This window comes from Novosphingobium kunmingense, assembly GCF_002813245.1.
GTDB lineage: Bacteria > Pseudomonadota > Alphaproteobacteria > Sphingomonadales > Sphingomonadaceae > Novosphingobium > Novosphingobium kunmingense.
Map to the genome: position 1 here is coordinate 113,408 of NZ_PHUF01000003.1, position 225,120 is coordinate 338,527.

General features: G+C 66.9%; 207 protein-coding genes, 1 tRNA gene, 2 pseudogenes and 1 riboswitch (2 of these 211 only partly in view). Of the genes and pseudogenes, 88 read left to right on the forward strand and 122 right to left on the reverse strand.

Features of this window, described 5'->3' with window-relative positions:
- The 3 genes from B0I00_RS06645 to B0I00_RS06655 form a co-directional block, all read left to right on the forward strand.
- Positions 1–822 carry the 3' portion of a phosphotransferase family protein gene (locus B0I00_RS06645; protein ID WP_100866622.1) on the forward strand. 252 nt of this gene lie to the left of the window's left edge, so the window shows 822 of its 1,074 coding nt (coding positions 253–1,074); the start codon falls outside the window, past its left edge; its stop codon occupies positions 820–822.
- A gap of 65 nt (positions 823–887) precedes the next feature.
- Positions 888–1,727: a 2,3,4,5-tetrahydropyridine-2,6-dicarboxylate N-succinyltransferase gene (gene dapD / locus B0I00_RS06650; protein WP_100866623.1), complete on the forward strand. Its 840-nt coding sequence runs from the start codon at positions 888–890 to the stop codon at positions 1,725–1,727.
- 55 nt (positions 1,728–1,782) lie between these two features.
- Positions 1,783–2,025 (forward strand): hypothetical protein, encoded by a 243-nt coding sequence (locus B0I00_RS06655; protein WP_157812491.1) that lies wholly within the window; start codon positions 1,783–1,785, stop codon positions 2,023–2,025.
- Positions 2,026–2,031: 6 nt separating this feature from the next.
- Here the strand turns inward: B0I00_RS06655 and B0I00_RS06660 are convergent, their stop codons facing one another.
- Positions 2,032–3,234 carry a dipeptidase gene (locus B0I00_RS06660; RefSeq protein ID WP_232730151.1) on the reverse strand — a complete coding sequence of 401 codons (1,203 nt, stop codon included), beginning with the start codon at positions 3,232–3,234 and terminating at the stop codon, positions 2,032–2,034.
- Between the two features lie 178 nt (positions 3,235–3,412).
- Here B0I00_RS06660 and B0I00_RS06665 point away from each other — a divergent pair, with 178 nt between their 5' ends.
- Positions 3,413–4,171, forward strand: coding sequence for a sulfite exporter TauE/SafE family protein (locus B0I00_RS06665; protein WP_100866626.1), 759 nt, complete (start codon positions 3,413–3,415; stop codon positions 4,169–4,171).
- An 84-nt stretch (positions 4,172–4,255) separates the two neighbouring features.
- Entirely contained in the window at positions 4,256–4,765 is a 510-nt protein-coding gene (locus B0I00_RS06670; RefSeq protein WP_100866627.1) for a hypothetical protein, read from the forward strand.
- Here the strand turns inward: B0I00_RS06670 and B0I00_RS06675 are convergent.
- Positions 4,762–5,208 carry a YciI family protein gene (locus B0I00_RS06675; RefSeq protein ID WP_198519162.1) on the reverse strand — a complete coding sequence of 149 codons (447 nt, stop codon included), beginning with the start codon at positions 5,206–5,208 and terminating at the stop codon, positions 4,762–4,764. The two genes, B0I00_RS06670 and B0I00_RS06675, sit on opposite strands and share 4 nt — an antisense overlap.
- A gap of 188 nt (positions 5,209–5,396) precedes the next feature.
- On the opposite strand from B0I00_RS06675, the gene B0I00_RS06680 reads away from it, so the two are divergent.
- Positions 5,397–5,891, forward strand: a complete 495-nt coding sequence (locus B0I00_RS06680) for a hypothetical protein (protein ID WP_100866629.1) — start codon at positions 5,397–5,399, stop codon at positions 5,889–5,891.
- A 7-nt stretch (positions 5,892–5,898) separates the two neighbouring features.
- Here the strand turns inward: B0I00_RS06680 and B0I00_RS06685 are convergent, their stop codons facing one another.
- The 4 genes from B0I00_RS06685 to B0I00_RS06700 all read right to left on the reverse strand — a co-directional run bounded on the left by B0I00_RS06685 (position 5,899) and on the right by B0I00_RS06700 (position 8,282).
- Positions 5,899–6,507, reverse strand: coding sequence for a hypothetical protein (locus tag B0I00_RS06685; RefSeq protein ID WP_100866630.1), 609 nt, complete (start codon positions 6,505–6,507; stop codon positions 5,899–5,901).
- Between the two features lie 55 nt (positions 6,508–6,562).
- Positions 6,563–6,928 (reverse strand): cupin domain-containing protein, encoded by a 366-nt coding sequence (locus B0I00_RS06690; protein ID WP_100866631.1) that lies wholly within the window; start codon positions 6,926–6,928, stop codon positions 6,563–6,565.
- A gap of 64 nt (positions 6,929–6,992) precedes the next feature.
- Positions 6,993–7,316 carry a hypothetical protein gene (locus B0I00_RS06695; RefSeq protein WP_100866632.1) on the reverse strand — a complete coding sequence of 108 codons (324 nt, stop codon included), beginning with the start codon at positions 7,314–7,316 and terminating at the stop codon, positions 6,993–6,995.
- A gap of 27 nt (positions 7,317–7,343) precedes the next feature.
- The gene (locus B0I00_RS06700) at positions 7,344–8,282 is read right to left on the reverse strand and encodes a LysR family transcriptional regulator (protein ID WP_100866633.1); all 939 of its coding nucleotides are present in this window, start codon (positions 8,280–8,282) and stop codon (positions 7,344–7,346) included.
- A 559-nt stretch (positions 8,283–8,841) separates the two neighbouring features.
- Between B0I00_RS06700 and B0I00_RS06705 the strand changes: the two are divergent.
- Positions 8,842–9,306, forward strand: a pseudogene (locus B0I00_RS06705) (YaiI/YqxD family protein); the annotation flags it as partial.
- A gap of 410 nt (positions 9,307–9,716) precedes the next feature.
- On the opposite strand, the gene B0I00_RS06715 reads toward B0I00_RS06705, so the two are convergent.
- The 6 genes and pseudogenes from B0I00_RS06715 to thiC form a co-directional block, all read right to left on the reverse strand.
- Positions 9,717–10,400, reverse strand: coding sequence for a Fic family protein (locus B0I00_RS06715; protein ID WP_198519163.1), 684 nt, complete (start codon positions 10,398–10,400; stop codon positions 9,717–9,719).
- Between the two features lie 5 nt (positions 10,401–10,405).
- A complete protein-coding gene (locus B0I00_RS17160) occupies positions 10,406–10,573 on the reverse strand; it encodes a hypothetical protein (protein ID WP_198519164.1) in 168 nt (55 codons plus the stop codon).
- 246 nt (positions 10,574–10,819) lie between these two features.
- Positions 10,820–11,146, reverse strand: a pseudogene (locus tag B0I00_RS06720) (phosphomethylpyrimidine synthase ThiC); the annotation flags it as partial.
- Positions 11,143–11,403: a DUF2442 domain-containing protein gene (locus tag B0I00_RS06725; protein WP_100866635.1), complete on the reverse strand. Its 261-nt coding sequence runs from the start codon at positions 11,401–11,403 to the stop codon at positions 11,143–11,145. The pseudogene B0I00_RS06720 and the gene B0I00_RS06725, both read right to left, overlap by 4 nt.
- Positions 11,378–11,620 (reverse strand): DUF4160 domain-containing protein, encoded by a 243-nt coding sequence (locus tag B0I00_RS06730; protein WP_100866636.1) that lies wholly within the window; start codon positions 11,618–11,620, stop codon positions 11,378–11,380. The genes B0I00_RS06725 and B0I00_RS06730 overlap by 26 nt, the downstream gene beginning before the upstream one ends.
- 126 nt (positions 11,621–11,746) lie before the next feature.
- Entirely contained in the window at positions 11,747–13,606 is a 1,860-nt protein-coding gene (gene thiC, locus B0I00_RS06735; RefSeq protein WP_100866637.1) for a phosphomethylpyrimidine synthase ThiC, read from the reverse strand.
- Positions 13,607–13,657: 51 nt separating this feature from the next.
- Positions 13,658–13,764, reverse strand: a riboswitch (TPP riboswitch).
- 90 nt (positions 13,765–13,854) lie between these two features.
- On the opposite strand from thiC, the gene B0I00_RS06740 reads away from it, so the two are divergent.
- On the forward strand, positions 13,855–15,612 hold the full coding sequence (locus B0I00_RS06740) for a YadA family autotransporter adhesin (RefSeq protein ID WP_100866638.1): 1,758 nt from the start codon (positions 13,855–13,857) through the stop codon (positions 15,610–15,612).
- A 5-nt stretch (positions 15,613–15,617) separates the two neighbouring features.
- On the opposite strand, the gene B0I00_RS06745 is transcribed toward B0I00_RS06740, so the two are convergent.
- From B0I00_RS06745 to B0I00_RS06755, 3 genes are read right to left on the reverse strand one after another with little or no spacing between them, the layout of a single operon-like run.
- The gene (locus B0I00_RS06745; RefSeq protein ID WP_100866639.1) at positions 15,618–16,379 is read right to left on the reverse strand and encodes a sulfite exporter TauE/SafE family protein; all 762 of its coding nucleotides are present in this window, start codon (positions 16,377–16,379) and stop codon (positions 15,618–15,620) included.
- Between the two features lie 4 nt (positions 16,380–16,383).
- Positions 16,384–16,917 (reverse strand): rhodanese family protein, encoded by a 534-nt coding sequence (locus tag B0I00_RS06750; protein ID WP_100866640.1) that lies wholly within the window; start codon positions 16,915–16,917, stop codon positions 16,384–16,386.
- Positions 16,914–17,246 (reverse strand): ArsR/SmtB family transcription factor, encoded by a 333-nt coding sequence (locus tag B0I00_RS06755; RefSeq protein WP_100866641.1) that lies wholly within the window; start codon positions 17,244–17,246, stop codon positions 16,914–16,916. The genes B0I00_RS06750 and B0I00_RS06755 overlap by 4 nt, the downstream gene beginning before the upstream one ends.
- Before the next feature lie 66 nt (positions 17,247–17,312).
- Here B0I00_RS06755 and B0I00_RS06760 point away from each other — a divergent pair, with 66 nt between their 5' ends.
- The 5 genes from B0I00_RS06760 to B0I00_RS06780 all read left to right on the forward strand — a co-directional run bounded on the left by B0I00_RS06760 (position 17,313) and on the right by B0I00_RS06780 (position 22,364).
- Positions 17,313–18,179: an MBL fold metallo-hydrolase gene (locus B0I00_RS06760; protein WP_100866642.1), complete on the forward strand. Its 867-nt coding sequence runs from the start codon at positions 17,313–17,315 to the stop codon at positions 18,177–18,179.
- Between the two features lie 16 nt (positions 18,180–18,195).
- Positions 18,196–18,816 carry an SOS response-associated peptidase family protein gene (locus tag B0I00_RS06765; protein WP_100866643.1) on the forward strand — a complete coding sequence of 207 codons (621 nt, stop codon included), beginning with the start codon at positions 18,196–18,198 and terminating at the stop codon, positions 18,814–18,816.
- Positions 18,817–18,888: 72 nt separating this feature from the next.
- On the forward strand, positions 18,889–20,250 hold the full coding sequence (locus tag B0I00_RS06770; protein ID WP_100866644.1) for a flavin-containing monooxygenase: 1,362 nt from the start codon (positions 18,889–18,891) through the stop codon (positions 20,248–20,250).
- 3 nt (positions 20,251–20,253) lie between these two features.
- Positions 20,254–21,480, forward strand: a complete 1,227-nt coding sequence (locus B0I00_RS06775; protein ID WP_100866645.1) for a cytochrome P450 — start codon at positions 20,254–20,256, stop codon at positions 21,478–21,480.
- Positions 21,480–22,364, forward strand: a complete 885-nt coding sequence (locus B0I00_RS06780; protein WP_232730152.1) for an enoyl-CoA hydratase-related protein — start codon at positions 21,480–21,482, stop codon at positions 22,362–22,364. The genes B0I00_RS06775 and B0I00_RS06780 overlap by 1 nt, the downstream gene beginning before the upstream one ends.
- Positions 22,365–22,368: 4 nt before the next feature.
- On the opposite strand, the gene gnd is transcribed toward B0I00_RS06780, so the two are convergent.
- Complete coding sequence (gnd, locus tag B0I00_RS06785; RefSeq protein ID WP_100866646.1) at positions 22,369–23,370, reverse strand: phosphogluconate dehydrogenase (NAD(+)-dependent, decarboxylating); 1,002 nt, start codon at positions 23,368–23,370, stop codon at positions 22,369–22,371.
- 229 nt (positions 23,371–23,599) lie between these two features.
- On the opposite strand from gnd, the gene B0I00_RS06790 reads away from it, so the two are divergent.
- Positions 23,600–25,021 carry a L,D-transpeptidase family protein gene (locus B0I00_RS06790; RefSeq protein WP_100866647.1) on the forward strand — a complete coding sequence of 474 codons (1,422 nt, stop codon included), beginning with the start codon at positions 23,600–23,602 and terminating at the stop codon, positions 25,019–25,021.
- A gap of 52 nt (positions 25,022–25,073) precedes the next feature.
- Here the strand turns inward: B0I00_RS06790 and B0I00_RS06795 are convergent, their stop codons facing one another.
- From B0I00_RS06795 to B0I00_RS06825, 7 genes are read right to left on the reverse strand one after another with little or no spacing between them, the layout of a single operon-like run.
- Positions 25,074–25,781: a murein L,D-transpeptidase catalytic domain-containing protein gene (locus B0I00_RS06795; protein WP_100867129.1), complete on the reverse strand. Its 708-nt coding sequence runs from the start codon at positions 25,779–25,781 to the stop codon at positions 25,074–25,076.
- Between the two features lie 54 nt (positions 25,782–25,835).
- Positions 25,836–26,333 carry a GNAT family N-acetyltransferase gene (locus B0I00_RS06800; protein WP_100866648.1) on the reverse strand — a complete coding sequence of 166 codons (498 nt, stop codon included), beginning with the start codon at positions 26,331–26,333 and terminating at the stop codon, positions 25,836–25,838.
- Positions 26,330–27,223, reverse strand: a complete 894-nt coding sequence (locus tag B0I00_RS06805) for an EamA family transporter (protein ID WP_100866649.1) — start codon at positions 27,221–27,223, stop codon at positions 26,330–26,332. Before B0I00_RS06805 ends, B0I00_RS06800 begins: the two co-directional genes overlap by 4 nt.
- Positions 27,224–27,252: 29 nt before the next feature.
- On the reverse strand, positions 27,253–27,768 hold the full coding sequence (locus B0I00_RS06810) for a retropepsin-like aspartic protease family protein (protein ID WP_100866650.1): 516 nt from the start codon (positions 27,766–27,768) through the stop codon (positions 27,253–27,255).
- A gap of 48 nt (positions 27,769–27,816) precedes the next feature.
- Positions 27,817–28,956, reverse strand: coding sequence for a flavodoxin-dependent (E)-4-hydroxy-3-methylbut-2-enyl-diphosphate synthase (gene ispG / locus B0I00_RS06815; RefSeq protein ID WP_100866651.1), 1,140 nt, complete (start codon positions 28,954–28,956; stop codon positions 27,817–27,819).
- A 57-nt stretch (positions 28,957–29,013) separates the two neighbouring features.
- Positions 29,014–29,538, reverse strand: coding sequence for a GNAT family N-acetyltransferase (locus B0I00_RS06820; protein ID WP_332870769.1), 525 nt, complete (start codon positions 29,536–29,538; stop codon positions 29,014–29,016).
- Positions 29,535–30,002: a GNAT family N-acetyltransferase gene (locus B0I00_RS06825; protein ID WP_100866652.1), complete on the reverse strand. Its 468-nt coding sequence runs from the start codon at positions 30,000–30,002 to the stop codon at positions 29,535–29,537. The genes B0I00_RS06820 and B0I00_RS06825 overlap by 4 nt, the downstream gene beginning before the upstream one ends.
- A 195-nt stretch (positions 30,003–30,197) precedes the next feature.
- Between B0I00_RS06825 and B0I00_RS06830 the strand changes: the two genes are divergently transcribed.
- Positions 30,198–30,647: a hypothetical protein gene (locus tag B0I00_RS06830; RefSeq protein ID WP_232730153.1), complete on the forward strand. Its 450-nt coding sequence runs from the start codon at positions 30,198–30,200 to the stop codon at positions 30,645–30,647.
- Between the two features lie 26 nt (positions 30,648–30,673).
- On the opposite strand, the gene B0I00_RS06835 is transcribed toward B0I00_RS06830, so the two are convergent.
- The 13 genes from B0I00_RS06835 to crtI form a co-directional block, all read right to left on the reverse strand.
- The gene (locus B0I00_RS06835; RefSeq protein WP_100866653.1) at positions 30,674–31,591 is read right to left on the reverse strand and encodes an RDD family protein; all 918 of its coding nucleotides are present in this window, start codon (positions 31,589–31,591) and stop codon (positions 30,674–30,676) included.
- Complete coding sequence (locus tag B0I00_RS06840; RefSeq protein ID WP_100866654.1) at positions 31,588–32,646, reverse strand: stage II sporulation protein M; 1,059 nt, start codon at positions 32,644–32,646, stop codon at positions 31,588–31,590. Before B0I00_RS06840 ends, B0I00_RS06835 begins: the two co-directional genes overlap by 4 nt.
- A 13-nt stretch (positions 32,647–32,659) precedes the next feature.
- The gene (locus B0I00_RS06845; protein WP_232730154.1) at positions 32,660–33,994 is read right to left on the reverse strand and encodes a DUF58 domain-containing protein; all 1,335 of its coding nucleotides are present in this window, start codon (positions 33,992–33,994) and stop codon (positions 32,660–32,662) included.
- A gap of 40 nt (positions 33,995–34,034) precedes the next feature.
- Positions 34,035–34,991: an AAA family ATPase gene (locus B0I00_RS06850; protein WP_198519193.1), complete on the reverse strand. Its 957-nt coding sequence runs from the start codon at positions 34,989–34,991 to the stop codon at positions 34,035–34,037.
- Positions 34,992–35,002: 11 nt separating this feature from the next.
- Complete coding sequence (locus B0I00_RS06855; protein WP_100866657.1) at positions 35,003–36,313, reverse strand: hypothetical protein; 1,311 nt, start codon at positions 36,311–36,313, stop codon at positions 35,003–35,005.
- Positions 36,310–36,975 (reverse strand): hypothetical protein, encoded by a 666-nt coding sequence (locus B0I00_RS06860; protein WP_100866658.1) that lies wholly within the window; start codon positions 36,973–36,975, stop codon positions 36,310–36,312. The genes B0I00_RS06855 and B0I00_RS06860 overlap by 4 nt, the downstream gene beginning before the upstream one ends.
- Before the next feature lie 60 nt (positions 36,976–37,035).
- Complete coding sequence (locus B0I00_RS06865) at positions 37,036–37,944, reverse strand: prephenate dehydratase (RefSeq protein ID WP_100866659.1); 909 nt, start codon at positions 37,942–37,944, stop codon at positions 37,036–37,038.
- Positions 37,945–37,970: 26 nt separating this feature from the next.
- Positions 37,971–38,501, reverse strand: coding sequence for a GNAT family N-acetyltransferase (locus B0I00_RS06870; RefSeq protein WP_100867132.1), 531 nt, complete (start codon positions 38,499–38,501; stop codon positions 37,971–37,973).
- Positions 38,502–38,505: 4 nt separating this feature from the next.
- Positions 38,506–40,227 carry a gamma-glutamyltransferase gene (ggt, locus tag B0I00_RS06875; RefSeq protein ID WP_100867133.1) on the reverse strand — a complete coding sequence of 574 codons (1,722 nt, stop codon included), beginning with the start codon at positions 40,225–40,227 and terminating at the stop codon, positions 38,506–38,508.
- 107 nt (positions 40,228–40,334) lie between these two features.
- A complete protein-coding gene (locus tag B0I00_RS06880; RefSeq protein WP_100866660.1) occupies positions 40,335–43,052 on the reverse strand; it encodes a TonB-dependent receptor plug domain-containing protein in 2,718 nt (905 codons plus the stop codon).
- 263 nt (positions 43,053–43,315) lie between these two features.
- On the reverse strand, positions 43,316–46,057 hold the full coding sequence (locus B0I00_RS06885) for a TonB-dependent receptor plug domain-containing protein (protein ID WP_198519165.1): 2,742 nt from the start codon (positions 46,055–46,057) through the stop codon (positions 43,316–43,318).
- 181 nt (positions 46,058–46,238) lie between these two features.
- Positions 46,239–46,820: an LOG family protein gene (locus B0I00_RS06890; RefSeq protein WP_100866662.1), complete on the reverse strand. Its 582-nt coding sequence runs from the start codon at positions 46,818–46,820 to the stop codon at positions 46,239–46,241.
- Entirely contained in the window at positions 46,817–48,322 is a 1,506-nt protein-coding gene (gene crtI, locus B0I00_RS06895) for a phytoene desaturase family protein (RefSeq protein ID WP_100866663.1), read from the reverse strand. The genes B0I00_RS06890 and crtI overlap by 4 nt, the downstream gene beginning before the upstream one ends.
- A gap of 88 nt (positions 48,323–48,410) precedes the next feature.
- On the opposite strand from crtI, the gene B0I00_RS06900 reads away from it, so the two are divergent.
- From B0I00_RS06900 to B0I00_RS06925, 6 genes are all read left to right on the forward strand, one after another.
- Entirely contained in the window at positions 48,411–48,941 is a 531-nt protein-coding gene (locus tag B0I00_RS06900) for a GNAT family N-acetyltransferase (RefSeq protein ID WP_100866664.1), read from the forward strand.
- A complete protein-coding gene (locus B0I00_RS06905; RefSeq protein WP_232730155.1) occupies positions 48,938–49,525 on the forward strand; it encodes a DUF2585 family protein in 588 nt (195 codons plus the stop codon). The genes B0I00_RS06900 and B0I00_RS06905 overlap by 4 nt, the downstream gene beginning before the upstream one ends.
- Before the next feature lie 120 nt (positions 49,526–49,645).
- The gene (locus B0I00_RS06910) at positions 49,646–51,178 is read left to right on the forward strand and encodes a flavin-containing monooxygenase (protein ID WP_100866665.1); all 1,533 of its coding nucleotides are present in this window, start codon (positions 49,646–49,648) and stop codon (positions 51,176–51,178) included.
- A 45-nt stretch (positions 51,179–51,223) separates the two neighbouring features.
- Positions 51,224–51,670: a hotdog fold thioesterase gene (locus B0I00_RS06915; RefSeq protein ID WP_100866666.1), complete on the forward strand. Its 447-nt coding sequence runs from the start codon at positions 51,224–51,226 to the stop codon at positions 51,668–51,670.
- Complete coding sequence (locus tag B0I00_RS06920) at positions 51,667–52,389, forward strand: SDR family NAD(P)-dependent oxidoreductase (protein WP_100866667.1); 723 nt, start codon at positions 51,667–51,669, stop codon at positions 52,387–52,389. The genes B0I00_RS06915 and B0I00_RS06920 overlap by 4 nt, the downstream gene beginning before the upstream one ends.
- Positions 52,389–52,991, forward strand: a complete 603-nt coding sequence (locus B0I00_RS06925) for a 2-hydroxychromene-2-carboxylate isomerase (protein WP_100866668.1) — start codon at positions 52,389–52,391, stop codon at positions 52,989–52,991. Before B0I00_RS06920 ends, B0I00_RS06925 begins: the two co-directional genes overlap by 1 nt.
- Positions 52,992–52,997: 6 nt before the next feature.
- Here B0I00_RS06925 and B0I00_RS06930 read toward each other — a convergent pair whose 3' ends face one another.
- Positions 52,998–54,182 (reverse strand): acyl-CoA dehydrogenase family protein, encoded by a 1,185-nt coding sequence (locus tag B0I00_RS06930; RefSeq protein ID WP_100866669.1) that lies wholly within the window; start codon positions 54,180–54,182, stop codon positions 52,998–53,000.
- Positions 54,183–54,285: 103 nt separating this feature from the next.
- Here B0I00_RS06930 and B0I00_RS06935 point away from each other — a divergent pair, with 103 nt between their 5' ends.
- The 3 genes from B0I00_RS06935 to B0I00_RS06945 are packed head-to-tail and all read left to right on the forward strand — an operon-like array spanning position 54,286 to position 56,624.
- The gene (locus B0I00_RS06935) at positions 54,286–55,080 is read left to right on the forward strand and encodes an SDR family NAD(P)-dependent oxidoreductase (RefSeq protein ID WP_100866670.1); all 795 of its coding nucleotides are present in this window, start codon (positions 54,286–54,288) and stop codon (positions 55,078–55,080) included.
- 3 nt (positions 55,081–55,083) lie between these two features.
- Positions 55,084–55,851: an N-acyl homoserine lactonase family protein gene (locus B0I00_RS06940; protein ID WP_100866671.1), complete on the forward strand. Its 768-nt coding sequence runs from the start codon at positions 55,084–55,086 to the stop codon at positions 55,849–55,851.
- On the forward strand, positions 55,851–56,624 hold the full coding sequence (locus B0I00_RS06945) for an enoyl-CoA hydratase (RefSeq protein ID WP_100866672.1): 774 nt from the start codon (positions 55,851–55,853) through the stop codon (positions 56,622–56,624). Before B0I00_RS06940 ends, B0I00_RS06945 begins: the two co-directional genes overlap by 1 nt.
- Here B0I00_RS06945 and B0I00_RS06950 read toward each other — a convergent pair.
- A complete protein-coding gene (locus tag B0I00_RS06950; RefSeq protein WP_100866673.1) occupies positions 56,621–57,355 on the reverse strand; it encodes an enoyl-CoA hydratase/isomerase family protein in 735 nt (244 codons plus the stop codon). The genes B0I00_RS06945 and B0I00_RS06950 overlap by 4 nt on opposite strands.
- A 60-nt stretch (positions 57,356–57,415) precedes the next feature.
- Here B0I00_RS06950 and B0I00_RS06955 point away from each other — a divergent pair.
- Positions 57,416–57,489 (forward strand) — tRNA-Gly (locus tag B0I00_RS06955).
- A gap of 13 nt (positions 57,490–57,502) precedes the next feature.
- On the opposite strand, the gene B0I00_RS06960 is transcribed toward B0I00_RS06955, so the two are convergent.
- The 8 genes from B0I00_RS06960 to dcd form a co-directional block, all read right to left on the reverse strand.
- Complete coding sequence (locus B0I00_RS06960) at positions 57,503–59,536, reverse strand: NADPH-dependent 2,4-dienoyl-CoA reductase (RefSeq protein WP_100866674.1); 2,034 nt, start codon at positions 59,534–59,536, stop codon at positions 57,503–57,505.
- Between the two features lie 16 nt (positions 59,537–59,552).
- Complete coding sequence (locus B0I00_RS06965; RefSeq protein WP_100866675.1) at positions 59,553–60,350, reverse strand: enoyl-CoA hydratase/isomerase family protein; 798 nt, start codon at positions 60,348–60,350, stop codon at positions 59,553–59,555.
- Between the two features lie 86 nt (positions 60,351–60,436).
- Complete coding sequence (locus B0I00_RS06970; protein WP_100866676.1) at positions 60,437–61,600, reverse strand: aminotransferase; 1,164 nt, start codon at positions 61,598–61,600, stop codon at positions 60,437–60,439.
- 31 nt (positions 61,601–61,631) lie between these two features.
- Positions 61,632–62,888 (reverse strand): MFS transporter, encoded by a 1,257-nt coding sequence (locus B0I00_RS06975; protein WP_100866677.1) that lies wholly within the window; start codon positions 62,886–62,888, stop codon positions 61,632–61,634.
- A complete protein-coding gene (locus B0I00_RS06980) occupies positions 62,885–64,060 on the reverse strand; it encodes a saccharopine dehydrogenase family protein (protein ID WP_100866678.1) in 1,176 nt (391 codons plus the stop codon). The genes B0I00_RS06975 and B0I00_RS06980 overlap by 4 nt, the downstream gene beginning before the upstream one ends.
- Positions 64,061–64,147: 87 nt before the next feature.
- Positions 64,148–64,705, reverse strand: coding sequence for a DoxX family protein (locus B0I00_RS06985; RefSeq protein ID WP_100866679.1), 558 nt, complete (start codon positions 64,703–64,705; stop codon positions 64,148–64,150).
- Between the two features lie 61 nt (positions 64,706–64,766).
- A complete protein-coding gene (locus tag B0I00_RS06990; RefSeq protein ID WP_100866680.1) occupies positions 64,767–65,939 on the reverse strand; it encodes an acyl-CoA dehydrogenase family protein in 1,173 nt (390 codons plus the stop codon).
- 64 nt (positions 65,940–66,003) lie between these two features.
- On the reverse strand, positions 66,004–66,558 hold the full coding sequence (gene dcd, locus B0I00_RS06995; protein ID WP_100866681.1) for a dCTP deaminase: 555 nt from the start codon (positions 66,556–66,558) through the stop codon (positions 66,004–66,006).
- Between the two features lie 109 nt (positions 66,559–66,667).
- On the opposite strand from dcd, the gene B0I00_RS07000 reads away from it, so the two are divergent.
- Entirely contained in the window at positions 66,668–68,026 is a 1,359-nt protein-coding gene (locus B0I00_RS07000; protein WP_100866682.1) for a sensor histidine kinase, read from the forward strand.
- A gap of 15 nt (positions 68,027–68,041) precedes the next feature.
- Here the strand turns inward: B0I00_RS07000 and B0I00_RS07005 are convergent, their stop codons facing one another.
- Positions 68,042–69,040, reverse strand: coding sequence for an NAD-dependent epimerase/dehydratase family protein (locus B0I00_RS07005; RefSeq protein WP_100866683.1), 999 nt, complete (start codon positions 69,038–69,040; stop codon positions 68,042–68,044).
- A gap of 63 nt (positions 69,041–69,103) precedes the next feature.
- Between B0I00_RS07005 and wecB the strand changes: the two genes are divergently transcribed.
- The 3 genes from wecB (at position 69,104) to B0I00_RS07020 (ending at position 71,928) form a co-directional block, all read left to right on the forward strand.
- Positions 69,104–70,243: a non-hydrolyzing UDP-N-acetylglucosamine 2-epimerase gene (gene wecB, locus B0I00_RS07010; RefSeq protein ID WP_100866684.1), complete on the forward strand. Its 1,140-nt coding sequence runs from the start codon at positions 69,104–69,106 to the stop codon at positions 70,241–70,243.
- Positions 70,221–71,525 (forward strand): UDP-N-acetyl-D-mannosamine dehydrogenase, encoded by a 1,305-nt coding sequence (wecC, locus tag B0I00_RS07015; protein ID WP_100866685.1) that lies wholly within the window; start codon positions 70,221–70,223, stop codon positions 71,523–71,525. Before wecB ends, wecC begins: the two co-directional genes overlap by 23 nt.
- Before the next feature lie 88 nt (positions 71,526–71,613).
- A complete protein-coding gene (locus B0I00_RS07020; RefSeq protein ID WP_100866686.1) occupies positions 71,614–71,928 on the forward strand; it encodes a hypothetical protein in 315 nt (104 codons plus the stop codon).
- A 3-nt stretch (positions 71,929–71,931) separates the two neighbouring features.
- Here B0I00_RS07020 and B0I00_RS07025 read toward each other — a convergent pair whose 3' ends face one another.
- Positions 71,932–72,222, reverse strand: coding sequence for a DUF1330 domain-containing protein (locus B0I00_RS07025; protein ID WP_100866687.1), 291 nt, complete (start codon positions 72,220–72,222; stop codon positions 71,932–71,934).
- 175 nt (positions 72,223–72,397) lie between these two features.
- Here B0I00_RS07025 and B0I00_RS07030 point away from each other — a divergent pair, with 175 nt between their 5' ends.
- Positions 72,398–73,762 carry a hypothetical protein gene (locus tag B0I00_RS07030; RefSeq protein ID WP_100866688.1) on the forward strand — a complete coding sequence of 455 codons (1,365 nt, stop codon included), beginning with the start codon at positions 72,398–72,400 and terminating at the stop codon, positions 73,760–73,762.
- Positions 73,763–73,891: 129 nt separating this feature from the next.
- Here B0I00_RS07030 and B0I00_RS07035 read toward each other — a convergent pair whose 3' ends face one another.
- From B0I00_RS07035 to B0I00_RS07080, 11 genes are all read right to left on the reverse strand, one after another.
- Positions 73,892–74,350 (reverse strand): ferritin-like domain-containing protein, encoded by a 459-nt coding sequence (locus B0I00_RS07035; protein WP_100866689.1) that lies wholly within the window; start codon positions 74,348–74,350, stop codon positions 73,892–73,894.
- Between the two features lie 123 nt (positions 74,351–74,473).
- Positions 74,474–74,593, reverse strand: coding sequence for a DUF2474 family protein (locus tag B0I00_RS07040; protein WP_100866690.1), 120 nt, complete (start codon positions 74,591–74,593; stop codon positions 74,474–74,476).
- On the reverse strand, positions 74,593–75,591 hold the full coding sequence (cydB, locus tag B0I00_RS07045; RefSeq protein ID WP_100866691.1) for a cytochrome d ubiquinol oxidase subunit II: 999 nt from the start codon (positions 75,589–75,591) through the stop codon (positions 74,593–74,595). Before cydB ends, B0I00_RS07040 begins: the two co-directional genes overlap by 1 nt.
- Complete coding sequence (locus B0I00_RS07050; RefSeq protein ID WP_100866692.1) at positions 75,588–77,021, reverse strand: cytochrome ubiquinol oxidase subunit I; 1,434 nt, start codon at positions 77,019–77,021, stop codon at positions 75,588–75,590. The genes cydB and B0I00_RS07050 overlap by 4 nt, the downstream gene beginning before the upstream one ends.
- Positions 77,022–77,374: 353 nt before the next feature.
- Positions 77,375–78,271 (reverse strand): hypothetical protein, encoded by an 897-nt coding sequence (locus tag B0I00_RS17010; protein ID WP_157812492.1) that lies wholly within the window; start codon positions 78,269–78,271, stop codon positions 77,375–77,377.
- Positions 78,255–79,091, reverse strand: a complete 837-nt coding sequence (locus tag B0I00_RS07055; RefSeq protein WP_157812493.1) for a HipA family kinase — start codon at positions 79,089–79,091, stop codon at positions 78,255–78,257. The genes B0I00_RS17010 and B0I00_RS07055 overlap by 17 nt, the downstream gene beginning before the upstream one ends.
- On the reverse strand, positions 79,088–80,149 hold the full coding sequence (locus B0I00_RS07060; protein ID WP_100866694.1) for a ribonucleotide-diphosphate reductase subunit beta: 1,062 nt from the start codon (positions 80,147–80,149) through the stop codon (positions 79,088–79,090). Before B0I00_RS07060 ends, B0I00_RS07055 begins: the two co-directional genes overlap by 4 nt.
- 246 nt (positions 80,150–80,395) lie before the next feature.
- Positions 80,396–80,770: a PepSY domain-containing protein gene (locus B0I00_RS07065; RefSeq protein ID WP_100866695.1), complete on the reverse strand. Its 375-nt coding sequence runs from the start codon at positions 80,768–80,770 to the stop codon at positions 80,396–80,398.
- Between the two features lie 99 nt (positions 80,771–80,869).
- Positions 80,870–81,067: a hypothetical protein gene (locus tag B0I00_RS07070; protein WP_100866696.1), complete on the reverse strand. Its 198-nt coding sequence runs from the start codon at positions 81,065–81,067 to the stop codon at positions 80,870–80,872.
- A 4-nt stretch (positions 81,068–81,071) separates the two neighbouring features.
- Positions 81,072–81,524 (reverse strand): SPFH domain-containing protein, encoded by a 453-nt coding sequence (locus tag B0I00_RS07075; protein ID WP_232730156.1) that lies wholly within the window; start codon positions 81,522–81,524, stop codon positions 81,072–81,074.
- Complete coding sequence (locus tag B0I00_RS07080) at positions 81,506–83,536, reverse strand: ribonucleoside-diphosphate reductase subunit alpha (RefSeq protein ID WP_232730157.1); 2,031 nt, start codon at positions 83,534–83,536, stop codon at positions 81,506–81,508. Before B0I00_RS07080 ends, B0I00_RS07075 begins: the two co-directional genes overlap by 19 nt.
- A 615-nt stretch (positions 83,537–84,151) precedes the next feature.
- On the opposite strand from B0I00_RS07080, the gene B0I00_RS07085 reads away from it, so the two are divergent.
- Entirely contained in the window at positions 84,152–84,403 is a 252-nt protein-coding gene (locus B0I00_RS07085; RefSeq protein WP_100866698.1) for a GlsB/YeaQ/YmgE family stress response membrane protein, read from the forward strand.
- Positions 84,400–85,023, forward strand: a complete 624-nt coding sequence (locus B0I00_RS07090) for a GNAT family N-acetyltransferase (RefSeq protein WP_232730158.1) — start codon at positions 84,400–84,402, stop codon at positions 85,021–85,023. The genes B0I00_RS07085 and B0I00_RS07090 overlap by 4 nt, the downstream gene beginning before the upstream one ends.
- Here B0I00_RS07090 and B0I00_RS07095 read toward each other — a convergent pair.
- The 4 genes from B0I00_RS07095 to B0I00_RS07110 form a co-directional block, all read right to left on the reverse strand.
- Positions 85,020–85,901: an alpha/beta fold hydrolase gene (locus B0I00_RS07095; protein ID WP_100866699.1), complete on the reverse strand. Its 882-nt coding sequence runs from the start codon at positions 85,899–85,901 to the stop codon at positions 85,020–85,022. The two genes, B0I00_RS07090 and B0I00_RS07095, sit on opposite strands and share 4 nt — an antisense overlap.
- 62 nt (positions 85,902–85,963) lie before the next feature.
- Entirely contained in the window at positions 85,964–87,034 is a 1,071-nt protein-coding gene (gene ppk2, locus B0I00_RS07100) for a polyphosphate kinase 2 (RefSeq protein ID WP_100866700.1), read from the reverse strand.
- Between the two features lie 96 nt (positions 87,035–87,130).
- Positions 87,131–88,708: an L-aspartate oxidase gene (gene nadB / locus B0I00_RS07105; RefSeq protein WP_100866701.1), complete on the reverse strand. Its 1,578-nt coding sequence runs from the start codon at positions 88,706–88,708 to the stop codon at positions 87,131–87,133.
- On the reverse strand, positions 88,705–89,652 hold the full coding sequence (locus B0I00_RS07110; RefSeq protein ID WP_100866702.1) for an ABC transporter ATP-binding protein: 948 nt from the start codon (positions 89,650–89,652) through the stop codon (positions 88,705–88,707). The genes nadB and B0I00_RS07110 overlap by 4 nt, the downstream gene beginning before the upstream one ends.
- 74 nt (positions 89,653–89,726) lie before the next feature.
- Between B0I00_RS07110 and B0I00_RS07115 the strand changes: the two genes are divergently transcribed.
- The 6 genes from B0I00_RS07115 to B0I00_RS07140 all read left to right on the forward strand — a co-directional run bounded on the left by B0I00_RS07115 (position 89,727) and on the right by B0I00_RS07140 (position 94,525).
- On the forward strand, positions 89,727–89,966 hold the full coding sequence (locus B0I00_RS07115; protein WP_100867137.1) for a zinc-finger domain-containing protein: 240 nt from the start codon (positions 89,727–89,729) through the stop codon (positions 89,964–89,966).
- Between the two features lie 43 nt (positions 89,967–90,009).
- Positions 90,010–91,443 (forward strand): metalloprotease TldD, encoded by a 1,434-nt coding sequence (gene tldD, locus B0I00_RS07120; protein WP_100866703.1) that lies wholly within the window; start codon positions 90,010–90,012, stop codon positions 91,441–91,443.
- 92 nt (positions 91,444–91,535) lie between these two features.
- Positions 91,536–91,937, forward strand: a complete 402-nt coding sequence (locus B0I00_RS07125; protein ID WP_100867138.1) for a hypothetical protein — start codon at positions 91,536–91,538, stop codon at positions 91,935–91,937.
- Between the two features lie 153 nt (positions 91,938–92,090).
- Positions 92,091–93,338 (forward strand): cytochrome P450, encoded by a 1,248-nt coding sequence (locus B0I00_RS07130; protein ID WP_100866704.1) that lies wholly within the window; start codon positions 92,091–92,093, stop codon positions 93,336–93,338.
- A 2-nt stretch (positions 93,339–93,340) separates the two neighbouring features.
- Positions 93,341–93,985 carry a TetR/AcrR family transcriptional regulator gene (locus B0I00_RS07135; protein WP_100866705.1) on the forward strand — a complete coding sequence of 215 codons (645 nt, stop codon included), beginning with the start codon at positions 93,341–93,343 and terminating at the stop codon, positions 93,983–93,985.
- 45 nt (positions 93,986–94,030) lie between these two features.
- On the forward strand, positions 94,031–94,525 hold the full coding sequence (locus B0I00_RS07140; RefSeq protein ID WP_100866706.1) for an asparaginase domain-containing protein: 495 nt from the start codon (positions 94,031–94,033) through the stop codon (positions 94,523–94,525).
- On the opposite strand, the gene B0I00_RS07145 is transcribed toward B0I00_RS07140, so the two are convergent.
- Genes B0I00_RS07145 through guaA form a run of 3 tightly spaced genes read right to left on the reverse strand, consistent with a single transcriptional unit; the run spans position 94,522 to position 98,617 of the window.
- Positions 94,522–95,760 (reverse strand): MFS transporter, encoded by a 1,239-nt coding sequence (locus tag B0I00_RS07145; RefSeq protein WP_100866707.1) that lies wholly within the window; start codon positions 95,758–95,760, stop codon positions 94,522–94,524. The genes B0I00_RS07140 and B0I00_RS07145 overlap by 4 nt on opposite strands.
- 60 nt (positions 95,761–95,820) lie before the next feature.
- The gene (locus B0I00_RS07150) at positions 95,821–97,050 is read right to left on the reverse strand and encodes an esterase-like activity of phytase family protein (RefSeq protein ID WP_100866708.1); all 1,230 of its coding nucleotides are present in this window, start codon (positions 97,048–97,050) and stop codon (positions 95,821–95,823) included.
- Positions 97,051–97,057: 7 nt separating this feature from the next.
- Complete coding sequence (guaA, locus tag B0I00_RS07155) at positions 97,058–98,617, reverse strand: glutamine-hydrolyzing GMP synthase (protein WP_100866709.1); 1,560 nt, start codon at positions 98,615–98,617, stop codon at positions 97,058–97,060.
- Between the two features lie 188 nt (positions 98,618–98,805).
- Between guaA and B0I00_RS07160 the strand changes: the two genes are divergently transcribed.
- Positions 98,806–99,105 (forward strand): UrcA family protein, encoded by a 300-nt coding sequence (locus tag B0I00_RS07160; protein WP_157812494.1) that lies wholly within the window; start codon positions 98,806–98,808, stop codon positions 99,103–99,105.
- Positions 99,106–99,212: 107 nt separating this feature from the next.
- Positions 99,213–100,463 carry a TCR/Tet family MFS transporter gene (locus tag B0I00_RS07165; protein ID WP_157812495.1) on the forward strand — a complete coding sequence of 417 codons (1,251 nt, stop codon included), beginning with the start codon at positions 99,213–99,215 and terminating at the stop codon, positions 100,461–100,463.
- On the opposite strand, the gene B0I00_RS07170 is transcribed toward B0I00_RS07165, so the two are convergent.
- The 4 genes from B0I00_RS07170 to B0I00_RS07185 all read right to left on the reverse strand — a co-directional run bounded on the left by B0I00_RS07170 (position 100,432) and on the right by B0I00_RS07185 (position 105,619).
- Positions 100,432–101,976 carry a class I adenylate-forming enzyme family protein gene (locus B0I00_RS07170; protein WP_100866712.1) on the reverse strand — a complete coding sequence of 515 codons (1,545 nt, stop codon included), beginning with the start codon at positions 101,974–101,976 and terminating at the stop codon, positions 100,432–100,434. The two genes, B0I00_RS07165 and B0I00_RS07170, sit on opposite strands and share 32 nt — an antisense overlap.
- A gap of 440 nt (positions 101,977–102,416) precedes the next feature.
- On the reverse strand, positions 102,417–103,829 hold the full coding sequence (locus B0I00_RS07175) for a M20/M25/M40 family metallo-hydrolase (protein ID WP_100866713.1): 1,413 nt from the start codon (positions 103,827–103,829) through the stop codon (positions 102,417–102,419).
- Positions 103,830–103,862: 33 nt separating this feature from the next.
- Entirely contained in the window at positions 103,863–105,281 is a 1,419-nt protein-coding gene (locus B0I00_RS07180; protein WP_408635230.1) for a M20/M25/M40 family metallo-hydrolase, read from the reverse strand.
- 86 nt (positions 105,282–105,367) lie between these two features.
- Positions 105,368–105,619, reverse strand: coding sequence for a TFIIB-type zinc ribbon-containing protein (locus tag B0I00_RS07185; protein ID WP_408635218.1), 252 nt, complete (start codon positions 105,617–105,619; stop codon positions 105,368–105,370).
- Between the two features lie 171 nt (positions 105,620–105,790).
- Here B0I00_RS07185 and gyrB point away from each other — a divergent pair, with 171 nt between their 5' ends.
- Together gyrB and B0I00_RS07195 are read left to right on the forward strand one after the other, a co-directional pair.
- The gene (gene gyrB / locus B0I00_RS07190) at positions 105,791–108,301 is read left to right on the forward strand and encodes a DNA topoisomerase (ATP-hydrolyzing) subunit B (protein WP_100866715.1); all 2,511 of its coding nucleotides are present in this window, start codon (positions 105,791–105,793) and stop codon (positions 108,299–108,301) included.
- 79 nt (positions 108,302–108,380) lie between these two features.
- Positions 108,381–109,445, forward strand: a complete 1,065-nt coding sequence (locus B0I00_RS07195; protein ID WP_100866716.1) for a sensor histidine kinase — start codon at positions 108,381–108,383, stop codon at positions 109,443–109,445.
- A 9-nt stretch (positions 109,446–109,454) separates the two neighbouring features.
- On the opposite strand, the gene B0I00_RS07200 is transcribed toward B0I00_RS07195, so the two are convergent.
- Both B0I00_RS07200 and B0I00_RS07205 read right to left on the reverse strand, forming a co-directional pair.
- Entirely contained in the window at positions 109,455–109,856 is a 402-nt protein-coding gene (locus B0I00_RS07200) for an acyl-CoA thioesterase (protein WP_100866717.1), read from the reverse strand.
- 87 nt (positions 109,857–109,943) lie between these two features.
- Positions 109,944–110,588 carry a TetR/AcrR family transcriptional regulator gene (locus B0I00_RS07205; protein ID WP_100866718.1) on the reverse strand — a complete coding sequence of 215 codons (645 nt, stop codon included), beginning with the start codon at positions 110,586–110,588 and terminating at the stop codon, positions 109,944–109,946.
- Between the two features lie 151 nt (positions 110,589–110,739).
- Here B0I00_RS07205 and B0I00_RS07210 point away from each other — a divergent pair, with 151 nt between their 5' ends.
- On the forward strand, positions 110,740–112,542 hold the full coding sequence (locus B0I00_RS07210) for a bifunctional metallophosphatase/5'-nucleotidase (protein WP_100866719.1): 1,803 nt from the start codon (positions 110,740–110,742) through the stop codon (positions 112,540–112,542).
- 25 nt (positions 112,543–112,567) lie between these two features.
- Here B0I00_RS07210 and B0I00_RS07215 read toward each other — a convergent pair whose 3' ends face one another.
- The 6 genes from B0I00_RS07215 to lgt all read right to left on the reverse strand — a co-directional run bounded on the left by B0I00_RS07215 (position 112,568) and on the right by lgt (position 117,454).
- Positions 112,568–112,969 carry a hypothetical protein gene (locus B0I00_RS07215; protein WP_100866720.1) on the reverse strand — a complete coding sequence of 134 codons (402 nt, stop codon included), beginning with the start codon at positions 112,967–112,969 and terminating at the stop codon, positions 112,568–112,570.
- Positions 112,970–113,015: 46 nt separating this feature from the next.
- The gene (locus B0I00_RS07220; protein WP_100866721.1) at positions 113,016–113,804 is read right to left on the reverse strand and encodes a DUF1295 domain-containing protein; all 789 of its coding nucleotides are present in this window, start codon (positions 113,802–113,804) and stop codon (positions 113,016–113,018) included.
- Entirely contained in the window at positions 113,797–114,426 is a 630-nt protein-coding gene (locus B0I00_RS07225; RefSeq protein WP_232730159.1) for a lysophospholipid acyltransferase family protein, read from the reverse strand. The genes B0I00_RS07220 and B0I00_RS07225 overlap by 8 nt, the downstream gene beginning before the upstream one ends.
- 75 nt (positions 114,427–114,501) lie before the next feature.
- Positions 114,502–115,428 (reverse strand): NAD(P)/FAD-dependent oxidoreductase, encoded by a 927-nt coding sequence (locus B0I00_RS07230; RefSeq protein ID WP_100866723.1) that lies wholly within the window; start codon positions 115,426–115,428, stop codon positions 114,502–114,504.
- Between the two features lie 47 nt (positions 115,429–115,475).
- Positions 115,476–116,543, reverse strand: coding sequence for a class I SAM-dependent methyltransferase (locus B0I00_RS07235; RefSeq protein WP_100866724.1), 1,068 nt, complete (start codon positions 116,541–116,543; stop codon positions 115,476–115,478).
- Positions 116,540–117,454: a prolipoprotein diacylglyceryl transferase gene (lgt, locus tag B0I00_RS07240; protein ID WP_198519166.1), complete on the reverse strand. Its 915-nt coding sequence runs from the start codon at positions 117,452–117,454 to the stop codon at positions 116,540–116,542. The genes B0I00_RS07235 and lgt overlap by 4 nt, the downstream gene beginning before the upstream one ends.
- A 158-nt stretch (positions 117,455–117,612) precedes the next feature.
- On the opposite strand from lgt, the gene B0I00_RS07245 reads away from it, so the two are divergent.
- From B0I00_RS07245 to B0I00_RS07255, 3 genes are read left to right on the forward strand one after another with little or no spacing between them, the layout of a single operon-like run.
- Positions 117,613–119,331: a class I adenylate-forming enzyme family protein gene (locus B0I00_RS07245; RefSeq protein ID WP_100866725.1), complete on the forward strand. Its 1,719-nt coding sequence runs from the start codon at positions 117,613–117,615 to the stop codon at positions 119,329–119,331.
- Positions 119,328–122,075: a [protein-PII] uridylyltransferase gene (locus B0I00_RS07250; RefSeq protein WP_100867141.1), complete on the forward strand. Its 2,748-nt coding sequence runs from the start codon at positions 119,328–119,330 to the stop codon at positions 122,073–122,075. The genes B0I00_RS07245 and B0I00_RS07250 overlap by 4 nt, the downstream gene beginning before the upstream one ends.
- 49 nt (positions 122,076–122,124) lie before the next feature.
- The gene (locus B0I00_RS07255; protein WP_100866726.1) at positions 122,125–122,907 is read left to right on the forward strand and encodes a 3-hydroxybutyrate dehydrogenase; all 783 of its coding nucleotides are present in this window, start codon (positions 122,125–122,127) and stop codon (positions 122,905–122,907) included.
- Here B0I00_RS07255 and B0I00_RS07260 read toward each other — a convergent pair.
- The 5 genes from B0I00_RS07260 to B0I00_RS07280 form a co-directional block, all read right to left on the reverse strand.
- Positions 122,897–123,832, reverse strand: coding sequence for a hypothetical protein (locus B0I00_RS07260; protein WP_100866727.1), 936 nt, complete (start codon positions 123,830–123,832; stop codon positions 122,897–122,899). The genes B0I00_RS07255 and B0I00_RS07260 overlap by 11 nt on opposite strands.
- A 67-nt stretch (positions 123,833–123,899) precedes the next feature.
- Positions 123,900–124,928, reverse strand: coding sequence for an aspartate-semialdehyde dehydrogenase (locus tag B0I00_RS07265; protein WP_100866728.1), 1,029 nt, complete (start codon positions 124,926–124,928; stop codon positions 123,900–123,902).
- A 248-nt stretch (positions 124,929–125,176) separates the two neighbouring features.
- Entirely contained in the window at positions 125,177–126,496 is a 1,320-nt protein-coding gene (gene gltX / locus B0I00_RS07270; RefSeq protein WP_100866729.1) for a glutamate--tRNA ligase, read from the reverse strand.
- Between the two features lie 27 nt (positions 126,497–126,523).
- Positions 126,524–127,024, reverse strand: a complete 501-nt coding sequence (locus B0I00_RS07275) for a hypothetical protein (protein ID WP_100866730.1) — start codon at positions 127,022–127,024, stop codon at positions 126,524–126,526.
- Positions 127,021–128,682, reverse strand: coding sequence for an NAD+ synthase (locus B0I00_RS07280; protein ID WP_100866731.1), 1,662 nt, complete (start codon positions 128,680–128,682; stop codon positions 127,021–127,023). Before B0I00_RS07280 ends, B0I00_RS07275 begins: the two co-directional genes overlap by 4 nt.
- Positions 128,683–128,743: 61 nt before the next feature.
- Between B0I00_RS07280 and B0I00_RS07285 the strand changes: the two genes are divergently transcribed.
- From B0I00_RS07285 to B0I00_RS07300, 4 genes are all read left to right on the forward strand, one after another.
- Entirely contained in the window at positions 128,744–129,868 is a 1,125-nt protein-coding gene (locus B0I00_RS07285; protein WP_100866732.1) for a serine hydrolase domain-containing protein, read from the forward strand.
- Positions 129,865–130,494 (forward strand): hypothetical protein, encoded by a 630-nt coding sequence (locus B0I00_RS07290; protein ID WP_100866733.1) that lies wholly within the window; start codon positions 129,865–129,867, stop codon positions 130,492–130,494. Before B0I00_RS07285 ends, B0I00_RS07290 begins: the two co-directional genes overlap by 4 nt.
- Positions 130,495–130,571: 77 nt before the next feature.
- The gene (locus B0I00_RS07295) at positions 130,572–132,299 is read left to right on the forward strand and encodes an N-acyl-D-amino-acid deacylase family protein (RefSeq protein WP_100867142.1); all 1,728 of its coding nucleotides are present in this window, start codon (positions 130,572–130,574) and stop codon (positions 132,297–132,299) included.
- A gap of 81 nt (positions 132,300–132,380) precedes the next feature.
- A complete protein-coding gene (locus tag B0I00_RS07300) occupies positions 132,381–133,574 on the forward strand; it encodes a serine hydrolase (protein ID WP_100866734.1) in 1,194 nt (397 codons plus the stop codon).
- Positions 133,575–133,662: 88 nt separating this feature from the next.
- On the opposite strand, the gene rpoC is transcribed toward B0I00_RS07300, so the two are convergent.
- Genes rpoC through rpoB form a run of 3 tightly spaced genes read right to left on the reverse strand, consistent with a single transcriptional unit; the run spans position 133,663 to position 142,974 of the window.
- Positions 133,663–137,952, reverse strand: coding sequence for a DNA-directed RNA polymerase subunit beta' (gene rpoC, locus B0I00_RS07305; RefSeq protein WP_100866735.1), 4,290 nt, complete (start codon positions 137,950–137,952; stop codon positions 133,663–133,665).
- Positions 137,953–137,962: 10 nt separating this feature from the next.
- Positions 137,963–138,799, reverse strand: coding sequence for an FkbM family methyltransferase (locus B0I00_RS07310; protein ID WP_100866736.1), 837 nt, complete (start codon positions 138,797–138,799; stop codon positions 137,963–137,965).
- Positions 138,800–138,813: 14 nt separating this feature from the next.
- Positions 138,814–142,974, reverse strand: a complete 4,161-nt coding sequence (gene rpoB, locus B0I00_RS07315; RefSeq protein WP_100866737.1) for a DNA-directed RNA polymerase subunit beta — start codon at positions 142,972–142,974, stop codon at positions 138,814–138,816.
- Between the two features lie 410 nt (positions 142,975–143,384).
- On the opposite strand from rpoB, the gene B0I00_RS17350 reads away from it, so the two are divergent.
- From B0I00_RS17350 to rplL, 5 genes are all read left to right on the forward strand, one after another.
- Positions 143,385–143,510: a hypothetical protein gene (locus B0I00_RS17350; RefSeq protein ID WP_269800238.1), complete on the forward strand. Its 126-nt coding sequence runs from the start codon at positions 143,385–143,387 to the stop codon at positions 143,508–143,510.
- Between the two features lie 23 nt (positions 143,511–143,533).
- Complete coding sequence (locus tag B0I00_RS17015) at positions 143,534–144,079, forward strand: DUF2975 domain-containing protein (protein WP_157812497.1); 546 nt, start codon at positions 143,534–143,536, stop codon at positions 144,077–144,079.
- Complete coding sequence (locus tag B0I00_RS07325; protein ID WP_100866739.1) at positions 144,079–144,285, forward strand: helix-turn-helix domain-containing protein; 207 nt, start codon at positions 144,079–144,081, stop codon at positions 144,283–144,285. The genes B0I00_RS17015 and B0I00_RS07325 overlap by 1 nt, the downstream gene beginning before the upstream one ends.
- 359 nt (positions 144,286–144,644) lie before the next feature.
- Positions 144,645–145,160, forward strand: a complete 516-nt coding sequence (rplJ, locus tag B0I00_RS07330; RefSeq protein ID WP_100866740.1) for a 50S ribosomal protein L10 — start codon at positions 144,645–144,647, stop codon at positions 145,158–145,160.
- A 76-nt stretch (positions 145,161–145,236) separates the two neighbouring features.
- Positions 145,237–145,614: a 50S ribosomal protein L7/L12 gene (rplL, locus tag B0I00_RS07335; RefSeq protein WP_100866741.1), complete on the forward strand. Its 378-nt coding sequence runs from the start codon at positions 145,237–145,239 to the stop codon at positions 145,612–145,614.
- 71 nt (positions 145,615–145,685) lie between these two features.
- Here rplL and B0I00_RS07340 read toward each other — a convergent pair whose 3' ends face one another.
- Positions 145,686–146,384, reverse strand: a complete 699-nt coding sequence (locus tag B0I00_RS07340) for a winged helix-turn-helix transcriptional regulator (protein ID WP_100866742.1) — start codon at positions 146,382–146,384, stop codon at positions 145,686–145,688.
- 176 nt (positions 146,385–146,560) lie between these two features.
- Between B0I00_RS07340 and B0I00_RS07345 the strand changes: the two genes are divergently transcribed.
- From B0I00_RS07345 to B0I00_RS07370, 6 genes are all read left to right on the forward strand, one after another.
- A complete protein-coding gene (locus B0I00_RS07345; protein ID WP_198519167.1) occupies positions 146,561–147,697 on the forward strand; it encodes an acyl-CoA dehydrogenase family protein in 1,137 nt (378 codons plus the stop codon).
- A 285-nt stretch (positions 147,698–147,982) separates the two neighbouring features.
- The gene (locus B0I00_RS07350; RefSeq protein WP_100866743.1) at positions 147,983–149,365 is read left to right on the forward strand and encodes an MATE family efflux transporter; all 1,383 of its coding nucleotides are present in this window, start codon (positions 147,983–147,985) and stop codon (positions 149,363–149,365) included.
- A gap of 130 nt (positions 149,366–149,495) precedes the next feature.
- Positions 149,496–149,783: a co-chaperone GroES gene (gene groES / locus B0I00_RS07355; protein ID WP_100866744.1), complete on the forward strand. Its 288-nt coding sequence runs from the start codon at positions 149,496–149,498 to the stop codon at positions 149,781–149,783.
- A gap of 47 nt (positions 149,784–149,830) precedes the next feature.
- A complete protein-coding gene (gene groL, locus B0I00_RS07360) occupies positions 149,831–151,468 on the forward strand; it encodes a chaperonin GroEL (protein WP_100866745.1) in 1,638 nt (545 codons plus the stop codon).
- A 222-nt stretch (positions 151,469–151,690) separates the two neighbouring features.
- Positions 151,691–153,643, forward strand: a complete 1,953-nt coding sequence (locus B0I00_RS07365; protein ID WP_100866746.1) for a potassium transporter Kup — start codon at positions 151,691–151,693, stop codon at positions 153,641–153,643.
- 135 nt (positions 153,644–153,778) lie between these two features.
- Complete coding sequence (locus B0I00_RS07370) at positions 153,779–154,849, forward strand: serine hydrolase (RefSeq protein WP_100866747.1); 1,071 nt, start codon at positions 153,779–153,781, stop codon at positions 154,847–154,849.
- A 68-nt stretch (positions 154,850–154,917) separates the two neighbouring features.
- Here the strand turns inward: B0I00_RS07370 and B0I00_RS07375 are convergent, their stop codons facing one another.
- From B0I00_RS07375 to B0I00_RS07395, 5 genes are all read right to left on the reverse strand, one after another.
- Positions 154,918–157,149: a DUF305 domain-containing protein gene (locus B0I00_RS07375; RefSeq protein WP_100866748.1), complete on the reverse strand. Its 2,232-nt coding sequence runs from the start codon at positions 157,147–157,149 to the stop codon at positions 154,918–154,920.
- Between the two features lie 72 nt (positions 157,150–157,221).
- A complete protein-coding gene (locus B0I00_RS07380) occupies positions 157,222–158,508 on the reverse strand; it encodes an acyl-CoA dehydrogenase family protein (RefSeq protein WP_100866749.1) in 1,287 nt (428 codons plus the stop codon).
- 3 nt (positions 158,509–158,511) lie between these two features.
- On the reverse strand, positions 158,512–159,870 hold the full coding sequence (locus B0I00_RS07385) for a phosphotransferase family protein (RefSeq protein ID WP_100866750.1): 1,359 nt from the start codon (positions 159,868–159,870) through the stop codon (positions 158,512–158,514).
- Between the two features lie 67 nt (positions 159,871–159,937).
- Entirely contained in the window at positions 159,938–160,330 is a 393-nt protein-coding gene (locus B0I00_RS07390) for a YkvA family protein (protein WP_100866751.1), read from the reverse strand.
- A 76-nt stretch (positions 160,331–160,406) separates the two neighbouring features.
- Positions 160,407–160,685, reverse strand: a complete 279-nt coding sequence (locus tag B0I00_RS07395) for a hypothetical protein (protein ID WP_100866752.1) — start codon at positions 160,683–160,685, stop codon at positions 160,407–160,409.
- Between the two features lie 342 nt (positions 160,686–161,027).
- Here B0I00_RS07395 and polA point away from each other — a divergent pair, with 342 nt between their 5' ends.
- Both polA and B0I00_RS07405 read left to right on the forward strand, forming a co-directional pair.
- Positions 161,028–163,871, forward strand: a complete 2,844-nt coding sequence (gene polA, locus B0I00_RS07400; RefSeq protein WP_100866753.1) for a DNA polymerase I — start codon at positions 161,028–161,030, stop codon at positions 163,869–163,871.
- Positions 163,868–164,935 (forward strand): mechanosensitive ion channel family protein, encoded by a 1,068-nt coding sequence (locus B0I00_RS07405; protein WP_100866754.1) that lies wholly within the window; start codon positions 163,868–163,870, stop codon positions 164,933–164,935. The genes polA and B0I00_RS07405 overlap by 4 nt, the downstream gene beginning before the upstream one ends.
- Before the next feature lie 24 nt (positions 164,936–164,959).
- Here the strand turns inward: B0I00_RS07405 and B0I00_RS07410 are convergent, their stop codons facing one another.
- Together B0I00_RS07410 and B0I00_RS07415 are read right to left on the reverse strand one after the other, a co-directional pair.
- On the reverse strand, positions 164,960–167,272 hold the full coding sequence (locus B0I00_RS07410; RefSeq protein ID WP_100866755.1) for a CDC48 family AAA ATPase: 2,313 nt from the start codon (positions 167,270–167,272) through the stop codon (positions 164,960–164,962).
- 428 nt (positions 167,273–167,700) lie between these two features.
- Positions 167,701–168,486 carry a universal stress protein gene (locus B0I00_RS07415; protein ID WP_100867144.1) on the reverse strand — a complete coding sequence of 262 codons (786 nt, stop codon included), beginning with the start codon at positions 168,484–168,486 and terminating at the stop codon, positions 167,701–167,703.
- 143 nt (positions 168,487–168,629) lie between these two features.
- Here B0I00_RS07415 and B0I00_RS07420 point away from each other — a divergent pair, with 143 nt between their 5' ends.
- Complete coding sequence (locus tag B0I00_RS07420; protein WP_100866756.1) at positions 168,630–169,286, forward strand: HAD-IA family hydrolase; 657 nt, start codon at positions 168,630–168,632, stop codon at positions 169,284–169,286.
- Here the strand turns inward: B0I00_RS07420 and B0I00_RS07425 are convergent, their stop codons facing one another.
- Complete coding sequence (locus tag B0I00_RS07425; protein ID WP_100866757.1) at positions 169,287–170,153, reverse strand: LysR family transcriptional regulator; 867 nt, start codon at positions 170,151–170,153, stop codon at positions 169,287–169,289.
- Between the two features lie 94 nt (positions 170,154–170,247).
- Between B0I00_RS07425 and B0I00_RS07430 the strand changes: the two genes are divergently transcribed.
- From B0I00_RS07430 to B0I00_RS07450, 5 genes are all read left to right on the forward strand, one after another.
- Positions 170,248–170,952, forward strand: a complete 705-nt coding sequence (locus tag B0I00_RS07430; RefSeq protein WP_100866758.1) for a CoA transferase subunit A — start codon at positions 170,248–170,250, stop codon at positions 170,950–170,952.
- The gene (locus tag B0I00_RS07435) at positions 170,952–171,611 is read left to right on the forward strand and encodes a CoA transferase subunit B (protein ID WP_100866759.1); all 660 of its coding nucleotides are present in this window, start codon (positions 170,952–170,954) and stop codon (positions 171,609–171,611) included. The genes B0I00_RS07430 and B0I00_RS07435 overlap by 1 nt, the downstream gene beginning before the upstream one ends.
- A gap of 71 nt (positions 171,612–171,682) precedes the next feature.
- The gene (locus B0I00_RS07440; RefSeq protein WP_100866760.1) at positions 171,683–172,816 is read left to right on the forward strand and encodes an NAD(P)H-dependent flavin oxidoreductase; all 1,134 of its coding nucleotides are present in this window, start codon (positions 171,683–171,685) and stop codon (positions 172,814–172,816) included.
- Positions 172,817–172,821: 5 nt separating this feature from the next.
- A complete protein-coding gene (locus tag B0I00_RS07445) occupies positions 172,822–173,484 on the forward strand; it encodes a hypothetical protein (protein WP_100867145.1) in 663 nt (220 codons plus the stop codon).
- Between the two features lie 32 nt (positions 173,485–173,516).
- A complete protein-coding gene (locus B0I00_RS07450) occupies positions 173,517–174,197 on the forward strand; it encodes a glutathione S-transferase family protein (protein WP_100866761.1) in 681 nt (226 codons plus the stop codon).
- A gap of 3 nt (positions 174,198–174,200) precedes the next feature.
- On the opposite strand, the gene metK is transcribed toward B0I00_RS07450, so the two are convergent.
- The 6 genes from metK to hisS all read right to left on the reverse strand — a co-directional run bounded on the left by metK (position 174,201) and on the right by hisS (position 181,178).
- Positions 174,201–175,421, reverse strand: coding sequence for a methionine adenosyltransferase (metK, locus tag B0I00_RS07455; protein ID WP_100866762.1), 1,221 nt, complete (start codon positions 175,419–175,421; stop codon positions 174,201–174,203).
- Between the two features lie 42 nt (positions 175,422–175,463).
- Positions 175,464–177,047 carry an apolipoprotein N-acyltransferase gene (gene lnt, locus B0I00_RS07460; protein ID WP_198519168.1) on the reverse strand — a complete coding sequence of 528 codons (1,584 nt, stop codon included), beginning with the start codon at positions 177,045–177,047 and terminating at the stop codon, positions 175,464–175,466.
- An 8-nt stretch (positions 177,048–177,055) separates the two neighbouring features.
- Positions 177,056–177,838, reverse strand: coding sequence for a DUF4167 domain-containing protein (locus tag B0I00_RS07465; RefSeq protein WP_100866763.1), 783 nt, complete (start codon positions 177,836–177,838; stop codon positions 177,056–177,058).
- 201 nt (positions 177,839–178,039) lie between these two features.
- Complete coding sequence (prmC, locus tag B0I00_RS07470; RefSeq protein WP_100866764.1) at positions 178,040–178,909, reverse strand: peptide chain release factor N(5)-glutamine methyltransferase; 870 nt, start codon at positions 178,907–178,909, stop codon at positions 178,040–178,042.
- Positions 178,906–179,970, reverse strand: coding sequence for a peptide chain release factor 1 (gene prfA, locus B0I00_RS07475; protein ID WP_100866765.1), 1,065 nt, complete (start codon positions 179,968–179,970; stop codon positions 178,906–178,908). The genes prmC and prfA overlap by 4 nt, the downstream gene beginning before the upstream one ends.
- Positions 179,967–181,178 carry a histidine--tRNA ligase gene (gene hisS, locus B0I00_RS07480; RefSeq protein WP_100866766.1) on the reverse strand — a complete coding sequence of 404 codons (1,212 nt, stop codon included), beginning with the start codon at positions 181,176–181,178 and terminating at the stop codon, positions 179,967–179,969. Before hisS ends, prfA begins: the two co-directional genes overlap by 4 nt.
- A gap of 88 nt (positions 181,179–181,266) precedes the next feature.
- Between hisS and B0I00_RS07485 the strand changes: the two genes are divergently transcribed.
- The 3 genes from B0I00_RS07485 to ppa are packed head-to-tail and all read left to right on the forward strand — an operon-like array spanning position 181,267 to position 184,501.
- A complete protein-coding gene (locus B0I00_RS07485; protein WP_100866767.1) occupies positions 181,267–183,213 on the forward strand; it encodes a M61 family metallopeptidase in 1,947 nt (648 codons plus the stop codon).
- Positions 183,210–183,908: a DUF1345 domain-containing protein gene (locus B0I00_RS07490; protein ID WP_100866768.1), complete on the forward strand. Its 699-nt coding sequence runs from the start codon at positions 183,210–183,212 to the stop codon at positions 183,906–183,908. The genes B0I00_RS07485 and B0I00_RS07490 overlap by 4 nt, the downstream gene beginning before the upstream one ends.
- Before the next feature lie 53 nt (positions 183,909–183,961).
- On the forward strand, positions 183,962–184,501 hold the full coding sequence (ppa, locus tag B0I00_RS07495; RefSeq protein ID WP_100867147.1) for an inorganic diphosphatase: 540 nt from the start codon (positions 183,962–183,964) through the stop codon (positions 184,499–184,501).
- A gap of 12 nt (positions 184,502–184,513) precedes the next feature.
- On the opposite strand, the gene B0I00_RS07500 is transcribed toward ppa, so the two are convergent.
- The gene (locus B0I00_RS07500) at positions 184,514–185,860 is read right to left on the reverse strand and encodes a TldD/PmbA family protein (protein WP_100866769.1); all 1,347 of its coding nucleotides are present in this window, start codon (positions 185,858–185,860) and stop codon (positions 184,514–184,516) included.
- A 108-nt stretch (positions 185,861–185,968) separates the two neighbouring features.
- Entirely contained in the window at positions 185,969–186,355 is a 387-nt protein-coding gene (locus B0I00_RS07505; RefSeq protein WP_198519169.1) for a hypothetical protein, read from the reverse strand.
- Positions 186,356–186,545: 190 nt separating this feature from the next.
- On the opposite strand from B0I00_RS07505, the gene lptB reads away from it, so the two are divergent.
- Complete coding sequence (gene lptB, locus B0I00_RS07510) at positions 186,546–187,322, forward strand: LPS export ABC transporter ATP-binding protein (RefSeq protein ID WP_100866770.1); 777 nt, start codon at positions 186,546–186,548, stop codon at positions 187,320–187,322.
- A 26-nt stretch (positions 187,323–187,348) separates the two neighbouring features.
- The gene (rpoN, locus tag B0I00_RS07515; RefSeq protein ID WP_100866771.1) at positions 187,349–188,839 is read left to right on the forward strand and encodes an RNA polymerase factor sigma-54; all 1,491 of its coding nucleotides are present in this window, start codon (positions 187,349–187,351) and stop codon (positions 188,837–188,839) included.
- Here rpoN and B0I00_RS07520 read toward each other — a convergent pair.
- The 3 genes from B0I00_RS07520 to B0I00_RS07530 form a co-directional block, all read right to left on the reverse strand.
- Positions 188,836–191,400: an HWE histidine kinase domain-containing protein gene (locus tag B0I00_RS07520; RefSeq protein WP_100866772.1), complete on the reverse strand. Its 2,565-nt coding sequence runs from the start codon at positions 191,398–191,400 to the stop codon at positions 188,836–188,838. The two genes, rpoN and B0I00_RS07520, sit on opposite strands and share 4 nt — an antisense overlap.
- A complete protein-coding gene (locus B0I00_RS07525; RefSeq protein ID WP_100866773.1) occupies positions 191,397–191,984 on the reverse strand; it encodes a biliverdin-producing heme oxygenase in 588 nt (195 codons plus the stop codon). The genes B0I00_RS07520 and B0I00_RS07525 overlap by 4 nt, the downstream gene beginning before the upstream one ends.
- 168 nt (positions 191,985–192,152) lie before the next feature.
- Positions 192,153–192,761: an HNH endonuclease gene (locus B0I00_RS07530; RefSeq protein WP_100866774.1), complete on the reverse strand. Its 609-nt coding sequence runs from the start codon at positions 192,759–192,761 to the stop codon at positions 192,153–192,155.
- Between the two features lie 117 nt (positions 192,762–192,878).
- On the opposite strand from B0I00_RS07530, the gene gluQRS reads away from it, so the two are divergent.
- The 5 genes from gluQRS (at position 192,879) to B0I00_RS07555 (ending at position 197,013) form a co-directional block, all read left to right on the forward strand.
- Entirely contained in the window at positions 192,879–193,739 is an 861-nt protein-coding gene (gene gluQRS / locus B0I00_RS07535; protein ID WP_232730160.1) for a tRNA glutamyl-Q(34) synthetase GluQRS, read from the forward strand.
- Complete coding sequence (locus B0I00_RS07540; protein ID WP_100866776.1) at positions 193,736–193,966, forward strand: twin transmembrane helix small protein; 231 nt, start codon at positions 193,736–193,738, stop codon at positions 193,964–193,966. The genes gluQRS and B0I00_RS07540 overlap by 4 nt, the downstream gene beginning before the upstream one ends.
- A gap of 11 nt (positions 193,967–193,977) precedes the next feature.
- Positions 193,978–194,547: a cob(I)yrinic acid a,c-diamide adenosyltransferase gene (locus tag B0I00_RS07545; RefSeq protein WP_100866777.1), complete on the forward strand. Its 570-nt coding sequence runs from the start codon at positions 193,978–193,980 to the stop codon at positions 194,545–194,547.
- A 59-nt stretch (positions 194,548–194,606) separates the two neighbouring features.
- Positions 194,607–195,476: a 3-hydroxybutyryl-CoA dehydrogenase gene (locus tag B0I00_RS07550; protein ID WP_100866778.1), complete on the forward strand. Its 870-nt coding sequence runs from the start codon at positions 194,607–194,609 to the stop codon at positions 195,474–195,476.
- Positions 195,477–195,660: 184 nt separating this feature from the next.
- On the forward strand, positions 195,661–197,013 hold the full coding sequence (locus tag B0I00_RS07555) for a lipopolysaccharide biosynthesis protein (RefSeq protein ID WP_100866779.1): 1,353 nt from the start codon (positions 195,661–195,663) through the stop codon (positions 197,011–197,013).
- Here the strand turns inward: B0I00_RS07555 and B0I00_RS07560 are convergent.
- The 3 genes from B0I00_RS07560 to B0I00_RS07570 are packed head-to-tail and all read right to left on the reverse strand — an operon-like array spanning position 197,010 to position 199,884.
- Positions 197,010–198,029, reverse strand: coding sequence for a hypothetical protein (locus B0I00_RS07560; RefSeq protein WP_100866780.1), 1,020 nt, complete (start codon positions 198,027–198,029; stop codon positions 197,010–197,012). The genes B0I00_RS07555 and B0I00_RS07560 overlap by 4 nt on opposite strands.
- Positions 198,026–198,865, reverse strand: a complete 840-nt coding sequence (locus tag B0I00_RS07565; RefSeq protein WP_100866781.1) for a hypothetical protein — start codon at positions 198,863–198,865, stop codon at positions 198,026–198,028. Before B0I00_RS07565 ends, B0I00_RS07560 begins: the two co-directional genes overlap by 4 nt.
- Positions 198,862–199,884, reverse strand: a complete 1,023-nt coding sequence (locus B0I00_RS07570; RefSeq protein ID WP_100866782.1) for a hypothetical protein — start codon at positions 199,882–199,884, stop codon at positions 198,862–198,864. Before B0I00_RS07570 ends, B0I00_RS07565 begins: the two co-directional genes overlap by 4 nt.
- Positions 199,885–200,014: 130 nt before the next feature.
- On the opposite strand from B0I00_RS07570, the gene B0I00_RS07575 reads away from it, so the two are divergent.
- From B0I00_RS07575 to B0I00_RS07590, 4 genes are read left to right on the forward strand one after another with little or no spacing between them, the layout of a single operon-like run.
- Positions 200,015–200,440 (forward strand): hypothetical protein, encoded by a 426-nt coding sequence (locus B0I00_RS07575; RefSeq protein WP_100866783.1) that lies wholly within the window; start codon positions 200,015–200,017, stop codon positions 200,438–200,440.
- Positions 200,437–202,065, forward strand: a complete 1,629-nt coding sequence (locus tag B0I00_RS17165) for a glycosyl hydrolase family 28-related protein (RefSeq protein ID WP_198519170.1) — start codon at positions 200,437–200,439, stop codon at positions 202,063–202,065. The genes B0I00_RS07575 and B0I00_RS17165 overlap by 4 nt, the downstream gene beginning before the upstream one ends.
- Before the next feature lie 49 nt (positions 202,066–202,114).
- On the forward strand, positions 202,115–203,368 hold the full coding sequence (locus B0I00_RS07585) for a glycosyltransferase (RefSeq protein WP_100866784.1): 1,254 nt from the start codon (positions 202,115–202,117) through the stop codon (positions 203,366–203,368).
- Positions 203,365–204,489: a glycosyltransferase gene (locus B0I00_RS07590; protein WP_100866785.1), complete on the forward strand. Its 1,125-nt coding sequence runs from the start codon at positions 203,365–203,367 to the stop codon at positions 204,487–204,489. The genes B0I00_RS07585 and B0I00_RS07590 overlap by 4 nt, the downstream gene beginning before the upstream one ends.
- Here the strand turns inward: B0I00_RS07590 and B0I00_RS07595 are convergent.
- From B0I00_RS07595 to B0I00_RS07640, 10 genes are all read right to left on the reverse strand, one after another.
- Complete coding sequence (locus B0I00_RS07595) at positions 204,486–205,664, reverse strand: copper resistance CopC family protein (RefSeq protein ID WP_157812498.1); 1,179 nt, start codon at positions 205,662–205,664, stop codon at positions 204,486–204,488. The two genes, B0I00_RS07590 and B0I00_RS07595, sit on opposite strands and share 4 nt — an antisense overlap.
- A 2-nt stretch (positions 205,665–205,666) precedes the next feature.
- Positions 205,667–207,889, reverse strand: a complete 2,223-nt coding sequence (locus B0I00_RS07600) for a GumC family protein (protein ID WP_232730161.1) — start codon at positions 207,887–207,889, stop codon at positions 205,667–205,669.
- 10 nt (positions 207,890–207,899) lie between these two features.
- Positions 207,900–208,595, reverse strand: a complete 696-nt coding sequence (locus tag B0I00_RS07605; RefSeq protein WP_100866787.1) for a polysaccharide biosynthesis/export family protein — start codon at positions 208,593–208,595, stop codon at positions 207,900–207,902.
- Entirely contained in the window at positions 208,592–209,980 is a 1,389-nt protein-coding gene (locus tag B0I00_RS07610) for an O-antigen ligase family protein (RefSeq protein ID WP_157812499.1), read from the reverse strand. Before B0I00_RS07610 ends, B0I00_RS07605 begins: the two co-directional genes overlap by 4 nt.
- A 161-nt stretch (positions 209,981–210,141) precedes the next feature.
- Positions 210,142–210,609 carry a hypothetical protein gene (locus B0I00_RS07615; protein WP_100866789.1) on the reverse strand — a complete coding sequence of 156 codons (468 nt, stop codon included), beginning with the start codon at positions 210,607–210,609 and terminating at the stop codon, positions 210,142–210,144.
- 145 nt (positions 210,610–210,754) lie between these two features.
- Complete coding sequence (locus B0I00_RS07620; protein ID WP_100866790.1) at positions 210,755–212,188, reverse strand: sugar transferase; 1,434 nt, start codon at positions 212,186–212,188, stop codon at positions 210,755–210,757.
- A 114-nt stretch (positions 212,189–212,302) separates the two neighbouring features.
- On the reverse strand, positions 212,303–213,355 hold the full coding sequence (gene holA, locus B0I00_RS07625) for a DNA polymerase III subunit delta (RefSeq protein WP_100866791.1): 1,053 nt from the start codon (positions 213,353–213,355) through the stop codon (positions 212,303–212,305).
- The gene (gene lptE / locus B0I00_RS07630; protein WP_100866792.1) at positions 213,352–213,852 is read right to left on the reverse strand and encodes an LPS assembly lipoprotein LptE; all 501 of its coding nucleotides are present in this window, start codon (positions 213,850–213,852) and stop codon (positions 213,352–213,354) included. Before lptE ends, holA begins: the two co-directional genes overlap by 4 nt.
- Complete coding sequence (gene leuS, locus B0I00_RS07635; RefSeq protein ID WP_100866793.1) at positions 213,849–216,389, reverse strand: leucine--tRNA ligase; 2,541 nt, start codon at positions 216,387–216,389, stop codon at positions 213,849–213,851. The genes lptE and leuS overlap by 4 nt, the downstream gene beginning before the upstream one ends.
- 49 nt (positions 216,390–216,438) lie before the next feature.
- Positions 216,439–216,903, reverse strand: coding sequence for a DUF3576 domain-containing protein (locus B0I00_RS07640; RefSeq protein ID WP_100866794.1), 465 nt, complete (start codon positions 216,901–216,903; stop codon positions 216,439–216,441).
- 279 nt (positions 216,904–217,182) lie between these two features.
- On the opposite strand from B0I00_RS07640, the gene B0I00_RS07645 reads away from it, so the two are divergent.
- From B0I00_RS07645 to B0I00_RS07655, 3 genes are all read left to right on the forward strand, one after another.
- Entirely contained in the window at positions 217,183–217,947 is a 765-nt protein-coding gene (locus tag B0I00_RS07645) for a hypothetical protein (protein ID WP_232730162.1), read from the forward strand.
- A gap of 103 nt (positions 217,948–218,050) precedes the next feature.
- Positions 218,051–218,773: an acetoacetyl-CoA reductase gene (gene phbB / locus B0I00_RS07650; protein ID WP_100866796.1), complete on the forward strand. Its 723-nt coding sequence runs from the start codon at positions 218,051–218,053 to the stop codon at positions 218,771–218,773.
- A 98-nt stretch (positions 218,774–218,871) separates the two neighbouring features.
- Positions 218,872–219,114 (forward strand): ribbon-helix-helix domain-containing protein, encoded by a 243-nt coding sequence (locus tag B0I00_RS07655; RefSeq protein ID WP_100866797.1) that lies wholly within the window; start codon positions 218,872–218,874, stop codon positions 219,112–219,114.
- Here the strand turns inward: B0I00_RS07655 and murA are convergent.
- Positions 219,111–220,394: a UDP-N-acetylglucosamine 1-carboxyvinyltransferase gene (gene murA / locus B0I00_RS07660; protein ID WP_100866798.1), complete on the reverse strand. Its 1,284-nt coding sequence runs from the start codon at positions 220,392–220,394 to the stop codon at positions 219,111–219,113. The genes B0I00_RS07655 and murA overlap by 4 nt on opposite strands.
- Positions 220,395–220,497: 103 nt before the next feature.
- On the opposite strand from murA, the gene galU reads away from it, so the two are divergent.
- A complete protein-coding gene (galU, locus tag B0I00_RS07665; RefSeq protein ID WP_100866799.1) occupies positions 220,498–221,382 on the forward strand; it encodes a UTP--glucose-1-phosphate uridylyltransferase GalU in 885 nt (294 codons plus the stop codon).
- A 268-nt stretch (positions 221,383–221,650) separates the two neighbouring features.
- Positions 221,651–222,640: an LPXTG cell wall anchor domain-containing protein gene (locus tag B0I00_RS07670; RefSeq protein ID WP_100866800.1), complete on the forward strand. Its 990-nt coding sequence runs from the start codon at positions 221,651–221,653 to the stop codon at positions 222,638–222,640.
- A gap of 60 nt (positions 222,641–222,700) precedes the next feature.
- On the opposite strand, the gene B0I00_RS07675 is transcribed toward B0I00_RS07670, so the two are convergent.
- Entirely contained in the window at positions 222,701–223,996 is a 1,296-nt protein-coding gene (locus B0I00_RS07675) for a cytochrome P450 (protein WP_100866801.1), read from the reverse strand.
- A protein-coding gene (locus B0I00_RS07680; RefSeq protein ID WP_100867150.1) for an acyl-CoA synthetase crosses the window boundary here: on the reverse strand, positions 223,993–225,120 show its 3' portion. 432 nt of this gene lie beyond the right edge of the window; 1,128 of the gene's 1,560 nt are visible here — the last part of the coding sequence; its start codon lies beyond the right edge, outside the window — the gene reads right to left on this strand; it ends in the stop codon at positions 223,993–223,995. Before B0I00_RS07680 ends, B0I00_RS07675 begins: the two co-directional genes overlap by 4 nt.

Sequence of the window (225,120 nt, forward strand, 5' to 3'; positions counted from 1 at the left end):
CGCGAATACAAGGTGCAGAACGCGCTCAACAAGGCTGGCTTCCCGGCGGCAAGGCAGTACGGCCTGTGCACCGACGACAGCGTGGTCGGATCGTGGTTCTACGTCATGGACATGGTCGACGGGAAAACCATCTGGGACGGGGCGATGCCCGGTTCGACCCCGGATTACCGCCGGCAGACCTACCTGGCGATGATCGATGCGCTCGCCCAGCTGCACAACACCGATGTCGATGCGGTCGGGCTTTCCGACTTCGGCAAGCCGGGCAACTATTTCGGGCGCCAGATCGACCGCTGGACCAAGCAGTACAAGCTGTCCGAGACCGAGCACATGGACGGCATGGAGCAGCTCATCAAGTGGTTGCCCGCGAACCTGCCCGAACAGACCCGTACCAGCGTGGTCCACGGCGACTACCGCATCGACAACATGATCTGGGCGAAAGACCGCCCCGAAGTGCTGGCCGTGCTTGACTGGGAGCTGTCGACGCTGGGCGATCCGCTTGGCGATTTTTCCTATGTCTGCATGGCCTATGTCACCGAAAACGCCGGACGTTCGGGGGTGCACGACCTCGATCGCAAGGCGCTGGGCATTCCCGAACTGGAAGAGGTGGTCGAACGGTACTGCGCGGCGACCGGGCGTGACAGCCTGCCCGACATGAACTGGTTGTTCGCCTACAACTTCTTCCGCCTTGCCGGCATCCTCCAGGGCATCAAGAAGCGCGTGATCGACGGCACCGCCAGTTCGGCCCATGCCAAGGCGCAGTCCGACCGCGTCCTGCCGCTGGTCGACCGGGCGATGGAATATGCCAAGCGCGCCGGGATGTAGCTTGGCATCGGCGGGCGGGCAGCTATAGGCGGCTGGGAAACCTCGAACTGCCGGGAGCTGCCCTCATGTCCGCCGATCTTGCCGCCGCCATCGAAGCCGCCTGGGATGCGCGCGACGCCGTTACGCCGGCCAGCGCGGACGTTCGCGAAGTGGTCGAGGCCGCGCTCGAAATGCTCGACAACGGTTCGGCCCGCGTCGCCGAGCCCGACGGTAAGGGCGGCTGGAAGGTCAACCAGTGGCTCAAGAAGGCCGTGCTGCTCAGCTTCCGCCTCAACGACAACGTGGTGATCGAGAACGGCGCCGGCGGAGCGCCTGCCTACGACAAGGTCCCGTCGAAGTTTGCCGGCTGGGGCGAGAACCGTTTTCGCGACGCGGGCTTCCGCGTCGTGCCCGGGGCCGTCGCGCGGCGCGGGTCGTACATCGCCAAAGGCGTGATCCTGATGCCCAGCTTCGTCAACATCGGCGCCCGCGTGGGCGAAGGGACGATGGTCGACACCTGGGCCACGGTCGGGTCCTGCGCCCAAATCGGCGCCAACGTGCACCTGTCGGGCGGAGTCGGGATCGGCGGCGTGCTCGAGCCTCTGCAGGCCGGGCCGGTGGTGATCGAGGACAACTGCTTCATCGGCGCGCGCAGCGAAGTGGTCGAAGGGGTGCGCGTGTGCGAAGGCGCAGTGCTGTCGATGGGGGTGTATCTGGGCGCATCGACCAAGATCGTCGATCGTGCCACGGGTGAAGTGCACGTCGGCGTCGTGCCGCCCTACAGCGTCGTCGTGCCCGGATCGATGCCGGGCAAGCCGCTGCCCGACGGCAGCCCCGGCCCGTCGCTGTACTGCGCGGTAATCGTGAAGACGGTCGACGCGCAGACCCGCGCCAAGACCGCGATCAACGACCTTCTGCGCGACTGAGGCGGCCTTTCTCTGCCCGCTGCGCGGCGGAACCCACGGCGCGCCGATGTGTTTAATGACCGATACTGCACACAAGGGAGTACCGGCCATGCACCGCGAAGGCGAAGAAATTCACGTCAGCGCCCAAGAAGCGAAAAGCGGCCTGCGCGGCAATCACGTCCTGACCATCCTGATCGTCAGCGTGCTGCTGGCGGCTGCGGCCATGACCATCGCCTGGGTAACCGGCGCGCTGACCAGCACCGACGGCACGCCCGATCCGCGCGCAACGCCCAGCGCTTCGGCCACCGAGGCAATGTAAAGGCGTTCAGAAGGTCGTCGGATTTTCCAGCGGCGGATCGCTGCGGTGCGCCGCGGCGTGCATTTCCGCAGCCTTCATCACCCGCAGCATGTTCCGACTGGCCAGTTTTTCGAGGTCGCCCTGGCTCCACCCACGGCGCGCCAGTTCAGTGAACAGCGCGGGATAGGACGAGACGTCCTCCATTCCATCGACGGCCCGTTCGATCCCGTCGAAATCGCCCCCCAGCCCGACGTGATCGGCCCCGATCCGCCTGGCGATGTAATCGAGATGATCGGCGACCGTGGCGATCGATCCGTAAACGGCCGGGTTGGCCTTGTCCCAATCAGCCAAGCCCGTCGCCACGCGCGCCGGATCGCCGACATGAAGCGCCTTCAGCCGCGCTTCCTCGCCGGACCGCAAGGCGCCACGCTGGCGGGTCGCCTCGGTCACGTAGGCAGGGTAGAAGTTCACCATGACGATCCCGCCGTTGGCCTTGATCGCGTCGAGCGCCGCGTCGGGAACGTTGCGAGGATGGAGGTTGACAGCCCGCGCGTTCGAATGGCTGACGATCACCGGCGCGCGCGCCACGGCCAGCGCATCGAGCATGGTCTTTTCGCTGACGTGGGCAAGGTCGACCAGCATGCCGAGGCGCTGCATCTCGCGCACCACGTCCTTGCCGAAGGGCGTCAGGCCCTGTAGCATGGGCACATCGGTGGCGCTTTCCGCCCAGGCGAGGTTCTTGAAGTGGGTCAGCGTCATGTAGCGTGCGCCGAGCGCATGCATCTGGCGCAGCACGGCCAGCGAACCGCCGATCGAATGCCCGCCTTCCATGCCGAGCAGCGAGGCGATCCGCCCGGCCTTGCGCGCCTGGGCAATGCAGGGGGTGTCGGTGCACAGTTGGAGGTCGCCCGGATAGCGCGCGATCAGCCGCTTCATCACATCGATCTGCTCGAGCGTCGCCTGGACCGCCTGCGGTTCGGGCAAGTTGGCCGAGACATAGACCGACCAGAACTGCGCTCCGACCCTGCCGGCGCGCAGGCGTTCGAGGTCGGTCTGCATCGCGCCGATGCCCTTGGCGGCGTCCCCGGTATTGGCCGTATCGCGGAAGTCGAAGCTGCCCAGCACGTTGTTGCGCCGGTCGCGCAACTGTTCGGGGACGTCGTTGTGCCCGTCGAACACCGGCGCCGCCGCAAGCGCGGCCGCGGCTACCTGTTCGGGCGTCCGTGCCATGACGGGTTGCGCCGCGACAACGCAGAGGGACGCGGCGGCTAGGAGGAACGGGCGCATCGGTTATGTCCTTCGTCGGCAAGGGTTGTTCCCGCCGATAGAGCCGATCCAGCGGCGCGAGGCAAGGCGGGCGATCGCGCGCCTTGCGCGCTGCGCATGGCCGTGCTTTGCGCGAAAGACGATGACGCTCCTGGCCGATCCCAACGTGCTTGTCGCCGCGCTGCTGGCGGTGCTGATTCTCGGGCTGGCCAAGGGCGGCTTTTCGGGCCTGGGCGCGCTGGCAACGCCGATACTGGCCCTGGTCCTGCCGCCGACCGTGGCGGCCGCGCTGCTGCTGCCGGTCCTGCTGGTCCAGGACGTGGTCAGCGTCTGGTCGTTCCGCAAGACCTGGGACCGGTGGATCGTTGCCTGGATGCTGCCCGGGGCTGCGCTTGGGGTGGCGCTCGCCGTGCTGTTCGCCGCGGCGGTCGATGAAGCGCAGGTCATGCTCGCGTTGGGCGCGATCACGCTGGGCTTCGGGCTCTACCGACTGTGGCTCGAACGGGGCGGACGCAGTGTTGCCGCTTCGGGTTCGCCCGGATGGGTCGGCACGCTGTTCGGCGTCGCGACCGGCTTCACCAGCCAGATCGCCCATGCCGGCGGGCCACCGTTCCAGATCTGGGTCACGCCGCGCCGCCTGCCGCACCAGGTCTTCGTCGGAACGAGTTCGGTGACATTCGCGGCGATCAACTGGATCAAGGTGCCCGGCTTCGTCGCGCTGGGCGTGCTCAACCGCGACGTGCTGGTCGCATCGGCCCTGCTGGTGCCCTTCGCGGTGGTCAGCACCCTGGTCGCCGTCTGGCTGATCCGCCGCATGGATCCGGCCCGCTTCTATTCGCTGATCTACCTGCTGATGGTTGCACTCGGGGCCAAGCTCGTCTGGGACGGTCTCGGCGGCTGACCGGAAACGGCCTGGCTCATCGCCGGGAACGCTTTGGCGGTGACGGCGTTTTTCATCGCGAACCCCCGGAAGGAAGGTCGCCCGATGGAAGCTCGCTACACCCTGATGTCGATCGTCGCCGGCGGAGTCCTGCTCGGTGCCGTGGCCAGCCAGGCCGTTCCCAGCTCGCCCCTGGCGGTGCAGGAACCAGGCTGGCGCGGGATGATCCAGGATCAATACCGCTTGGCCTACAGCCCCGTCGCGCGCGGTGGCGGGCCCGAGGATGCGACCGGCGCGTCGCTGGCCATGGTCTCCTACGATCCGAACGCGATTCCGGACAGCTACACCCTGCCCCCCGCCTATGCCGAGGCCGATCGCCTTGCCCGCGCCGAGGCTCGCGCAGCCGCCGAGGCCGAGCGTGACTACCGGCTCGCCTATGCCGAGGCGACGCGGCCCCTGGACCGCGTCACGGTGACGCGCGGCAGCCAGCCCGAGGAACAGGCGGCCGAAACGCTTCAAGACGCGGAAGACCAGGCCGCCTCGGCCGACCTTTCCGACACCGGCGAAGGGGCCAAGATCCTGACCATGGGCGCCGCCCAGACCACCGATAGCTAGTCGCCCAGGGCCTCGTCGTAGGGGCGCGCCACGCCGCGGTATTGACCGGCGCGGATCGCGGGGTCGGCCGCCAGAACAGCGTTGGCTTCTTTTTGGCTGCGCGCGTGGAGGAGCACGAAACCGGTGTCCTTGCCGACCGGGCCGGCGCTCTCGATCACGCCGGTGCGGTGGAGACCCTGCCAGTAGCGCCAGTGGCTGTCGTTGCCGCCTTTCTTCAGGGGTTGGCCCTTCTTCCAGGAGGGGCCGGGACCCATCACCACCGCGAACAGCTTGCCGCCCTTGCGCTTGACCGCCGCCTCGTCGGCGTCGCTGACACGGGCGTTGCCGGTCGTCGGCTTGTCCGGATCGACCGTGGACGGACGCGGAATCGGCGGCCTTCCGGTGCGCGGTGCGGCGCTTGCCGGCATGGTGATCGCCAAGGCGATCCCGGCCGCGAGTGCCACGGCGTCAAGGCGCCGCGGTCGGCGGCGTGGCTGGTTCGAAAACATGGGCGACCCCTCGCTCCCTCGAAAAAACGTGTGCCGATCGCTCTGCGCCGCGAAGCTTAACCGGACCTTTCAGGTGCGTCATGCCGTGCCGGGTGCGCGGCAACCGGCTTGAAGCGGGCTCGCACCACGGTTAGGCCAGCCCCATGGCCTTTCGCTCGTTCCGATCCCGCCTGCGCGCCTTCCAGGTCATGCGCGGCAATCCACCCGATCCCGGTTTCGTCGCCGATCTCGAGTTTCTCGAGAACCGCGACCTCGACCTGTCGGTGCGGCTGGGCGCCATGCTGGGCTTCAACGCGCTGCTGATCACCATCGGCACGCACCCGATCTCGGCCAGTCCGGGCGCGCCGCTCAGCGTCGACGCGGCGACGCAGCCGGTGTTGACCCTGCTCAGCCTGGCCGGGATCGTCCCGCTCATCCTGTCTTGCGGCTTTGCCCTGCGTGCCATGCTCCTGGGGGAGGAATTCGACAGCGAAGGAATGGACGACGACCAGGTTGCGCGCCGACGGCTCTATTCCGCCTTCGTCCATTCGATCGACGTCCAGGCCCGCCTGCTCGGCCTCGCCATCCGCTCGACCGTGCTGGGCGGCGTGCTGACCCTGGGCGTCTGGGCGGCCATCCTGTCGATCAAGATGGCCTGACCGTGGTTCAGGCGCAGCCCTCGACGTAGGTGAGCTGCGGCTGAATTCCCACGTGCATGATGCTGACCCGGCCGTTCTCGCCGATCTCGAAGCGCAGGCGCGGGTCGTTGCCCGGCTGGGTCAGGTATTTCGCAGGGGCGGCGACGTACTTGTGGGGTTCGGAGCGGAAGCCCGGAAAGGACTTGAGCACATCGGCCTCGCTCGAGCCGATGCCGACCCCCTCGACCAGCTTGACCGTCGAGGTCCCGCCGACGCTGATCCGGCGCACCGTACCGCCTTCGGCCAGTGCATAGACGCCGGGATAATCGGGCGAACTGTAGGTTATGCAGGACGATCCCGGCGTCTGCGCCCCGCGCACCGCGAAGCGGCTGGTGGCGGGCACGCTCTTGCCGATCACGAGATCGCCGAGTCCCTCGAGCTTGAGGGTTATGTCTTTCGGCGACGGGCTCGCCGTGGGGCTGGCCGTCGCGCCCGGCGCCTCGGTTGGCGCAAGCGTCGCCGCGTCGGACGCTTCCCCGCTTGCCGATTGGTCGGCGGCGGGCGCTTCGGGAGACGAACAGCCGGCAACCAGGGCCAGGCAGGCGAGCGGCGCCAGGGCGCGGGACAAAGCGGTCATGCAAGAAACAACGCACCCGCGCAGGCCGCGTTCCCCGGCAGGCCTGTCCGGCAGCTCAGTGCGCGTGCGCGGGCGGACCGAACAGGATCAGTTCGACCGGCTCCTCGCCTTCGACATAGCCGTCGTGACCCGGCGGGATGTCGAAGAAATCGCCAGGCACGATGCGCGTTTCGACCCCGCTTTCGATCATCCGCACCACAAGCCTACCCTTGAGGCTGTAGCCGATATGGTGCGCGGGGCACGAGGGCGGGTTGCCCAGCAGGGGCTTCTCGTCCTTCTCCCAGGTCCAGCCCGGTTCGAATCGGGCCAGCATGCCGCTCGCCCCGCCCCGCATCTGGACGACGCGGATGCCGCCGGCATGCCGCATGTCGAGATGCTGGTCGGGCTGGTCGAAGTGACGGATCTCGATGGATGGTTCCATGGTGTCCTCCTGCTTGCTGGGCGCAGCGTCTCATGAACGGGCAGGCGCGACAAGCGCAGGCGGGTCACACCCCATGCAGCAGCATGGCCAGGAAGGCGAGGGTAAACAGCGCATCACCCGCCAGGACCAGCCCTACAGCCTTGGGGAATTCGCCCCGCCGCACCGCCGGGCCGAGCAGCGCGATCACGCCGATCTTGCCCAGCACCCCGGCCCACAGGATCGGCAGGAAACGCGCTGGATCGCCCGCGACAAGGGCATAGACCAGGCCAAAGCAGACGACGAGCAGGCCGACCACCCGCGCGTCGCGGCCAGCCTCCTTCTGGAGCAGTCCCGCCCCGCCGATCACCAGGTTATAGGCCGCCGCGGCCCACAGCACGATCTCTCCCACCTTCGCTCCCCCCTTTGTCTTTGTCCCTCAGTCCCCGGTGCCGGTGCGCCCGGGCAGGCTGGACGGCACACTGCCGCCTTCGTTCAGCGGCTGGACGCTGCGCGCGACATAGTCGGTCACGCAGTCGATCACCGCGCGGATGTGCGGCTGGCGGCGGGCCTGGTCGGTGGTCACCATCCAGCACGGCGTGGTCAGCTCGGGGATTGGCGGGATGACGCGGACCACGCCCTTCAGGCTGTCGCCGATGATCGTGGGGAGCAGCGCCGCGCCGATCCCGGCGCGCACGCCGGCGATCACGCTCGACAGGCTGGTGACGCGCTGCACGATCCGCCCGCCGGGCGCCGCCGCGGTCAGCCAGCGGGCAAAGCGGTCGAACGGAGCGGAGGTTTCGACGATCAGCGGATAGCGTTCGAGCCCTTCCGGGGTCTCCGGCCGGCCCAGCCGCGCGACCAGTTCGCGTTCGGCATAGACGCATTCGTGCAGCTCGGTGAGCCGCCGCACCACCAGCGTCTCGCCCTCGGGCATCGGGCCGAAGCGGATCGCGAAGTCGACCTCGCCGCGCGCAACGTCGAGATTCTCGTCGGTGGAGATGATCTCGACCTGCACGCCGGGCAGGTTGTCGTGCAGCCCCGCGATCGCCGGAATGACCCAGGCGCTGGCGGCGGATTCCACCGTGGTCACCCGCACCGTGCCCGACAGGCGGCGCTGCTCGGACTGGACCGCCTCGGCGAAGGCCCCGGCGGCGCGTTCGACCGCCTCGGCATGGGCGACCAGCGCCTCGCCCCGCGCGGTCAGGGCATGGCCCGATGCGGCGCGCGAGAACAGCTCGACCCCGAACTGCTCCTCGATGAACGCGATCCGCCGCGATACCGTCGCCTGGCTGACCCGCAGCTTGCGCGAGGCTGCCAGCGTGCTGCCGTCCCGCGCCACGGCGAGGAAGTATTTGAGGTCGTTCCAGTCGAACATCGGCGGTTTCCCTCGCCTTCCGGGGGACTATGCATCGCTGCATAGCCCCTATGCAAGAACAGTGTTCCACCCCCCGGCGCGTCCTCATGTATCTCATATCCATCGGGCAGGAACGGTTCCGGCCCGCGACACCAAGGAGAGAAAACCATGACCGCCACCCGCCTCAACGCCGCCGCATCGGCCGTACTCGCCACGCTGTTCAGCTTCGCCTTCCTGGTCCAGGTGATGCCCGCCACGGTGATCTGACCCGTGCAGCGACACAAGACCCGGACGGGGCGCAAACCATAAAGGGCCTGGCACACCGCCGGGCCCTTTTTACATGGGCCAGCGCCGCACCCCGCGCCGGAAGTTCACACCGAAGTTCACAGGGTACATGCGAGGAAAACCGCCCTTCCCAAATACGCGCTTTGCGATGGCCGAATAGGAGGAGGCTGCGAAGCGCATCCCGCTACCAGGCCACAAAGCGGGAGTGTAGGAAAGCGGGGCGATGCCGCCCGCGCTGACCCGAACCGAAGCTGCTGGCGCAAAGGCCGGTGCCGGCCTAAGCGCGGTCGCACCCATGTCTGCCCTGTCCCCGCCCGCTGACCTCGCCCCGCCGGACGATGCCGTGACCGTGCTGGTCGATGCCGACGCCTGCCCGGTGAAGGAGGAGATTTACCGCGTGGCCGAACGCCACGGCGCGCATGTCCGCGTGGTCGCCAACCAGATGTTCCGCGTGCCCGTAAGCGCGCGGGTGAAGCGGGTGACGGTGTCAGACGCCTTCGACGCGGCGGACGACTGGATCGCCGCCCACGCCTCCCCGCGCACGCTGGTGGTGACCGGCGACGTGCTCCTCGCCGACCGCGCGCTGAAAGCCGGGGCGACCGTGCTGGCCCACACCGGCAAGCCCTTCGACGCCGTCAGCATCGGCAGCGCCGTGGCCACCCGCGCAATCATGGCCGACCTGCGCGCCGGATTGGACGGCCCGCTGGGCGGCAGCGGCGGTGGGCCGGCGCCGTTCCGCAAGGAAGACCGCTCGCGCTGGCCACCCGCGCAATCATGGCCGACCTGCGCGCCGGATTGGACGGCCCGCTGGGCGGCAGCGGCGGTGGGCCGGCGCCGTTCCGCAAGGAAGACCGCTCGCGCTGGCCACCCGCGCAATCATGGCCGACCTGCGCGCCGGATTGGACGGCCCGCTGGGCGGCAGCGGCGGTGGGCCGGCGCCGTTCCGCAAGGAAGACCGCTCGCGGTTCCTGCAGGCGCTGGACCGGGAGTTGGTGCGGTTGGGGCGGGGCTGACCACTTTTCGCAGCTCTAAATTGAACCATGGCGCAAATTGAGGGAGCCTCGCGATCTGCGCAACCTTAGGCCACCGGCACTCGCCCTTGCCAAGATCTCCTTCGCCGAAGCTGCTCAACCGTCGAACAGTCTATATCAACTATGTCACGAGTTTGGTTTAGTGGAAGGTACGATCCTGCGTTTCATCCGGGCCGGCGTTGGTAGCCCTTTCAAATGTGCTGGCAAGCTGCACACCCAGGTAGTGCTTCAATATCCCTTCCATTTCGGACACATCAACGCTGCCAGCTTCGAGCGCTCGATCCGCAGCCTCAAGCGCCGCGTAATAGGGTTTTCTGCCAGCAGCGATTTGCTCTGGAATAGTGACAGTTCCCGGCAACCTGTCTCCAATTTTCGCGCACAAAACCAGATATGACACGGCACGAGAGGTGCGACCGTTACCATCCAAGAAAGGATGTATCCAATTCAAGCGCCACATCACATAAGCGCACAGCGTCAGGGGTGTTTCGTTATCCCAGTTTTCATTGACCCAGTCGCACATTTCCTCAATGAGCGCCGGGACTTGGCTCTCGTGCGGCGGTTGGTGGCCGCTCAATTCAATTCGAACAGGTGCCGGGCGCCAAGTTCCTGCAAACCGCGACAACCCTTCCAAAGCCAGCTTATGCAACCCCAGAATCGTTGAGGGACGGAGCTTAAAAGGCCTCCCATCTCGTGCGACCGTGTCAATCGCGTCCAAAACAGCGTCAAATTGGCGGACTGCGTTTGCGGCCTCTTGGCGTGCAATCTCTTCCGGATCAGTTAGCAAATCCGGCTCTTGCCCAACGCTTTCCCGTTTGCCCTCCACCAGCGCTAGTGCTTTATCGCCTGCGCGGCATTATCCACCATCTCACGCGTCACGCGAGCGTTTTCAATGTGTGCATTGCCGTACGCAAAACTGCGACGCTGCGTCTCCTTGTCCTCGGAAGTCATTGGCTTGGCGCGTGCTGCTTCCAGCAATTCCGTCAGTTCTCTTGGCATAGCGAATCTCCTCGCGGATAATGTCGGAGCCGATACGGCTATCGTCAACCGAGCGTATCACAGCTTACCTTGCACTAGAATCCCCTCAGCCATGTTTTTGCGATCCTATCTCGCGGAGATTACCGTGAACTCTGCCATTCAGTTGAGTCGAACTACGCATGACGGCAAGTCCGCATCAGCACAACGATACAATGCGCAAATTTTTGACTCCTTCTAATGATGTTGGACGAAAGTCGGCTGCGACAATCAATCGTGCTCCCGGTCGCCCTGCCCGATGTATAGCTCGCGCCCAGTCTCGTTGTAGACGCGGCTCATCTCGTCCATTCCGGCCTCCGCATCCGCCACCGGCGCGGCTGATGCCAAGTAGCTCTCCGAGTTCTGCTTCGCCGCAAAATCCCGCACTTCCTGCGTGATCTTCATCGAGCAGAACTTGGGCCCGCACATCGAGCAGAAGTGGGCGGTCTTGGCGCCTTCGGCGGGGAGGGTCTGGTCGTGGTACTGTTCGGCGGTGTCGGGTTCGAGCGACAGGCCCAACTGATCGCGCCGGCGGAATTCGAAGCGGGCGCGGGTCAGGCGGCCTTTGGTGCGGGTGTTCCGCGAAGGAGGCCGGCGGTGCTCAGGTCTTCGTCCAGGTCGGGCCAGTGGATGCCGTAACCGCCGGCGCTGGTCCGCCAGTTGGCGCGCTGGGCGGGCGTGGCGGCGGCGAGGCGGGGGAACCAGTCGAGCGGGACGATGATGGTGCGGCCGTCCATCAGATCGACCGACAGGCTGTCGTCCGTGCAGCGGACGTCGCTGACGCGTTCGTCAGTTATTCGCTCCAAAATGGACATACCAAGCCTCCAACAGCGTGTCGCGGTGCGCTGCCACGTCGGCAATTATGGCACCGATTTCCTTGGGACGAAAGCCACGGCTGCTCGCCAGGGCGACGGGATCGAGCCAGGCTTTCAATGTCGCAGCATCCCGATCGACGTGAACATGCGGAGGTTCGTCCCCTTCGTTGCTGAAGAAATAGAAACGATAGGGTCCGATCCTCAATACGGTTGGCATGTCTCGTCACCCCTTATGGTGTCAGCATAAGAGCACAGCCATCCTTGTTGTCACGGCGAGATAGATCCAAGTTCGTGCCTTTGGGAGCAAGGGAAGATGCATCCAATATCGCGCGGCTAGTCGAATTCAGTCATGCTCCCGGTCGCCCTGCCCGATATATAGTTCCCGCCCGCCTTCGTTGTAGACGCGGCTCATTTCTTCCATGCCCTTTTCCGCTTCCTCAGCGGCCACGAACGTCTCGACCGGCTGGTTCTGCTTCGCCGCAAAGTCCCGCACTTCCTGCGTGATCTTCATCGAGCAGAACTTGGGACCGCACATCGAGCAGAAGTGGGCGGTCTTGGCGCCTTCGGCCGGCAGGGTCTGGTCGTGGTATTGCTCGGCGGTGTCGGGGTCGAGCGACAGGTTGAACTGGTCGCGCCAGCGGAATTCGAAGCGGGCGCGGCTCAGCGCGTCGTCGCGGACTTTGGCGGCGGGGTGGCCCTTGGCCAGGTCGGCGGCGTGGGCGGCAAGCTTGTAGGTGACCACGCCGACCTTCACGTCGTCACGGTCGGGCAGGCCGAGGTGCTCCTTGGGCGTGACGTAGCAGAGCATCGCCGTGCCGTACCAACCGATCATCGCCGCGCCGATACCGCTGGTGATGTGGTCGTAGCCCGGGGCGATATCGGTGACGAGCGGGCCGAGCGTGTAGAACGGCGCTTCGCCGCAGGCGGCGAGCTGCTTGTCCATGTTCTCCTTGATCTTGTGCATCGGCACGTGGCCGGGGCCTTCGATCATCACCTGCACGTCCTGCGCCCAGGCGCGCTTGGTCAGTTCGCCCAGGGTGTAAAGCTCGGCAAACTGGGCTTCGTCGTTGGCATCCGCGATCGATCCGGGGCGCAGGCCGTCGCCCAGCGAGTAGGCGATGTCATAGGCCTTCATGATCTCGGTGATCTCGTCGAAGCGCTCGTAGAGGAACGATTCCTTGTGATGCGCCAGGCACCACTTGGCCATGATCGAGCCGCCGCGGCTGACGATGCCGGTGACGCGCCTGGCGGTCATCGGGATATAGGGCAGGCGCACCCCGGCGTGGATGGTGAAGTAATCGACGCCCTGTTCGGCCTGTTCGATCAGCGTATCGCGGAACACCTCCCAGGTCAGGTCCTCGGCAATCCCGCCGACCTTTTCCAGCGCCTGGTAGATCGGCACGGTGCCGATCGGCACGGGGCTGTTGCGCAGGATCCATTCGCGGGTGTCGTGGATGTTGCGGCCGGTGCTGAGGTCCATGACGGTGTCGGCGCCCCAGCGGATCGACCAGACCATCTTGTCGACCTCGCTCGCCACGTCGCTGGCGACGGCGGAATTGCCGATGTTGGCGTTGATCTTGACGAGGAAGTTGCGGCCGATCGCCATCGGCTCGCTTTCCGGGTGGTTGATGTTCGAAGGAATGATCGCGCGGCCGCGGGCGACTTCCTCGCGCACCCATTCGCCGGTGACGTAATCGGGGATGGCGGCGCCCCAGTCCTGCCCGTCGCGGGCATATTCCTTGAGCATTTCGCGGCCGAGGTTTTCGCGCACCGCGACATATTCCATTTCCGGCGTCACGATGCCGCGGCGGGCGTAGTGCATCTGGCTGACGTTCTGGCCGGCCTTGGCGCGCAGAACGGTGCGGCGCACGTTGGGGAAGGCGGGGACGCCGCCCGAACGGTCCGGGCCGAGCTGGCCGTTGTCCTCTGGCTTGACCTCGCGCTGGGTGACTTCTTCCACGTCGCCGCGGCTGCGGATCCAGTCGCGGCGCAGTTCGGGCAGGCCCTGCGCGATGTCGATCCGCACGGCCGGGTCAGTGTAGGGGCCGCTGGTGTCATAGACCCGCACCGGCGCTTCGCCGCTCGACGGTTCGAGGTGAATCTCGCGCATGGCGACGCCGAGAGGACCGACGTGGATCTTCCGGCTGCCGCGGATCGGGCCGGTGGTCACGCCGATTTCGAGCTTGCTGGGAATGTCGGCCATTGCGCGTCTTGTCCTTCGATAGGACGGAGCGGGGGCCCTCGACATGCTCGTGGCTGAGCGGTCTGCCCTCCCTCCGCCCGTGCTAACGGGTTCAGGTTCGACGGGTCGGAGGATGCGAGCCCTCCCTCTCAGCCAACGCGGCTCCCCGGGGATGGGCCGTTCTAGGGCTTTGCAGCGCCGGGGGAAAGGGGCAAGTTAAATGGCGGAAGCGTCGGGCAATTTCCGCCGCGATCGTCTGGAGAGCCCCCATGATCCACCATTCATCGCGCCGTCTGCGCTGCGTCTCGCTGCTGGCGCTCGCCTTCTCGGCAAGCCCGGCGCTGGCCGACAGCACGCCGGAATGCAATTCTGGCGGCGGGGCCAATGCCCTGGAATGCGGGGTCAACGCCAGCACCGGCATCAACGGCAGCGCAACGGCCGTCGGCACCAACGCGAGCGTGACCGCAGCCTATGGAACCGCAGTGGGCGTGGAGAGCGACGCCAACGGCATGGAATCGTCGGCCTTTGGGATCGGCGCACAGGCGTCGAACGATTACTCCACGGCGGTCGGCGGCAAGGCCCAGGCCGTGTCGGAAGCCACCGCCATCGGGTCGAACGCGGCGGCGACCGGCTATCAATCGACCGCGGTGGGATCCGGCGCGACCGCCTTGTTCACCAATTCCACCAGCCTGGGCACGGCAACGTCCGCGGCGGCGTATGGCACGGCGCTGGGCAACCGCGCTGCGGCTTCGGGCTACAACGCGACCGCGCTGGGCTATGCCAGCACCGCGTCGGGCAGTTCGTCGCTGGCGGTGATGGGCACTGCTTCGGGAACCGACAGCCTGGCGATCAAGGGGCAGGCGACCAGCGGCGGCGCGGTCGCCGTTGGCGTTTATTCGAAGTCCGGTGGACCAGGTTCGGTCGCGATCGGTCTTGCGGCGCAAGGCATGTCCTATGGCAGTGTATCCATCGGACAATCGTCGATCGCCAATGGGATCAGAACCGTTGCCATCGGCGACATGGCGCGAGCGGGGGGCGATCAATCGCTTGCCATCGGCATGGCGCAGGCCAACGGGTTGAACGCAATGGCCATCGGGGCGCAGTCGTACTCATTCGGGTCCCGCGCGCTGGCAATCGGCTATGAAACGCGCGCCAATGCGCCCGAATCCGTCGCCATCGGATCGACGTCGCGCGCGGACTACGCCAGCGCGGTTGCGATCGGCAATTCGCTTGCCGAAGGCGGCATTTCGACTGCCGTCGGCTGGAACGCCCATACGACGGGGAATGGCGCAGTGGCGGTCGGCAGCCTGACCCGCTCGACCGGCACGGGCGCGGTTTCGGCCGGGGAGGCAAGCACGGCCAACGGAAGCGGCGCCGTGGCCTTGGGCAACGGCAGCGCATCCAGCGGCGTGGGCGCGGTCGCAATCGGCCAGGAGGCAAGCGCCAGCCTTTCCGGGGTGGCGATCGGGGATCACGCCGTGGCCAGCGCCGAAGGCAGCGTGGCGATTGGCCAGGGTTCGGTGGCCAGCGCGGCCCAGACCGTCGCGGTGGGATCGACCGGGGCGGAGCGCCGGGTAGTCCACGTTGCCGAAGCGGTCGACGATACCGATGCGGTTAACCTGGGGCAGATGATGGCCGCGATCAACGCGGTCAACGCGCGCTCATCGCAGCGCCTCGCCGCCGCGCCCAGCGCCGCAGACCTGGTCGGCAAGGAAACCGCCCAGCGCATCCTGGCCGACAGCGAGCTGTCCGCGCGGGTCGATGCGGTGACCCTGCGGCTCGACCAGCTCGACCGCAAGGTCGATGCCTCGACCGCCGTGGCGACGGCGATGGGCGGCGCCGTGTTCCTGCCCGACATGCGCTTCAACCTCAGCGCCAACGTCGCGACCTATGGCGGGGCCCAGGCGGTGGCGGTGCAGTTCGGCGCTATCGTGACCAGGAACGTCGCGGTCAGCGGGGGCGTTGCCAAGGGCTTCGGCAGCTATGGCAAGACTGCTGGCCGGGTCGGAGCGACGATTGGCTGGTAAGGCTGTCAGCGGAGCAGAATGTAGATAGCCACCGCGATGACCAGGCCGGCGAAGAGCTTGCGTGCAAGGGGCGCACGGCTCTCGAGGCGCTTGGCCAGCGGCAGCGCCGCCAGGGTGCCGGCCGCGCCGCCGGCCACCAGCGCGCCGAACAGCGGCCAGGCGACCTTGCCGGCAAGAGCATAGCTGGCGCTGGTCGCGCTGCCGAACAGCGCCACCGACACGAGGCTGCTTGCGCCCGCGTTGGCCAGCGTCATGCCCGTCGCCGCCATCAACCCCGGCGCAATCAGAAAACCGCCGCCGATGCCGAAGAACCCGGCAGCAAGGCCTGCCGCGAGCCCCAGCGGGGCGAGCCGCGCGACGATCGGCCATGTAATCCGCACGCCCGGATCGCCCTGGCTCTTGCGCGGGATCAGCATCGAGACGGCAATGGCGATCATCGCGAAGGCGAACCAGCGCAGCAGCGCTTCGCCCGACACGGCCTGCGCCAGATGCGCCCCGGTCAGCGCCCCGGCGAGGCCGGCCACGGCAAAGACCGTGGCGCAGGGCCACTTGACCCGCCCGGCGCGGGCCTGTCCGGCAAGCCCGGTCACGGCGTTGACCGCGACCGCGGCGGCCGAGGTGCCGATCGCCACGTGGGTATCGGCCACGCCGACGACATAGATCAGCCACGGCGTTGCCAGCACCGATCCGCCCCCGCCGAACAGCGTCAGCAGGAAGCCGACCAGCGCGCCGCCAAGGCCCGCGAGAAGGAGTGGGACCAGTTCCATCGGATCAGGCCGCCCTTGGCCGGTTCCAGGGGGCGAGCATGAGCAGCCGGGCCATGCCGCAGAAGCCGGAAATCCCGGCGAAGGTCAGCCCTGCGCCGACGAAGCCGGCTAGGCCGAACCAGGCCGGCGCGACGAGGAAGCCGAGCAGCACCCCGATCAGCACCAGACTGCCCGCAGCAATCTGCACCTGGCGCATGATTTCGAGCGGGGCCTTGCGATCGACCGTGACCGGCAGTCCGGCGCGCTCCCACCCGTCGACGCCGCCTGACAGGACGTAGGCGGTGCCTTCGACTCGCGCAGCCAGGCGGTCGCAGGCGCCCTGTGTGCGGGCGCCGGACTTGCAGGTGAAGACCACGTCCTGACCCGCCGCGATCGACAGGTGCGCGTCCTCCCATTGCGAGAGCGGGCGCGACAGGGCGCCGGCAATGTGGCGGCGGGCGAACTCGTCCGGCTCGCGCACGTCGACCAGCACGGCGCGGCCGGTCCGGATGCGCTCGGCGAGGTCGGCGGGGTTCAGGGCAACAAGTTGGGAAGTCATTTCACGGTCCTTGTTTCGGGAGGGCAGAACAGGTCGGCGAGCGTCTGGATGACCTTCATCGCGGCGTGATCGACGATCCGGTAGTAGATCGTCTGTCCATCGCGCCGGGTGGCGACCAGGCCCTGTTCGCGCAACAGCGCAAGATGCTGCGACAGCGCCGATTGCGACAGGCCGACCCTGTCCTGTATCTGGCCGACCGACAGTTCGCCGTCGGCCAGCTGGCACAGGATCATCAGCCGCTTTTCGTTGCCGAGCAGTCGCAGCAGGTCTGCGGCGCGACCGGCACTTTCGGCGAACAGGGCCGGATCGAATCGGGTAAGGTCGAACATGAGGCGATTTATATCAGTTGATTCTAATTTAGCAAGTGCTAATATTACGACCGAAGGAGATTCGCCATGACTGCCGTTCCAACCGTTGCCGGCTTTTTCGATCCCGCAACACACACCGTTAGTTACATCGTGTCCGATCCGGTCACGCGCCGCGCGGCCGTGATAGATCCGGTGCTCGACTTCACCCCCAACAACGCGCGCACGGCAACGCGTTCGGCCGACGCCCTGCTGGCTCATCTGGCGCAGCATGAGCTGCAGCTCGACTGGATTCTCGACACCCACGCCCATGCCGATCACCTCTCGGCTGCTCAGTACCTGCGCGGCAAGACCGGTGCGCAGGTCGCCATCGGGGCCGGGATCACCACTATCCAGCGCACGTTCGGCACGCTGTTCGGCCTCGATGACCTTGCTTTCGATGGCAGCCAGTTCGATCGGCTGGTCGGCGAGGGCGACACGCTGCCGCTGGGCAGCCTGACGATCGAAGTGCTGCACACCCCCGGCCACACTCCGGCCTGTGTCAGTTTCAGGATTGGCGATGCTCTGTTCGTCGGGGATACGCTGTTCATGCCCGACTACGGCACCGCGCGGTGTGACTTTCCCGGTGGAAGCGCGGCAACGCTCTATGCCTCGATCCGCAAGCTGCTTGCCCTGCCCGGCGAAACGCGGATTTTCGTCGGCCACGATTACCTGCCGGCCGGGCGCTCCGAAATCGCCTGGGAGACGAGCGTTGCCGAACAGCGCCGCGCCAACGTCCATATCCACGAAGGGGTCAGCGAAGCGGACTTCGTCGCCATGCGCCAGGCCCGCGATGCGACGCTCGATGCCCCGCAGCTGATCCTGCCCTCGCTCCAGGTCAACATCCGGGCCGGACAGCTGCCGCCAGCCGAAGCCAATGGCACCCGCTACCTGAAGTTGCCGCTCGACGCGATCTGAGGCAGGCGGGAGGGCGATGACCGTCCTCTATCGCCTGTCCGCCGCTGCGCGAGCCATTGCCTCGCGTTTCGGCGCGGCGGCGGGCGATGATCCGTGGAGCGGCGGCTCGGTGACGCCGGGCAGTTTCGCGCCGGTGATCACCGCCGGCCGCGAGGAAATCGCCGGACCGCGCCGGCCCGGCCAGCCGCGCCGACTGGTTCCGCGATTGTGGGGCGTGCCGCCGCCGCCTTCGGCCGGGCAGGACGGCCGCGGCGTGCTCACCGTGCGCAATATCGGCAGCCCCTTCTGGACCGGGTCGCTGCGCAACAGCGAATTCCGCTGCCTCGTCCCGGCCAGCAACGTCATGGCGTGGGGCCGCGCCGACCCGCAGACCGGCAAGCGTCGCCAGTCCTGGCTTTCGTGCAGCGACCAACCGCTGTTCGCCTTTGCCGGGGTGTGGAAGGACAGCGAGATCCCGAGCTTCGCCATCCTGACCATCGAAGCCAATGCGACGTGGCGCGACCTCGGCCACGAGACCATGCCGGCAATCCTTTCCCCTGATCCAGAGTGCTGGAAGACCTGGTTGAACGGCGACTGGGATCGCGCAGCGGCACTGCTCGCGCCCTATCCCTCGTCCAGGATCGGCCTTGTACTTTAGTACAACAAGCCGCTGGACTTTAATCGATCGGTTAAACATACTCGCCTGTAAAACCGGGAGAGACACCGCATCATGACATTGCCGCGCGTTTGCATCATCGGGGCCGGGTGCTCGGGATTTACCACGGCCAAGCGGCTGAAGGACTACGGCATTCCCTTCGATGTCTTCGAGGCATCGGACGACATCGGCGGAACCTGGTACTACAACAATCCCAACGGGCAGTCGGCCTGCTACCAGAGCCTGCACATCGACACATCGAAATGGCGCCTGGCCTTCGAGGACTTTCCCGTGCCAGCGGACTGGCCCGACTATCCGCACCATTCGCTGCTGCTCGGCTACTTCCACGACTACGTCGACCATTTCAGCCTGCGCGAGCATATCCGCTTCAATACCCGCGTCGAAAAGGCCGAGCGGAAACCGGGGGGCGGCTGGACCATCACGCTATCGACCGGCGAAGTGAAGGATTACGACGCGCTTGCCGTTGCCAACGGCCACCACTGGGCTGCGCGCATCCCCGAATACCCCGGCCATTTCAACGGCGCGCAGATCCACAGCCACGAATACCGCACCCCGTTCGAGCCGGTCGACTGCATCGGCAAGCGGGTTCTGGTGGTCGGCATGGGCAACAGCGCGATGGACGTCGCCAGCGAACTGTCGCAGCGCCCGATGGCGGGCAAGCTGTTCGTATCGACCCGCCGGGGCGTATGGATTTTCCCCAAGTATTACAAGGGGCAGCCGCTCGACAAGAACCCTGCCCCGGCCTGGATGCCCAAGGCGGTCCGGCAATGGCTGGGCGCGCGCATGGTCAAGGGCCTGGTCGGGCGGATGAGCGACTATGGCCTGCCCGAACCGGAGATCGGCCCCTTCGAAAGCCACGGCACGGTATCGGGCGAGTTCCTGGTCCGCGCCGGATCGGGCGACATCACCATGAAGCCGGGAATCGAACGGCTCGACGGCGACGAAGTGGTATTCTCGGACGGCAGCCGCGAGGCGATCGACGTCATCGTCTGGGCAACGGGCTATGACATTTCGTTCCCGTTCTTCGCCGAACCAGCCTTCAAGGCCGACGCCGACAACCGTCCGCCGCCATTGTTCAAACGGATCATGAAGCCCGGCGTCCCCGACCTGTTCTACATGGGGCTGGCCCAGCCGCTGCCGACGCTGGTCAATTTCGCCGAACAGCAGTCGAAGCTTGTGGCAGCCTATCTTGCCGGCAAGTATCGGCCGCCCGAACCGGCTGAAATGGAACGGATCATCACGTCGGACGAGGACTATTACACCGGCCAGTATTACGCTGCGCGGCGGCATACCATCCAGCTCGATTTCGATCACTATGTCCGGGCGTTGAAAAAGGAACTGGACAAGGGCGCCCGCCGCGCCGCAGCTTCCGGCAACCGCTTGCCGTTAGAGTCGCGGGTAACCGAGGATGCCTGATCTATGGTCTGTGTGGATACGCGCCCGCTCAACCCGTTCGACGTCAGCCTGGACTCCTTTTACGTAGAGGACCGCTGGCGCGAACCCTTCGCGCAGTTGCGGGCGACCATGCCGCTGTCCTGGCGGCCCGACAGCCCGTTCGGGCCCTATTGGTCTGCCGTGACCCACGGCCTGATACAGGAAGTGGAGCTGCGCCACGACGTGTTCTCCTCGCGCTGGGACCTTGGCAACATCACAATTGCCGATGCCGTCAACGGGGAGGCGTTTCCCAATTTCCTTGCCCAGGACCCGCCGATCCACACCGCCCAGCGGCGGGTGATCGCCCCGGCCTTTTCGCCCAGCCAGATGCAGAAGCTGGATCTGGCCGTCAAAGCCCGCACGTGCGAATTGCTCGACGGGTTGCCGCTGGACGAAACGTTCGACTGGGTCGAACGGGTGTCGATCCCGCAGACGCTGGGGATGCTGCTGATCCTGTTCGACATGCCGTTCGACGAATGGCGCGACATCAAGCGCTGGTCGGACTGGGCCAGCGGCGTCTCGTCCGAACTGCTGACCGACGATCACCGCGCGCAGTTCATGGTCGAGATGGGCGATATGCTGACGCGGTTCGACCGCGAACTGGAAGACCGGCGGACCAAGCCGCCGACCGACGACCTGCTCAGCCGCATGGTCCATTCCGAGGCCATGGGGCATCTCGATCCGATCGAGCGGATCGCCAACATCGCGCTGCTGATCGTCGGCGGCAACGACACCACGCGCAATTCGATGTCCGGACTGGTCGAGGCGCTGGCCCGCTATCCCGACCAGCTCGAACGGCTGCATGCCGATCCCTCGCTCTGCGCCAACGCGGCGCAGGAGATCATCCGCTGGCAATCGCCCGTCACCCATATGCGGCGCACCGCACTCGAGGATACGGAGCTTGCCGGGCAGACGATCCGCAAGGGCGAGAAGATCGTCCTGTGGTACATCAGCGCCAACCGCGACGAGAACGTCTTCGCCGACGCCGAACGCTTCGACGTCGGACGCGAGAACGCTCGGCGGCACCTGGGCTTCGGACACGGCATCCATCGCTGCGTCGGGGCGCGGCTGGCCGAAAACCAGATCACCACGCTGATCGAGGAACTGGTCCGCCGCAACATCCGCGTGGTCCCGCAAGGCGAACCGACGCGGCTGGCGAGCCCCTTTCTCCACGGCTTCACCCAGATGCCCGTCCGGATCGAGGCGCTTTAGTGACGGACCTGCCCGAGACGACGCAGGTCCGGCTCGAACAGGAAGGTCCGATCCTGTGGGTGCGGATCGACCGGCCCGAAGCGATGAACGCCTATACCGCGACCATGGGCGCCGAACTCGCCGCCGCCTTCGACCATGCCGATGGTGACGACGCGATCCGCGTCGTCGTGCTGACCGCGCACGGCAAGGTGTTCTGCGCCGGGGCCGACGTCTCCGCCGGGGCAGGGGCCTTCGATACGGCAAGCGGCGAAGGCGCCAAGAACTTCGGCGGCCCGAGCGGCGGGAGCGGCAAGCGCAGCGACTTCATCGCCAGCATGATGGCCTGCCGCAAACCGTCGATCGTCGCCTTCAACGGCTCGGCGGCGGGCGTGGGCCTGACCCTGACCCTGCCTTGCGACATCCGCATCGCGGCCGATCACGCCCGGTTCGGCTGCGTGTTCACCCGCCGCGGCTTGGTGCCCGAAGCCGGATCGGCCTGGTTCCTGCCGCGGCTGGTCGGGCTCTCCACTGCGCTCAAGTGGTGCATCACCGGGGCGCTGGTTCCTGCGGCCGAGGCGCTGGACGCGGGCCTCGTCAGCGAACTGGCCCCGGCCGACGGGGTGGAAGCGCGGGCGCGCCAACTGGCGCTGGAGATCGCGGACAATTGCTCGCCGGTGGCGCTGGCGCTGACCCGGCGCATGCTGTGGCAGTTTTCGGCGCAGGACAGTCCTGCGGGCGCGCTAGCGGTCGATGCCTCGCTCAACATAGCGCTTGGCCAGAAGGCCGACGTGCACGAAGGTGTCGCCGCCTTCCTCGAAAAGCGCACGCCCGCCTTTCCGCTCTCCGTGGCGGCCGACATGCCGGAAACCCCGTGGTTCCACCCGCGCGGCCACGGGCAGGAGTAGAGGGTCAGGCCTTCGTTTCGCCCGGTTTCGGCACCCCGTCGTGCCCGCCGAACTTGTTTCGCAGCGCCGAAAGGAACCGGTTGGCCGTGCCCGCGTCGTCGTGGCTGGTGAAGCGGGCGAACAACGCGTCGGCGATCACCGGGGTCGAGACCCCTTGCTCGATCGCGGCGTTGAGGGTCCAGCGCCCCTCGCCCGAATCGGCCACCCGCGTGCTGTAGTCCTGCAGGCCCTTGCCCCCCGCGAGCGCTTCGGCGCCGAGATCGAGCAACCAGGACGACACCACGCTGCCGCGGCGCCAGACCTCTGCAATCGCGGGCAGGTCGAAGGCGTAGGATCGTTCTTCGGGAACGACTGGGTCGTTGGCGCTGGCGAACAGCGCGAAACCTTCGGCAAAGGCCTGCATGATCCCGTATTCGATGCCGTTGTGGACCATCTTCACATAGTGGCCAGCTCCCGCCTTGCCGCAATGCAGCCAGCCTGCCTCGCCGGGTTGCAGCGCGCCGCCGTCCTTGACCGGGGTACGCGGCGCCGCTCCGACCCCAGGCGCCAGCGTCTCGAATACCGGGCGCGCGGCTTCGACCCCGGCGGCATCGCCGCCGATCATCAGCGAATAGCCGCGCTCCAGTCCGAACAGCCCGCCAGAGGTCCCGCAATCGAGGAAATGGATCTCCTTGCCGGCCAGCGCCGCGGCCCGCGCGACGCTATCGCGGTAATTGGAATTGCCGCCGTCGATGATCGTGTCGCCGCCGGAAAGAAGGCCGGCCAGTTCGTCGATCACGGCCTGCGTCACTGTGCCCGCGGGGACCATCAGCCAAACCGTCCGGGGTGCATCGAGGCCGGCGACCAGCGCGGCAATGCTTGGCGCGGCGAGGGCGCCGGTTTCGGCGGCGAGCGCCGCGCCTTCTTCCGCCTTGTTCGAATAGACGTGGCATTCGTGACCGCCGCGCGACAGGCGGCGCACCATGTTGCCGCCCATCCTGCCGAGCCCGATGAAACCGATCTGCATGGGTCTGCCTGTCCTTGCCGTGATGCCTGTCCGAACGCGCGAAGGGCGGTCTATGCTCCCGCGCTGCGTGCAGGGTCAAAGCCTTTCGCGCGAGCGTGCAGATAGTCGCAAAACCGCCCACAATTCAGCTTGTGGCAAGCCGCGATGCTTGAAGGGGAAGGATAAGCAAGGCATTAGGGCGCTCGGCGCGGCGTCGCCGCGTGCCCGCAAGACGAGTGGAGTTTTTTAGATGGTGTTCAGGGGCAAGTCGGGTCTTGGTCAGGGTTCGGCACTGGCCGTCCTCGCGGTGCTGAGCGTTCCCGGCACGGCGCTGGCCCAGGCCACGACCCCGCCGGCCGCCGTTCCTGCCCCGCGGCCGACGGCAAGCTCCGCGCCGCAGGACGCAGCAGCCGTTCCGGCTCCCGCAGCAACCCCGGTCCCGGTCCCCGTCCCCGCGCCGCCACCCGTCCCGTCGGAGACCGCGCCGCTCGCCATCGACGAGCCGGTGATGGCCTGGTCGGTCGATGCCGCAAGCAAGCTGGCCTCGGTCATCGAGAAGGTGGGTGCCGACGGCCTGATCCCGGCGGACTATCAGCCGGAGAAGCTGCGCGCCGCGATTCTCGCGGGCCCCGGTGCCGCGCTCGACCAGCAGGCGAGCCGTTCCTTCGCCTGGCTGGCCGAGGACATGCGCGACGGGCGGACCCGCATGCAGTCACGCCTGCAGTGGTATCTGGTCGACAAGGACGTCGACACCAATTCGATCACCGGCCTGATGACCAGGGCGCTGGAAACCGGCGACGTCGAAGGCGTGATCATGGGCCTTGCGCCGACCCACCCGGACTATGCGGCGCTGAAGGCGCTTTATGCCTCGACGCCCAAGGCCAGCAAGACGGCGCGCAACCTGATCCAGGTCAATCTCGACCGGTGGCGCTGGCTGCCGCGCGAGATGGGCAAGTACTACCTGCTCACCAATCTGCCCGAATACCAGCTGCGCCTGACGGTCGATAACACGATCATCCGGTCGTACCGCACCGTGGTGGGCAAGCCCGGCCGGACGGCCACGCCCAATCTTGCCGAACAGGTCGAGGCGGTGGTCTTCAACCCCACCTGGACCGTGCCGCAGTCGATCGTCGTGGGCGAAGGCCTGGGCGCTCGGCTGATCAACAATCCCAAGCAGGCCGCCCGCGAAGGCTACAAGGTGACCAAGCTGAAGGACGGGATGATCGTCGTGGTGCAGCAGCCGGGCGACAACAACGCGCTCGGCCGGATGAAGATCGACATGCCCAACGCGCACGCGATCTACCTGCATGACACCCCGTCCAAGGCGTTGTTCAACACGCCGGTGCGAGCCTACAGCCACGGCTGCGTGCGCACCGAACGCGCGGTGGAACTGGGCATGACCATGGCGATCCTCGGCGCGGGGCTGACCCCGCAGCAGGCGGTCGAACACAACCTGTCGGGCAAGTACACCAAGGTCCCGATGACCAAGACCTTCCCGGTCTACCTGACCTATTTCACCATGGCGACCGGGATCGACGGCAAGATGGGCAAGTTTGCCGACATCTATGGCCGCGACGCGCCGGTGCTGGCCAGCTTCGCCAAGCCGCGCGAGGCCTGGAACGGCCAGCGCATCACCAGCGAGAAGGTGATCAAGCTCGATAATCCGATCTGATCGTCGGAGTTGCCAGGGACAGGCCGGATGGCCTGTCCGCACGCGCCAGGGTTCAGACCAGTTCGATCCGGTCGGCGTAGAGCAGGCGCCCGCCGGACAGGTGCCACAACGCCTCGCTGAAGTGCGTCGGCCCCATGGCGAAGCAGCCTTCGCTGCGGCCCAGCTTGCCGAACCGCCCGATCATGTCGTCGGCGGCATAGGCGGCGGGGTGCATGACGATCGCGCGGTCGAGCGCGTTCGAATTGTCCGCGTCGAGCCCGAGCAGGCGAATCGATGTCCCGTACTTGCCCTTGTACCATTCGGCGGTCAGGTAGGCCCCGCGCGAGGTCGCCTCGGATCCGACGGTGTTCGAGAAGTTCTGCAGGAAGCCCGAATGTGCCGGGTCCGAACCGCGTCCGTGGCTGACCAGGAACGAGCGGATCTCCCCGCGTTCGAGGTTCACGAAGTGCAGGCGCGGCAGCGTCGACGGGCGCGCGAAGTCGGCAATGCCGACCAGATCGCGGCGCCAGACCGTGGCTCCCGCGCGCTCCAGTTCACGCTTCGCGATCTCGCGCAGCTTGGCGTCGTACAGCGGGTTGGCCGGCGCGATGACCGGCAGCGACGGCACGACGGGTTCGGCCGGGACCGGCGGCACGGCCATCGGCACCTGGCCGAAGACCTTGTCGAATTCGTCGGTTACGGTCTGCGCGAGTGCGCGGGCGGGCAGCGCTGCCAGCGCGCCCGTGGCCAGTGCCCCACGCAAGATCGATCGACGGTCCATGTCGCCTTTCATACCACGGCTAAAATAAAACGATCCTGAACGCCCTGCCAAGCCTCAATCGGCAGAAAAACGCCGGTGTGCGCCCAAGTGTTGCAGGGCGGCGCCGTCCACGCGCATCACCGTCCAGTCGTCCATCAGTCGCGCGCCGAGGCTCTTGTAGAAGCCGATCGCGGGTTCGTTCCAGTCGAGCACCGACCATTCGAGGCGGGCGCAGTCACGCTCCACGGCGATGGCGGCCAGCTGCGCGAGCAGAGCCTTGCCGAGGCCCGACCCGCGCGCCGCAGGCTGCACGAACAGGTCTTCCAGGTAGACCCCGGGCTTGCCCTCGAAGGTCGAGAAATTGTGGAAGAACAAGGCGAAACCCTGCGCCGCGCCGTCGATCTCGCCGATTATCACTTCGGCGTAGGGACGCGGCCCGAACAGCTTTTGCGCCAGCACGGCCTCGTCGAAGCGGACTTCGTGGGCAAGCTTTTCGTAGTCGGCCAAGGCGCGGATAAGGTCCGCGATCAGCGGGAGGTCGGCAGGGATCGCAGAGCGGATCGACACGGTCACGGTGCAGCCTTTCGCAAGCGGGGCCAGAGGATGCCGAGCGCCAGCCCGGCCATGACGAGGGCGAAGGCCAGAAGTTTCCACCAGGGGAGCGATTCGCCCAGGATCAGCGCAGCGGACCCCAGACCGAAGACCGGGACCAGCAGCGCCAGCGGCGCGACCTGGCTGGCCGGGTGGCGCGCCAGTAGCCAGCCCCAGGCGCCGTAGCCGAACATTGTATTGCCGACCGACTGCCAGATCACCGCCGCCCAGGTCCAGCGATCGGCCGAGGCAATCCCTGCGCGCATCGCCGGCCAGCCTTCCAGCGCCAGCGCCATGACCAGCAGCGGCGGCACCGCAAACAGGCTTGCCCAGACGACATAGGCCAGCATGTTGACGCTTCCCGCCGCGCGGCTGACCGTGTTGCCGCCGGCCCAGCTTGCCGCCGCCAGCAGCGTCAGCGTCAGGCCCAGCGGTGTCGCGCTGCCGTCGGTGTGCAGCGCAATGGTGGCAATCCCGCTGGTCGCGAGCAGCAGGGCCGTGATCTGGTAGGTCGCGATTCGCTCGCCGGTCATCCGCATCGCCATGAAGATCGTGAAGAAGGCCTGGCTCTGCACCACCAGGCTGGCAAGGCCCGGGGTGATGTCGGCGCGCATCGCGGTGAACAGGAGGCCGAACTGCCCCGCCCCGATCAACACGCCATAGGCCGCCAGGTTGCCCCAGGCGACCTTGGGCCGCGGTAGGACCAGCGCCAGCGGGAGGAAGGCGAGCGTGAAGCGCAGCAGCGCCAGCGTCAACGGCGGCAAGTGCGCCAGGGCAGCCTTGATCACCACGAAGTTGGTGCCCCAGACCGCCATCACGGCCAGCGCCAGGGCAAGATGCGAGAGTGGCAAGGCGCGGTGCTGGGTCCCCATGGGCGCCCGCCTAGCCGAAGCGAACTGGCCTAGCTAGGCCGGATCACCATCGAATCGCCAGTCATCTCGAGCGCGCCGACGCGGCCCAGCACCGATTGGCCCATCAGGTCGGTGGCCAGCCCCTTCATCACCACGGCTTCGACCTGGCGGTAGGTCGCGCCGCCGATCTCGACGCTGTCGAGCATGATGGGCGCGCCGTAGCCGGTGCCGGACGCGGTCTTCATCAGCGGCAGGAACCGGTCCTCGGCGGGCAGTACCCCCAGGCGCTCGGCAGTTTCCTCGGTCAGGGCGACCAGGTCGGCGCCGGTATCGACAAGGAAGGTCACGTCTTCATGCCCGATCGTGGCGGTAAGGTAGAACTGCCCGGTGTCGTCACGCTGTAGCACCAGCTCATCGCCGCCGCCTTGCCGTTTCGCCTTGGCTATATCGGCGGTGTAGATGGATTCGCCCGTTGCCGCGCCCGCGCCGCCGGTCGACAGCCGCGGTGCGATGGCCGCGGTAGCGGCGACGGCGCCCAGGGCGATCACGACGAAACGATTCACCATGGCGCGCAGCCTAGGTGCGCAGGCGTTACCGTTTTGCCAACGCGGCCTTCACGCCGCCTTGCCGTGGGTCACGTCCATGCTGACGGCGGTGCCGGCCTCGATCTCGGCGGCCTTGGCTTCGACCAGGCGAACGATGTGGTCGATCATGTCGGCGTCCTGGACATGGTGGTCGGTCACTCCCGAGAGGTAGACCATGTGCTTGCCCTGGCCGCCGCCAGTAATGCCGATGTCGGTCTCGCGCGCCTCGCCCGGGCCGTTGACGACGCAGCCCAGCACCGACAGGCTCATCGGCGTCTTGATGTGCTGCAGCGCGTCTTCGAGGCGCTCGACGGTGCGGATCACGTCGAAACCCTGCCGTGCGCAGCTCGGGCAGGACACAACGCGCACGCCGCGGGTGCGCAGGCCAAGGCTCTTGAGGATCTCGTAGCCGACCCGCACTTCCTCTTCCGGTTCGGCCGAAAGCGAGACGCGGATCGTGTCGCCGATCCCCGCCCACAGGAGGTTGCCGATCCCGATGCTCGACTTGACCGTGCCGCCGATCAGGCCGCCCGCCTCGGTTATGCCGAGGTGCAGCGGGCAGTCGACCGCTTCGGCCAGCCCCATGTAGGCGGCCACCGCGAGGAATACGTCGCTGGCCTTCACCGCGACCTTGTATTCGTGAAAATCGTGGTCCTGCAGCAGCTTGATATGGTCCAGCGCGGATTCGACCAGCGCTTCGGGGCAGGGTTCGCCGTACTTTTCGAGGAGGTCCTTTTCCAGGCTGCCGGCATTGACGCCGATGCGGATCGCGCAGCCGTTGGCCTTGGCCGCGCGAACCACTTCGCCCACGCGCTCGCTCGACCCGATGTTGCCCGGGTTGATCCGCAGGCAGGCCGCGCCCGCGTCGGCGGCCTCGAGCGCGCGCTTGTAGTGGAAGTGAATGTCGGCGACGATCGGCACGCTCGCCGCGCGGACGATTTCCTTCAGCGCGGCAGTGCTGTCCACGTCGGGGCACGATACGCGGATGATGTCGGCACCGGCATCCTCGCAGCGCCTGATCTGCGCGATGGTCGCCGCGGCGTCGCTCGTCAGGGTGTTGGTCATGGTCTGGACCGTGATCGGCGCATCGCCGCCAACGGGCACCTTGCCCACCATGATCTGGCGCGATTGGCGCCGGCTGATATCCCGCCAGGGTCGAACCGAAGACATGGCGCCGCCTATAGGGCAGAGCGGCGCGCGGGGAAACCCTGCCCGTCGGGGCAGTTGTCAGGCAAGCATCCGCGCGAAGAGAAACTCGGGATCGATGTGATCGCCCACGCGGAAGGTGATGTCGGCGACCTTGGCAAAGCCGTAACGTTCGTAGAAGCGGTGCCCGCCGAAGTTTTCGGCATAGACCGACAGCTGCACCTCGTCCGCGCCGCGGGCGCGGAACTGGTCCATCGCCCAGTCCATCAGCTTGCCGCCGATGCCCTGCCCGGTGGCGCCGGCTGCGGCGTAGAGCTGTTTGAGTTCCATCACGTTCGCCCCGCGCGCGAAATCGGCGCGGCAGGGCTTGAGGCCGATCTTGACGAAGCCGAGTAGCGCGCCCCCGCCTTCGGCGAGCTGGTAGACCTGCGCCGGATCGGCGAAGTCGGCGGCGATGGCCCGTTCGGACAGGACCTCGTCGAGGAAGGCGTCGAGGTCCTTGCGGGAATAGAGGTGGCCGAACTTGGCGACGAAGGCATCGCCCGCCAGACGCGACAAGGCGGGAATGTCGGCCGTGGTCATCGCGCGCAGGGTCACTTGGGTCACAGCAGCCTCGTCATGCAGATGGAGAAGGGATCCGACGTGTAGTCGCCAAACGGTGGGCATTCGGCGAAGCCCTCGCTTTCATAGAGGCGTCGCGCCGGAAGGAAGGCTTCGGGCCGCCCGGTCTCCAGGCTGACCCGGGTGTACCCGCGGCGGCGTGCCTCGCACATCAGATGGTCCAGAATGGCGCGCCCCGCACCCTTGCCGCGGTAGTCGGGATGGGTGCGCATCGATTTCAGTTCGCCGTGATCGTCCGTCAGGTGCCTGATCGCTCCGCAGGCGGCGAGGCGATCGCCGTCCCACGCGGAAAAGAACGTCACGTCCGGTTGCCGCAGCCGTTCGATCGGCATGGCATGGACGCTTTCCGGCGGCGACCACTGGTGCATTTCGTCAAGGTGCAGACGCAGCAGCGCCGCAATGTCCGCCCCGCTCAGGTCGTCCTCGATAATGGTGTAGCGGCCGTTCATGGGCGCTGTCTGTGCAACGCCATCAGACCGGTTGCAAGGCGTTAACCATGGCACTTGACTCCCCGCGCGACAGGGCTAGCTTTCGCCATCCTTGCAGCCGGAAAGTTCAGGATTTTCCGGGTCGCCCGTCTCCCGCGCAAGGCGCACGCATGGCCGGATCAGCCGGCTCTACCGTGCAAACAGGAGGAGAACCCAATGCTGACAATGCGCAAGGCGGCCGTTCTGGCCGCGTCGATCTGTCTTGCCTATTCGACGCCTGTCCTGGCCGACGATCCCTGGCCCAACGAGGAAGGCGACTACGTTACCGTATCGATGATCTCGGTCGATGACGGGCACGATCTCGAATACATGACCCACATGGCGGGCCAGTACCGCAAGGGTCAGGATTATGCCAAGGCCCAGGGCTGGATCAGCAGCTACGAAATCCTTGTCAACGTCAACAAGCGTCCGGGCGAGCCGGACTATTACCTGGTTACCCGCTTCCCGCGCTTTGCCGACAAGGAAGAGGCGAGGAAGCGCGACGAAGCCTATTTCGCGCACATGCAGTCGACCACCGCGCAGATGCAGGCCGCATCGGGCAAGCGGGCCGAATACCGCAAGGTGATGGGCTCGCAGTTGCTGCGGGCGCTCGTCTGGAAGAAGTAACGGGGTAGAGCCGGCGCGGGGGCGGTTCAGGCCGTCCCCGCGTTCTTGTCGGCCTTGCGCCGACCCATGCGCATCCCCGTTTCGAGCCGCGCCCGAAGCTGGGTGTAATAGGCTTCGAGAAAGGCACGCTCGTCGCCCGCGCCGGGATTCCAGCCCAGCTTGCGGCAGATGGCGTCCTGCACCGCGGCCAGCGCCTCGGGCCGGTCCTCGCGCAGGACCCGTTCGAGCGTCTGCAATTCGAACTCGCCATAGATGGCAAGGTCGGCCTCGCTGAACCGGTACTGCGCGCCTGTTGCGGCGCTGGCGCCGAGGCGAGCGGTCAGGCTGGCCGACAGCAGGGCCTCGAGCCGGTGGCGCGGGGCTTCTACCACCCAGGTCCCGGCAATCAGGTCTCCGGCGCGCAGACGATCGCGGTTGAACAGCGGGAACAGCGCGAACAGCAGGAACCAGGCACCCGCCGCCATGCCGGTAATGTCGGTGCCGTCGTCGCCGATGGTCCCGATCATCAACTGCAGCGGCAGGAAAATCTCGATGTCGCGCAGAAGATTGCGCGCCAGCACCATTTCCGCGGTCAGCCGCCCGCCGCTCCGCGCGGCAATACGGATTCCGGTCAGACGCTTGCCCGGGGTCGCGCCTCGCGGCCCCAGTTCGAAGAACAGGAAATACGCATAGCGGGTCAGCCATACCGCGATCAGCCAGGCGATCGCCACCACCTCGCCCAGTTGCCGCCCCCCGCCGCCGCCCTTGCCGCCGAACAGCTGGATGCCGAGCATGAGCAGCGTGCCCGACACGACCAGGATGCCCAGCGTCATGATCACGAGGTCGATGACCAGCGCGCCGAAGCGGGTGGCGCGGCTGGCGATGATGATCGGCAGGGCCAAGCCTTCGGGCGTGACGAGGCGGCGGCTTCGGCCATTCGCCGCATGGGTCGCGATGCCGTTCACGGCCGGTGGTCCGGCAGGCGGTTGCGGCCGAAGGCAAAGAAGTAGGCAAGCCAGAAGGCCAGCATCGTCCCGCCAAGGGCGTAGCGCTGCCAGGTGACTTCGATGGTCTGGCGGCCGACCCCTTCGAGCAGCCCGGCACAGATCAGCATCAGCACCACCCCCGCCATGACCACCGCGGCGCGCTGGCCCGCCTCAGCCGCGGCTTCCAGCAGCGATCGCTGCCCGGGGAAGGCCATCGACCGGCCGACGTGCAGCCCGGCCGCCCCCGCCAGCAGGATCGCGAACAGTTCGGTCGTGCCATGAATCGCCAGCCAGCCGCCGAAATCGGCCAAGAGGCCCTGCCCTGCAAACAGCCACAGCATGGCGCCGAGCGTCGCGGTGTTCTGGATCAGCAGCAGCAGCGGCGGCACCCCGAAGGCAAAGCCAAGCGCAAAGCACAGGATCGCGACGCTGGCATTGTTGCTGAACAGGTAGGCGGCAAAGACCGACAGGCCATCCTGCTGGGCCCCGTCGAACAGCGTCCGTTGCAGCACCTCGCGGCTCGCCCCGGGGACGCGCACGTCGAGGAAATTGCCCGGAACCAGGCTGAAGTACCAATCCTGGTCAGCCGCGACGAGCAGCCAGCCGACCACGGTGCCCGCCACCATCAGCGCCAGGGCCGCCAGCAATTCGGGCGCCAGGGCGCGGACCGCGCGGCTCCATTCCCCGCCAAAGAACCGGGCGAGCCAGCCCCACAGCGTTACCCGCGGGCCGTAGACCTGGAACCAGGCGCGCTGCACGAGCGATTCCAGATAGGCGAGCGTCGCCGCGTCGAGCGATGTCTCGCGCGCCACCGACAGGCTCGAGGCGACGGTTCGGTACAGCGCGGGGAGCACCAGCACGTCGGCGTCGGACAGGCTGCGGGCACGCCCCTTTTCCAGCCGCGTGACGATCGCGTCGAGGCGCTTCCAGTCGGCCTCGCGATCCAGGCGGAAGCGGTCGGAGCGCAGCGCCGCGGCCTCGACCGCGGCGTCCTGCACGGCGCCCTTGCCGCCGAACAGACCGAACAGCGCCATCAGCCGCCCCTCCTCATCCGATCGCTCCCTTGCGCTTGATCGCCAGATAGGCGTCGATCAGCCGCATCCCGATCTGGTCGTGCGGCGCCTCGATCACGTCGACACCCAACTGCCGCAGCCGTGACAGCACCAGCGCACGCTGGTTCAGCAGGGCATCGGCGGTGGTCGCTATGGCCAGTACCTGCAGGTCGTCCGGGGCACGGGTCGCGAGATCGTTCAGTTCGGTATCGGCCATGGTGACGAACAGCACCATGTGGCGGCGGGTCAGCCGTCCGATCGATTCGATCATCAGCTGCGCGCTGGTCGGATCGGTGAAATCGGAGAAGACCACGATCAGGCTGCGGCGCTGGAGGCGCCCGGCCAGCGTGGCCAGCGCCAGGGTGAAGTTGGGTTCCTGCGCGTGGTAGTCGAGCTGGGCCGCCGCGCTCTGCAGGCGGGGAAAGTCGCGCGCGTCGGCCACGAAGGGTGAGAAGACCTCGGGCCGGGCGGCGAAGCCGAACAGGGCGACGCGGTCCCCGCCCTTCAGCGCAACGTAGGCGGCGGCAAGCGCGGCGGAGACGGCGCGGTCGATCCGCGCGATTCCGGCGTCCTTGCTGCCCGCTGGCCCGCCCACCGGTTCACACATCGCCTGTCCGCAATCGAAGGCGAAGACGATCTGGTTGTTGCGTTCGGCCTCCATCTCCTTGGCATAGAGATGGGCGTGGCGGGCGCTGGCCTTCCAGTCGATGCGGCGGCGGTCCATGCCCGGCTGGTATTCGGCCAAGGCTTCGAACATCGTGCCTTCGCCGCGGATGCGCCGCGCGATGAGGCCGAACTGCGCGTCGCGAAGATGGGCCTGAAGCGTGGGCGAACGCGCCAGCGCCAGATTGGGCCGCACGCGGACGGATTGGCCCAGTTCGCGCGCCGCCTGCCGCGCGCCGAGGCCCAGCGGCCCGGCCCAGCGCAGCCAGACATGGCCGAGATGACCGGTTCCGCGGCGGCTGGGCACGAAATCGATGCTGCCTTGCCAATGGCGCTCGCTTGCTTCGGACAGTTCACATTCGGCCCGCCCGGCGGGAAGCAGGCGCGCATCGCTCGACACGGCGGCACGGACGCTGCTGCGTCGACCGGCGGCGAAACGCGCGTGGACGCGCAGGTGTTCGCCGTGCCCCACTTCGACCTCAGGGGGAGCGGCAAGGCCGAGTTCCGTCACGCGTCCGGCCAGCCCGGCGTCGGCCAGGATCAGCACCAGCACGGCCACGCCGATCAGCGGCGCGACGACCCAGGCCCCCGGCGCCAGCGCCGCGATCAGCACCGCGAGCGGCGCCGCCGCCACGATCAGCGCGGCGGCCCGGGCCGTCGGGACCACGCGGGCGCGCAAGGGGGCGGCTGCGGACGACAACGGACGGTCAGCGCGGCGCTTCGGTCGCGGCGACGAGGTCGGCGACAAGCGTCTCGATCTGCTTGCCTTCGATCTCGGCGGCAGGAGACAGCAACAGGCGGTGGCGCAGCACCGGGGCGGCCAGCGCCTTGACGTCGTCGGGCAGCACGAAATCGCGACCATCGAGCGCGGCGCGCGCCCGCGCGGCGTTGGCCAGCAGCACGGCGGCCCGTGGGCTGGCGCCCGATCCAAGGTCGGCGCTGTCGCGCGTGGCGCGGACCAGCCGGACGACATAGTCGGTCACCGTATCGGACAGGGTCACGGTCTTCACGGCATGCGCCGCCGCCGCGATCGAGCCGGCGTCGGCCACGGCCGCAAGGCCAAGGTCGGCGGGGCGCTGCGGCCCGGCGCGCTGGCCGAACCGGGTGACAATGCGCGCTTCCTCCTCAGGGCTCGGATAGGGCACCAGAACCTTGAACAGAAACCGGTCAAGCTGCGCTTCGGGCAGGGGATAGACGCCCTGACTCTCGATCGGGTTCTGCGTCGCCACGACGAGGAAGTTGGCGGGTAGCGGATGGGCTGTGCCGTCCAGCGTGACTCGGCGTTCCTGCATGGCCTCGAGCAGTGCAGCCTGAGTCTTGGGCGGGGTGCGGTTGATTTCGTCGGCAAGCAGCAGCTCGCAGAAGATCGGCCCGCGCGTCAGCGTGAACTGGCTGGTCTGGAAGTTGAACAGGTTCGATCCCAGGATGTCGCCGGGCATCAGGTCGGGGGTGAACTGGATGCGTCCGAAATCAAGGCCGAGGGCGGTCGCGAAGCATTGCGCCAGGAAGGTCTTGGCTGTTCCCGGCGGGCCTTCGAGCAGGACGTGGCCCTGCGCGAACAGGGCCACGATCAGGGCGTCGATCACCTCGCCCTGGCCAACCACGGCCTTGCCAACTTCGGCGCGGATCGCCTCGGCAAGGGTTCCGACCTCATCGAGGGTCATGGCGGGTTCGCTCATTTCGTCAGGGTCCTTTCAAGACGATGCAGGGTGCGCGCGGCGCGCAGCAGGTCGGTCGGGCGGCGGGCTCTGCGCAGCGCTGCAGCGGTAACGGAAAAGGCGGGGCCATCGACCTTGCGCGCCGCCAATGCGCGGTCGATCGCGGCTTCGGTCTCTGCACCGCCAAGCCGTGCCGGCAGAGCCAGCGCGCGGGACAGCCGCCCCTGCGCGGCATCGGCATAAGGGCCGCCGATGAGGTGCAAGCGGCGGGTGCGTCGGATCAGGCCCGCCGCGTTGGCGACAAGCGCGGTCTTGCCGAAAGCCAGCGCGCGCCCGGTCAGCAGCGCCGGGCCGAAGCGGTTGAAGGCGCGCCAGCCCAGCACCAGCGCGGCCAGCATCAGGCACAGCGTGGCGGCCAGGAACGGCGGCTCGAAGGCCAGGGTCAGCAGGTTGCGCGACCGGGCAAAGCCGTTGAAGGTCAAGTCGAAGGCCACCCGGCGCTCACCGCCTTCGAGCGCGGCGGCTACGATGCGTTCGCCGAGGAGCGCGTTCTCCGCCCGCGACAGGCCATAGTTGTCGATGAGATCGGGTTCGAAGACGAAGATCACCGGGTAATCGCCGTGGGCCTCGTCCTCGTCCACCGGCGGCTCGTCGGCAAGCGCCAACGCCCTGAGGCCGGGATAGTCGCCGCCGTCGGCGACATAGGCGGCGAGCACGCGCGCGTCGCCCTGGGTGGCGACCAGCGGGATCAACCGGTCGCCCCGGCCCGAGGCGACGGCGCTGCCGTCGGGCAAGGTGCCGTCAAGCCCCGCGCCGCTCCAGCGCGGCCGCGCCTGGCGTGGTCTCTGCCGGTCGAGCGCCAGGTAGATGTCGTCGTAGAAGCCGGGCCAGTGGGGCTGGCCCGCGCCCAGGATCATCACCCAGCCAGTCTTGGCGTCGGGCCGGTTGACTGGCGGCGGCATGGCGTTCCATTTGGGCACGACGATCAGCGTCGGACCGAACGACCGGCGCCGCAACACCACGCGTTCGAGGTCCTTCGGATCAGCTCCGGCCGGCGGCGTCAGCACCAGGGCGCCGGGCTGGCGCAACGCGGCCGCCGACCTGACCGTGGTTACCGTGAAGCCGCGCTGCGCGAGATAGCCGGCAAAGGCGGCATAGCCGGTCAGGCCTTTGGATCCGGCGTGGGCACCGCCGTTGTTTGTCTTGCGCTCGCCCATGCCCGAACCGATCAGCCACAGCACAAGGAAGAACAGCACGATGCCGCCCGTGACCACTGCCAACGCGGCGCGCGGGGAAAACGGTGCGGCGGTGCGCGCGTCCTCGCTCATGCCGGGGCCTCACGCGGCAGGCTGGCAAGGGCAAAGTCGGCATAGGCGGCGCGCGCCGCCTGCCAGTCCGCCCGGTCCAGAGCCGTCAGGGCAAACAGGCTGCGCTCCACCCGTCCGGCGATCACGCCAAAGGCCTGCCTCGCTGCGGCGGGCAGCGCCGGCAAGGCGGCGATCTCGCGCGCGGTGGTGGCGGGATGGACCCAGTCAGGGCGCACACGCGCGATCTCGCTGACGCTGCGCCGCAGGAGGAGGTGCGTGGCTTCGTCGAACCGGCCTTCGGCGGCAAGGTTGTCGGCGTCCTCGAGCAGGGCCAGCGCCGTGGCGCGGTCGGGCGTCCAGGCGCTATCGGACGAAGGCGCCCGGATTGGCGAAAGGCGTTCGCGCAGGGGCTCGGTCAAGCGCCACATCACGTAGAGCGCGAACGCCGCCGCCAGTGCGAGCAGGCCCCACTTGAGCACCGGCCACGACGTGCCCAGCGCCCGCGCGATTGGCTCGAAAAGCTTCGCCAGCCAGAGGAGCCATTCCGGTTCGGCGGGTTCGGGCACCTTGACCGGCGGCAGCGGGGCGTACTGGATCGATACGTCGGCGTGGACCGCCTGCCAGTCTTGCGCGGCCTGGCCAGCCGCCTCGGCACCGGGAATGGCAGGGGCGGTCACCAACACGGATTGCGTGATTGCACGGGCTGTTACGCCCCGCAAGACCGGGATGGGTCCAGGGAGCGGTTAACCCCGCTCGCGCTCCTGCGGATAGGTGCCAAGGATGCGCAACTCCTTGCTGTGGAAAGCCAGTTCCTCGATCGCGCGGTCGACCGCCGGATCGCCAGGAGCGCCGACGATATCGGCGAAAAACCGCGTCGCGGCAAAGCTGGCGCCCTTCTGGTAGCTTTCCAGCTTGGTCATGTTGACCCCGTTCGTCGCAAAGCCGCCCATCGCCTTGTAGAGCGCGGCGGGGATGTTCTTCACCTCGAACACGAAGGTGGTCATCATCATCACCCCGGCCATGGCCGACCGGTCAAGCGGCTTGCGCGCCAGGACGACGAAGCGCGTCATGTTGTCGGCCGCGTCCTCGACATTGTCCTCGATTACCTTGAGGCCGTAGAGATCGGCGGCGATGCGCGGCGCGATGGCGGCGGCTTCGGCATCGCCCATCTCGGCGACATAGGCGGCAGCGCCCGCGGTATCGGCATAGGCCATCGGGACGATGCCCCGTTCGCGCAGGAACTTGCGTGACTGGCCCAGCGCCTGGGGGTGCGAATAGGCCGCCTTGAACGGTCCGTCGGTCCCGGAAGGATTGGGCAGCGCCATCAGCGCGTGGTGGATCGGCATGAAGTGCTCGCCGACGATGAACAGCCCGCTTTCCGGCAGCAGGAAATGGATGTCGGCGACGCGCCCGTGCTGCGAATTCTCGATCGGGATGATCGCGTGCCCGGCGCGTCCGTCGCGCACGGCGTCGAGCGCGTCCTCGAAGCTGAAGCAGGGCAGCGGCAGGCAGTCCGCATTCCATTCCAGCGCCGCGCGGTGCCCGTTGCAGCCGGGCGCGCCCTGAAAGCTGACTGCGCGTGCCGGATCCTGCGCGGCGGCAGAGGTCATCTCCTCGACACGGGCGAGTGCGGGGGCGGGGTAGGAATGCATGACGTGTCCCTTCTCGGAAGGGCCGCCTATAGCGGCTTTTCCATGCGCAGCAACGGCACGCGCACCCCGTCGATGGGGGCGGACAGGACCTCTTCGACCGGGACATATCCGGCCGCGGTGTAGAGCGGCACGCCGGCCATGGTTCCCATCAGCTCGACGCGGGAGAACCCGGCGTCGCGCGCCGCCCCTTCGCACAGATCGAGCACCAGCTTCCCGATTCCGCGCCGCACGAAGGCGGGATCGGTGTACATCGCCCGCACCTTGGCCGCGTCGGTTGCCGGGTCGAGCCGCACCGGCTCGCGCGCGACCACGCTATCGTCGCCGCCATAGAGCGTGGCGCGATAGGACCACCCGCCGCAGCCGGCCAGCCGGCCGTCTTCCTCGACCAGGAAATAGGTGCGGTCCGCCACAAGCTGGGTGTCGAGCCCCATTACCTTGTGGCTGGCGCGGACCTGCTCGGGGGTCAGGAAACCGTCCTGCAGATGCTCGATCGCGCGGGTCATCAGCGTGTTGAGGGCCGGCAGATCGGCCTCGGTCGCGAGCCGGTGGGTCAGCATCCGATCAGTACCCCAGCGCTCCGCCGGTCGGCAGGCGCGGATCGTTCGCGCCATAGAGCGCCGCGTTGTCGATCGGCTTTGCCCCCAGCCCGGGCGCGCCGACCAGGATGGCGGCGATCTGGTTCCAATAGGGCATTTCCTCCAGCCTGTGTCCCTTGGCGGCCAGCGCGGCGCGGGTGTCGGCGCTCAGCGCGTCCCTTTCGTGGTAGAGCACGTCGGGCATCCACTGGGCGTGGATGCGCGGCACGTTGACCGCGTCGGTCAGGCCCATCTTGTGGTCGATCACGTTGACCATGACCTGCAGCACGCCGGTCGGGATATGGCTGCCGCCGGGCGTGCCGAGCACGAGGAACAGCTTGCCGTCCCTGGTCACGATGGTCGGCGTCATTGACGAAAGGGGCCGCTTGCCCGGGGCAACGGCGTTGTTCGGCCCCTCGATCAAACCGTACATGTTGGGCTGGCCGGGCTTGGCCGCGAAATCGTCCATTTCGTCGTTGAGGAGGATGCCGGTTCCGGCCGCGGTAACCCGCGCGCCGAACCAGTCGTTCAGCGTATAGGTCAGCGACACGGCGTTGCCGGCCTTGTCGACCACCGAGAAGTGCGTGGTCGACTGCCCTTCCTTGCCCGCGCCCGGCGCCATCAGGCTGGCGGAGGGCGTTGCCTTGTCCATGCTGATGCCGGCGCGCAGGGTCTGGGCATAGGCCTTGCTGGTGAAGCGGTTCGTGTCGACCGGTACGAAATCCGGATCGCCCAGGTTCAGGTTGCGATCGCGGTAGGCGCGGCGCAGCGCTTCGGTTGTGACGTGGACGGCGGACGAGGAATGCCACCCCATCGCGGCAATGTCATACCCTTCGAGCACGTTCAGCGTCTCGCACAGCACGACCCCGCCGGAACTGGGCGGCGGCGCGGAAATGACGTGGTAGCCGCGGTAGTCGCATTCGATCGGCTTGCGTTCGACCGCCTTGTAGCGGGCGAAGTCCGCTGCGGTCATCACCCCGCCGCCGGCGCGGTTCGCAGCGGCGATGCGCGACGCCAGCGGTCCAGTGTAGAAGGCGGCGTTGCCGCCCCTGGCGATGGCCGACAGGGTCCGGCCAAGATCGGCCTGGACCAGCCGCTCGCCCGCCTTCCACGGCTGGCCCTTGTTGAGGAAGATCGCCGCGCTTGGCGCATCCTTGGCGAAATCGACCGCCCCCTCGGCAAGGAACATGGCATCGCCCGCGTCGAGGACGAAACCCTTGCTGGCGAGCGCGATGGCCGGCGCCATCAATTCGGCGCGCCGGCGGGTGCCGAACTTGGCCAGCGCCAGTTCGAGGCCCGCCACCGTGCCCGGAACGCCGACCGACAGATGGCCGCGCGTGCTCTTTTCCGGGATCAGGTTGCCCCTGGCATCCTGGAACATGGTCGGGGTTGCGGCGGCGGGAGCGGTCTCGCGGAAGTCGATGAAGGTGGTGCGCCCGTCGGCCATGCGCACCGTCATGAAGCCGCCGCCGCCGATGTTTCCCGCCTCGGGGAAGGTGACGGCCAGCGCATAGGCGACCGCGATCGCCGCATCGACGGCGTTGCCGCCGCGCTTCAGCACGTCGAGCCCCGCCGCGTTCGCGTGGCGGTGCGCCGAAACGATCATTCCGTTCTTCGCGATTTCAGGCTGGGGCGCGGCGGCCGACAGCGGACCGGTGACGAGCGCCAGCGATAAGAGCGCGCTCAGTCCGTTGCGCAGTGCCTTCATTGCCTTGGTCCCCCCGTTCAGGTCTGCCGCGGTGCCTGCCATAAAAGGAAGGGGCGGGGAAGCCGAAGCTTCCCCGCCCCTTGCCCGGCCTCGGCAGGCCGAAAGGCTCAGTACTTCACGCGGATACGCGCATAGTAGAACCCGCCGTTGAGCCCGAAGGGACCGCCCGAACGGGGATAGACCTGCCCGTCCGCCAGGCTGTTGGTCAACTGGTAGATCGGGTTGGTCGTCGTCGGCGCGATCCGGTCGGGATAGGCGTCGAAGATGTTGTTGGCGCCCACCGTCAGGGTGAAGTGATCCATGAAGGTGTAGCTCACGTCGAGGTCGGCCGTGACCTTGTCGCCGAAGCGCTGGCCGGGGTATTCCAGCTGGTTGGCCCACGAGCTGTAGTAGTTCGCACGGGCATTGACCTGCAGATCGCCGAACTGCCAGTTGGTCGACGCGTTGATGCGGTGACGCGGCGGCAGGTTGGCGACGTTGAACACTTGTGCGTCGCTGATCAGCGGCGTGCCGGTGGTCGACAGGCGGCGGAAGGTCACCTTGCTTTCGTTGTAGGCGTAGGCAAGCGTCCAGTTGGTCTGGGCGCCGACCATATCGGCGCGGTAGGTCAGGACCGCATCGATGCCCTTGGTCGAGGTGTTGAAGCCGTTGGTGAAGTAGTTGACGTCGCCGCCCTGGCCGACCGAGGCCAGCGCCGGCTGCGCGATCAGGTCGGCCGCGGAGACCGTATAGGTCTGCGAGATCCCGATACGGTCCTTCACGTCGATGATGTACCCGTCGATCGTCAGGGTCATGGCGTTCATCGGCTTGAACACGAACCCGGCACCGTAGTTGTTCGACTTCTCGGGCTTCAGGGCGGTCGCGCCATAGTACTGCGCGATCGCGCTGGTCACCGGATAGGTGCCGGTCTGGATCTGGTTGCCGCTGCGGAAGTTGGTGGTCAGGATCTGGGTGTTGTTCTGACCCGGCGAGGGCGCGTGGAAGCCCGTGCCGATCGTGCCGCGAACCGACACCGCCTCGGTCAGCTTGAACAGCGCGTTCGCCTTCCAGACGAAGGCGTCGCCAAAAGTGTCGTAGTGTTCCCAGCGCCCCGCGACGCCCATGGTGAGCGCATCGGTCAGGTCGGCTTCTGCACCGAAGTAGGCGCCGTAGCTCTTCTGCGCGTTCTTGCCGGCGAAGAGCGGGCTGACCCCGCCATAGCCGCTGGCCGCGGGCGATTGCGTGGCGGTGCAGGTCGCGGTCGCCGGCAGCGACGAGTTGTAGCGCGGACAGGCCGCCGCCGTGTTCGGCACCGCCGAGTACACGCCCGGCGAAACGAGTTGATACAGCGGCTGGCTGGCATAGGGGCCGGCTGCGTAGGACTGCAGATCGCCGACGGTGGTCTCGTACTCCTCACGCCGCCATTCGGCACCGGCTGACAGCGTCACCGGGCTGGCGAAGCCGACTTCGAGCGGATAGGTCAGGTCGAGGTTGAGGTTCTGTTCGCGCTGGATCAGGTTGCCGAAGAAGAAGGCCGTCTGGCTTTGCGGGCCGAACGAGGCGCTGAGCGAATCGGTCATCGACAGCGACAGCGTGTTCTTCGCCATCGTGCCCGAGAGGTCCCAGGTGAAGCCGCTGTCGGCCTTGCCCTTCAGGCCCACCGTTCCGTACAGCTGTTCGACATCGCCCTGGAAGCGCGGGGTGAAGCCGCCCGGATAGACCGAGGCGAAGCCGAACGTGTTCGAATTGAGCACGAAGCCGCCGGTCGGACAGCCGGTCGCCCCGGTCGTCGGGCACGGGGTCAGGTAGATCGGGTTGAACGAACCGTTGCGCCCCGGCGATGCGGTGCTGGTGAAACCGCTTCCGGTGTTGGTGACGAGCGGTGCCGGCGCGGAAATCGGCGAGCGGTAGTTGAAGCTCTGGTTCGCGCCGGTGTCGGCATAGTTGAACGTGCCGTAAAGCTGGATGCCGTCGGTCAGGTCGAAGCCGGCGTTGGCGAAGGCCTTCCAGCCGTCACCCGGCGAGGTGCCCCAGATCTGGGCCGGTCCCGGATAGTTCGGGATCGAACTGACGACGCCGGGGTTGGCCTGGGCCAGCGCGACCGCGATCGGGCGGGTCGCGCCCCGGCTGGTGCCGTCCTGTTCGTACCATTCGCCCGACAGGGTGAAGAAGCCGGCGTCGCCCAGCTTGAACCCGGCATAGGCGGCAACCTGCTTGCGATCGCCGTCGCCTTCGTAGTTCTGGCCCCACAGCGCCTGGACTTCGTAACCCGCATCGTCGCGGATCTGGTAGTTGATCACGCCGCCGATGGCGTCCGACCCGTACTGGGCGGTCGCGCCGTCGCGCAGGATCTGCAGGTTCTTGACCGAAATCGACGGGATGTTCGAGATGTCCGAACCCTGCGAACCGAACGACAGGGCCGTATCGCCGCCGGTATAGACCTGGACCAGCGCGGCGCGGTTGTAGCGCTTGCCGTTGATCATGACGAGGATCTGGTCGGCACCAAGGCCGCGGAGCGAGGGCGGACGCACGAATGTCGAGGCGTCGGAAATGGTGTTCTGCGCCACGAAGAACGAGGGCACCAGGTTGCGCACCGTTTCGAGCATGTCGGCGGTGGGCTGCTGGCCCAGCTCGGTCGCGCCGATCACGTCGATCGGCGATGCGCTGTCGGTCACGGACCGATCGGTCCGCCGGGTGCCGATGACGACGATCGCAGGCTCGTCGCTTGCGGTGTCATCGGATGTCTGGGCGTAGGTCGGAGTAGCAAGGAAGCAAGAGATGGCAGTAGCGGTGGCAGTCGCTGCAAGTGCGGCGCTGCGTCCGCGCCGGATGGCGGAAGATCGCATGGTATGCTCCGTCTTTTATGGTTTCCCTCGCGCTCCGGCGGCGAATGGTCCCCCCGCCGCCCGGTGCACCCGACGAGGCTATGCCAAAGTGGGGCCGTGGCAATCCGTTCCGCGAATAACGGCAATATTCCCACATGATTGTGACATTTTTGCAATGGTTTGCATGGTGCGCACTGTGGCCCTGCGTGCCGGGAAAGCAAGGAAAGGGGCGGGAAAGCGCCATGCCTCCCCGCCCCGAAAGTTCGTTGCGCCGTGGCGCGGCGTCAGAACTTGAAACGCGCCCGCGCGTAGTAGGAGCCGCCGTTGAAGCCGAACGGCGAACGTTCGCCGTACTGCGCCCCGACGATTCCGCCCCACGGGTTGACCGTAGGATAGGTGTCGAACAGGTTTTGCGCGCCCACGGCCAGTTCGAGGCCATCGAACAACTCGTAGCCCAGTTCGGCGTCGACCGTGATCTTGGCCTTCGCGTCGATCGGCAGGGTATCGTCCTCAAGGTGAGCCTCGAAGTATTTGCCGAAATAGTTGACCCGCAGCAGGCTGCGGAAGCGGCCCTGGTCATGGGTCAGGTTGAAGAAGCCCTTCCACCGCGGCAAGCCTTCTTCCAGCTGGCGCAAGCGCGTGCTGGCGATGGTCGCCCCGGCGTCGGTCACCTTGGTCTTGGTGTAGTTGAGCGCCAGGGTGGCCCGGGTCGTGCCGCTCTCGGTCAGCCGTAGCCGCGCGTTGGTGACGAAGTCGATGCCCTGGGTGCGTGTGCTGAAGTCGTTGTTGAAGAACGAAAACGCGACCAGGTCTTCGAAGCCGGTGAAGTCGGCGCGGTCGATCACGTTCGCGTTGTCGAGCTGGGTAAGCAGTTCGGCGGTGCGCGGCGTGAACGTTGCCGTGCAGTTGTTGGCCACGCCTTCGCGGTCCGCAAGGTAGCACAGCGCGAGCGGGAAATCGATCGACGAGGACCGCGAGATGCGGTTCTCAAGCTTGATGTTGAAATAGTCGAGCGTGAAGGAGATGTCGCCGAAATCGCCGGCAAGACCCGCAGTGAAGCTCTTCGACTTTTCCGGCCCGAGCGTCGGACGGGGAAGGCCGAGGCCGCCGTTGGCGACGGTATCGGCGATGTAGTCGGCAGCGATCACGCCCGGCGCGCTGCTCAGAGGGAAGGTGCCTTCGTCCTGCAGCGCTCCGTTGGAGAACTGCGTGGTGACGTTGATCACGTTGGCCTGGCCGGCTGTCGGCACATGAAACCCGGTCGAGTAGGTGCCGCGCACGCGCAGCGCTTCGGTCAGCTTGTAGAGCGCGCCGAGCTTCCAGGTGGTGGTGTCGCCGAAGCTCTTGGTGCTTTCATAGCGTACCGCGCCCTGCACGGTCAGCGCTTCGACCAGGTCGGCTTCGACGTCGAGGTAGGCGGCCTTGTTGTCCTCGGTCCACGAACCCGCGCTGTTGGGCGCGAAGCCGGGGAAGCCGTTCGAACTGGTCGAGAAGCCCTGCCCGGTCGGATAGGCCGCGGTCGGCTGGGCTAGCGGGCCCAGCGCATAGGATTCCGGATCGCCCGCGAAGATCTTGAAGGTTTCGTCGCGGTACTGCCCGCCGGCGGCGACATAGACGCTGGCGGTGCCCAGCGCGAACTCGTGGCCGAGGCTCAGGTCGACGACGTTTTCGCTCTGCTGGTAGGACCCCGGGCTGAAGGTGGTCGGGGTGTTCGGCCCGAGCGAGGCGTTGATCGTGTTACGGATCGAGAAGGTCGACTTGTTGTCGCCGTGCCGATAGCTGAGGTCGAAGTCGAGCCCGCCGAACAGCTTGCCCTTCACGCCCGTCGCTGCCGACCAGTCGCGCACCGTACCGCCGAAGCGCGGGGTGAAACCGCCGGGGAACATCTCGACGAAGGAGAAGCAGTTGGCGCTCGCCTTGACCAGGGCGAGGATCGTCGGATTGGGGATCAAGCCGCCGCCCTGGGTCAGCGGGATTCCGGCCGGGCAATCGCCGGCGGTGGTGTTCGACATGTCGCCGACCAGCACCGAAGGCACCGCGTTGGCGGCGCTCGAGGCCATGCCGGTCACCGGATCGACCATCGGGCCGGCAAAGACGCCGCCGCGATTGGTCGGATTGCGGAAGAAGAACCCGCCGTCGACCTTGCGGCTGGCATAGTTGCCGAAGGCGTACCACTTGATCTCGTCGGTCAGGTCGAAGCCGGTGTTGACGTAGAGCTTGAGGTCGTCGCGGACGTTCGGCTGGCCCCAGATCTGCGCCGGGTTGGCGACCGCTGTGTTGCCGGCCGCGATCAGCGCGGCAGCATCGTCGCGCTGGACCGAACGGTCGGTCGCGTCGCTTTCGCCGTATTCGGCGCTCAGGTTGATGAAGCCGCGATCGCCCAGCGGCAGGCCGATGTTGCCGGCGATCTGCCAGTTGTCGCCGTCGCCTTCATAGGTTTGCCCCCACTTGGCCGACAGTTCGCCGCCCTCGGGGCTGTCCTTGAGAATGAAGTTGAGCACGCCGGCGATGGCGTCGGACCCGTATTGCGACGAGGCGCCGTCGCGCAGCACTTCGAGCTGCTTGAGCGCGATCGACGGGATCACCGAGATGTCGGGACCTTGCGAGCCGTCCGAGATGCCGCCGCCGAGGAACGCGATGACCGAGGCGCGGTGCATGCGCTTGCCGTTGACCAGGACAAGGGTGTTGTCGGGCGACAGGCCGCGCAGGTTGGCCGGGCGCACCAGCGTGGCCGCGTCCGAGATCGGCTGCGTGCTGACGTTGAACGACGGCACCGAGATGCGCAGCGCGTTGCCCACGTCGCTGTCGGCGGTGTTGGTCAGTTCCGCACCCGAGACGACGTCGACCGGGGCGACCGTGTCGGCGGCCGAACGGTCGGCCTGACGGGTGCCGGTGACGACGATGGCGGGCTGGTCTTCCGCGTCCTGCGCGAAAGCGGGCACGGCGAGGAAGAAGGACATGGCAGTAGCGGTCGCAGAAGCGGCAAGTGCCGCACTGCGTCCGCGCCGGATGGCGGATGATCGCATGGAAGTGCTCCGTATTTGCTTATACGTCGCGCCGTGGCGGCGAATTCTCCCCCCGCCGGCCACTGCGTAAGGAAAGGCTAGGCCATCCTTGCAGCATGACAATCAAAGTTGCGCAAAGGCACCGCGAATTGTGTGCTGTTGTGACATTTTTGCAAAAGTGCCGACTAGTGCGCGCTTCGGGTCAGAGATCGTCGGGAGCCATGCCGAATATCGGCCGATGCGGCTCGTGCGCGGCCATCCGCGTCAGCAGCAGGTCAAGCTCGCTTTCGTGGATGATGATGCCCTGGTGCGCCGGGCGGATGAACCCGACCGAGATCATGTGCGCGTTGAACGCGATCAGGTGATCGAAGAAGCCGAAAGCGTTGAGCAGGCCGACGGGTTTGGCGTGATAGCCCAGCTGCGCCCAGCTGACCGCTTCCCACAGTTCGTCCATCGTCCCCACCCCGCCCGGGATGGTCAGAAACCCGTCGGACAGCGCGGTAAAGGCGGCCTTGCGCTCGTGCATGTCCTTGACCACGCGCAGTTCGGTGCAGTCGTGGTTGGCGACCTCGCCGGCGACGAGGGCTTCGGGGATCACGCCGATCACCTCGCCGCCCGCATCGAGCGCGCCCGACGCCACCGCGCCCATCAGGCCGAGCCGGCCGCCGCCATAGACCACGCCGATCCCGCGTTTGGCCAGATCGGCACCGATGGTGCGGGCGAGCTCGACAAAGCGGGGGTCGGCCGGGGTGGCAGAGCCGCAATAGACGGCAAGACGTTTCACGTAAGGGCCTCCACGATAAGGGCGGCGCAGGCGCGCGAAGAGGCCAGCGCCGCGGGCATGCCGCCGCCCGGCGCGGCAGCGGCGCCGGCGAAGTACAGATTGCCGATCGACTTGTCACGCCGAGGATGCGTCGACCCTGCGTGCCACAACGGCAGCGGCGCAAGGCCGAAGGCGGTGCCCTTCGCGGCGTTGAAGTCGAGCATCGCGTCGCGCGGGGTGGTGTGGAAGCTGGTGATCAGCCGGTCGCGGATGTCGGGGACAAGCCTGCGGCCGACTTCGTCGAGGACGCGCTGTTCGAGCAGCGGCCCCACTGTTTCCCAGTCGATCGGCAGCTTGCCGAGGTTGGCGACCGGGACCTGCGCGTGGAACACGCTCTTGCCTGGCGGGGCCAGGGTCGGGTCGGCGAGGCTGGGGTGGCTCAGCCAGATCAACTGGTCCTGCGGCAGCACGCCGTGGATCGTGATATCCTCGATCAGGGCGCGAAAGCGCGGGCCCATCAGCGCCATCTGGTGCGGAATGCCGGGCCAGGTGCCTTCCAGCGCGAAGTGAACGGTGAACAGGCCGAAGGCGTGCGGCCGGGACCGCAGCCGAGCGCTCATCGTGTCGGCGCGCAGGGTACCGGCCAGAAGGTCGCGCCAGGTGTGGTCGCGGTCGGCCGTGCTGACCACCGCGTCGAACCGCTGGCGCCAGCCGCTCTGCGTCTCGATCTCGTGGGCGCGATTGCCGAGGGTGTGGACGCGGCAAACCGGATCGTGCAATCGCACTGTGCCGCCCATTGCCTCGAAGCGCTTTGCCAGGGCGGTGCAGAGCGCGGCCGGACCGCCCATCGGCCACCACAGGCCGCCCTGCCGCGCCCGCGCAAAGCCACTCGCCAGAAGCGCGCTGGCGGTGAAGGGATCGGCCCCGTCCATCAGGGCCGGCACGGCCAGCGCTTCGCGCAGGCGTTCGTCCTTCACGTGGGCTCCGATCAAGCTCCACAGCGAACGCCAGGCCTGGGCGCGCGCCAACTGCGGGGCATGGCCCGCCATCTCGCGCAGGTCGGCAAAGGGGGTGGGACCCGGCCGGCCGCGAAACTCGGTGAACTGTGCTGCGGCGATGCGGGAATAGTCCTGGAAGCCGGCCAGGTCGCCGGGGGCGAATCGCGCCACGTCCTGCGCGGCGGCGGCATCGTCGGCGGCTAGGTCGAAGCTGGTCCCATCGGGCCAGGAAAAGCGGCAATGCGGATTGACCGCGAATAGCGGCACGTCGCGTTCGACCGCCGTCCCGGTCAGCGCCCACAGTTCCTCCAGGCCCGGACGGTCGGTGGTCGTGGTGGGGCCTGCGCAGAAGGTGAAGCCGTCGCGGGTCAGCGCATGGGAGTGGCCTCCGACGGTGGGGCGAGCCTCGATCACGGTGACTGCGATCCCGGCTGCGCGCAGGCGCAGCGCCGTGGCCAGCCCGCCGAGCCCCGCGCCGATCACGGCGACATGGCGGGAACCGGGCAGGGAAGGGGCCGCAGGCATCGCAGGCGGTTGTAGTGTTGCCGAAGGGGGATGCAACGACCGATCTGAAGGCTTGCCACCACCCCGGATTGCGGCACAATGCAGCGCGATGCGGATCGAACCGGCCAGCGACGACGATGTCCCTGAAATGGCGGCGATTTATGGCCATCACGTGCTGCATGGCACCGCCAGCTACGAAACGGTTCCCCCGACCACTGCAGAGATGGCCGCGCGACTTGCCAGCGCGCGGCGCGCCGGTTGGCCCTGGCTGGTCGCGCGCGATGGGGAAGGGGCGCTGGTCGGCTATGCCTATGTCAACCAGTTCCGTGACCGGGCGGCCTATCGCTATGCCTGCGAGAACTCGATCTACATCCGCCACGACCGCCGCGGCGAGGGGATCGGCACGGCGCTGCTGCGCGCGCTGATGGACGCGGCTACCGCATTCGGGTTTCGCCAGATGTTTGCGGTGATCGGCGGGGCCGAACCTGGGTCGGTTGCGCTCCACGCCGCCTGCGGCTTCGTTCATGCCGGGCGGATGCACGCGATCGGGCGCAAGCACGGGCGCTGGCTCGACACCGTCTACATGCAGGCAGGGCTTGGCGAAGGATCGTCGACGGCCCCGCCGCAGGAGCCGCGATGACCAGCCTGATGCCGGACCGCCGCGGCGGACTGCTCGCGCTCGTCGTCGCGCTGGCGGCGGGCGCGATCCTGCTGGCCATGGGGCGCGAGGCGATCTGCACCTGCGGATCGGTCAAGCTGTGGTGGGGCACGGTCCAGTCGGCCGAGAACAGCCAGCACATCACGGACTGGTACAGCGCCAGCCACCTGATCCACGGGCTGCTGTTCTATTTCTTTGCCCACTTGCTGTGGCGTCGGTGGCAGCTGTTTGGCGGCAAGCCGGCGATCTGGGCCCTGCCCATCGCCGTCCTGTTCGAGGCGTTCTGGGAACTGCTCGAAAACTCGCCGATGATCATCGACCGCTACCGCGCCGTCACGGTGAGCTATGGCTACGAAGGCGACAGCGTGGTCAATTCGCTGTCCGACATCGGGTTCATGGCGCTGGGCTTCTGGCTCGCCAGCCGGCTTCCGGTCTGGGCCAGCGTGGGGCTGGCTCTGGCGCTCGAACTGCTGACCCTGGCCGTGATCCGCGACAACCTGACGCTTAATATCGTGATGCTGGTATGGCCGATCGAGGCGATCCGCCAGTGGCAGGCCGGCGGCTGATCCGCGCGAAATACGGGGCAAACCCGCCGATTTGACACGGATCAATTACCGTCTTGGCATTTGCCGCAAAAAGGGTCTTAATCGCGCAGTTAAAAAAATCGGTTTGAGGAGAGTCGGACAATGAACGCTGTCGCCACGAGCGCCGCAAAGCCGGGCCAGACCACCCATTTCGACGTGCTGATCGTCGGGGCGGGCATTTCGGGGATCGGATCGGCCTACCACCTTCAGGACCAGTGCCCGGGCAAGAGCTATGCGATCCTTGAAATGAAGGACACCTTCGGCGGCACCTGGGAAACCCACAAGTATCCGGGCGTGCGGTCGGACAGCGACCTCTACACCTTCGGCTACCGGTTCAAGCCGTGGGTCGGCACGCCGATCGCCTCGGCCGAAGCGATTCTCACCTACATGCGCGAGGTGATCGAGGAGTACGGCATCGACGAGCACATCCGCTATGGTCACCGCATCACCGCCTGCGACTGGGACAGCAAGACCAACCTCTGGACCGTGACCGCGCAGACCGGCGATGGGGCCGCGCACCGGTTCACCTGCAACTTCCTGTGGATGTGCCAGGGCTATTACGACCACGAACATCCCTACCTTCCCGAATGGCCGGGGATGGAGAAGTTCAAGGGGACGCTGGTCCACGCCCAGTTGTGGGATCCCAAGATCGACTATGCCGGCAAGCGCGTGCTGGTGATCGGATCGGGCGCGACCGCCGCCACGGTCGTCCCGGCCTTTGCCGAAAAGGCCGCGCACGTGACCATGCTGCAGCGCAGCCCGACCTATTTCTTCGCCGCGCCCAACATGAACGAATTGGCCGACAAGCTGCGCGCCGGCGGCATCGACGAACCGACGATCCACCGGGTCGTGCGCGCGCAGATCATGTTCGACCAGGACACGCTGTGCCGCCGCTGCCAGGACGAACCCGAAGCGGTGGTTGCCGAGCTTCAGGAGGCGATCAAGGCCTATGCCGGGCCCGATTTCCAGTTCGAGCCGCACTTCACGCCGAAGTACCGCGTCTGGCAGCAGCGCCTCGCCTATGTTCCCGATGGCGACCTGTTCCAGGCGGTCGCGGCGGGCAAGGCCAGCGTCGTCACCGACACGATCAAGACCTTCACCGAAAAGGGCGTGCGCACCGCCTCGGGCCAGGAAATCGAGGCGGACATCATCGTGCCCTGCACCGGCTTCCACCTGTCGGTCATGGGCAAGATTCCCTTCACCGTCGATGGGCGGAGCATCGACTGGGCCGATACGCTGACCTACCGCGGGATGATGTTCACCGGCGTGCCAAACCTGGCCCATGTGTTCGGATACTTCCGCGCAAGCTGGACCCTGCGCGTCGATATGCTGGGCGATTTCGTCACCCGTCTGCTCAAGCACATGGACGACCTCCACGCCAAGAAGGTCGAGGTCACCCTGCGCGACGAGGACCACAACATGCCGCATCTCCCCTGGATCGAAGCGGAGAACTTCAACCCCAATTACCTGATGCGCGACATCGACAAGATGCCCCGGCGCGGCGACAAGCCCGAATGGCGGCACAACCAGGATTACTGGGCCGAGAAGAACGAATTCCCGGCGATCGACATCGACGGGGACGAGTTCCTCTACGACGGCAAGCGCGCCCGCCAGCGCCAGACCGAGGCGGCCTGAAACACCGCTTTACAGCAGCGTGATCCGCCCCCTAGATGGGTAGCGATGAGCAACGCATCTATCTGGTGGGGCGGAAAGCGCCCGCCTCTCGCCCCGATGACCGCGCTTGGCGAAAACGCCATGCCGGGCCACATCGGCATCGAATTCGTCGACTGCGGCGATGACTGGATACGCGCCCGGATGCCGGTCGATCACCGCACCCGGCAGCCGTTCCAGCGGCTGCACGGCGGCGCATCGGTGGCGCTGGCGGAAACGATCGGATCGGTTGCCGCCAGCTTCTGCATCGACGGAGAGACCCATGTCGCGGTGGGGATGGAAATCAACGCCAACCATATCCGCCCGGCCTACCAGGGCTGGGTCTACGCCACGGCGCGCCCGGAATCGGTCGGCCGCACCACCCAGGTCTGGTCGATCCGCATCACCGACGAAGCCGACAAGCTGGTCTGCATTTCGCGGCTGACGGTGGCCGTCATTCCGATCGACCGCAAGTGAGCGCACCCGCGAACTCGGTCGCGGTGATCGGCGCGGGCGATTACATCGGCTCGGGCATCGTGCGGCGGTTCGCGGCCGAGGGTTTCGCCGTCCACGCCGGGCGCCGCAACGGCGACAAGCTGGCCCCGCTGCTGGGCGGCACCGTCACCGGCCGCAGCCTCGACGCGCGCGAGCCCGAGGACGTTACCGCCTTTCTTGCCGAAGCGGAGGCGATCGCCCCGCTGGTCTGCGTGGTGTTCAACGTGGGTGCCAACGTGCAGTTTCCGCTGATCGAGACCACCGACCGGGTGTTCCGCAAGGTCTGGGAAATGGCGTGCTTCGCCGGCTTCGTTTCCGTGCGCGAGGCGGCGCGGCTGATGCTGCCGCGGGGCGCGGGCAAGATCTTCGTTACCGGCGCCACTGCGGGCCTGCGCGGCAATCCGGGCTATGCCGCCTTCGCCGCAGCCAAGGCAGGCCTGCGCGCCATGGCACAAAGCGCGGCGCGCGAGCTGTGGCCGCAGGGCATCCACGTCGCCCACCTGGTGATCGACGCGGGGGTCGATACCGAATGGGTCCGTGCGCGGGTGACCGAGCGGATCGGGGCCGAGGCCCTGGCCGCGCAGCCCGACCTCCTCATGCCGCCCGAAGCCGTGGCCGACGCCTACTGGGCGCTCTACAACCAGCCGCGCGCGGCCTGGACCTTCGAGCAGGAAATCCGACCCTTTGGGGAGACCTGGTGATGGTGACGGAAATCGAGTTCCTCTACGATTTCGGCAGCCCGAACGCCTATTTCGTCCACCGCGCCATCCCGCCGATCGAGGCGGCAGGCAAGGTTCGCTTCCGCTTTGTCCCGGTCCTTCTCGGCGGGATCTTCAAGGCGACCGGCAACCAGAGCCCAATGCAGGCCTATGGTCACATCGCCGCCAAACGCGATTACGACTTCCTCGAGATCCGCCGCTTCATGGCTCGCCACGGGATCACCGCCTTCCAGATGAACCCGAATTTCCCGGTCAACACGCTGCTCGCGATGCGCGGCGCGGTGGCCGCCGAAGGCCTGGGCTGCGCCGCCACCTATGTCGAAGCGATGTTCGCGGGGCTGTGGGAGAAGGGCCTCAAGCTCGACGATCCCGTGGTCTGGGCGCAGACCGTCGCGGCCGCCGGGCTCGATGCCGAAGCGCTCGGCGCGGCGACGCAGGATTCCGGGGTCAAGGCGCGGCTGGTCGCCAACACCGAGGCGGCGGTGGCGCGCGGCGTGTTCGGCATTCCCAGTTTCTTCCTGGGCGACCAGCTCTACTTCGGCAAGGACCGCCTGCGCGACGTGGTCGAAGCGGCAGGCGGCTGATCCCGGTCAGGCGCCCTGCGCGGCCTTCCAGTCGCGCTTGATCTTCTTGGCCAGGCTCCATTTGTGGACCTCGGTCGGGCCGTCATAGATGCGGAAGGCGCGCACTTCGCGAAACACCTGTTCGACGATGGTCTTGTCGGTCACCCCGGTGCCGCCCATCACCTGGACGCAGCGGTCGGCGATGCGCATCAACGCCTCGGACACCGCGACCTTGGCCATCGAGCTTTCCGCCGTGCCCAGCGATCCGGTGTCGAGCACGCCGGCGCACCAGTCGATCATCAGTTCGGCCTGCTTGATGTCGATCAGGTTCTCGGCAAGCATGAAGCCGACGCCTTCGTGATCGACCAGCGCCTTGCCGAAGGCGTGGCGGCGGTTGGCATAGTCGGTCGCGATCTCGTTGGCGCGGATGCAGCAGCCAAGCCAGCGCATGCAGTGCGACAGCCGCGCCGGGCTGAGGCGGATCTGCGCGTATTTGAACCCTTCGCCCGCCTCGCCCAGCATCTGATCGGCCGGCACCCGCAGGTTGTCGATGGTGACGGTGGCGTGGCCGCCCGGCATGGAACTGTCGATCGTGTTGGGAACGTCGTCGATGCGGATCGCCGGGTCGGGCAGGTCGACCAGGAACATGCAGGCCCCGCCGCCCTGCGCCACATCCTCGGCCTTGGCCATGACGATGCCGACGCTGGCCCCCTCGGCCCCGGTAATGAAGGTCTTGCGCCCGTCGATGACCCAGTGGTTGCCGTCCAGCCGGCAGGTCGTCTTCATCATCGAGGGATCGGACCCGGCGCCATCCCCGTCCGCCGGTTCGGTCATGAAGAAGGCGGAGCGGGCGCGGCCCGAAACCAGCTGTTCGAGGAAGCGGTCCTTCAGGTGCTGGCTGCCGACCTTGCCGAGGAGGTACATGTTGCCCTCGTCGGGCGCCATGGTGTTGCAGGCCAGCGGGCCCAGCGGCGACAGCCCGCTCTTGATCAGGACTGTTGCCGTTTCGCGCTGCGTCAGGTGATCGCCGTCGCCCAAGATGTGCGGCGTCAGCACGCCCGCGCTCCGCGCCTTGTCGCGCATCTCGTAAACCATTTCATCCAGCGGCGCGCCGTGGTGATCGCGGCGCGGGTCCTGTTCATAGGGCACGACCACGTCCCGCACGAAGCGTTCGACCCTGTCCGCGATTGCCCGCGCGCGTTCGGTTGTCATCGTCCAATCCTCTCCTTGCCAAGGCCACCGTTGCCATGCATCGTGCGGTTTAATCGCGCGATTGAATTTACGCGCCAAGCACAGCGGGAAGAGGAAAGCCAGCATGAATAGCGAATATGCCCTGCCGAATGCATCGACCGACCTGTCGGGACGCGTTGCGCTCGTCACCGGGGCATCGTCCGGGCTGGGTGCCCGCTTTGCCGAAGTGCTCGCCAGCCAAGGTGCGGCCGTGGTGCTCGCGGCGCGGCGCAAGGACCGGCTCGATGCCCTGGCCGACAAGATCAAGGCCGCAGGCGGCAGGGCGCTGGCGGTCCAGATGGACGCGACCGATGCCGACAGCCTGGTCGCCGCCGTCTCTGCCGGCGAGGCCGCCTTTGGCACCATCGATATCCTCGTCAACAACGCCGGGATGCCCGATGCCCAGCGGGCCCACAAGATGAGCGTCGAACTGGTCGACCAGGTGCTCGGCGTGAACCTGCGCGGCCCGTGGATTCTCGCCTGCGAAGTCGCGCGGCGACTGATCGCGGCGGGCAAGGGCGGGCGTATCGTCAACATCAGCTCGGTCGCGCACCTGCGCTATGATGGAAACGGCGCCGCGCTCTATGCCGTGACCAAGACCGCGATCGCCCGCATGACCGAGGCGCTGGCGGTGGAGTGGGCGCCCTACGATATCAACGTCAACGCCATCGCGCCGGGCATGTTCGTCTCCGAAATGACCGACGGCATGTTCGAACGGATGGGCGGCAATCCCGCCGATCACCTGCCGCGCAAGCGCGTGCCGGTTCCCGAACAGATGGATTCGACCCTGCTGTATCTGGTCGCCCCGTCGAGCGAATGCGTCACCGGCGCCACGATCCGCATCGATGACGGGCAAAGCTCTGTCGTCCGCAAGCGCTAGGCCATGACCGCCGCCCCGCGCCTGTTCGCCTTCAACTGCGGCTGGTTCCAGTGTCGGCCCGGTTATTTCGTCGAAAGCGACACCGGCGATTACCTGCGCGGGCCGGTGCCCGCCTATCTCGTCGACCATCCGAAAGGGCGGATGGTCTTCGACACCGGCATGGGAGTGCGCTACCGGCGCGAACTGGCCGATGCCCTGCCGCCGGGCAAGTTCGGGCTCGAGTGGTTCGAAGGGATGGATATCGCGGCCCGCCTCAAGGCGATCGACATCGATCCAGCCAGTATCAACTGGATCGTCAACTCGCACCTGCATATCGACCACTGTGGCGGCAACGCCCACCTGCCCAACGCCACGGTCCTGATCCAGCGGCGCGAATGGGATGCAGCGCAGACCATGGCCGAGCCTGGTCTTTACGAAGCGCTCGATTACGATACCGGCCAGCCGCTTCGCCTTATCGATGGCGAACACGATCTGTTCGGCGACGGCACGGTGCGTATCGTGCCCACCCACGGCCACACCCACGGACACCAGAGCGTTATCGTCAGGCTGCCGGCGGGAGAAGTCCTGCTGGCGGCCGACTGCTGCTATACCGAACGCAACCTCGACCTGATGGTTCTCCCTCGCGCCACGCAGGACGTGGAGCAGGGCCTGATCACTTTCGAACGCCTCGCCCGCCTGCGTGCTGCCGGCACGCACATCCTGTTCGGCCACGACGGCCGCCAGTGGGCCACCGTCACCGAAAACGTTCCCCTCTTTGAAAAGGCTTCCTGATGCTTGTGACCATCGAACGCGACGGCGCCGTTGCCGTCGTCACCCTCAACCGTCCCGAGGCGATGAACGCGCTGTCTTCGGACCTTCGCGCCGAGCTCGCCCGGGCGATGATCGAGGTCGATGGCGACGATGCGATCCGCGCGGTGGTGCTGACCGGGGCAGGGACGCGTGCCTTCACCGCCGGGCTTGACCTCAAGGAACTGGGCATCAAGGGCCTGGGCGCCGCCAACGCGGAAGAGGCCGCGGCCAATCCTGTCAAGGCGATCGAACAATGCCGCAAGCCGGTGATCGGCGCGATCAACGGGGTGGCGATTACCGGCGGCTTCGAAGTGGCGCTGGCCTGCGACGTGCTGATCGCGTCGGAAAACGCGCGCTTTGCCGACACCCATGCCCGCGTCGGGGTCATGCCCGGCTGGGGCCTGTCGCAGAAGCTTTCCCGGTTGATCGGCATATCGCGCGCCAAGGAGCTGTCGCTGACCGGCAATTTCCTCGATGCCGAGACGGCCTGCCGGTGGGGGCTGGTCAACCGCGTGGTTTCCGCCGACCAGTTGGTCACGGCTGCCAAGGCTCTCGCCCGTGACATGGCCAGCGCCGATCCCGGCATGGTCCAGGCCTACAAGGCGCTGATCGACGAAGGTTTCGCCCTGCCTTTCGGCGAGGCGATGGCCCGCGAACACGCGGTCTCGTCGGCGCGCAACGCCAGGGTCGAGGGCGCATCGGTCGAGGAACGCCGCCGCGCGGTGATGGAGCGCGGCCGCAGCCAGCAAGGCTAGCCGAAGCGGCTGGCCACCCGGTCGGCAAAATCGGGTCCGACGCCGGCGCTTGCGAAAACCTCGTGGGCCAACCCGGCATCGAGCGGCAGGTCGGCCTGTTCGCGGTAGAGGCGCTTCAGCGCGAAGACCGAATGGAGGCTCTGCCCGGCAATCGCTTCGGCCAATGCGAAGGCTTTCGCGTCCAGCTCGCCATCGGGCACGCAATGGTTGGCAAGGCCGATCCGCGCCGCCTCCGCTCCGCTCACCGGAATGCCGGTCAGGCTCATTTCGCGGGCCTTCCACTGGCCGACGCGGCGCGGCAGCCGCTGGCTCATCCCCCAGACCGGAGCCAGCGCGAAGGCGCCGTGGGTGTCGGCAAAGCGCGCGCCTTCAGTCGCGACGATGATGTCGCCCGCCAGCGCCAGTTCCAGCCCGCCGGTATAGCAGCCGCCCTGCACCGCCACGATCACCGGCTGCGCGAGGTTCGCCAGCCGGGTGATGATGCTCGCCTGGTAGTTGGTCCGCGGTGCCTTGGTGCCACGGTCCTTCAGATCGTTGCCCGCGCAGAACACCTGTCCCGCGCCGCGCAGCACAACCACGGCCAGGGCATCACCCGCAGCTTCGATCGTTGCAAGGTGCGTCTCTAGCCGCTGCCACAGCGCGATGTTGAGCGCGTTGCGCTTGTCCGGCCGGTTCAGCGTCAGCACCGCGATGGCGCCGCGGGTTTCCATCAGCACCAGATCGTCTGCCATGTCCCGTCTCCCGAATCTGTTGACCCTGCCGATCCGCCTGTGGCAAGGGCCTGCCCGCACGCGGGTGTAGCTCAATGGTAGAGCAGAAGCTTCCCAAGCTTACGACGAGGGTTCGATTCCCTTCACCCGCTCCATTTCCCCGTCACCTTACGCAGCAACGGCCAGTTCGGTGGCCTGCTTGATCGCGCGCTTGGCGTCGAGTTCGGCGGCTTCGAAGGCGCCGCCGATAAGCTGGGCGGGAACGCCCAGCTCGACAAGATCGTCGTAGAGACCGCGCGCAGGCTCCTGGCCGGCGCAGACGATCACCGTATCGACGTCCATCAACGTCGGTTCGCCGTTCACGTTGAGGTGCAGGCCGTCGTCGTCGATCCGGATATAGTCCACGCCCGAGACCATCTTCACGCCGCGGCGCTGCAGGGTCAGCCGGTGCGTCCAGCCGGTGGTCTTGCCCAGCCCCGCACCGACCGGGGTGGCCTTGCGCTGGAGCAGCGTCACCTCGCGGCCGTTGCTGGCGACGTGGGGTTCGATGCCGGTCACTCCGCCGCGCGGGTGATTCTTGAAATCGACCCCCCATTCCCGCGCGAAGACGTCGACGTCGAGCGCGGCGCTGGTGCCCTGGTGGGTGATCAGTTCGGCCACGTCGAAGCCGATCCCGCCCGCGCCCATGATCGCGACCTTCTGTCCGACCGCGGCCTTGCCGTTGATCACGTCGACATAGCTGACCGCCTTCCTGTGATCGATGCCCGGCATGGCGGGCACTCGAGGGGTGATTCCGGTCGCGACGATCACCTCGTCGAAGCCAGCGGCCTTGAGGCCGGCAGCATCGACCCGCGTGTTCAATCTGAGGTCGATGCCGAGCACCTCGATCCGGCGCGCGAAATAGCGAAGCGTCTCGTGGAATTCTTCCTTTCCGGGGATCTGCTTGGCCAGATTGAACTGGCCGCCGATCTGGCCGGCCGCATCGAACAGGGTGACAGCATGGCCGCGCTCGGCCGCGATTGTCGCATAGGCGAGGCCGGCCGGTCCGGCTCCGACCACGGCAATCCGCCTGGCGGCGCTTGCCGGACGCACGGTGATCTCGGTCTCGCGGCAGGCGCGGGCGTTGACCAGGCACGAGGTCAGCTTGCCGGTGAAGGTGTGGTCGAGGCAGGCCTGGTTGCAGGCGATGCAGGTGTTGATCTCGTCCTCGCGGCCGTCACGCGCCTTGTTGACCAGGTCCGCGTCGGCCAGCATCGGCCGCGCCATCGAGACGAGATCGGCATCGCCGCGCGCGAGAACTTCTTCGGCGACGTCGGGCATGTTGATCCGGTTCGACGTGATGACCGGGATCGACAGTTCCTTGCGCAGCCGGCCGGTCACCTGGGTGAAGGCCGCGCGCGGAACCATGGTGGCGATGGTCGGGACAAAGCTTTCGTGCCAGCAGAAGTGCGTGGAAATGACGTCGACGCCCTCGGCCTCGAGCGCCTTGGCGAGGCTCACCACTTCGTCCCAGGCCAGCCCGCCCTGGAGCATGTCCATCGCCGAGATGCGGAACACGAAGATGAAATCGGGGCCGACCGCCGCGCGCACCGCGCGCACCACCTCGATAGGAAAGCGCATGCGGTTGTCCCACGATCCGCCCCAGCGGTCGGTGCGCTGGTTGGTCTTTTCAACGAGGAAGGTGGAGATGAGGTATCCGGCAGAGCCGATGATCTCGATCCCGTCGTAGCCGGCTTCCTTGGCCAGCCGCGCGCAGTTGGCGAAGGCGGCGATTTGTTCGGCGATGCCCTCTTCGGTCAGTTCGTTCGGCGCAAAGCGCCCGATCCGCGACTTGACCGGAGACGGCGCAACGCAATCGGGCGTGCCGGCCAGCGGCCCGGTGTGCAGGATCTGCATGACGATCTTGACGTCGGGCGCGGCGGTATGGACCGCATCGGTCACCCGGGCGTGCATGGCCGCGTCCTCTTGGGTGATCAGCTTGGCACCGTGCCCGGCGGTCGGGTGCGGGCCGATCCCGCCGGTGATGATCATGCCCACGCCGCCCAGGGCGCGCTCGACGAAATAGGCCGACAGCCGCTCGGCCGCATCGGGCTGGTCTTCTAGGCCGGTGTGCATCGATCCCATCAGGATCCGGTTCTTGACCGTCTGGTTGCCGATCTTGAGCGGCGAAAACACGTGGGGGTAGCGCGGGTGCGGGGTCATGCGGCGGGTCCTGAGCTTATTCGGGGACGTAGTTGGGACGGCGCTTTTCCATGAACGCGCGCATGCCTTCGGCGAAGTTGCCGCTGCGCGAGGTCATCACCTGGTTGCGGTTTTCGATCGCCATGGCCGCCTCGAGGCTGGATGCGTCGATCGCCATGGCCAGGCCTTCCTTGGTCATGCGAAGGCCCATGGGCGAGGCATGGAGCAGGTCGTCGATCCACGGCTGGGCGGCCGCTTCGAGCTGGTCGTCGGGGACCACTTCGGAGACGAGGCCGACCGCCAGTGCGCGCTGCGCGTGGATGAAGCGCCCGGTCAGCATCAGTTCGGCGGCGATCCCGGCGCCGACCAGGCGCGGCAGGAAGTAGCTGACCCCCATGTCGCACGAGGACAGGCCGATGCGGATGAAGGCGGCGTTCATCCGCGCGCTTTCGCCGGCGAGGCGGATGTCGCTGGCGAGCGCGAAGGCAAAGCCGCCACCGCAGGCCGGTCCGTGGATAAGCGAGACGATAACCTGCGGGCAGCGCCGCATCTTGATGTAGACGTCGGCCAGCCAGCCCTGGAAGCCGAAGCCGCCGCCGAACGGCACATCGCCGCGATCGTCGGCGCGTTCCTTGATGTCGAGCCCGGCGCAATAGGCCTTGCCCGCGCCGCGCATCACCACCAGGCGCACCGACTGGTCGTGATAAAGCTTGCCGAAGTAGTCGTTGAGTTCGGCGACCATCGTCGTGTTGATGGTGTTGAGCGCCTCGGGCCGGTCGAGCGTCAGCCAATCGACTTCGCCCCGCTTCTCGATGCTGATCGTCTGATAGGCCATCGCTGTCCCGCCTCGTCCCGTCCGTTGTTTAATCGTTCGATTAAAGCGCGGGCGAAGGTCTGGCAAGCGCGAAGAGTCGGCCGGGCCTAGGCGCCCCTGCGGAATGCGGCGAGCCGCCGTACCGCCTCGTCCAGCGTGCCATCGTCCTTGGCAAAGCACAGGCGCACGTAGCCGCGCTCCGCTGCCTCGGCGTAGAAGGCCGAAACCGGGATCGAGGCGACCCCGGCCGTTTCGATCAGGGTCCGGGCAACGGCTTCGTCATCCGCGGCAAGGCCCGATGCGGCAAGGTCGATCGTGACGAACCAGGTGGCGCTGGCAGGCAGGACGGCAAAGCCCGCCTCGGTCAGCCCGCGAACCAGCCGCGCCTTGGCGTGGGCATAGCGGGCGCGGTGCTCGCGGTGCCAGGCGGATGGCAGGGCCAGCCCCTCGGCGACGGCCCATTGCAGCGGGGTGGCGGTGGTGAAGGTCAGGAACTGGTGGCGGGCGGCAACCGCGCCGGCCAGCGGCGGCGCGGCGATCGCCCAGCCGATCTTCCACCCGGTCAGCGAGAAGATCTTGCCGGCCGATCCCACCTTGACCGTGCGGTCGCGAAGGGCCGGAACGGCGAGGGCGGAGCGATGCGCCGACCCGTCGAGGATCGTGCCTTCCCACACCTCGTCGCTCACCACCCACAGGTCGCGGCGCTCGCACAGCGCGCCGATCGCCTCGAGCGTGGCGGCATCGAGCAACGCGCCGACAGGGTTGTTGGGCGAGTTGAGCACGACCCCGCGCGTCGCCGGCGTGATCGCCGCAGCGAGTGCCGACTGGTCGAGGGTCCAATGCGGCGGGGTCAGGTTGACGAAGCGGGGCGTGCCGCCGGCGCGCTCGATCAGCGGCTGGTAGGCGTCGTAGCACGGCTGGATCAGAATTACCTCATCGCCCGGCCGGACCAGGGCGAGCAGGGCCGAAGCCAGCGCCTCGGTCGCGCCCGAGGTGACGACGATCTCCTCCTCGGCTACGGCCAGCCCCTGTTCGGCGGCGTAATAGGCGGCGATCGCGCGGCGCAGCTCGGCCAGGCCGCGCATCGGGGGGTACTGGTTGGACCTCTCTGCCAGCGCGGCCTGGGCCGCAGCGATCAGCTCGGGCGGTTCGGGCAGGTCGGGGAAGCCCTGGCCCAGATTGATCGCGCCGGTCTCGCGCGCCAGCGCCGACATCCTTTCGAACACGGTGGTGCTGGCGGGGCGCGCCAGGCGCTGGGCAAGGCTGGTCATGCGCCTGTCTAACCGGCGTGCGCGAAGGGGACTAGGGGAGAACCGACCCTTCCGGGCCTTCGGGCATGGGCCGCGGGCCAAGCGGCGGCAGGTGGACGGCCCAGACCAGCAGAGCACCTACGGTCAGCGCGGCCATGCCGATCGCCTGGGCCAGGTCATAGCTGCCGGTCGAATCGTGGATCATGCCGACCCCGACGATCCCCGCCGCGTTGCCGATCCAGGCCGTTCCCAGCAGCGCGCCATAGACCGTGCCATAGGCCGCGAGCGGAAAGCGCCGCGCGACGAAATAGGCGAACAGGTCCAGTTCCACCCCTTGCTGCAAGCCGATCATGCCGGCGGCCAGAAGCGCCGCCCACAGCGTCTGGTCGGTGGCCAGAAGCAGCACGAAGCCGGCCCCGGGGACGATGGTGAAGACCAGCGCCACGGTCTGCGGCCGGAAAGTGTCGAGCAGCCAGCCCCCGCCAAGCCGCCCGATGAACTGACCCGCGGCAAAGGCCGACACGGCCAACGCGCCGACGCTTGCGTCGAATCCCTCGGCCTGGACGATGGGGGAAAGCTGGCCGACGAAACCGGTCGTGGCGAGGCCCATGGCGACGACCGCGGCCCCCATCAGGCGGAAATCGCGCGTCTTCAGGAAGGACCAGTCGCCGCGCCGCTTGCCGCCGGAATGCGCCACGGCGGCGCCCGCGCCGCGCGGCACGATCAGCCACACCGCCGGCATCCCGACCAGCGCCATCAGTGCGGCAAGCCCGGCAAAGCCGCCGCGCCAGCCATGGGCGGCAATGACGGGCGCCAGCACCAGCGGGGCGAGGATCGCGGTGATCGACACCCCGGTGGCGACCAGGCCCAGTGCGCGGCCGCGATAGCGGTGAAAGTGCGCGTTGACCGGCCGGGTGGTGACCAGCGCCGCAGTGCCGACGCCCAGGAAGCCAAGCACGGCCACTCCGATCGCCATGTGGGCGAGGGTCTCCCCGTAACGGGCGATGATCAGCATGGCCGCCACCGTGGCAGCGGCGCAGGCCAGATAGGTGGCGCGAAAGCCCCAAATGTCGGCCACGCGCCCGATCACCACCGAGCCGATCGCGCCGGTGACGACCAGCGCCTGGATCGCTCCGATCTCGCCCCGCGACACGCCCAGTTCGGTCGCCAGGGGCAGGACCATCAGGTTGAAGGTGAAGAACAGCAGGACGATCCCGGTGCCCGAGGCGAGCGCGCAGCCCAGCACGATGCGCCAGCCGCGCGTCCATTCGCTTTCGCCGGCAGGGGCCGGTCCCGCGAAATCGCTCATTCGGCGGCGAAGGTGATTTCGGCGTGCTCTTGCAGCCGGCTGACCAGCGCTTCGCCGAGCAGCGCGCCGGGCGTCGAAATCCCGCCGGGAGCCTGACTGGAAAGAAGGGCGATGCCGGTTTCGGCGATCATCCGGCTGGTCGAGCCATAGCCCGGATCGTAACGCCCCTTCACCCCGTAGCGGATGGTCTTGCCATCGGGCCATTCGCCGATGAACAGGACGTCGTAGAAGCCGTTCTCGCGCTGCTCTTTCGTCGGTCCCTCGCCGGGCTTGGGCGGCTTGGCGCCGAACGGATTCTTGAGCATTTCGCCCACCGCGTGGGCGGCCTTCTCGCCGATTTCTCCCGCGCTGGTGAGCATCATCTCGTCATAGCGGAAGTCCGCACCATAGGGATGGCCGAGCAGGAAATTGGTGCGATGGACGTTCTTGGTGTTGATCGTCGCCATGATGAACGGCGCGGCCCACTTGCCTTCGCTTTCCTCGTATTCGGGAACCAGCCCCAGCGGCTGCGACGGTCCCTCGAAGCCGGGGGTCAGGCCGAACGGGCTCTGCAGGATCGCGATCAGCTTGGGATTTCGTGCCACCGCCTTCATCGTTTCGGTGAGGCTCGCCGCCGTCCCGCCCGAAAAGGTGCCCTGCATGGCGCGAACCCGGCCCTTGACGCGCGGCGCGGGACTACCGTGGCGCTTGATCGCCTCGTGCTGCAGCATGAGGACGCCGAGATCGAAGGGAATCGAATCGAAGCCCGCGGAAAAGGCGATGCGCGCGCCGGACGCCCTGGCCTGGGCATCGTAGCGGTCGATCATTTCGCGCATCCAGCCCGGTTCGCCGCAGAGGTCGGCATAGTCGGTGCCGGCTTCGACGCAGGCCTTGACCAGCGGTTCGCCGTAAAGCTGATAGGGGCCGACCGTGGTGACGATTACCCGGGCGCTTTGCGCGAGGGCGGCCATGCTGGCCGGATCGTCGGCATCCGCTACGATCAGCGGCGTGTCGGCGGGCGCGCCGATCAGGTCCCGCACTTCGGCCAGTTTGCCGGCGCTGCGACCGGCCATGGCCCATTTGGGGCCCTGGCCCTTGTAGTGGTGCGCAAGGTATTCGGCGACGAGCCGGCCGGTGTAGCCGGTCGCGCCGTAGACGACGATATCGTGGGGCCGCTGTGCCTTGGGTGTCATGTCCGCTCTCCCGTGTCCGGCGAATCCAGCCGGACCGGGAGAACAAGACCAAAGATCGGTTGTCTTGTCGAACCGATTAAGCGGCGATCACCACCAGCGGCGCTTGCGCACCTCGGGAACGCCGTCGCCATCGACGTCGGTAACGACGCGGTCGGTCGTCGCAACCGGGGCGGTTTGCGCCACTTCGGCGCGGCCTTCGGCGCGGGCGGCGCGCAGTTCGGCCTCGTGGGCGCGCTGCTGCGCCTCGAGCGTGGCCACCTCACCCTTGCGGGCGGTGCGCATCCGGTCCCACGACCACCACATCTGGCTGTGGGCGAAGACGAGCAGCAGGCCGCCCATGATGGCCAGGTTCTTGAGCGCAAGCACCTGCTGCATCGGGTCGGTGATGTCGCGGTGGAAGAACAGGGTGGCCAGCGCGGTGAAGCCGAACAGCAGAAGGGCGGTCAGCCGCGTCATCAGCCCCAGCGCCAGGGCAAGGCCGGCCAGCACCTCGAAGGCGCCGGCGGGGATGGCAAGGCCCGAAGGCAGGCCCACACCGGTGATCATGGTTTCGAACATGGCCGGGTTCATCAGCTTGCCGGCGCCCGACACGATGAAGATCACGGCGATCAGGATCCGTCCCAGGACGGCAGCAATGGTGGACATGGCGGCACTCTCCGACCGGTTATGTGTGCTTAAGTGCACCCGCCGCCCGATTGTTCCCGGCTCAGAAGCGGTACTGCCGGCTGGCCAGATCGTACATGATCTCTTCGCTGCCGCCGCCGATCGCCATGACCCGCACCTCGCGGTAGATCCGCTCGATCCGGCTGCCGCGCATGAAGCTGGCACCGCCGAGGATCTGGCAGGCCTCGCGGGCGCAGTATTCCATGGTCTGGGTCGCCTGGACCTTGAGCAGGGCATAGTCGCCGGGAAAGGCCCTCTCGTTCATCACGCCCCAGGCGCAGTGGTCGATGAAGGCCTGGGTCGACTGGATTCGCTTGAGCATTTCGGCCAGCTTGTGGCGGATCGCCTGGTTGGCGATCAGCGGCTTGCCGAAGGTCTCGCGGCTTCGCGCCCAGTCGAGCGCGTCCTCGTAGCAGATCCGGGCGAAGGCGTTGGCCTGCTGGCTCATCCCCAGGCGTTCGCCGTTGAAATTGCGCATGATCCCGGCGAAGCCGCCGTTCTCCGGCCCGATCAGGTTGTCGGCCGGCACTTCGACATCGTCGAAATGGATCGTGGCCGTGTCGCTGGCGTGCCAGCCCATCTTGGCGAGCGCGTGGCGGGTGACGCCGGGACGGTCCGTCTCGACCAGCAGCAGCGATATGCCGCCCAGACCCGGCCCGCCGGTGCGCACCGCCAGCGTGATGTAATCGGCCCTGACGCCCGATGTGATGAAGGTCTTCTCGCCGTTGACGACGTAGGACGCACCCTTGCGCTCGGCCCTGGTGCGCAGGTTGGCGACGTCCGAACCGCCGCCCGGTTCGGTGATGCCGAGACAGATGATCTTCTCGCCCGCCAGGACCTCGGGGGCGATGCGCTCCTGCAAGGCGCGGCTGCCCATGGCGAGGATCGGCGGCAGGCCGATCCCGTGGGTCATCAAGGAAGCGCAGATCCCGCCCGCACCGGGCCGGGCCAGCTCCTCGGTCTGAACGAGGCTGTGGAACAGCGTGAAGGCATTCCCCGTTCCGCCGAACTCTTCCGGATAGTTGAGGCCCAGGATGCCCGCAGCCGCAGCCTTGCGGTGCAGGTCGCGGGGCAGCTGTCCGGCGGCTTCCCATTCATCGACGTAGGGGGTGATTTCGCGGGCAACGAAGGCGCGGACCGTATCGCAGACCGCTTCGTGGCTGTCGTCGTAGTGCGGCGAACGCGCGCGCCACTGGTCGAACAGGGGGGTATCCATCGCCGTGCCTCTCCTCGTTTTGGGCAAGGTGTGGCACGGTTTAACCGCGCGATGAAACTGAAATCTACAGGCGGGGCAGCGTCACCCCGCGCTGGCCCATGTACTTGCCCGACCGGTCGCCATAGCTGACCTCGCACGGCTCGTTGCCCTTCAGGAACAGGAACTGGCAGGCGCCCTCGTTGGCATAGATCTTCGCTGGAAGCGGCGTGGTGTTCGAAAACTCCAGCGTCACGTGGCCTTCCCATTCGGGTTCCAGCGGGGTCACGTTGACGATGATCCCGCAGCGGGCATAGGTGCTCTTGCCCAGGCAGATCACCAGCACGTCGCGCGGGATGCGGAAATATTCGATCGTGCGGGCCAGCGCAAAGCTGTTGGGCGGGATCACGCAGCAGTCGGTCTTCATGTCGACGAAACTGTCGTCCGAGAAGTTCTTGGGATCGACCACCGCCGAATGGACGTTGGTGAAGACCTTGAACTCGTCCGCGACGCGCGCGTCGTAGCCGTAGGATGACAGGCCATAGGAAATCACCCCGTCGCGCTGCTGGCGTTCGACAAAGGGTTCGATCATGCTCGAATGGCGGGCTTCCTGGCGTATCCAGCGGTCTGAGAGAATCGACATGGCGCTGTGATGGCAAAGAGGCCGGCCCGCCGGCAAGGCGCAGCATCGCTCTTGTCCACCGGGACTTGCCGCTTTGCGCCCCCTTGGCGCTTGTGTTAGGCGGGCCGCCATGCCCGGGTCGCAGCCCTTCGAATTACGTGCCGACCGGCTTGCGCCGATGCGCCGTCTTGCCGCTGCGGTACCCCCGTCGGCGATCCTGCTGTTGCTGACCGCGGTTATCGTGGGCATCGGCCTGCTGCTGGTGCAGGTGACCTTCTCCCAGCGCAACGCCCGGTCGACCGCGCAACACGAAGCGCGGACCATGTCCGTGCTGCAGGAGTTGCACCAGTCGCTGGTCGACGCCGAAACCGGCCAGCGCGGTTACCTGCTGACGCTCGATCCGATCTATCTCGCGCCTTACGACAACGCGCGCCGCCGCATCCCCGACGAGCTTGCGGCGCTGCGCGAACAGCTGGCCAGCAACGGCGATCCGGAATCCGACGACCGGCTGCGCGAGATCGAGAAGCTGGCGGGCGAAAAGCTGTCCGAGCTTGACCAGACAGTCGGCTATGCCCGCGCCGGGAGCGCCGAAGCGGCGATCCAGGTGGTCAGGTCCAATGCGGGGATCGACCGGATGGACCGCCTGCGCGTCAATCTCGACACGCTTTCATCCGCCCAGCGCCAGCGCCGCGAAGCCGCCTTCGCCATCGCCGACCGCGCCGAGGACCGGCAGATCCCGCTGCTGATCGGTATGTGGGTCACGCTGATCCTGCTGGTCTGGGCCGCGGTCTGGGGCGAAAGCCGGCGCGTCGAAGCCATGGCGCTCGCCGGCCAGGCGGTGCGTCTCCACGAACTCAACGAGCGCAACAAGCTGCTTGCCCAGGAGCTCAACCACCGGGTCAAGAACCTGTTCGGCGTCGTCCTGTCGCTGGTCGGCCTGGCCGGCCGCGAGAAGGGCTCGACCGAGGTGATCGTCGGCGATCTCAGCCAGCGGATCCACGCGCTGGCGCGCTCGCACTCGCTGGCCTTCGGCTCGACCCCCGATGCGGTGACCGAACTGGCGAAGCTCCTCGACGGGGTACTCGAGCCCTATCGCGGACCAAGCGGGTCGCGCGTCACGCTGAGCGGCGATCCCTGCGGCATCGCAGCGCAGCAAATCACCCCGCTCGCCCTGGTCCTGCACGAACTGGCCACCAACGCGGCGAAGTACGGCGCCCTGTCCAGCGCGGAAGGCCGTGTTCACATCGCCTGGTCCTGCACACAGCAAGCCGACGGATCGATGCGCACCACCATGGTCTGGCGCGAAGAGGGCGGCCCGCCGCCCGATCTCGCGCTGGTCGCCGCGCCGGCCGGCGGGGGCTTCGGCAACCGCATGGTCGATGCCGTGCTGCGCCAGATCGACGGGACTATCGAACGCCAGTGGCCCGGAACCGGTGCGCTCGTCACCCTGACTTTCCGCCGCGACGACCCCGTGCGGCACGAGGACTGACGAGGGCGGCCGGCGTCAGACGCCGTGGTAGGCGCGGTACCAGTCGACGAAGGCGGGCACGCCGACCTCGATCCCGGTGATCGGCGCATAGCCAAGGTCCGCCTGGATCGCGCTGATGTCGGCATACGTCCGGTGAACGTCGCCCGGCTGCATGGGCAGCATGTCGAGCACGGCCTTGCGCCCGCAGGCTTCTTCCAGAAGGCCGATCACCGTCATCAGGTGTTCGCTGCGGCTGTTGCCGATGTTGTAGAGCGCGTGCGGCTTGACCGATCCTCCGGCCTTTTCCGCGCCGTCGTCGGCGGGCGGATGGTCGAGGCAGGCGATCACCCCTGACACGATATCGTCGATGTAGGTGAAGTCGCGGTACATGTCGCCGTGGTTGAACACCGGCACCGCTTCGCCGGCGAGGATCCGGCGGGTGAAGTTCCACAGCATCATGTCGGGCCGGCCCCACGGGCCATAGACCGTGAAGAAGCGCAGCCCGGTCAGCGGCAGGCGAAACAGGTGGGCGTAGGTTTCGCTCATCAGCTCGTCGGCGCGCTTGGTCGCGGCGTAGAGCGAGACGGGATGGTCGACCCGGTCCTCCACCGCGAAGGGCAGCTTGGCGTTGCCGCCATAGACCGACGAGCTCGAGGCATAGACCATGTGCGCCACCTGCCGGTGCCGCGCCAGTTCGAGCAGGTTGACGTGGCCGGCCAGGTTCGAGGCGACATAGGCCTGCGGGTTTTCGAGGCTGTAGCGCACCCCGGCCTGCGCGCCGAGGTGGACGATGCGGTCGATTTCCGTTTCTGCCAGCGCGGTGTCGAGCGCGGCCATGTCGCTGAAGTCGATCTTGTGGAAGGCGAAGCGGTTGCCGCCCGCCTCGGCCAGCGTCGCCAATCGGTCGCGCTTCAGGCTGACCTGGTAATAGGAATTGCAGTTGTCGATCCCCGTCACCTGGTCGCCGCGCGCCAGCAGGGCGCGGGACAGGGCGTGACCGATGAAGCCGGCGGCGCCGGTAACCAGAATGCGCATGCAAGTCCCCTAACCGGCTGGCCTTATTTCATGGTTAACACTCCGATGGTAGGGCGCTTGGCGATGAACAAGCCCACCAAGATCCTGGTCGTGTTCGGCACCCGCCCCGAAGCGATCAAGCTGTTTCCGGTCATCGCCGCGCTCAAGGCCGACCCGCGCTTTGCCTGCGTGGTCTGCGTTTCCGCGCAGCACCGCCAGATGCTCGACCAGGTGCTGGAGATCGCGGGGATCGTGCCCGATCACGACCTCGACCTGATGCGCCCCGATCAGACGCTCGACGGGCTGACCGCCGCGCTGCTGACCGGCCTCGGCCAGGTGATGGACGCCGAAAAGCCCGACCGGGTCATGGTCCAGGGCGATACGGCGACCGCCATGGCCGGGGCGCTCGCCGCCTACTACCGCAAGGTCCCGGTCGACCACGTCGAGGCTGGCCTGCGCAGCGGCAACATCCTGCACCCCTGGCCCGAAGAGGTGAACCGCAAGATCATCGGGTCCATCGCCAGCCTGCATTTCGCCCCCACCGAAGTCAGCGAGGCGGCGCTGCTGGCCGAAAACGTGGCGGCGGACCGGGTCCATGTCACCGGCAACACGGTGATCGACGCGCTGCACTGGGTGACCGAACGCATCGCGGCGCAGCCGTCACTGGCCGGCGGCCTCGCCGATCTTGCGGCACGCTTTGCCGGTAAGCGGATCATCGGCGTGACCAGCCACCGCCGCGAGAACTTCGGCGGCGGCATGGAGACCATTGCCGAGGCGATCCGCCGCATCGCCGACCGGCCCGACGTCGCGGTGATCTTTCCCGTCCACCTCAACCCCAACGTGCGCGCGGTGATGCACCGGGCACTGGGCGGGCTGGACAACGTCGCGCTGATCGAACCGCTCGACTATCCGCACTTCGCACGGCTGCTGGCGCTGGCCGATATCATGCTGACCGACAGTGGCGGGGTGCAGGAAGAAGCGCCCGCGCTGGGCAAGCCGGTGCTGGTCATGCGCGAGACGACCGAGCGTCCCGAAGGCGTGAGTGCCGGGACGGCCCGCCTGGTCGGCACCGATGTGACGGTTATCGTTACCGAAATGTTCACTCTCCTCGACGATAAGGCGGCCTACGAAACCATGGCACGGGCGCACAATCCCTTCGGGGACGGCCACGCTGCCAGCCGCATCGTGGAGTTGGTCGCGAATGAAGTCGGACATCAAGCCTGACGTCTGTGTCATAGGGTTGGGCTACATCGGGCTGCCGACCGCGGCGGTCGTCGCGCGCGCGGGATGCCGCGTCCATGGCGTCGACGTGACCCAGGGCGTGGTCGACACGATCAACCGCGGCGAAATCCATATCGAGGAAGTCGATCTCGACGGACTGGTCCAGGGCGTGGTCCAGCGCGGCCTGCTGCGCGCCTCGACCGAAATGGCCCCGGCCGACGTTTTCATCATCGCCGTGCCGACGCCCTTCGGCGAAAACCACGTTCCCGACATCTCGCACGTCCTCGCCGCCGGCGAAGCAGTGGCCAAGGTGCTGAAGCCCGGCGACTGCGTGATCCTCGAATCGACCTCGCCGGTCGGCACCACCGAGCAGCTGCGCGACCTGATCGCGGCGCGGCGCCCCGACCTCAAATGCCCCGGACTCACCGCCGAAACGCCCGACGTGTCGATCGCCTATTGCCCCGAGCGCGTGCTGCCCGGAAAGATCCTCGAGGAACTGACCGGCAACGACCGCTCGATCGGCGGGATCACGCCGCGCTGCGCAAGAAAGGCTCTGGCGTTCTACAAGCGCTTCGTGCGCGGCACCTGCGTCACCACCGACGCTCGCAGCGCTGAAATGACCAAGCTGGTCGAAAACGCCTTCCGCGACGTCAACATCGCCTTCGCCAACGAACTGTCGATCGTCGCCGACCGCATGGGGCTCGACGTGTGGGAGGTGATCCGGCTCGCGAACCGCCACCCGCGCGTCAACATCCTGACGCCCGGACCGGGGGTGGGCGGGCACTGCATCGCGGTCGATCCGTGGTTCATCGTCCACGGCGCGCCTGAGGACACCCCGCTGATCCGCACCGCGCGCGGGGTCAATGACGGCAAGATCGGCCACGTGGTCGATCGTGCCGAGGCGCTGATCGCGGCCCATCCGGGCGAGGCGGTCGCCTGCCTCGGCCTCGCCTTCAAGGCCAACATCGACGATTTCCGCGAAAGCCCGGCCCGCGCCGTCGCAGCGCGCCTGGCCCGCGCCCACGGCAGCCGCATCCGCGTGGTCGAACCCTATGCCAGCGCGCTGCCGCGCGAGTTCGAGGGGACCGGCGCAACGCTTGTCGACATCGACACCGCGCTCGAAACCTGCGGCGTGCTGATCGTGCTGGTCGATCACGACGCGTTCAAGGCCGTGCCCGTGGCCGAACGCGCGGCCCATGCGGTCTATGACACGCGCGGGATCTGGCTCGACCAGCCCAAGGCCGGCACAGTCACTGGCCGGGACGGCCTCAGACTGGCAAGCTGAGCGTCCGCTCGGAGCGGCGCTCCGGTGCGGGAACAATGCCCGATCGCGGTTTGTTGAGGGGGCAGATCCCGCAACCGGAGAAACCGCCATGGACGAACCCGACAACCTTCCCCCCGAAGCCCGCAACCCGTCGCAGGACGATGCCGCCGACCAGTCGCAGACCCTGGCCGACGAAGCCAAGGGCCGAGCCTCGGCTTTCGAATTCGGCGACAGCGAACGCACGCCCGGACCGGCCGGGGACGAGACTGGCTCGGCTCCCGACGTGGTCGATCACATGAACCAGATGGTCTCGAGCGGCCACATCGACATGAGCGCCTACCGCGGCGAGCGGATGGACGACGATGAGGACGACGGGCTGGGGCCGGAGGGCCTTGAAGACGACTTCATCCGCGGCGCGGAATAGCCCTCAGCCAAGGCCATCGATCAGCAGAACGCGGTAATCTGCGCCCGCAAACCGCGATTTGCGCGCGTCCTGGTAGGCTTCCGAGCCATACCAGGCGCGCGCCTCGTCCATCGTGGCGAACTCTACGATGACCGCGCCCTTGGCCTCCGGGCCTTCCAGCGTCTCGATTGCGCCGTATGCTGCGAGCGGCTTTCCGGCATGGCCCTGGAGCGATGCCCCGGCTTTCGGCGAATAGACCTTCATGGCCTCCGCGTCGTGTTCGCGTTCCTTGATGAAGACGAGATAGGCGGCCATCGGTCACTCTCCTGGTGGTTGTGGTTTGGCCCCACAGTGCCGCGCACCCGGCGCGAGGTCCAGCAGATTTAATCGGACGCTTAACAACATGGCGCTCAACGATCCGTCCCAGCAAGACGCTCCCCCGTCCCGGACAAGGGTGGTCACGGCACGGGTCCCGCGCTAGATCTCCGGCATGAACCGTTACCTTTCGGCAGTGACCCTGCTTGGCGGGGCAGGACTGCTCGGCATCGGCGGCGAAGGCCCCGCCCCGGTCAACCTGGCGCCCAATTCGCAATGGGAAGTTTGGTCGGGCGTGGGGTTTGCCGCCCAGGCGACGCCCGACGGGCGCAGCGACAGCGCCGCGCTTTCAGCCAGCGGCAATTCGACCGATGCACCCGGGCGCTCAACGCTCGCCATGGCGTCTACGGGTGCGCTCAGCGTCGGCGATCTGGTGACCGTCTCCGGCGGTAGGACCGACGCCTGCCTGACGATCGGACCGATGCGGATCGTCGCCATGGTGCCGAACCGCAGCATCACGCTGCGCACCTACCGGGGTTGCACGCCGGGCGGCAGCGCGCCATCGAGCGTGACGATGGTCGGGGTCGGCAACCGCGCCGCGATCGGCACGGGTGACGGGCCCGACAACTGGACCAAGTCGGTGACCATGCCGGTCTGGCGCAACGAACCGCGCGGGCCCTATGCCGCGAACATGCCGGACGACGTCGGCGCGATGGCCGCGCTCGGCGCGCGCAAGGATGCCGCGGCAGAGCGCCTCATCTACACGCCGTTCGAAGGCGCCTCGCTGGCCCAGTTCGCCGGCAAGAAAGTGGTCTTCGGGATCCATGGCCTGCACCGGGTCCGCGGCGGATCGGGCACATGGCGGATCTATGTCAACGACGGCGTCAGCGGCCCGCGCCGGCCCTGCGCCGCCGCGGGGACGTCGGATCGCTACCAGTGGCTCGAATGCAGCTTCACGGTGCCGATGAACCCGCGCTTCCTGCACGTCGGGGTCGCGCTCGAAGGGGCGACCGGGGATACCTACTTCTTCGCCAATCCGGTGCTCGCGCTGGGCGGCAGCGTGGGCGGAGCGGGGAACTACCAGAAGCCGCGCAGCGAGATACTGGTGCCCAAGGTCCACATTTCGCCCACCGGCTGGATCGACGCGAAGGTCACCTTCCCCCGCGCCCGCGTGCCGGCCTGTGGCGGTTTTTCCTATTGCTTCGAGCGCGATTTCTATGCCGAGACAGGCGGCCGCGTCGCCACCACGGTGCTCAAGGCGCAGGGCCAGCTCGAAGGCTACAACTGCAACGACGTGCAGGTCGGCACCGGGGTCGTACGGCTCATGGCGTGGTACGATCGCAGCGATCCGCCCAGCAAGTCGGGCTCGTTCCTGTCCCAGGCGGTGCGCTGCGTGAAGTCGTTCTCGACGATGGATTTTCCGCTCAACCAGTCGGTGTCAGATCCGGCCATGACCGGCACCGGACTCTACATGACCATGCTGCCTGGCGATTCGTGGGACAACGTCTCGGAAGAACTCGACTGGTTCGTGCTCGGATAACGCAGCACCGGCGCCGGGCACGCGGAAACGCGCGAGAGGGGACTGGTCTCTCGCGCGTTCCACGGGAAGGGCGCGGCAGGCAAGGGAACAACCCGCCGCGCCCGAACTTCAGGGGCTCTTATGTCTGGCTCAATGCGAGGCCTGCAGGCTGTGCTTGAGGTCGCGCATCTCGTCATGGCCGGTCTTGACCGACTGCCACGCGGTGTCGACGGCCTGGCGTGCCTGCGGGCTGAGGTCGGCGTGCTGCATGGCCTTTTCGAACTTGGCCTTCAGGTAATCCTCGCCGCGTTCGATCTCGTTGACGATCGCCTGGTCGTCGCGGGTCGAGACCACCTCGCGCAGCGACTGGAACACGCGGTGCATCGCACCGGCCGCCGAACCGTCATCCTCGGGGTTGCCGCCTTCGGCCGCAACCGCCGCCTGGAGATGACCGATCGCCTGCTGGCGTTCCTGCGCGCGGGCGTCGAACATCTGCGCAAAGCGCTGGTTGTCGACTTCACCGGCGGACTTGCGGTAGCCATCGACACTGTCGATCAGGGTCGCAATCAGCGTGTTGAGGGTGGTGGTCGTCTCCTTGTGTTCGGCCATGGGTCCGGTCCTTGTGCTTGGGGGAAGTGACTGCCCTTTCAAACACATGGACCGGCGCGTCGTTTCTCGGTCCGACGCGGCACAGGCCCGCTTCGGCGATTGGTTAACGTTTCGCCCGGCCCGTCACGCCCTCAGCCACAGGCGCAGGAGCAGGCCGACTGCGCCCAAGGCCAGCACGCTCGCCCCCCAGATCGCCGCCATCCAGGCCAGCCGCTGCCACAGCGGGGCGGGCGCCGGGTCCATCAGTGGTAGCCGTCCCCGCCGACCTTGCCGCGGAACACCCAGTACGACCAGGCGGTATAGGCCAGGATCAGCGGCAGGGTCAGCGCGACGCCGACCAGCATGAACACCTGGCTGCGGTGCGGGGCGGCGGCCTGCCAGATGGTCAGCGAAGGCGGGACCACGTTGGGCCAGATCGTCACGCCGATGCCGGCCATGCCCAGCGCGAACAACGCCAGCGCCAGGAAGAACGGCTGCGCGTGGGTGTCGCGCCCCAGCGCGCGGAGCAGGGCAAGGCCGGCCAGCGCGGTCACCACCGGCACCGGCAGCGCGTACCACAGCGTCGGCGCGGTCAGCCAGCGTTCGGCATATTCGGGGCGCAGAGCCACGTTGTAGAGGCTGACGAGGCCGAGCAGCGCCAGCGTGGCGAGCGCCGCGCCGCGCGCCAGCCGCCGCGCATGGGCCTGCCCCGCGCCGTCGAGCTTCCACACCAGCCAGGCCGCGCCGAGCAGGGCATAGCCCGCCACGGTGCCCAGCCCGACCAGCAGGGTATAGGGCGTCAGCCAGTCCCACCACGACCCGGCATAGGCGCGGCCTGTCACGCGGATGCCCTGCAGCAGCGCGCCCAGCGTCATCCCCTGCGCCAGCGCGGCGACCAGCGATCCGGCGGAAAAGGCAAAGTCCCACGCACGGCGGTGTCCGGGATCGCGCCAGCGGTATTCGAAGGCGACGCCGCGGAACACGAGGCCGAGCAGCATCGCAATGATCAGCGGGTAAGTGGCGGGCAGGATCACCGCATAGGCCAGCGGGAAGGCGGCAAACAGCCCGCCGCCGCCCAGCACCAGCCAGGTCTCGTTCCCGTCCCACACCGGCGCGATGGAGTTCATCGCCCGGTCGCGTTCCGGCCCCACGGCAAAGGTCGGGAACAGCACGCCGATGCCAAGGTCGAACCCGTCCATCACCACATAGGCGAAGACGGCAAAGGCGATGATGAAGGCCCAGATGACGGTCAGGTCCATCATTCGTCCTCCGGCTTATCGGCCCCGCCGCCCAGCGCGCTGGCCGGGCCGGGGGTGATCCCGGCGGTGCGGATCGGGGCGACATCGGCGGCGGGCACGCCGCTTTCGTGCGCGTGGGGCGGGTCCTTCATCAGGTGCAGGATGTACCACACGCCAAACCCGAATACCGCGAAATAGACCACGACGAAGGCCAGCAGCGATGCCGCCACCGCCGGCGCGTCGAGCGGGCTGGCCGCATCCTTCGTGCGCAGCAGGCCGTAGATCACCCAGGGCTGGCGGCCGACCTCGGTCGTCACCCAGCCCGCGATCACCGCAACGAAGCCGGCGGGCGACAGCGCCACGGCGGCGCGGTGCAGCCACGGCCAGTCGTAGAGCCTGCCCCGCAGCCGCGCCAGCGCCGCCCACAGGCCAAGGCCGAGCATGGCAAAGCCGATGCCGACCATCACGCGGAACGACCAGAACACGATCCCCACCGGCGGCTGGTCCGCGCGCGGCACGGTGTCCAGCCCCGCCAGCGGCGCGTTTGGATCGTGCTTGAGGATCAGCGAGGAGGCCTTGGGTATCTGAACCGCATAGCGCACCGTCTGCGCCGCGCTGTCGGGCAGGCCGAACAGGATCAGCGGCGCGCCTGTCGCGTGGCTCCGGTAATGGCCTTCCATCGCCATGACCTTGGCCGGCTGGTGCTCCAGCGTGTTGAGCCCGTGCAGGTCGCCCGCCGCGATCTGTGCCGGCACGGCGGTGGCCGCCATGCCCATCGCCATGGCGAACATCTTGCGGGCATAGGGATTGCTGCGGTCCTTCAAAAGGTGCCAGGCGCCCACCCCGCCCACCACGAAGGCCGTGGTGATATAGGCCGCCAGCACCGTGTGGACCAGGCGATAGGGAAAGCTGGGGTTGAACACGATCGCCGCCCAGCTCGGCCCCGGCAGAAACTGGCCGTTCGCGCCGATCTCGAACCCCGTGGGCGTCTGCATCCACGAATTGACCGACAGGATCCAGAACGCGGAGACGAAGGTGCCGAAGGCGACCATCAGCGTCGCGGCAAAGTGCAGCCCCTTGCCCACGCGGTTCATGCCGAACAGCATCACGCCCAGGAACCCCGCTTCCAGGAAGAAGGCGGTCAGCACCTCGTAAGCCATCAGCGGGCCGATCACCGGCCCGGCCTTGTCCGAAAACACCGCCCAGTTGGTGCCGAACTGGTAGGACATGACGATGCCCGACACGACCCCCATGGCAAAGGCGATGGCAAAGATCTTCAGCCAGTAGCGGAACAGGTCGAGGTACAGCGCCCTGCCGGTTTTCAGCCACAGCCCCTCCAGCACGGCAAGATAGCTCGCCAGCCCGATCGAGAAGCTGGGGAAGATGAAATGGAAACTGACCGTGAAGGCAAACTGCATCCTGGCCAGCGTCAGCGCGTCGAAGAGGTCGGTCATGGCCCGCCCCTATAGCGCATCGCGCAGGGTTTGGCGTTGCAACTATGGCACGAGGTGTGGCGCGCTTTGCACTTTGGCGACGGCCGGGATGGGCCTAGGGCGAAAGGCTCGGCAGGCGGCGGGCAGGGTGCTAGGCTGCGCTGCCATGCCCCCGTGTGTCCGCGCGGTGCTGTTTTACTGGGCCTGGGTCTTTGCCGCGGGCATCGCGTTCGAAACGGCGCGCACGTTATGGCTGGCCCCGCGATTTGGCGATCTGGCCGCCAGACATGAGGTGGTTCCTTTTTGTAGCCGTGATAAAATCAGGAAATCATCGAACAATCACACTTTGTGCTCGAAAATTGACTGAAGTTATCTCAGTTCAATTTCCGTGTCGGCAAAGCACTCGCATGAAATAGAGAAGGTCTAGTTTCAGCTGTATCGACAGGTTCGGCCAAGGACACAAAGTTAGTAATAAATTTTGCTCGCTGCTCAGCACTCTCCCAATTAATAACTTCCGCGCCTTGATGTTGCGCGGCATAGAGAGAAGGGGAGATGGCGGCCTCAATTTCAGCGTTGGAGCTGTAAATTAGTCTCGGACGGACGTGTTGGTTTTCGAAATTTATTCGAGCATGCTCAAATGTCAGCGCTGACATCGCGATTTCGTATAAGCAGCGATGTAGCGAAACACTATCAGACGTTGCATCGACAGACTCCACTACATGCATTGCGCCATTTTGGAGTACAAAATCCGCGACGACACCTTGGCTAAGTTCATGCTTGTAAATCACCCGGTGAGAATCCAAACCTTCTTCGCGACGCGCCATTATTTTTTCCGATAGCAGTGCCTTTCTAATGTCTTGGCGGAGCTTAGACGAACGCTTCTTTACTGGGCGCAAGACCGCCGGTTCCGGCTCTACGTACCGACGAAGAAGGTCGCTTACACAGTACAAATAAATTTCGTTAGTACTGCAGTCGAATGAACCCTGCTGCACGAATGAAAAAGAGGTCAGATTTGAGAGATTTTCTAAAACCTTTGAGTTTTCGAAGGGTCGACCGCCAAGCTTATTAGCGAGGTCAGGTAACTCGACAATATCCGAAATGATGTCGGCGGGTTCTATAGCAGCGGAGATGGCGCGCAGCTTGTCTAACTTGTTCGAGTGAAAGACTTCAAGTACCCCATCTCGGTCTACGAGCAAACCAACGTTCAATCGCTCGTCACGCTGAGCGTGAGAAGCAAACTTGATGACCGCAAATTTACAGGACTTGGCCATCGTCTAGTTTCGATCGCAGCGCATCGATTCGATACCCCAAGCGCTGACTGGCCCAAAAATCACAGAGTGAATCCCTTTCCCGCTGATCCGTCCACTCGAATGGCAAGCCTTCAAAAAAGCTTCCGAATACGGCAGACGGTACGGCCCCTATTTTCGTTAGCATCTGGTGTGCTGAATCCGGAAAAAACCCGTGCACGATGCGCAATAGCTTCGCTACTGTAACCGTCTCGGTCTCTGCAACTGGAAATCGATCCGGCGGTGCATTTGCAAGCTCTGCTGCGGCAAAATCGATAGGGCAAAGTCTGAGCCTGCTCCCGTCTTCCAGCGCAATTATGTTGTCGATGCTCCTATCCCAGTTGTCTAGGAACATGTCGAAAATGTGGAGTTGGCTCAGCCATCTGCCGGGGAAGTCGACATGACGACCAAGCTCGTCTCGCCTCTCCGTCCGGAGAAAGCGCTTTTTTGCGGCGTCCGATGCAGTCGAGGGCAGCCTCCTTGAACCGAAAAATGTTTCCCCTGTCAGGTCGTCTTCGATCACCCTGAATCCTGGCGTCGGAAGACCTACTTCTTGGGCCAACGACGAGAAGACGAACTCACGAAGGCGGATCGGTTGACCACTTCGGTCATCCTTGCAGAAGTAAAACTCTCCGTCATCTGCCCTACCGGCGAGGGCAATGTGGGCGCCTGCTGGAGGAAATTCACGGGTATTGAGCCGAGCAGGAAACATCGGCTTCTGAGACCCGAAATCTGAACTCAGAATAGGGTTTTGCCCGGTTCCCACTTTCGGTAGCCGCAGAGCTTCGAGTTTTTTGCCACTCATTCAGCTGCATCTGCTCCAAACATATCCGGCTCACCCGCCACATCGTCGGCTTCGTTCGCGGCAACAACTTCGCTGCCCTTGGCCTTGCGGCGCTGGTCGAAGCTGGACCAGACGTCCTGCCAGTTGCCCTTGGTCGCGCCCTTCGAATATTCGGTGGCGCGGGTTTCGAAGAAGTTGGCGTGCTCCACGCCGTTGAGCAGCGGGGCGAGCCAGGGGAGGGGGTGGTCCTCGATCATGTAGATCGCGGGCAGGCCCAGCTGGCCCAGCCGCCAGTCGGCGATATAGCGGATGTAACGCTTGATTTCCTTGGCGCTCATCCCCGGGACCGGGCCCTGTTCGAAGGCCAGGTCGATGAACGCGTCTTCCAGGCGAACGGTCTTCTGGCAGCAGTCGATGATGTCTTCCTTCACCGCCTTGGTCAGGCAGCCCCGTTCCGCCACGAAGGCGTGGAACAGGCGGGTGATGCCTTCGCAGTGCAGGCTTTCGTCGCGCACCGACCAGCTGACGATCTGGCCCATGCCCTTCATCTTGTTGAAGCGCGGGAAGTTCATCAGCATGGCAAAGCTGGCGAAGAGCTGCAGCCCTTCGGTAAAGCCGCCGAACATGGCCAGGGTGCGGGCGATGTCTTCATCGCTGTCGACGCCGAACTGGGCCAGGTAATCGTGCTTGGCGCGCATTTCCTCGTATTCGAGGAACATGCCGTATTCGCTTTCGGGCATCCCGATCGTGTCGAGCAGGTGCGAATAGGCCGCGATGTGGATCGTTTCCATGTTGCTGAACGCGGCCAGCATCATCTTGACTTCCGTGGGCTTGAACACCCGGCCGTACTTGTCGTGATAGCAGTCCTGCACCTCGACGTCGGCCTGGGTGAAGAAACGGAAGATCTGCGTCAGCAGGTTGCGCTCGTGGTCGGACAGCTTCTGCGCCCAGTCGCGGCAGTCCTCGCCCAGCGGCACTTCCTCGGGCATCCAGTGGACCTGCTGCTGGCGCTTCCAGTAGTCGTAGGCCCACGGATATTCGAAGGGCTTGTAGGTCTTGCGGGCTTCGAGAAGGGGCATGGGCTTACGACTCCGGACAGGCGATTTGCGAGAGATATAGACGAGGCGCGGGACGGCCCGAAGGCATGACCGCGCGAGCGCTGGGGAAAAGGTTAATCGGGCTGGAACCGGCTGGCCCGCTCGCGGTTTTCACCTGCGATGCGGGCCGGCGGATTCCCCACCGCCGACCTGCAGCCCGAACGGGCAGCGGGCGCCGCAATGGGGTCACCGAGCACAAGAGTGGCGCCCGCGTCAGTTCCGGAAAGACTACTTCCAGAACCAGCCGGGCTTGAGCGAGCGGTCCTTGCGGTGCAGCCACATCCGCACGTAGAGCCACAGGCCGGAAAAGGCGAAGAAGATCATCGCGAAGCCCGACAGGACGGCGATGGCCGTGCCCAGGGGTCCGAATTCCTCGCCCGAATGAAGGTGGTGGAAGAAGCCTACCCAGGCGCGCGGGCCATCGGCCGCAGGCTTGGGCCGGCACACCATCGTTTCGGGGCAGACGAACCCGGCCGGCGCCGCCGCCTGCGGGGCCCCGCCGGTCGGCCACAGCGCGGCCACGTGGCTGAGCACGCCCGTCACTGCGATCCACAGCAGGAAAACCCCGAACATCACCGAAAGCCAGCGGTGCCACTTGCGCATTCATTCTACTCCTGAGTTGTTGCGAATCACTCGCAACAACAAGCGGCGCGGCGGCGAAAGCGCAAGGGCTGTTCTGTCGCCAATTGTATTTGTCCCGCGTCACGACCAGTGCCCCAGCGCCAGGGTGAAGACGATCAGCGCAAGGCCCCCCGCCGTCAGCATCATGCCGACGATGCGCAGGCCATAGGCCTGGCCCTCGCTGCCTCCCGCGCCCTTCAGCGCGCGCACCAGGGTGAGGACGCCTGCCAACAGCAGGACGATCCCGATCCCCAGGGCCAGGGGTGAGGCAGGCCGCATTGCCTTATTGCTGGTCGAGGCGGCGCGCCTCGGTCACCGGCAGGCCGGCCTCGGTCGGCACGTAGATCAGCGACGACTTGCTGTTCTCCAGCGCCTGGATCTGCAGGTAGCGCAGGTAGCCTTCCGGCCCGCCGAGCGAGTTCTGCAGGATGGCGTTGGCCTTGGCCGCCCCTTCGGCGCGGATCAGCTCGGCCTCGGCCAGGCTGATCGCGCTTTCCTTCTTGGCCCGCGCTTCCAGGATCGCGACCTGGCGGCTCGATTGCGCCTCGGCCAGCGCCGCCTCTCCCGCCAGCCGCTGCTGGTACACGCGGTACTGCGGCCAGCCGACCAAAAGGCCAACGACCAGCGCGGCGATGATCGCCACGCCTGCGGCGCTGCAGCCCGTCCTGCCGTCCATGGTCAGCGCCCCCCTGAGCCGTTCGGATACCGGGTCCGCCATCACTGGCAGGCCAGGCATTCCTCGTAGTCGGTTTCCTTGGCGGCGAGTTCGAGGACCGGCGCCGAGGCGGTGTTGTCCGCTTCCACGCCGCCGGCGAACCCGGCCCGCTGGACCGACTTCGAGCGCAGGTAATAGAGGCTCTTGATGCCCTTCTCCCAAGCCTGGAAGTGCAACTGCATCAGATCCCACTTCTCGACATCGGCGGGGATGTAGAGGTTGAGGCTCTGCGCCTGGTCGATGAACGGGGTGCGATCGGCCGCGAATTCGAGCAACCAGCGCTGGTCGATCTCGAAGCTGGTCTTGTAGACCGCCTTTTCATCAGGGGACAGGAAGTCGAGGTGCTGGACCGAGCCGCCGCGTTCGAGGATTGAGTTCCAGACGTTGGTCGAATCCTTCGACTTCGACGCGAGCAGCGCCTGAAGGTAGGGGTTCTTGACCACGAAGCTGCCCGACAGCGTCTTGTGGGTGTAGATGTTGGCCGGGATCGGCTCGATGCAGGCCGAGGTGCCGCCGCAGATGATCGAAATCGACGCGGTCGGCGCGATCGCCATCTTGCACGAAAAGCGCTGCATCACGCCCATGTCGGCCGCGTCGGGGCAGGCGCCCCGTTCCTGCGCGAGGAGCAGCGAGGCTTCGTCGGCCTTGGCCGCGACGTGCTTGAACATTTTCAGGTTGAGGGCCTTGGCCATCGCGCTTTCGAAGGCCACGCCCTTCTTCTGCAGGTACGAGTGGAAGCCCATGACACCCATGCCGACGCTGCGTTCGCGCATCGCCGAATAGCGGGCGCGGGCCATTTCGTCGGGCGCGCGGTCGATATAGTCCTGCAGCACGTTGTCGAGGAAGCGCAGCACGTCCTCGATGAAGCGCTCGTCCTTGTTCCACTCTTCCCAGGTTTCGAGATTGAGCGAGGACAGGCAGCACACCGCCGTGCGGTCGTTGCCGAGGTGGTCCTTGCCGGTCGGCAGCGTGATTTCCGAGCACAGGTTCGAGGTCGAGACCTTCAATCCCAGGTCGCGGTGATGCTTGGGCATCATCCGGTTCACGGTGTCGGAGAAGACGATGTAGGGCTCGCCCGTGGCGAGGCGGGTTTCGACCAGCTTCTGGAACAGCGCGCGCGCATCGACCGTGCCGCGCACCGACCCGTCCTTGGGGCTGCGCAGGTTGAACTCGGCGCCGTCGCGCACCGCTTCCATGAACTCGTCGGTCAGGAGGACGCCGTGGTGAAGGTTCAATGCCTTGCGGTTGAAGTCGCCCGACGGCTTGCGGATCTCGAGGAACTCCTCGATTTCCGGGTGGCTGACGTCGAGATAGCAGGCGGCCGAACCGCGGCGCAGCGAGCCCTGCGAGATCGCGAGGGTCAGGCTGTCCATCACGCGGACGAAGGGAATGATGCCGCTGGTCTTGCCGTTGAGGCCGACCGGTTCGCCGATGCCGCGCACCGCGCCCCAGTAGGTGCCGATGCCGCCGCCGCGGCTGGCCAGCCAGACGTTCTCGTTCCAGGTGCCGACGATCCCTTCGAGGCTGTCGGACACGGAATTCAGGTAGCACGAGATCGGCAGGCCGCGGTTGGTGCCGCCGTTCGACAGCACCGGGGTCGCCGGCATGAACCACAGCTTCGAGACATAGTCGTAAAGCCGCTGGGCGTGCTGCTCGTCGTCGGCATAGGCCGAGGCGACGCGGGCGAACAGGTCCTGGTACTTCTCGCCGGGCAGCAGGTAGCGGTCGTCGAGCGTTTCCTTGCCGAAGTCGGTCAGCAGCGCGTCGCGGGCGTGATCGACCACGACCGCGAAGCGGCGCTCGTGGATCGCCTTGCTGTCGTCGGCCGGCTTCACCGCAGCCTTGACCATCTCGCCCATCGCGCCGGCCAGAGCATCGGCGCCCAGCCGGTCGATCAGGTCTGCCGAACCGGCATCGGTCTTGTCCGCCATCGTCACTGCCGGGGTTGCCCCCGCCTCCTTCTTCGTGCTGCCAGAGGGAGCGGTGGTCGCGGCCGCTGCGGTATCGTCCAGCGCTGCTTCAACTTCGGCCATGCTTGGCTCGTCTCCGTTCCTGAAATCCACTGTGTTCGCCCCCGTTCAAGCTCGCCCAGGCGCCGCACGATGCGAGCGCCATGTTCTGCCTCTGTTCGAATCGGTGCCGAAGCTCCGATCCTACTCGCCTTATGAGAACGAAACGAGAAAAACTTATCCCGTATCGATCCCCAGCGTGGTCCCCTGACGAGCCGTGTTCGCAACCCGAATCCCGCCCGCGGCGCCTGGCGCGCTGTTGCGGTTGAATCTAAGTCTTGAGCCCCCCGGCTTGCCGGACCACTATCTATAGTGCCCATGCGCGACTCCGGCGCAAGAGGGTAAATCAAGCGATAACATCGAAATCGATCGCGCAAAGGACCTGCCGGCGATCCCGCGTTGCAGCGACGCGCGGGAAAAGCGCCACTCGTCGCGACCGCAAGAGTCAAAGTGAATCTGTGAAAAAAAATATGTCCGGGAACAGCGCTTCGCAGGCGTTGACACGGATAGAATCGGGGCCGGAAATTTTGTTGCAGTCGGCAGGGCCCGATCCGCCCGATCGCAACCAGCCTTGCCGCTTGATTACACTAAGGCACCGGCTATCGTAGAGGCCTTCCAAAGGATCCGAAAGGCTTGTTCATGCTCAATATCATTGGCGCCGTGGTCAGCGGTCTCGTCATCGGGGTGCTGGCGCGGTATTTCTACCCCGGCGCGGTGACCATGGGCCTTGGCATGACCATGCTGCTGGGCATTGCCGGATCGCTGCTGGCGGGCCTGATCACCACGCGCGGCCGGAGCGGGGAGGGCCTCAACCGCGCCGGGTGCCTCGCCTCGATCCTCGGCGCGATGGCGCTGATCTTCCTCGGCCGGATGATGGGCTGGCATTTGTGACCGAACCGGCGCCGCGGCGCAGCCCGCCTCTGATCGGCGAGGCGGGCGCGGCGCAGGGTGCGGCCATGGCCGTGTCGCTGGCGCGCGCCTTTGCCGATGATCCGGCGATGCGCTGGATCATGCCCGATGCCGCCGAACGCCATCGCCGCCTGCCGCCCCTGTTCCGGACCCTGGTCGCAGACGAGCTCGCTTCGGGCTGGGCGCTCGCCTCGCCCAAGTGCGAGGCCGTGACCTTGTGGCGGGGCAGCGAGAAGGTCCACGAAAGCCCGTGGCGCATGATCGCCGGTCTGCCGACCTTCCTGCGCATTCTGGGCCGCAACGTGCTGCGCGGTATGGCGGTCGGCAATGCGATCGAGGCGCATCATCCCAAGGGGCTTCAATACCATTACCTGCACTTTGCCGGCGTCGATCCCGCGTTCCAGGGGCGCGGCTGGGGAGGCGCGGCGATCCGCGCGGGGCAGGACCGGGCGCGGGCCGCGGGCCTCCCGGTCTATCTCGAAACGGCGACGCCGGAGAACGTCGGGCTGTACCAGGCGCTGGGCTTTCGCGTGACGGGCGAATGGACCGTGCCGCGCGGCGGCCCCCATTTCTGGTCGATGTTGTGGGAGCAGCCGGCCTAGCGGGCGATGCCCGCGATCGCATCGGCGATCTCGTCGACCAGTTCCACCGGGATGTCGTGGCCCATGCCGGGGATGATCCTGATCTGCGCGCCGGGGATCGCGGCGGCGGTATCCTGGCCCCCTTCGACCGGCACCAGCGGATCGTCGGCGCCATGAATCACCAGCGTCGGAACCTTGACCCCTTTCAGCCGCTTGCGACGGTCGCCGTCATCGATGATCGCGGCAAGCTGGCGGCCCGGGCCCGTCGGGTGGAAGCTGCGCCGGTAGTCGCGTTCGATCCGCTCGCGCAGGCGCGTCTCCTCGGCCGGATAGCCCGGGCTGCCGATGGCGCGCGAAATGGCAACGCCAAAGGGGATGACATCTTCCATCGACGCGTCGGCCGGCGGGCGGTTCATCAGCGCCGCCAGCGCCTCGGGCTTCGAACGCGGCAGGCGGGGGTTGCCGGTGGTCGACATGATCGAGGTCAGCGACAGCACGCGGTCGGCGTGGCCGATCGCGACGAGTTGCGCGATCATTCCGCCCATCGAGGCGCCGACCACATGAGCCTTGTCGATCTTCAAGGCGTCGAGCAGGGCGACCGCATCCTCGGCCATTTCGGTCAGGCGATAGGGTAGCCGGGCGCGCAGCCCGAACAGCCGCATGAGCGCCACGCGGCGCAGGTTGGGAACGCCCGCCTCGGTGAACTTGGTCGACAGGCCGATGTCGCGGTTGTCGTGGCGGATAACGTAGTAGCCGCGGGCGACAAGCGCCTCGACCAGCTCGATCGGCCACAGCGTCAGCTGCGCGCCGAGACCCATGATCAGCAGCAGCGGCGGATTGGCCGGATCGCCGTGGGCTTCGTAGGCGATATCGATTCCGTTGACGTGGACCTGCGGCATGGTGGCTCCCTGTTCGCTGTGCCGCAAGGCTGGCGCGAAGCCGGCGCCAAGGCAAGCCTCGACTAGTCGGGAAGCGAAGGAGTCGCCTTCTCGCCGCGTTCGAAGATCTTGCTCGCGCGCCCGACCAGCAGCGGATCGACCGCGCCGACCACGTGGTCGTTCCGCCCCTCGTAGGGAAGCGTACCCAACACGAAACGCATGGCGTTCAGACGCGCGCGCTTCTTGTCGTCGCTCTTGATCACGGTCCACGGGCACAGGTCCGTATCGGTGGCGCGGAACATGGATTCCTTGGCTGCGGTGTAATCGTCCCACCTGTCGAGGCTGGCGACATCGACGTGGCTCAGCTTCCATTGCTTCAGCGGGTGCATCTTGCGTTCGGTGAAGCGGCGCAGCTGCTCCTCGCGGCTGACCGAGAACCAGAACTTGATCAGGTGGATGCCGCTGCGCACCAGGTTGCGTTCGAATTCGGGCGCCTCGCGCAGGAACTCGTCATATTCCTCGTCGGTGCAGAACCCCATGACGTGTTCGACCCCGGCACGGTTGTACCACGACCGATCGAACAGCACGATTTCGCCCTTGGTCGGCAGGTGCCCGACATAGCGCTGGAAATACCATTGCCCGCGCTCGACCTCGCTCGGCTTTTCCAGCGCGACGACGCGCGCGCCGCGCGGGTTGAGGTGTTCCATGAAGCGCTTGATCGTGCCGCCCTTGCCCGCCGCGTCGCGCCCTTCGAAGACGATTACCACGCGCTCGCCGCTGTCCTTGATCCAGGTCTGCAGCTTGAGCAATTCGGCCTGGAGCAGGAACTTCTCGCGCTCGTAATCCTGGCGCAGCATCTTGTACTTGTAGGGGTAGCCGCCTTCCTTCCACCCGGGGGCGAGCTCGTCGCTGGTCTTGCGCAGGGGAATCGATGAGGGCGGCAGGCCGAGATGCTCGCGCAGCCGCTCGGCATCGTCGGGGGCGGAGCCGGCGATCAGCGCTTCGAGTTCCTTCATCGCGCCGCGCGCGATCAGCGACTGGGCGACCGAAAACAGGCCGGACTGGGCGGCGACGACGCGCTCCTGCGCCAGACTCGCGCCGATTGCGGCGCGGGCCAGCTCGTCGGGGCTGCTTTCGTTGGTTTCCTCGGTCATCAAACGCCGCTGCTAGAGCCGGACTCGGCCCAATTCCATGTGCGAATTGTTGCACCTTCGCGACACGGCGGCAACACTGTCGCGAACAAGGACGGGTCAGGGGACCAGGATGGTGTCCTTCGCCACGGCCAGCGTTCCCGGGTAATCGAGGGTGTAGTGCAGCCCCCGGCTCTCGTGACGGGCAAGCGCGGACCGCACGATCAGGTCGGCGCATTGCAGAAGGTTGCGCAGTTCGATGAGATCGGTCGACACGCGGAAGTGGCCGTAATAGTCCTCGATCTCGCCAGTCATCATCTGGATGCGGTGCTGGGCTCGTTCGAGCCGCTTGGTGGTCCGCACGATCCCGACGTAGTTCCACATGAAGCGGCGGATCTCGGTCCAGTTCTGCTTGATGATCACCTCTTCGTCCGAATCGGTGACGCGGCTCTCGTCCCAGGCGCGCACCGCGGGCGGCGCCTCGAAGCTGTCCCAACGGTCGAGGATGTCCTTCGCCGCCGCCTCGCCGAAGACGAAGCATTCGAGCAGGCTGTTGGAGGCGAGCCGGTTGGCGCCGTGCAGCCCGCTTTCGGTACATTCGCCTGCCGCGTAGAGCCCCGGCAGGTCGGTTCGCCCATCGAGGTCGATCACGATCCCGCCGCAGGTGTAGTGCTGCGCGGGCACCACCGGGATCGGGCCCGTGGTCATGTCGATGCCCAGCCCCAGCAGCTTTTCGTGGATGTTGGGAAAATGCTCGCGCACGAACTCGGGCGGCTGGTGGCTGATGTCGAGATGGACGAAGTCGAGCCCGTCGCGCTTGATTTCGGCGTCGTTGGCGCGGGCGACGATATCGCGCGGCGCCAGTTCCGCCCGCTCGTCGTAGTCGGGCATGTAGCGGTGCCCGGTCTTCGGGTTGATCAGCCGCCCGCCCTCGCCGCGCACCGCCTCGGTGATCAGGAAGTTCTTGACCTCGAGGTTATAGAGGCAGGTCGGGTGGAACTGCATCATCTCCATGTTGCCGACCCGCGCGCCCGCGCGCCAGGCCATGGCGATGCCGTCCCCGGTCGCCCCGCGCGGCGCGGTCGAGAACTGGTAGACGCGGCCCGCCCCGCCGGTGGCGAGAATCGTCGCGTGTGCAACGTGCGCCTCGACCGTGCCGGTCTGCTCGTCGAGGGCATAGACCCCCCAGACCCGGCCCGACCCCGAATAGCGTTCCTCGTGCTTGCCGTTAATGAGGTCGATGCACGAGCGGTGCGGCAGGAGCGTGATGTTGGGGTGCGCAGTCGCGGCCTTGAGCAGCGCTTCCTGCACCGCCCAGCCGGTCGCGTCGGCAACGTGCACGATGCGGCGGTGCGAATGGCCGCCTTCGCGCGTCAGGTGCAGCTCGTTGCCTTCGTGGTTGAATGGCACGCCGAGGTCGATCAGGCGCTGGATCGCGTGGGGCGCCTGTTCGATCACGAACTCGACCGTTTCGAGCCGGTTCAGTCCCGCGCCGGCAATCATCGTGTCGCGGATGTGGTTTTCAAATGTGTCGCCCGCGTCGAGCACTGCGGCGATCCCGCCCTGCGCCCAGGCGGTCGACCCGCCGGTCAGCTCGCCCTTTGCAAGGACCAGCACCTTGACCCGGTCGGCCAGGGCCAGCGCCGCGGTCAACCCCGCCGCGCCCGATCCGACGATGATGACGTCGGGTGCGCTCACGCCGCGCGCCCGACCGCGCTGGTCAGGCTGACGAAGACGTCCTCGAGATCGGCCTCGCGGGTGGTCACGTCGACGATGCCGAAGCCCTGGCCCTGCAACTGGGCAAGGACCTCGCCGGCATTGGTCCGGTCCTTGTCATAGGTAACCTCGATCACCCGCTCGCCGACATTCTCGCACTTGAGAAAGCCCGGATTGGCGGGCAGTTCGGCAACGTCGCGGTCGAGCGTTAGGACGACCACCTTTTCGCGCGCCATGCCGATCAGTTCGCGGGTCGGCTTGTTGGCGATCAGCTCGCCGTGGTTGATGATGGCGATGCGGTCGCACAGCTGCTCCGCCTCCTCGAGGTAGTGCGTGGTCAGCACGACGGTCACGCCGCCAGCGTTGAGTTCGCCGACCAGATCCCACAATTGCCGGCGCAGCTCGACGTCGACCCCGGCGGTCGGTTCGTCCAGCACGATCACCGGCGGCTGGTGGACCAGCGCCTTGGCGATCAGCAGGCGGCGCTTCATCCCGCCCGAAAGCGTGCGGGCATAGGCGTTGGCCTTGTCGGAGAGGTGGACTTCGCTGAGGATCTGCAGGCTGCGCCGCGCCGCCTTGGGCACGCCATAGAGACCGGCAGTGTTCTCCAGCACCTCGAACGGGGTGAAGAAGGGATCGAAGACGATTTCCTGCGGGACGATGCCGATCGACCGCTTGGCGTTGCGGGGGTGTTCGTCGATATCGAAGCCCCAGATGCTGGCCGTGCCGCTGGTCTTCATGACCAGGCCGGCGAGGATGTTGATCAGCGTCGACTTGCCCGCGCCGTTGGGGCCGAGCAGGCCGAAGATCTGGCCTTCGGGCACATCGAAGCTGACGCCCTTCAGCGCGTGCTTGGCCGGGGCGCCGCCCTGCGCGGCATAGACCTTGGCCAGGTCGCGGATCGAAATCGCGGCGGGTGTATCCATGGCCAGTGCTTTGCGGCTTCGGGCGGCGTTCGTAAAGGCTGGAAATGGGCGCGCGCGCTCGCTATGGCGCGGCCATGATCCAGCCGCCCGAAACCGCTTTCGTTACCTCCACCCGCGTTTCCTGCGATGGCGCCCGCGACATCCCGGGCGGCGCGGCCCTGGGCCACCCGCGCGTCTGGCTGGAAATCGACGAGCACGGCTATGTCGACTGCGGCTATTGCGACAAGCGCTTCGTCCTGACGGGCGGTCCGGCCGACGGCGCCGCGGGCGGTACCGACGTGTCCGCGGGCAGCAGCAACACCCCGCATCCGTAAGTCCGGCACTGGCGCTGCCCGGGAAGCCGCCTATATCGGTGGCATGACAACGCCCGATCCCCGTTCGCTGCTCTATCGCCAGATCACGCCAGAAGAGGCGCTGACCGTCACCCGCGAGACGCTGAAAAGCTGCGATGACGGTGAACTCTACATGCAGTTCATCGCCAGCGAGACCTTTGCCTTCGACGACGGACGGCTGAAGACGGCGGACTATTCGCGCGACGCCGGCTTTGGCCTGCGCGGTCTGTCGGGCGAGATGACCGGCTTTGCCCACGCCAACGAGATCAGCCTCAATGCCATCCGCCGCGCCGGCGAAACGCTGCAACTGCTCGATCCGGCCAAGGGCCAGGCCGCACCCCCGCCGCGCCCGACCAACCGGCACCTCTACACCGACCTGTCCCCGCTCGATGCGATTCCCTTTGCCGACAAGGTGGCGCTGCTGGAGACGATCGACGCCGCCGCCCGTGCCCGCGATCCGCGCGTGGTGCAGGTCAGCGCCAGCCTGTCGGCCAGCTGGTCGGTGATCGAGATCGTCCGCGCCGACGGTTTCACCGCCGGCGACGTGCGGCCGCTGGTGCGCCTCAACATCGGCATCGTGGTCGAACAGAACGGGCGGCGCGAAACCGGCTCGTTCGGGATCGGCGGCCGGCGGCTGTACGACGACCTGTTCCTCCCCGAAACCTGGAACCGGGGGATCGACGTCGCGCTGAACCAGGCGCTGGTCAATCTCGACAGCGTGGCCGCACCGGCGGGCGAATGCCAGGTCCTGCTCGGCCCCGGCTGGCCCGGCGTGCTGCTGCACGAAGCGGTCGGCCACGGTCTCGAAGGCGATTTCAACCGCAAGGGCACCAGCGCCTTTTCCGGCCGCATCGGCGACCGCGTCGGCGCGCCGGGCGTGACCGTGGTCGATGACGGCACCATGCTCGGCGTCGGCGGGCAGGGACGGCGCGGATCGCTGTCGATCGACGACGAAGGCACGCCGACCCAGGAAAACGTGCTGATCGAGGACGGCATCCTCAAGGGCTACATGCAGGACCGGCTCAACGCCCGGCTGATGGGCGTGCCCGCCACCGGCAACGGGCGGCGCGAAAGCTATGCCCACGCGCCCATGCCGCGCATGACCAACACGTTCATGCGCGCCGGGAACGACAATCCGGACGAATTGCTGAGCCGCATGAAGAGCGGGATCTTCGCCAAGAGCTTCGGCGGCGGGCAGGTCGATATCGTCTCGGGCAAGTTCGTGTTCTCCTGTACCGAGGCCTACAAGGTCGAGAACGGCAAGCTCGGTGCGCCGATCAAGGGTGCGACGCTGATCGGCGACGGGCCGACCGTGCTGACCCGGGTAGTGGGCATAGGCAACGATCTCGCGCTCGACGAAGGCGTCGGGGTTTGCGGCAAGGGTGGGCAGGGTGTGCCCGCAGGCGTTGGCCAGCCCACGCTGCTGGTTGCGGGGCTGACCGTCGGCGGCACCGGCTGACCATTCGGCAAGTCGGGCCAGGCGGTGTTGTTTCACCGCCGGTTCAGCTAGAACGGGCTATCGCTGGAACGCGACTCAACGGGAGCATGAACATGCGCAGGATCGGTCTGGCCCTTATCGCCGCCACTCTGGCCGCAGGCGCGCCGAGCGCCATGGCCGCACCGCGCCAGACCGGCGAGGAACGCCTTGCCAAGATGCTCGAAGGGCGCGAGGCCGGCAAGCCGGTGAGCTGCATCAGCCAGATGGCCGCACGCGACCAGACGGTCATCGACAAGACCGCGCTGGTCTACAAGTCGGGCAGCACGATCTGGGTCAACCGCCCGCGCAACGCCGAGGATGTCGACGATGACGATATCCTCGTGGTCTATCCGACTGGCGGTTCGTTCTGCCGGCTCGACCGCGTCCAGACGCTCGACCGGCCGGGCCACTTCATCACCGGATTCCTGATGCTGGATGACTTCGTCCCCTATCGCCGCGTCGCTGCGCGCGACTGATTTTCAGGCTGCTTCTGATTGGCGCCGTTCGCATCTCCGGGTGCGAACGGCGTTGCCGTATGCGGCGCTCGCGCTGCAGCGGATTGACGGCGCGCCGAAAAAGTTTAGGGTGCGCACCCTAGACGGGCACGACGCCCGCGGGAGAGGATTGCCATGGCCACAGCCGCAGTTGAGCGCAGCGCAGAGCCGCTTGCCCCGATCGACGTCAGCCGCCCCGAACTCTATGCCGAAGACCGCTGGCAGGAACCGTTCCGCCGCCTGCGTTCCGAAGCGCCGATCCAGTACGTGCCCGACAGTGCGTTCGGTCCGTACTGGTCGGTCAGCACCTACAAGCCGATCGTTTTTATCGAGGCGTTGCCGAGGATCTTTTCCTCGAGCTGGGAATACGGCGGCATCGCCATTCCGGGCATCGTCGACGCACCGATGGAAAACGAAGTGCGCATGCCGATGTTCATCGCGATGGATCCGCCGCACCACACCGCGCAGCGCCGCACCATCGCGCCCTCGTTCGGGCCCAGCGAAGTCGCCGCGATGAAGGCCGAGATCCAGCAGCGCACGGCCGAGGTGCTCGATTCGCTGCCGGTGGGCGAGGCGTTCGACTGGGTCGAGCGCGTGTCGATCGAACTGACAACGGGCATGCTCGCCCGACTGTTCGACTTCCCGTGGGAGGAACGCCACAAGCTGACCTACTGGTCGGACATGGGCGGCGATGTCGAACGCATGACCACGCCTGAAGGCCATGCGGAGCGCAACGCCGCGCTGACCGAGATGGGCGAGGCTTTTGCCGCGCTGTGGGCGCAGAAGGCGGCCCATCCGGGCAAGGACCTGATCTCGGTCATGCTGCAATCCGAAGCGATGAGCCACATGAGCCCGCAGGAATTCGTCGGCAACCTGATCCTGCTGATCGTTGGCGGGAACGATACGACCCGCAATTCGATGTCCGGCTTCGTCTATGGCCTGTCGCAGTTCCCCGAAGAGCGTGCCAGGCTGGAAGCCGATCCCGCGCTCATCCCCGGCGCGGTGCAGGAACTGATCCGCTGGCAGACCCCGCTGTCGCACATGCGCCGCACGGTGCTGGAAGATACCGAGGTTGACGGCGTGGCGATGAAAAAGGGCGACAAGGTCGTCATGTGGTACGTCTCGGCCAACCGCGACGAGAGCGTTTTCAAGGATGCCGACCGCATCATCATCGACCGCGAGAACGCCCGCCGCCACCTGTCCTTCGGTTATGGCATCCACCGCTGCGTCGGCGCGCGCGTGGCCGAACTGCAGCTTTGCACCCTGCTCGAGGAGATGGGCAAGCGCCGCCTGCGCGCCAACCCGGTGGCCGAGCCGGAACGCGTGCCGGCCTGTTTCGTCCACGGCTACAAGAAGCTGATGGTCGAACTGTCGCACTACTGACGATGCGCACCCGCGACCGGATCGTGGCAGCGGCCCGCGCCCTGTTCAACGAACAGGGCTTCGGCGCGGTTACCACCGCCGCTCTGGCGGCGCAGTGCGGCATATCCGAAGGCAACCTTTGGTATCACTTCAAGACCAAGCGCGACCTGATGGAAGCGGTGGCCGACCAGTTCGCCGAGACCATCGACGCGCGGCTCTTGCTGCGCCCCGATCCCGACGGGGACGGGATCGCCGACTATGCCCGGCTGATCGGCGCGCTGATGGAGGAATTCCGGTTGTTCCGGTTCCTCTACCGCGACCAGGCCGCCTACGGCGAGCACGCCCCGGTCATTGGCCAGCGCGCGCCCGAATGGATCGAGGCCACCTTTGCGCAGATCGAGGCGCATCTGGCCCGGCTGGTCGATGAAGGGCAACTCGCCTGGCCGCGCGCCGGGCTGCGCGACCTGTCGATCAATGCCACGATCATCCTGCGCTACGGCCTTGAACACTACCGCGAACTGGGCGAGCCGACCGGCACCGGCACCGGGGCCGTGCGCCGCACGATGGAGCGCCACCTGACGCTGTTCCAGCACGCGCTGGAACCGGCCGCGGCCAGGCGGCTGCGCACCGCGCTGGCCGAGATTGCGGAGATCCCGATCGCCGCCTGATCAGCGGTACTGGTCGCGGCGATCACACGCGGCTAAGGGCGGGGCATGACCAGCCCAGCGATCCTCGTGCTCACCACCGGCGGCACGATCGACAAGAACTATTTCGATGCGCTCAGCGAATACCAGATCGTCGACAGCGGCATTCCGGCGCTGCTCACCGAGGCGCGCGTCGCCCTGCCGTTCCGCGTCGTCGAACTGATGCGCAAGGACAGCCTCGACCTTGGCGAGGCCGACCGCGTGCTGATCGCCGCGGCCGCCCGCGAGGCGCCCGAGACGCGCATCGTCGTGACCCACGGCACCGATACCATGACCGAAACCGCCAAGGTCCTGGCAGCCGAAGTGCCGGGCAAGACGATCTGCCTGACCGGCGCGCTCAGTCCGGCGCGCTTTGCCGAGACCGATGCCAATTTCAACCTCGGCATGGCTTTTGCGACCGTCCAGGCCGCTGTGCCGGGCGTCTACATCGCGATGAGCGGGCAGGTGTTCGACGGGCTGAAGGTGCGCAAGGACCGGGCGGCAGGACGCTTCGTCGCGCTCTAGGCGGCGTCGAACTGGCGGATCGGCGGCACGGCCTTCCACCACCACAGCGCGCCCAGCGCCGGCACCAGCGCGGTCAGGGCAAAGGCCCAGCCATATCCGCCGAGGCGGTCGATCATCAGCCCCGTCGCGATCGGTCCGACGATGCCCGACGTGTTGCCGATCATGTTCTGGATTCCGGTCCAGCCGCCCGCGGCGCGCGGACCGGCGAACATCTGTGCAATGGCAAAGACGTTGGTCGACAGCAGGCTTGTGGCAAAGCCGGCCAGCACCAGGCACGCGCCCACCGCGACGGGTGAATGGGCGAAGAACACCGCGCCGATCGCGACGGCGATCAGCGCCTGCCCGGCGACCATCAGCAAGCGGCGCACCCGTGCCTCGTCGGCGCCGGACTGAACCCACCGGTCCGATGCGCGGCCCATGACCAGTGCCATCACGCCCTGCACCGCAAAGCCCAGGGTGGTCAGCACCGTCATGTCGCCGATCGACAGGCCGCGTTCCTTGACCAGATAGAGCGGCAGCCAGGTCAGCAGGAAGTAGAACCCGTAATTGGTGCAGAAGTGGCCGACGCCGACCAGCCAGACGGTCGGGACGCGCAACAGGCGGCCCAGCGGAACCGGATCGACCACGGGCACGGCGACGTTGCCGCTGCGCAGCGGCGCCGCGGCGGCCTGCCACGGCACCAGCCACAGCAGCGTGACCGCGCCGAAGATCCAGAAGATCGGCCGCCATCCCTGGCCTTCGAGGATCAGCCCGCCGCTGAGCGTGCCGACCGCCGGGCCGAAGGCGATGGCCGCGGCGACCATGGCGTTGGCCATGCCGCGGCTGGTGGCGGGCACTTCGGCGGCGAAGATCTTGGAGCTGCCGGGAAAGGCGATGCTCTCACCAAGGCCCAGCAGCAGGCGCAGCACGATCAGCAGGGCGAGGCCGCTCACGAACCCGGTCAGCAGCGTGGCCAGCGCCCACAGCGCGATGCCCGCGGCAAACATCCGGTAGACGCAGAACCGGTCGCACAGCCAGCCGACGACCAGGCACAAGGGCGCATAGGCCCAGAAGAACGCGGAAACCGCCGTGCCGAACCCGGTAGCCGACAGGCCCAGTTCCGCCTTCATCAGCGGCGCGGCAATCCCGATCGCGCCGCGATCGACATAGTTGAGCAGCACGGCCAGCGCGACGAGTGCGACAATCCAGTTGAGCCGCGCCGTGCTTACGCGCTGCGGATATGCTGCCGATGCCATGCGGCGATCTCCCCCGGGTTCCCGGCGCGAGGGTATCACCTTTTGCGCCGCTGGCGAGGGCTAACCGGTCGGCAGGGGCCGGTCGGGCGCAGCGAGCCAGAACTGGGTTGCCGCTCCCTCGGTGCCGTAATCGCTGTCGTTCGACAGCAACAGCCGGCCATCGTCCAGCACCAGCAAACCCTCAAGGTCGCCGCAGATCTCGGCATGATCGTCGGTCGAGAAGATTCGCTGCTTGGCCAGAATCGTAAGGCCCTGCGCCTGGCAACCGGTCTGGCCGAGTTGTTCGAGCGTCGGGCGATGGTCGGGGTCGAGAAAATGCGACGGTAGCGCGGCATCGGGGGCGACGCGGTAGAAATGGGTCGACAGGGTCAGCCGTTCGAGCACCAGCAGGCTGCCATCGGGCAAGACAGTCATCTCGCTGATCTTGACGTCGGCCTGCTGGACCGCCCCGGCAAGTCGGTCGCGCGCGAACGCTTCGGCCGGGTCGAGGGGATAGGCGTATTGTGCCAGCAGGGTCAGGCTGTGCGGGTCCAGCGCCCAGATCCGTACCAGGTCGCCCGCGACATGCGCCGCGCGATCGGGATGGGCCAAGGGGCTCTGGAAGGCGAGATACAGAATGCCGGCCTTGCGATCGAGGGCGAGTGCTTCGAACCCGCGGTTCAGCCTGCGCCTGGCCGCTATGGCGGGAAGCTCGGCGCTGACCGGCACGGCCGATCCGTCGAACCGGCCTTCGCTTCCGCGCGGCACGATCCTGCGGTGGACCACGCCGGCTTCGTCGACCAGGAGCAGCGATGGTCCGAACTCCTCGGCCACCCAGAAGCGGCCGTCCGGCCCCGGTGCGATGCCTTCGCAATCGGCACCGTCGACGCAGGCGCCCAGGGGGGCGGCGTCCAGCGAGAACACCGGTTCGGTTTCCGCGCCGGGCCATTCGGGCGCCGGCAATCCTGTCAGCGGGGTGCCGTCGGCTGCGCGAAGCGGCGCAACCGCTTCAAGGACCACACGGTCGGCCTCCAGCCGGAAGCGCGCCAGCGCGGGGCCGATACCGGGCGCAACCATGATCTTCGCCCCGTCGAGCGCGGCGAGCGGTGCGAGCTGCGGCAGGCCATAGTGCCTTGCAGCGACGCGCGGCGACACGTTCGGTCCGCGGTCTCCCACGCCCCAGAACACGGCGGGTGGATCGTCCGCGCGGCGGGTCAGTCCCGACGTCAGGCTGCGGTGCAGCCGCAGATCGCCCGACGGCACCGCTGGCGTCGCGACGGGTACGTCGCTCCAGCCGAGCCGCCGGATCAACCGCGCCTTACTCCCACTCGATCGTGCCCGGCGGCTTCGAGGTGTAGTCGTAGACCACGCGGTTGATGCCCTTGACCTCGTTGATGATGCGGGTCGCGCAGCGGCTGAGGAAGGCGGCGTCGAAGGGATAGATGTCGGCCGTCATGCCGTCGGTGCTGGTCACCGCGCGCAGCGCGCAGACGCTGTCGTAGGTGCGCCCGTCGCCCATCACGCCCACCGTCTTGACCGGGAGCAGCACGGCAAAGGCCTGCCAGATCGCGTCGTAGAGCCCGGCGTTGCGGATTTCCTCGAGGTAGATCGCGTCGGCCTTCCTCAGGATGTCGCAGCGTTCGCGGGTCACTTCGCCGGGGATGCGGATGGCAAGGCCGGGACCGGGAAACGGGTGGCGGCCGACGAAGACATCGGGCAGGCCCAGCTCGCGGCCCAGTTCGCGCACCTCGTCCTTGAACAGTTCGCGCAAGGGCTCGACGAGGCTCATGTTCATGCGTTCGGGCAGGCCGCCGACATTGTGGTGGCTCTTGATCGTGACCGACGGCCCGCCGGTGAACGACACGCTTTCGATCACGTCGGGATAAAGCGTGCCCTGGGCCAGGAACTCGGCCCCGCCGATCTGCTTGGCCTCGGCTTCGAACACGTCGATGAAGGTCTTGCCGATGAACTTGCGCTTGGCCTCGGGATCGGTGACTCCGGCAAGGCCGCCCAGGAACAGCGCCGAAACGTCCTTGTGGACCAGCGGGATGTTGTAGTGGTTGCGGAACAGGCTGACGACCTGTTCGGCCTCGCCCAGCCGCATCAGGCCATGATCGACGAACACGCAGGTCAGTTGCTCGCCGATCGCTTCGTGGATCAACACGGCGGCAACCGCGCTGTCGACCCCGCCCGACAGGCCGCAGATCACCTTGCCGCTGCCGACCTGTGCGCGGATTTCCTCGATCTTGGTCTTGCGGAATTCGGCCATGGTCCAGTCGCCGGGCAGGCCGCAGACGTGGCGCACGAAGTTCTTGTAGAGCTTCGCCCCGTCGGGCGTGTGGACCACCTCGGGATGGAACTGCATCGCGTAGATGCGCTTCTCGTCGTTGGCGATCACCGCATAGGGCGCGCCCGCGCTCGACGCGACCGGTCGGAAGCCGGGGGCCAGCGCAGTCACCTTGTCGCCGTGGCTCATCCACACCTGGTGGGTCTCGCCGCTTTTCCACAGCCCGTCGAACAGCACGCAGCCGTCAGCCACATCGATGAAGGCGCGGCCGAACTCCCCGCTGTCGCCGGGCTGCACCTCGCCGCCCAGCTGGTGCATCAGCGCCTGCTGGCCATAGCAGATCGCCATGATCGGCAGTCCGCTGTCGAGGATTTCGTCCGGGATGCGCGGCCCATCTTCGTCAAGTACCGAAGCCGGGCCGCCCGACAGGATGATGCCCTTGGGCTGCATCCGCTCGAAGGCGGCGGCGGCGTGGCTGAACGGGGCGATTTCCGAATAGACCCCCGCTTCGCGCACGCGGCGGGCGATCAGCTGGGTCACCTGGCTGCCGAAATCGACAATGAGGATGGAGTCGGAAGGGTGGATGGTCATGGCTGGCCGATAAGGAGCGTGCCCCGCCTTGTCCAGCCGTGCCGAAGCGCGACGCGTGCTTGCATTTACTGCAACACGGACCGCCTATTTTGCACTTGCGAAATAAATGCTGCGTTGCACAATGAGGCGGTCATCAACGGTTGAGGATGCGAATTCGAACAGGCACCGGTTTTCAAAGGGGAAATACCATGCGTGTACTGCTTATCGGACTTGCCGCCTCGCTTCTCGCCGCCACGCCGTCGCTGGCCGGCAGCTATCCCATCAAGGTCCGCATCGCGCACGGCGATCTCGACCTGACCACAGCGCAAGGGGCGGAGGCGTTCAACGACCGCGCCCGCGTCGCGATCACCGCGGCCTGCGAAGCGCCGTCGCTGTCGAAGGCGCAATCGACCATGGAAACGCGCCGTTGCATCGATGGCGCCATGACCCGCGCACTGGCGGCGATGGAAAAGAAGCGCCTGCAGCGCGTCGCGCTGAACGCGAACTAGGGCTCTCCAAAGCGCCCGTCCCCATCACCGGGGGCGGGCGCGTCCTTGCACGCCCGGCGCCGCGTGCCCTATAGCTGCTGAAGGCCCGTCCCAGGCGGGCCTTTTTCGTGATTGGGGAACTCCTTATGCCGCACCGGGCCTCGATCGGCGTCGTCTTTGCCATCGTGCTGATCGACATGCTGGGCTTCGGCATCGTCATGCCGGTCCTGCCGCGGCTGATCATGGACCTGGGGCAGATGCCGATCGACAGCGCCGCGGTCTTCGCCGGGTGGCTGGGCGCGGGTTATGCGATGATGCAGTTCGTCTTCGCGCCGATCATCGGCAACCTGTCGGACCGCTTCGGCCGGCGCCCGGTGCTGCTGGCCAGCGTCGCGGCCATGGCGATCGACTATGCGCTGCTGGGCTTTTCGCAGGCGCTGTGGTGGCTGGTGGTCGGCCGCGTCGTAGCCGGGATCACCGGGGCAAGCTGGTCGGCCGCCTATGCCTATATCGCCGATGTCACCCCGCCCGAAAAGCGCGCTGCCAGTTTCGGCCTGATGGGCATGGCCTTCGGCCTGGGCTTCATTCTCGGGCCGGCGGCGGGCGGCCTGTTGGGCGCGATCGACCTGCGCTTGCCGTTCTTCGCCGCCGCAGGCCTTGCCCTTGCCAACGTGCTGTTCGGGCTGGCGGTGCTGCGCGAAAGCCTGCCGGCGGACAAGCGCCGCCCCTTCGACTGGGGCCGGGCCAACGCCTTTGCCGCGTTGAAGGTGCTCAAGGGGCAGAGCGGGCGGGTGTTGTGGTTTGTCGCCGCGCTGGGCGTCTGGCAGCTGGCCCACACGGTCTATCCGGTGATCTGGTCCTATTTCACCATCGCCGCCTATGGCTTCGACGAGGCGCAGATCGGGCTTTCGCTGGCCGTGGTGGGGATCGTCTCGGCGCTGGTCCAGGGCGTGGGGCTGCGCTTCGCCTTGCCGCACCTAGGCGAACGCGGCGCAGTGATCACGGGCGTTGCGGGTTTCGTGATCGCCGCGGTGATGTACGTCTTTGCCGGCAGCACGGCGGCGATATATGCGGCGATCGCGGTCGGCGGGCTGCAGGGCTTCATCGCCCCGTCGATCCAGGCGCTCAACAGCGGGGCGGTCGATGCCGCCAGCCAGGGCGAACTGCAGGGCGCGACGCAAAGCATCAGCTCGATCGCGCAGATCGTCGGCCCGCCGCTCTACACCGGGATCTTCGCACAGTTTAGCGGGCCGCAGGCGGTGGCGCGGCTGCCGGCCATGCCGCTCCTGGTCGCGGGCGGCTTTGCGCTGGTTGCGCTGGCGCTGTTCCTGCGCGGCGCGCGCAGCCTCAGCGGGCCTTTGCCGGCACCATCTCCCTGAGGTCGGTCTTGAGCAGCTTGCCGATGTGGCTGCGCGGCATCTCGTCGATGGCGTAGAGTTCGGCGACCCGCTGGGTCTTGCCGAGATGGCTGTTCGCGGCGTTGCGGATCGCCTCGAGCGCGCTGTCGTCGACCCCGGGCTTGAGCACGACGAAGCCGACCGGGGTTTCGCCCCACTTGTCGGACGGCACGCCGACCACGGCGGCTTCGACCACCCGCTCGTCCCGGGCCAGCTCGCCCTCGAGGTCGACCGGGAAGATGTTGAACCCGCCCGAGATGATCACGTCCTTGGTCCGCCCGACCAGCGTGACGAAGCCATCGGCATCGACGATTCCGACATCGCCCATGCGCTGCCACACCGACCCGTCGGCCGGATCGATCCAGTAGCCCTCGCGGGTCTTCTCGGGCTGGTTCTTGTAGCCTAGCATCATCGTCGGGCTTTTGCCGACGAGTTCGCCCGGCTGGCCCGGCGCGACTTCGTTCAGGTTCTCGTCGAGTACCTTGAGGTCGTGGCCCGGCACGGGGCGGCCCACGGTGTGCAGCTTGTCGGGAAACTCGTGCGCGATCAGCACGCAGGATACCCCGCCTTCGGTCATGCCGTAGTATTCGACCAGCCCGCCCGGCATCCGCCGCAACACTTCGGCCTTGAGATCGGCCGGGAACGGGGCCGAAGTGCAGAACTTCATCGACAGCGACGACAGGTCGTACTTGTCGAATTCGGGATATTCCATCAGCCGGCGGTACTGGACCGGCACCAGCATGGTGTGGGTGATCTTCTCCGCCTCAGTGCGTTCGAGCCATTTCTGCGTATCGAACTTGCCCATGATCGCCACACTGCCGCCCGAATAGATCGAGGGCAGGAACACGACCATCGTGGTGTTCGAATAGAGCGGGGTCGAGGTCAGCGCCCTGCTGTCCGCGCCATAGCCCAGCGCGACGCGGCCGGACATCTGCCGCCAGCGCATCTGGTGGCTGTGGACGATGCCCTTGGGAATGCCGGTGGTGCCCGAGGAATAGATGATGTTGAAGGGATCGTCCTCGGCCGGATCGAACGGTTCGGCCCGGGTCCCGGCCGGCGCCATGAAACTGGCGAGGTCGCTCAGCAGGATCTGATTGGGGACGGGCAGGCGCAGATCGCCCAGCTCGTCCAGCTTCGCCTGGTCGATGAACAGGTGGATCGCGCCCGAATCCCTGGCCATGCCCTCAAGCTGCTGCGGACTGGCGCTGGTGGTCAGCGGCGCGGCGCAGCCGCCGGCGCGGATCGCGGCGAGAAAGACCAGCGCATAGGCGACGTTCGACGTGCCAAGGATCGCCACGGACTGCCCGCGTTCGAGCCCGTCGGCCTGCAGCCGCGCGGCGATCCGCTCGATCCGGTCGGCGGCGTCGCGCCACGACAGCCGGGTGGTGCCGTCGTCCAGCGCCGTCGCATCGCCGCGCACCTCGCCCCACAGCGCGATGAGCGCGGGCAGCGAGCCGAAGTCGGCATCGAGCAGGGCGGTGGGATCGGTGGTCATTGGGGCATCCTCTCGAGAATCGCTTTGGTGCGACGATGGCGGAGGGGCGAAGCCGATGTCCAGAGCCGCGCCGCAGAATTTTAACCGCACGCTTAATGCTGCAGTTGCGAAAAGCGCAACAGTATTGCCGCTATTTGCACTTTTATAATGTCTACTTAATTAATAGATACACCGCCGCGGGCACCAACCCGCCAAAGCAAACGGAGAAAACACCATGCGCAGCATCGTTTCGTCCATGCTGCCGATCATCGCCGCGGTTTCGCTCAGCGGCCTGATGTTCACCGCCACGCTCGTCTGAGCCTGGCGGATGGGGGCAACACCCCCAGGCAGCTTTCCAAAACAGAACGGTCGTCACACCGGGTCCGGCGTGACGACCGTTTTGCGTTTCGGGCTGGTGATGCGTTCAGGCGGGATGGCCTGGCCGCACCCGGCGGACACCATCAGCGCGCGGCGAGCGTCGTCACCAGATCGTAGAGGTAATCGCGCCCGTCCATCAGCGATTTGACCGCGATGCGTTCGTTGAGGCCATGGGTGCCGTTGCCGTCGGGATCGACCCACAGGCCGGGCGTGCCATAGGTCGGGATACCGACCGCGGCGAGATAGACCCCGTCCGTCGCGCCGGTCAGCATCTTGGGCAGGACCGGCACGCCGGGGAAATGCTTGGCCGCCAGCTTTTCCATCGTCCCGGTGATCGCCGGAGTCATCGGCGGCACCTTGGCGATCGGCTTGCCGCGCACCTTCTGTTCGATCGCCACCGCCGGATTGGCGATCGCCGCGGCCAGCAGGGCCTGGGTCTCGTCGGGGGTGCGGCCGGGGAACATGCGGCAGTTGATGTTGGCGGTGACCTTCTGCGGCAAGGCGTTCTGCGCATGGCCGCCGTCGATCAGCGTGGCAACGCAGGTCGTGCGCAGCATCGAATGGAACATCTTGTCGGTGTTGACCACCGCCTCGGCGGCCGTGTCGGCGGGGTTCGCGGCGAGCGCGGCCATCGCCTTGCCCATGGCATCGCTGCGGAAGGCGCCCGACCGGGCGAAGAAGGTGCGGGTCGAATCGTTGAATTCCAGCGGGAATTCGTAGTCCCGCACCTTGGCAACGGCATCGGCCATCGCGTAGATCGCGTTGTCGCGCACCGGCTGCGAGCTGTGGCCGCCGGGATTGGTCGTGGTCAGGGTGAAGTCCTGATAGGCCTTTTCGCCGACCTGGATCGACTGGGCGATGAGCTTGCCCTTGCCGTCGGACAGGCCGCCACCCCCTTCGTTCAGCGCGAACTCGGCATCGATCAGGTCGCGCTTGTTCCGGGCTAGCCAGTCCGCCCCGTTGAAGGCGCCGCTGGTTTCCTCGCCGCAGGTGAGGGCAAGCTTGATCGTGCGCTTGGGTTTGGCGCCCGCCTTGGCCATGCGCACCAGGGTGTCGGTGAAGATCGCGGCCTGCGCCTTGTCGTCGTAGGTGCCCCGGCCATAGAAATAGCCGTTTTCCTCGATCAGGGTGAAGGGATCGCGGGTCCAGTCGCTGCGCTTGGCCTCGACCACGTCGATATGGGCGAGGAGCAGGATCGGTTTCAGCGTCTTGCTCGTCCCCGGATAGACCGCAACGAGGCTGCCATCCCTGGGCGCCTCGGGCGCGACCAGCAGGTGGAGCTGGTCGTCCTTCATCCCGGCCGCCTTCAACCGCGCGGCCATGCGCTCGGCGGCCAGGGTGCAGCTTCCTTCGGACAGCGCCGTGTTTGTTTCGACCAGTTCCTTGTAAAGGCCGCGGAACTCGGCCTGGTCGGGCCGCAGCGGGGCGGTCTGCGCCTGGGCAGAGGGGCTGGCCGCGATAAGAGCGGCGGTTGCCGCGACAAGACTGTTCTTCATGCTTCGATGCGTCCCTTTTCGGTCATGGCGATGTCAGCCCGCATAGGCCTTGATCAGGTCGTAGAGAAAGTCGCGGCCGGTCAGGAGCGAGCGGACCTCGATCCGCTCGTTGAGGCCGTGGACGCCGTTGCCGTCCGGATCGCCCCACATCCCCGGCACCCCGTAGGTCGGGATGCCGACCGCGCCCAGGAAGGTCGCGTCGGTGTAGCCGTTGGCCATTTGCGGCACCAGCGGCACGCCCGGCCAATACTTCGCCACCAGCTTGCGGGCCGGCTCCATCACCTTGGGGTCGAGCGCGGGCGGCGGAGGCGAGGGGCGCTTGGGCGGGAGAACGGTGATCGCAACGCCAGGATCGGCGATGACCCGGCCCAGTTCCGCGGCAATCGCTTCGATCGAATGGCCGGGAAAGATCCGGCAGTTGACGTTGGCCTGCGCTCGCTGGGCGAGCGCGTTGCGCGCGTGGCCGGCCTCCAGCATCGTGGCAACGCAAGTGGTGCGCAGGTTCGAATGGAGGAACGCTTCGGCGTTGACCGTCTTTTCCGCGTCCCTGTCGGCCGGGTTCGCGGCCAGCGCGACCATCGCCTTGCCCACGGCGTCGCCGCGCGCCGCTCCGGCCGCGCGGAAGTAGGTGCGCGTCGTCTCGCTGAACTCGAGCGGGAACTCGTAGGCTTCCACCCGCGCCAGCGCGCGGGCCAGCTGGTAGATCGCGTTGTCGGGCCGGGGGACCGAGCTGTGCCCGCCGGGATTGCGGGTTTCGAGCTGGTAGTTGGCAAAGGTCTTCTCGCCGACCTGCATGGCCTGCTCGACCACCTTGCCGCCATCGACCACGCCCTTGCCGTCGGTCCCGCCGCCGCCGCCCTCGTTTATCGCGAACTCGGCGTCGATCAGGTCGCGCTGGTTGGCGGCCAGCCATTCGACCCCATTGAAGGCGCCGTTGGTCTCCTCGCCGCAGGTCAGCGCGATCTTGACCGTGCGCTTCGGCTTGTAGCCCGCCTGCTGGAAGCGGATCAGCGTATCGACATAGACCGCGGCCAGCCCCTTGGTGTCGAGCGTGCCGCGGCCGTAAAAGTAGCCGCCTTCCTCGATCAGGGTGAAGGGATCGCGCTCCCAGTCGGCGCGCCTCGCTTCGACCACGTCGATGTGGGCAATGGCCAGGATCGGCTTCAGCGTCTTCGACGTGCCGGGATAGACCGCGACCAGGCCGCCTTCCCTGGGCTTGTCCGCTGTCGCGAACAGCGTGATCTGGCTTTCAGGGAGACCGCCGGCCCGAAGGCGTGCGGCCGTGCGTTCGGCTGCCAAGGTGCAGCTGCCCGATGACAGCGTGGTGTTGGTTTCGACCAGTTCTTTGAAGATCTCGCGGAACGCTGCCTGGTCGGGGCGGAGCGGCTGTGCGGCGGCGGGAGCGGAAAGGGCGGCACTGGCCAGCATTGCGGCAAGAACGGCGATACGGATCACGGCGGCCCCCCTCGATGGTCTCGCCGCCGGTTTGAGCAGGAAACGCGCCGTCTGAAAAGGGACGGCGCGTTCGTTTCTGCAACTTAGTCGAAGATCTCCTCCAGCCAGTGCTTGCGCCGCTTGTGGCCGTAGTGGCCGTGGCCGTAACTCTGCTGCGGATGGCCTTGCGGAGCATAGCCCTGCTGCGGGGGCGGCGGAGCGGCCTGCGGCGCGGCCGAGGGAGCCGGCGCATCCTTGGCCGAACGTTCGATGATCTTGTCGAGCTCGCCCCGGTCGAGCCACACGCCGCGGCATTCGGGGCAATAGTCGATCTCGATTCCCTGGCGCTCGCTCATGGTCAGGGTCGCTTGGCAGTTCGGGCATTTCATGGTGTGGTCTCTCCGGTTACCCCTCGCAACGACAATGGGGACGCAGGCTGCCGGCAACAAGCCCAAGGCTTGTGGAAAAGCGGCAGAACGGGGCGGCTTTCGCTTGGGAAAAGGGGGCTTCGTCCCTATATCGGCGCCATGTCCGATACACCTGAAAACCAGCCCAACCAGAACGCCTACGGTGCCGATTCGATCAAGGTCCTGAAGGGTCTCGACGCGGTGCGCAAACGCCCCGGCATGTACATCGGCGATACCGACGACGGGTCGGGCCTGCACCACATGGTTTTCGAAGTGTCGGACAACGCGATCGACGAGGCGCTCGCCGGACATTGCGACCTGGTGCTGATCGAGCTCAATCCCGACGGCTCTGTCTCGGTCGAGGACAACGGCCGCGGCATCCCGGTCGATCTCCACGCCGAGGAAGGCGTTTCGGCGGCAGAGGTCATCATGACCCAGCTCCACGCCGGCGGGAAGTTCGAAAACACCAGCGACGACAACGCCTACAAGGTGTCGGGCGGCCTGCACGGCGTCGGCGTATCGGTGGTCAACGCGCTGTCGGAATGGCTCGAGCTGACCGTCTGGCGCGACGGCAAGGAGCACTGGATGCGCTTCGAGAACGGCGATGCGGTCGCCCCGCTCGAAGTGCGCGGCCCCGCCGGTCGGGAGCGCAACGGCACCCGGGTGACCTTCATGGCCAGCACCGAGACCTTCAAGAACGTGATCGAGTACGATTTCGACAAGCTCGAACACCGCTACCGCGAACTGGCGTTCCTCAATTCGGGCGTGCGCATCCTGCTGCGCGACAAGCGCCACGAGGACGTGAAGGAGCACGACCTGTTCTACCAGGGCGGCATCGCGGCCTTCGTGAAGTATCTCGATCGCAACAAGACCGCGCTGCTCCCCGATCCGATCGCGATCAGCAGCGAGCGCGACGGCATCGGCATCGACGTGGCGCTGGAATGGAACGATTCCTACTACGAAAACGTCCTGTGCTTCACCAACAACATCCCGCAGCGCGACGGCGGCACGCACCTGGCCGCGTTCCGCGCGGCGCTGACCCGCACGCTCAACGGTTACGCGGAAAAGTCGGGCCTGCTGAAGAAGGAAAAGGTCAACCTCACCGGTGAGGACATGCGCGAAGGGCTGACCGCGATCGTCTCGGTCAAGCTGCCCGATCCCAAGTTCTCCTCGCAGACCAAGGACAAGCTGGTGTCCTCCGAAGTGCGCCAGCCCTTGGAAAGCCTGATGGCCGACAAGATGAGCGACTGGCTGGAGGAAAATCCTGCCTACGCCAAGGCCGTGGTCGGCAAGATCATCGATGCCGCCGCCGCGCGTGAAGCCGCGCGCCGCGCCCGCGAACTGACCCGGCGCAAGGGTGCGATGGACATCGCCAGCCTGCCCGGCAAGCTGGCCGATTGCCAGGAACGCGATCCGTCGAAGTGCGAACTGTTCCTGGTCGAAGGCGATTCGGCCGGCGGGTCGGCCAAGCAGGGCCGCGACCGCAGCATCCAGGCGATCCTGCCGCTGAAGGGCAAGATCCTCAACGTCGAGCGGGCGCGGTTCGACCGGATCATCTCGTCCAAGGAAGTCGGCACGCTGATCCAGGCGATGGGCACCGGCATCCGCGACGAGTTCAACCTCGACAAGCTGCGCTACCACAAGATCGTCATCATGACCGACGCCGACGTCGATGGCGCGCACATCCGCACTCTGCTCCTGACCTTCTTCCACCGGCAGATGCCCGACATCATCCGCGCCGGGCACCTCTTCATCGCCCAGCCGCCGCTCTACAAGGTCGCCAAGGGGCGGAGCGAGGTTTACCTCAAGGACGCGCGCGAACTCGACGAATACCTCGTCGATGCAGGAATCCAGGGGCGCATGCTCGAAACCAGTGGCGGGGCGCGTTCGGGCCAGGAACTGAAGGCGCTGGTCGAACACGCGATCCGCCTGCGCAACCTGATGGGCTTCGTGCCCAAGCGGTACGACCCGGCGGTGATCGAGGCACTGGCGCTTGCCGGCGTGTTCGAACCCGACATTTCCGACGCGAACCGTGCGGCTGCGCTCGCGGAAGCGGCCGAATGGCTCGGGCGCGGCGACCGCGAAGCGAAGTGGAGCGGCGAACTGCGCGGCGACGGATCGCTGCTGGTCCAGCGGCTGTGGCGCGGGGTGACCGACGCCTATCCGGTCGACGCCGCGTTCCTGACCGGGGCCGAGGCGCGCAAGCTGGCCCGGCTCGCCGGCGAACAGGCCGAAGTCTATCGCGGCACGGCACGCCTGGTGCGCGGCGGGGCCGAGCCCGAAGCCGAGGTCGAGGTTGCCGCCGAGGATGGCGAGGACGCCGAAACCGCTCCGGCGCGGGCGGTAGTCGCCGACGGCGCGATCACCCGCCCCTCGCAGCTGCTCGACAACGTGCTCGCCGCCGGGCGAAAGGGCCTGTCGATCGCGCGCTACAAGGGCCTTGGCGAAATGAACGCCGAACAGCTCTGGGAAACGACGCTCGATCCCGACAACCGCGTGCTGCTGCAGGTCAAGGTCGAGGATGCCGACGTGACCGACGAGATCTTCACCCGCCTGATGGGCGACGTGGTCGAACCGCGGCGCGATTTCATCCAGGAGAACGCGCTCAACGTGGCCAATCTCGACGTGTGATGCACGCCGTGTTCTTGCTTTGTTGTGAACCCGGCGAAAATTGTCCATAGTTCCCAGCGAGATTGGGGATTCGCCGGGGATGTTGAGCTTTCTGGAAGGCGGGGGGAACTGTGCCGAGCTGATCCGCGGTGCCGACTGGGTCGGTCACCCGCTCGGCCCGCCCGAGACATGGAGCGCGGTGCTCAAGACCACGACGTCGACCATGCTCGCGTCGCATTTTCCGCAATGTTTGCTGTGGGGCCCGGACGGGCTCATGCTCTATAACGATGCCTATGCGCCGCTGATGGGCGACAAGCCCTGCGCGGTAGGGCGGCCCGTGGGCGAGGTGTGGAGCGACGTGTGGGGCGAAATCGGCCCGATCTTCGACCGCGCCATGGCGGGCGAATCGACCTTCTTCAAGGACATGGAGCTGCACACCGAACGCCACGGCTTCGCTGAACAGGCCTGGTTCACCTTTTCCTACACCCCGGTGCGCGACGAGTTCGGCAAGGTCCTGGGCGTGCTCAACACGGTGATCGAGACCACCGATACGATCCTCGCCAAGCAGCGGATCGAACTGCTCAACGGCGAACTGGCGCACCGCATGAAGAACACCTTCAGCGTTGTTAACGCGATCAGCATGCAGACGTTCGGATCGAAAAGCGGATCCGATTCGCCGCAGCGCCGCTTTGCCGATCGACTCGCCGCGCTGGCGGCGGCGCAGGACCTGCTGCTGCATGGCAGCTTTGGCCGCGTGCCCCTGCGCGAAGCTGTTTCGGGCACCCTTTCGCCCCACCTGCCGCACAAGGACGCACTGGTTCTCGACGGGCCGCCGCTGGTGCTGGTCGGCAAGCAGGTGTTCGGCCTGGTTCTGGCGCTCCACGAACTGGCGACCAACGCGGTCAAGTACGGCGCATTCGCCCGCGAAGGGGGCACCGTCACGATTTCGTGGCAGGGCGGACGGCCGCGATCCGACGATCCGTTCGAACTGACCTGGCGGGAAAGCGGCGTAGGCGCGGTCGCCGCGCCTGAGCGGGCCGGGTTCGGCACACGGCTGGTCACCCGCGCGCTGCCGATGGAATTCGGCGGCACCGCCGAAATCGCCTATGGCGAGGACGGCATCGTCTTTACCCTGCGGTCGACGATGAAGACGATCGAGGGCTGAGAGCGCCGCTCAGCCTGCCGGGATGAACCGCGCCACGATGTCGCGCGCCAGGCGCGTTGGCCGCAGCGTGGCGGCATCGATGCAGCACCAGCTCGACTTGACCTCGGCCAGGACGTCCTCGCCGCGGCGGATCACCGTTTCGTAAAAGGCGCGCGCACCCTGGAACCGTTCGAGCAGGACCGTAGCGATCACTTCATCGTCGAGGAAGGTCGGCCGCAGGTAGGTGATCTCGTGCTTGAGGGCGACCCACATGTGCTGCGCCACGGCTTCGGCCGGGGCCAGGCTGCGCCAGTGGTCGATCACCGCGTCCTGCACCCAGCGCAGGTAGCTGGCGTTGTTGACGTGGCCCATGAAGTCGATGTCGCCGGGATCGACCGCAATGGCGAAGGTATGGGGGCTGGCCTTATTCACCCCGATGTCAATAACACGGCGGCAGGACGCCTGCAAAGGCCAAACCGGGCTGTTCGGCGCGCGCCGGCGCAGCCGCGGACCGCCTTGTCAGGCGTTCTGCACCGATCGCAGTTCGGCCAGCCCGGCCGATCCGCGGTCGCGGGCGCTGAGCCCATCGAAGATCGCATCGACGATTCGCGCCAGCTTGACCGTGGTCAGCCGCGGCATGACCATCTCCATCGCACCGATGTTGACGTAGACGCTGACCATCTGGTTCACGAGGCTCAGCGTCTCGTCGATGCTCAGACCCTCGAAATAGCCTTCGGCCATAGCCTCGCCGATGATCAGCGACAGGTAGTGGTCGCCAAGGTCGACATAGGATCGGACCTGCTCGAAATTGTCGCGGCCCAGTTCGACATAGACCGCGAAGGCCAGCGGATCGCGCTCCCATTCCTCTTTCATCATGGTGAAGCGGCGGGCGAAGAATTCGAACATCTTGCGCCGTGCGGTCAGGTCGCTGGCGATGACCTCTTCCATGATCGCGACCTTGGGGCGGAACCAGTATTCGGCGATCGCCTCGACCAGCGCGTCGCGGCTGTCGAAGTAGCGGTAGAGGTTGGCCGGCGACATCGAAGCCGCCGCGGCCAGTTCGGTCATGGTGATCGCGCTGTTGCCGCGCTCCTCGATGAGGGCGATCGCCTGTTCCACCAGACGCTCTCGTCCCGCGTCGATATCGCTCTGCGGCCTTGGCATTGCAGTGATCTCCCCAAGGCTTTTGCCTTTCTCCCTTTATAATCTTCGGCGTCGAATTTTCAAGAAACCGACGTGTTCGGATAATATGCAAGCCTTGTATCCACCGCTCCGCGCGCTAGGACAGACGCGGTCGCAAACCTCTGGTGCCCTGATGATTCTCCTTCGCCGACTGCCGCTTTTCGCCCTGCCGTTTCTGGCCGCCTGCGCCGCCCAGCCCGGGGTCGAAAGCGCCGCCAACGCGCCGCGCACGGTCACCGTAGGGATCGCAGCGATCAACGATTTCCACGGCAACCTCGAACCGCCGCGCCAGTCGGTGCTGACCCCCGACGGCAAGGGCGGGCTGCGCCAGATTCCGGCCGGCGGCGCAGCCTACCTCGCCAGCGCGCTCGATGCGGTGCGCGGCCAATATGCCAACCGCCTGACTGTCGCCGCGGGCGACCTGATCGGCGGAACCCCGATCACCTCGGCGCTGTTCGTCGACGAACCGGCGATTGGTGCGCTCAGCCGCGCCGGGCTCGATTTCGCGGCTGTCGGCAACCATGAATTCGACGTCGGGATCGAGGAACTGCGCCGCAAGCAGACCGGCGGGTGCAGCAAGTACACCAAGCGCGAACCCTGCCAGGTCGAAAAATTCGACGGCGCGCGCTTCGGCTATCTGGCGGCCAACGTCTTCCTGCCCGATGGCAAGACCCTGTTCCCCGCCACCGCGCTGCGCCAGTTCGGCAAGGGGCGCGACCGGGTGACGGTCGGCCTGATCGGCATGACGCTGGAGGATACCGGCGCGCTGATCCCGCCCGACGTCGCCGCCAAGGTGCGCTTTGCCGACGAGGCCGACACCGCCAACGCGCTGGTCGACGGGCTGAAGCGGCAGGGCGCCGACGCCGTGGTCCTGCTGATCCACGAAGGCGGGCGCACGACGGGAAATCCCGATCCCAACGGCTGCGAAGGGCTCAACTCGGCAATCCGGCCGATCCTCGACCGGCTCGACCCGCGCATCGACGTGGTGGTTTCGGGCCACACGCACTGGTCCTATGTCTGCGACTACGCGAAGTACAACGCGGCAAAGCCCTTCCTCTTGACCAGCGCCGGGGTCTGGGGCGGCCTCGTGACCGACATCACGCTCGACATCGATCCCAGGGCCGGCCGCGTCGTCGCCAAGAAGGCGAAGAACGTCATCGTCCAGTCCGAAGCCTATGTCTCGCCGCAAAAGCCGATACCGGTCGATCCGGCGCTGCCGGCCTTCGCACCGCGTGCCGACGTCAAGGCCTACGTCGATCGCTATGTCGAGGCGGCGCGCGCCTTTTCGCAGCGCAAGGTCGGCTGGTTGGCCGCACCGCTCGCGAAGTCGGACGGCGAGACCCAGAACACCGGCGGCCCGCTGGGCAAGTTGATCGCCGATGCGCAGCTTGCCGCGACGCGCGCGGCCGGGGCGCAGATCAGCTTCATGAACCCGTTCGGGGTGCGCCGCTCGCTGACCCCGGCCGCCGATGGCAGCGTGACTTTCGGCGACATCTACGCGGTTCAGCCGTTCAACAACGACCTTTACACCCTGACCTATACAGGGGCGGAATTGAAGGCGATTCTCGAACAGGGGTTCGACGCTAGCGGTCCGGAACAGATCCTGACCCCGTCCGCAGGCTTCGTCTTCGAATACGACCGCGCGCGTCCCTTGGGGGACCGGATCGTGGCGATGAGCCTTGACGGGAAGCTGATAGACCCCGCGTCCAGCTATCGCGTGACGGTCAGCAGTTTCCTCGCCAATGGCGGGGATACGTTCACCGGCTTTGCCAAGGGCCGCGACAAGACGCGCGGGGCGGTCGATATCGATGCGCTGGAAGCCTGGCTTGCCGCCAGGCCGCCGCGCGCGGGCCCGACCGATGCGCGCGAGATCGACCGTAACCCTGCGCTCAACACGGTGCGATCGACGACGCCGCCGGGGGTGCGCTACCGCTAGGCCGCTCCGGCCCAGGAAGGAATGTTCAGCGCGCCTTGGCCCAGATCTGGTCGGCCGTAAGCCCGGTCAGCGGGGCGTCCTTGTCGGCCAGCTTGTAAAGCGCGCCGTCGGCTACGGCGAAGACCGACTTGTCGGCGGTCAGCAGGATGCGCTTACCGTCCGAGTACCAGGCCCACTTGCCCTTGGTCTCTTTGCCCGCCGCGTCGGTCAGTACTGCGCTGTCATCGGCGCCAAGGACAAGGATATTGCCGTTGCTGGCGTAGCTGCCCGGCACGGTGACGGTGGCGCGGGGATCGGTTGGCAGCGCCGGCATGGATACGCCATCGGCAGCAGCGGTCGTCGTATCGCTTGCGGCCGGTTCGGGCGCGTTGCCCTTGCAACCGGCAAGCAGAGCCAGGGCGGCAAGCGGAATCAGGATCGATCGCATGGCAGGTCCTCTCGTTGCGATGGTCGCAGGATAAAACGCGCCAGTGTCAGCCCTGTTTCGGCGGCCACGGAAAAAAGCCCGAGGTCCGCTTTACGTAGTCGGCATAGCCTGGCCGGGTCCTGGCAAGGCCGCGCTCCAGCAGCGGCTTGCCCGACCAGCGGGTCAGGGTGAAGGTCAGGAACAGGGGGCCGGGCAGGCTCGCCAGTGCGACGAGCGGGCCGGCTTCCGCAGCAACCAGCCAGATGCCCCACCACGCACAGCAATCGCCGAAATAGTTGGGGTGGCGGGTATAGCGCCACAGCCCGGTGTCGAGCACCTGGCCCTTGCGCGCCGGATCGGCGCGGTGGGCCTTGAGTTGGGCATCGCCCAGTGATTCGAAAATCACGCCAATCAGCCACAGCGCGAACCCGGCATAGCCGAGCGGGCCCAGCGGCATCGGCGCGGCCAATATGCCGAGCTGCGCGGGCAGGCAGACCAGGAACAGCAGCAGGGCCTGCGGGGCAAAGACCATGCCTAGCGCCGCGCTGGCAAAGCGTCCGGCATCCCGCGCCTTGCCCAGCATTCGGGCATAGCGCGGATCCTCGCCCTGGCGGCGCCAGCGGGCCAGGAGGTGCAGGCCGAGCCGCAGGCCCCAGATCGCGGTCATGGCGAGGAGCAAAGTTGCACGGGTGCCGGGTTCGGCCCGCTGCAGCCAGCTCGCCCCCGCCATGGCGACCATGCCGAGCGCCCAGACCGCGTCGATGAACGAGACATCGCCGATCCGCACCGCCACGGCCCAGAGGCCAAGCATCAGCACCGCCAGCACGGCCAGGTTGACCAGCAGCGTCTCAACCATCGCCGCGCTCCAACCCGATCAGGCCGGCCTGGCGGTATAGCGCGGCCAGCTTGGGGTGATCGGGCATGACCGAGCGGTAGTAGGCGGCGATCCGGCCGAGATCGGCGTCGAAATCGCCGGTGGTCGCGATCGCCGGCCCGACCCCGCCGGTCATCGCGGCGTTATCGACCCAGGCCGGGACGATCGGCACGCCCGCGCCGTGGGCGATGTGATAGAAGCCCGAGCGCCAAGCATTGACCGCGCCGCGCGTCCCTTCGGGCGCAATGACCAGGGCCAGGTGGTCCCGCCGTGCGAACTCGGCGACGACCTGATCGACGTAGTTGGCCCGCTTCGAACGGTCGACCGGCACCCCGCCCATGTCGTGCATGAACCGGGTCATCGGCCAGGCGAACAGGCTGAGCTTGCCCATGAAGTTCGGGCGTATGCCAAGCTGGTTTGTCGCGCCGAGGAAGAAGACGAAGTCCCAATTCGACGTATGCGGCGCGCCCAGGATCACGCAGCGGCGGGGCACCGGCGCGGTCTCGACCAGGGTCCAGCCCTTCCAGCGGTACAGCGCCAGCAGCAGCGCCTTGACCAGCCGCGACAGCGGCGCCTCACGCCGGGTGATGGTGTGATCGGGCAAGCATTCTCTCCTGCCCATGGGCTTAGCAGGCCCGCGCGGCAAAGCCAGTGTCCCTTGGGGTTCAGAGCGGCGGGGTCAGGCCGGGGTCTGGCCGTCGCGGTCGCGCAGATCGTTGTGGATGGTCGTGGCGGCAACCGCTGCATGGCCCATGGCGACGCTGATCTGGTCGAGCGCGGCAACGACATCTCCCGCCGCATAGAGCCCGGACAACCCCATGCGCTGATGGCTGTCGGTAAGGACGCAGCGGTCCCCGTCGAGCCGGAAGCCGAGCTGGGCGATCAGCTCGACGTTCGGATCGGAACCCAAGGCGGGGTAGATCGTGTCGACCTCGATCGCAGAGCCGTCGGCGAAATGCAGCCGCACGGCATCGGCATCGAAGGCATAGCGGACCACCGGGCGCGGATCCCAGCCGACCCCGGCGCGGGCCAGGTCGTCGCGGTCCTTCTCGTGCAGTTCGCACTCCTCGCGGGTGTGAAGCGAGACCATCGGCGAATAGTGTCGCAGGAACAGCGCCTCGGCCACGCCGTGGCTTTCCGCGCCGACCACCGCGATGCGCTGGCCACTGGCCTCGAAGGCGTCGCAGACCGGGCAGTAGCGCAGCTGGCCGGCGTTCAGGGCGGCGTCGTGGACATCCTTGGGGATGTCGGGATAGCGGTTGTCGACCCCGGTCGCGAACAGCACGCTGCGAGCGACGATCGTGTCCGAACCCGCCGACAGGCACCAGTCTTCGCCGGCGCGGGCGATCCCGGTGACGTTGCCCTGCCGGATATCGGCGCCGTACTTGAGCGCCTGTTCGGCCATCAGGCGCAGCAGTTCGGTGCCGGGGATGCCATCGGGATAGCCAGCGTGGTTGTGGCTGCGCGGAATCATCGCTGCCCGGCTGCCGCCGCGATCGAACAGCACCGCCCGGCGGCGGAAGCGCGAGAGATAGATCGCCGCGGTCAGCCCTGCCGGGCCGCCGCCGACGATCACGCAATCGACGGGCGGATCGGTGTGGTTCATGGCCGGTGAACGCACGGAGGCATGCAAGGCTCCACGCGGAGGTGTCGCTAGTGCGAAAAGCCCGCCCCGTCGGGCCAGTCCGGTCCGGCCAGACCCATCACCTTGAACAGCGTGCCCATCTGCTCGTCGCCGACCAGCCGGTCCATGGCGCCGAGGATGGCATCCGCCTGGTGGGGAGCGGCGGAGGCGAGAGCCTGCGCCCGCGTCTCGATCCCGAGGTCGCGCAGCCAGCGGCCCTGCGGCACCGTGCCCATGACCTTGCAGCCCCGCGAACTGGCGATCTGCATGGCCGTGGCAAAATCGACATGGGCGGTCAGGTCCGCCTCGCCCGGGTCGCTGAAGGGATCGACCTTCTGGTGCCGGCGCACCGCCTGCAGCGTCGATCCGTCGCGCAGCCGGTCGTGGCCATAGTCGATGAACAGCGCCGCGCCGCCCTGCGCGACGAGCCGCCCCGCGGCCTCGTAGAGTATGGCCGCCGCGCCGGGGCAGGTCTCGATGATCGTGCCTTCCTCGGCCTCGCGCCGCGCTTCTGGAACGGCGGCGTCCATCGGCTGCGTGCCGGCGACACAGGCGAAGCGGTCGCCCTCGGCGACGACCATGCGTTCGCGCCAGCCGGCCCCGGTCCTGACCAGTTGCCGCACCGGCAGCGCGTCGAGGAACTCGTTGGCGACGATCAGCAGCGGGCCGGTCAGCGGTACGCTCGACAGGTCGGCGTGCCACTGGGCTTCGGGCACTGCGGCGAGCTGCAGGTCCTTCAAAGCGGTCGAGGCTTCGACCAGATGGACCACGGGTTCAAGGCCCATGCGCTTCATCGTGCGCAGCGCATCCCGAGCCAGCGTGCCGCGGCCGGGGCCCAGCTCGACGTAATGGACGGGTTGGGGCCGACCGGCGCGCGTCCAGATGTCGGTCAGCCACAGCCCTATCAGTTCGCCGAACATCTGGCTGATCTCGGGCGCGGTGACGAAATCGCCGCCACTGCCCAACGGATCGCGCGCGTCGTAATAGCGGGCGTTTGCCTCACCCATGTAGTGCATCAGACTGATCGGGCCGGTGTTTGCGATCAGCCGGCGAAACACCTTAGCCAGCGGGACGGACGGCGATTCGTCGCCGATCATGCCGGGTCGGTGGCGACCGGAACGGCAGGGGCGGCGCCCAGCGCGGGCCGCATCAGCGCGCGGACGACGAAGAACAGCCCGACCGCCATCAGCGGCAGGGTCAGCCACTGGCCCATCGACAGCCCGGTTTGCTGCGCGAAGGTCTGCAGCTGGGCGTCGGGCTCGCGGAAGAATTCCACGACGAACCGGCCGAGCGCGATGCCGAAGGCGAAGGTGCCGACCAGCAGACCCGGCCGCCAACGTGCCTTTGTTTTCCAGAACAGCACCAGCATCACGACCAGCAACAGCAGGCCTTCGAGCAGCGCTTCGTAAAGCTGGCTGGGATGACGGGGCAGCGGACCGGCGCCGGGAAAGACGATCGCCCAAGGCACGTCGGGCCCGGCGACGCGGCCCCACAGCTCGCCGTTGACGAAGTTGGCCAGGCGCCCGAACAGCATCCCGAGCGGCACCGGCACGGCGACATAGTCGGCTACGCGCAGGAAGCTCAGGCCGTTCTTCCAGCAGACCCAGGCGATCGCGACCAGCACGCCGACGAGGCCGCCGTGGAAGCTCATCCCGCCGGTCCACAGCTTGACCAGTTCGGACGGATGCGCCCAGAGGCTGGGCAGCCCGGTATCGCCGCCGGTGTAGAACGTCGCATAGCCCAGCCGTCCGCCCAGGATCACGCCGAGTGTGCAATAGAAGAACAGGTCGTCGGCATGGCGCTGGGCCAGCGGCGCGCCGGGCGCCTTGATCATCTTGAGGACGACCACGTAGGCGCCGATGATCCCGGCCAGATAGGCCAGGCTGTACCAGCGCAGCTGGAACAGGCCGAGCGGCGTTTCGAAGGCGAACAGGTAGCTGCGCAGCCCCAGGTCCTCGAAATGGATGGGCGCCTGTGCCGCTGCGGCGGCAAGCGATAGTGACAGCAAGTGGTTAACCCCTTAAGCAAATCTTGACCGCAAATGCGAAGGGGCCGGTCACACCGCCCCCTGTATCGATCGCGCTTGTGGCACATCAGGTGCCGGAAACAAACCGGTCGCTGGCGCGAGAAGGGCGCGCCGGCGGATTTACGGGAAAAGGAAGCCGCATGGCTAGCGAACTGGATACTGCCCTCACCGATATCATCGGCCGACTGACCGCGCCCGGAGCGCCGCTGGAGACCGTTCCCTTCGAACGGTTTGGCCGCGCCCTGCCGATGTTCAAGCATGCGCCGCCCACGCTGGTGCACTATTTCGCGCATTACTGTGCCGAGCAGGGCGACAAGGAATTCCTCGTCGAAGGCGACATGCGGATGACCTTTGCCCAGGTTCACGCCGCCGCGCGCACGATCGCCGGCGGGCTGGTGGCCGGACATGGTGTCAAGCGCGGCGACCGGATCGGCATTGCCGCGCGCAATTCGATCAACTGGATCGTGGCCTATCTCGGCACGCTGATGGCGGGCGGCTGCGCCACGCTCCTCAACGGGTGGTGGAGCGGCGAGGAACTGGCCGAGGGCGTGCGCCTTGCCGGATGCAGTCTGGTCCTTGCCGACGAGCAGCGCGCCGCGCGCTTGGCCGGGCAAACCTATCCGGGCCAGCTCGTCGTGTTCGGGCACGACGCCGACTGGCGCGCCGGCCTTGCTCCGCTGCTGGCCAGGGGCGGGGACGAGGCTACCGAGCTGCCCGACCTGACCGGCGACGATCTGGCCACGATCCTCTTCACTTCGGGATCCACCGGGCAGTCCAAGGGTGCCTATTCCGATCACCGCGGCGTCGTGCAGGGGACGATGAACTATGCCGCGCAGTCGCTGATGGTGCTGACCTACCTGACCGCCAGGGGCGAGGCGCCGGCCGAGGGTTCGCAGCCCTGTAGCCTCGTCAACGTGCCGCTGTTCCACGTCACCGGCGAAGTGCCGCTGTTCCTGCAGAGCTTCGCCATCGGTCGCAAGCTGGTGCTCATGCCCAAGTGGAGCGCGGAAGAGGCGATGCGCCTGATCGAGAAGGAAAAGGTCACCTATTTCGTCGGCGTGCCCCTGATGAGCTTCGAGATCGCCACCCATCCGGACCGCGACAAGTACGACCTGTCGTCCTGCGTGTCCTTTGCCGCCGGCGGCGCGCCGCGCCCGGTCGATCACGTCACCCGTATCCGCGAGGCGCTGCCCCACGCCTTCCCGTTGCTGGGCTATGGCCTGACCGAAACGAACGGCGTCGGCTGCGGCAACTTCAACGAGAACTACCTGGCCAAGCCCGGCTCGACCGGGACTGCCTCGAAACCGCTCGTCGAACTCGGGATCCTCGACGATGCGGGCCGCGAACTGCCGGCGGGCGAAGTGGGAGAGGTATCGATCCGCACGGTCTGCAACTTCCTCGGCTACTGGAACAACACCGAGGCGACCCAGGCCGCGATCATGCCCGACGGCTGGTTTCGCTCGGGCGATCTCGGCTACCTCGACGCCGACGGCTACCTGTTCATCGTCGACCGCAAGAAGGACATCATCATCCGCGGCGGCGAGAACATCAGCTGCATCGAGGTGGAGCAGGCGATCTACGCCCACCCCAAGGTCGCCGAGGCGAGCGTCTTCGGCATGCCCTGCGAACGGATGGGCGAACAGCCCACCGGGGTTTACCTCGTCAAGGAAGGCGAGGAGCTGTGCGAGGATGAATTGCGCGCCTTCCTGCTGGCCCGGATCGCCCCGTTCAAGGTTCCGGTCCGGCTGTGGCAGGAACACGAGACCCTGCCCCGGCTTGGCACCGAAAAGGTTGACAAGCGGACCCTCAAGGCCCGTTACCTGACCGTGTGGGAAAACGAACAGACGAACCCGGCCTGAAGGCTCCGCGCATCCCGAACCAGCGTGCTATCGTCGATCGGCGCGCGCTCGCCGAAGGCGTCGCCGCCGCGGTGGCGGCCGCCGGTGCCGCAAAGGCGCGCCCGCAGATCGTCGAGTTGCTGCGCGGCGCGCTGGCGGCCGGGCGGGACGAGATCGCCCGGCGCCTGGCCCAGAAACCCTCCGCCGGGCACGACTGCGCCGAGGCCCAGTCCTTCCTCACCGACCAGTTGATCCGCCTGATCCACGATCACGTCACCCACGACGTCTACCCGGCCAACAACCGCTCGACCGGAGAGCGGCTGACCATCATGGCGGTCGGCGGCTATGGACGCGGCGAAATGGCGCCGCATTCGGACGTCGACATCGCCTTCGTCACGCCCGGCAAGCAGACCGCCTGGTGCGAACAGGTGATCGAGGCGATCCTCTATTTCCTGTGGGACCTGGGGCTCAAGGTCGGCCAGTCCAGCCGCAGCCTCGACGACATGGTGCGCATGGGGCGCAGCGACCTGACAATCCGCACCGCCATGCTCGAGGGGCGTTACGTGTGGGGCGACCAGGCACTGTTCGACCAGGCCATGGCCCGATTCTGGGCCGAAGTCGTCGTCGGGACCGAGCGGCAATACGTCACCGAAAAGCTGGGCGAACGCAACGACCGGCACGTCAAGCTGGGCGACAGCCGCTATGTCGTCGAACCCAATGTCAAGGAGGGCAAGGGCGGGCTGCGCGACCTTCACACGCTCTACTGGATCGGCAAGTACATCCATCACGTTCGCGACGTGTCCGAACTCGTCGATGTAGGCCTGCTGACCCCGGCCGAATACCGATCGTTCCGCCGCGCCGAGAACTTCTTCTGGGCAGTGCGCTGCCACCTTCACACCATCACCAAACGGGCCGAGGACAGGCTGACCTTCGATCTCCAGCGCGAGGTGGCGGCGCGGATGCAGTTCGCGGACCGCCCGGGCAAGAGCGCGGTCGAACGCTTCATGCAGTATTTCTTCCTGCAGGCGAAGCGCGTCGGACACCTGACCGGGCTGTTCCTCGCCCAGCTCGACGACCAGTTCGCCAGGCGCCAGCCGCGCGGGCTGCTGGCGGGGTTCCGCGCCCGCAAGCGCGTGCTCAAGGGCTATGTCCTGTTCGGCGGGCGGATCAACGTGCCGTCCGACACCTGGTTCGCCGAAGATCCCGCGCGGCTGATCGAAATCTTCGTGCTGGCCGACCAGAACGGCCTGGAACTTCATCCCGACGCCATGCGCCTTGCAGTGCGCGATGCGCGGCGCGTCGATACCGTCCGCACCGAGCCTCGCGCCAATGCGTTGTTCCTCGAATTGCTGACCAGCCGCCACGATCCCGAAAACGCGCTGCGCTGGCTGAACGAAGCCGGGGTCTTCGGCCGCTTCGTGCCCGATTTCGGTCGGGTCAACGCCCAGATGCAGTTCGACATGTACCACCATTACACGGTCGATGAGCACACCATCCGCGCCATCGGGTTGATGGCCCGGATCGAGAAAGGCGAACTCAAGCAGGACCACCCGCTCGCCACCGCGATCATCCACAAGGTGATCAACCGGCGCGTGCTCTACGTGTCGATCCTGCTTCACGACATCGCCAAGGGCCGGCGCGGCGATCACAGCGAACTGGGCGCCGAGGTCGCGCGCAAGCTCTGCCCGCGGCTGGGGCTGGACGAGAAGGAGACCGATCTCGTCGCCTGGCTGGTGCGATACCACCTGCTGCTCAGCGCCACCGCCTTCAAGCGCGACCTGGCCGACTGGAAGACGATCACCGACTTCGTCGCCGTGGTCCAGTCGATCGAGCGGCTCCGGCTGCTGTCGATGCTGACCATCGTCGATATCCGCGCCGTCGGCCCCGGGGTGTGGAACGGCTGGAAGCGCCAGCTGATCGCGGAGCTTTACGGGGCTGCGGAGGAACGCCTGCGCCTCGGCTACGTCCAGCATGGGCGCGAACAGCGCATCGCCGCCAAGAAACAGGCCGTACGCGAGCGTCTGGGCGGGGAAGCCGGCCTGGTCGAGCGGCTGGGCAAGCAGCTTGGCGACGCCTACTGGATCGCCGAACCCGATGATATCATCGCGATGAACCTCAAGCAGCTGCACGGCGCCAAGGGCCAGGCGCTCGATGTGCACACCGAATATTACGCCGCGCGCGGAGCGACGCTGGTCACGGTCATCGCCGCCGACCATCCGGGGCTGTTCTACCGCATCGCGGGCGGCATCCACCTGGCAGGCGGCAACATCATCGACGCGCGCATCCATACCGCCCGCAACGGCATGGCAGTCGACAACTTCCTGGTCCAGGACCCGCTCGGACGCCCCTTCTCCGAAGACAGCCAGCTCGCCCGGATCAAGACCATGATCGGCGATGCGCTGATGGGCCGGGTCAAGCTTGTGCCGCAGCTGGCGGCGCGTCCGCTGGCCCGGCCCCGCGCCGATGCTTTCGAGGTGCGGCCGAGCGTCGATTTCGACAACCAGGCGTCGAACCGCTTCACCGTGATCGAGGTAGGCGCCCGCGACCGTCCGGCGCTGCTCAACCGGTTGGCCCGCGCGCTGTTCGAAGCCCGGCTGATCGTCCATTCAGCGCATATCGCGACCTACGGCGAACGCGCTGCGGACACCTTTTACGTCACCGATATCCTCGGCGAGAAGATCGATGGCCCGCAGCGCTTCAAGGCAGTCGAGAAGCGCCTGCTCGAGGCGGCGAGCGAAGACACCGTCGAGGTGGCGGCCGCCTGACCGCGAAGGCGTGTTGCGGCGCAGCACGAATTGCGGCTAGGCTGCTGCGATGGACCTGACCAACAAGATTTGCATCGTCACCGGTGCCGCCAGCGGCATCGGCCTTGGTATCGCCACGCGCTTTGCGCAAGCCGGCGCGAAAGTCGCCATTGCCGACCTCAACCTGGTTGCAGCGCAGGCCGCTGCGGATGGTCTCAATGCCGCGCGGGCGGGCAGCGCGATGGCCGTTGCCATGGACGTGACCAGCGAGGACCAGGTCAACGCCGGTACTGCTGCGGTGGTCGCGCAGTGGGGCACGGTCAACGTGCTGGTCTCGAATGCGGGGATCCAGATCGTCAACCCCGTGCAGGATTTCGCCTATGCCGACTGGAAGAAGATGCTGGCGATCCATCTCGACGGCGCATTCCTGACCAGCAAGGCCGTGATGCCGCACATGATCGCGCAAGGGTCAGGCGCGGTGATCCTGATGGGCTCGGTCCATTCCAAGACCGCCAGCCCCCTCAAAAGCGCCTATGTCACCGCCAAGCATGGCCTGCTGGGCCTTGCCCGCACCATCGCGCGCGAGGGCGGTCAGCACGGCGTGCGCTCCAACGTCATCTGCCCCGGCTTCGTGCGCACGCCGCTCGTCGACAAGCAGATCCCCGAACAGGCCAGGGAACTGGGCATATCCGAGGACGAGGTGGTCAAGAAAGTCATGCTCGGCCAGACCGTCGACGGTGAGTTCACCTCGATCGAGGACGTCGCCGAAGTCGCCCTGCTGTTCGCTGCCTTCCCCACCAACGCGCTGACCGGCCAGAGCCTGGTGGTCAGCCACGGCTGGTTCATGGAGTGATTGGCGACGGGCGCTGCCTGGGGATCAGGAACGCGAGGCCGGCGGGCAGAAGCGGCATCAGCACCTGCGCCCAATAGTAATTGTCCGGACGCGATGCGACCATGACGGTAAGGGAAAAGCCGCCCAGCCAGATTCCTGTCAACGGGGACCGGCGCAGCCAGCCGATCAGGGACAGCACGACGGCGGCATAGATTGCCCAGGCTGGAAGGAACCCGTAGGCCGTCACCTTGGCAAGATCGCTGACCAATCCGGCAGGACCGCGCAAGGCAAACCAGCCCTGAGAGGCCGGGTCGCCCGTCATGGCATAGCTGAGCACCGCTTGGGCGTGGAGGTAGAGCAGCGCCCCCAGTACGACCAATGCGGCAGCGGCCCAGGCGGCTTCGCGGCGTTTACCCGCGAGGATAGCGAAGGCGAGAATCGCGCAAATCAACAAGGCGCCGAACTCGCGGAACAGGGCGGCGGCAGCCGCCAGGGCAAGGCGTGTCCTCCAATTCGTCCAGCACAAGGCGGCTGAAGCGAGCAGGCCGCACCACAACTCGGTGAATTGCAGCGATGCCGGTGAAACGATCGCACCGCTTGCCACGGCATAGAGCGCGACGAAGGTAAGCCGCTGGCGGCGATCCTCGATTCCCTGCATCGCGCCGAAAACGCCGACCAGTACCGCCGCATAGGCAAGGATCACGAGCCCCAGCGGCCCGACGGTCGCCGCGAGCCACGTCAGGGTCGGCGGACGGACCGTGTAGAACGGCCGCACCGGATATCCATTGGCGCGCTGCAGGTCGGTCGCCGCCCGGTAATAGGGCTCGCCGAGATCGACCTGCCGGGTGATCGCCGCGTAAAGTTCGCGGTCCTTGTCGATGGTCTGCGCGCGCGCAGGGCCGATTGCTATGATCAGCGCCAGAGCAAGGAGAAGCAGCCGCAGCACGACACGGACGATTGCTTGCCAGCGGCGCGATGGCAACAGCAATCGCACGGGCGGCAGGCCACGTCGATCAGCCCAGCAGCACTTCCGCGATCTGCACAGCGTTCAATGCGGCGCCCTTTCGCAGGTTGTCGCCGACCACGAACAGGGCGAGGCCGTTCTCTTCGGTCGGGTCCTTGCGCACGCGGCCGACGAAGACGGGGTCCTGGCCGGTGGCCTCGAGCGGATTGGGCACTTCGCTGATCACCACGCCGGGCGCGTCCTTCAGCAGCTCGAGCGCGCGCTCGACGCTGATCGGGCGGTCGAAGGCGGCGTTGATCGACAGCGAATGGCCGGTGAAGACCGGGACGCGCACGCAGGTACCCGCCACCGGCAGGCCGGGGATCTCGAGGATCTTGCGGCTTTCGTCACGCAGCTTGATCTCTTCCTCGGTGTAGCCGTCCTCGGCGTAGACGTAGTTAAGCGGCACGACGTTGTGCGCGATCGGCACGGCCCACTTTTCGGCCTGGGGCAGCAGGTCGTCATGGCCGCCTTCGGCCAGTTCACGCGCCTGGCCACCGACATGGTCGATCTGCCGGGCGAGCACGTCGATCCCCTCGAGGCCGCCGCCCGATACCGCCTGGTAGGTCGAGACGACGAGCTTCCGAAGGCCGGCCTCGTCGTGCAGCACCTTCAGCACCGGCATGGCCGCCATGGTGGTGCAGTTGGGGTTGGCGATGATCCCCTTGGGCAGGTGATCGAGCGCGTGGGGGTTAACCTCGGCGACGACCAGCGGCACCTCGGGATCAGAGCGCCAGGCCGAGGAGTTGTCGATCACGATCGCGCCGGTTGCCGCGGCCTTCGGCGCCAGCGCCTTCGACGTCGATCCCCCGGCCGAAAACAGTACCACGTCGAGGCCGGAGAAATCTGCCGTCGCGGCGTCTTCGACCACCACGCCGTCCAGTTCCTTGCCGGCCGAACGGGCCGAAGCGAACAGGCGCAGGGTGCCGACCGGGAAATTGCGCTCGGCCAGCAGCCGGCGGATCATCGATCCGACGAGGCCGGTTGCGCCGACGACGCCGACATTGATCTTCTGCCCGGGGGCGAAACGCTGAACCATGATCGTCAAACTCCTTCGTATGTTCGAAAGAGCAGGGCCGGGTTGTATCGTGTTCCGGTTTGGAAAGCCCCGCCTGCTCTGGTGCGGGGCGGGTTGGGGTGCCTTAGACGCGCGATCCCACAACCGTTCCCGCCGTGGCGGTCGGTTTGATGGTAGTAATCGGGGTGCGCGTCGTGAGCATCGCGGGCGCCCCTAGGGCGCGAGCTGCGCAATGTAAAACGGTTTTTGCGGTGCAGCGTAGAATATTGTTAGGCGGTCAGCCGCCGCGCTGCTTCGTCCGTGCCGATCAGGGGCAGCAGCGCCGCCATGTCCGGACCATGGTCGCGGCCGGTAAGCGCCTGACGAAGCGGCAGGAACAGCGCCTTGCCCTTGCGGCCGGTGGCGGCCTTGAGGGCTGCGGTCAGCGCCGCCCAGTCGGCTCCGGTCTGCGCCAGGGTTGCAGATGCCGCCGTCACGAAGGCGCGATCATCGTCGGACAGCGCGGGTGCCGGAACCGGCCCGGTCACCACCTGCCACCAGTCCGCCGCCTCGGCGATATGCTCGACATTGGGGCGAATCGCGTCCCACGCGGCCTCGCCCATGCCGTCAGGCAGGAGGTGGGCGACGCGGGCGAAGGGCAGGCGGTGAACCACGCCGGCGTTGACGCGGTGCAGTTCGGCCTCGTCGAACCGCGCCGGGGCACGGCCGAAGTGGGCAAGATCGAAAGCTGTTGCCAGCGCCGCGGCATCGAGTTCGGGATTGACCGGATCGCTGGTGCCGAGCCGGGCGAGCAGGGCCACCAGTGCCTCGGGCTCGATCCCCTCGTCGCGCAGGTGATCCATGCCGAGCGAACCGAGCCGCTTGGACAGCTTGCCTTCGGTCCCGACGAGCAGCGCTTCGTGGGCGAAGCGCGGCGGTTTTGACCCCAGCGCCTCGAACATCTGGACCTGGCTGGCGGTGTTCGAGACGTGATCCTCGCCGCGCAACACGTCGGTCACGCCCATCGCGATGTCGTCGATCACGCTTGGCAGCAGGTAGAGCCAGGATCCGTCGGCGCGGCGCACCACGGGGTCGCTCATCTTGGCGGGATCGAAATGCTGGGGGCCACGAATGCCGTCGGTCCATTCGATCACGGCCTCGCGGTCGAGCAGGAAGCGCCAGTGCGGCGTCTCACCCGCCGCAGCCTTGGCGGCATGGTCGGCTTGGGTGAGACCGAGCGCGGCGCGGTCGTAGATCGGCGGCAGACCTCGGCCCAGCAGCACCTTGCGCTTGAGATCCAGTTCCTGCGCTGTTTCGTAGCAGCGATAGACCCGCCCCGAGGCGACCAGCTTTGCAAACTCCGCCTCGTAGAGATCGAACCGCGCCGACTGGCGTTCCTCGCCGTCCCAGTGCAGGCCCAGCCATTCGAGATCGGCCTTGATGCTGGCGACGTGCTCCTCGCGGCTGCGCTCGGTGTCGGTGTCGTCGATCCGCAGCAGGAAGCGCCCGCCATGCTTCTTCGCCAGCAACCAATTGTGCAGCGCGGTGCGCACGTTGCCGACATGCAGCGTGCCGGTGGGTGAGGGGGCGAAGCGGGTGGTGACGGTCATGCCCGCGCCCTTAGCTGGATATTTTCGCTATTGCGAGAACAGCAGCAGCGAATGCCCCCCGCCCGACAGTTCGACGCCGTTTGACGGTGTGCGGCGGATCGCGGTGGCGGCGTCGAGCGCGCGGACCGCTTCGGGCAGGCGCGGGGGCAGGCCGATGGCACAGACCGGCGGGGGCGGGGTGCCCGGCGCCAGCGGCGGTCCAAGCGAAGGCGCGCGCCCGATCCGGATGACAGGACCCTCGATCGTGTAGCCACGGACCATCCCGGCGCAGCGCGGTTCCCACCACACCTTGCTGGCGTCGGCGCTCAATGCCAGGCCGTAGGGCTCGTTGAAGTCCTCGCCGTCGATGGTGACGATCTTCCACTCGCCGGCCAGGGTCGTCGGAGCAGGTAGCCCGGCCGACGCTGGCGGCGCCGGGAGTTCCGCATCGGTGCTCGGGGTCTCGCTTGGCGTCTTGTCCGCCGGGGGAGCCGGGGCGGTGCAGGCCGCCAGCAACGCAGCCGCCAGCAGCGAATGCAGCCCTTTCATGCCGAACGGAACGAATGGGTGATCGGATAGCGGCGGTCGCGGCCGAAGTTCCGGGTGCCGAGCTTGACCCCGGGGGGCGCTTGGCGGCGCTTGTATTCGGCCAGGTTGAGCAGCCGTTCGATCCGCACCACCGTGTCGCGATCGAAGCCTTCGGCGGCAAGCTGATCGACGCTCTTCTCGTGTTCGACCAGGCCCAAGAGGATCCCGTCGAGCACCTTGTAGGGAGGCAGCGAATCCTCGTCCTTCTGATCGGGGCGCAGTTCGGCGGACGGGGGCCGGGTGATGATCCCTTCGGGCATGACCGGGCCATCGGGGCCGAGGCCGATCTTGGGCTTGTGGCGGTTGCGCCATTCGCTGATCGCGAAGACCGTCATCTTGTAGGCGTCCTTGAGCGGATTGTAGCCGCCCGCCATGTCGCCATAGATGGTGGCATAGCCGACGCTCATCTCGCTCTTGTTGCCGGTGGTCAGCAGCATCGGGCCGAACTTGTTGCTGATCGCCATCAGCGTCACCCCGCGGATACGCGACTGGACGTTCTCTTCGGTGATATCGACTTCGGCATCGGCGAAGGTGCCCGACAGCATCTCGTCAAAGGCCATGACCGCCGGATTGATCGGGATCGTCTCGTACTTGCAGCCGATCATCCGCGCGCAGTCGGTGGCAAGGTCGAGGCTCAACTGGCTGGTGAAGCGGCTCGGCAGCATGACCGCCCAGACCCGCTCCGGGCCCAGGGCGTCGGCGGCGATGGCGGCACAGATCGCGCTGTCGATCCCGCCCGACAGGCCGAGGACCACGCCGGGAAAGCGGTTGCGGTCGACATAGTCGCGCAGCGCCATGACCATGGCGCAGTAGATATCCTCCGGGTGGTCGGCCAGCGGCTCGATTTCGCCCTTGTCGCAGCGCCAGCCGGTCGCGGTCCTGGTCCAGAAGGTGGTGACCTCGGCCTCTTCCCAGTCGGTCATCTGCACGGCAAGGCTGCCATCGCCGTTGACGACGAAGCTGGCCCCGTCGAACACCAGCTCGTCCTGCCCGCCCACGCGGTTGAGGTAGGCGAGCGGCAAGCCGTTATCGACCGCGCGGCGCTTGGCCACGCCGTCGATCCGGAGGGTGTCCTTGTCGATCTCGTAGGGGCTGCCGTTGATGCAGAGCAGCAGCTCCGCGCCAAAATCGGCGAGGTGCCGGCACACGTCGGGATGCCAGATATCCTCGCAGATCGGCAGGCCGATCATCACGCCCTTGAACACGATCGGTTCGGGCAGCGGGCCGGGCTGGAACAGGCGCACCTCGTCGAAAGTTCCGTAGTTGGGCAGTTCGTGCTTGAAGCGAACCTGCGCAACCTTGCCTTCGGTCAGAAGCGCGATGCCGTTGTGCAGGTTGCCGTCGCGCACGAAGACCGAACCGACCAGCATGGCCGGTCCGCCGTCGGCGGTTTCCAGCGCCATCTGCTCCAGCTCGATCGCCGCGCGCTCGATCAGTGCGGGCTTCAGCACCAGATCCTCGGGCGGGTAGCCGATAAGCTGCATTTCGGGGAACACGATCATGTCCGCCTTGGCCGCTCGGGCACGTTCGCGCGCGGCGAGCATGGCCCGCGCATTGCCGGCGATATCGCCGACGACCTGGTTCAACTGGGCAAGGGTGATGACAAGGCGATCGGTCATCCCTCTTCCCTAAGGGCAGCGCGCGCGTTAGCCAAGGCGGGTAAGACAACGGGAGAGAGCGATGTTCGAAGAGGCCTTTGCCGCCGCCAACCTGCCAGGTGCGGTGGGCATGATCGTGGACCGGGACGGGGTTCGCTATGCCCGGGCGCTGGGCGTGACCGACGTCGACAGCGGTGCTCCGCTGGCCGAGGACACGCCGTTCCAGATCGCCTCGATGACCAAGGCGCTGGTGACCGTGGCGGTCATGCAACTGGTCGAACAGGGCAAGCTAGACCTCGACGCGCCGATCGGCGATGTGCTGTCCGATCTTGCCGACCCGCAGGTGCTGACCGGCTTCGATGAAGCGGGCAAGCCCCGGCTGCGCCCCGCCGCGCGTCCGATCACGATGCGCCACCTGCTGACCCACACCTCGGGCCTGGGCTATTTCTTCGTCCACCCGGAGATTCTCCAGTACTTTTCGGCGGTGGGGATGCCGGCGCCCGGTTCCAAGGACGCGATCCGCATGCCGCTGATGTTCGATCCGGGGGACAGCTGGGAATATTCGGTCGGGATCGACTGGGCCGGCCTCGCGGTCGAAGCGCTGACCGGACAGGCGCTGGGCGATTACATGCAGGATCACATCTTCGGCCCGCTCGGCATGACCCATACCCGTTTTGCCGACAGCCTGCCCGAAGGCGCGGCCCAGGTTCACGTTCGCACCGAGGATGGCAGTCTGGCGGTGCAACCGATGTTCATCGGCGGGGGCGAATACCACAACGGCGGCGGCGGCCTGATCGGCACCGCGCCCGATTATGCCCGCTTCGTGCGCGCCATCCTGCGCGGGGGCGAGCTCGACGGCCAGCGGGTGCTCAAGGAAGAAACCGTTCGCGAAATGGCCCGCAACCAGATCGGCGAATTGCGCGCCGGGCGCATGGGCAGCGCCCTGCCGCACCTCGCCCCGGTGTTCGACCAGTTCCCCGACCAGCACACCGGCTGGGGCCTGGGTTTCCTGACCCTGCCGCAAGGCCAGTCCGGTGGCCGCAGTCCGAACAGCCTGTCGTGGGCCGGGATCTTCAATTCCTATTACTGGATCGATCCCGACAAGGGCGTGGGCGGCGTGATGATGAGCCAGCTCAGCCCGTTCGGCGATGCCGGGGCATTGAGCACCTTCGGCGCGCTCGAACGGCAGGCCTACGCCGGCCAGTGAGCCAGGGGCCGGAGCCGGTCGCCTGGCTGAACCATGACTGGACCGGCGGCGGCACCCTGCTGTCCTATACCCCGGTTCCGGCCGAGACGAAGCGATCCGGGAACGAGTTGCACGACCGGTTCTGGGGCCTCAGCACGCGGTCGCCGCTGACGCCCTACTTCACCGTCTGGCGCGATGTTGCAAGGGCCACCGTCGACGATCGCAAGCTCGGCTTGCCCAGCCGCATCGGCCTGTTCGCCCAGTTTGGCACCGATCCGTGGACGCCCCCGCCCGATCTGGTCGAGGAAGCGTCCCAGCGCCAGATGCGCGACGAAGGGCAGATATCGCTCGGTTGGCGCTGGGCCGACGAGGAAACCGGTTATGAACTCGATAGCCTCGGGTTGCAGATCAACCGGGCCGGGCAGGCGCGGCCGTTCCGCTCGTTCCATCGCGGCGCGGAACTTGCCATGCTCGACGTCGTCGTCGCGCCGATCCTCCGGCCCGATGGTGCGGACGCACCCATCGGGTTCCACGTTTCGGGGCAGCTGCGCGAACGCTATAATTCGGGAGAAGCGCCGAAGGGCGATCCGGTCCGCTTTACCGCGATGGGCACAGCAGCAGCTATGCCCGGCTGGATGATGTACTGATCGGTCGATCCGCGCTTGACCGCGCGGCAGTCCCGGCGTTTAATCGAACAGTTAAACGAATGGGAAAGGATGCGGGCATGGCCAGGCTCGATTGCGTGATCCGCGGCGGGACGATCGTCGACGGGACGGGTGCGACAAGCTTCGAAGGCGATGTCGGCATCGCCGACGGCAGGATCGTCGCGGTCGGCAAGGTCGAGGATAACGGCGCGGAGGAAATCGACGCGCGCGGATTGCTGGTTACCCCGGGCTTCGTCGATATCCACACGCACTACGATGGTCAGGCCACCTGGGACAGCCAGCTTGCACCCTCGTCGTGGCACGGCGTAACCACCGCGGTGATGGGCAACTGCGGGGTCGGATTTGCGCCGGTCAAGCCCGAAGACCGCAACCGCCTCGTCGAACTGATGGAAGGGGTGGAGGACATCCCCGGCACTGCGCTGCACGAAGGGCTGTCGTGGAACTGGCGCAGCTTTCCCGACTACATGGACGCACTTGAGGCGCGGCCGCGCGACATGGATCTGTGCGCCCAGTTGCCCCACGGCGCGCTGCGCGTCTTCGTCATGGGCGAGCGCGGCGCCAACCTCGAAGCCGCGACGGCCGAGGACAACGCCGAAATGCGCCGCCTGACCGCCGAGGCGATGCGCGCCGGGGCCGTTGGCGTGTCCACCTCGCGCACGCTCAACCACCGTACGGTCAAGGGCGATCCCACGCCCTCGCTGCGCGCGACCGAGGACGAGCTGACTGCAATTGCCCTGGGCTTGCGTGACGCCGGATCGGGCGTTTTCGAACTCATCTCGGACTTCAACCAGCCTGACGTCGATACCGAATTCGCGATGGTCCGGCGAATCGTGGAGGCGTCGGGCCGGCCGCTGTCGCTGTCGCTCGGGCAAAGCCATTCGCAGCCGGACGGCTGGCGGCACCTTCTGGGGCTGATCGACCAGGCGGTGGAGGACGGCCAGGACATTCGCGCCCAGGTCGCCCCGCGTCCGATCGGCGTGCTGCTGGGGCTCCAGGCCAGCGCCAGCCCGTTCTCGCATCTGGCGCCCTACAAGACCATCGCCGACCTGCCATTCGACCAGCGGCTGGCCGCGATGCGCGATCCGCACTTCCGCGAGACGCTGCTTGCCGCCGCGCGCGAGGCGGCGCTCGGGCCGCAGAACCAGGTGCTGACCAGCGCCCGCCTGACCACCGATTTCCGCATGATCTTCCCCTTGGGCGATCCGCCCAATTACGAACCGGCAGAGGAAACCTCGCTCGCCAACCAGGCGCTGCGCGAAGGACGCGATGCCTTCGACCTTGCCTACGACGCGATGATCGCCAACGGCGGCCGCGATTTCATGCTGCGGCCCTTCGCCAATTATGCGGCATACAACCTCGACGCGACGGGCGAGATGCTGGCTGCGCCCAACACGCTGATGGGGCTGGGCGATGGTGGGGCCCACGTTGGCCTGATCAGCGATGGCAGTTTCCCCACCTATCTCCTCTCGCACTGGGGCCGCGACCGCGCAGCGGGCCGGCTCAGCGTGGAGGAACTGGTTCGCCGCCAGACCAGCGCCAACGCGCTCGCCATGGGCCTTGCCGATCGCGGCAGGATCGCGCCAGGCCTCAAGGCCGATCTCAACGTGATCGACTTCGCACGCCTTGCGGTGCGGCGTCCGGAAATGGCCTATGACCTGCCGGCCGGAGGCAAGCGCCTGCTGCAGCGGGCCGACGGCTACCGCGCCACTCTGGTGTCGGGCCAGGTCACCTATCGCAATGGCGAGGCGACCGGCGCGCTGCCCGGGCGACTGGTCCGCGCGGCCTGACATGGCTGTGGAGGCGGCGAACCGTTCGTCGCCTCCGATCTTGGAAGCGTTAACCCTTTGCGGTAAGTGCGCGGTTAAATCATGAAGCTGCACCACCGCCGCGGCGAGGCCGCATCCCTCTACCAGACATTCCAGGCGCGCAGATCCGCGCGCCGGCGCAGGCTTGGCCTGACCCTGACAGTGCTGGGCGGGATTGCCGCCGTTGGCCTGTTCGCCGTGCTGTCGCGTCCCGGCGATCCGGTGAAGACCCTGGCCGGGGTGCGCTCGGCCTATGCCCGCGCGCCGAGCCTGCCAGGGTCCTGCCTGCCGAGGCCCGAGGGCCTGCAGACTGCGCTGAACGACATCGCCGCCCGCTTTCAGGGCAAGGTCGGGATCGCGATAAACCAGGCCGGGTGCAAGTGGCTGGTCGGGGTGCGCGCCGACGAATATTTCCCGCAACAGAGCGTGTCGAAGCTGTGGGTGTCCCTGAGCGTGCTCGACGCCGTCGATCGTGGCCAGATGCGCCTGGACGAGCCGATCACCCTGCGCCCGGACGACCAGGTGGTGTTCAACCAGCCGCTACGCTGGACGGTGCTCGACCAGGGATCGCTGACCCTGCCCGCGCAGACCCTGATGCAGGATTCGCTGTCGCTGTCGGACAACATGGCCAACGACAAGCTTCTTTGGCGGGTGGGCGGGCCCGACCATGTCCGGATGGTGCTGTCCGAACGCAAGATCGAGGGAATCCGCTTCGGCCCCGGCGAACGCTTGCTGCAGAGCGCGATCGCAGGGGTGACCTGGACCCCGGACCTCGCCGAAGGCTACAAGTTCGACGAGGCGCGCGGCAAGGTCCCGTTCGACCACAGGGTCGAACTGCTGGGCAAGTACGTCGCCGATCCGATGGACGGGGCGACCCCCGCCGGGATCGCCTCGGCCTTGGGGCGGCTTGGCGGCGGCGAGCTGCTGTCCGAACAATCGACCGCGCTGCTGCTCGACATCATGGCCCATTCGAAAAGCGGCCCGCGGCGCTTGAAGGGCGGGCTGCTGCCCGGCTGGAAGGCCTATCACAAGACCGGCACGGGCCAGGAACTGCGCGGCACGCAGACCGGGTTCAACGACGTCGCCCTGGTCGAAGCGCCAGACGGCACGCGCTATGGCGTGGCGGTGATGATCGGCGAAACCCGCCTCCCCAACCCCGCGCGGCTCGAGATGATGCAGGCGGTCAGCCGCGCCCTCGTCGCCTCGCACGACGCGGCGCGCGGAGGGGCGGCGACAGCGTCGGCTACGCCGGACTGACCGTCACCACCGAGCGCTGGCTCAGCAAAAACCCCGCCGGATCGCTCCGGCGGGGTTTTCGTTTGTCCCGGTGAAAGGTGGCCTGGGCTTATTCTTCGCCGTCGGCCGCCTCGGGGTTCAGGTATTCGCCGGCATCGGCATCGGTGCCGTGGGTGTCGCCTTCGACGGCGGCCAGCGGATCTTCGAAGCCGGCGGCTTCCGGTCCCTGGGCCAGCTCGGCGGCGTGCTCTTCAGCCGCGCTGTCGGGAGCGATCAGGCTCTCCTGCAGCTTGCGGTAGGAGGCGCGCAGCGCGGCGTCGCGGCTGGAAGCGGCCACGCGCAGGCGGTTCATGCCCGCACCGGTTCCGGCGGGGATGAGGCGACCAACGATGACGTTTTCCTTCAGGCCGATCAGGCTGTCGCGCTTTCCTTCGACCGCCGCCTGCGTGAGCACGCGGGTGGTTTCCTGGAACGACGCGGCCGAGATGAACGAACGCGTCTGGAGCGAAGCCTTGGTGATGCCCAGCAGCACCGGCTTGCCTTCCGCGGGCTTCTGACCCGGTTCCAGCTTGGCGTTGTATTCGTCCATTTCCTCGCGATCGACCTGTTCGCCGGCCAGCAGCACGGTGTCGCCGCCGTCGGTGATCTCGACCTTCTGCAGCATCTGGCGAACGATCACCTCGATGTGCTTGTCGTTGATCTTCACGCCCTGCAAGCGGTACACTTCCTGGATTTCCGCGACGAGGTATTCGGCCAGAGCCTCCACCCCGAGCACTTCCAGGATTTCGTGCGGGTTGGGCGAGCCCGAAATCAGGTTGTCGCCCTTCTTGACCCAGTCGCCTTCCTGAACGTCGATCACCTTCGACTTGGGGATCAGGTATTCTACCGGATCACCCTCTTCCGGAACGATCGCGATCTTGCGCTTGGCCTTGTAGTCGCGAACGAATTCGATCCGCCCCGAAGCCTTCGCGATGATCGCGTTGTCCTTGGGAATACGGGCTTCGAACAGTTCGGCCACGCGCGGCAGACCGCCGGTGATGTCGCGGGTCTTGGCGGCTTCGCGGCTGGCACGGGCCAGAACGTCACCGGCTTCGACCGCTTGCCCGTCTTCGACCGACAGGGTCGTGCCCGGCGCCATGATATAGCGCGCGGCTTCACCGCTGCTGTCGTCAAGCAGGGTCAGGCGCGGACGCAAATCCTCCTTCTTGGACCGCGACGTCGAACGGTTCTCGGTCACGACGCGGCTGCTCATCCCGGTGGCTTCGTCGGTCGCCTCGGTCATGGTCTTGCCGTCGATCAGGTCCTGGTACTTCACGATACCGGCCTGGTCGGTGATCACCGGCAGAGTGAACGGATCCCATTCTGCCAGGCGCTCGCCTTCCTTGACCGCTGCGCCATCGGTGTGGAGCAGGTGGGTCCCGTAAGGCACGCGGTGGATCGCGCGTTCGCGGCCCTCGCTGTCGATCACCACGATCTCGCCGTTGCGGGCAAGGCTGAGGCGGCGACCGCGCTTGTCGACGATGGTCGGGATGTCACGGTACTGGACCGTGCCGTCCGAAATCGCTTCGAGGTGCGAGGTTTCGTTGACCTGCGCCGCGCCGCCGATGTGGAACGTGCGCATGGTCAGCTGGGTGCCGGGCTCGCCGATCGACTGGGCAGCGATGACGCCGACCGCTTCACCGATGTTCACCGGCGTACCGCGAGCAAGGTCGCGGCCATAGCAGGTCGCGCAGACGCCCTGTTCGGCCTCGCAGATCAGCGGTGAGCGAATCTTGACCGCCTGGACGCCCGAGGCTTCGACCGCGGCGGTGGCCGCTTCGTCGAGCAGGGTGCCGTTGGCCATCACGATCTCGCCGTCCTTGCTGGCGATGTCTTCGGCCAGCGTGCGGCCGAGGATGCGTTCGCCAAGCGAAGCGATGGTCGAACCGCCCTGCACGATCGCGCGCATTTCCAGCGCCCGTTCGGTTCCGCAGTCATCCACCACGACCACGCAGTCCTGCGACACGTCGACCAGGCGGCGGGTCAGGTAACCCGAGTTCGCGGTCTTCAGCGCGGTGTCCGCCAGGCCCTTGCGGGCGCCGTGGGTCGAGTTGAAGTATTCAAGAACGGTCAGACCTTCCTTGAAGTTCGAGATGATCGGCGTTTCGATGATTTCGCCCGACGGCTTGGCCATGAGGCCGCGCATACCGGCAAGCTGCTTCATCTGGGTCGGCGAACCACGCGCACCGGAGTGCGACATCATGTAGATCGAGTTGATCGGCTTTTGGCGCCCGGTTTCGGGGTCGACCGGGCTGGCGCGGATCTCGTCCATCATGGCGTTGGCCACCTGGTCGCCGCAGCGGCTCCAGGCGTCGATCACCTTGTTGTACTTTTCCTGCTGGGTGATCAGGCCGTCCTGATACTGCTGTTCGTAGTCGGCAACCAGAGCCTTGGTTTCCTCGACCAGCGCTTCCTTGCTGTCGGGGATGATCATGTCGTCCTTGCCGAACGAGATCCCCGCCTTGAACGCGTTGCGGAAGCCCAGCGCCATGATGGCGTCGGCGAACAGCACCGTGTCCTTCTGTCCGGTGTGGCGATAGACCTGGTCGATGACGTCGCCGATTTCCTTCTTGGTCAGCACCTTGTTGACCACGTCGAAGGGCACGGTGTGCGACTTGGGCAGGCATTCGCCGATCAGCATTCGGCCCGGAGTGGTTTCGAACCGCTTCAGGTACTGCTTGCCCTGCTCGTCGGTCTGCGGAACGCGGGCGGTGATCTTCGAGTGGAGCGTCACCGCACCCACTTCCAGCGCCTGGTGCACTTCGGCCATGTCGGCGAACATCATCTTTTCGCCCGGCTCACCCTCGCGGTCGAGCGACAGGTAGTAGAGACCCAAGACCATGTCCTGCGACGGCACGATGATCGGCTTGCCGTTGGCGGGCGAGAGGATGTTGTTGGTCGACATCATCAGCACGCGCGCTTCGAGCTGGGCTTCGAGGCTGAGCGGAACGTGGACGGCCATCTGGTCGCCGTCGAAGTCGGCGTTGAACGCCGAGCAGACGAGCGGGTGCAACTGGATCGCCTTGCCTTCGATGAGGACCGGCTCGAACGCCTGGATGCCGAGGCGGTGCAGCGTCGGCGCGCGGTTCAGCAGGACCGGGTGTTCGCGGATCACTTCGTCGAGGATGTCCCAGACTTCCTTGCGTTCCTTTTCGACCCACTTCTTGGCCTGCTTGAGGGTCATCGACAGACCCTTGGCGTCGAGGCGCGCGTAAATGAACGGCTTGAACAGTTCGAGCGCCATCTTCTTGGGCAGGCCGCACTGGTGCAGCTTGAGTTCCGGCCCGGTCACGATGACCGAACGGCCCGAATAGTCGACGCGCTTGCCGAGCAGGTTCTGACGGAAGCGGCCCTGCTTGCCCTTGAGCATGTCGGACAGCGACTTGAGCGGGCGCTTGTTGGCGCCGGTGATCACGCGGCCGCGGCGGCCGTTGTCGAACAGCGCGTCAACGGCTTCCTGCAGCATGCGCTTTTCGTTGCGGACGATGATGTCCGGCGCGCGCAGTTCGATCAGGCGCTTGAGGCGGTTGTTGCGGTTGATGACGCGGCGATAGAGGTCGTTGAGGTCCGAGGTCGCGAAGCGGCCACCGTCCAATGGCACCAGCGGGCGCAGTTCGGGCGGAATGACCGGCACGACATCAAGGATCATCCATTCCGGACGGTTGCCCGAATCGATGAACGATTCGACGACCTTCAGGCGCTTGATGATCTTCTTCGGCTTCAGTTCCGACTTGGTTTCGGCCAGTTCCTTGAGCAGGTCTTCCTTTTCCTGCACCAGGTCGAGGCTCATCAGCATGTGCTTGACGGCTTCGGCCCCGATCCCGGCCGAGAAGGCGTCTTCGCCGTACTCGTCCTGGTAGTCGTAGAGTTCGTCTTCGGTCAGCAGCTGGTACTTTTCGAGCGGGGTCAGGCCCGGCTCGATCACCACGTAGCTTTCGAAGTAGAGGATGCGCTCAAGCTGCTTGAGCTGCATGTCGAGCAGCAGGCCGATGCGCGAGGGCAGCGACTTGAGGAACCAGATGTGCGCGACCGGCGCGGCCAGTTCGATGTGGCCCATGCGCTCGCGGCGGACCTTGGTCACGGTCACTTCGACGCCGCACTTTTCGCAGACGACGCCCTTGTACTTCATGCGCTTGTACTTGCCGCACAGGCACTCGTAGTCCTTCACCGGACCGAAGATGCGGGCGCAGAACAGGCCGTCGCGCTCCGGCTTGAAGGTGCGGTAGTTGATCGTTTCCGGCTTCTTGATTTCGCCGAAGGACCACGAACGGATGCGCTCGGGACTGGCGAGGCCGATCTGGATCTGGTCGAAGGTTTCGGGCTTCGCCATCTGGTTGGTGAACTTGGTCAGGTCGTTCATGGTGTGAGCCTCAGTTCTGGCTTGAATGGGTGTGCGCGGCCGGGACCGCGGGGGAATACATCGACGGCGGGACGACGACGCTGGGCCGGTGGGCCAGGTTGTCGCGGTCCAGCGGGTGCGGGAAACGCGTATTGGGATTGCGGCTGTGGATGCGGTCCTTGCGCAGCAGGGTTGCTTCGACCAGCGGCGTGACAGCGTGGCGGCGACCCGTCATGACCGGTACGACGTTGTTGGCGTGCAGGTGGACGATGTCGAAATGCTTGCGCAGCCGCTTGAGGACAGGGATCAGCACGGTCGAACCGAAGGGATCGAACACACGGTCGAGGCCGTGCAATTCGAGCACAATGATGCGGAACCGGGTCAGCGTTTCCTCGCTGACCTGCGCCAGCGTCAGCCATTCGTGGCCCTCGATATCCATCTGCAGCAGAAGGTCGCCCTTCTGGTCGCCGACGGACTGGTTGACCCAGTCGTCCAGGGTGATCGTATCCGCGTCGGAAACGATGCCCAAGTGCTTGCGCTGGAACGAATTGCCCGGATGGCTGAGCGGCGTGTCGGCGATCGAGGCATCGGCCTGGAACGTCTTCATGCCGCGGGCCAGCATGTCTTCCTCGAAAGTGACGGTTTCCGACACCCCCGGGGAAAAGCACGCGACGATCCCGTCGAGATCGTCGGGCACCAGGTAGCCGCCGTCCTCCTCGCCGCCGATCCGCACCAGCGCGTGCTCGGTCGAGACGGGCCGGATCGCCGCGAAGAACGGCTCCTGCGCGCTCACCGGCACGTGTTGGCGCATGGCGACGCCAAAGCGCGAAGCCATGAGCTGGATCGATTTGAGGAACGGATTGGACATGAGCCGTGAACGCCTTACTCGGCCGCCTCCGCGAAATCGTCGCCCTCGTCCTCGTCGGTGAGGCTCGAAAGTTCCACGTTGAGGCCGAGGCTGCGCATTTCCTTGACGAGCACGTTGAAGCTTTCGGGAATGCCGGCCTCGAAGGTGTCGTCGCCCTTGACGATCGCTTCGTAGACCTTGGTGCGGCCGACCACGTCGTCCGACTTCACCGTCAGCATTTCCTGCAGCGTGTAGGCCGCGCCGTAAGCCTGGAGCGCCCAGACCTCCATTTCCCCGAAGCGCTGGCCGCCGAACTGCGCCTTGCCGCCCAGCGGCTGCTGGGTGACGAGCGAGTAGGGGCCGATCGAACGGGCGTGGATCTTGTCGTCGACCAGGTGGTGCAGCTTGAGCACGTACTTCATGCCCACGGTGACCTTGCGGTCGAAGGCATCGCCGGTGCGGCCGTCGTACAGCGTGACCTGGCCCGATTCGTCGAGCCCGGCGAGACGCAGCATGTCGGTGACGTCGGCTTCCACCGCGCCGTCGAACACGGGCGAACCCATCGGCACGCCGGCCCGGACCGACTGCGCGAATTCGACGATCTGGTCGTCGGTCCGCTCGTCGATGTCGGCGGCGTAGTTTTCGCCGTAGACGGTCTTGAGCAGTTCGCGCACCGCTTCCGGCGGCTGGCCGGCCTCGGGGTTCGGGTTGGCTTCGCGCCAGGCATCGAGGGCATCGCCGATCTTCTTGCCGAGGCCGCGGGCGGCCCAGCCGAGGTGGGTTTCGAAGATCTGTCCGACGTTCATGCGCGAGGGCACGCCCAGCGGGTTGAGCACGAAGTCGACCGGGGTTCCGTCTTCGAGGAACGGCATGTCTTCCTGCGGCAGGATCCGGCTGATGATGCCCTTGTTGCCGTGACGGCCGGCCATCTTGTCGCCCGGCTGCAGCTTGCGCTTCACCGCGACGAAGACCTTGACCATCTTGAGCACGCCGGGGGCGAGTTCGTCACCGCGTTCGAGCTTTTCCTTGCGGTCCTCGAACTTCTCCTGGATCGCCTTGACGGTCGCGTCGTACTGTTCCTTGACCGCTTCGAGCTGGCCCTGGACCTTGTCGTCGGCAACCGCGAACTTCCACCATTCGTGACGTTCCACTTCGCCGAGGTTGGCCTCGTCGATGGTGTCGCCCTTCTTGAAGCCCTTCGGCGCGGCGGCCGCCACCTGGCCCACCAGCATGTCGCGCAGGCGGTTGTAGGTGGCGCGGTTCAGAATGCCGCGTTCGTCTTCGCGGTCCTTGGCGAGGCGTTCGATTTCCTCGTTCTGGATGGCGCGGGTACGGTCGTCCACCTCGATGCCGTGGCGGTTGAAGACGCGCACGTCGACGATGGTGCCCGACACGCCCGGCGGCAGGCGAAGCGAGGTGTCGCGCACGTCGCTGGCCTTTTCGCCGAAGATGGCGCGCAGCAGCTTTTCTTCCGGCGTCATCGGCGATTCGCCCTTGGGCGTGATCTTGCCGACCAGGATGTCGCCCGGATGCACTTCGGCACCGACATAGACGATGCCCGCTTCGTCGAGGTTGCGCAGCGCTTCCTCGCCGACGTTCGGGATGTCGCGGGTGATGTCCTCGGGCCCGAGCTTGGTGTCGCGGGCCATGACTTCGAATTCCTCGACGTGGATCGAGGTGAAGACGTCTTCCTTGACGATGCGTTCGCTGATCAGGATCGAGTCTTCGTAGTTGTACCCGTTCCACGGCATGAACGCGACGAGCACGTTCCGGCCAAGTGCCAGTTCACCGAATTCGGTCGAAGGACCGTCGGCGATGATAGTGCCCTTTTCAATGAGGTCGCCCACCTTCACCAGCGGACGCTGATTGATGCAGGTCGACTGGTTCGAACGTTCGAACTTCTGCAGGCGGTAGATGTCGACGCCCGACTGGCCAGGTTCGATATCGCCCGAGGCGCGGATCACGATACGGGTCGCGTCGACCTGGTCGACGATGCCCGAACGCAGGGCCGAAATCGCCGCGCCCGAATCGCGCGCCACGGTTTCTTCCATACCGGTGCCGACGAAGGGCGCATCCGCCTTGATCAGCGGAACGGCCTGGCGCTGCATGTTCGATCCCATCAGCGCGCGGTTGGCGTCGTCGTTTTCCAGGAACGGAATGAGCGAGGCGGCAACCGAGACGAGCTGCTTGGGGGAAACGTCCATCAGCGTCACGTGATCGCGCGGCGCCATCACGAATTCGCCGCTTTCACGTGCCGAAACCAGTTCCTCGACGAACGAGCCGTCCTTGTTCAGCTCGGCCGAGGCCTGGGCCACGGTGTGCTTCTGCTCTTCCATGGCCGACAGGTAGACGACCTCGCCGGTCACCTTGCCGTCGATCACCTTGCGGTACGGGGTCTCGATGAAACCGTACTTGTTGACGCGGGCGAAGGTCGACAGCGAGTTGATCAGACCGATGTTCGGGCCTTCCGGCGTTTCGATCGGGCAGATGCGGCCATAGTGGGTCGGGTGAACGTCGCGGACTTCGAAGCCGGCGCGCTCACGGGTGAGGCCGCCCGGGCCAAGCGCCGAAACGCGGCGCTTGTGGGTGACTTCCGACAGCGGGTTGGTCTGGTCCATGAACTGCGAGAGCTGCGAGGAACCGAAGAACTCGCGCACTGCGGCGACCGCAGGCTTGGCGTTGATCAGGTCGTTCGGCATGACGGTCGACACGTCGACGCTGCTCATGCGCTCCTTGACCGCGCGCTCCATGCGCAGCAGGCCGACACGGTACTGGTTTTCCAGCAGTTCGCCGACCGAACGGACGCGGCGGTTGCCGAGGTTGTCGATGTCGTCGACTTCGCCCTTGCCGTCCTTCAGGTTCACCAGTTCCTTGACGACAGCCAGGATATCCTCGCTGCGCAAGGTGGTGATGGTGTCTTCGGCGTCGAGGCCGAGACGCATGTTGAGCTTGACGCGGCCCACGGCCGACAGGTCGTAGCGGTCCGGATCGAAGAACAGGCCGTCGAACAGCGCTTCGGCGGTTTCGCGCGTCGGCGGTTCGCCCGGGCGCATGACGCGGTAGATGTCGGCCAGCGCGTGGTCGCGGTCTTCGGCCTTGTCGGCCTTAAGCGTGTTGCGGATCCACGGGCCGGTGTTGACGTGGTCGATGTCGAGCAGTTCGAGCTGGTCGATCCCCGCCTTGTCGAGCGCATCGAGGTTTTCGGGGCTGACTTCGTCGCCCGCTTCGATCCAGATGCGGCCGGTGCTTTCGTCGATCAGGTCGAGCGCCGAATAGCGGCCGAACACTTCCTCGGTCGGGATAAGCAGTTCGGCAAGGCCGTCCTTTTCCGCCTTGTTGGCGGCGCGGGGGCTGATCTTGGTGCCGGCGGCGAAGATCACTTCGCCCGACTTCGCATCGACGATGTCGAAGGCCGGCTTCTGGCCGCGCCACTGTTCGGCCACGTAGGGCAGGCGCCAGCCGCCTTCGCCGCGCTTCCAGGTGACGGTCTGGTAGAAGTAGCCGAGGATCTGTTCGTCGTTCAGGCCCAGCGCGTGCAGCAGTGCGGTGACCGGCAGCTTGCGCTTGCGGTCGATACGGACGTTGACGATGTCCTTGGCGTCGAATTCGAAGTCGAGCCACGACCCGCGGTACGGAATGACGCGGGCGGCGAACAGGTACTTGCCCGAAGAGTGCGTCTTGCCGCGGTCATGGTCGAACAGCACGCCCGGCGAGCGGTGCATCTGGCTGACGATGACGCGCTCGGTGCCGTTGATGATGAAGGTGCCGTTCTCGGTCATGAGCGGCATGTCGCCCATGTAGACGTCCTGCTCCTTGATATCGAGGACCGAACGGGTTTCGGTTTCGGCATCGACCTCGAACACGATCAGGCGCAGCGTGACCTTCATCGGGGCGGCATAGGTGATCCCGCGCTGGCGGCACTCGGTGGTGTCGTACTTGGGGTCTTCCAGCTCGTAGTGGACGAAGTCCAGTTCGCTGGTGCCGGCGAAGTCGCGGATCGGGAAGACCGAGCGCAGCGTCTTTTCGAGGCCCGAAACATACCCGGACGACGGTTCGGAACGCAGGAACTGCTCGTACGATTCGCGCTGCACCTCGATCAGGTTCGGCATCTTCACCACTTCGTGGATGTCGCCGAAGATCTTGCGGATGCGGCGCTTCGCAGGGGTGCGGAGCGTGTTGGCGGGCTTGGTTGCCATGAGGAGACGTGCCTCTTTCGCTTGAGTGCCGGACTGGAAAATCCGGCTGAAAACTGTGCCACGCGCGGGCTTGGTGGCATCCACCGGACGGCGAAAAGGCCGCAGGACAAACGCCTCCCGATCGGGAAGCGGCCCGCAGCCTTCTTGCGTCAGATGAAACGTCCGGGCTTCCTTCCGTGCCAGTCCCCCGCGCATGGGACCGGCTTGCTCGAAGCCTGAGCGAAGGCGGCATATAGGCGCGAGGACCCTTGCTGTCAAACGCGGGGGCAGGGCGCTGCCGCGGCCAGGTCGCGGAATCCGCGACTTTCCGATTATCAATCAACTGAATATCGTTTTTCGATATTATCGATTGACGATATGGGCGAATCGGTTTATTGACTATCGATATCGAACATATCGGAGAACGATCAATGACCCAGTCCAACCACCCGCTCGCCGCCGTCCTCGCCATTACCGTGGTCTTCACGCTGTGGCTGCCGACCCTGGCCACCCCGGCCGATCCCGCCGCCGCGGTGGCGGTCGTCAAGATCCTCTGAACCCGCACCTCAAGGGGGCCGCCATGCCACATGCCAAACCCGACGCCCTGCTGGGCTTTGCCAAGGCGTTCGTATCGTTCCTTATCGTTCTGGCCTGGATTGTCCTGGCCGTGATGGCTCTGACCACGGTTGCCCTCGGCGGAGCCTGGGCCGTGCAGCATCCCGACCTGATCCGCGAGATGGCCAAGAACATGAAGCCCGGCGCCGAGCTGTGGGAGGCGATGACCGCGCTTCTGCTCATCCTGGCCCTTGTCGCTGCGATGGCAGCCATGGCGCTGCGCTGGCTTCAGAAGCTGAAGGCGATCATCGACAGCGTCTCGCTGGGCGATCCCTTCGCACCCGAAAACGCCGACCGGTTGCGCGCCATGGGCTGGCTCACCGTCGCCATCGAGTTGACCTCGACTCCTGTAGGCGCGTTGGGCGAATGGCTGGCCCGCACGTTCAAGGATGCGACGTCGGACTTCGGCCTGTCGCTGGGCGGCCTGCTGCTCGCGATGGTGCTGTTCATCCTTGCCCGGGTGTTCCGCGAAGGCGCTGCCATGCGCGCCGATCTGGAAGGAACCGTGTGATGCCCGTGACCATCAAGCTCGACGATCTGCTCCACCAGCGGCGCATGACCCTGACCGAACTGGCCGAACGCGTCGACATCACGCTCGCCAACCTGTCGATCCTCAAGACCGGCAAGGCCAAGGCGATCCGCTTCTCCACGCTCGAGGCGATCTGCGAGGCGCTCGAGTGCCAGCCGGGCGATCTCATCGGCTATACGCAGGACTGACCGTCCCTAGTCCCGACCGGTCCTGCACGGGGCGGCGCCTGAACCGGGCGCCGCCCCTTTCGTTTGCACATTCCTTGACTTCGCGGCCAATCCCGCTATTGGCCCGCCCCGACCGGCAGGGGATTCGTGCCCTTGCCGATCAGCCGTCCGAGACAGTTGCTGAGGGTTTCCCTCTTAATCTGCAGCCTAGACGGGGACAGAGATTTCGCAGGCCCGCCATCCGTGCGGTTCTGCATCCGGCGTGTTTCACGTCCTCCTTCCCCTTCGAACGGACTCGCCCGTGGTGCACCTCGCGCCATGGACAAACGTAGCCGGCCGCGCGGGGCATGCCCCAAGCGGTCATTTTGAAGGAGTAAGGCATGGATCGTTCGCAGAAAGCCGAATCGGTCGCTTCGCTCAACGCAAGCTTTGCCGAGGCCGGCGTGGTGGTCGTCACCCGCAACCTCGGGCTGTCGGTGGCGCAGTCCACCGTCCTGCGCGGCAAGGTGCGTGAAGCGGGTGCGACTTACAAGGTTGCGAAGAACCGTCTTGCCAAGCTTGCCATCCAGGACACCGACTATGTCGGTATCGGCGAGTTCCTGACCGGCCCGACCGCGATTGCCGTTTCGGCAGACCCGGTTGCCGCCGCGAAGGCGGTCGTCGATTTCGCCAAGACGAACGACAAGCTCGAAATCGTCGGCGGGTCGATGGGCACGCAGGTTCTGAACGCGGAAGGGGTCAAGGCGCTCGCCGCGATGCCGTCGCTCGACGAACTGCGCGCCAAGCTCATCGGTCTGGTTCAGGCTCCGGCCACCAAGGTCGCCCAGCTCACCACCGCTCCGGCGGCGAAGCTGGCCCGCGTCTTCGGTGCCTACGCCGCCAAGGATGCTGCTTAAGCAGACGTTTCTCAAACGATTTACCGGATGTCTGGGCGCCGCCCGCTTCCGGCCAACAATTTAGGAGTGAAACATCATGGCTGATATCGCCAAGCTCGTTGAAGAACTTTCGAAGCTGACCGTTCTGGAAGCCGCCGACCTCGCCAAGGCTCTCGAAGAAGCCTGGGGCGTGAGCGCCGCTGCCGCTGTTGCCGTTGCTGCCCCCGCTGGCGGTGGCGCTGCTGCTGAAGCTGTCGAAGAAAAGACCGAATTCGACGTCATCCTGACCGGCGACGGCGGCAACAAGATCGCCGTCATCAAGGAAGTCCGCGCGATCACCTCGCTGGGTCTGACCGAAGCCAAGGCGCTGGTGGAAGCCGCTCCGAAGGCGATCAAGGAAGGCACCAACAAGACCGACGCCGAAGAAATCAAGAAGAAGATCGAAGCCGCTGGCGGCACCGTCGAAATCAAGTAATTTCGACCGGCGATCCCCTTCGGGATTACAGGAAAGGGCGGCCTCGCGGGGCCGCCCTTTTTCGTTGCCGGTCAGGCGACCATGCGGTCCACCCCGGCAAAGGGGCTGAGCCGCAGCCATTGGCCGATCGTCGCGGCCAGCCGCTCGTCGCCGGCCATGGTCAGGCGGCCTGCCTCGCTCGCCGCGACGATGGTCGAATGGCCCATCCAGATCGCGGTCATCTCGGCCAGCGGCGCGCGCACGAACAGGTCGATGTCGCTGCCCGGATCGACCGAGCACAGGTCGACCGGCTCGTCCGGGCGAATCACCAGCCACCATTTCTGCTCGCGCGCGGGGGCATCGGGATAGGTAAAGTGGATGGTGCGCGGCGCCGGCGGTGGCGGATCGATCACCAGGTTGCGGCGCATGTCCCACATCAGGAGCGTCGCATCGAGCTTTTCGAGCGACAGTTCGCTCGCCACCCAGCGCTGGCCCCAGCAGCCCATCGCCTCGACGATCGGGCGCAATTCCTGCCCGGCATCGGTCAGCACGTATTCGGTCGCGCCGGGATCGCGCGCGGCGGGCCGCCGTTCGAGGACTCCAGCATCCTCGAGTTCGCGTAGCCGCTGGGTCAGGAGGGCCGGCGACATGCGCGGCATCCCGCGGCGCAGCTCGTTGAAGCGGGCCGGTCCGCACAGCAGTTCACGCAACACCACGATGGTCCAGCGCGTGCAGAGCAGTTCCGATGCCATCGCGACCGGACAGAACTGGTGGTAGGATTGCTCGGCCATGGGTGAAGGGCTCCTTGGGCGCCGACGACGGATGCAAAGTTACCACCCCATCCGCGGCTTGGCGATTCCCGAGGGTTCGCTTCACTTTCTGTATCGGGGCGCTTCACTATCTGAACTAGTCCGGCTTGCCTGCGGCTTGGTATTTCGACTCCATCAAAACCGGAGGAGAGACTACCATGCTGCTCGATATGAGCGATCGCTTCAAACCCGCCGACTGGACCGCCGCGGCCCGCGCCGTGGCCGAGGCTGCCGCGGCTCACGCCGAAAGGCACGACGCCGACGACAGCTTCGTGGCTGAAGGCTTCGCCCAGCTGAAGCAGGCCGGGCTGTTCAAGGCGCTGGTCCCCGTCGATCTTGGCGGCGGCGGCGCGACCATCGCCGAGATGTGCGACGTGATCCGCACCATCGCCAAGGGTTGCGGGTCGACCGCGCTGGCCTTTTCGATGCACTGCCACCTGATCGCCGCTGCGGCCTGGCGGCGCGAGCACCAGAACGCGCCGACCGAGGCCTTGCTGCGCCGTGTCGCGGCCGAGGACCTGATCCTGGTGTCGAGCGGCGGCAACGACTGGCTCGACAGCGGCGGGACCGCCGTCAAGGTCGAGGGCGGGTTCGAGATCACCGCGCGCAAACCCTTTGCCAGCGGCTCGCCCGCCGGCGACCTCCTGATGACCAGTGCGGTCTACGACGATCCCGAGGAGGGCCGCGTCGTGCTGCACTTCGGCGTGCCGCTCAAGGCGCCGGGGGTCGGCAGCGTCGCCACCTGGCAGGTCCTCGGCATGCGGGGGACGGGATCGAACGACCTTGTGCTCGACAAGGTCTTCGTTGCCGATGCCGCGATCAGCGGGCGGCGTCCGGCGGGGGAATGGCACATGCTGTTCCACGTCATCTCGAAGATCGCCTTCGCGATGATCTATGCCGCCTATGTCGGCCTGGCGGAAGCAGCCCGCGACAAGGCGGTAGCCCTGGCGGCGCGGCGCAGCCCCGATCCGCTGCTGGCGCAGATCGCCGGCGAACTGGACAACGAACTGCTTTCGGCAAGGCTCGCCCACGAACGCCAGGTGACCATCGCGATGGACTGGGCGCCGGGACCCGAGACGACCAGCGCGGCTCTCGCTTGCCGGACCCTGGCCGGGCGCCACGCCATCGCCGCCGTCAGCAAGGCGCTCGACCTGGCTGGAGGACAGGGCTTCTACCGCAAGGCCGGGCTGGAGCGCATGTTGCGCGACGTCCAGGCGGCACGGTTCCATCCGCTGACCGAGAAGGCCCAGCAGGACCTTGCCGGGCGGACCGCGCTGGGCTGGCCGCTGGCCTGATCGGGCGGCCTCGACAGGCGCAAAAAAGAAAGGGATCGGAACCGCGCCGTTCCGATCCCTTTCTTGCGACCCGGTGGCTTGTTGCCGAGGGCTCTGTTTTATCGGCGGTCGAGGCACCACTTGCAGCCGGCCCCGTTCGAAGGCGGTTGAACCACGAGTGTGCGTTTCTGTCCATATGGCCAGGCGGGAAATGTGGCATTTGGCGCACGGTCGTGGGGAAAAGTTGCCGGATAACCCGATGGCCGCTTCTAAACCGGCTCTCCTGCGCCTACCCGGGCCGGCTTTATGTCGGATGGACCTGCCTTGACGCCCTGGCGCACCGAAATGCGCGCGATGCTCGTGCTCGCGGTGCCGCTGGCCGCAACCAACCTACTGCAGATGATGATCCACGCGGTCGACGTGATCTTCATCGCGCGGCTGGGCGACCGCCCGCTCGCCGCATCGAGCCTCGGCATTTCGATCTTCGGGCTGACCATGTGGGGGCTTACCGGGCTAGCCGGGGCCTGCGCGCCGCTGATCGCGGCCGAACTTGGCCGGCGCCGCCACGCGGTGCGCGAAGTGCGCCGTTCGGTCCGCATGGCGCTGTGGGTGTCGGCCGGCACCGGCCTTGCCGGCATGGCGGTGACCCTCGGCGGTGAGCGGCTGCTGCTGCTGTCGGGGCAGGACCCCGAACTCAGCGCCGAGGCGGGACGCTTCATGGCGATCCTTGCCTGGGCGATGATCCCGATGATCATGGCAAGCGTCTTCCGGCAGTTCGTCGCCGCGCTGGGCAGGCCCGGCTATGCCACGGCGATCACATTGGTAGCGCTCGGCACCAATATCCTCGGCAACTGGGTGCTGGTCTTCGGCAACCTCGGGATGCCGGCGCTTGGCCTCGAAGGTTCGGCCTGGTCGAGCGTGCTGACCTCCGCCGCGATGCTGCTCGCATATCTCGTCGTGATCTATTCCGACCGTAAGCTGCGGCGCTATCACGTGCTGGGCCGCTGGTGGCGGGTCGAACCGCAGCGGCTGCGCCAGATCCTGATCCTTGGCGCTCCGATCGCGGCGACAATCTATGCCGAAGCCGGGCTATTCAGCGGCGCCGCCCTGCTGATGGGGCGGATCGGCGAGGTGGAGCTGGCAGCGCATACCCTGGCACTGAACCTGGCGGCGCTGGCCTTCCAGATCCCCTTCGGCATCGCCCAGGCGGCGACGATACGGGTCGGCTACCATTTCGGCGCCGGCAACCGCGCCGCGCTCGGCCGCGCCGGATGGTGCGCGCTGCTGGTCGGCGTGCTGTTCATGATGACGACCGCGTCGGCCATGCTGTTCGCGCCGCGCGTCATCCTGCAGCTTTACATCGACAGCGACGCGGCGGCCAACGCCGCGCTGGTCGCGCTTGCGGTCCAGTATCTGGCGATCGGCGCAGCCTTCCAGCTGTTCGACGGTGCCCAGGCCGTGGCCGCCGGCGCGCTGCGCGGTCTGCAGGACACCCGCGTGCCGCTGGCGATCGCGCTGTTCGGATACTGGGCGGTCGGCTTCGTCGTCGCGATCTGGCTGGGCTTCTTCACTCCGCTGAGCGGCGCCGGCGTGTGGGTCGGCCTCGCCCTCGGCCTTGTCGTCACGGCCGGACTGCTGACCTGGCGGTGGTACCGCCGCGAACGGCTGGGGCTGGTCGCCGCGGTCTGACCGCCCGCCGACTTTTTTCATCGTCCCGCGCTTGACGGGGCCTTACTGCCGACCCATATGCGCCGCGCTGGCACTCTCCTGGACAGAGTGCCAACAGCTTTCGTATCACTGGAAGAGAGGCACTATCACCATGGCATTCCGTCCGTTGCACGATCGTGTGCTGGTTCGCCGCGTCGAGGCCGAGGAAAAGACCGCCGGCGGCATCATCATCCCCGACAGCGCCAAGGAAAAGCCGGCCGAAGGCGAAGTCGTCGCCGTTGGCGCCGGCTCGAAGGCCGAAGACGGCAAGATCACCCCGCTCGATGTCAAGGCAGGCGACCGCGTCCTGTTCGGCAAGTGGTCGGGCACCGAGGTCAAGCTCGACGGCGAAGACCTGCTGATCATGAAGGAATCGGATATCCTCGGCATCATCGGCTGAGCGACCCCGCTTTTTTCCAAACCCCAATTCACTGAAGGAACATCATCATGGCCGCCAAGGACGTGAAATTCAGCCGTGACGCCCGCGAGCGCATTCTCGCCGGCGTCGATATCCTCGCCAACGCCGTCAAGGTGACGCTGGGCCCCAAGGGCCGCAACGTCGTCATCGACAAGAGCTTCGGCGCGCCCCGTATCACCAAGGACGGCGTCACCGTCGCCAAGGAAATCGAACTCAAGGACAAGTTCGAGAACATGGGCGCCCAGATGCTGCGCGAAGTCGCCAGCAAGACCAACGACCTCGCCGGTGACGGCACCACCACCGCCACCGTCCTGGCCCAGGCCATCGTGCGCGAAGGCATGACCTCGGTCGCCGCGGGCATGAACCCGATGGACCTCAAGCGCGGCATCGACCTCGCCGTTACCAAGGTCATCGAAAACCTCGTCGCCCGTTCGAAGCCGGTCGCCGGGTCCTCGGAAATCGCCCAGGTCGGCATCATCTCGGCCAACGGCGACACCGAAGTCGGCCAGAAGATCGCCGAAGCGATGGAAAAGGTCGGCAAGGAAGGCGTGATCACCGTGGAAGAGGCCAAGGGCCTCGAATTCGAACTCGATGTCGTCGAAGGCATGCAGTTCGACCGCGGTTACCTGTCGCCCTACTTCATCACCAACCCCGACAAGATGACCGTCGAGCTGGATAACCCCTACATCCTGATCCACGAGAAGAAGCTGTCGTCGCTCCAGGCGATGCTGCCGGTGCTCGAGGCCGTGGTGCAGTCGGGCCGCCCGCTGCTGATCATCGCCGAGGACATCGAAGGCGAAGCGCTGGCCACCCTCGTGGTCAACAAGCTGCGTGGCGGCCTCAAGGTCGCGGCGGTCAAGGCTCCGGGCTTCGGCGATCGCCGCAAGGCGATGCTGCAGGACATCGCGATCCTGACCCAGGGTGAAATGATCAGCGAAGACCTCGGCATCAAGCTGGAATCGGTGACGCTGAACATGCTCGGCCAGGCCAAGCGCGTGTCGATCGACAAGGACAACACCACCATCGTCGACGGCAACGGCTCGGCAGACGACATCAAGGCCCGCGTCGAACAGATCCGTGCCCAGATCGAAACCACGACCAGCGATTACGACCGTGAAAAGCTGCAGGAACGCCTGGCGAAGCTCGCCGGCGGTGTTGCCGTGATCAAGGTCGGCGGTGCTTCGGAAGTCGAAGTCAAGGAACGCAAGGACCGCGTCGACGACGCGCTCCACGCGACCCGCGCTGCGGTCGAGGAAGGCATCGTCCCCGGTGGCGGTACCGCGCTGCTCTATGCCACCAAGGCCCTTGAAGGCATGAAGGGCGCCAACGACGACCAGACCAAGGGCATCGACATCGTCCGCAAGGCGATCACGGCCCCGGTCAAGCAGATCGCTGCCAATGCGGGCCATGACGGCGCCGTGGTTGCCGGCAACCTGCTGCGCGAAAACGACGAGACGCAGGGCTTCAACGCCGCGACCGACGTGTACGAAAACCTGGTTGCGGCCGGCGTGATCGACCCGACCAAGGTCGTGCGCACCGCCCTGCAGGACGCGGCTTCGGTCGCCGGCCTGCTGATCACCACCGAAGCGGCGATCAGCGAAAAGCCGGATGACAAGCCGGCCATGCCCCCGATGCCGGGTGGCGGCATGGGCGGGATGGACTTCTAAGTCCGATCGCCTGAGCGACAAGGAAAGCGGGCCGGGGGCGAAAGTCCCCGGCCTTTTTCGTTCCATGCGCCACGTACGGCACTTGACACGCCTTCGTCCGATTCAGGCCAAGCCCGGTCATGCGAAATTTGCACCTGCCGTTGCAAAGATCGGAATTGCAGCGGATGTTTTTGCGCCTATCTGCGCCGCCTTCTGCAACAAGCGTCGGAAAGGCGCGAACCCATGCCAACGAGCACTCCGGCCGCGGATGACGCGGACGCATCCAGTCCCGCCCAGCCGGGCACCCTCCACCAGCACAGCCTTGCAGCCCTGACGATCGGGGCGATCGGCGTCGTCTTCGGCGATATCGGCACCAGCCCGCTCTATGCCTTCCGCGAGGCACTCGGCCAGGCGGCCTCGGACGGCCTGGTCCGCGAAGAGATCCTCGGCGTGATGAGCCTGATGATCTGGGCGCTGATCGTCGTCGTCACGCTCAAGTACGTGGTATTCCTGATGCGCGCCGACAACGACGGCGAAGGCGGCGTGCTGGCGCTGCTGGCGCTTGCCCAGCGCGGCACGGCGCGGCGCGGCGGCGTGGTCCTCGCACTCGGCGCGATCGGTGCGGCGCTGTTCTATGGCGACGCGGTCATCACGCCGTCGCTGTCCGTGCTCTCCGCAGTCGAGGGACTCAAGACCCTGCCTGGCGCGGGCGCGCTGTTCACCGAAACGCGCATCCTGGCGATCAGCCTTGTCATCCTCGTCGCGCTGTTCGCGGTCCAGTCGCGCGGGACGGCAAGCCTGTCGAAGCTGTTCGGCCCGGTCTGCATCGTCTGGTTCCTGGCGCTGGCCGCGCTAGGCCTGGTGCACGTTGCCGATGATCCCGGCGTCTTGGCAGCCTTCGCGCCGTGGCACGCGGTGGGCTTCGTCGCCAACCATGGGGTGCTTGGCCTGTTCGTGCTGGGCGCGGTGTTCCTGACCGTCACCGGTGCCGAGGCGTTGACCGCCGACATGGGCCACTTCGGCCGCGTGCCGATCCGTGCAGCCTGGTTCGCGCTGGTCTTTCCCGCGCTGGTCATCAACTACCTTGGACAGGGGGCCTTTGCGCTGAACACGCTGGAAGCCGCGCGCGCCAGCGGCCAGGCATTCGCCAACCAGGACTGGTTCTTCACCATGATCCCCGACGCGCTGCGCCTGCCCATGGTGCTGCTGGCGACGGCGGCGACTATCATCGCCAGCCAGGCGGTCATCACCGGGGCCTATTCGCTGACCCAGCAGGCCATCCACCTTGGCCTGCTGCCCCGACTGTCGATCCGCCAGACGTCTGCCGGGCACGCCGGTCAGATATACATGCCGGTGATCAACTGGCTGCTGCTGGTCGGCGTCGTCGTCCTGACCCTGGGCTTCCGGTCGAGTTCGGCCATGGCCGCAGCCTATGGCATTGCCGTCACCGGAACAATGGTGGTGACCTGCTGCCTTGCCTATGTCGTGCTGCGCCGCCGCTGGGGCTGGAGCCTGCCCGCCAGCCTTGCCGTGATCGTGCCGTTCCTGGCGATCGATCTCGTTTTCTTCGGCGCCAATATCCTGCGCGTGGTCGAAGGCGGCTGGGTGCCGCTGACCATTGGCGCGGGCATCCTGGTGATCGTCTGGACCTGGGTTCGCGGTCGCAGGATCGTGGCGGACCTCGAAAGTGACGGCGCGGTTCCGCTGCGCGACATGGCCGCGATCCTGGCGCGCCGCCCGCTCGGCACGGTCGAAGGGACCGCCGTGTTCCTGACCGCGCGGCCCGAGTACACGCCGCATGCTCTGCTCCACAACCTGAAGCACAACCGGGTGCTGCACGCCCACAACCTGATCGCCACGGTCAAGGTCCTGCAAAAGCCGTGGTGCGATCCGGGCGAACGACTCAGCGTGACCCGCATCGACGATCGCTTCGCTCTCGCCGAACTGCGTTATGGCTTCATGGAACAGCCCGACGTGCGCGAAGACCTGATCCGCGGCGGGGATCTGGTCCCCGGCGCGGCGAAGGCCAGCTTCTTCATCGGGCGCAATTCGTACTCGCATGTCGCCGAAATCGGCATGCCGCTGTGGCAGGACGTGCTGTTCATCGCCCTGCACCGAAACGCCGCCAACCCGACCGACTATTATGCGATTCCCCCCAACCGGGTGATCGAACTGGGCGCGCAATACGCGATATGACCTTTATGCGAGGAGACCCGTGAACCCTTCGGTTCCTGCATCTCCTCGCAATAACAGTGCGTTTCGTCGCAGGACTCTGTTTCGTTACCGGCCCGTTAGACAAACTGAAAGCATGTTCGGGCTATCGTCATTGTCATGAAGAACGGGTTGATCCTCCGTGCCTTGTCGGCTCTTGCCGTTATCGGCTCGACCATGGCACCCGCTGTCGCGGCCCCGGCGCCCGGCAAGCTCGAATCCAGCTTCGACAAGGCGTTCAGCGTCGAAACCAGGACGCAGAAGCCGGGCGTGGTCAAGGCGCCGGTGTCGATCCTGCCGGTCCAGGCCTGGCAGCAACCTTCGGGCCCGACGACCTATGCCTCCAGCCTTGAGGCGACAGTTGCCGCGCTGGCCAATGCCGGCCAGGGCCGCATTGGCGTCGCCGCGACCGACCTTGGCACCGGCCGCACGGTCAGCGTGCTCGGCAGCCAGCCCTTCCCGATGGCCAGTACCAGCAAGCTCGCGATTGTCGCGACCTTCCTCCAGGGCGTCGACCAGGGCCGTTTTTCGCTGTCCGACCGCTATCCGTTGATGGTTCCGGTTCCCTCGGCCAAGTATTCCAGCACCGTTGCCCCGGTCCGCGCCGGCGCAACGATGACTGCCTGGCAGCTGATCGACCGTACGATCATCAACAGCGACAACCAGGCCACCGACGCGCTGCTGCGCGTAGTCGGCGGACCCGCCGCGGTGAACAAGTGGGTGCGCGAATCGGCTGGCCTGACTGGCTTCAGCCTCAACCGCGACATCGCCACACTGGTCCGCGACGATGGCCAGTACGACCCGGCCCGCGTGGTCGATCAGCGCGACGCCGCGACCCCTTTGACCATGGTCCAGCTGCTCACCGGGCTCCACCAGGGGCGCTGGCTCAGCCAGTCGAGCACCGGGGTGATCCTTTCGGCGATGGAACGCTGCGTCACCGGCAAGCGCCGCCTCAAGGCGCTGCTCCCCGGCGAGGCGCGCGTGCTCCACAAGACCGGCACCCTCAGCAACACGTCGAGCGACGTCGGTATCATCAAGACGCCCGATGGCCGGGACATCGCCGTGGCAATCTACGTGACGGGGCAGGGCGGCAAGTCCTTCCGCGACAGCCGCATCGCCAGCATCGCCCGCGCGATCTACGACGGCTATCTCAGCGAAGCCTCGAATTTCCGCCGCACCGCCGCGCGCTGAACCGCCAGCATCGGACATGAAGAAGGGGCGGCCCGCCGGATAGCGGGCCGCCCCTTTTGATTGCGGGACTACTTGCGGCTCGCGGCTATCTTTGCCGCCACGCCCTCGGGCCAGGTAACCTGGGTCTGGGTCTGCGGGTTGAAGCCGTTGCCGGGATAGATCGCGGCCTCGGCGGCGGCGATCTCTTCCGCGCTCAGGAATGCACTGGGCTCCAGCTTGAACACGTCGATCCCGCGGCCGATCTCGGTCGCATAGATGCGTCCCTTGTACCAGTAGGCCGACCAGTAGCCGCCGAGGATAAGCTGGTCCTTGTCGATCGGGCCGCGATCGAAATAGGCAATTTCCCTGGGCTTGGTCGCGTCGGTGAAGTCGATCACGCTGATCCCGCCCTGATACCAGGCCTGGACGAAGATATCGCGCCCCGGCACCGGGACGATCGAGCCGTTGTGCGCGACGCAGTTTTCCTTGTCGGTCTGCGGCGCGGGCAGCTTGAAGTGGCCGCGATAGACCAGCTTGCCGTTCTCGATCCCGTAGAAGGCATCGGCGCCCCAGGCCTGTGGGTCGCCTGCCTGGCAGCGCGGGCGCATCCCGCCGCCCCATTCGTCGGTGAACAGCACCTTGGTGCCGTCGTTGTTGAAGGTGGCCGAATGCCAGTAGGCGAAGGACTTGTCCGACACGTCGTCGATCCGCTTGGGCTTCAACGGGTCCGCTATATCCATCAGGATGCCGTTGCCCGAACAGGCGCCCGCGGCCAGCTTCTTCGCCGGGAAGACGGTGATGTCGTGGCACTGGTCGGTCACTTCGGTGTTCTGCGTCCCCTCGCCGTGGTCGCCGCCGCGCCACAGTCCGGCGATCTTGCCTTCGGCGGCGAAGACGCGCGGGCGGTCGACGATGCGGGCCGCCGCCGGGTTGGCCACCGGCACCTCGATCACGTCGATGCTGAACAGGGCGGTGTCATCGCCGCCTTCGGCAACGCAGCCGGCCAGTTCCGCGCTGTCGCGGACATGGCCCGTGCCCGAGGCGTAGAGCACGATGCGCTGGGAGTTTGCATCGACCACCGAATGGGTGTGGCTGCCGCGGCAGGTCTGGACCTGGCCGACCTGGCGCGGGTTGGCCAGATCGGCAATGTCGAACAGGCGGATGCCGCGGAAACGGTCGGCGCTGACCCGCCCGGTCACGCCCTGAAGGCCGCAATCCTTGCGCCCGCGCGGTTCCTCGACGCTCATCACCAGAAGGTTGCCGACGATCGACACGTCACCCTGGCCGCCGGGGCAGACCACCGAGCTGACCAAGGAGGGCACGCCGTCCGTGCCGAGGCGATAGGTGTTGAAGCCGTGATAGCTGCCGGCGACCATCACATCGCCGGAAAAGGCGATGTCGGTGTTCATGAAGCCGAGCAGGGCCCATCGCTCGGCAAACTCGGGCTTGGGCGGTTCGACATCGGCTTTCTTGGCCGGGACCTTCTTCGGCGCTGGCTTCTTCGCTTCGTCGTCCTTCTTGGCCTTCAGCGGAAACAGCGCGCCCGGGTTCTTGGGGTCGAAGAAACCGTCGGGCTTGGCCAAGCTGGCGATCTTGCGCATATTGAGCGCTGCCTCGCCGGCGTCGCGGAAACCGGGCTTCAGTGTAGCACGCGGATCGCCCGACAAGCCGGCCAGGATCTTGTTCATCCGGTCGATCTCGGCCTTCTGGTCGGTCGTCACATCGGTGGTGAACTGGAACATCGCCGGGTCGTAGGCGCTGCCCTGCGACTTCAAGAGGTCCTGCACCATGTCGAGCGCGCCGCGGTGGTGGGCGATCATCAGTTGCAGGAACAGGCGGTCGAAGGCCGTGCCGCTGGCATTGGCCAGCGCTGCCATCTGTTCCGGTGTCGCCATGCCCTTCATCGGGGCCATGGCGGGCATCGCCGCCATGTCGTGACCGGCATGGGCGGCGTGGTTCATCGCCGGCATGGCCAGCGGCTCCGATCGGTCGGCAAGCCACTTTCGCATGAACTTCATCTCGTCGGCCTGGCTTGCATCGATGCGGCCGGCCGCGGAAACGACGTCGGGATTGTTGGTCCGCGTCTTGACCAGCGCCGCCATGTCGACCGCCTGCTGGTGGTGCACGATCATGTGCTGCATGAAGGCGACGTCGGCGGGCGAATAGCTGGCGTTGGCGAGCCTGATTGCGTCGGCCGGCGTGATCGTGCGGCCGGGCTGGCCGGGTGCGCCGGGCAGCACGATCGGCGCGGTCTGCGCCAGGGCCGAGGTAGCTGTGGTGGCTAGAAGGCCTGCAAGGGCAAGCCGCATCATCGTCCTCATCCGGACACTCCCTGTTTTACCGTTGACGGGTGGCTAACACGGGAGCGCCGGATTGAAAAAGGCCTAAGTCGTTCAGGCGAAAAGCGCCTTGCGCGGCCCGAGGTAGCCGAACAGGTAGGCGCCGACCTTGCGCATCTGTATCTCTTCCGCACCTTCGGTGATGCGGTAGCGGCGGTGGTGGCGATAGATGTGTTCGAACGGCTTGTGCCGCGAATAGCCGATGCCGCCGTGGACCTGCATAGCCCGGTCGGCCGCTTCGCAGACCAGCCGGTTGGCGTAGTAGTTGCACATCGAGATCTTGTCGGACAGTTGGTGCTCCAGCTCCTTGTGCGGGATCTGGTCCATTTGCCAGGCGGTCTGGTAGATGAAGGCGCGCAGCATTTCGCACTGGGTCGCCAGTTCGACCAGCGGGAACTGGATCCCCTGGTTGCGCGCCAGTTCGGCCCCGAACGGCTTGCGGTGCCGGGCGTACTTGACCGATTCCTCGACGCAGTAGGTCGCCGCGCCGAGCGAGCTGGCGGCCTGGCGGATGCGGTTCTGGTGGACGAAGCTCTGCGCAATCGACAGCCCGCCATCGACCGGACCGAGCACAGCGCTTTCCGGGACCCAGCAATTCTCGAAATGCATCCGCGGGTGATCGGTCGGCATGTTGAAGGTCCACATGTATTCGTCGACGACCATGCCGGGAGTGTCGATCGGGACCAGCAGGCAGGTGATGCCCTTGGCATCGCCGTCCTTGCCGCTGGTGCGGCAGAACGCGGCGCAGTGGGTGGCGACGTGCATCCCGGTGATCCACATCTTGCGGCCGTCGATGCGCCAGCCGGCCACCCCGTCGCGCGTTTCGCGCACGGCGCGGGTTTCCATGTGGGTAGCGTCCGAACCGTGGTCGGGTTCGGTCAATCCGAAGGCGACGCGGCGCTGGCGGTTGAACCCGCCGAGGATGAACTCCTCCTGCTGTTCGGCGGTGCCGAAATGTTCGAACATCGCAACGAAGGGAAAATTCCCGACGATCGAGTGCTCGTTCTGAAGATCGTTGTGCAGGCCAAGGCCCTTCGCCGCGAAGCGGTCGCGGATGACCGCCATGGCAAGGTTCGATCCGTCCTTGCCGCCATATTTCTTGGGTGCCGAAAAGCGCCAGTGCCCGGCCTTGTCGGCGCGGATCGAGGCTTCGCGCAGCAGCATTTCCCAGTCGTGTCGGGGCAGGCCGTCGTTCTCGAAATCGGTGCGGGCGTACTCGCGGCGATGGTCGAAGAAGCGGTTGTTGTCGTCGGCCATCTGCAGCGGCGTGATCTCGGCATCGATGAACCGGTCGAGTTCGGCAAGATAGTCGATGAGGTCCTGGGGCAGCGCAAAGTTCATCGTTCAGTTTCCTTCCCAGCGGGCCCGCGCTTCAGCCAGCGCGGGATATTTCGGTACGTCGGCGGATAATTTGTCGAGCGCCATGCGGCGCAGCCGGGCCAGCAGGCCGGGCGTCGCCAGGTCGGCCGTGCCGGCCATCAATTGCGTGGCCAGCGCCGGATCGGTGGCGCTGGGGCGCTGCGCGATCTCGCGCGCGACGATGCCCAGCGCGTTGCGCGCAACGGCCAGGTTGAACTTGTCGCGCCCGCTGACCAGCGCCTTCATGTCGCTGTTGAGCCATTCCGACACCGCTTCCAGCATTTCGCTGCCGTTGGGTTCGCCGGTCCCGGGGACCACCGGGAGCAGGGCTGCGGGCAGGGGGCGGCGGCGCTCCACCTCGGGCGCAAGGTCTTCGAGCAGGAGCACGAGGTCAAGCTCCTGCTCGCTGGTACGCCGCGCGACGACCACGCGTTCGATCGACCGGTCGTGGCCGTCGCGCCAGAAGCCGCCCATCTGCAGGCAACCAAGCGCCCACCAGAACGTGCGATAGACAGTCCAGAAGCGGAAGCGATCGCGGTCGATCGCCTGTCCGCCGGCGGCTTCGTAGGCACTGAACAGCTCGTCCAGCGTGGCAAGTCCGTAGGCGGGACGGTCCGGCCGCGAAAAGCGCCACACGGTCATGCAGCCGAAGGCGAGGTCCTCGTGCGGGTCGCCAAGATGGGCCAGTTCCCAGTCGATCACGCCCGCCAGCCGGCCGCGATCAGCGCCCTCCACCTCGACCAGCAGGTTGCCGAGCCGGAAATCGCCGTGGCACAGCCTCGGTGCGACGGGCGCGGGCAGGTTGTCCTCCAGCCAGCGTAGCGCAAGCGCCAGGATCGGACGGTCGCCGCCATAGTCCAGAAAGCGGCTCTTCAATTCGCCAAGCGCCGCCGCGGTATCCATCACCGGTACCGGCAGGCCGTCGACCGGAAGAGTGTGGATCGCCGCCAGTTCGCGCGCGATGTCGCCGATCAGCGGGGCCGGCTGTGACGCGGCGAGGATGGTGTTGGGTTCGGGCGTGCCGGGCATGGCGCGCATCACGTAGCCGCTGCCGATGCCGTCTTCGGGGGCCAGTTCGGCAACCACTTCGGGCGCCAGCACCCCGCCGGCCCGCGCGGCGCGGATCAGCCGGGCTTCGGCCGCGTGGTCCATAGGGCGACCGGCCATAAGGTCGGCCGAGGGCGCGCGGCGCAGTATCAGGAGTTCACTTCCGGCGCGGAATCGCCAGCTCTCCATATTGGCCCCGCCCGACAGCCGTTCCAGCCCCGATGGTGCGCCCAATCCGACGCGGCCTAACGTGCGGGTCAATCCGGCAGCCAGAGTGTCGGCTGGGGTAGGGGGCATTTGCGGGGCTCCTCTCCGCCCCGGTTCGGGGTCTCGCCCGGCCAGTTTAAGTGAGCGGTTAAACCAGTCAAGCGCCTTGACCGATGAACGGCAGCGCGAACCAAGCCGCGGCAAGGCAAATTCCAAGCCAGACGATTGCCACTGCCAGCGCTCCGCCGCGGCTGACCGGCCTTTGCGCCATCCGCGCCGCTCGCGCGCGCAGATCGGCAAACAGGGCGGGGGGAATCAGGCGGATCGCCAGCCAGATGCCCAGCGGCACGATCAGCAGGTCGTCGACCAGGCCGAGGACAGGAATGAAATCGGGGATGAGGTCGATCGGGCTGAAGGCATAGGCGGCCACCACCAGGGCCAGTGCCTTGGCCGGCACGGGCACGCGAGGATCGCGCGCCGCCAGCCACAGCGCCAGGGCGTCGGCCTTCAGCCGCCGGGCCCAATCTGAGAGGGTCGATCGCCAGGTCACAGCCGCAGCCTAGCGCACAAAGAAAAGGGCGCGAAGGTTTCCCCTCGCGCCCCGATCTTTTGCCAGACGGCGAAGATTACATCTTCTTCGCGGCTTCTTCGGCAGCAGCAGCAGCATCGGCAGCAGCGTTCGAAGCGGCAGCAGCCGAATCGACGGCGGCGTCAGCGGCGCCCGAAGCGGCGACGGCGGTGTCGGCAGCGGCAGCAGCGGCGTCGGTGGCAGCGTCCGAAGCTTCGGCAGCGGCGTCGGTGGCGGCTTCCGAAGCGGCAGCAGCGGCGTCTTCAGCCTTTTCGCCCGAGCAGGCCGACAGGGCGAAGGCGGCGCCGGCGACGGCGGCGAGAACGATCTTGCGCATGAATAGTAATCCTTAGAACAGCGAGTGGACCACGCGCGGACGCCTCTTTCACAGGCCTGCTTTTTGCAGATTGCCTTGCGGCGAGTGCGACCGAACGGAAAGCCTACCTTATCGGTAGACTTCGCGCGGACAAATACTGGCGAACCGCGACCGATGCAAGCACAAGTCGCTGCGCCATCATGTCGATGCACAGTTTTCGGGATGCTGTCATCGGTAAGGGGAAATTGTGGCGACGGTATGACGCGGCTTTGGGACGGGCCGATTTCGGGGCGCGCAGATGGCTCAGCAAAATCGGGCTGTGACGGTTTACCGGGGCGGGGCCAAGCTGCTAGGCCGCGTATCATGGAGCCCAAGCAGCATCTCTACCTGGTCGACGGGTCGGCCTACATCTTCCGCGCCTATCACCGCCTGCCACCACTGACCAATCCCGCCGGAACTCCGGTCGGCGCGGTCTATGGCTATACCACGATGCTGTGGAAGCTCGCCGACGATCTCAACAAGGCGGACGGTCCGACGCACCTTGCCGTCATCCTCGATGCCTCCAGCGTGTCGTTCCGCAATGAGATTTACGACCAGTACAAGGCCAATCGGCCGCCGCCGCCCGAAGACCTGGTGCCGCAGTTTCCGCTGATCCGCGACGCGACCCGCGCCTTCAGTCTGCCCTGCATCGAGGAGCAGGGGCTCGAGGCCGACGATCTCATCGCCTCCTATGCCCGCGCCGCGACCGAGCGCGGCTGGGACGTGACGATCGTGAGTTCCGACAAGGACCTGATGCAGCTGGTGGGCAAGTGTTCGAAGGGCGGTGCGGGCTGCATCGACATGCTCGACACGATGAAGAACCAGCGCATCGATGTGGCCGAGGTGGAGGAAAAGTTCGGGGTTGCGCCCGAGCTCGTCGGCGACGTCCTGGCCCTGATGGGCGATGCGGTCGACAACGTTCCCGGCATCCGCGGGATCGGACCCAAGACCGCGACCAAGCTCATCCAGGAGCATGGCACGCTCGAAGGCGCGCTGGCGGCGGCTCCGTCGATGAAGCCGTCGAAGATGCGCGACAGCCTGATCGAGTTTGCCGACATGGCTCGCCTGTCGCGCGTGCTGGTCCAGCTCAAGGAAGACTGCCCGCTGCCCATGCCGCTCGACGACATGAAGCTCGACGCGATTCCGCCCGAGCCCTTGACCCACTTCCTGTCCGAACACGGCTTCACCAGCTTGCTGAAGCGGCTGGGCGACGGACGCGGCAGCCCGGACCGGCCGACCCAGCTCAACCCGGCCAAGCCGGTGACGGCAGGCGCCAAGGCCGCCCCGGCCGGCGGCCGCGCGCCCTTGCCCGAGCTGCCCGCAATCGATCGCTCGGCTTACGTCTGCGTGCAGGACGAAGCGGCGCTTGCGGCGTGGATCGACCGCGCCTTTGCCGCGCGGATGGTGGCGATCGACACCGAAACCAGCGCTCTCGACGCGATGCGCGCGGACCTTGCCGGGGTCAGCCTGGCGCTGGGGCCGAACGATGCCTGCTACATCCCGCTGGGCCACGGCGGCAGCGACATGTTTTCCGATCGCCCGGTTCAGGTCGACAAGGCGCGCGCGCTGGCGCTGCTGAGGCCGCTCCTCGAAAGCGACGCCGTGCTCAAGATCGGGCAGAACATCAAGTACGACATCAATGTCCTTGCGCGCCACGGCGTCAATGTGGCGCCAATCGACGACACCATGATCATCAGCTTCGACATGGATGCCGGGCGCAGCGAGGACGGGATCGGCGGCGGCCACGGCATGGACGAACTGGCGATGCGCCACCTGGCGCACACCACTCTCACCTTCAAGGACATCTGCGGCACCGGCAAGAAGGCGATCCCCTTCGGCGAGGTGCCGCTCGACCGCGCGACCCAGTATGCGGCCGAGGATGCCGACGTCACCTGGCGTCTGCACCGCGTCCTCAAACCGCGGCTTGCGGACGAGGGCGCAACCCGGGTCTACGAACGGGTCGATCGCCCCCTGATCCCCGTCGTCGCGCAGATGGAGCGCCACGGCATCATGGTCGATCGCGAGCGACTCGCCGGGCTCTCCTCCACCTTCGCCGACCAGATCGGCGCGCTCGAGGCCGAGATCCATGCGCTCGCCGGCTCGCCCTTCACCATCGGCAGCCCCAAGCAATTGGGCGACGTCCTGTTCGACAAGCTCGGTTACAAGGGCGGCAAGAAGGGCAAGACCGGGCAGTATTCGACCGACCAGTCGGTGCTCGAAGGGCTGGCCGCCGAAGGCGCGCCGATCGCCAACAAGGTCCTCGAATACCGCCAGCTCTCGAAGCTTCGCTCGACCTATACCGAGGCGCTGCAGGCGGCGATCAACCCTGCGACCGGCCGCGTCCACACCAGTTACAGCCTGGTCGGCGCACAAACGGGGCGCCTCTCCTCGACCGATCCCAACCTGCAGAACATCCCGATCCGCACCGAGATCGGCCGCCAGATCCGCGACTGCTTCGTAGCGGCGCCCGGCAACGTGCTGCTCGCCGCCGACTACAGCCAGATCGAGCTGCGGCTGGCCGCGCACATGGCCGACGTCCCCGCGCTGAAGGACGCCTTTGCGCAGGGCGAGGACATCCATGCCCGCACCGCGCAGGAAATGTTCGGGGAGGTCAACCGCGACACCCGCGGCCGCGCCAAGACGATCAATTTCGCGATTCTTTACGGCATCAGCCGCTGGGGTCTGGGCGGACGTCTGGGCGTTCCGGCGGACGAGGCCCAGGCCATGATCGACCGCTACTTCGAACGCTTCCCCGGGATCCAGCGCTACATCCACGAAACGCTCGATCAGGTGCGCGAGCAAGGCTATTCGGAAACCCTGTTCGGCCGCAAGACCTGGTTCCCGCGGATCAAGTCGGGCCAGCAGGCCGAACGCCAGGGCAGCGAGCGCGCCGCGATCAACGCGCCGATCCAAGGCACCGCGGCCGATATCATCAAGCGCGCCATGGCCCGGATGATGCCGGCGCTCGACGCCGCCGGGCTCGGCCATGTGCGGATGCTGCTGCAGGTTCACGACGAACTGGTCTTCGAACTGCCAGAGGGCGACGTTGCCGCCGCCAGCGATGTCATCCGCGCCGTGATGGAAGGCGCCGCCGCCCCCGCCGTCGCGATGACCGTGCCGCTGGGGGTCGAAATCGGCTTCGGGCAGAGCTGGGGTGCCGCGCATTGAGTTCTGCGCTTCTCACCCGACTACCCGGCGGTTCCCTGTCGGCCGAAACGGTCGTCGGCTGGTCGGCGCAGCTGACCAAGGCGGCAATTGTCGGCGGCATCGCGGTGGCGGTCGCCATGGCCCTGCACCTCGTGCTTTTTGCAGGGCTGAACCGCGCCGCGCGGCTTTCGGCATCGCAGGGCGACGATCTGGTCATCAAGGAAATCGCCACTCCGATCCGCTGGGCGATGATCGCCATCGGCCTGGCCCTGGCCGCCGAAAATGACGCGCTGATCGCCCGGATCTGGGGCGAGCTGGCGCGCTTCATCCAGCCTGCCCTGTTCGGCTGGGTCGTGCTTGCCCTGGTCAGGGGTTTCGCCGCCGCGATGGAGGCCAGGACCGAGGCCGATCCCGACGAACTGGCCGCCCGCAGCCGCCGCACGCGCATTGCGATCCTGTCGCGCACGGCGGCCTTCCTGATCGTCTTCGTGACCGTGGCGCTGGTGCTGTTCGGAATTCCGGCGGTGCGCAATGTCGGCACCACGCTGCTGGCTTCGGCTGGCGTCGCCACCCTGGCGATAGGCGCCGCCGCGCAGCCGGCGCTGAAGTCGCTGATCGCAGGGACGCAGATCGCGCTGACCGAACCGATCCGGATCGGCGATTTCGTGGTCGTCGAGGGGGAAAGCGGCCGGGTCGAAGACATCCGTCTCAGCTACGTGGTCATCCGCACCAACGACGAGCGGCGCCTGATCGTGCCGACCGCGAAGTTCCTCGACGCCAGCTTCCAGAACTGGACTCGCGCCGGCGGCGGGATCACCGGATCGGTGGTGATGCCGGTCAAGCCCGGATTTCCCATCGCGCCCTTGCGCGAGGCTTACGAAGGACTGCTTGCTGCCAACGCCGATTGGGACAAGCGCACCGGTGCCTTGCAGGTCAGCGAAGCTCAGGTCGGCTCGATCGAACTGAAGCTGGTGATGAGCGCGGCTGGGCCGACCGCGCTCGGCCGCCTCCGCCCGGCCATGCGCGAAGCCATGCTCGAATGGCTGCGCGAGAACATGCCCGACGCGCTCTGCGACGAGGTGTGACCCGCTCCCCGATCGGGGAACGGGTCAGCCGTGCTTCTTGTCGCGGGTCGATTCGACCATGCCCGGGGCCAGGAACCCGATCTGCTGGGCGGTGACCTCGGCCGCGCGCTTCTTCAGTTCGCCCTTCATCTTGAGGTAATCGGCTTCCATCTCGACCGAGACGGTTGCGCGCGATGCCTTCAGCGCTTCGGCGAAGTCCTCGGCGGTGACGGATTTGGCTAACGGGCTGCGACGAATGGCGTTCATGCCGGCGCGGCGCACCACATCCTCCAGATCGGCGCCGGTGAAGCGTTCGGCCTTGGCGGCGATTTCGGTCAGATCGACTTCCTTGGCCAGCGGCATCTTGCCGGTGTGGATCTTGAGGATTTGTTCGCGCCCCTTGGCATCGGGCGTTCCGACATAGATCAACTCGTCAAGGCGACCCGGCCGCAGCAGTGCCGGATCGACCAGGCCGGGGCGGTTGGTCGCACCGATCAGGACCACGCTCGACAGTTCCTCCATGCCGTCCATTTCGGCCAGGATGGTATTGACCACCCGCGCGGTCACCTGCGGTTCGTTGCCGCTCGACCCGCGTGCCGGGACGAGGCTGTCGATCTCGTCGATGAAGATCACGCACGGCGCGACCTGGCGGGCGCGCTGGAACAGTCGGGCGATCTGCTGTTCGCTTTCGCCGTACCACTTGCTGAGCAGGTCCGACGACTTGATCGCGATGAAGTTCGCCTCGCTTTCCTTGGCAACCGCCTTGGCCAGCAGGGTCTTGCCGGTGCCGGGAGGACCATAGAGCAGGAAGCCCTTGGCCGGGCGGATGCCGAGACGGCGGAACGCTTCGGGATTCCTGAGCGGAAGTTCCACCCCTTCCTTCAGCAGGTCCTGCGCCTCGTCCGCGCCGCCGATGTCGGCCCAGCCCACGTTGGGGACCTGGACCATGACCTCACGCATTGCCGAAGGCTGAACGCGCTTCAGCGCGCTGAGGAAATCGTCGCGGGTGACGTTGAGCTTCTCCAGCACCTCGACCGGGATGGTCTGCGCCTCGAGGTCGAGTTCGGGCATGATGCGGCGCACCGCGTCCATCGCGGCCTCGCGCGCCAGTGCACCAAGGTCTGCGCCAACGAAGCCGTGGGTCGTGCGGGCTAGCTCGTCGAGGTCGACCCCTTCGGCCAGCGGCATGCCGCGGGTGTGGATGCCGAGTATCTCTCGCCGGCCCTTCTGGTCGGGCACCCCGACCACGATCTCGCGGTCGAATCGGCCCGGGCGGCGCAGTGCCTCGTCGATGGCGTCGGGGCGGTTGGTTGCGGCGATGACGACGATGTTGGACCGCGAATGCAACCCGTCCATCAGCGTGAGAAGCTGCGCGACAAGGCGCTTCTCTGCCTCGCCCGGCGTACCCGAGCGCTTGGGCGCGATCGAATCGATCTCGTCGATGAAGACGATCGAGGGACTGGCCTTTTCCGCTTCCTCGAAAACCTCGCGCAGGCGCCGCTCGCTCTCGCCATAGGCGCTGCCCATGATCTCGGGGCCGTTGATTGTGAAGAAGCTGGCTTCGCTTTCGTTGGCGACGGCGCGGGCCAGGCGCGTCTTGCCGGTTCCCGGCGGGCCATGCAGCAGAACGCCCTTGGGCGGATCGACGCCAAGGCGCGTGAACAGTTCGGGATAGCGCAGCGGCAATTCGACCATCTCGCGCAGCTGGCGGATGGTGTCGCCCATGCCGCCGACGTCGTCATAGTTGACGTCGCCGCGGCTGCCGCGGGCTTCCTCGAATTCCTCGCGCAGTTCGACTTCGGTGTTCTCGTCGATGTGGACAATGCCCTTGGGCACGGTTGAAACGACAGTGAGACGAATCTGGGTCAGGGCAAAGGCCGGCGCGTTGAACATGCGCTGGACCTGCGGCGGCATGTCGCGGATCTGGGTCTGGCCGGTCGTCGCGACGAGATCGCCGGCGACCAGCGGCCGCAGGAAGAAGTTGCGCTTGAGCGCCTGACCGGGCCCCTGAAGCCGCATCTCGCGCTGGGCAGGGGCGAAGATAACGCGCTGGGCCGGCCGCGATTCGGCCTTCTCGACATGGACATGATCGCCCGAGCCGACCTCGGCATTGGCGCGTTGCAGGCCGTCGAGGCGAATAACGTCGAGGCCTTCGTCCTCGGCATAGGCGAGCACGACGCGAGCCGCCGTGCTGCGCTTGCCGACGATCTGGACCACGTCGCCTTCGGTCACGCCCAGTGCGGCCAGCGCCTTCTTGGGCATGCGGGCAATGCCTTGCCCGCTTTCTTCCTGGCGGGCGGCGGCAACCTGCAGCTTTACTGCCTTGTCCAGAACGGCGGCGTCTTCACCCTCGGCCATGCGGTAAGTATCCTGTTCCTTGCGGGAGGGTGCGCCTCCCCCGATAGGGTCAAGCTAGGAACGGCAACGGCCCATTTCAAACCGCCTCTGCCCCGAAACCCTGTTTCCGGCATAAACGCCGGTCGCGCAAAGTCGTTGCATGGCGGGCGGCCGCAACGAAGCAAAAAAAGACCCGGACGAAACCGCCCGGGTCATCGAAGTTTTTGGGAGAGGATGCCTGAAAGGCAGGCTCTAGTTGGGATAGGGGTCGATTTTGTGCAAGTGCGAAAAGATCACCTCTTGTTGCGTTTTACGCAACTAGACTGATTTTTCAGCACGATTGGCGCCCAGGGCCGGGTGTAGAGCAACTGTGATCGTTATCACCGACCGAAGGTTTCAAACTCTCCGCTTCCTGTTGTGCAATGCAGCGTAGTTTCTTCGAGAGCGGTTTAGTGGGCGATCAGCAGGGGCAAAGCCGGAGCGTCGCGCAGGAAATACCGGGTCACGCCGCCAAACAGGAATTCGGTCAGCCTGGCGTGGCCGAACGCCCCCAGTACGAACAGTTGCGCGCCCAGCCGCTTGACTTCGCCAGCCAGGGTCTGCTCGACCGAGGCGCCGCGCGCGACTTCGACGAGGTCGGCCTTGATGCCGTGCCGCGCCAGATAGCGAAGCGCCTCGGTCGCCGGGAAAGCGTCCGGCCCGTCGCTCGTCACGGTGATGACGCTGACGGACGGGCAGCCGCGCAGCAGGGGCACCGCGCCGCGCAGGGCCGCCGCCGCCGGATCGCCGCCATCCCAGGCGATCGCTGCCGCTTGCAGCGGCAGGGCCAGCCGCACCGATTCGGGCATGATCAGCACCGGCACCCGTGTTTCCAGCGCAAGATTGCCGCACAGTGCGGCGTCGCGGGGCATAACCACCAGATCCGACAGGCGAGCCGCATCGGCCAGAGCCGCCAATGGTTCGGCCTCGTATTGGGCGACATCGAACGGCACGTCGTCGCTGAGCAGCCGTCCTTCGAAGGCAGCGGCCAGTTCGTCGTCGGCGGAAAGCGCCGCATCGAGCGCCTCGCGCGCAACGTAACTGCCGCCATAGGGATCGACCGACACGTATTTGTGGATCGGCGTGTCGATCAGAAGCGTCAGGTGGCCGTCGGTGAAGCGTGCAATCGCCATGGCGGTGTCGAGGCGAGCTGACATTCCGGCATCGCGGCCGGCCTGAACCAGGATGGAACGCATGATCATTCTCCTTTGCCCTGACCTTAGACCTGCACCCGGCAGCGTCCATGATCGAGATCAAAGAGTCGCGCGGGGGCGCTTGCCCCGATGCACGGCTTCGTCCACGGAACGGGAAAGACACAGACAGAGGATGCAGCATCCCCATGACCGAGCGCCGTTTCGATGCCGTGATTTTCGACTTCGGCGGGGTGATTACCGCATCGCCGTTCGAGGCGTTCAACCGGCTCGAGGAACAGCGCGGCCTGCCCCGCGATTTCGTCCGCAGGGTCAACGCGACCAATCCCGACAGCAACGCCTGGGCGCAGTTCGAACGCGCGGCGATCGAGCCGGCGCAGTTCGATGAGCTGTTCGCCGCCGAAGCCGCCGCGCTGGGCCACGCGCTGGACGGGGCATCGGTGCTGGCCGTGCTGTCGGGATCGATTCGCCCGGCCATGGTCACCGCGCTCGACCAGCTCAGGGACGCAGGGTATCGCCTGGCCTGCATCACCAACAACGTCCCGGCCGGCCATGGTGCGGGCATGGCGCGTTCGAGCGACCGGACAGATGCCTACGAGCAGGTCTTCGCCCGGTTCGAGCACGTTATCGAAAGTTCCAAGGCCGGCGTGCGCAAGCCCGATCCGCGGATATACCTGATGATGTGCGAGGCGCTTGGGTTGGAACCGGGGGCCTGCGTCTACCTCGACGACCTGGGGATCAACTGCAAGCCGGCGGCGCAGCTCGGCATGCACGCGATCAAGGTGACCAGCGGTGAACAGGCGCTGGCCGACCTGTCGCGGGCGGTGGGGCTCGACCTCGGCTGATCAGCCGAGCTGCAGGTCGCCTGCGCGGCGGAACAGCTCGAGAATGACGGGGTCTTGCTCTCCGGCGCGGATCGCCGCCTCGAAGGGTATCTTCTGCACCGGCGGGGCGTGGACCTCGACCAGCAGGCCCTGCGCCACCGCGTCCGACACCATGGCTTCGGGAAACAGGGCAACGCCTGCGCCGGCCGCGACGATGCCGATCATCGCCCGGATGTTGTTGCAGATGTTGATCGACCGGCACGGTAGCCCATCCTCGACCGCGCGCAGCAGGGCCGTGTGGATAGGCGAATGGCTGCCGATCGACCACAAGGCGGGGGGCGTCGCAAAAGGATCGCCTTGCGCAAGCTCCGGCGCCGCCAGCCAGCGCAGGCCGACGGCGCCGATCGGGACGGTGCGGACGCCCGGACTGGCGACGGGACCGGCGAGGAACACCATGTCGCGCGCGCCCGCCAGGACTTGCTGGAGCATGCGCGCAGTCAGATCCAGTTCGATCTCCAGCGTGACCCCTGGCAGGTCACGCGAGACCGCACCGACGAATTGGGGCAGGCAGCTCGCCGCAACGATCTCGCCCACCCCGATCCGCACCACGCCGGTCGCTCCGGCGAAATCGCCGGCCTGCATCAGCGCGCGCTCGAACCCGGCCAGCAGCGGCTCGCAATCCTGGACAAGCTGGCGTCCGCGAGCGGTCAGCGACACGCCGCGTCCGTCGCGCCGGAACAGGGTCACGCCCAATTGCGACTCGATCTCGCGCACGCGCGCCGAAATGGCCGGCTGGGTCGTCCCCAGACGATCCGCCGCCGCGCGGAACGTACCCAGGCGGGCGATCCACAGCAGCGTTTCCAGATGATAGATCGCCAGCTTTCTCATCACCAGATCTTATCGAAACAGCAAAGAAACAATCATTAGTCTGCATCAGTGCAACACGCTAGGAGGCGGGCGAAGCTTTTGTGGAGACTTGCGAATGGCGCAGAAAATCTACCCCGATGCGGCAACGGCTCTCGACGGCCTGCTCAAGGACGGCCTGCTGATCGCCTGCGGCGGCTTCGGCTTGTGCGGTATTCCCGAACGGCTGCTCGACGCGGTGCGCGACAGCGGGGTCAAGGACCTGACTTTCGCCAGCAACAACGCCGGGATCGACAACGAAGGCATCGGCAAGCTGCTGCGCACCCGTCAGGTCAAGAAGATGATCGCGTCCTATGTGGGCGAGAACAAGGAGTTCGAACGCCAGTACCTGTCGGGCGAGCTGGAGGTCGAATTCTCGCCGCAAGGCACACTGGCCGAACGGATGCGCGCCGCCGGTGCCGGCATTCCCGGCTTCTACACCAAGACCGGCGTCGGCACGCTGGTGGCCGAAGGCAAGGAAACCAAGGTGTTCAACGGCGAGGAGTATGTCCTCGAGCAGGGCATCTTCGCCGATCTTGCCCTGGTCAAGGCGTGGAAGGCGGACGAAACCGGCAACGTCGTGTTCCGCAAGACTGCGCGCAATTTCAACCAGCCGGCGGCCACCTGCGGGCGGGTTTGCGTGGTCGAGGTCGAGGAAATCGTGCCGACCGGCAGCCTCGATCCCGATTGTATCCATCTGCCCGGAGTTTACGTCCAGCGCCTGATCGTCGGCGCGCCCTACGACAAGAAGATCGAATTCCGCACCGTGAGGGAGGCCGCCTGATGACCACGCACGACAACATCGCCAAGGGTTGGAGCCGCGACCAGATGGCCGCCCGCGCCGCGCAGGAACTGCAGGACGGTTACTACGTCAACCTTGGCATCGGCATCCCGACGCTTGTCGCCAACCACGTGCCCGAAGGCATGACGGTCACGCTGCAATCGGAAAACGGAATGCTGGGCATCGGGCCGTTCCCGACCGAGGACCAGGTCGATCCGGACCTGATCAACGCCGGCAAGCAGACGATCAGCGAACTGCCGCACTCCGCCTATTTCGACAGCGCGCAGAGCTTCGCCATGATCCGCGGCGGCAAGATCGATCTCACCGTGCTGGGGGCGATGGAAGTGGCCGAAAACGGCGACATCGCCAACTGGATGATCCCGGGCAAGATGATCAAGGGCATGGGCGGGGCGATGGACCTCGTCGCCGGGGTCAAGAAGATCATTGTCGTGATGGAACACTGTGCCAAGGACGGCAGTCCCAAGTTCATTCCGGCCTGCACCCTGCCACTGACCGGGCGGAACGTGGTCGACATGGTGATCACCGATCTGGCCGTGTTCAAGCGCAACGATCACCAAAGCCCGTTCCATCTGATCGAAACCGCGCCCGGCGTGACCGCAGAAGACGTTGCGGTGCGCACCACGGCGCATTACCTCGCTTAATCGTTCGCTTAAATCGGACTTGCAGGCGGCCGCCGGCGGCGCGATGATCGCTCCCCACAAGGGAGAGAATCATGGACAACGCCGTTTGCCGCCTCACCGGGTGCGAGTTTCCGCTGTTCGCCTTCAGCCACTGCCGTGACGTGGTGGTCGCGGTCAGCAAGGCGGGCGGGTTCGGGGTGCTGGGGGCGACGGCCTTCACTCCCGCACGGCTAGAGGAAGAGCTGACCTGGATCGACGAGCACATCGATGGCGCGCCATACGGCGTCGACGTGCTGGTGCCCGAGGTGGTCGACCCCCGCGTGGCCGAATTTGCGGACAACCGCCAGCGCGCCGAGGCGATTTCGCCGCAGCACCGCGCCTTCACCGCCAACCTGCTCGGCGAATACGGCGTTGCCGTGCGACCCGAGGACGTGGTGCGCAGCGAAGGGACCAGCGGCATCACGCCCGAGAACGGCTATGCCCAGATGGAAGTCGCTTTCCGCCACCCGATCCGCCTCATCGCCAACGCGCTTGGCATCGCCCCGGCCGCCATGATCGCCGAGGGCAAGAGGCGCGGCATTCCGGTTGCCGCGCTGGTCGGCGCCAAGGAACACGCGCTGCGCCAGGCGGCGGCGGGCGTCGACATCATCGTTGCGCAAGGGGGCGAGGCGGGCGGTCACTGCGGCGAGGTGTCGACCCTGGTGCTGATCCCCGAAGTCGTCCGTGCGCTCAAGGAAACCGGGCAGGACATCCCGGTGCTCGCCGCCGGCGGGATCATGACCGGGGCGCAGATGGCGGCGATGATGGTCGCTGGCGCGCAGGGTGCTTGGACCGGATCGGTCTGGCTGGCGACGACCGAATCCGAAACCAGCGAGGCCTTCCGCGAAAAGATGGTTCAAGCGCGCAGCCGCGATACCGTGCGCAGCCGAAGCCGTACCGGCAAGCCTGCCCGGCAATTGAAGACCGCCTGGCACGAAGCCTGGGACGGCGAGGGCAGCCCCGGCGCCCTGCCCATGCCATTGATGGGGATGGTCAGCGAGCCGGCGTTCCAACGCATTGAAAACGCTGTTATCAACGGCAACGAGCAGGCCCGCGACCTGGTATCCTATTTCGTCGGCCAGGGCGTCGGGCTGGTCGACCAGGTGCGCAGCGCCAGGGGCGTGGTTCAGGATTTCCGTCAGGAGTTCGCCGAATCGGTCCTGGGGCTGACCGCCATGCTGGAGTGACGGCGATGATCGGTGCCGGATTTTGTGACCGCTATCTCGACGTCCTGGCATCGGTCTACATCTACAACGAGCACCGCGGGTACACCTCGCTCGACCGGGTGATCGAGGCGGTGCGGCTGCGCTGTCCTGACGATCTGGCGTTCCAGCGCGAGATCGAGAAGCACCGCGCCGACGAATACGCGCACTACGTGATGTTCCGCCGCTGGTTCGAACGGCGCGGTATGATGCCGCTGGCCGTCGATCGCGGCGTGGGCCACATAGACCGGTTCATTCAGTGGGTGTTCCGCTGCTCAATCGAGGAACTCGACACCGGAGAAATCGTCGCCACGCCGGACGAGTTCGAGCGGCTCTGCCGTGTCATCATGCTGACAGAACAGCGCGGAATGCAGCAGGTCCAAATCCTGCTGCGCAGCCGGGTCGTCCGGTCCGATCCGGTTATGCGCCGGATCTTCGAGATCGTTCACCGCGATGAGCCCGACCATTTCCTGCCATATCAGCGCTGGCTTGAACGGCAGGGCCGCGCAACGGCGCGCTGGAACGAACGCGCCGCCGACTGGTGCATTCACAAGGTGCTGATGCTGTGGAAGCTGCCGGCGCTGTTTCTCGATGCCGGGCGAAAGCGCATGACGCGTTGGCCCGACGAGGATGGTGCCCTGGCCGCGCATTGACCCGCCTGTGCCCGGCGCTAGTCTCCTGTGCCATGGCCTATACCCTCATCACCGCGAACCGGAATTACTCAAGCTGGTCGCTGCGCCCCTGGCTGCTGATGAAGGCCCTGGACATCGCTTTCGAGGATCGGCTCGAGCCTTTCACCAAGCCCGACAATTACGAGGATTTCCGCCGCTTCAGCCCGACCGGGCAGGTCCCGTTGCTGATCGATGGCGAACGGCGGATCGCCGATTCGCTGGGCATCGCGCTTTACCTCGCCGATCGCCACCCGGGCATCTGGCCCTCGGGCGAGGATGCCCGCGTCTTTGCCCAGGGTGCCGTGACCGAGATGCACGGCGGCTTCGGCCACCTGCGCAACGACTGCACGATGAACGTCGGCGTGCGCGTCACGCCAAAGCCGATGAGCCAGGGGCTGCAGCGCAATGTGACCCGCGTGCGCGAACTGCTTGAAACCGGACTGTCACGGTTCGGTGGACCGTGGCTGGCGGGCGCGGATTTTTCCGCGGTCGACGCCTTTTATGCGCCGGTCGCCTTCCGGATCCGCACCTATGGCCTCGACGTCGGACAAGGGCAGGCCTGGGTCGATCGCGTTCTCGATCACCCGGCCATGCGCCAGTGGGAGGTCGAGGCCCTCGCCGAGACCTGGCGCGAGGTCAGCCATGAGGAGGAGCTGGCGGCGGCCGGCATCATCACCGCCGACTACCGCCAATAGGCTTCAGCCAAGCGCCGCCTTGAGCTTGTCGACGAGGTCGGTGCGTTCCCACGGAAACAGGTCGCCTTCCGCCTTGCGGCCGAAGTGCCCGTAGGCGGCCGTGGGCGAATAGATCGGCTTGTTGAGGCCAAGATGGGTGCGGATGCCGCGCGGCGTCAGGTTGACCAGCGTCGGCAGGATCTCTTCGAGCTGGCCTTCGTTCACGCCCTTGCCGGTGCCGTGCAGATCGACGTAGAGCGACAGAGGCGTCGCCACGCCGATGGCATAGGCGATCTGGATCGTGCAGCGCCGGGCAAGCCCCGCCGCGACGACGTTCTTGGCCAGGTAGCGCGTGACATAGGCGGCCGAGCGGTCGACCTTGGTCGGGTCCTTGCCCGAAAAGGCGCCGCCGCCGTGCGGGCTTGCCCCGCCATAGGTGTCGACGATGATCTTGCGTCCGGTCAGGCCGGCATCGCCATCGGGGCCGCCGATCTCGAAGCAGCCGGTCGGATTGATGTGATAGACCGTGTTTTCGGTCAGCAGATCGGCGGGCATGACATCGGCGATCACGCCCTTCACGTAGTCGCGAAGCTGCGTGTACTTGGCTTCGTCGCCCTCGCCCTTGTGCCAGAAATAACCCGGCGCGTGCTGGGTCGAGACGACGATGGCGGTTGCTTCGACCGGGCGCTCGTTGGCATAGCGCAGGGTAACCTGGCTCTTGGCGTCGGGTTCGAGGAATGCTGCCTTCCCGCTCTTGCGATCGGCTGCCATGCGTTCGAGGATCTTGTGGCTGTAGTCGAGCGTCGCCGGCATCAGGTCGGGGGTTTCGTCGCTGGCATAACCGAACATGATGCCCTGGTCGCCCGCGCCCTCGTCCTTGTCGTCGCCGGCATCGACTCCTTGCGCTATATGTGCCGACTGGCCGTGGAGGTTGTTCTCGAAACGGAACTCGTTCCAGTGAAAGCCCGACTGCTCGTAACCGATCCGCTTCACCGTCTCGCGCACGACCTCTTCAATCCGCTCGGGGATACCAGGCGCCCATTCCTCGTTCTCGTAGATGCCCTTGCCGCGGATTTCCCCGGCCAGCACCACCAGCTGCGTCGTGGTCAGCGTCTCACAGGCGATCCGCGCCTCGGGATCGATGCCCAGAAACAGGTCGACGATCGCGTCACTGATCTGATCGGCCACCTTGTCGGGATGGCCTTCGGACACGCTTTCGGAGGTGAAGAGAAACGAGTTGCGCATTGCTAATCCGATATAAAGAAAACTTTATGTGTGCTTCCCGGTCTAGCCTCGGGCGCGGCGGCTGGCAACCACGCTGGCGACAAGAAAAGCTGCGGCCCACAAGAGGGCAAGCATGTTGCCCAGCCGCGCAAAGGGCGTAGGCGGCAGGGCGGCGGGGATCGCACCATCGATCCGCCCCCCCTGGTTGCGCGGCACGAAATTGCGGACCACGCCGCTCGGTTCGATCACCGCGCTGATCCCGGTGGTCGTCGCACGCAGGACCGGCAGGCCCTCCTCGATCGCGCGCATCCGCGCCTGGGCGAGATGCTGAGGCGGGCCCCAACTGCCGAACCAGCCATCGTTGGACGGGTTGAACAGGAATGCCGGCCGGTTCTCGCGGTCGGCGACCTGCCCGGAAAAGATTATCTCGTAGCACACCTGGACCCCCACGCGGCCCCACTGGCCGAGGTCGAGGGTCTGCGGCCCGGGGCCGGGCCAGAAGTCGATGCTGCCCGGCACAAGCCGCGACAGGCCGAGCGGGGTCAGCAGGCTGCGCATCGGCAGGTATTCGCCATAGGGCACAAGGTGCGCCTTGGCATAGCTGCCGACGATTGCGCCGCCCGCATCGATCGCGGTCACGGCGTTGCGCGCGCCGACGATGCGGCCGTCCTGCTCCTCTAGGTCGGTCGCGCCGGTCAGCAGGACGCCGCCGGGTCCCGCGACGCGGCCCAGCCGCGTTCGTGCAATGATGGGATCGGCGCCGAAGTTGTCGAGGTATGCGATTTCGGGATAGCCTTCGCGCAGGTAGTCCGGGACGCCGCTTTCCGGCCACAGCAGCAAGCGCGGCTCGCCCGGGGCAAGCGGCGTCGACAGCTTTGCCAGCCGTGCGAAATTGCGCGGGAACATGGCCGGATCGTTGAGCTCATCCTGCGGGATCCAAGGTTGGACCAAGGTGAAGGCGGGGCCCGCGGCCGGCGATGGGCCAGGCGCCGGCGCCAGCGGCGTGAATGGTGCGGAAAGCAGCAGCAGCGGCGCAACGAGGCCCGCCATGCCGCGCCAATCGCGCAGGCCACGGCGCAAGCCAAGCATGACCACGCCGCCAAGCAGCGCGACCACGCCGGACAGCGCATAGGTGCCGGTGAACGGAAGGACGGCAGCCAGGCCCGGCCGCGCGAAGCTGCCCAGAGCCAGGGCGCCGAGCGGGTTCCAGGCAAAGCCGGTGAAGACCCAGCTCCTCAGCCATTCGCTGATGATCCAGCATCCGGCGAAGGCCAGGACCAGCGCCGGCCCGCCCCGCCGACCGATCATCCAGGCACCGAGTGCCGCCAGCAGCGGATAGACGGCCAGGTATAGGCTGAGGAGAACGACCGCCAGCCAACCAAGCCAGGCGGGCATCGCCGCCTGGTAGGTGAAGGCGGTAGCGATCCAGCCATTCCCGATGCAGAAATGGCCGACGCCGAACAACCAGCCGGCAAGGGCCGCCTGCTTCCAGTTTGCCGCGCGAGCGACAAGGTCGAGAAGTCCGACCACGCCGAGCAGCGCCAGCGGCGCGAGGTGCAGGGGCGCGAAGCCCGCCGCGGTCAGCGCGCCGCACAGCAGCGCCGCCAGCCGCGGGTGGTTTCGATAGAGATCCAGCGCGCGCGGCACGCCCGGCGTCAGTTGACCGATTCTAGCGTTTCACCGGCGTCGTCGGCCGACGGCTTCTTGCGGGGGCGGCCACGGCGTGGCTTGGCCGGGGCAGCCTCTTCGCCCAGATCGGCGTCCTGCGGAGCGTCGTCGCGAACGGTGGCGATGGCCGGCGGCAGCAACGTGGGGTCAAGCCCGGACTGTTCGCCGGAATCGCCTTCGCCAGCGTCGTCACGGCGGGGGCGGCGATCCTCGCGCCGGGGGCGCAGACCGCGGGTGCCGCGATTCTCGCGCACGAAAGGGTTCTGCGGCGGTTCGTACGGGTTGGCGGCCGCTTCGTCGCCTGCGGCCTCGCCCTCGGCCTCGGCCTCGGCGGGTTCCTGGCGATTGCCGCGGTTGTCGTCATCGCGGTCGTCCCGGCGGGGGCGATCCTCGCGTGGCTGGCGGTTGTAGCTCGGCTGGTCGAAGCTCGGGAAATCGCCGTCGCCGGCAAATTCGTGGCTGTCTTCGCCTTCTTCGCCCGAATCCTGCCAGCGTTCGCCCTGGGCTCGGCTGCGCTGTTCTTCCTGGCGCAGGCGCGCGTCGGCGATGACGCGGAAATAATGGTCGGCGAACTGCAGGTAGTATTCGGCCTGCACCCGGTCGCCGTTGAGGTGGGCGTCCTGCGCCAGCTTGCGGTACTTTTCGAGCAACTGCGGGGCGTTGCCCCTTGCACGGCTGTCGATCCGGTTCAGTTGCTGGCCGCCACCGCCGCCGCTCTGACGGTTACCCCGGCCGCGCCGGCGGTTGTTCCCACGGTTGTTGTTGTTCAAGGGTACACTATCCCTAATCCGGCGACCCCTCGCTGGCTTGCCAGCCTGTACGGTCGCATGACCCGTGCCACGGGCGCACGATCGCGCTTCGTGGTCCCTCCATCTGCTTGCCTTAGGCGGCAAACTGCCGCCGAATCGCAAATGTTGGATGTGGCCTGCGGGTCAACGAAAAAGCGGACCGGCGCTGGCCTGTGTCTGGATTTAAGCGTTACGGGGCCCGTTGCCAAGAGAAAACGTGAAGGCAATCACCCGATTTCTGTCGCCAAGGTCGCGATGGACCGTCGATTGAAGGCCGGCCGCGGCGCCAAGGGCGCAAACCGACTGGGCTTGGGTCGCGCCGATTTCGACCAGCGCGACGCCGCCCGGCGCCAGCAGTTCGGGCAAGGCCGGGACCAGCCTGCGGTAATCGTCGAGCCCGTCCGCCCCTGCGAAAAGCGCACCGGCCGGTTCGTGGTCGCGCACATCCGGGGCCAGCTCCGCCCCGCTTTCGACGTAGGGCGGATTGGCGAGGACCAGGTCGAACCGGCCGAGGACGCGGTCCCAGTCAGGCACTGTCCAGTCGATCTGCCGCAGGTCGGTCCGGTCGGAAAGACCCAGACGGTCGGCATTGGTCCTTGCGACGGCAAGCGCGCCGGCCGAGCGGTCGATGCCGAGCCCGCGTGCGCCAGGCAGGTTTTCCAGCACCGCCAGCAACAGTGCCCCGGACCCGGTGCCGAGGTCTAGCACGCTGGCCGCATCGGGCCGGGCGGACAGCGCCGCCTCGACCAGGGTTTCGCTGTCAGCGCGGGGGATCAGGACTTCGGGCGTGACCAGGAAAGTGAGGCCGAAGAACTCCTGCTGGCCGCGGATGTAGGCCACCGGCTCGTGGCCCGCGCGGCGCTCGACGAAGCCGGCGAACGCTTCGGGTACGCCGTCGCCCATGTGCTGAAGGAACATCTGCGACCGGCTTACACCAAGCGAATGAGCCATCAGCAGTTCGGCGTCGAGCCGGGCGCTGTCGGTACGCGGGCCGAGCACTTCCGTGGCGGAGCGGATGGCCTGGGCAACGGTGCGGATCGGGGGGAGATTCATTCCCCCAGCGCCGCAAGACGCTTGGCCTGGTCCTCGGCGGTGAGCGCGTCGACCAGTTCGCCAAGCCCCGGACCTTCGAGCACCTCGGGCAGGCGGTGCAGGGTCAGGTTGATGCGGTGGTCGGTGACGCGTCCCTGCGGAAAGTTGTAGGTGCGGATCCGTTCGCTGCGATCGCCCGATCCGACCATGGCCTTGCGCGCGGCGGCTTCCTCACCCTGCACGGCCTCGCGCTGGGCTTCGAACAGGCGGGCGCGCAGCACCTGCATCGCCTTTTCCTTGTTCTTGTGTTGGCTGCGGCCGTCCTGGCAGGTGACCACGGTGCCGGTCGGCAGGTGGGTGATGCGCACCGCCGAATCGGTGGTGTTGACGTGCTGCCCGCCCGCGCCGCTGGCCCGGTAGACGTCGATCTTGAGGTCCTTGTCCTCGATCTGGACGTCGACTTCGTCGGGTTCGGGCAGCACCGCGACGGTCGCGGCGCTGGTGTGGATGCGACCGCCACTTTCGGTCACGGGCACGCGCTGGACGCGGTGGACGCCGCTTTCGAACTTCAGCTTGGCGAAGACGCCGTTGCCGTTGATCTCGGCCACCACTTCCTTGAAGCCCCCGACATCGCTGGCGTTGGCGCTGACCAGTTCGAAGCGCCAGCCCTGTTCGGCGGCAAAGCGTTCGTACATGCGCAGCAGATCGCCGGCAAACAGCGCCGCCTCGTCGCCGCCGGTGCCGGCGCGCACTTCGAGCATGGCCGAACGGCTGTCGGCGGCATCGCGCGGCAGCATGGCGATCTGCAGGGCGTGTTCGGCCTCGGGCAATTCGGCCTCGATCCGGGCGATTTCCTCTGCCGCCAGTTCGCGCATCTCGGGATCGTCGAGTTGGGCCAGACTGGCGAGTTCGGCGCGCATGGCCCGCACGTCGGCCGCGGCCCTGGCAACGGGTTCAAGCTCGGCGAAGTCGCGGCTGGCGGCGACGAAGTCCTTGCCTTCGAGCGTACCCGAAGCCAGCCGCGCCTCGATCTCGGCGAAGCGGGCGGCAATCTGGGCAAGACGGGTTTCGGAGATAGTCACGACAGGATGCGGTCGATCTCGGCCTGTCGCTCGCCGCGCACGCGAACGCTTTCAGCACCATCGCGGATGGCATAGGCCACAAGCGCATCGGCCCCCATCTTCGACGCCTTGTCGAAGCGTTTGCGCGGTGACCCGGCAGCGACAAGATCGGCGCTTAGGCCGGCACTGCGCAGCTTGGTGATGGCGCCAATCGCCTTGTCGAGCAGCGCGTCGTCTTCGACGACGACGATAACCTGCGCGTTCGGTTCTGCCGTGTTGCCCAACAGCATCGCCAGCCGCTCGATCCCCGCCGCCCAGCCGACGGCCGGCGTGAACGGCCCGCCAAGGCTTTCCATCAGCCCGTCATAGCGCCCGCCGCCCAGCACCGTGCCTTGTGCACCCAGCCGGTCGGTGACGAATTCGAACGCGGTGTGGCGGTAGTAGTCGAGCCCGCGGACCAGCGCGGGCGCGCGGGTCCAGGCGACGCCGGCGGCGTCGAGCCCGCTGGTGACCTGGCCAAAGAATTCCTGCGCCTCGCCGCTCAGGAAGTCGTCGATCTTGGGCGCATCGGCGACGAAGGCCTTGTCGCGCGGGTCCTTCGAATCGAGGATGCGCAGCGGATTGCGTTCCAGCCGGTCCTGCGAATCCTCGCTGAGTTCGGCCTTCACGGCGCGGAAATAGTCGATCAGCGCCAGCCGCCACGCTTCGCGGCTCGCCCCGTCGCCCAGCGTGTTAAGCTGGAGCGACACGCCGTCGGCGATGCCCAGTTCCTTAAGAAGCTGGTCGGCGAGCGTCAGCAGTTCGACGTCGGCCTGCGGCTCGGCCGCGCCGATGATCTCGGCGTCGATCTGGTGGAACTGGCGGTAGCGGCCCTTTTGCGGGCGTTCGTACCGGAACAGCGGGCCGTGGGTCGCGACCTTCAGCGGGGCGTGCTGCTGCCAGCCGTTGGTGATGTAGGCGCGGGCGATCCCGGCGGTGAACTCGGGCCGCAGGGTCAGCGATTCGCCGCCGCGATCCTCGAACGAATACATTTCCTTCGACACGACATCGGTCGTCTCGCCGATCGAGCGGCTGAACACCTCGGTCTTTTCGAACACCGGCATTTCCACCCGGCGGAAGCGGTAGAGCTTGCGCACGCGTTCGAACGTCTCGACGACATGGGCGAAGGCTTCCGCCTCTGCGCCGAAAATGTCCTGCGTTCCGCGAATGGCCTGTGGGGTCGTGCTCATGGCGCTGGCCCCTACATGGTTTGTCCTTCGTCGAAAAGGTGCGGCCTCGGGCGTTGCGCGCGCGCGCAAGGTTCGGCATGACCGGCGCATGAAAACGAAAAGTCTGGTCGCGCTGCTGCTGACGTCCGCCACCCTGATCTCCTCCCCCGCCCGGGCTGCCAATTCGGCTCCGTTAGCCGTGCCGATCGCCCAGACCGTGCCCGATGCGAAAGACGTGCCCTATCCCGGCACGATCAAGCTCGACATCGACGCCAGCGACACGGTGCGCGGCGTCTACCGCGTCACCGAAACGATCCCGGTCGCGGCGGGCACCCGGACGCTGACCCTGCTCTATCCGCAGTGGCTGCCCGGCAACCACGGCCCGCGCGGGCCATTGGCCGAACTGGTCGACCTTTCGTTCACCGCGGGCGGGCAGAAGCTCGAATGGAAGCGCGACCCGGTCGAGGTCTATGCCTTTCACGTGACCCTGCCCGAAGGGGCCAGCGAAGTGGTGGCCAAGTTCATCCACACCTCGCCGCTCCAGTCGAGCGAGGGGCGCATCACGATGACGCCCGACATGCTCAACCTGCAGTGGGAGAAGATGAGCCTCTACCCGGCGGGGCACTACGTGCGCCAGATCACTATCCAGCCCTTCGTCACCCTGCCGGCCGGCTTCACCGCCGCAACCGCGCTCGATGGCCTGGCCCAACAGGGCAACCGCTGGGCCTGGGCGCCGACCAATTACGAGGTGCTGATCGATTCGCCGATCTTTGCCGGGCGCTATTTCCGCAAGTGGGATCTCGGGCAAAAGGTCACCCTGAACGTCATCGCCGACAAGGCCGAACAGCTCGAAGCCAAGCCCGAGCAGATCGACCTCCACCGCAATCTCGTCACCGAGGCGCGGCTCGCCTTCGGCGCCAACCATTTCGATCATTACGAATTCCTGCTCGCGCTGTCTGACAAGATCGGCAGCATCGGCCTTGAGCATCATCGCTCGAGCGAGAACCAGCTCGAGCCCGGCGCTTTCACAGAATGGGACAAATACGAGTTCGACCGCAACCTGCTACCCCACGAATACGGCCATTCGTGGTCGGGCAAGTACCGCCGCCCGGCGCGGCTGTGGACGCCCGACTATCGCCAGCCGATGCAGGGCGATCTGCTCTGGACCTATGAAGGCCAGGACCAGTTCTGGGGCACGGTACTCGCCGCACGATCGGGGCTGCAGGGCAAGCCGGTGGTGCTGGGCATGCTCGCCGCCTGGGCCGGCAACTTTGCCGAACAGGCCGGCCGCCGCTGGCGCTCGGTCGAGGATACCGGGAGCGACCCGGTCTTCGCTGCGCGCAAACCCAAGCCGTTTGCCAGCCTCGCCCGCAGCGAGGACTATTATACCGAAGGCGCGCTGGTCTGGCTCGAGGCCGACCAGATCATCCGCGCCGGCACGGGCGGGCGCAAGTCGATCGACGATTTCGCCAAACTGTTCTTCGGCATGAACGATGGCGACTGGGGCCAGCTTCCGTTCGAGGTCGACGAAATCGTCACCAAGCTGAACCAGGTCCACCCTTACGACTGGAAGCGCTTCTTCGAGACGAGGATCGGTACGCCCGGTCAGCCCGTCCCGCTCGGCGGGATCGAAAAGGGAGGCTACAAGCTGGTCTGGAAGGACGAGCCCAACCCCTACGACAAGGGGCGTTACGCCGACGCAAAGGTAAACAGCCTAACCTATTCGCTGGGCGTGACGATCGACAAGGACGCCAAGGTGACCGCGACCCAGTGGGACAGCCCGGCCTTCAACGCTGGCGTCGTCTCTGGATCGAAGATCGTCGCGGTGAACGGCGTGACCTATGATGCCGACGCGCTCAAGAAGGCGGTCACGGCGGCGAAGAGCGGCGGGCCGCTCGAACTGCTGTTCCAGCGCGGCGACCGCTTCCAGACGGTCAGGATCGACTACAAGGGCGGCCTGCGCTACCCCTGGCTCGAACGCGCCGCACCGGGCAAGGCGCCGACCGGGCTCGACCTGTTGCTTGCGCCCAAGCGGCCCGTTAAAGCGAAGAAATGAGCGCACGGGGCAAGGTCAGCAAGACGGCGAACACCGCTGCGCCGACCATCGGCAACCGCCTTGCCCCGCCGCGTTTCCTCGTCTTCCTGGCCCTTGCCCCGGCGCTGTACCTGACGCTCCAGGCCACCGGCTGGGCGAGCGACTGGCGCGATGCGCTGGCGGTGGCCTTCGACGGGGCGGCGCTCGTGTTCCTCGGCTCGCTGTGGCCGGTGCTGCGCGATGCCGAACCCGATTCGATCCGCCGCCACGCCGCCGACAACGACGCCAATCGTCCGCTGGTGCTGCTCATCACGGCGCTGGTGACCCTGGCGGTCATGGCGGCGATCACGGGTGAACTGAAGGCGGCCAAGGGCGGCGACCTGCTGGCCATGGCCAAGCTCGTTGGCACGCTGGCGCTGATCTGGGCCTTTGCCAACCTCGTCTACGCGGTACACTACGCGCATGTCTTCTATTCGCGGGATGCGGCGTCGGGCGGCGATGTCGGGGGGCTGGATTTTCCCGGCAGCAAGGCGCCAGGCTACTGGGACTTTGCCTATTTCGCGATGACCCTGGGGATGACGTTCCAGACATCGGACGTCACCGTGACCAGCAGCCGTCTGCGCCGCGTGGTGCTGTTCCACACCGTGGTGGCCTTCGTCTTCAACATCGGCGTCATCGCCTTCACCATCAACGCGCTGGGCGGCGGTTCGTCCTAAGACCAAATGCCGTGTTGCGGCGCAGCACGGCTGAGTCTATGGGCGGCGCCACTATGCGCATCGACATGATCCCCGTGGGCGACAACCCGCCCGAAAGCCTCAACGTCATCATCGAAGTTCCTGTCGGCGGTGAGCCGGTCAAGTACGAATTCGACAAGGCGTCGGGAGCGCTGTTCGTCGACCGCATCCTGCACACGCCGATGCGCTACCCGGCCAATTACGGCTTCGTGCCGCACACCCTGTCGGACGACGGCGATCCGCTCGACGCGCTGGTCATCGCCCGCTCGCCCTTCGTTCCCGGCTGCGTGGTGCGTGCCCGCCCGATCGGCGTGCTCAACCTCGAGGACGAACACGGCGGCGACGAGAAACTGATCTGCGTGCCGGTCGATTCGACCTTCCCCTATTACTCGGACGTCGGCGAACGCGCCGACCTGCCCTCGATCGTGCTGCAGCAGATCGAGCACTTCTTCACCCACTACAAGGATCTCGAAGCCGAGAAATGGGTTCGGATCGGCAAGTGGGGCAATGCCGAGGATGCCAAACGGATCGTGCTGGAATGCATCGATCGCTACGAGGCGACTAAGACGAAGTAGGCCGGCCGGGGGTCACTCCCCGGCGACGGTCATTCCGTCGATCCGCAGCGTCGGCACGTTGACGCTGCGATGCCATTCCAGATCGTTGGCCGGGCTAAGCTGGCGGAACATGTCGATGAGGTTGCCGGCGATGGTGAATTCGGCCACCGGGCCGGCCACTTCGCCGCCGACGATGCGGTAGCCCGAGGCGCCGCGGCTGTAGTCCCCGGTCACGCCGTTCACGCCGCTGCCGATCAGTTCGGTCACGAGTACTCCGTCGGCGATGTCGGCGATGAGCTCTGCAACCGACACCGTGCCGGGCTCGAGGTGGACGTTGCTGGGCGAGACGCCGGGCGCGCCGCCGTGGCCGCGAACCGCGTGTCCGGTCGGTTCGGCGCCCAGCTGGCGGGCCGCGGCGCTGTCCATCAGCCAGCCGGTGATCCGTCCATCCTCGACCAGGTTGCGCCGTGCGGTCGGAAGGCCCTCGCCATCGAAAGCGCGCGAACTGAGGCCGCGCGGCAGCAGCGGGTCGTCGACGATACCGATGCCCGGCGAAAAGACCTGCTGGCCGTCTCGGTCGAGCAGGAAGCTTGCCCGCCGTGTAATCGCGCTGCCGGACATGGCGCCAATCAGATGACCGACCAGCGATCCGCCGACGCGCGGATCGAAGACGACGGGCATCGGTCCGCTCTTGACCCGGCCCGGGCCCAGGCGGCGCACCGCGCGTTCGCCCGCCTGAGTGCCGATCATTTCGGGGCTGGGCAGGTCGGCGGCGTGATGCGCGCTGCGCCAGTCGTAGTCGCGCTGCATCGAGGCGCCCTCGCCGGCCACCACGGTCGCGCTGATCGCGCGGCCGGTGCCGCCACTCGCGCCGACGAAGCCATGGCTGGTGGCGAGCGCGAAGCTGCGCGTCGAAGCGCTGGCCGATCCGCCTTCGCTATTGGTCACGCCGGGAATCGCGCGAGCAGCGTCTTCCGCGGCAAGCGCCAGTTCGCGCAAGCGATGCGGGCTCGGCTCGGTCGGGTCGGCCAGGTCGAGATCGGGGAAGGGGCCGCGGAACAGGCGCTCTTCCGGGGCAAGGCCGGCATAGGGATCTTCGGGGGCGGCGCGGGCCATGGCCACCGCCCGGCTGGCCAGTTCCTCCAGCGCTGCGTCGCTGAGGTCCGACGATCCAATCGAGGCCGAGCGCCGGCCGACGAAGACCCGCAGGTCTAGGTGTTCGCTTTCCGAGCGCTCGACGTCCTCCAGCGCGCCGAGACGGACCTGGACGCTTTCCGAGGCGCTGCCCGAATAGACGGCATCGGCGGCATCGGCCCCGGCGCGGCGGGCGCGTTCGATCAGCGCGGCGACGCGGTCCTTTGCTTGGGTCTGGTCGAGCATGGCGGGAAGGCAACTCCGTGAACGGGAGCGGCCGATCTAGGCACTGGACGGCAAAACGGCAATGAACCGCGCGGAACTATTCCGTCGGGACGGACCGGGGCGGGTTGGTCAGTGCTGGCCGAACACGAGGGCCAGCAGCTTGAACAGGCCGGTGACGGCAAAGGGCAAGCCCAATGCCAAGGTCCACAACCAGAACCGGTCGCGGCGGAAGTACCTTGCGAAGGCGGGATCATGCAGCTGCGCTTCGTCGAGACGGGCCCAGCGGCGCTCGAAGTGGCGGCAGGCCGGGATGATCGCAACAACCAGGATCACAAGAGCGAAATAGGGCAGCAGCGAACTGGTCCCGCGATTGAGCGCGCTGACGGTCATGAAGATCTGCAAGCCGGTGTAGGTCAGCAGGGCATAGGCAATGTTGTCGCTCATGCTCTTGCGCCAATCGACGCTCTTTTCGGTCCGCTTGAGATGCGGCACAACGTCCTGCCAGGCCTTTGCCACCTGTCGTCCCCTTTGAAATCCTGTCCCGTCGGCAAATAGAACACCGAATCGGCGGGCAATCAAGCTTTCTTGAACCACTGTCCCGCACAAGGGTGTGCATGGTCCCCATGCAACAACCCTGCCAGTTTGAAACGTTTGTAGGCATTGCCGACTTGCGACGGCCTTCGCAGGCCCGTAGATCGGACGCGCCATGACCGAGACCGCGACCCTTTCCGCCCCGCCGACCGCGAACCAGCCGACGCCGCAAGGCGGGCTCGAGGTGATCTCGATCGCCAAGAGCTATGACAAGCGCGCGGTCCTGACGGACATCTCGCTGTCGGTCGCCAAGGGTGAGGTGCTGGGGCTGCTCGGCCCCAACGGCGCGGGCAAGACCACCTGCTTCTACTCGATCATGGGCCTCGTTCGCCCGGATAGCGGCCGCATCCTGATGGACGGCGTCGATGTGACCAGCCTGCCGATGTACCGCCGCGCCATCCTGGGGCTCGGCTATCTGCCGCAGGAAACGTCGATCTTCCGCGGCATGACGGTCGAGCAGAACATCGGCTGCGTGCTCGAACTGGCCGAACCGGACAAGGCCGTGCGCGAACAGGAACTTGAACGCCTGCTCGAGGAATTCGGGCTGACCCGCCTGCGTTCGAGCGCGGCGATGGCGCTGTCGGGCGGCGAGCGCAGACGCTGCGAAATCGCCCGCGCGCTGGCGGCCAAGCCGTCGATCATGCTGCTCGACGAACCGTTCGCCGGGATCGATCCCCTGTCGATCAGCGACATCCGCGACCTGGTCAAGGACCTGAAGACGCGCGGGATCGGCGTGCTGATCACCGATCACAATGTGCGCGAAACGCTCGACATCGTCGATCGGGCCTGTGTGATCTTCGGTGGCCAGGTGCTGTTCGCCGGCACGCCCGAGGAACTGGTCGCCGACGAGAACGTCAAGCGGCTCTACCTCGGCGAAGGCTTCACCCTGTGATGCGGGCGCCGCACGGGACCTGAGCCATGGCACTGGGGCCGCGCCTCGATCTTCGGCAATCCCAGTCGCTGGTGATGACGCCACAGCTCCAGCAGGCGATCAAGCTGCTGGCGCTGTCCAACCTCGAGATAGAGACCTTCATCGGCGATGCGCTCGACGCCAATCCCCTGCTCGAACTGGGGGAGGCGGCGCCGCGCGAAGCCGATCCGGAGGCGGTCGATCCTGACCTGCGCCGAACCAGTCTCGAAAGCAGTCCGATCGACCAGCTGATCGGCGAAGGCCGGGCCGAGGATGATCGCCCGCTCGATATCGACACCACCGCGATAGACCGCGATCGCGACACCTTCGACGCCGACTGGGGGGGCAGCCTCGGCGCTGGCGGTGGCGGCGAGGACGGTCCGTCGATCGACGAACGCGGTGCGGGGCCGCTGTCGCTGTCCGACCATCTTGACCTGCAGATCGGGCCGGCCGCGCTGGACGGGGCGCAGGCTTTCGTTGCGCGGCACATCGTCGGCCTGCTCGACGAGGCGGGCTATCTCGCAGTTCCGCTGCGCCAGATCGCAGCGGATCTCGGTGTGGACGAGGCGCTGGCCCGGCGCGGTCTCGACCTGGTCCAGTCGCTCGACCCGACCGGCGTCGGCGCGCGGAACCTGGGCGAATGCCTCGCCCTTCAGGCGCGCGAAGCGGACCGCTACGATCCCTGCATGGCACGGCTGCTCGACAATCTCGACCTTCTGGGCCGCGGCGAACTGGCGCGTCTCAAGCGGATCTGCGGTGTCGATGACGAGGATTTCGCCGAAATGATGGGCGAACTGCGCGGCTACGACCCCAAGCCCGGCCGGCGCTTTGCCGCCAGCGGGGGCGAAGCGGTAACGCCCGACATCCTTGTGGTCCAGGCCGCCGACGGTGCCTGGCAGGTCGAACTCAACCAGGCGACTCTGCCGCGCCTGATCGTCAACCGCACCTACTATGTCGAAATGCGCGGCGCCTGCGACGACAAGGCGGCGCGCGGCTGGCTGTCGGACAAGCTGGCCGATGCCAACTGGCTGGTGAAGGCGCTCGATCAGCGGGCGCGAACGATCCTCAAGGTCGCGAGCGAACTGGTCAGACAGCAGGATGGATTCTTCCGCGAAGGGGTGTCGCAGCTGCGCCCGCTGACCCTGCGCGCGGTGGCCGAGGCGATCGAGATGCACGAAAGCACGGTCAGCCGGGTGACCAGCAACAAGTACCTGACCTGCCCGCGCGGGACATTCGAACTGAAGTACTTCTTCACCTCCGGCGTCGGTTCGACCGAGGGCGAGGGCGGCGCCTCGGCCGAAGCGGTCAAGGCCGCGATCAAGCAGTTGATCGACGCGGAAGACCCCAAGGCAATCCTGTCCGACGACACGCTGGTCGATCTCCTGAAGGATCGCGGCTTCGAACTGGCGCGGCGCACCGTCGCCAAGTATCGCGAAGCGATCGGTCTCGGCTCGTCGGTGCAGCGGCGCCGGCAGAAGGCGCTGGCCGCGGTGCGCTAGGGTTCGATGCTGCCCAGCCCCATGCCGCGCAGCAGGCTGTCGGCATTGTAGGGCTTTACCACGATCGGCACTTCCTGAAGCTCGGGATCGAGCATCGCGTTCTCGCCGTAGCCGGTGGCGAACAGGAACGGCACACCCATCTGCATCAGGCGCCGCGCGATCGGCAGGCTGGTCTCGGTACCGAGGTTGAGGTCGAGCACGGCGAAATCCGGCCTCCTGGCATCAAGTTCGCCCATGGCATGGGCAACCGAACTGGCAAGGCGGACCTCGCCCACCCCGGCCCGGAGCAGCGAATCCTCGGTGTCCATCGCGATGAGCAGGCTGTCTTCGACCAGCAGCACGGTCTCTGGCACGCCGCCGGTCGCGGTGCGGCCCGAAATCCCGGCCCGACGTTCCGCCGAGGAAGTGGCGATCGGGCCCTGCGGCTGCTCGACATACTGGGCCGGGATGGTCAGGATCGCTTCGACGCCGCTGGGCGGATAGCTGATTGTCGCCGTCCCGCCGAGGTCGTGCGGCATGGCCCGCTCGATCACGGTTGCGCCAAAGCCGCGCCGGGTCGGCGGCGCGACCGGCGGGCCGCCGCGTTCGGTCCATGCGATGCGCAGGCTGTCCGCGGGATCGAAGGTATAGGTCACCTCGACCGAACCGCTGTCGCTGAGCGCGCCATACTTGGCACTGTTGGTGACGAGTTCGTGCACCACAAGCGCAAGGGTCGAATAGGCCAGCGGCGAAAGACCGATTTCGGGCCCGGACACGGTCAACCGCTCGCTCTTGGCGTCGAGATAGGCGCGCGCTTCGGTCTCGATCAGCTGGCGCAGACCCGCAGCGGCAAAGCGCTGCTCGGTCAGCTGGTCATGGGCGCGGGCAAGCGCCTCTATTCGCCCTTCGATCTGGTGCAGGTAGGCGCCAAGATCGGTTTCGCCGCCGCGCGACTGACGCATGATCGAACGGATCAGCGCCAAAATGTTGCGGACCCGGTGATTGAGCTCCCCGATCAGCAGGTTCTGCCGCTCAATCGCGCGCCGGCGCTCATCCACCGTCGCCTCGGAAAGTTGGAGCACAACTTCGACCAGCGAGGCGCGCAAGGTGTCGGCGCCCTTGATCTCGCTGTCGGAAAACGGCGCGCTGTGCCCCTTTACCTCCTGCAACCAGGCATCGAAGCTGGCGCGCGGGGTAAGTCGCGGCCCATTGGGACCATAATCGACCGGCTTGGTTGGATCACCTCCCCAAGTGACCGTGCGCGCCTGCTCGCGCCGGAACAGCATGACGTAGTCGCGCGGCCGGCGCGAGATGGGAATGGCCAGCATCCCGGCTGCGGTAGGACTGAACGAGGCTGCATCGGGAATGAGTTCGGCCAGGCAATCGGTGCTGAAGATCTGCCCCGGCCGCATCGCGTTGAGGCGGTGGACCAGGTCGGGCAGCAGCGCGCGCGGAGGAACCGAGCCCCAGGCGTTGGCGTCGTCGTCGATGATCGTCGCAACGCCGTCGCAGGGAACGATTTCCGCGAGGGTCTGACCAAGCCATTCGGCGTCGGCCAACCGTTCGATGTCGATCGCAACCGCCCCGATGATCCGTTCGCCAGCGCGGCGCGCCGCTTCCGAACGTTCGATCGATTGCCGGCGCTCGCGGCTTTCGAGGCGCAGGCCGAACATCTGGCCGAACAGTTCTGCCACAACCCGCGCCGACAGCGGCGGGCACTTGGGAGAATAGTGGTGGCAGGCGAACAGCCCCCACAGCTTGCCGTCGACGAGGATCGAGATCGACAACGAGGCGGCGACGCCCATGTTCTTGAGGTATTCGATATGGATAGGCGACACAGACCGGAGCGCCGCCATCGACAGGTCAAGCGGCGAGCCGGTTTCATCGAGCTGCGGCAGGATCGCGACCGGGGTCGACCCGACGTCGGCGATGACGCGAAACGGGTTGCGCAGATACAGTGCGCGCGCCTGCTGCGGAATGTCGCTGGCCGGGTAATGCAGGTCGAGGAAAGAGACGAGGTCGGAGCGCGCCGATTCAGCGATCACGTGGCCCGAACCGTCGCGGGCGAAGCGATAGACCATGACCCGGTCGAATTCGATCACCCCGCGCACGATGCGCGCCGCCTCGCCGAAAAAGGCGGCATCGTTCTCGCCGTCGGTCAGCCGGCTCAGCATGGCGCGCACGACATTGCTGGTGTCGCCGCCCGATACCTCGTTGGCCGGCTCGGCCTCGAGGACGATCAGCGGGCCGCTGCGATGGATCGTGCAGTCGTACAGTTCGTTGCGACCACGCAGCAATCTTGCCGAGAAGAGGCGCTCGACGCTGTCCGTCTGCGACAGAAAGCTGATCAGCGAACCGATCCGCTCGACGGTCTGCGGTTCGAGCAGCCGCTTGAGCGGTATGCCCAGCGCCTGGTGCGGTTCCATGCCTGAAAAATCGGCGAAATTGGCCGAGACCCGCGCCACCTGCCAGTCGTTGGTAAAGGCGATCAGCAAGCCGAGCGGCTGAATCGCACCGAGCAGATGGATCGGCTCGCGGTCGCAATTTGTCAGATCGACCCGAAACGGCTGTACTTCGTTCATTCAGAAGCACCCTTGCGCACGACCCGTTCCGCGCTCGTGGCGAAAAGCGCAAAAGTCCGCCGGGCCGCAGCAAGGGTCGCGGGCAGGGCGCCCTGCCGGGCGATGGTTTCGAGCGAAACGACCAGACGCTGCCAGTATCCGGCGGGAAGGGGCTGCGCGAGGAACCGGGCCGGCGCGTCGTGCGGCAGGCGCTGGATCAGCACCTGGGCACCGAAACTCGACCCGGCCAAGCAATAAAGCACGCCCGCGCAGACCGCGAAGCCGGCCGAGGAAGGCATTGGGCTGGGCAGGCCTTGCGCGGGCAGGGGCCGGCCGAGATCGGCAAGGTCGGCCGCGATCAGCGGAGTCCGATCGGCCAGCCGGAATTCGGCGGGCAAATCGGCTAGCGCCAGCCAGCTTTCGACCTCGCGGTGGGCAAGATACTGCGCGCAGAGGAAATCGGCATAGCCCTCGACCGTGTCGAGCGCGAATCGCGAGAAGGCCGCATCCACCCGATCATGGTCGGCCCGCGTGCTGTCGCGCAGCAAGAAGCGGGCCGGCTTGGTGCTGCCGGTGCCTTGGTCGAATTGTGGTCTGCTCGCCATCGATGCCCTGAAACTTGCTTGTTCGCCTGCTTCGCTGAATGAAGCGTGCAAGCACCCCCCGTTCGAGCCCTCAATGAGGGCCGTTAAGCCCGGTAAACCAACAATCGCCCAGAAAAGTTCCGTCCGGCCCCGGTCTGCGCGGAAAATCGGGCCTGCAAGGATCCTGGCCTACTGTTCCAGTTCGATGTCCCAGTACAGCCAGTCGCGCCATGTCTCGTGCAGGTAGTTGGGCGGGAAACCGCGGCCGCGTTCCTGCAATTGCCAGCTGGTCGGGCGGATCGGCGGGACCAGCAGGGGCATGTGTGCCTGCGCCGGGGTGCGTCCGCCTTTCCTGAGGTTGCAGGGCGCGCAGGCTGTGGCAACGTTTTCCCAGCTGGTCCGTCCGCCAAGGCGGCGGGGAACGACGTGGTCGAAGGTCAGGTTGTGGGGGCTGCCGCAATACTGGCAGGTGAAACGGTCGCGCAGGAACAGGTTGAACCGGGTGAAGGCGGGAAACTCGCTGGGCTTCACGTATTGCCGCAGCGCGATCACGCTGGGTATCGGCATGGTCCAGCTCGGCGAATGGACTTCGCGGGCATAGCTGGCGACGATGTCGACCCGTTCGAGGAACACGGCCTTGATCGCGGTCTGCCATGGCCACAGGCTGAGCGGATAGTAGCTGAGCGGGGTATAGTCCGCGTTCAGGACAAGGGCAGGGCAATCGTGGAGATGCCGGGCGGGGTCGCCCTCTGCGCTGCGGAACCGGGCCGCGCGCTCGATCAGCTCCGACTTGAGCATGGCTCCCGGTAGCAACCGGAAATGACGGTTCTGCTACAACACATGGGTGCAATGAACATAAGCCGACTCGCCCCGTCAAGGCTTGCGCGCAGTGACAATCCACAGGACAAGCGCGCCGTGACCGTCACGCCACGCCCGACCACCCGCTTTGCCCCCAGCCCCAACGGTCCGCTGCACCTGGGCCATGCCTTTGCGGCCATCGTCGCGCACGATCTGGCCCGCTCGCGCGGCGGACGGTTCGTGCTGCGGATCGAGGACATCGACGCCGGGCGGAGCCGCGCCGAACTCGTGCCTGAAATCCTGGCCGACCTGGCCTGGCTGGGTCTCGCCTGGGACGGGCCGGTTGTGTTTCAGTCACGGCGGCTGGCCTCCTATGCGGTGGCGGCGGAGCGGCTGAAGGCGATGGGCCTCATCTATCCGTGCCGCTGCACCCGCGCCGAAGTGCTGGCCGCCGCCACCGCGACGGGGCCCGATGGTCCGCTCTATCCCGGCACCTGCCGCGGGCGCGACGTCGATCCCCGGGGCGCGGCCTGGCGGCTCGACATGACAAGGGCTGCTGCGCTTGTCGGACCGCTCATCTGGACCGACGAACGCGCCGGAGAACAGCCCGCGCAGCCCGAGCTGTTCGGCGACATCGTCCTGCTGCGCAAGGAGGCACCCGCCTCCTATCACCTCGCCGCCACACTCGACGATGCGGCAGACGGCGTCACCCTGGTCACCCGGGGGCGCGATCTTTTCGAGGCGACGCATGTCCACCGCCTGCTCCAGGCCCTGCTGGACCTGCCGGTACCGACCTGGCATCACCACGACCTGCTGCTTGAAGCCGACGGGCGGAAGCTGGCCAAGCGGCGCGGTTCGCCATCGCTGGCCGATCGCCGCCGCCATGCCGAGGATGGGAAGGCTCTGGCGGTCGCGCTGCGCGAAGGGCGCTTCCCCGCTGGCATTTGGCTTGGCGCAGGCCTAAGAGAGTCGGCATGACCATCGTTCTGACCATCGTTCTCCTCGCCCTCATGGCAGGGGTCGTCTACAGCCTGGTGAAGGGCATCGTCGCCTTCATGCAAGGCACCAAGGAAGACCTCTACAGTGCCACCGGCAATGGTCCGACGCCCAACCAGATCCGCCAGAACAAGGCCATGATGCAGCGCGTGCTGTTCCAGGGCGCGGCCATCATAGTGGTGGCGCTGTTGCTGTTCGCCACCCGCTGAACGGTCCCCCCGTGGTCAAGCTGAACAAGATCTACACCCGCACGGGTGACGATGGCACCACCGGCCTGGTCGACGGGTCGCGCTGCCCCAAGCATGCGGCGAGAATGGAGGCGATCGGCGCGGTGGACGAAGCGAACAGCGCGCTGGGCCTCGCTATCGTGGCCCTCGCGGGCGCCGACCACGCGAGCGACCTGATCCGGGTTCAGAACGACCTGTTCGACCTTGGCGCCGATCTCGCCACCCCGGGCGACGATTTCACGCCGTCGCAGATGGTCCTGCGCATCGTGGCGGGGCAGGCCACCTGGATCGAGACGCGGATCGATGCCGCCAATGACAGCCTGCCGCCATTGACCAGCTTCATTCTTCCCGGCGGGAGCGAGGCTGCTTCACGCCTGCACGTGGCGCGTGCCGCCGTACGCCGGGCCGAACGGGCGATGACCGCGCTGGCCGCCGAAGCTCCGGTCAATCCCGCGGCACTGGCCTATATCAACCGCCTGTCGGACTATCTGTTCGTGCTGTGCCGAGCGGTGAACGCGGCTGCCGGCGGCGATGTGCTGTGGGTTCCGGGCCAAAACCGCTAGCCACGGCGACTTCCCCCCGCTAACCAGCCGCTTTTGCTGCACATGCGAAGGAGCGGGGAATGCGCACAGTCGGGGTGATCGGGGCCGGCCAGATGGGGTCGGGCATCAGTCAGGCGATCGCCCAGGCGGGCATGAAGGTCCTTCTGGCGGACATCGACATTGCGCTCGCCGAAAAGGCGAAGGCGGGGATCGACAAGGGCCTGGCCCGCCTCGTCTCGCGCGAAAAGATCACCCCGGCTCAGGCCGAAGCGGCACTGTCCCGCATCACCCCTGTGGCCGACTATGCGCCCATGGCCGAAGCCGATCTGATCATCGAGGCGGCGACCGAGCGCGAAGAGATCAAGAGAAAGATCTTTGCCGCCGCCGGCGAGGTGCTGCGCGACGATGCGATCCTGGCATCGAACACCAGCTCGATTCCGATCACTCGCATGGCGGCCGGGACGCCCGATCCGGCGCGGTTCATCGGGCTTCACTTCTTCAATCCGGTCCCGGTGATGGGCCTGATCGAGGTGATCCCTGGCCTCGCCACCAGCCCCGAAACGATTGCCCGCACCCGCGCCTTCGCCGAAGCACTGGGCAAGCAAGTGGTCCAGGCCGAGGACGAGCCGGGCTTCGTCGTCAACCGCATCCTCCTGCCGATGATCAACGAGGCGGTCTTCGTGCTGGGGTCAGGCACGGCCAGCATCGCCGATATCGACAAGGGGTGCCGCCTTGGCCTCAATCACCCGATGGGCCCGCTCGAGCTGGCCGATTTCGTCGGGCTCGACACCTGCCTCGAAATCGTCCGCGTGCTTTACGGCACGACCGGCGACAGCAAGTACCGCCCGGCGCCCTTGCTGGTGAAATATGTCGAAGCCGGCTGGCTGGGTCGCAAGGCCGGTCGTGGCTTCTACGACTATTCGGGCGATGCGCCTGTGCCGACCAGGTGAGCCGGCTCGCACCGGCCAGCCTTGCGCCGATGCGGCGGGTACTTATAGTCCGGGGCCGAGGAGCGGCCATGTATCCCGCCGAGCGGCACCGGCTTTCTGGCAGAACGAGGCGGAAGCAGGCGCACCGCGCCGCCATGGGCTGCGTCCCGCGCCCGTCCGGCTACGGGCCTGAGATCGCCTCTCGGTGAGCAGCGGGGGCAAAGGCAGGGCGGTATCCAGCAGCGCCTGGGCGCTGGTCAACACGCTGGCCAGCATGGCACCGTCCTTCGTCAGCTTCGTGCTGGTCACCAACTGGCTCGGGGCGGGCCAGCTAGGCCTCCTCGCGCTGGTGGGCGCCGCGCTGTTTCCCCTGCGTTTTGCCGACCTTGGCTTGTCAGGGGCCGTGACTCGCTATGTCGGGGCCTACCAGGGCGCCCAGGCGGCCCGGCATATGCGCGAGATCGTCTGGCTTTCCTGGGCGATCAGCGCCCTGGCCTTCGCCGTGCTCGTTGCTATCTGTCTGATCGTCGCGCCGCCGCTGCTTGCGCGAACGATCGACCCGTCACTGCTTGGTGAGGCTCGCCGCCTGATGCCGCTCCTGATTGCGGCAGCCGCAGTGCAACTGCTGTTCAGCCCGCTGATGGCCGGACTGCTGGGTCGACAACGCTTCCGGCTGGTCTACGGGGCGGGAACGGCCGTTGCCGTGGTGCAGCTCGTGCTGGTCGGCCCCCTGATCCTGGCCTTCGGGATCGCCGGGATGGTTCTCGCCCAGATCGCACAGCTGGTCCTGGTAACGCTCATTTTCGGTGCAGTCGTTTTCGGTGCAAGGGACGGCAAGGCCCAGGCCGTTGCGGATGCCGACCGCCTCGACCGGCGGGGGTTCGTCCGTTTTGCCATGCAGGTCAGTGGCTCCACCCTGCTTACGACTCTGGTCGAGCCGGTGACCAAGCTGGTGCTGGGCAGCACCGTATCGCTGGCCGTGATGGGTCTATACGAGGTGCTGTGGCGCATCCTGATGCAGTTTCGCACCTTGCTCGCCGCGCCGTCCTATCCGATCGGGGTCGCGTTGATCGGGTCGTGGCAGGCCGGGCGCGATGCGGCGCGCGCCGATTTCACCGTGCTGTCGCTGCTCGCCTGGTTCGGTGCGGCTGCGGTGCTGGCCGCCGCGCCGGCTGCGCTCCTCGCCTATGACCTCGTCACAGCCGGGCAGGCGTCACAATGGCCGGGCGCGCTTGTCGCAGGGGCAATCGGGCTGTCGCTGGCGCTGGGTTTCATGACCGTGCCAAGCTACTTCCTGTCGATGGCGGCGAACCGCATGGCGCCTGTCATCGCAGGGACGCTCGCCAATCTCGCGCTGCAGCTTGGCCTTGGCGGCTTGGCCGGCGTCGGGCTGGGCTGGCAGGGCGCCTTGTGGCTGGTGGTCCTTGCCTATGCCGTGTCGGCGCTGGTGCAGATGGGGCTGGCCTGGCGGCTGCTGGACTTTCCCCCGCTGCCGCATCGCACCGATCTGAGCGCGGCCTGGCTGCGCGCGCGCAGGGCGATCGGTCGAAGCGGCTAGCCCTTGCGGCGCTTCATCCGCGCTTCCATCGTCCAGTGCGGCAGCAGGCGACGGGCGAGTGCGCGGAGCCGCTTCTTGACCGCGAACAAGGCTGACACCGCCGGTGACGCGCGTTCTGCCACGCGGCCGTCGATCAGTGCGATGCGGCTCGGCGGGACGCCGCGCGCCCGGATCGCGCCGGCGGCCAGCGTCGCAAAGTGCGCGTTGTCCTGCCCGACGATCCCGCCGCAGGCCGAAAGCAGCGCGATATTCTTGTAGGCCGAGCGGGTTTCCTGCTCCGCCAGGGCGGGATTATCGACCAGCATCTTGTGGTTGGCGTTGTTGAAGCGTTGTTCGTCGCGGTCGAAGATCAGCGCGACTCCAGGGGGGCATTCGATCTCTGCCGCCGCATCGGGACTGTCGCTGGCAAGGAACAGCGCCTCGAACGGCCAGTCTTCTTGGATCCGGGCGATGTGCCGGTTCAGCTCGGCCGCCGGCACGAAGGCGGTCTCGACCGCCTTGTCGCCGCGGCGCAGGTGCACGCCGAGGCAATGGCCGCCAACGCCAAGGCGCTCGCGCTCGCTCTCGCAAAAGGTCGCCATGGCTAGGGTCGGACGAAGCCAGGCCAGCGCCGCGCCTTCCAGTGCGAGCCGATCCGGCACGGCGACAGCGAGTTTCGCCGAAACCAGCGGCAGCAGCAGCGCATCGTCGAAGGGAAGCGCGCGAGCGGCGTCATAGCACACCACCGAATCGTCCTGCGCCGCATCGAGCCGTGCCGGCACGACCGTGCCGACCGGGGCTGGAGCGGGTTCGCCGGCAAAGGTCTGCGCATACGGCGGATCGTCGCTGCGCAGAAACACGGGCCGCCGATCCAGCGCAAGCGCTAGCAGCAGGGTGTGGACGCGCCCGCTGATCTGGCCGCCGAGGCCGCAGGGATAGGGGAGGAACACCACGGTGCGCGGGGCTTCGGCGACCAGACGGTCAAGCCGCGCGGCGACGGCCTGCACCAGATCGGCATCGGTCGGAGGGACGGTCATCGAACCGCGTCCGCGATGATCGCGGCAAGGACGGACGTTCCGGCCGCAGTGAGGTGCACGATGTCGGCATAGCAGGCATCGCCCCAGCGCGGGTCCGCGGCAAGGTCGACGATCCCGATCGAGCGGTCGTCCTGCCCGAGCGAGCGGGCATAAGCGACCAGGTCATCCCGCCCGCAGCCGCCGCGATAGGGCAGGCAGACTAAGGTGACCGTGCCGGCAAAGGATCCGCCCAGCGCGGCGAAGCGCGTCCGGTTGGCCTCGCGCTGGTCGGGGGTGACGCCGGACTGCCGGACCGTTCGGGCGCCGAAGCGGCGGTAGAGCGTGCGCGCGGCGAGGAACGGTGCAAGCAAGGCAGGCTTCTGCGTCGGAAAGGACAAGGTGCTCTCCCCTTCGCCGATCGTGTCGAGGTCGCCGGGGTTGAGCAGCAGAATGAGATGGTCTGCCTTGCGCCACGCCGGCAAGGCTTCCAGTGCTCCCAGAGTGTTGGCCAGCGCCCAGCCGTGGCACGCAACCGGCCGCACCGGTTGCCCGGTTGCCGCGGCAAGGCGTTCGGCAAGGGTATCGGCCTGGGACAGTTGCAGGCCGCCGTCGACGACGCTGTCGCCGGCGATGACCGTGCTCCCCGACAGGTCGACATAGTCAGCATCGCTGCGCATCCCTGCGCCGTTGTAGCGCCAGGCGATCCGCCCACGGAACAGGCCCGACTGGTCGGGCGCCATGCGATAGACGCAGGCCGGATCGCGGCGGTACAGCGGAAAGGCGTCGAAGCCGGCGCGGCGCAGCACGATCTCCCCCGCCACCACCGCAACGATCACGATCAGGAGAAGGCTGGTCACGGGGCAAGTCCCAGCGCGGCCATCAGCCGCCGCACGCTTTCGGCGCCCTGGCTGCGGGCGGTCGCTGCCGCCGTGTCGGGCGGCTGGCGCCGCCCGATCGAGCCGAGCGGCAGGTTCGCCGGATTCCCGTCGTGGGTAAGGTGAACGAGCCCGCCCGAGAGGCAATGCCGTTCGATGAGAGTGCCCCGCCGCACGATAACCGGCACGCCGAGCTGGACCGCCCTCCCGAAGATGCCGGAGGCCTGGTCGTAATCGGGGGCATAGCTGCACCACACCGCATCGGCACAGGCATAGAGATCGCGCAGGCCCACCTCGTCGACGAAGACCGGCTCTGCAAGGCCGCCTGCGCGTTCGAACTGCGCCTGTTCTACGGCGATCTCGGGCGTGGTGCCGCCGCCGAAGGCGAACAGCCACTCGCCGTGCAAGTCGTCACGCGCGACATAGGTCTGGGCAAACTGGTCGAAGCCCTTGGACACGTCCTGGCGTCCGATCGCGCAGCAGATCCGCCGCGTGCCGGCTGCCGCGCGGATCCTTGCTGCAAGGCCGCCCTGGGTGTGGGCGGCAAGCGGTTCGGGATAATGCAGGTCCCACAGCTGTGGGTCCCAGATCCAGTCCTTCGCCACCTCGGCAAACCGCGGCTCTAGGGCGAAGGGCAGGAGCGTGAAGGTCGTCACCCCGGGAACGCGCAGCAGCAGGCGCAGCATGGCCCGCTTCAGGCGCAGTTTCGGCGTGTCTGGATCGAGCACCGGCAACGGACGGAACAGCAGCCCAGCGGTCGGGCGGCCCAAGGCCGCGCGCGCCAGGGCCAACAGTACGTATCGCGGCATCGACGCCTCGAGCGCGCCGACCAGCACCGGCCTTCGGGTCAGCGCCGCCGTGAACCAGGAACCGGTCCGCTTCGCGCCGAGCAGCCGCGCAAAGAGCGCGTAATAGTCCAGCCGGTGACCTTCGTTGCCATCGTGCGAATCGTACAGGCAGACGCGCGGGCCGGACGGATCGTGTTGCGGTTGCGCGACCATGACCGCTGCCTTAGCCGCCTGCCGACACGATGCGCCAGCGTCGATCCTACTATAACCATCCTAGAAATAAAACTTTCCTACAAATAACCATATTGGTTATCTGATGGTCGTACCATTGATAGGAGCGCCCATGCCGTCGACACCCATTCAGACTCCATCGAGTTACATTTCCAGCCACGCCGCAGCCTTTGCCGACGGCGAGGGCGCGGCGGTACTGGTCAGCGCCGCCAGCCCGCTTCCGGTTGCCTTCGGCGCCCCCGCTGCGACGCCGCTGGCCGGGTCGACCGCGGCCAGCGGGATCTTCGGTCCCTACGCCCCGGCGCTTGGCCGCGCGGTCATGCTGTCCCTTGGCGGCACCTGGACCGGGGCGGTCAAGGTCCTGCGCTCGGCCGATGGCGGGGCCACCAAGGTCCCGCTCACCCTTGGGGGGCAGCCGTGGGGCCAATTCACCGGCAATTGCTGCGAACCGGTCTGGGACGAAAGCGAAGGCGCCGCGCGCCTTTATCTCGACATGGCGCTGAACTCGGGCACCTGCACCTACCGGTTCGCCCAATGAGCGCCGACATCGTCGCGCGCGGCCTCGCGAAACAGGCCGCTTCGACCTCCACCGGCCGCACAGTCCAGGACAAGCTGAGCGAAACCGTCTCGGTGCTCGACTTCGGGGCCAAGGGTGATGGCGTGGCGGACGATACCGCCGCCATTCAGGCAGCGATCAATGCCGAACTGACGCCCAATGGCGGGGCCCTGTACTTTCCCGACGGGATCTACAGGATTACCGCCAAACTGGTCATTCCGTTCGCGACGGGGTGGCGGATCTACGGCCAGTCGCGCCGCGGGACGATCATCCGCCAGGCGACGTCGAACACGCGGATCTTCAGCCTCGAATCCGATCTGATCCACAGCTGGGAAATCGGACACCTGTCCTTTCAGTGGGCGGTCAACCAACCGGCCAGCAACACCCAGGCCGTCGCGATCTTCCTGGGGACCGGAGCCGCCACATCGAGCGGCCTGTTCGATTGGCACGTTCACCACTGCGTCTTCCACAACGGCTTTCGCGGCGTGGCTTCGGACCCGTCGAACAGTCCGGCCGTGTGGGGCGCGACCGTCGATCATTGTCAGCACCAGGGCACAATGTCCGGGGCCATGGTCTGCTTCGTGCCCACTCCGGCCGTCGGCCAGCCACGAATCACTGTTGCGGACAGCACCCTGACGCTGACCAACGCGAGCGAAGCGGGCGTCAGGATATACTACGGCGACAACATCGTGCTGCGCAGCCTCGAATTGCTTGGCGGCACGGCGCCGATCCCGGTGATCGAAATCAGCGGCGCCTTCGTCTCGCTGATCGGATGCAAGGTCGAAAACTACAGCGCGGGCGCGTCGTCCACCGATCCGCTGATCAAGCTGGTCCAGAGCCAGGCGACGGTCATCAACTGTTCGTGCAACGGCCTCAGCGGCAGCGGCGGCGCGCCGCGCTTCATCCAGGGCGTCACCGGGACGCAACTCGCCATAACCGGGCTGTGGTGCAGCGACAGCATGACCGGCGGCACGCCCATCGCCTATTGCGCCGATACCATCAGCCTGGTCGCCAACGTCCGGCTCCAGGGCCGGTTCACCGACAAGCTGCGATCCTACATCGGATCGGGCGCTCCGCTTCCGCGGCTGGATATCGACAAGCGCCAGAGCGATGCGGTGACCGAGATCGGCGATGCCTCCGTCACGCTGAACGCCGCGTCGGACCGGATCCAGTGCTTCACCGCAACCGTCACCGCGGCGCGTTCGGTCACCCTTCCCGGCAGCGGCGTCGCCTACGACGGGATGGAATTCGAAGTGGTGCGTCGGGCATCGTCGCCCGGCGCCTTCGTGGTCCAGGTCATCGATCCGCTGTCCGGCCAGGATTTCTTCTTTCCCGCCAATTGCCGCGGCAGCATCCGTTATCGCTGCATCGGCGGCGGATCGTGGCGGATCATGCAGGCCAGCACGTTCCACGCCGCGGATACGGGGTGGACCGCATCGACCGGCACCGCCAGCAAGGCCGCCTTTGCGGTCTACGCCGGTGCGACCCACACCGCGTCCTATGTCCAGGCCACGGTCCAGGCCCTCGACAACGCGGCGCGCGATACGGCCCGCCGCGTCAAGGCGATCGAGGACGCGCTGTTTGCGGGCGGCCTGATCAGGGCCTGACGCCTCGGCCGGGTTGCGTTCGCCATGGCGCGCGTTATGCGTTCGCGCCATGGCGCACCTGCCCCAGCACCCGGACCCGTCAGGCCCGAGCCGAGCCGCGCGCCACAAGGCGGTCATCGCGGTGGTCTGGGCGCAGTTCGGTGCCTACCACGTCGATCGCTGCGAGGCGCTGGGCCGTCGTCTTTCCGGACACCGCGACGTGCTGGCGGTTGAGGTCGCGTCCGCTTCGACAAGCTATGCCTGGCAGCCATCGGGTGCCATTGCCGGCGGGGCGGAGAAGGTAACCCTGTTCCCGGGCCGCCGGTTCGAGGACATCCCGCAGATCAGCCGTCTGGTTGCGTTGACGCGGGTGCTTCGTCGCTGCGAAACGGTCTTTCTGGGGCTCGGATACGGCACCGTCGATGCGGTGATCCTGGCCTGGGTCCTTCGCCTTCTCGGGGTCAGGGTCGTGCTGATGACCGACTCCAAGGCCGAGGACCGCCCCCGCAACGTCGTGTTCGAAGCGATCAAGCGCGCGGCCCTGTGGCCGCATCGCGCCGCCATCGTCGCCGGACAGCGCCAGATCGATTACCTGCGCGGCCTCGGCTTTCGCCGGCGCCCGGTGCTGCCGGGCTATGACGGGGTCAGCGTGGCAAGGGTGCGGCTGGAAGCGGGATGCGAACCGGCGCCGGACGGCACCGCTTTCGCCGACCGACCGTTCCTGTTCGTCGGGCGCTTCGTCGAAAAGAAGAACATTCCCGTCCTGATCGACGCCTACGCCGCCTATATCGCCCGGGCAGGCACCGGCGCACGGCCGCTCCATCTTGCCGGATCCGGCCCGCTCGATGCCGCACTGAAGGCCAAGGTCGAGCGATTGGGGCTTGGCGACAAGATCCGCTTCCTGGGCTTTCTCGACAGCGCGGGGACCAGCCGGGCCATGGGCGGCGCGCTTGCCCTGATCCTGCCCAGCACGGTCGAGCAGTGGGGGCTTGTCGTGAACGAGGCCGTAGCCGTCGGGCTTCCCATCCTCGCGTCCTTTCCCGTCGGCGCGCGCGACTTGCTGGTTCGTGACGGCGTGAACGGCTTCTCGTTCGATCCCGCCGACCACCAGGCCATCGCGGCTGCGATGCACGCGCTGGCCGGCGACGAGGCGCTGTGGCGGCGCATGGCCACTGCGTCGCGCGATCTCGCCTGGCTGGGCGACTGCGACCGCCTGGTCGATGCGGTCGAAGTGCTGCTCGATCCGACGGCGAGCGCCGCACGGGCGGGCGTCGACCGGGTCCTCGCAGCCTTTCCCCCGGCGCAATCGTCGAGCGCCCGATGACACGGCCGCTGCATGGCCGCACGATCGGCTTGCTTTCGGCCTGGGCGTCGCGGCTTGGCGGCGGCGTGTTCGAGGCAGTGCTGGCCCAGGCGAAACTGATCGAGGCGCTGGGCGGAACCGCGCGCGTCTTCGCCCTTCACGACGCGTACAGCGACGCGGACCGGCCTCGGTTCGGCTCGGTCGCGGTCGAAACCTTTCCCATCGTCGGGCCTGAGCTGATCGGCTTTGCGCCAAGGCTGATCCCGGCGCTGCTCGATGCGCCGATCGACGCGCTCCACCTTCACGGGATCTGGAAATACCCCTCGCGGGCCGGTGCGATCTGGGCGCGCCGGACGGGGCGGCCCTACTTGATTTCGCCGCATGGGATGCTCGATCCCTGGATAACCTCGCGCGGGCGCTGGAAGAAGGCGCTGGCCCGCCGCGGCTACGAAAATGCCAGCTGGCGCGCGGCCTCGGCGTTCCACGCGCTGACCGGCGATGAAGCGGCGGACATCCTGCGCGAGACAGGCCGCGACACGGTCCATGTCATCGCCAATCCCGCCCCGCCGCCCGGTCCGCCGCCAAGCCTGGCTCGGCTGCCGCATGTTGTCGCGATCGGGCGGATCCACCCCAAGAAGAACCTCGGCGCGCTGGTGGCCGCTTGGCGCCAGGCCCGCCTGCCGGCTGGGGCACGGCTCATCCTGGCCGGCTGGGGCGATCCGGTTGACGTCGCCGCGCTCGAGGCTGTCGTCGCCGAAGCGGGGCCGGACGTCGATTTCATCAGGCCGGTCTATGGCGAGGACAAGGCCCGCCTTCTCGCCGGGGCGCGCTTCACCGTGCTACCCTCGTTCAGCGAGGGCCTGCCCATGGCGGCGATCGAAGGCTGGGCCGCCGGGACGCCAGCGATCCTGACGCCGGCCTGCCACCTGCCCGAAGGGGTCGAGGCCGGCGCCGCGCTGGCCTGCGGCACCGACCCCGCGTCGATTGCCCGCGCGCTCGAACAGGGACTGGGGCTGGAGCCGGGGCGATGGCTCGCCATGGCCCGGGCAGCCCAGGCGCTGGCGACCGGCCCGTTTTCCGAAACGGAGATCGCGGCGCGCTGGGCCGACGCCTATGGCGCCGCACTGGACGAGCCGCGCTAGGGCAGGGCTTCGAGCCGCACCGCCCCCATTCGCACGCCGCTTGCGCCGGGGCGGGCGGCAAAGCCGATCCACCGGGCCGGGCAGGCCCCGTCCATCGTCACGGTCACGAACCAGCGCCTGGAGCGCGGGTCAAGCGCCGGTTCGATGAAGTCGCGGGTGGCGTTGGCACAGCTGAAGAAGGCCAGGGTCCGGTCGCTGGGCGAACCGTCTCCGGACACGGCTTGCCACGACAGGCGATAGCTGCCCTGCGGGATGAAGACGAGCTGGCGCACGATCATCTCGGGCAGGCTCGCCGTGCTGTCGATCGTAAGGGTCTGGCCCGGTCCATCGCTCGCCGGCGAGAGGACCGCGCTGGTCTGGCTGTTGCCGATGAAGAACCAGGCGAATTCGCTTTCGGTCTGATCGAGCCTGGCGGCGGCAAAGTCGCTGTCGTAGAGCAGACCCTTGCCCGCGCCCGGACAATGCGCGCGCCAAAGCTGCTCGGCCTCGGCCGGTTGGCCCGCGGCGATCAGGCGGGATACCGCCGCGCCGACCGGCTGGCAGCCGATCTGCGTGCCGCGCTGCGCCACGGCGAACAGGACGGCGACGCGCTGCGCAAGGCGGTCAGGCGGAAGACTGGCGAGGTCCATCGCATAGCGCCGCAGCCACGGGGCCTTCAGGCTCATCCGCTCGGCCAGCGCCACCCGGCCGACCGCGCTGCGCTCGAACGGGTCGAACAGCCGTCGATCGGCGAGGAGGGCAGGGTTCTGCCTGACCAGCGCATCGAGCCGCAGCGCGGCCATGCGCAGGTCGCCTTCCTCGAGCGCGCGGCCCATGACATAGAGCTGGGTGTATGGCACCCGCCAGCCAAGCCGGGCCGCGACGCGAAAGGCGCGATCGGCGGTGGGCGCATCACCGCGGGCCAGTCGCGCGGCGCCCAGCAGGGCCGTGCTTTGCGGATCGATCGGCGCGTCGTCCACGGCGCGCTCGCCAAGGGTCAGCGCAGCGGCACTGTCACCAGAGGCCAGGGCTGCCGCACCGGCGCTGCGCAGGGTCTGGGACTGCAGGAAAGCGGGCACCATCTGGCCCAGGTCGGGGTGCGTTTCGGCCGCCCGGTCAAGTCCGCTGGCCAGGGCCAGCGCCGCGTAGATGGCACAGGCCGCCACCGCCGCGACGGAGGCAACCCTGCGCGACACGGTCAGGCGTGATCCTTGCGGTCGGAACCGTATTGGTAATAGTCGTAGCCGTAGTATTCCGAATACCGGTTGCCTGCCTTGAGCGGATCGAACTTGGTCAGGACCGCGCCCAGCAGCAACGGCCGCATCGCGCGCAGTCGGCGAAGCGAGGTCTTCAGCGAGCCGCGCCGGTTACGATCGGCTTCGACCACGAAAACCACCCCGTCGACCAGGGCCGAGATCAGCGGCGCATCGGCCAGCCCGAGGATCGGCGGGCTGTCGATCACCACGACGTCGTAGGCCGCTGCCGCTTCCTCGAGGATCTGTTCGATCCGCGCGGTCGAAAGCAGCTCGGTCGGGCTGGGCGGAACCGGGCCGGCCATGAGGAAGGACAGATTGTCGTTGCCCGAAGGGACGATCGCGGCAGCCAGCGGTTCGTGCGAGGTCAGCAGGGTCGACAGCCCGCGGTCGCCGTCGATGCCAGTGCGCCGATGCAGCGACGGGCGGCGCATGTCGGCATCGATCAGCAGCACGCGCTTGCCCATTCTGGCGAAGCCTGCGGCAATTGCCTGGCTGCTGGTCGTCTTGCCTTCGGACGGCTGGGCGCTGGTGACCAGCATCACGCGCGGGAGGCCCTCGGTCGTCGAATAGAGCAGCGAGCCGCGCAGCGAGTTGTAGGCTTCCGACATCGGCGACTTGGGATCGGCAAGCGCCGTCTTGGGGTCGCCGTCCTGGGCCTTGGGAATCACGCCCAGGAGCGGCAGGGCGAGCTTGGTTTCGACGTCTTCGGGAACGCGGATCGAATCGTCGAACTGGTCGCGGACGAAGAGGAGCGCGCCGGCAAGGCCCAATCCGACAATCAAGCCGATCAGCAGGTTCTTGAGCAATTTAGGCGACGATGGCCCATCCGGGGCTTCGGCCTTGTCGATGATGTTGACGTTGCTGAGGCTGACCCCGGCGACCGCGTTCAGCGTCTTGTACCGTTCGAGCAGCCCTTCGTAGAGCTGACGGTTGGTTTCCGCTTCGCGCGAAAGCAAGCTGTACTGGACGGTCTTGTCCTGTTCCGAAAGGGTCGCGTTCTTGAGCTGGCCGACCTGCGCGGTGAGCTGCTGTTCGGCTGCCAGAGCGGACTGGTATTCGCTGCGCACCGCGTTGCGTACGTTCTGCGCGGCCTGGGTCAGCTGGGCGGTGATCGCTGCCAGTTCCGATTCCTTTGCCCGCACCGATGGATAGTCCGACAGGTGGGTGGCGCGGTCCTGTTCGAGCGCTGCCTGGATCTGCGCCCGCTGCGCGACCAGCGCGGCAACCGACGGGTTGGCTATGACCTCGGTCGAGGCAAGCAGCGGCACGCCCGACACGGCACGCCAGCGCGCTTCCGCCTGGATGCGCCGCGCGATCGCGTCGTTCGCTGCGGCGTTGATCTGCAGCAGGCTCGAGGTCGTGACCGAGCCACCGCTGCCGCTGGTGTCCCCGCCTGAGCCGCTTGTCGAGGTGGGCTGGGTGCGGATCAGCCCGGCCGCGCGCGAGTAGTCGTTGAGCGCACGCTCCGAGGCTTCGAGCTTTCGGCGGCTTTCGTCGAGCTGCTGCGCAAGGAAGCCGCGCGCGTAGGACGAACTGTCGAACCGGCGCTGCAGGTTGGCCTGGATGAACTCGTTGCCATAGGCGTTGGCGACCCGGGCGGCCATTTCCGGATCGGTGCTTTCGAAGCCGATCGTGACGATCCGCGAATCGCGCGGCAGTTCTATGGTCAGCCCGGCGATCAGCAGGCCGGCGGTCAGATTGCGCTGCTCCTCGGCGGTCAGCGCCGTCGGCGGCGTGTCGATACCCTGCGCCTTGTAGAACGCCGGATTGCCGATCAGCTTGAGGCTTTGCGCGACGCGCTGGGCCAGTCCGCGGCTGCGCAGGATCTCGGTCTGCGAATTGAGGAACCGTTCGGTATCCCAGCTGCTGCCGTTGGTCAGGTTGGTGCTGTCGTCACGGTTGCCCAGGACCCGTTCGCTCTGGTCGTTGATCTGGATCGTCGAGGTGGCGGTGTAACGTGGCGTCTGCAGCAGGGTGGCGACCAGCGCCAACGCAAGCGCAGCCGCGATCACGCCCAGGATCATCCAGATGTTGCTGCGCACCAGTGCCAGCAGGTAGCGCAGGTCGAAGGCGGCGCGGCTTGGACCGAACAGCGCTGCCGCGTCGGCCGGGTCGTGATGGCCGTGCGCGTGATGGAAGCTGTCGGCCGGAAGGTTTGTCGCCACGAAGCTGTCCTCAGCGGAAGATGTAGAAGAGGTTGAACGCCGGTGCGGCCTGGAGGAATTCGCGCCAGGCGCCCTTCAATGCCGAATTGCCCACCACCACGGTGTCGCCGGCCAGGATCTGGGGGTCCGGGGCGTTGCCGCGGCGGATGTCCTTGAGATTGAACCGCGCGCCGGCCCGCTGGCCGTTGATGATGCGGAACACCATCACCTCGTCGAGGCTGGCGGTTTCGGTCGGGCTCTTGGCCTGGGCGATCGCCGAAATCAGCGTAGTGGTTGGCGTGGCCTCGAACACGCCGGGTTCGCGCACGTTGCCTTCGACCGCGAAGGTGGTCTTGTTGCGCTCGGTCACGATGACGGCAACCTGCGGATTGCGGATGAAGCGCCTGCCCAGCCGGCGGGTCAGTTCCTCGCGCAGTTCGGCGGGACGAAGCCCGGCGGCGGGGATCTCGCCGGCAAGCGGAACCTGGACGTTGCCGCTGCCGTCGACCCGGTAGAGGTCGGAGGTCAGTTCCGGCTCGCCCAGCACGCGGATTGCCAGTCGGTCGCCCACGCGCAGGACCTCGTCCTCGGTGGCCGCCGCGGCGCGCACCGGAAACAGGTCGGCGGCGGCGGCACCGGTCGGCAGCAGGTTGGGCCCGCTGCGATCGCATCCGGACAGAACCAGTGCAGCCAGCGCTGCAAGGGCAAGAGCAGCCTTGCTCGTCATCGTTCTTCGTTACCTTTAATCGAGCGGACCGCCCGGAACCCCGAACCACGCGGCGGCAGCAGGAACCCCGCACAGGCTGCACCCGCGATCGCTAATGACATGGAACGAAAAGGATAATCAACCAGCGAATGCAGGGCGAGCAGCGCCAGGCATGCGGCCCCGGCCAAGGCCAGCGCGCGCGCGTTTGCCGGTGCCACCGCGCGTGCCCGGTGGGCCGCGGTGACCAGCGCGGCCGCAATCACGCCCCAGACGATGAGGCCGATGGCTCCCGCCTCGACTGCCAGTTCAAGAATCTCGTTGTGAGCGCGGTTGGGCATCGTTTCGCGCACCACTTCGAGGCGTTCTCCCGCCAGCAGGGCGGGCACCAGATTGCCCATGCCATAGCCGACCGGAAATGCCTGCTGCGCGGTGAACAGGCTGTCGCGCCACAGGTCGGGGCGCATGTCGCGCCCCAGCGCAAAGCGCGCCTCGACACGGTCGAACACCTGGATACGTGTCGCGCCGATCACCGCGAGGCTTGCTGCCAGCGCAGCCGCGACGACGGAAATGGCCGCGGTCCGGCGGGTCAGGCCAAGCCACGGCTTCAGCAACACGGCGCAGGCGATCAGGGCCAGGGGCAGGAGCACGATGCCGGTGCGCGATGCTGTCAGGATCACCGCGATCGACAGCACCAGAGCGATGGCGCCCGACAGGCTCAGCACCACGCTGCGGCGATTGGGCAGACTGCCGCCGTGCAATGCGGCATCGCGAACCACGACGATCGCGGCGACAAGGGCGATCAGCAGGACGTCGGCCGTGCTGTTGTGGTTTGCCTGGAAGCCGTCGAGTGCAGCGGAATCCGGGATATAGAAGCGCATGGCTCCGCCGGCACCCTGCGACACCTGCGCCGCACCGACCAAGACCGTGGCAAGCCCGCCCAGCGCCAGTGCGCCGGCAACCCGGAAGCGCGCGGCCCGTCCCGAAGCAGCGACCATGACCAGGACGAGCGCGGCGGGGATCACGGCAAGCAGGGCGGCCAGCGTCCGTGCCGGCGCAAGAGACAGCGCCCGCCATTCGTTTTCGCGCTCGACCAGGGCGAGAGCTTCGCGAGCCGTCTCCCGGCCGGGCAGGGCATGCCAGATCCCCGGGGGCAGGGGGATCAACTGCACCAACGGAACGGAGATCATCAGGCCGGCGAGGAGGATGGCAACCCGCGGCACCGCGCGGGGGTTGTCATCGTCGCCCGACAGCCACCAGGCCAGCGCCAGCAGCGCCACGAGGACTTGAAGCAGGATTTCCGGGAAAGGTGCCGGAGAGCCGCCCCCGCCGAGCAGGATGGCGCCGAACACGGCGGCAGCGGTCAGCCAGCCCTGACGGGCCAATGACCTAAGTCCGGCAGCGTGCATGATGGCGTCCAGTCCCCGACCGCATTCTGTTGTCTCGATCCGGGACTCTGCAGATTTTCTGCGTCAGGCAAAGCGGCAATCGCTCGATGGTCGCGGTTTGGCGCACAAAAAAGCCCGCAACGCGCGTTGCGGGCCTTTTTAAGCGGATCGCGCGACGAGCCTCAGCCCTTCGAATCCTTGCTCAAGGCGACGGCCAGCCCGGCCGCACCCACGGCGCCGACGAGGACCGGAATGACGGCTCCGCTGCCGCCGCCCGAGGTCGCCGCCGTCGAAACGGCTTCACCCACGCCGGAGTTGGCGCCGGTCGACGAGGTCAGCGGCGCAGCGTCGCAGGTGCGTTCGCGCAGCAGGGCCTTGACGATTTCCTCTGCCGAGCCATTCGACGGGACGGGTCCGGTCGTGACAGTGCAGACGCAAGCGCCGTCCGCCCCAACCGCGCGGCTTACGTCGGCAGCGCCAGGAGTGCCGGTGCGAACCACGTCGACCCGGCACACGTTGGCGGCCTGGCCGGCCCCGGCCATGGAGGTCATCATCGGCACGGCGTTCATCGCGCGGGTTTCGGCAGCGCCGGCAACGCCCGCCCCGATCAGTCCGAATGCGGCAAGTGCTGAAACGATCTGCGTGCTCACGATGCGGTGACTCCGTCAATTCGAGCGGGGGCTAGCATAGGTAGCCATGCCTAGTCCACGCGAAACCGGATAAAGTGCCAAAAGTTCCGGATGTTGTGGCGGATTTGCCATCACCGGACGGTCTTTCGGCCCCGGTCGCGGCGGTTCAGTAAGCGTTGTGATGCCGCAGGACCGAAAGTGTCTGCAGGATGATCGCCACGTCGCGCAGCAGCGACCAGTCCCTGACGTATTCCAGATCGGCGTCGAGCCGGTCCTGCAGGTCGGCCTCGTGCGTGGTCGCGCCGCGCAGGCCCCGCACCTGGGCCAGTCCGGTGATGCCCGGCTTGAGGGCATGGCGCTGCCAGTATCGCCCGTCGACCTCCCAGAACAGCTTGTCCCCGGCCTGCGAACCGAGCGCGTGGGGGCGGGGGCCGACCATCGACATCCGGCCCATCAGGACGTGGAACAACTGCGGCAGTTCGTCGATGCTGGTGCGGCGGATGAACCGGCCGACGCGGGTGATCCGCTCGTCCTCGCGGGTGGCGGAGCGCAGGCCGTGCGAATCGGTCGAACAGATGGTCATCGAGCGGAACTTGATCATGTCGAAGAAGCGGTTGCCGCGCCCGACCCGGCGCTGGACAAAGAACACCGGGCGCCCGTCCTCGATCAGGATCGCGGCAGCGACGACAAGGAGCAGCGGCATCAGCACAAGGATGCCGAAGGCCGAAACGGCGATGTCGAACAGACGCTTGGCCGCGCGGGCACGCAGACCCAGCGGTCCGACGGACACGCGCAACCAGCCTTGGCCGCCGGCAAGGCGTGCGCCGTTGGCGCCAAGCGCGGCGACCGCCTCGTCCAGAACCTCGCCCGAGACATTGGCGGAACGCAGCACCATGGCCCAGTCGAGACGCCGTTCGGGCCGGCAGCTCACGATCACGCGGTCGGCGGTCTGGATCGCTTGGGCGATGCGGTTCAACGCTGCCGGGTCGTCGAGGTCGGGCGAGAGACCCGCCTCGCGCGCGTCGAGGCAATGGGCGCCGGGCAGGGCCACCGCCGGGCCGCCGTCGCGGATGACAAGTTCGTTGACGATGCGCGGTCCGCAGCGCCAGCGCACGAAGGCGCGCATCTGCGTGCGCATCCACGTCAGGCTGAGCGCGGAAAGGATGACGCCGATGGTGAAGAGCACGCGCGAAAACTCGGTGCTCGACTTGGTGTAGAACGCGATGAACACGACCGCGCCCGCCGACAGCACCAGCGCGAGGATTGCCCGCCAGGACCCGCGTCGGGCCGATTCGAGCGCCGTCATCGAATAGGCACCGTTGTACAGGGCAATGGTCAGGAAGACCGGGACCAGCAGTTGCGACAGCAGGCCCGCCTGTTCGATCCCACGCGGTCCGAGGTAAAGGAACCCGGCGGTGACGAAGCCGCCGAACAGGGCGACAAGGTCGGCGACGATCAGCGCAAGGTAGGCCTGGATGCGGCGGCGCTCTAGCGCGCGGGGCAGTACCGGCGGTGCACGGCCGAGCGGTTCTGCCGCTGCGGCGAGGTTCGGCCCGGCGCGATCTAAGCGTTGCAGAACAGTTGGTTGGGTTGCTGGCATCGCGACCGAAAATGCCCTTGTTGGCACCCGGCCCATCGTCCAGGTTATCTACTTAAGGACAAATACTTAGCCGATGTCTCGCGTTGCGCAACGGGCAATCGACCGTTGCCTCGATCAGTCGCGGCGTCTGGCCCCGCCTGGCCGTGCCGCGGCCGCCCGCGCAATGTCGGCAAGTCCCTGCGACAACAGCAGTTCGGCGTTCTGGCTGTTGGCCAGCAGCTGGCGATGAAGGTCGATCAGCCGGTCGACGAGGCGGGCCAGCTTTCGTCCGCGCCAGGCCTTCAATTGCGTGATGAGGTCGCGTTTGTCTTTCCAGAATACGCGGCGGGCCTGGCTTTCGGCATCGATCAGCTCGACCGGATTGCCCCTTGGTCCCAGCTTTGCGGCCAGCTGGACAAGCTGCGCGGCGCGGCGTTCGAAGGCCAGCAGCAGGCCAACCGGGTTCAGGCCCAGTTCGCGCATCCGGGCAAGCTCGCCCGGAACCTTGGCGGTTTCGCCCGCGAGGACGGCGTTGACCAGGCTCATGAAGCCGTCGTCGTCGGTGCCGGCGGTCACCGCGTCGAGCGCCGCGTTGTCGGCGGTGCGCGGAGCCTCCTTGCTCGCGTCGAGGTAGAGCGCCAGCTTGGTCACTTCCGACTGGGCGAGGCGGCTGTCGAGCGCGACCGTGCGGGCGATGCGTTCGGCCTGTTCGCCGGTAAGGCGCAGGCCGGCGGCATCGCCCATGGTGCGAACCGTGTCGGCCATCGATCGCAGATCCGGCGGATAGAACATGGCGACCAGCGCATCGGGACGGTTTGCCAGCAGCTTTGCCGTGCGCGACTTGTCGGTGGCCGAGGAGGCGACGATCAGCACCGGACATGCCTCCGCTTCGCCCGCCAGCAACGTCTCGACCGCGTCGTGGACCTCGTCGCCGCTGGCGCGCACCCAGATGTGCCGGGCATCGCCGAACAGCGAGGTCGAGCGCGCCTCGTCGCCCAATCGCACGGGATCCTTGCGCAGGTCGCTGCCGGCCAGTTCAACCCGTTCACCCGCTTCGGGCAGCAGGCCGGCGATGGTTTCGGCGGCATCCTGCGCGCCCGAATCGTCAGGGCCGCAGAAGAAGAACACCCGCGCCTCGCGCGCGGCGCGCAGGGCAAGGCCCTTGAAGTCCTTCTGGGTGGCCTTCATCGGGCCGGGGCGGCCTCGCGCAGTTGCAGCGCGATGCGCGATACGATCCGGTCGGCGACCTGTTTGGACAGGTTTTCGAGCGCCGTCTGCTCGGCAGCGATGGTAGCGTATTCGCTGCTGACAACGTCGATTCCGGCGTCGGATCCGGCGGTCGCGTCCATCACGATTGCGCCGCTGGTGGTATCGACCAGCTGGTAGCGCGCACGCAGTGTGCGCCGCTCGCGCGAGACGGTGTCGTCGGACAGGATGCCGAGCCCCTCGAGCTTGTCGTCGAGCCGCACGTCGAGGCGGTAGCGCGCGGCGCCCGGAGTGCCGGCCGGGTGGAGCCGGTCGTTCAGCGCGTTGCGCATCAGCCAGCCGGCGCGTCCCTCGATCGGCGACACGCTGATCCCGGCCAGCCCCTGGGCCACCGCACCGCTACCGCCGCCGGCGTACATCGGCTGGAGGCCGCAGGCCGCCAGGGCCAGCGGCAAAACGATAGCGAACGCGCGCCTCATGCGACGAGGTTGACCAGACGGTCGGGCACGACGATCACCTTTTTGATTTCCTTGCCATCGAGCGCACGCTGCACCTTGTCCGAAGCGAGGGCAAGCGCCTCGAGCTCGTCGCGCGGCAGGCCCTTGGCAACGGTGACGGTGTCGCGCAGCTTGCCCAGGACCTGGATCGCGATGGTCACCTCGTCTTCGACCAGCAATGCCGGATCGACCGGCGGCCACACCGCGTCGGCGGCGATGCCGGTCAGGCCCATGCTTGCATAGGCTTCCTCGGCCAGATGGGGCATCATCGGCGCGACCAGCAGCAGCAGGGTGCGGATCGCGGCCGAGCGGCTGGCCGTAGGCGCGGCCTTTTCGGTCGCGCTGGTCAGCTCGTAAATGCGCGCCACCGCCTTGTTGAAGCCCAGCGCCTCGATATCGGCGGCAACGGCTGCCACGGTCTGGTCGCGCTTACGGTCCAGCGCCTTGTCCTCACCGCTGGCGGCGGCATCATGTTGGCCGAACAGGCGCCACAGGCGCTGGACGAAGCGGGCGCAGCCTTCGATCCCCGCTTCGGACCACGGCAGGTCGCGTTCGGGCGGGCTGTCGGACAGCATGAACCAGCGCACCGCATCGGCGCCGTACTGGGCGATGATGTCGTCGGGATCGACAACGTTCTTTTTCGACTTGGACATCTTGATGACCTTGCCGATCTCGACCGGCTGGCCATCGGCCTTCAGCGTCGCGCCGTCCCCGCCGCGCACGACCTCATCCGGGCTGAAATAGACCGGGCGACCGTCCTCGTCGCGCGAATAGGTTTCGTGCGTGACCATGCCTTGCGTGAACAGGCTGGCGAAGGGTTCCTTCACCTCGATCAGGCCGATGTGCGCCAAGGCGCGCGTCCAGAACCTGGCGTAAAGCAGGTGCAGGATCGCATGCTCGATCCCGCCGATGTACTGCTCGACCGGCAGCCACTTCTTGACCACTTCGGGATCGAACGGGGCATCGCCGGGCTGGCTGGCAAAGCGCAGAAAGTACCATGACGAATCGGCGAACGTGTCGAGCGTATCGGTCTCGCGCTCAGCCGGCTCGCCGCACTTGGGACACGGCACGTGGCGCCAGGTCGGATGGCGGAGAAGCGGGTTGCCCGGAACCGAGAAATCGACATCTTCGGGCAGCACCACCGGCAGCTGGCTCTTGGGCACGGGCACCACGCCGCAGGCACCGCAGTGGACGAAGGGAATGGGCGTGCCCCAGTAACGCTGGCGGCTCACGCCCCAGTCGCGCAGGCGGTACTGCGTTTCGGCCTGGCCCCAGCCGTCATGCTCGGCCTTGGCGATCACGTCGGCCTTGGCGGCATCGACGCTCATCCCGTCGAGCCATTCCGAATTCACGATGCGGCCCGGGCCGGTGTAGGCCTCGTCGCCGCGGAACGCCGCGCTGGTTTCGTCGCCTTCGGCCACCACACGGGTGACGGGCAGGTCGTATTTGCGGGCAAAATCCAGGTCGCGCTGGTCGTGCGCGGGGCAGCCGAACACCGCGCCTGTGCCATAGTCCATCAGCACGAAGTTGGCGACATAGACCGGCAGGTGCCACGCCTTCTTGAGCGGGTGTTCGACCGAATAGCCGGTAAAGAACCCTTTCTTTTCGGCGGTTTCCAGTTCCGCCGCGGTTGTCCCGCCCTGCTTGCAGTCAGCGATGAAAGCAGCCAGTTCGGGCGAGGTTGCGGCGATTTCCTGGGCAAAGGGATGGTCGGCCGCGATCGCGACGAAGCTGGCGCCGAATAGCGTATCGGGCCGGGTGGTATAGACCTCGATCCCGTCGCTGCTGTCGACGAAGCGGAAGGTGGCGCGCAGGCCCTGGCTCTTACCGATCCAGTTTTCCTGCATCAGCCGGACCTTTTCGGGCCAGGTATCCAGGCTGCCGAGCCCTTCGATCAGTTCGTCGGCAAACTGGGTAATCCTGAGGAACCACTGGTTCAGCTTGCGCTTTTCGACGACCGCGCCCGAGCGCCAGCCCTTGCCGTCGATCACCTGTTCGTTGGCCAGCACGGTCATGTCGACGGGGTCCCAGTTGACCGCCGATTCCTTGCGGTAGACCAGCCCCGCCTTGTACATGTCCAGGAACAGCGCCTGTTCGTGCCCGTAGTATTTGGGATCGCAGGTCGCGAGTTCGCGGCTCCAGTCGAGGGCGAAGCCGAGGCGCTTCAACTGTGCCTTCATGTTGGCGATGTTCTCGCGGGTCCAGCCGCCGGGGTGCACGCCCTTTTCCATCGCGGCGTTTTCGGCCGGCATGCCGAAAGCGTCCCAGCCCATCGGGTGCAGCACCTCGTGCCCGGTCATCCGCTTGTAGCGGGCCAGCACGTCGCCCATGGTGTAGTTGCGCACGTGGCCGATGTGGATGCGCCCCGACGGATAGGGAAACATCTCGAGCACGTAGCTTCGCGGCTTCGTGCTGGCATCGTCGGCACGAAACGACTGGCGCTCGTCCCACACCGCCTGCCAGCGCGGATCGGCGGCGGCGGGATCGAAACGGACGGGTACGGCAGGACTGTCGGTCATGACCGTCCCTCTAGCTTTTCGGTGCTGCCACGCAAGCGTGGATCGGGAATTAGCCGATGCCCGAGCGGCGCAGGTCGCGGGCCTTGGTCAGGATGACGTCTTCCAGCTTCTGGATCGTCGCGGCCTGAACCGGCGCATCGGTCCACTGGCCGCCCTGGTTGACCTGGCGGCTGGCGGCGACGCGCAGCGCGTCGGCGCGCAGGTCCTGGTCGAGGATCGTGACCGTGACCTTCATCCGCTCGTTCGGGTTATTGGGGTTCGCGTACCAGTCGGTGACGATGACGCCGCCGTTGCTGTCGGTCTGGAGCAGCGGCATGAAGCTCAGCGCTTCGAGGCTGGCGCGCCACAGGTACGAATTGACCCCGATGGTGGTGATCCGCGATGCAGCGAGATCGGCCTTGGGGCGATCCTTGTTGCCGCCGCAGGCCGCCAGCGACAGCGCGGCCAGGGCGACCAGACCGGCGCGGCCCAGGCGGGTTAGAGAGGTAGTGCCGGTAAGGGTGCTGCCGTTCATCGTCGTTCCAGGTCCTGTCACAATAGTCGCCGCGAGGAGCGCCCGCGCATGTCGCAGCCTCTATAGACGAGGCGGCCGGTGCGGCAAGTGCGCTTTGCCGCTGGTAAAAGAGGTCCAGGGCGTGAACCGACCGTGAATGGCGCGGCGCCCGGTTCACGGGCAATTAACGCCGCGCCGGGCAGGACGAGCCGGCAGGCGGCGAAGATTGAGCTTGGCAAGCCGGGCCATCGCGCCGAAACTGCGTCGGACGATTCTGTCAGGACATGGTGGACCGCAAGAATGAGGAGTGTGTCGGCCGTGGCCGAGACGAGCGATCAGGTCAGGAAGCGGGGCGGAGCGGCGGCGTTGCTGCTGGCCGGCACCGTGACGCTGCTCGCCCTGCCAAGCGCCGTGCTGGCCCTCTCGACGCGGCTCGATCTCCAGCCGGTCGTGGTCGAACCGGTGGTGCCGTCCGGGTTTCGCGCGGCCGAAGTCGATCCGCGGCTGGCACGCTCGATCACTGTGCGCGCGCTGTCGCAGGGCCGCACATTCCGCTTCACGCCAGCGGCCACGCCGACCCGCATGGACCGGTCGCTGACCGTCGCGGTGCGCCTGTTCGCGCCAACCAATCGGCCGATCGTCGTGCGCGCGCCTTCGCCCGGCGCGGGCCAGGCCAGCGCGATCAGCATCGCGCCGGCAGCCTACAGCCTCAAGGCGACGCGCGGCTACAAGTCCTTCGCGCAGAACGGGGTCAGCGATGCAAGCCGGATCGATATGCCCGATCTTGCCGCCTACAGCATCCGCGGCGGAGCGGCGTCCGATCCGTCCCGGTTCGCGCCGCGGATCGAACTGGACGAAAAGGACCGTGCCGGCCGCAGTCCGCGCACGCTCGAAGGACAGGGCAGCGACCAGACCGTGGACCTTGGCGGCAGTTACCGCCTGTCGCGCAGCATGAACGTGACGGCGGGCGTGCGCTATTCTTCGGAACGCAACCGCATCGATCCGCTGGTCGACGGCAAGCAGGACAACCAGGCGGTCTACGTCGGCACGCAGATCAAGTTCTGATCAACGCGGCAGCATTGGACTATTTTCGTATGCGCGGCGCTTGCCGCGGCACTTTGCGCTGCTTAGAGTTCCTTTACGGAATCACCGGTGGGAGAGGACTGACATGGCGCGAGTGGCGATTGTAACCGGGGGCACCCGCGGTATCGGCGAGGCGATCTGCCTGCGCCTGCAACGCCAGGGGCACCAGGTTGTCGCAAATTACGGCGGGAACGATGAAAAGGCGCGCGCCTTCACCGAACGCACGGGTATTCCCGCCGTGCGCTGGGACGTCGGCGACCACGAGGCCTGCATCCACAATTGCAACGACATCGCTGCCGAGTACGGACCGATCGACATCGTGATCAACAACGCCGGCGTCACGCGCGACGGCGTGCTCCACAAGATGAGCTTCGACGACTGGAACGAGGTCATGCGGATCAACCTTGGCGGCTGCTTCAACATGGCCAAGGCGACCTTCCCGGGCATGCGTGAACGCGGCTGGGGCCGGATCGTCAACATCGGCTCGATCAACGGGCAGGCCGGCCAGTACGGCCAGGTCAACTATGCCGCCGCCAAGTCGGGCATCCACGGCTTCACCAAGGCTCTGGCGCAGGAAGGCGCCAAGTACGGCGTCACGGTCAACGCGATCGCGCCCGGCTATATCGATACCGATATGGTCGCGGCCGTGCCCGCCCCGGTCCTGGATAAGATCGTCGCCAAGATCCCGGTCGGGCGGCTTGGCCAGGCCGAGGAAATCGCCCGCGGCGTCGCTTTCCTGACGAGCGAGAACGGCGCCTTCGTGACCGGCTCCACGATGAGCATCAACGGCGGCCAGCACATGTATTGAGGCGGGCCGAGGCGCCGATCGCCACCGTTCGCCGATCGCGTCTGACGTCACGGCGGCGGCTTTGCCGTCGCCAGCCTCTCGGCTAAAGGGAGGGCACCATGACCACGCCCTACCACCCCCCGCGCAAGCGCTCGGTCGAAATCGCCGGACACAAGACCTCGATCAGCCTTGAGCCGCTGTTCTGGGAATTGCTCAAGCAGGCGGCAGCGGTCGAAAACGTGCCGATCAACGCGCTGGTCGCGCGGATCGATGCGGAGCGGATCAAGGCGCCGGTTCCGCCGGGCCTCGCGAGCGCGGTACGGCTGTGGCTCGTCGGGTGGCTCGCCGCCAGGTTCGCCTAGTCGCCCCCAACCCGCTCGATCTGCGCGCCGACCAGGGCGAGCTTTTCTTCGAGCCGTTCGTAGCCGCGATCGAGGTGGTAGAGGCGATGGACCTGCGTTTCGCCTTCGGCGGCAAGACCGGCGATGACCAGGCTCATCGAGGCGCGCAGGTCGGTCGCCATGACTTCGGCGCCGGTCAGCTTGCTCACCCCGTGGACGATGGCGGTGCGGCCCGAGGTTTCGATATGCGCGCCCATGCGGTTCAGTTCGGGGACGTGCATGTAGCGGTTTTCGAAGATGGTCTCGGTCAGCACCGATGTGCCTTCGGCAAGGCACAGCATGGCCATCAGCTGCGCCTGCATGTCGGTGGCAAAGCCGGGGTAGGGCGCCGTCGAGACGTTGACCGCCTTGAGCTTGCCATCGGCGGCGAAGTGGACGCCGTCGTTCCTCGCTTCGACCTGCACGCCCGCGTTGCGCAGGGCGTGGACGGTCGCATCCATTTCCCCGATCACGGCGTGCTTCAGGAACACCTCGCCCCCGGTGATCGCCGCGGCGCAGGCATAGGAGCCGGCTTCGATCCGGTCGCTCATCACGCGGTAGGTGGCGCCGTGAAGGCGCGGCACGCCGTGGATGACGAGGTCGCTCGATCCGATGCCCTCGATCTGCGCGCCCATCGCGACCAGCAGGTTGCACAGGTCGACGATCTCGGGTTCGCGCGCGGCGTTGTGCAGCACGGTGCGGCCCTTGCACAGCACGGCCGTCATCAGCGCGTTCTCGGTCGCGCCGACCGAGACGACCGGGAACGAATAGTCGCCGCCGGGCAGGCCGCCGTCGGGGGCGATCGCCTTCACGTAGCCAGCCGCCAGTTCGATCGTGGCGCCCATCGCTTCCAAGGCCTTCAGGTGCAGGTCGATTGGGCGGTTGCCGATCGCGCAGCCGCCGGGCAGCGACACGGTCGCCTCGCCCATCCGGGCCAGCATCGGGCCCAGCACCAGGATCGAGGCGCGCATCTTGCGCACCAGCTCATAAGGCGCGACCGTGCTGGTGATGCGCGGCGCTTCGAGCGTCATTACCCGGCCGAAATCGGACGGGCGCGATCCGGCGATGGTGGTCGAGATGCCGAACTGGTTCATCAGGTGCTGAAAGCCGTCGATATCGGCGAGCCGCGGCAGGTTCCTGAGGGTCAGCGGTTCATCCGTCAGAAGCGCGCAGGGCAACAGGGTCAGGGCAGCGTTCTTCGCGCCCGAGATGGGAATGGTGCCCGAAAGGCGCTTGCCGCCCGCGATGATGATCTTGTCCATTTCAGCCGTGTAGCGCGATTTTGCGCCGCTTCAACCGAACGTTGCGCGCGGTGGTGGAAACCGCTTTAACCACGCTGCAACACGACCGCTCTAAGGGCTGCGCATGACCGCCACGACTACCCGCAAGCCGATCCGCAAGGCCGTTTTTCCGGTGGCGGGAATGGGCACGCGCTTCCTTCCCGCCACCAAGGCGATCCCGAAGGAAATGCTGCCGATCATCGACCGTCCCTTGATCCAGTACGCGGTCGACGAGGCGCGCGAAGCGGGTATCGATCAGCTGATCTTCGTGACCGGGCGCGGCAAGACCGCCCTCGTCGAGCACTTCGACCATGCCTACGAGCTGGAGGCGACCATGGCCGGGCGCGACAAGTCGCTTGCCATCCTCGAGCCGACCAGGATCGAGCCAGGCAATCTCGTCGCGGTGCGCCAGCAGGTTCCTCTGGGCCTCGGCCACGCGATCTGGTGCGCGCGGGCGATCGTCGGCGACGAACCTTTCGCCATCTTCCTTCCCGACGAACTGATGATCGGCAAGCCCGGCTGCATGAAGCAGATGGTCGAAGCCTATGACGAGGTGGGCGGCAACCTGATCTCGGTCCTCGAAGTGCCGCCCGAGGAGGTGTCGTCCTATGGGGTGATCGATCCCGGCGCGCGTCGCGGTTCGCTGACCGAGGTCAGAGGCCTGGTCGAAAAGCCCCCGCGCGAAGAGGCGCCGTCGAACCTGATCATCTCGGGCCGCTACATCCTGCAGCCCGAAGTCATGCGCGTGCTGGAAGGCCAGGCGGCGGGCGCCGGCGGAGAGATCCAGCTGACCGACGCGATGGCCCGGATGATCGGCCAGCAGCCTTTCCACGCGGTAACCTTTGCCGGCAAGCGTTACGATTGCGGCAGCAAGACCGGCTTCATCGAGGCGACGCTGGCCATTGCGCTCGAGCGCGAGGACTTGGCCGACGAGGTGCGCAGCATTGCCCGGCGCCTTCTAGGAGATTGAACGATCCGGCCGGGCCTGAAGACGCCCCGCCGACGAGGCGTTGCAGAATCGCGGCGTTCCGTCACGTGGGCGATGGGAGAGATAAACGGCAGTTGAACCAACCCTTTCTGCCCGATTAACCAAGGCAGTTCGTCCGTATAACTTCCGAAAACTGCGAGTGAAATAAAGTAACAGGCGATCTCAACTCGTCGAAGGAAGAGCCTCGGCTGGTCCCAAAAGGCACGTGTCAAGATGGAACGGTTCGGCCGAGTCGAACATTTTGGACGGCATGACGAAGACCAACATCAAGCACTCGCCCCGGGCCTTCGCCGCGATTGTTGCGGCCCTCGCCCTCGCTCCACTTCCCGCGCTGGCGCAAGACGCCGCGCCGGCCGATCCGGCCCCGGCCGTGGCTCCTGCACCGACTGTGGTATCGGAACCGGTCGTCCAGTCCGCTCCGATCGTTCTCCCTGACGAAGCGCCTGCCACGGCCGCTCCGGTCGCCACGACGGCCACGACCTCTGCTCCTTCGTCGCGCTCTGCTCCGGCAGCAGCGCCCCGTGCGGCTCCGGTGGCCCGAACGACCGCCGCCGCCGCTCCTGTCGCGTCCAGCCCTGTGCAGACCCTCCCTCCCCCGAGCGCAGGGCCGGACGCGGCAACCGGGATCGCACCGGCCATTGCCGCCGCTCCAGTTGCGGCGCCGGTTGCGTCGGATCCGATGCCTGCCGCGCAGCCCGATACTGGACGCGGTCTCGAGGCGCTTGCGCTGGGCGGCATGCTGGCCGCGCTTGGTGCCGGCGGCCTGTTCCTGCTCACCCGCCGCCGCCGTCGCACCGCAATCGTAGACGAGCGCGCCTACGAACCTGAATATCGTGCTCCGGTCCCGCCGCGTCCGGTCCGCCCGGCTGTGGCCGGCCCGGCGGCAACGACCGCGGTTGCCGACCGCCCGGTGATGACCTTTGCGACCCCCACCGCGGGTGCCGCCATGGTCGCCGAACGGTCGGCCGCCCAGCGGGCCGAGCCGGTAGCCCAGGCAAGCCTGGCGGATGGCCCGGTACCCAGTGGCTCGGACCGCCACAAGCTGGTCGAAGAGATGGTTGCGGCGCAGCCTGACTCGGCCAACCCGTTCCGGACGGCCAAGGCGCGACGCCGCCGTGCCCGTCTGATCCTCCAGGGTCGCGAACAGCGCTTGCAGGAAAAGGCCGGTCAGCCGTTCGATTTCCGCCAGTATCGTCCGTCGCAGAATGCGGACACGGGTCGCGAACCCGCCTTCGCCTGACAGCTGGCGAAGGTTTATCAGAGGCGCCGCCGCCTTTCGGGGCGGCGGCGCTTCGCCGTATCAGCACGCGGAAAAGCGCAGCGGCAGTGTCTTAAGCCCGCCGACGAAAGTGCTCTTGGCGCGGCGCGGTTCACCGGCAAGCTCGACGCTGTCGATGCGGTCGAGCAGGGCCTCGAACAGCAGCCGCATTTCCAGCCGGGCAAGGTGCAGGCCAAGGCACTGGTGCGCGCCGGCCCCGAAGGCGATGTGGCGGTTCGCCTCGCGCGTTGCGTCGAACTTGCGCGGGTTGTCGAACTGCGCCGGATCATGATTGGCCGCGACATAGTTGATCATCAGCCAGTCGCCGGCCTTGATCGTGACGTCGCCGATCTGGGTATCTTCGGTCGCGGTGCGCATGAAGTGCTGGACGGGGGTGGTCCAGCGGATCGCTTCCTCGACGATCCCCGGGACCAGGCTGCGGTCGGCCTTGACCTTGGCGAACTGCTCGGGATCCCTGGCCAGCGCCAGCATGGCGCCCGCAGTCGATGCGCTGGTGGTGTCGTGTCCGGCGGCGGCAACGATGATGTAGTATCCGGCCCTGTCGCGCGCCGAAATGTCGGCGTTGGCGAGCAGCGTCGCCACGTCTGTCGTCGGATGTTCGCGGCGCTGGGCGGCCAGGCCCTCGAAATAGGCCTCGAAATCGGCAACGGCGCCGGTCACGATCTGGAAGATCTGCTCGGGACTGAGGTTGGCCAGGCCCGACTTGTTCAGCTCCTCGTCCTGTCCGCCGAACATCTGCTGGGTCAGGAAGAGCATCCGCGGCTCGTCTTCTTCGGGCACGCCCAGGATCTGCATCACCACGTGGAGCGGATAGGGTGCGGCAACAAGCGGAACGAAATCCGCCTCGGGCCCGGCCGCGACGAACCGGTCCGCGGTCTTGGCCGCCAGTTCGCGCACGGCCGCCTCGATCGTGCGCAGGTTCTTGGGCATGAACCATTCCTGCGTCAGGCGGCGCAGCTGTGGGTGCTTGGGCGCGTCGAGCGCGACGAGTGATGAGACGAGGTTGGGGCTTTCATCACCCTGCGCGCGGGTGATCTGCCGGGCGAATTCCTCGCCCTGCTTGCTGGTGAAGACGCTCGGCCGCGGGGCGTTCAGGAAGTGGGCGTTGTCCTTCGACACGCGCATGGCATCCTCGTACCGGGTCAGCAGCCAGAAGGAATCGAACTCGCCGTCAGGGCTGTCGATCCGGACGACAGGCGTGTCGCGGCGCAGACGGTCGAAGGTGTCGAGCGCCTTGTCCCAGTCCGCATAGGAGTTGGGGTCGATGACGGCCAGCGCATCCTCGCGGCTGGCGACGGGTACGGTCGTCGTGGTCATGCGGAAGCTCCCACCTGGGCCTGTTCATAGGCGGCCTTGTATTCGTCGCGCAGCAGCCGCTTGTAGAGCTTGCCGGTCAATTCGCGCGGCAGCTGCTCGCGAAAATCGATCTGGCGCGGCATCTTTACCCCGCTGAGCTGGCCGCGCAGGTAGTCGGTCAGCTCGGCGGCGAGGGTCGGCCCGGCCTCGGCAATGTCGAGCGGCTGAACCACGGCGACCACACGTTCGCCCATGTCGGGATCGGGCGCTCCGATGACGGCGGCGTCGGCCACCCTGGGATGGGTCACGAGGAGGTTCTCGATCTCCTGCGGGTAGATGTTGACCCCGCCCGAGATGATCATGAAACTCTTGCGATCAGTCAGGAACAGGTAACCGTCCTCGTCCATGTAGCCGACGTCGCCCAGGCTCGACCAGCCGTGCTTGTTGCGGCTTTCGGCGGTCTTCACCGGATCGTTGTGGTATTCGAAGACCGGCAGGGTGGGATCACTCGGTTCGAAGAAGACCTGGCCTTCGGTCCCGCGCGGTACCTCGTCGCCGTTCTCGTCGCAGATGTGCAGCACGCCCGACAGCGCACGGCCGACCGATCCGGGCTTGGCCAGCCATTCCTGGCTGGTGATGAAGGTCGATCCGTTGCCTTCGGTCCCGGCGTAGTATTCGTAGAGGACCGGTCCCCACCAGTCGATCATCGCCTGCTTGACCGGTACCGGGATCGGAGCGGCGGCGTGGATCGCGCACTTGAGCGAGGAAACGTCGTACTTCGCACGCACTTCCTCGGGCAGCTTGAGCATCCGCACGAAGTGGGTCGGCACGAACTGGCTGTCGGTGATCTTGTACTTCTCGATCGCGGCGAGCGCGGCTTCCGGGTCGAACTTCTCCATCACCACCACGGTGCCGCCGATCTTGTGCACGGTCATCGACCAGCGCAGCGGCGCGGCGTGATAGAGCGGGGCAGGGGACAGATAGACCGCATCCGGGCCGATCCCGTAGGCCGCCATGGCCAGCTGGACGAGGACGTTGGTCTGGTCGATCGCCGGATCGTCGGGCAGCGGGATCTTGACCCCCTTGGGCCGGCCGGTGGTGCCCGAGGAATAGAGCATGTCGACCCCGGCGCGCTCGTCGGCGAT

What these genes read in the sequence shown, in the direction of transcription:
- B0I00_RS07230 (WP_100866723.1), bottom strand. Translation starts at nt 115,428, where the DNA reads ATGAACCACACCGATCCGCCCGTCGATTGCGTGATCGTCGGCGGCGGC.
- B0I00_RS07050 (WP_100866692.1), bottom strand. Translation starts at nt 77,021, where the DNA reads ATGACCGACCTCTTCGACGCGCTGACGCTGGCCAGGATGCAGTTTGCC.
- B0I00_RS07075 (WP_232730156.1), bottom strand. Translation starts at nt 81,524, where the DNA reads ATGCCTGGCCTGCCAGTGATGGCGGACCCGGTATCCGAACGGCTCAGG.
- B0I00_RS06795 (WP_100867129.1), bottom strand. Translation starts at nt 25,781, where the DNA reads ATGGACCGTCGATCGATCTTGCGTGGGGCACTGGCCACGGGCGCGCTG.
- groES (WP_100866744.1), top strand. Translation starts at nt 149,496, where the DNA reads ATGGCATTCCGTCCGTTGCACGATCGTGTGCTGGTTCGCCGCGTCGAG.
- B0I00_RS07550 (WP_100866778.1), top strand. Translation starts at nt 194,607, where the DNA reads ATGCGCACAGTCGGGGTGATCGGGGCCGGCCAGATGGGGTCGGGCATC.
- B0I00_RS06750 (WP_100866640.1), bottom strand. Translation starts at nt 16,917, where the DNA reads ATGACTTCCCAACTTGTTGCCCTGAACCCCGCCGACCTCGCCGAGCGC.
- B0I00_RS07490 (WP_100866768.1), top strand. Translation starts at nt 183,210, where the DNA reads ATGAGCGCACGGGGCAAGGTCAGCAAGACGGCGAACACCGCTGCGCCG.
- B0I00_RS06985 (WP_100866679.1), bottom strand. Translation starts at nt 64,705, where the DNA reads ATGTCCACCATTGCTGCCGTCCTGGGACGGATCCTGATCGCCGTGATC.
- B0I00_RS06905 (WP_232730155.1), top strand. Translation starts at nt 48,938, where the DNA reads ATGACCAGCCTGATGCCGGACCGCCGCGGCGGACTGCTCGCGCTCGTC.
- tldD (WP_100866703.1), top strand. Translation starts at nt 90,010, where the DNA reads ATGACAACGCCCGATCCCCGTTCGCTGCTCTATCGCCAGATCACGCCA.
- B0I00_RS06855 (WP_100866657.1), bottom strand. Translation starts at nt 36,313, where the DNA reads ATGAGCGAGGACGCGCGCACCGCCGCACCGTTTTCCCCGCGCGCCGCG.
- wecB (WP_100866684.1), top strand. Translation starts at nt 69,104, where the DNA reads ATGAACAAGCCCACCAAGATCCTGGTCGTGTTCGGCACCCGCCCCGAA.
- murA (WP_100866798.1), bottom strand. Translation starts at nt 220,394, where the DNA reads ATGGACAAGATCATCATCGCGGGCGGCAAGCGCCTTTCGGGCACCATT.
- B0I00_RS06805 (WP_100866649.1), bottom strand. Translation starts at nt 27,223, where the DNA reads ATGGGGACCCAGCACCGCGCCTTGCCACTCTCGCATCTTGCCCTGGCG.
- B0I00_RS07395 (WP_100866752.1), bottom strand. Translation starts at nt 160,685, where the DNA reads ATGCGCAAGATCGTTCTCGCCGCCGTCGCCGGCGCCGCCTTCGCCCTG.
- gnd (WP_100866646.1), bottom strand. Translation starts at nt 23,370, where the DNA reads ATGCAGATCGGTTTCATCGGGCTCGGCAGGATGGGCGGCAACATGGTG.
- B0I00_RS07170 (WP_100866712.1), bottom strand. Translation starts at nt 101,976, where the DNA reads ATGACCACCGATCCCACCGCCCTGCTCGATGCCGACTTCGGCTCGCTG.
- B0I00_RS06990 (WP_100866680.1), bottom strand. Translation starts at nt 65,939, where the DNA reads ATGGATACCCCCCTGTTCGACCAGTGGCGCGCGCGTTCGCCGCACTAC.
- B0I00_RS07110 (WP_100866702.1), bottom strand. Translation starts at nt 89,652, where the DNA reads ATGGATACACCCGCCGCGATTTCGATCCGCGACCTGGCCAAGGTCTAT.
- dcd (WP_100866681.1), bottom strand. Translation starts at nt 66,558, where the DNA reads ATGTCGATTCTCTCAGACCGCTGGATACGCCAGGAAGCCCGCCATTCG.
- B0I00_RS07160 (WP_157812494.1), top strand. Translation starts at nt 98,806, where the DNA reads ATGCGTGTACTGCTTATCGGACTTGCCGCCTCGCTTCTCGCCGCCACG.
- B0I00_RS06680 (WP_100866629.1), top strand. Translation starts at nt 5,397, where the DNA reads ATGGCCTTTCGCTCGTTCCGATCCCGCCTGCGCGCCTTCCAGGTCATG.
- B0I00_RS07370 (WP_100866747.1), top strand. Translation starts at nt 153,779, where the DNA reads ATGAAGAACGGGTTGATCCTCCGTGCCTTGTCGGCTCTTGCCGTTATC.
- gyrB (WP_100866715.1), top strand. Translation starts at nt 105,791, where the DNA reads ATGTCCGATACACCTGAAAACCAGCCCAACCAGAACGCCTACGGTGCC.
- B0I00_RS07640 (WP_100866794.1), bottom strand. Translation starts at nt 216,903, where the DNA reads ATGAACGGCAGCACCCTTACCGGCACTACCTCTCTAACCCGCCTGGGC.
- B0I00_RS06775 (WP_100866645.1), top strand. Translation starts at nt 20,254, where the DNA reads ATGGTCTGTGTGGATACGCGCCCGCTCAACCCGTTCGACGTCAGCCTG.
- B0I00_RS06930 (WP_100866669.1), bottom strand. Translation starts at nt 54,182, where the DNA reads ATGACAACCGAACGCGCGCGGGCAATCGCGGACAGGGTCGAACGCTTC.
- B0I00_RS07585 (WP_100866784.1), top strand. Translation starts at nt 202,115, where the DNA reads ATGGCGCACCTGCCCCAGCACCCGGACCCGTCAGGCCCGAGCCGAGCC.
- B0I00_RS07095 (WP_100866699.1), bottom strand. Translation starts at nt 85,901, where the DNA reads ATGCCGCAGGTCCACGTCAACGGAATCGATATCGCCTACGAAGCCCAC.
- B0I00_RS07375 (WP_100866748.1), bottom strand. Translation starts at nt 157,149, where the DNA reads ATGAGGACGATGATGCGGCTTGCCCTTGCAGGCCTTCTAGCCACCACA.
- B0I00_RS07520 (WP_100866772.1), bottom strand. Translation starts at nt 191,400, where the DNA reads ATGAACGAAGTACAGCCGTTTCGGGTCGATCTGACAAATTGCGACCGC.
- B0I00_RS07215 (WP_100866720.1), bottom strand. Translation starts at nt 112,969, where the DNA reads ATGCGATCGATCCTGATTCCGCTTGCCGCCCTGGCTCTGCTTGCCGGT.
- B0I00_RS06830 (WP_232730153.1), top strand. Translation starts at nt 30,198, where the DNA reads ATGCTGACAATGCGCAAGGCGGCCGTTCTGGCCGCGTCGATCTGTCTT.
- B0I00_RS07445 (WP_100867145.1), top strand. Translation starts at nt 172,822, where the DNA reads ATGATCGGTGCCGGATTTTGTGACCGCTATCTCGACGTCCTGGCATCG.
- gltX (WP_100866729.1), bottom strand. Translation starts at nt 126,496, where the DNA reads ATGACCGTCACCACCCGCTTCGCCCCCTCACCCACCGGCACGCTGCAT.
- B0I00_RS07275 (WP_100866730.1), bottom strand. Translation starts at nt 127,024, where the DNA reads ATGAAAGGGCTGCATTCGCTGCTGGCGGCTGCGTTGCTGGCGGCCTGC.
- B0I00_RS06945 (WP_100866672.1), top strand. Translation starts at nt 55,851, where the DNA reads ATGCTTGTGACCATCGAACGCGACGGCGCCGTTGCCGTCGTCACCCTC.
- B0I00_RS06900 (WP_100866664.1), top strand. Translation starts at nt 48,411, where the DNA reads ATGCGGATCGAACCGGCCAGCGACGACGATGTCCCTGAAATGGCGGCG.
- B0I00_RS06755 (WP_100866641.1), bottom strand. Translation starts at nt 17,246, where the DNA reads ATGTTCGACCTTACCCGATTCGATCCGGCCCTGTTCGCCGAAAGTGCC.
- B0I00_RS17015 (WP_157812497.1), top strand. Translation starts at nt 143,534, where the DNA reads ATGCCACATGCCAAACCCGACGCCCTGCTGGGCTTTGCCAAGGCGTTC.
- B0I00_RS06915 (WP_100866666.1), top strand. Translation starts at nt 51,224, where the DNA reads ATGAGCAACGCATCTATCTGGTGGGGCGGAAAGCGCCCGCCTCTCGCC.
- metK (WP_100866762.1), bottom strand. Translation starts at nt 175,421, where the DNA reads ATGCGCAACTCGTTTCTCTTCACCTCCGAAAGCGTGTCCGAAGGCCAT.
- B0I00_RS06975 (WP_100866677.1), bottom strand. Translation starts at nt 62,888, where the DNA reads ATGAGCGATTTCGCGGGACCGGCCCCTGCCGGCGAAAGCGAATGGACG.
- B0I00_RS06770 (WP_100866644.1), top strand. Translation starts at nt 18,889, where the DNA reads ATGACATTGCCGCGCGTTTGCATCATCGGGGCCGGGTGCTCGGGATTT.
- B0I00_RS07280 (WP_100866731.1), bottom strand. Translation starts at nt 128,682, where the DNA reads ATGACCGATCGCCTTGTCATCACCCTTGCCCAGTTGAACCAGGTCGTC.
- B0I00_RS06960 (WP_100866674.1), bottom strand. Translation starts at nt 59,536, where the DNA reads ATGACCCCGCACCCGCGCTACCCCCACGTGTTTTCGCCGCTCAAGATC.
- B0I00_RS06665 (WP_100866626.1), top strand. Translation starts at nt 3,413, where the DNA reads ATGACGCTCCTGGCCGATCCCAACGTGCTTGTCGCCGCGCTGCTGGCG.
- rplL (WP_100866741.1), top strand. Translation starts at nt 145,237, where the DNA reads ATGGCTGATATCGCCAAGCTCGTTGAAGAACTTTCGAAGCTGACCGTT.
- B0I00_RS07435 (WP_100866759.1), top strand. Translation starts at nt 170,952, where the DNA reads ATGACCACGCACGACAACATCGCCAAGGGTTGGAGCCGCGACCAGATG.
- B0I00_RS06655 (WP_157812491.1), top strand. Translation starts at nt 1,783, where the DNA reads ATGACCGATACTGCACACAAGGGAGTACCGGCCATGCACCGCGAAGGC.
- B0I00_RS07005 (WP_100866683.1), bottom strand. Translation starts at nt 69,040, where the DNA reads ATGCGCATTCTGGTTACCGGCGCCGCCGGCTTCATCGGTCACGCCCTG.
- B0I00_RS07450 (WP_100866761.1), top strand. Translation starts at nt 173,517, where the DNA reads ATGGCCTATACCCTCATCACCGCGAACCGGAATTACTCAAGCTGGTCG.
- B0I00_RS07620 (WP_100866790.1), bottom strand. Translation starts at nt 212,188, where the DNA reads ATGCCAGCAACCCAACCAACTGTTCTGCAACGCTTAGATCGCGCCGGG.
- B0I00_RS06970 (WP_100866676.1), bottom strand. Translation starts at nt 61,600, where the DNA reads ATGACCAGCCTTGCCCAGCGCCTGGCGCGCCCCGCCAGCACCACCGTG.
- ppk2 (WP_100866700.1), bottom strand. Translation starts at nt 87,034, where the DNA reads ATGACCGAGGAAACCAACGAAAGCAGCCCCGACGAGCTGGCCCGCGCC.
- B0I00_RS07245 (WP_100866725.1), top strand. Translation starts at nt 117,613, where the DNA reads ATGGCTAGCGAACTGGATACTGCCCTCACCGATATCATCGGCCGACTG.
- B0I00_RS06660 (WP_232730151.1), bottom strand. Translation starts at nt 3,234, where the DNA reads ATGGCACGGACGCCCGAACAGGTAGCCGCGGCCGCGCTTGCGGCGGCG.
- guaA (WP_100866709.1), bottom strand. Translation starts at nt 98,617, where the DNA reads ATGACCATCCACCCTTCCGACTCCATCCTCATTGTCGATTTCGGCAGC.
- B0I00_RS06880 (WP_100866660.1), bottom strand. Translation starts at nt 43,052, where the DNA reads ATGCGATCTTCCGCCATCCGGCGCGGACGCAGCGCCGCACTTGCAGCG.
- B0I00_RS07420 (WP_100866756.1), top strand. Translation starts at nt 168,630, where the DNA reads ATGACCGAGCGCCGTTTCGATGCCGTGATTTTCGACTTCGGCGGGGTG.
- B0I00_RS07175 (WP_100866713.1), bottom strand. Translation starts at nt 103,829, where the DNA reads ATGAAGAACAGTCTTGTCGCGGCAACCGCCGCTCTTATCGCGGCCAGC.
- B0I00_RS07285 (WP_100866732.1), top strand. Translation starts at nt 128,744, where the DNA reads ATGTTCGAAGAGGCCTTTGCCGCCGCCAACCTGCCAGGTGCGGTGGGC.
- B0I00_RS17160 (WP_198519164.1), bottom strand. Translation starts at nt 10,573, where the DNA reads ATGCCAAGAGAACTGACGGAATTGCTGGAAGCAGCACGCGCCAAGCCA.
- B0I00_RS07040 (WP_100866690.1), bottom strand. Translation starts at nt 74,593, where the DNA reads ATGGACCCGGCGCCCGCCCCGCTGTGGCAGCGGCTGGCCTGGATGGCG.
- B0I00_RS07560 (WP_100866780.1), bottom strand. Translation starts at nt 198,029, where the DNA reads ATGACCGTCCCTCCGACCGATGCCGATCTGGTGCAGGCCGTCGCCGCG.
- polA (WP_100866753.1), top strand. Translation starts at nt 161,028, where the DNA reads ATGGAGCCCAAGCAGCATCTCTACCTGGTCGACGGGTCGGCCTACATC.
- rpoC (WP_100866735.1), bottom strand. Translation starts at nt 137,952, where the DNA reads ATGAACGACCTGACCAAGTTCACCAACCAGATGGCGAAGCCCGAAACC.
- B0I00_RS07185 (WP_408635218.1), bottom strand. Translation starts at nt 105,619, where the DNA reads ATGAGCGAGCGCCAGGGAATCGAGATCGACTATTGCCCCGAATGCCGC.
- B0I00_RS06730 (WP_100866636.1), bottom strand. Translation starts at nt 11,620, where the DNA reads ATGCCAACCGTATTGAGGATCGGACCCTATCGTTTCTATTTCTTCAGC.
- B0I00_RS07605 (WP_100866787.1), bottom strand. Translation starts at nt 208,595, where the DNA reads ATGACGAGCAAGGCTGCTCTTGCCCTTGCAGCGCTGGCTGCACTGGTT.
- lptE (WP_100866792.1), bottom strand. Translation starts at nt 213,852, where the DNA reads ATGAGGCGCGCGTTCGCTATCGTTTTGCCGCTGGCCCTGGCGGCCTGC.
- B0I00_RS07235 (WP_100866724.1), bottom strand. Translation starts at nt 116,543, where the DNA reads ATGATCGGCGACGAATCGCCGTCCGTCCCGCTGGCTAAGGTGTTTCGC.
- B0I00_RS07220 (WP_100866721.1), bottom strand. Translation starts at nt 113,804, where the DNA reads ATGGTTGAGACGCTGCTGGTCAACCTGGCCGTGCTGGCGGTGCTGATG.
- B0I00_RS07135 (WP_100866705.1), top strand. Translation starts at nt 93,341, where the DNA reads ATGCGCACCCGCGACCGGATCGTGGCAGCGGCCCGCGCCCTGTTCAAC.
- B0I00_RS07655 (WP_100866797.1), top strand. Translation starts at nt 218,872, where the DNA reads ATGACCACGCCCTACCACCCCCCGCGCAAGCGCTCGGTCGAAATCGCC.
- B0I00_RS07325 (WP_100866739.1), top strand. Translation starts at nt 144,079, where the DNA reads ATGCCCGTGACCATCAAGCTCGACGATCTGCTCCACCAGCGGCGCATG.
- ispG (WP_100866651.1), bottom strand. Translation starts at nt 28,956, where the DNA reads ATGTCTTCGGTTCGACCCTGGCGGGATATCAGCCGGCGCCAATCGCGC.
- B0I00_RS17165 (WP_198519170.1), top strand. Translation starts at nt 200,437, where the DNA reads ATGAGCGCCGACATCGTCGCGCGCGGCCTCGCGAAACAGGCCGCTTCG.
- B0I00_RS07430 (WP_100866758.1), top strand. Translation starts at nt 170,248, where the DNA reads ATGGCGCAGAAAATCTACCCCGATGCGGCAACGGCTCTCGACGGCCTG.
- B0I00_RS07300 (WP_100866734.1), top strand. Translation starts at nt 132,381, where the DNA reads ATGAAGCTGCACCACCGCCGCGGCGAGGCCGCATCCCTCTACCAGACA.
- thiC (WP_100866637.1), bottom strand. Translation starts at nt 13,606, where the DNA reads ATGGCCGACATTCCCAGCAAGCTCGAAATCGGCGTGACCACCGGCCCG.
- B0I00_RS07380 (WP_100866749.1), bottom strand. Translation starts at nt 158,508, where the DNA reads ATGAACTTTGCGCTGCCCCAGGACCTCATCGACTATCTTGCCGAACTC.
- B0I00_RS06790 (WP_100866647.1), top strand. Translation starts at nt 23,600, where the DNA reads ATGGTGTTCAGGGGCAAGTCGGGTCTTGGTCAGGGTTCGGCACTGGCC.
- cydB (WP_100866691.1), bottom strand. Translation starts at nt 75,591, where the DNA reads ATGATGGACCTGACCGTCATCTGGGCCTTCATCATCGCCTTTGCCGTC.
- rplJ (WP_100866740.1), top strand. Translation starts at nt 144,645, where the DNA reads ATGGATCGTTCGCAGAAAGCCGAATCGGTCGCTTCGCTCAACGCAAGC.
- B0I00_RS07265 (WP_100866728.1), bottom strand. Translation starts at nt 124,928, where the DNA reads ATGGTTCAGCGTTTCGCCCCCGGGCAGAAGATCAATGTCGGCGTCGTC.
- B0I00_RS17010 (WP_157812492.1), bottom strand. Translation starts at nt 78,271, where the DNA reads ATGGCCAAGTCCTGTAAATTTGCGGTCATCAAGTTTGCTTCTCACGCT.
- B0I00_RS06940 (WP_100866671.1), top strand. Translation starts at nt 55,084, where the DNA reads ATGACCGCCGCCCCGCGCCTGTTCGCCTTCAACTGCGGCTGGTTCCAG.
- B0I00_RS07410 (WP_100866755.1), bottom strand. Translation starts at nt 167,272, where the DNA reads ATGGCCGAGGGTGAAGACGCCGCCGTTCTGGACAAGGCAGTAAAGCTG.
- B0I00_RS06935 (WP_100866670.1), top strand. Translation starts at nt 54,286, where the DNA reads ATGAATAGCGAATATGCCCTGCCGAATGCATCGACCGACCTGTCGGGA.
- lptB (WP_100866770.1), top strand. Translation starts at nt 186,546, where the DNA reads ATGACCGAGACCGCGACCCTTTCCGCCCCGCCGACCGCGAACCAGCCG.
- B0I00_RS07525 (WP_100866773.1), bottom strand. Translation starts at nt 191,984, where the DNA reads ATGGCGAGCAGACCACAATTCGACCAAGGCACCGGCAGCACCAAGCCG.
- B0I00_RS07590 (WP_100866785.1), top strand. Translation starts at nt 203,365, where the DNA reads ATGACACGGCCGCTGCATGGCCGCACGATCGGCTTGCTTTCGGCCTGG.
- B0I00_RS06885 (WP_198519165.1), bottom strand. Translation starts at nt 46,057, where the DNA reads ATGCGATCATCCGCCATCCGGCGCGGACGCAGTGCGGCACTTGCCGCT.
- B0I00_RS06765 (WP_100866643.1), top strand. Translation starts at nt 18,196, where the DNA reads ATGACCGTCCTCTATCGCCTGTCCGCCGCTGCGCGAGCCATTGCCTCG.
- wecC (WP_100866685.1), top strand. Translation starts at nt 70,221, where the DNA reads ATGAAGTCGGACATCAAGCCTGACGTCTGTGTCATAGGGTTGGGCTAC.
- B0I00_RS07080 (WP_232730157.1), bottom strand. Translation starts at nt 83,536, where the DNA reads ATGGCCGAAGTTGAAGCAGCGCTGGACGATACCGCAGCGGCCGCGACC.
- B0I00_RS06740 (WP_100866638.1), top strand. Translation starts at nt 13,855, where the DNA reads ATGATCCACCATTCATCGCGCCGTCTGCGCTGCGTCTCGCTGCTGGCG.
- B0I00_RS06700 (WP_100866633.1), bottom strand. Translation starts at nt 8,282, where the DNA reads ATGTTCGACTGGAACGACCTCAAATACTTCCTCGCCGTGGCGCGGGAC.
- B0I00_RS07000 (WP_100866682.1), top strand. Translation starts at nt 66,668, where the DNA reads ATGCCCGGGTCGCAGCCCTTCGAATTACGTGCCGACCGGCTTGCGCCG.
- B0I00_RS07610 (WP_157812499.1), bottom strand. Translation starts at nt 209,980, where the DNA reads ATGCACGCTGCCGGACTTAGGTCATTGGCCCGTCAGGGCTGGCTGACC.
- B0I00_RS07570 (WP_100866782.1), bottom strand. Translation starts at nt 199,884, where the DNA reads ATGGTCGCGCAACCGCAACACGATCCGTCCGGCCCGCGCGTCTGCCTG.
- B0I00_RS07035 (WP_100866689.1), bottom strand. Translation starts at nt 74,350, where the DNA reads ATGGCCGAACACAAGGAGACGACCACCACCCTCAACACGCTGATTGCG.
- groL (WP_100866745.1), top strand. Translation starts at nt 149,831, where the DNA reads ATGGCCGCCAAGGACGTGAAATTCAGCCGTGACGCCCGCGAGCGCATT.
- B0I00_RS06825 (WP_100866652.1), bottom strand. Translation starts at nt 30,002, where the DNA reads ATGAACGGCCGCTACACCATTATCGAGGACGACCTGAGCGGGGCGGAC.
- B0I00_RS06980 (WP_100866678.1), bottom strand. Translation starts at nt 64,060, where the DNA reads ATGACACCCAAGGCACAGCGGCCCCACGATATCGTCGTCTACGGCGCG.
- B0I00_RS07070 (WP_100866696.1), bottom strand. Translation starts at nt 81,067, where the DNA reads ATGCGGCCTGCCTCACCCCTGGCCCTGGGGATCGGGATCGTCCTGCTG.
- B0I00_RS07415 (WP_100867144.1), bottom strand. Translation starts at nt 168,486, where the DNA reads ATGCGTTCCATCCTGGTTCAGGCCGGCCGCGATGCCGGAATGTCAGCT.
- B0I00_RS07575 (WP_100866783.1), top strand. Translation starts at nt 200,015, where the DNA reads ATGCCGTCGACACCCATTCAGACTCCATCGAGTTACATTTCCAGCCAC.
- B0I00_RS07340 (WP_100866742.1), bottom strand. Translation starts at nt 146,384, where the DNA reads ATGGCCGAGCAATCCTACCACCAGTTCTGTCCGGTCGCGATGGCATCG.
- B0I00_RS06690 (WP_100866631.1), bottom strand. Translation starts at nt 6,928, where the DNA reads ATGGAACCATCCATCGAGATCCGTCACTTCGACCAGCCCGACCAGCAT.
- B0I00_RS07295 (WP_100867142.1), top strand. Translation starts at nt 130,572, where the DNA reads ATGGCCAGGCTCGATTGCGTGATCCGCGGCGGGACGATCGTCGACGGG.
- B0I00_RS07085 (WP_100866698.1), top strand. Translation starts at nt 84,152, where the DNA reads ATGCTCAATATCATTGGCGCCGTGGTCAGCGGTCTCGTCATCGGGGTG.
- B0I00_RS07115 (WP_100867137.1), top strand. Translation starts at nt 89,727, where the DNA reads ATGATCCAGCCGCCCGAAACCGCTTTCGTTACCTCCACCCGCGTTTCC.
- B0I00_RS07440 (WP_100866760.1), top strand. Translation starts at nt 171,683, where the DNA reads ATGGACAACGCCGTTTGCCGCCTCACCGGGTGCGAGTTTCCGCTGTTC.
- B0I00_RS06925 (WP_100866668.1), top strand. Translation starts at nt 52,389, where the DNA reads ATGGTGACGGAAATCGAGTTCCTCTACGATTTCGGCAGCCCGAACGCC.
- B0I00_RS07345 (WP_198519167.1), top strand. Translation starts at nt 146,561, where the DNA reads ATGCTGCTCGATATGAGCGATCGCTTCAAACCCGCCGACTGGACCGCC.
- B0I00_RS07385 (WP_100866750.1), bottom strand. Translation starts at nt 159,870, where the DNA reads ATGCCCCCTACCCCAGCCGACACTCTGGCTGCCGGATTGACCCGCACG.
- B0I00_RS06910 (WP_100866665.1), top strand. Translation starts at nt 49,646, where the DNA reads ATGAACGCTGTCGCCACGAGCGCCGCAAAGCCGGGCCAGACCACCCAT.
- B0I00_RS07645 (WP_232730162.1), top strand. Translation starts at nt 217,183, where the DNA reads ATGAGGAGTGTGTCGGCCGTGGCCGAGACGAGCGATCAGGTCAGGAAG.
- prmC (WP_100866764.1), bottom strand. Translation starts at nt 178,909, where the DNA reads ATGAATCTCCCCCCGATCCGCACCGTTGCCCAGGCCATCCGCTCCGCC.
- B0I00_RS07140 (WP_100866706.1), top strand. Translation starts at nt 94,031, where the DNA reads ATGACCAGCCCAGCGATCCTCGTGCTCACCACCGGCGGCACGATCGAC.
- B0I00_RS06870 (WP_100867132.1), bottom strand. Translation starts at nt 38,501, where the DNA reads ATGCTGACCCACCGGCTCGCGACCGAGGCCGATCTGCCGGCCCTCAAC.
- B0I00_RS07540 (WP_100866776.1), top strand. Translation starts at nt 193,736, where the DNA reads ATGACCATCGTTCTGACCATCGTTCTCCTCGCCCTCATGGCAGGGGTC.
- B0I00_RS06810 (WP_100866650.1), bottom strand. Translation starts at nt 27,768, where the DNA reads ATGGTGAATCGTTTCGTCGTGATCGCCCTGGGCGCCGTCGCCGCTACC.
- B0I00_RS07020 (WP_100866686.1), top strand. Translation starts at nt 71,614, where the DNA reads ATGGACGAACCCGACAACCTTCCCCCCGAAGCCCGCAACCCGTCGCAG.
- B0I00_RS07530 (WP_100866774.1), bottom strand. Translation starts at nt 192,761, where the DNA reads ATGCTCAAGTCGGAGCTGATCGAGCGCGCGGCCCGGTTCCGCAGCGCA.
- B0I00_RS07065 (WP_100866695.1), bottom strand. Translation starts at nt 80,770, where the DNA reads ATGCGCAAGTGGCACCGCTGGCTTTCGGTGATGTTCGGGGTTTTCCTG.
- B0I00_RS06760 (WP_100866642.1), top strand. Translation starts at nt 17,313, where the DNA reads ATGACTGCCGTTCCAACCGTTGCCGGCTTTTTCGATCCCGCAACACAC.
- B0I00_RS07055 (WP_157812493.1), bottom strand. Translation starts at nt 79,091, where the DNA reads ATGAGTGGCAAAAAACTCGAAGCTCTGCGGCTACCGAAAGTGGGAACC.
- B0I00_RS06865 (WP_100866659.1), bottom strand. Translation starts at nt 37,944, where the DNA reads ATGCATTCCTACCCCGCCCCCGCACTCGCCCGTGTCGAGGAGATGACC.
- B0I00_RS07205 (WP_100866718.1), bottom strand. Translation starts at nt 110,588, where the DNA reads ATGCCAAGGCCGCAGAGCGATATCGACGCGGGACGAGAGCGTCTGGTG.
- B0I00_RS07130 (WP_100866704.1), top strand. Translation starts at nt 92,091, where the DNA reads ATGGCCACAGCCGCAGTTGAGCGCAGCGCAGAGCCGCTTGCCCCGATC.
- B0I00_RS06840 (WP_100866654.1), bottom strand. Translation starts at nt 32,646, where the DNA reads ATGGCGCTGTTCGGTCTGTTCGGCGGCAAGGGCGCCGTGCAGGACGCC.
- phbB (WP_100866796.1), top strand. Translation starts at nt 218,051, where the DNA reads ATGGCGCGAGTGGCGATTGTAACCGGGGGCACCCGCGGTATCGGCGAG.
- B0I00_RS07060 (WP_100866694.1), bottom strand. Translation starts at nt 80,149, where the DNA reads ATGCCCCTTCTCGAAGCCCGCAAGACCTACAAGCCCTTCGAATATCCG.
- B0I00_RS06745 (WP_100866639.1), bottom strand. Translation starts at nt 16,379, where the DNA reads ATGGAACTGGTCCCACTCCTTCTCGCGGGCCTTGGCGGCGCGCTGGTC.
- B0I00_RS07025 (WP_100866687.1), bottom strand. Translation starts at nt 72,222, where the DNA reads ATGGCCGCCTATCTCGTCTTCATCAAGGAACGCGAACACGACGCGGAG.
- ggt (WP_100867133.1), bottom strand. Translation starts at nt 40,227, where the DNA reads ATGAAGGCACTGCGCAACGGACTGAGCGCGCTCTTATCGCTGGCGCTC.
- B0I00_RS07195 (WP_100866716.1), top strand. Translation starts at nt 108,381, where the DNA reads ATGTTGAGCTTTCTGGAAGGCGGGGGGAACTGTGCCGAGCTGATCCGC.
- B0I00_RS07210 (WP_100866719.1), top strand. Translation starts at nt 110,740, where the DNA reads ATGATTCTCCTTCGCCGACTGCCGCTTTTCGCCCTGCCGTTTCTGGCC.
- B0I00_RS06725 (WP_100866635.1), bottom strand. Translation starts at nt 11,403, where the DNA reads ATGTCCATTTTGGAGCGAATAACTGACGAACGCGTCAGCGACGTCCGC.
- B0I00_RS07500 (WP_100866769.1), bottom strand. Translation starts at nt 185,860, where the DNA reads ATGCTCGACCAGACCCAAGCAAAGGACCGCGTCGCCGCGCTGATCGAA.
- B0I00_RS06850 (WP_198519193.1), bottom strand. Translation starts at nt 34,991, where the DNA reads ATGACCCTCGATGAGGTCGGAACCCTTGCCGAGGCGATCCGCGCCGAA.
- B0I00_RS17350 (WP_269800238.1), top strand. Translation starts at nt 143,385, where the DNA reads ATGACCCAGTCCAACCACCCGCTCGCCGCCGTCCTCGCCATTACCGTG.
- B0I00_RS07365 (WP_100866746.1), top strand. Translation starts at nt 151,691, where the DNA reads ATGCCAACGAGCACTCCGGCCGCGGATGACGCGGACGCATCCAGTCCC.
- B0I00_RS07485 (WP_100866767.1), top strand. Translation starts at nt 181,267, where the DNA reads ATGAAAACGAAAAGTCTGGTCGCGCTGCTGCTGACGTCCGCCACCCTG.
- B0I00_RS07145 (WP_100866707.1), bottom strand. Translation starts at nt 95,760, where the DNA reads ATGGCATCGGCAGCATATCCGCAGCGCGTAAGCACGGCGCGGCTCAAC.
- B0I00_RS07255 (WP_100866726.1), top strand. Translation starts at nt 122,125, where the DNA reads ATGGACCTGACCAACAAGATTTGCATCGTCACCGGTGCCGCCAGCGGC.
- B0I00_RS07350 (WP_100866743.1), top strand. Translation starts at nt 147,983, where the DNA reads ATGTCGGATGGACCTGCCTTGACGCCCTGGCGCACCGAAATGCGCGCG.
- B0I00_RS06950 (WP_100866673.1), bottom strand. Translation starts at nt 57,355, where the DNA reads ATGGCAGACGATCTGGTGCTGATGGAAACCCGCGGCGCCATCGCGGTG.
- B0I00_RS07310 (WP_100866736.1), bottom strand. Translation starts at nt 138,799, where the DNA reads ATGTCCAATCCGTTCCTCAAATCGATCCAGCTCATGGCTTCGCGCTTT.
- B0I00_RS06685 (WP_100866630.1), bottom strand. Translation starts at nt 6,507, where the DNA reads ATGACCGCTTTGTCCCGCGCCCTGGCGCCGCTCGCCTGCCTGGCCCTG.
- dapD (WP_100866623.1), top strand. Translation starts at nt 888, where the DNA reads ATGTCCGCCGATCTTGCCGCCGCCATCGAAGCCGCCTGGGATGCGCGC.
- B0I00_RS07670 (WP_100866800.1), top strand. Translation starts at nt 221,651, where the DNA reads ATGACGAAGACCAACATCAAGCACTCGCCCCGGGCCTTCGCCGCGATT.
- galU (WP_100866799.1), top strand. Translation starts at nt 220,498, where the DNA reads ATGACCGCCACGACTACCCGCAAGCCGATCCGCAAGGCCGTTTTTCCG.
- holA (WP_100866791.1), bottom strand. Translation starts at nt 213,355, where the DNA reads ATGAAGGCCACCCAGAAGGACTTCAAGGGCCTTGCCCTGCGCGCCGCG.
- rpoN (WP_100866771.1), top strand. Translation starts at nt 187,349, where the DNA reads ATGGCACTGGGGCCGCGCCTCGATCTTCGGCAATCCCAGTCGCTGGTG.
- B0I00_RS07125 (WP_100867138.1), top strand. Translation starts at nt 91,536, where the DNA reads ATGCGCAGGATCGGTCTGGCCCTTATCGCCGCCACTCTGGCCGCAGGC.
- B0I00_RS06670 (WP_100866627.1), top strand. Translation starts at nt 4,256, where the DNA reads ATGGAAGCTCGCTACACCCTGATGTCGATCGTCGCCGGCGGAGTCCTG.
- B0I00_RS07030 (WP_100866688.1), top strand. Translation starts at nt 72,398, where the DNA reads ATGAACCGTTACCTTTCGGCAGTGACCCTGCTTGGCGGGGCAGGACTG.
- B0I00_RS07675 (WP_100866801.1), bottom strand. Translation starts at nt 223,996, where the DNA reads ATGACCACGACGACCGTACCCGTCGCCAGCCGCGAGGATGCGCTGGCC.
- B0I00_RS07425 (WP_100866757.1), bottom strand. Translation starts at nt 170,153, where the DNA reads ATGAGAAAGCTGGCGATCTATCATCTGGAAACGCTGCTGTGGATCGCC.
- ppa (WP_100867147.1), top strand. Translation starts at nt 183,962, where the DNA reads ATGCGCATCGACATGATCCCCGTGGGCGACAACCCGCCCGAAAGCCTC.
- hisS (WP_100866766.1), bottom strand. Translation starts at nt 181,178, where the DNA reads ATGAGCACGACCCCACAGGCCATTCGCGGAACGCAGGACATTTTCGGC.
- B0I00_RS06965 (WP_100866675.1), bottom strand. Translation starts at nt 60,350, where the DNA reads ATGGCCTATCAGACGATCAGCATCGAGAAGCGGGGCGAAGTCGATTGG.
- leuS (WP_100866793.1), bottom strand. Translation starts at nt 216,389, where the DNA reads ATGACCGACAGTCCTGCCGTACCCGTCCGTTTCGATCCCGCCGCCGCC.
- crtI (WP_100866663.1), bottom strand. Translation starts at nt 48,322, where the DNA reads ATGCCTGCGGCCCCTTCCCTGCCCGGTTCCCGCCATGTCGCCGTGATC.
- rpoB (WP_100866737.1), bottom strand. Translation starts at nt 142,974, where the DNA reads ATGGCAACCAAGCCCGCCAACACGCTCCGCACCCCTGCGAAGCGCCGC.